The organism is Flavobacterium ardleyense, from assembly GCF_042686085.1.
Classification (GTDB): domain Bacteria; phylum Bacteroidota; class Bacteroidia; order Flavobacteriales; family Flavobacteriaceae; genus Flavobacterium; species Flavobacterium ardleyense.
On sequence record NZ_JBHUOL010000012.1, the window covers coordinates 288,356 to 519,041 of the forward strand.

212 protein-coding genes, 1 tRNA gene and 1 pseudogene (2 of these 214 cut by a window edge) are annotated in these 230,686 nt (G+C 32.2%); 111 read left to right on the forward strand and 103 right to left on the reverse strand.

The window, feature by feature from the left end; translation table 11 throughout:
- From ACFSX9_RS06985 to ACFSX9_RS06995, 3 genes are all read right to left on the reverse strand, one after another.
- Positions 1-96: the beginning of a hypothetical protein gene (locus ACFSX9_RS06985; protein ID WP_379806039.1), read on the reverse strand. Its footprint begins 1,521 nt before the window's first position; the window shows 96 of its 1,617 coding nt (coding positions 1-96); its start codon is at positions 94-96; the stop codon falls past the left edge of the window.
- A gap of 10 nt (positions 97-106) precedes the next feature.
- Positions 107-973, reverse strand: coding sequence for a DUF58 domain-containing protein (locus ACFSX9_RS06990; RefSeq protein WP_379806041.1), 867 nt, complete (start codon positions 971-973; stop codon positions 107-109).
- Between the two features lie 87 nt (positions 974-1,060).
- Positions 1,061-2,065: an AAA family ATPase gene (locus tag ACFSX9_RS06995; protein WP_379806043.1), complete on the reverse strand. Its 1,005-nt coding sequence runs from the start codon at positions 2,063-2,065 to the stop codon at positions 1,061-1,063.
- Between the two features lie 176 nt (positions 2,066-2,241).
- Between ACFSX9_RS06995 and ACFSX9_RS07000 the strand changes: the two genes are divergently transcribed.
- The 3 genes from ACFSX9_RS07000 to ACFSX9_RS07010 all read left to right on the forward strand — a co-directional run bounded on the left by ACFSX9_RS07000 (position 2,242) and on the right by ACFSX9_RS07010 (position 5,239).
- Positions 2,242-3,114, forward strand: coding sequence for an aldo/keto reductase (locus ACFSX9_RS07000; protein ID WP_379806045.1), 873 nt, complete (start codon positions 2,242-2,244; stop codon positions 3,112-3,114).
- Positions 3,115-3,126: 12 nt separating this feature from the next.
- Positions 3,127-3,996 (forward strand): hypothetical protein, encoded by an 870-nt coding sequence (locus ACFSX9_RS07005; protein WP_379806047.1) that lies wholly within the window; start codon positions 3,127-3,129, stop codon positions 3,994-3,996.
- Between the two features lie 103 nt (positions 3,997-4,099).
- The gene (locus ACFSX9_RS07010) at positions 4,100-5,239 is read left to right on the forward strand and encodes an ATP-binding protein (RefSeq protein ID WP_379806049.1); all 1,140 of its coding nucleotides are present in this window, start codon (positions 4,100-4,102) and stop codon (positions 5,237-5,239) included.
- A gap of 332 nt (positions 5,240-5,571) precedes the next feature.
- On the opposite strand, the gene ACFSX9_RS07015 is transcribed toward ACFSX9_RS07010, so the two are convergent.
- The 3 genes from ACFSX9_RS07015 to ACFSX9_RS07025 all read right to left on the reverse strand — a co-directional run bounded on the left by ACFSX9_RS07015 (position 5,572) and on the right by ACFSX9_RS07025 (position 8,735).
- Positions 5,572-6,243, reverse strand: a complete 672-nt coding sequence (locus ACFSX9_RS07015) for a response regulator (protein WP_379806051.1) — start codon at positions 6,241-6,243, stop codon at positions 5,572-5,574.
- A 35-nt stretch (positions 6,244-6,278) separates the two neighbouring features.
- A complete protein-coding gene (locus tag ACFSX9_RS07020) occupies positions 6,279-8,291 on the reverse strand; it encodes a tetratricopeptide repeat-containing sensor histidine kinase (protein ID WP_379806053.1) in 2,013 nt (670 codons plus the stop codon).
- 240 nt (positions 8,292-8,531) lie between these two features.
- Complete coding sequence (locus ACFSX9_RS07025) at positions 8,532-8,735, reverse strand: hypothetical protein (RefSeq protein WP_379806054.1); 204 nt, start codon at positions 8,733-8,735, stop codon at positions 8,532-8,534.
- Between the two features lie 157 nt (positions 8,736-8,892).
- Here ACFSX9_RS07025 and ACFSX9_RS07030 point away from each other — a divergent pair, with 157 nt between their 5' ends.
- From ACFSX9_RS07030 to ACFSX9_RS07040, 3 genes are all read left to right on the forward strand, one after another.
- Positions 8,893-9,627, forward strand: coding sequence for a metallophosphoesterase family protein (locus tag ACFSX9_RS07030; RefSeq protein WP_379806056.1), 735 nt, complete (start codon positions 8,893-8,895; stop codon positions 9,625-9,627).
- Between the two features lie 41 nt (positions 9,628-9,668).
- Positions 9,669-10,166: a DUF6646 family protein gene (locus ACFSX9_RS07035; protein ID WP_379806058.1), complete on the forward strand. Its 498-nt coding sequence runs from the start codon at positions 9,669-9,671 to the stop codon at positions 10,164-10,166.
- A gap of 115 nt (positions 10,167-10,281) precedes the next feature.
- Positions 10,282-10,857: a PhnA domain-containing protein gene (locus tag ACFSX9_RS07040; RefSeq protein WP_379806060.1), complete on the forward strand. Its 576-nt coding sequence runs from the start codon at positions 10,282-10,284 to the stop codon at positions 10,855-10,857.
- A gap of 110 nt (positions 10,858-10,967) precedes the next feature.
- On the opposite strand, the gene amaB is transcribed toward ACFSX9_RS07040, so the two are convergent.
- From amaB to ACFSX9_RS07055, 3 genes are all read right to left on the reverse strand, one after another.
- Entirely contained in the window at positions 10,968-12,521 is a 1,554-nt protein-coding gene (gene amaB / locus ACFSX9_RS07045; protein WP_379806062.1) for an L-piperidine-6-carboxylate dehydrogenase, read from the reverse strand.
- A 194-nt stretch (positions 12,522-12,715) separates the two neighbouring features.
- Positions 12,716-13,249 (reverse strand): 3-hydroxyanthranilate 3,4-dioxygenase, encoded by a 534-nt coding sequence (locus tag ACFSX9_RS07050; RefSeq protein WP_379806063.1) that lies wholly within the window; start codon positions 13,247-13,249, stop codon positions 12,716-12,718.
- Between the two features lie 94 nt (positions 13,250-13,343).
- Positions 13,344-14,468, reverse strand: a complete 1,125-nt coding sequence (locus ACFSX9_RS07055; RefSeq protein ID WP_379806065.1) for an endonuclease/exonuclease/phosphatase family protein — start codon at positions 14,466-14,468, stop codon at positions 13,344-13,346.
- A 142-nt stretch (positions 14,469-14,610) separates the two neighbouring features.
- Between ACFSX9_RS07055 and ACFSX9_RS07060 the strand changes: the two genes are divergently transcribed.
- From ACFSX9_RS07060 to hflX, 4 genes are all read left to right on the forward strand, one after another.
- Positions 14,611-17,376: a carboxypeptidase-like regulatory domain-containing protein gene (locus ACFSX9_RS07060; RefSeq protein WP_379806067.1), complete on the forward strand. Its 2,766-nt coding sequence runs from the start codon at positions 14,611-14,613 to the stop codon at positions 17,374-17,376.
- 11 nt (positions 17,377-17,387) lie between these two features.
- Positions 17,388-18,011, forward strand: coding sequence for a choice-of-anchor J domain-containing protein (locus ACFSX9_RS07065; RefSeq protein ID WP_379806069.1), 624 nt, complete (start codon positions 17,388-17,390; stop codon positions 18,009-18,011).
- 4 nt (positions 18,012-18,015) lie between these two features.
- On the forward strand, positions 18,016-19,419 hold the full coding sequence (locus tag ACFSX9_RS07070; RefSeq protein ID WP_379806071.1) for a DUF5689 domain-containing protein: 1,404 nt from the start codon (positions 18,016-18,018) through the stop codon (positions 19,417-19,419).
- Positions 19,420-19,566: 147 nt separating this feature from the next.
- A complete protein-coding gene (gene hflX / locus ACFSX9_RS07075) occupies positions 19,567-20,802 on the forward strand; it encodes a GTPase HflX (RefSeq protein ID WP_379806073.1) in 1,236 nt (411 codons plus the stop codon).
- A gap of 31 nt (positions 20,803-20,833) precedes the next feature.
- On the opposite strand, the gene ACFSX9_RS07080 is transcribed toward hflX, so the two are convergent.
- The 8 genes from ACFSX9_RS07080 to ACFSX9_RS07115 all read right to left on the reverse strand — a co-directional run bounded on the left by ACFSX9_RS07080 (position 20,834) and on the right by ACFSX9_RS07115 (position 27,565).
- Positions 20,834-21,676, reverse strand: coding sequence for a DUF3078 domain-containing protein (locus tag ACFSX9_RS07080; protein ID WP_379806075.1), 843 nt, complete (start codon positions 21,674-21,676; stop codon positions 20,834-20,836).
- Positions 21,677-21,771: 95 nt separating this feature from the next.
- The gene (locus ACFSX9_RS07085) at positions 21,772-22,275 is read right to left on the reverse strand and encodes a DUF2480 family protein (RefSeq protein WP_379806077.1); all 504 of its coding nucleotides are present in this window, start codon (positions 22,273-22,275) and stop codon (positions 21,772-21,774) included.
- A 6-nt stretch (positions 22,276-22,281) separates the two neighbouring features.
- Positions 22,282-24,117 (reverse strand): ABC transporter ATP-binding protein, encoded by a 1,836-nt coding sequence (locus tag ACFSX9_RS07090; protein WP_379806079.1) that lies wholly within the window; start codon positions 24,115-24,117, stop codon positions 22,282-22,284.
- Positions 24,118-24,195: 78 nt separating this feature from the next.
- Positions 24,196-24,519 (reverse strand): SUF system Fe-S cluster assembly protein, encoded by a 324-nt coding sequence (locus ACFSX9_RS07095; protein ID WP_379806081.1) that lies wholly within the window; start codon positions 24,517-24,519, stop codon positions 24,196-24,198.
- A gap of 86 nt (positions 24,520-24,605) precedes the next feature.
- The gene (locus ACFSX9_RS07100; RefSeq protein ID WP_379806083.1) at positions 24,606-25,022 is read right to left on the reverse strand and encodes a GxxExxY protein; all 417 of its coding nucleotides are present in this window, start codon (positions 25,020-25,022) and stop codon (positions 24,606-24,608) included.
- Between the two features lie 132 nt (positions 25,023-25,154).
- Entirely contained in the window at positions 25,155-25,577 is a 423-nt protein-coding gene (locus tag ACFSX9_RS07105; RefSeq protein ID WP_379806085.1) for a SufE family protein, read from the reverse strand.
- A gap of 10 nt (positions 25,578-25,587) precedes the next feature.
- On the reverse strand, positions 25,588-26,328 hold the full coding sequence (locus ACFSX9_RS07110) for an META domain-containing protein (protein WP_379806087.1): 741 nt from the start codon (positions 26,326-26,328) through the stop codon (positions 25,588-25,590).
- Positions 26,329-26,350: 22 nt separating this feature from the next.
- Entirely contained in the window at positions 26,351-27,565 is a 1,215-nt protein-coding gene (locus ACFSX9_RS07115; protein ID WP_379806089.1) for an aminotransferase class V-fold PLP-dependent enzyme, read from the reverse strand.
- 217 nt (positions 27,566-27,782) lie between these two features.
- Between ACFSX9_RS07115 and ACFSX9_RS07120 the strand changes: the two genes are divergently transcribed.
- Positions 27,783-28,478: a hypothetical protein gene (locus ACFSX9_RS07120; RefSeq protein WP_379806091.1), complete on the forward strand. Its 696-nt coding sequence runs from the start codon at positions 27,783-27,785 to the stop codon at positions 28,476-28,478.
- A gap of 83 nt (positions 28,479-28,561) precedes the next feature.
- On the opposite strand, the gene ACFSX9_RS07125 is transcribed toward ACFSX9_RS07120, so the two are convergent.
- The 9 genes from ACFSX9_RS07125 to ACFSX9_RS07165 all read right to left on the reverse strand — a co-directional run bounded on the left by ACFSX9_RS07125 (position 28,562) and on the right by ACFSX9_RS07165 (position 35,824).
- Positions 28,562-29,719 (reverse strand): hypothetical protein, encoded by a 1,158-nt coding sequence (locus ACFSX9_RS07125; RefSeq protein ID WP_379806093.1) that lies wholly within the window; start codon positions 29,717-29,719, stop codon positions 28,562-28,564.
- Positions 29,706-30,704, reverse strand: a complete 999-nt coding sequence (locus ACFSX9_RS07130) for a DUF2157 domain-containing protein (protein WP_379806095.1) — start codon at positions 30,702-30,704, stop codon at positions 29,706-29,708. Before ACFSX9_RS07130 ends, ACFSX9_RS07125 begins: the two co-directional genes overlap by 14 nt.
- Positions 30,705-30,909: 205 nt before the next feature.
- Positions 30,910-31,335 carry a hypothetical protein gene (locus tag ACFSX9_RS07135; RefSeq protein ID WP_379806097.1) on the reverse strand — a complete coding sequence of 142 codons (426 nt, stop codon included), beginning with the start codon at positions 31,333-31,335 and terminating at the stop codon, positions 30,910-30,912.
- A gap of 12 nt (positions 31,336-31,347) precedes the next feature.
- Entirely contained in the window at positions 31,348-32,664 is a 1,317-nt protein-coding gene (sufD, locus tag ACFSX9_RS07140; protein ID WP_379806099.1) for a Fe-S cluster assembly protein SufD, read from the reverse strand.
- A gap of 68 nt (positions 32,665-32,732) precedes the next feature.
- Complete coding sequence (gene sufC / locus ACFSX9_RS07145; RefSeq protein WP_379806101.1) at positions 32,733-33,482, reverse strand: Fe-S cluster assembly ATPase SufC; 750 nt, start codon at positions 33,480-33,482, stop codon at positions 32,733-32,735.
- A gap of 1 nt (position 33,483) precedes the next feature.
- Complete coding sequence (locus ACFSX9_RS07150; RefSeq protein WP_379806103.1) at positions 33,484-33,756, reverse strand: Txe/YoeB family addiction module toxin; 273 nt, start codon at positions 33,754-33,756, stop codon at positions 33,484-33,486.
- Entirely contained in the window at positions 33,747-33,953 is a 207-nt protein-coding gene (locus tag ACFSX9_RS07155) for a DUF2683 family protein (protein ID WP_379806105.1), read from the reverse strand. The genes ACFSX9_RS07150 and ACFSX9_RS07155 overlap by 10 nt, the downstream gene beginning before the upstream one ends.
- A 40-nt stretch (positions 33,954-33,993) precedes the next feature.
- Positions 33,994-35,442: a Fe-S cluster assembly protein SufB gene (sufB, locus tag ACFSX9_RS07160; protein ID WP_379806107.1), complete on the reverse strand. Its 1,449-nt coding sequence runs from the start codon at positions 35,440-35,442 to the stop codon at positions 33,994-33,996.
- A 52-nt stretch (positions 35,443-35,494) separates the two neighbouring features.
- On the reverse strand, positions 35,495-35,824 hold the full coding sequence (locus ACFSX9_RS07165; protein WP_379806109.1) for a HesB/IscA family protein: 330 nt from the start codon (positions 35,822-35,824) through the stop codon (positions 35,495-35,497).
- A 142-nt stretch (positions 35,825-35,966) separates the two neighbouring features.
- Between ACFSX9_RS07165 and ACFSX9_RS07170 the strand changes: the two genes are divergently transcribed.
- The 18 genes from ACFSX9_RS07170 to ACFSX9_RS07255 all read left to right on the forward strand — a co-directional run bounded on the left by ACFSX9_RS07170 (position 35,967) and on the right by ACFSX9_RS07255 (position 57,050).
- Entirely contained in the window at positions 35,967-36,827 is an 861-nt protein-coding gene (locus tag ACFSX9_RS07170) for an MBL fold metallo-hydrolase (protein WP_379806111.1), read from the forward strand.
- A 71-nt stretch (positions 36,828-36,898) separates the two neighbouring features.
- On the forward strand, positions 36,899-38,494 hold the full coding sequence (locus ACFSX9_RS07175; RefSeq protein ID WP_379806113.1) for a S8 family peptidase: 1,596 nt from the start codon (positions 36,899-36,901) through the stop codon (positions 38,492-38,494).
- 77 nt (positions 38,495-38,571) lie between these two features.
- A complete protein-coding gene (locus ACFSX9_RS07180; protein WP_379806115.1) occupies positions 38,572-40,443 on the forward strand; it encodes a M1 family metallopeptidase in 1,872 nt (623 codons plus the stop codon).
- 51 nt (positions 40,444-40,494) lie between these two features.
- Positions 40,495-40,866, forward strand: a complete 372-nt coding sequence (gene rnpA, locus ACFSX9_RS07185; protein WP_379806117.1) for a ribonuclease P protein component — start codon at positions 40,495-40,497, stop codon at positions 40,864-40,866.
- 73 nt (positions 40,867-40,939) lie between these two features.
- Positions 40,940-42,574 (forward strand): S41 family peptidase, encoded by a 1,635-nt coding sequence (locus ACFSX9_RS07190; RefSeq protein ID WP_379806119.1) that lies wholly within the window; start codon positions 40,940-40,942, stop codon positions 42,572-42,574.
- A 1-nt stretch (position 42,575) separates the two neighbouring features.
- On the forward strand, positions 42,576-43,421 hold the full coding sequence (locus ACFSX9_RS07195) for an OmpA family protein (protein ID WP_379806121.1): 846 nt from the start codon (positions 42,576-42,578) through the stop codon (positions 43,419-43,421).
- Positions 43,422-43,485: 64 nt separating this feature from the next.
- Entirely contained in the window at positions 43,486-44,235 is a 750-nt protein-coding gene (locus tag ACFSX9_RS07200; RefSeq protein WP_379806123.1) for a GLPGLI family protein, read from the forward strand.
- Positions 44,236-44,238: 3 nt separating this feature from the next.
- Positions 44,239-44,949, forward strand: coding sequence for a GLPGLI family protein (locus ACFSX9_RS07205; RefSeq protein ID WP_379806125.1), 711 nt, complete (start codon positions 44,239-44,241; stop codon positions 44,947-44,949).
- A gap of 95 nt (positions 44,950-45,044) precedes the next feature.
- Positions 45,045-45,737, forward strand: coding sequence for a GLPGLI family protein (locus tag ACFSX9_RS07210; protein WP_379806127.1), 693 nt, complete (start codon positions 45,045-45,047; stop codon positions 45,735-45,737).
- A gap of 322 nt (positions 45,738-46,059) precedes the next feature.
- Complete coding sequence (locus ACFSX9_RS07215) at positions 46,060-46,251, forward strand: hypothetical protein (RefSeq protein WP_379806129.1); 192 nt, start codon at positions 46,060-46,062, stop codon at positions 46,249-46,251.
- Positions 46,252-46,330: 79 nt separating this feature from the next.
- Positions 46,331-47,047 carry a GLPGLI family protein gene (locus tag ACFSX9_RS07220; RefSeq protein WP_379806131.1) on the forward strand — a complete coding sequence of 239 codons (717 nt, stop codon included), beginning with the start codon at positions 46,331-46,333 and terminating at the stop codon, positions 47,045-47,047.
- Between the two features lie 377 nt (positions 47,048-47,424).
- Positions 47,425-47,682 carry a hypothetical protein gene (locus ACFSX9_RS07225; RefSeq protein WP_379806133.1) on the forward strand — a complete coding sequence of 86 codons (258 nt, stop codon included), beginning with the start codon at positions 47,425-47,427 and terminating at the stop codon, positions 47,680-47,682.
- 58 nt (positions 47,683-47,740) lie between these two features.
- Positions 47,741-48,439, forward strand: a complete 699-nt coding sequence (locus tag ACFSX9_RS07230; RefSeq protein ID WP_379806135.1) for a GLPGLI family protein — start codon at positions 47,741-47,743, stop codon at positions 48,437-48,439.
- 81 nt (positions 48,440-48,520) lie between these two features.
- Complete coding sequence (locus ACFSX9_RS07235) at positions 48,521-51,181, forward strand: carboxypeptidase-like regulatory domain-containing protein (protein ID WP_379806137.1); 2,661 nt, start codon at positions 48,521-48,523, stop codon at positions 51,179-51,181.
- 375 nt (positions 51,182-51,556) lie between these two features.
- Positions 51,557-52,105 carry a hypothetical protein gene (locus ACFSX9_RS07240; protein WP_379806139.1) on the forward strand — a complete coding sequence of 183 codons (549 nt, stop codon included), beginning with the start codon at positions 51,557-51,559 and terminating at the stop codon, positions 52,103-52,105.
- A gap of 88 nt (positions 52,106-52,193) precedes the next feature.
- The gene (locus ACFSX9_RS07245; RefSeq protein WP_379806141.1) at positions 52,194-52,985 is read left to right on the forward strand and encodes a GLPGLI family protein; all 792 of its coding nucleotides are present in this window, start codon (positions 52,194-52,196) and stop codon (positions 52,983-52,985) included.
- Positions 52,973-55,639, forward strand: a complete 2,667-nt coding sequence (locus tag ACFSX9_RS07250; protein WP_379806143.1) for a carboxypeptidase-like regulatory domain-containing protein — start codon at positions 52,973-52,975, stop codon at positions 55,637-55,639. The genes ACFSX9_RS07245 and ACFSX9_RS07250 overlap by 13 nt, the downstream gene beginning before the upstream one ends.
- 979 nt (positions 55,640-56,618) lie before the next feature.
- Positions 56,619-57,050, forward strand: coding sequence for a hypothetical protein (locus tag ACFSX9_RS07255; protein ID WP_379806145.1), 432 nt, complete (start codon positions 56,619-56,621; stop codon positions 57,048-57,050).
- Between the two features lie 141 nt (positions 57,051-57,191).
- Here ACFSX9_RS07255 and ACFSX9_RS07260 read toward each other — a convergent pair whose 3' ends face one another.
- From ACFSX9_RS07260 to ACFSX9_RS07325, 14 genes are all read right to left on the reverse strand, one after another.
- Positions 57,192-57,674 (reverse strand): GNAT family N-acetyltransferase, encoded by a 483-nt coding sequence (locus ACFSX9_RS07260; protein WP_379806147.1) that lies wholly within the window; start codon positions 57,672-57,674, stop codon positions 57,192-57,194.
- 134 nt (positions 57,675-57,808) lie between these two features.
- Positions 57,809-58,504: a VanW family protein gene (locus ACFSX9_RS07265; protein ID WP_379806149.1), complete on the reverse strand. Its 696-nt coding sequence runs from the start codon at positions 58,502-58,504 to the stop codon at positions 57,809-57,811.
- A complete protein-coding gene (locus ACFSX9_RS07270; RefSeq protein ID WP_379806151.1) occupies positions 58,501-59,166 on the reverse strand; it encodes a class I SAM-dependent methyltransferase in 666 nt (221 codons plus the stop codon). Before ACFSX9_RS07270 ends, ACFSX9_RS07265 begins: the two co-directional genes overlap by 4 nt.
- Before the next feature lie 63 nt (positions 59,167-59,229).
- Complete coding sequence (locus tag ACFSX9_RS07275; RefSeq protein WP_379806153.1) at positions 59,230-59,703, reverse strand: GlcG/HbpS family heme-binding protein; 474 nt, start codon at positions 59,701-59,703, stop codon at positions 59,230-59,232.
- A 6-nt stretch (positions 59,704-59,709) separates the two neighbouring features.
- Complete coding sequence (locus ACFSX9_RS07280) at positions 59,710-60,207, reverse strand: GlcG/HbpS family heme-binding protein (RefSeq protein ID WP_379806155.1); 498 nt, start codon at positions 60,205-60,207, stop codon at positions 59,710-59,712.
- A gap of 67 nt (positions 60,208-60,274) precedes the next feature.
- Positions 60,275-61,255: a DUF4837 family protein gene (locus ACFSX9_RS07285; RefSeq protein WP_379806157.1), complete on the reverse strand. Its 981-nt coding sequence runs from the start codon at positions 61,253-61,255 to the stop codon at positions 60,275-60,277.
- A gap of 9 nt (positions 61,256-61,264) precedes the next feature.
- Entirely contained in the window at positions 61,265-62,770 is a 1,506-nt protein-coding gene (locus ACFSX9_RS07290; protein WP_379806159.1) for a lytic transglycosylase domain-containing protein, read from the reverse strand.
- 63 nt (positions 62,771-62,833) lie between these two features.
- Complete coding sequence (locus ACFSX9_RS07295) at positions 62,834-64,021, reverse strand: phosphoglycerate kinase (RefSeq protein WP_379806161.1); 1,188 nt, start codon at positions 64,019-64,021, stop codon at positions 62,834-62,836.
- A gap of 344 nt (positions 64,022-64,365) precedes the next feature.
- Positions 64,366-65,322, reverse strand: coding sequence for a PorP/SprF family type IX secretion system membrane protein (locus tag ACFSX9_RS07300; protein ID WP_379806163.1), 957 nt, complete (start codon positions 65,320-65,322; stop codon positions 64,366-64,368).
- Positions 65,323-65,382: 60 nt separating this feature from the next.
- Complete coding sequence (locus ACFSX9_RS07305; RefSeq protein ID WP_379806165.1) at positions 65,383-75,816, reverse strand: T9SS type B sorting domain-containing protein; 10,434 nt, start codon at positions 75,814-75,816, stop codon at positions 65,383-65,385.
- A 57-nt stretch (positions 75,817-75,873) separates the two neighbouring features.
- Complete coding sequence (locus tag ACFSX9_RS07310) at positions 75,874-79,029, reverse strand: PorP/SprF family type IX secretion system membrane protein (RefSeq protein ID WP_379806167.1); 3,156 nt, start codon at positions 79,027-79,029, stop codon at positions 75,874-75,876.
- A 7-nt stretch (positions 79,030-79,036) separates the two neighbouring features.
- The gene (locus tag ACFSX9_RS07315) at positions 79,037-80,476 is read right to left on the reverse strand and encodes a T9SS type B sorting domain-containing protein (RefSeq protein ID WP_379806169.1); all 1,440 of its coding nucleotides are present in this window, start codon (positions 80,474-80,476) and stop codon (positions 79,037-79,039) included.
- Between the two features lie 1,352 nt (positions 80,477-81,828).
- Positions 81,829-83,103, reverse strand: a complete 1,275-nt coding sequence (locus ACFSX9_RS07320) for a hypothetical protein (RefSeq protein WP_379806171.1) — start codon at positions 83,101-83,103, stop codon at positions 81,829-81,831.
- Positions 83,104-83,121: 18 nt separating this feature from the next.
- A complete protein-coding gene (locus tag ACFSX9_RS07325; RefSeq protein ID WP_379806173.1) occupies positions 83,122-83,571 on the reverse strand; it encodes a hypothetical protein in 450 nt (149 codons plus the stop codon).
- A 347-nt stretch (positions 83,572-83,918) separates the two neighbouring features.
- Between ACFSX9_RS07325 and ACFSX9_RS07330 the strand changes: the two genes are divergently transcribed.
- Both ACFSX9_RS07330 and ACFSX9_RS07335 read left to right on the forward strand, forming a co-directional pair.
- Positions 83,919-85,070, forward strand: a complete 1,152-nt coding sequence (locus tag ACFSX9_RS07330; protein WP_379806175.1) for a DNA polymerase III subunit — start codon at positions 83,919-83,921, stop codon at positions 85,068-85,070.
- Between the two features lie 2 nt (positions 85,071-85,072).
- Positions 85,073-85,462, forward strand: coding sequence for a DoxX family protein (locus tag ACFSX9_RS07335; protein WP_379806177.1), 390 nt, complete (start codon positions 85,073-85,075; stop codon positions 85,460-85,462).
- Here ACFSX9_RS07335 and ACFSX9_RS07340 read toward each other — a convergent pair.
- The 6 genes from ACFSX9_RS07340 to ACFSX9_RS07365 all read right to left on the reverse strand — a co-directional run bounded on the left by ACFSX9_RS07340 (position 85,454) and on the right by ACFSX9_RS07365 (position 95,343).
- On the reverse strand, positions 85,454-87,727 hold the full coding sequence (locus tag ACFSX9_RS07340; RefSeq protein ID WP_379806179.1) for a helix-turn-helix domain-containing protein: 2,274 nt from the start codon (positions 87,725-87,727) through the stop codon (positions 85,454-85,456). The genes ACFSX9_RS07335 and ACFSX9_RS07340 overlap by 9 nt on opposite strands.
- 75 nt (positions 87,728-87,802) lie before the next feature.
- Positions 87,803-88,378: an OmpH family outer membrane protein gene (locus tag ACFSX9_RS07345; protein ID WP_379806181.1), complete on the reverse strand. Its 576-nt coding sequence runs from the start codon at positions 88,376-88,378 to the stop codon at positions 87,803-87,805.
- 234 nt (positions 88,379-88,612) lie between these two features.
- Entirely contained in the window at positions 88,613-89,461 is an 849-nt protein-coding gene (locus tag ACFSX9_RS07350; protein ID WP_379806183.1) for a class I SAM-dependent methyltransferase, read from the reverse strand.
- Between the two features lie 196 nt (positions 89,462-89,657).
- Entirely contained in the window at positions 89,658-91,529 is a 1,872-nt protein-coding gene (mnmG, locus tag ACFSX9_RS07355) for a tRNA uridine-5-carboxymethylaminomethyl(34) synthesis enzyme MnmG (protein ID WP_379806185.1), read from the reverse strand.
- 57 nt (positions 91,530-91,586) lie between these two features.
- Complete coding sequence (gene ybeY / locus ACFSX9_RS07360; RefSeq protein ID WP_379806187.1) at positions 91,587-92,006, reverse strand: rRNA maturation RNase YbeY; 420 nt, start codon at positions 92,004-92,006, stop codon at positions 91,587-91,589.
- Positions 91,999-95,343: a DUF4175 family protein gene (locus tag ACFSX9_RS07365; RefSeq protein WP_379806189.1), complete on the reverse strand. Its 3,345-nt coding sequence runs from the start codon at positions 95,341-95,343 to the stop codon at positions 91,999-92,001. The genes ybeY and ACFSX9_RS07365 overlap by 8 nt, the downstream gene beginning before the upstream one ends.
- Positions 95,344-95,554: 211 nt before the next feature.
- Here ACFSX9_RS07365 and gltX point away from each other — a divergent pair, with 211 nt between their 5' ends.
- The gene (gene gltX / locus ACFSX9_RS07370) at positions 95,555-97,057 is read left to right on the forward strand and encodes a glutamate--tRNA ligase (RefSeq protein ID WP_379806191.1); all 1,503 of its coding nucleotides are present in this window, start codon (positions 95,555-95,557) and stop codon (positions 97,055-97,057) included.
- A 90-nt stretch (positions 97,058-97,147) separates the two neighbouring features.
- On the forward strand, positions 97,148-98,107 hold the full coding sequence (locus ACFSX9_RS07375; RefSeq protein ID WP_379806193.1) for an SPFH domain-containing protein: 960 nt from the start codon (positions 97,148-97,150) through the stop codon (positions 98,105-98,107).
- Between the two features lie 31 nt (positions 98,108-98,138).
- Here ACFSX9_RS07375 and ACFSX9_RS07380 read toward each other — a convergent pair whose 3' ends face one another.
- The 4 genes from ACFSX9_RS07380 to ACFSX9_RS07395 form a co-directional block, all read right to left on the reverse strand.
- Positions 98,139-98,393: a DUF6327 family protein gene (locus tag ACFSX9_RS07380; protein WP_379806195.1), complete on the reverse strand. Its 255-nt coding sequence runs from the start codon at positions 98,391-98,393 to the stop codon at positions 98,139-98,141.
- A 2-nt stretch (positions 98,394-98,395) separates the two neighbouring features.
- On the reverse strand, positions 98,396-98,746 hold the full coding sequence (locus ACFSX9_RS07385; RefSeq protein ID WP_379806197.1) for a competence protein: 351 nt from the start codon (positions 98,744-98,746) through the stop codon (positions 98,396-98,398).
- Complete coding sequence (locus ACFSX9_RS07390) at positions 98,746-99,072, reverse strand: YtxH domain-containing protein (RefSeq protein WP_379806199.1); 327 nt, start codon at positions 99,070-99,072, stop codon at positions 98,746-98,748. The genes ACFSX9_RS07385 and ACFSX9_RS07390 overlap by 1 nt, the downstream gene beginning before the upstream one ends.
- Positions 99,073-99,417: 345 nt before the next feature.
- Positions 99,418-101,100, reverse strand: coding sequence for a glutamine--tRNA ligase/YqeY domain fusion protein (locus ACFSX9_RS07395; protein ID WP_379806201.1), 1,683 nt, complete (start codon positions 101,098-101,100; stop codon positions 99,418-99,420).
- Between the two features lie 129 nt (positions 101,101-101,229).
- On the opposite strand from ACFSX9_RS07395, the gene ACFSX9_RS07400 reads away from it, so the two are divergent.
- From ACFSX9_RS07400 to folB, 3 genes are read left to right on the forward strand one after another with little or no spacing between them, the layout of a single operon-like run.
- Positions 101,230-101,448, forward strand: a complete 219-nt coding sequence (locus tag ACFSX9_RS07400) for a hypothetical protein (RefSeq protein ID WP_379806203.1) — start codon at positions 101,230-101,232, stop codon at positions 101,446-101,448.
- A complete protein-coding gene (locus tag ACFSX9_RS07405; RefSeq protein WP_379806205.1) occupies positions 101,429-101,740 on the forward strand; it encodes a hypothetical protein in 312 nt (103 codons plus the stop codon). Before ACFSX9_RS07400 ends, ACFSX9_RS07405 begins: the two co-directional genes overlap by 20 nt.
- A gap of 4 nt (positions 101,741-101,744) precedes the next feature.
- Positions 101,745-102,104 (forward strand): dihydroneopterin aldolase, encoded by a 360-nt coding sequence (gene folB / locus ACFSX9_RS07410; protein ID WP_379806207.1) that lies wholly within the window; start codon positions 101,745-101,747, stop codon positions 102,102-102,104.
- 79 nt (positions 102,105-102,183) lie between these two features.
- Here the strand turns inward: folB and ACFSX9_RS07415 are convergent, their stop codons facing one another.
- Positions 102,184-104,103 carry an LTA synthase family protein gene (locus ACFSX9_RS07415; RefSeq protein WP_379806209.1) on the reverse strand — a complete coding sequence of 640 codons (1,920 nt, stop codon included), beginning with the start codon at positions 104,101-104,103 and terminating at the stop codon, positions 102,184-102,186.
- Between the two features lie 124 nt (positions 104,104-104,227).
- On the opposite strand from ACFSX9_RS07415, the gene ACFSX9_RS07420 reads away from it, so the two are divergent.
- Positions 104,228-104,298 (forward strand) — tRNA-Cys (locus tag ACFSX9_RS07420).
- A 174-nt stretch (positions 104,299-104,472) separates the two neighbouring features.
- On the opposite strand, the gene ACFSX9_RS07425 is transcribed toward ACFSX9_RS07420, so the two are convergent.
- The 3 genes from ACFSX9_RS07425 to rnr all read right to left on the reverse strand — a co-directional run bounded on the left by ACFSX9_RS07425 (position 104,473) and on the right by rnr (position 108,263).
- Positions 104,473-105,168, reverse strand: coding sequence for a LysE family translocator (locus ACFSX9_RS07425; RefSeq protein WP_379806211.1), 696 nt, complete (start codon positions 105,166-105,168; stop codon positions 104,473-104,475).
- Positions 105,169-105,261: 93 nt separating this feature from the next.
- Positions 105,262-105,930: a head GIN domain-containing protein gene (locus ACFSX9_RS07430; RefSeq protein WP_379806213.1), complete on the reverse strand. Its 669-nt coding sequence runs from the start codon at positions 105,928-105,930 to the stop codon at positions 105,262-105,264.
- Positions 105,931-106,085: 155 nt separating this feature from the next.
- On the reverse strand, positions 106,086-108,263 hold the full coding sequence (gene rnr, locus ACFSX9_RS07435; RefSeq protein WP_379806215.1) for a ribonuclease R: 2,178 nt from the start codon (positions 108,261-108,263) through the stop codon (positions 106,086-106,088).
- 122 nt (positions 108,264-108,385) lie between these two features.
- Here rnr and ACFSX9_RS07440 point away from each other — a divergent pair, with 122 nt between their 5' ends.
- The 7 genes from ACFSX9_RS07440 to ACFSX9_RS07470 all read left to right on the forward strand — a co-directional run bounded on the left by ACFSX9_RS07440 (position 108,386) and on the right by ACFSX9_RS07470 (position 116,480).
- A complete protein-coding gene (locus ACFSX9_RS07440) occupies positions 108,386-108,619 on the forward strand; it encodes a hypothetical protein (RefSeq protein WP_379806217.1) in 234 nt (77 codons plus the stop codon).
- A gap of 51 nt (positions 108,620-108,670) precedes the next feature.
- A complete protein-coding gene (locus ACFSX9_RS07445; protein ID WP_379806219.1) occupies positions 108,671-108,910 on the forward strand; it encodes a DUF2007 domain-containing protein in 240 nt (79 codons plus the stop codon).
- 619 nt (positions 108,911-109,529) lie between these two features.
- The gene (gene rpiB, locus ACFSX9_RS07450) at positions 109,530-109,961 is read left to right on the forward strand and encodes a ribose 5-phosphate isomerase B (RefSeq protein WP_379806220.1); all 432 of its coding nucleotides are present in this window, start codon (positions 109,530-109,532) and stop codon (positions 109,959-109,961) included.
- Positions 109,962-110,053: 92 nt separating this feature from the next.
- On the forward strand, positions 110,054-110,956 hold the full coding sequence (locus ACFSX9_RS07455) for a cation diffusion facilitator family transporter (protein ID WP_379806222.1): 903 nt from the start codon (positions 110,054-110,056) through the stop codon (positions 110,954-110,956).
- A 98-nt stretch (positions 110,957-111,054) separates the two neighbouring features.
- Positions 111,055-114,501 carry a pyruvate carboxylase gene (locus ACFSX9_RS07460; RefSeq protein ID WP_379806224.1) on the forward strand — a complete coding sequence of 1,149 codons (3,447 nt, stop codon included), beginning with the start codon at positions 111,055-111,057 and terminating at the stop codon, positions 114,499-114,501.
- Between the two features lie 83 nt (positions 114,502-114,584).
- Positions 114,585-115,631 carry a hypothetical protein gene (locus ACFSX9_RS07465; RefSeq protein WP_379806226.1) on the forward strand — a complete coding sequence of 349 codons (1,047 nt, stop codon included), beginning with the start codon at positions 114,585-114,587 and terminating at the stop codon, positions 115,629-115,631.
- 18 nt (positions 115,632-115,649) lie between these two features.
- On the forward strand, positions 115,650-116,480 hold the full coding sequence (locus ACFSX9_RS07470; protein WP_379806228.1) for an NAD(P)H-hydrate dehydratase: 831 nt from the start codon (positions 115,650-115,652) through the stop codon (positions 116,478-116,480).
- On the opposite strand, the gene ACFSX9_RS07475 is transcribed toward ACFSX9_RS07470, so the two are convergent.
- Positions 116,439-116,717, reverse strand: a complete 279-nt coding sequence (locus ACFSX9_RS07475) for a DUF1294 domain-containing protein (protein ID WP_379806230.1) — start codon at positions 116,715-116,717, stop codon at positions 116,439-116,441. The genes ACFSX9_RS07470 and ACFSX9_RS07475 overlap by 42 nt on opposite strands.
- Positions 116,718-116,824: 107 nt before the next feature.
- Between ACFSX9_RS07475 and ACFSX9_RS07480 the strand changes: the two genes are divergently transcribed.
- On the forward strand, positions 116,825-118,951 hold the full coding sequence (locus ACFSX9_RS07480; protein ID WP_379806232.1) for a Tex family protein: 2,127 nt from the start codon (positions 116,825-116,827) through the stop codon (positions 118,949-118,951).
- 55 nt (positions 118,952-119,006) lie between these two features.
- On the opposite strand, the gene ACFSX9_RS07485 is transcribed toward ACFSX9_RS07480, so the two are convergent.
- The 4 genes from ACFSX9_RS07485 to ACFSX9_RS07500 form a co-directional block, all read right to left on the reverse strand.
- Positions 119,007-119,702: a hypothetical protein gene (locus ACFSX9_RS07485; RefSeq protein WP_379806234.1), complete on the reverse strand. Its 696-nt coding sequence runs from the start codon at positions 119,700-119,702 to the stop codon at positions 119,007-119,009.
- A 2-nt stretch (positions 119,703-119,704) separates the two neighbouring features.
- Positions 119,705-120,160 (reverse strand): hypothetical protein, encoded by a 456-nt coding sequence (locus ACFSX9_RS07490; RefSeq protein ID WP_379806236.1) that lies wholly within the window; start codon positions 120,158-120,160, stop codon positions 119,705-119,707.
- Positions 120,161-120,604: 444 nt separating this feature from the next.
- The gene (locus ACFSX9_RS07495) at positions 120,605-120,754 is read right to left on the reverse strand and encodes a hypothetical protein (protein WP_379806238.1); all 150 of its coding nucleotides are present in this window, start codon (positions 120,752-120,754) and stop codon (positions 120,605-120,607) included.
- Positions 120,755-120,759: 5 nt separating this feature from the next.
- Positions 120,760-120,969 (reverse strand): twin-arginine translocase TatA/TatE family subunit, encoded by a 210-nt coding sequence (locus ACFSX9_RS07500; protein ID WP_379806240.1) that lies wholly within the window; start codon positions 120,967-120,969, stop codon positions 120,760-120,762.
- A gap of 130 nt (positions 120,970-121,099) precedes the next feature.
- On the opposite strand from ACFSX9_RS07500, the gene ACFSX9_RS07505 reads away from it, so the two are divergent.
- From ACFSX9_RS07505 to ACFSX9_RS07625, 25 genes are all read left to right on the forward strand, one after another.
- Complete coding sequence (locus tag ACFSX9_RS07505) at positions 121,100-121,972, forward strand: murein hydrolase activator EnvC family protein (protein WP_379806242.1); 873 nt, start codon at positions 121,100-121,102, stop codon at positions 121,970-121,972.
- Between the two features lies 1 nt (position 121,973).
- Positions 121,974-123,464: a GH3 auxin-responsive promoter family protein gene (locus tag ACFSX9_RS07510; protein WP_379806244.1), complete on the forward strand. Its 1,491-nt coding sequence runs from the start codon at positions 121,974-121,976 to the stop codon at positions 123,462-123,464.
- A gap of 43 nt (positions 123,465-123,507) precedes the next feature.
- Positions 123,508-124,374 (forward strand): carboxypeptidase-like regulatory domain-containing protein, encoded by an 867-nt coding sequence (locus tag ACFSX9_RS07515; protein WP_379806246.1) that lies wholly within the window; start codon positions 123,508-123,510, stop codon positions 124,372-124,374.
- A 40-nt stretch (positions 124,375-124,414) separates the two neighbouring features.
- Positions 124,415-126,106: a DUF6909 family protein gene (locus tag ACFSX9_RS07520; protein ID WP_379806248.1), complete on the forward strand. Its 1,692-nt coding sequence runs from the start codon at positions 124,415-124,417 to the stop codon at positions 126,104-126,106.
- A 6-nt stretch (positions 126,107-126,112) separates the two neighbouring features.
- Positions 126,113-127,066: a hypothetical protein gene (locus ACFSX9_RS07525; protein WP_379806250.1), complete on the forward strand. Its 954-nt coding sequence runs from the start codon at positions 126,113-126,115 to the stop codon at positions 127,064-127,066.
- The gene (gene rfbB / locus ACFSX9_RS07530) at positions 127,066-128,079 is read left to right on the forward strand and encodes a dTDP-glucose 4,6-dehydratase (protein ID WP_379806252.1); all 1,014 of its coding nucleotides are present in this window, start codon (positions 127,066-127,068) and stop codon (positions 128,077-128,079) included. The genes ACFSX9_RS07525 and rfbB overlap by 1 nt, the downstream gene beginning before the upstream one ends.
- 46 nt (positions 128,080-128,125) lie before the next feature.
- The gene (rfbA, locus tag ACFSX9_RS07535) at positions 128,126-128,989 is read left to right on the forward strand and encodes a glucose-1-phosphate thymidylyltransferase RfbA (RefSeq protein ID WP_379806254.1); all 864 of its coding nucleotides are present in this window, start codon (positions 128,126-128,128) and stop codon (positions 128,987-128,989) included.
- A 2-nt stretch (positions 128,990-128,991) separates the two neighbouring features.
- Positions 128,992-129,543 (forward strand): dTDP-4-dehydrorhamnose 3,5-epimerase, encoded by a 552-nt coding sequence (gene rfbC, locus ACFSX9_RS07540; RefSeq protein ID WP_379806256.1) that lies wholly within the window; start codon positions 128,992-128,994, stop codon positions 129,541-129,543.
- The gene (rfbD, locus tag ACFSX9_RS07545) at positions 129,537-130,454 is read left to right on the forward strand and encodes a dTDP-4-dehydrorhamnose reductase (RefSeq protein WP_379806258.1); all 918 of its coding nucleotides are present in this window, start codon (positions 129,537-129,539) and stop codon (positions 130,452-130,454) included. Before rfbC ends, rfbD begins: the two co-directional genes overlap by 7 nt.
- 4 nt (positions 130,455-130,458) lie before the next feature.
- Positions 130,459-131,556 carry an acyloxyacyl hydrolase gene (locus ACFSX9_RS07550; RefSeq protein WP_379806260.1) on the forward strand — a complete coding sequence of 366 codons (1,098 nt, stop codon included), beginning with the start codon at positions 130,459-130,461 and terminating at the stop codon, positions 131,554-131,556.
- Positions 131,556-132,320, forward strand: a complete 765-nt coding sequence (locus tag ACFSX9_RS07555; protein WP_379806262.1) for a head GIN domain-containing protein — start codon at positions 131,556-131,558, stop codon at positions 132,318-132,320. The genes ACFSX9_RS07550 and ACFSX9_RS07555 overlap by 1 nt, the downstream gene beginning before the upstream one ends.
- Positions 132,321-132,350: 30 nt before the next feature.
- Complete coding sequence (locus tag ACFSX9_RS07560) at positions 132,351-133,310, forward strand: glycosyltransferase family 2 protein (RefSeq protein ID WP_379806264.1); 960 nt, start codon at positions 132,351-132,353, stop codon at positions 133,308-133,310.
- A gap of 2 nt (positions 133,311-133,312) precedes the next feature.
- Complete coding sequence (locus tag ACFSX9_RS07565) at positions 133,313-134,077, forward strand: class I SAM-dependent methyltransferase (RefSeq protein ID WP_379806266.1); 765 nt, start codon at positions 133,313-133,315, stop codon at positions 134,075-134,077.
- Entirely contained in the window at positions 134,062-136,191 is a 2,130-nt protein-coding gene (locus ACFSX9_RS07570) for a DUF6311 domain-containing protein (protein ID WP_379806268.1), read from the forward strand. Before ACFSX9_RS07565 ends, ACFSX9_RS07570 begins: the two co-directional genes overlap by 16 nt.
- A gap of 118 nt (positions 136,192-136,309) precedes the next feature.
- A complete protein-coding gene (locus ACFSX9_RS07575) occupies positions 136,310-137,362 on the forward strand; it encodes an acyltransferase family protein (RefSeq protein ID WP_379806270.1) in 1,053 nt (350 codons plus the stop codon).
- A gap of 64 nt (positions 137,363-137,426) precedes the next feature.
- On the forward strand, positions 137,427-137,975 hold the full coding sequence (locus ACFSX9_RS07580; RefSeq protein ID WP_379806272.1) for a hypothetical protein: 549 nt from the start codon (positions 137,427-137,429) through the stop codon (positions 137,973-137,975).
- Positions 137,976-138,064: 89 nt separating this feature from the next.
- Positions 138,065-139,339: an oligosaccharide flippase family protein gene (locus tag ACFSX9_RS07585; protein WP_379806274.1), complete on the forward strand. Its 1,275-nt coding sequence runs from the start codon at positions 138,065-138,067 to the stop codon at positions 139,337-139,339.
- 7 nt (positions 139,340-139,346) lie between these two features.
- On the forward strand, positions 139,347-140,261 hold the full coding sequence (locus ACFSX9_RS07590) for a hypothetical protein (protein ID WP_379806276.1): 915 nt from the start codon (positions 139,347-139,349) through the stop codon (positions 140,259-140,261).
- An 82-nt stretch (positions 140,262-140,343) separates the two neighbouring features.
- A complete protein-coding gene (locus ACFSX9_RS07595; protein WP_379806278.1) occupies positions 140,344-141,528 on the forward strand; it encodes a hypothetical protein in 1,185 nt (394 codons plus the stop codon).
- Positions 141,509-142,618 carry a glycosyltransferase family 4 protein gene (locus ACFSX9_RS07600; protein ID WP_379806280.1) on the forward strand — a complete coding sequence of 370 codons (1,110 nt, stop codon included), beginning with the start codon at positions 141,509-141,511 and terminating at the stop codon, positions 142,616-142,618. The genes ACFSX9_RS07595 and ACFSX9_RS07600 overlap by 20 nt, the downstream gene beginning before the upstream one ends.
- A gap of 31 nt (positions 142,619-142,649) precedes the next feature.
- On the forward strand, positions 142,650-143,765 hold the full coding sequence (locus ACFSX9_RS07605; protein ID WP_379806282.1) for a DUF1972 domain-containing protein: 1,116 nt from the start codon (positions 142,650-142,652) through the stop codon (positions 143,763-143,765).
- A gap of 46 nt (positions 143,766-143,811) precedes the next feature.
- The gene (locus tag ACFSX9_RS07610) at positions 143,812-145,032 is read left to right on the forward strand and encodes an O-antigen ligase family protein (RefSeq protein ID WP_379806284.1); all 1,221 of its coding nucleotides are present in this window, start codon (positions 143,812-143,814) and stop codon (positions 145,030-145,032) included.
- Between the two features lies 1 nt (position 145,033).
- Entirely contained in the window at positions 145,034-146,017 is a 984-nt protein-coding gene (locus ACFSX9_RS07615; RefSeq protein ID WP_379806286.1) for a UDP-glucuronic acid decarboxylase family protein, read from the forward strand.
- The gene (locus ACFSX9_RS07620; protein WP_379806288.1) at positions 146,018-147,370 is read left to right on the forward strand and encodes an exopolysaccharide biosynthesis polyprenyl glycosylphosphotransferase; all 1,353 of its coding nucleotides are present in this window, start codon (positions 146,018-146,020) and stop codon (positions 147,368-147,370) included.
- A complete protein-coding gene (locus tag ACFSX9_RS07625) occupies positions 147,370-148,122 on the forward strand; it encodes a glycosyltransferase family 2 protein (protein WP_379806290.1) in 753 nt (250 codons plus the stop codon). Before ACFSX9_RS07620 ends, ACFSX9_RS07625 begins: the two co-directional genes overlap by 1 nt.
- A 66-nt stretch (positions 148,123-148,188) precedes the next feature.
- On the opposite strand, the gene ACFSX9_RS07630 is transcribed toward ACFSX9_RS07625, so the two are convergent.
- From ACFSX9_RS07630 to ACFSX9_RS07640, 3 genes are read right to left on the reverse strand one after another with little or no spacing between them, the layout of a single operon-like run.
- The gene (locus tag ACFSX9_RS07630) at positions 148,189-149,499 is read right to left on the reverse strand and encodes a phenylacetate--CoA ligase family protein (protein WP_379806292.1); all 1,311 of its coding nucleotides are present in this window, start codon (positions 149,497-149,499) and stop codon (positions 148,189-148,191) included.
- Complete coding sequence (locus ACFSX9_RS07635) at positions 149,500-149,802, reverse strand: HigA family addiction module antitoxin (protein WP_379806294.1); 303 nt, start codon at positions 149,800-149,802, stop codon at positions 149,500-149,502.
- Positions 149,803-149,804: 2 nt separating this feature from the next.
- Positions 149,805-150,086, reverse strand: a complete 282-nt coding sequence (locus ACFSX9_RS07640; RefSeq protein ID WP_379806296.1) for a type II toxin-antitoxin system RelE/ParE family toxin — start codon at positions 150,084-150,086, stop codon at positions 149,805-149,807.
- Between the two features lie 94 nt (positions 150,087-150,180).
- Between ACFSX9_RS07640 and purD the strand changes: the two genes are divergently transcribed.
- Positions 150,181-151,452, forward strand: coding sequence for a phosphoribosylamine--glycine ligase (purD, locus tag ACFSX9_RS07645; protein ID WP_379807051.1), 1,272 nt, complete (start codon positions 150,181-150,183; stop codon positions 151,450-151,452).
- 23 nt (positions 151,453-151,475) lie between these two features.
- Here the strand turns inward: purD and ACFSX9_RS07650 are convergent, their stop codons facing one another.
- Complete coding sequence (locus ACFSX9_RS07650) at positions 151,476-151,706, reverse strand: DUF6341 family protein (RefSeq protein WP_379806298.1); 231 nt, start codon at positions 151,704-151,706, stop codon at positions 151,476-151,478.
- Between the two features lie 46 nt (positions 151,707-151,752).
- Here ACFSX9_RS07650 and ACFSX9_RS07655 point away from each other — a divergent pair, with 46 nt between their 5' ends.
- On the forward strand, positions 151,753-152,682 hold the full coding sequence (locus tag ACFSX9_RS07655; protein ID WP_379806300.1) for a DUF6427 family protein: 930 nt from the start codon (positions 151,753-151,755) through the stop codon (positions 152,680-152,682).
- Here ACFSX9_RS07655 and upp read toward each other — a convergent pair.
- Positions 152,677-153,330, reverse strand: a complete 654-nt coding sequence (gene upp / locus ACFSX9_RS07660; protein ID WP_379806302.1) for a uracil phosphoribosyltransferase — start codon at positions 153,328-153,330, stop codon at positions 152,677-152,679. The two genes, ACFSX9_RS07655 and upp, sit on opposite strands and share 6 nt — an antisense overlap.
- Before the next feature lie 73 nt (positions 153,331-153,403).
- Between upp and ACFSX9_RS07665 the strand changes: the two genes are divergently transcribed.
- The 3 genes from ACFSX9_RS07665 to ACFSX9_RS07675 all read left to right on the forward strand — a co-directional run bounded on the left by ACFSX9_RS07665 (position 153,404) and on the right by ACFSX9_RS07675 (position 155,811).
- A complete protein-coding gene (locus ACFSX9_RS07665) occupies positions 153,404-154,009 on the forward strand; it encodes a DUF4254 domain-containing protein (protein WP_379807053.1) in 606 nt (201 codons plus the stop codon).
- 52 nt (positions 154,010-154,061) lie between these two features.
- Positions 154,062-155,069, forward strand: coding sequence for a glycosyltransferase family 9 protein (locus tag ACFSX9_RS07670; RefSeq protein WP_379807055.1), 1,008 nt, complete (start codon positions 154,062-154,064; stop codon positions 155,067-155,069).
- A gap of 100 nt (positions 155,070-155,169) precedes the next feature.
- Positions 155,170-155,811, forward strand: a complete 642-nt coding sequence (locus tag ACFSX9_RS07675; RefSeq protein WP_379806304.1) for a hypothetical protein — start codon at positions 155,170-155,172, stop codon at positions 155,809-155,811.
- Here the strand turns inward: ACFSX9_RS07675 and ACFSX9_RS07680 are convergent.
- Positions 155,808-156,116, reverse strand: a complete 309-nt coding sequence (locus ACFSX9_RS07680; protein WP_379806307.1) for a hypothetical protein — start codon at positions 156,114-156,116, stop codon at positions 155,808-155,810. The two genes, ACFSX9_RS07675 and ACFSX9_RS07680, sit on opposite strands and share 4 nt — an antisense overlap.
- Positions 156,117-156,152: 36 nt before the next feature.
- Positions 156,153-157,202 (reverse strand): 2Fe-2S iron-sulfur cluster-binding protein, encoded by a 1,050-nt coding sequence (locus ACFSX9_RS07685; RefSeq protein ID WP_379806318.1) that lies wholly within the window; start codon positions 157,200-157,202, stop codon positions 156,153-156,155.
- A 138-nt stretch (positions 157,203-157,340) separates the two neighbouring features.
- Here ACFSX9_RS07685 and ACFSX9_RS07690 point away from each other — a divergent pair, with 138 nt between their 5' ends.
- The 10 genes from ACFSX9_RS07690 to ACFSX9_RS07735 all read left to right on the forward strand — a co-directional run bounded on the left by ACFSX9_RS07690 (position 157,341) and on the right by ACFSX9_RS07735 (position 166,328).
- A complete protein-coding gene (locus tag ACFSX9_RS07690; protein ID WP_322551207.1) occupies positions 157,341-157,676 on the forward strand; it encodes a PadR family transcriptional regulator in 336 nt (111 codons plus the stop codon).
- Position 157,677: 1 nt separating this feature from the next.
- Positions 157,678-158,313, forward strand: a complete 636-nt coding sequence (locus ACFSX9_RS07695; RefSeq protein ID WP_379806320.1) for a hypothetical protein — start codon at positions 157,678-157,680, stop codon at positions 158,311-158,313.
- Between the two features lie 26 nt (positions 158,314-158,339).
- Positions 158,340-158,999, forward strand: a complete 660-nt coding sequence (locus ACFSX9_RS07700; RefSeq protein WP_379806322.1) for a hypothetical protein — start codon at positions 158,340-158,342, stop codon at positions 158,997-158,999.
- A gap of 18 nt (positions 159,000-159,017) precedes the next feature.
- Complete coding sequence (locus tag ACFSX9_RS07705; RefSeq protein WP_379806324.1) at positions 159,018-161,294, forward strand: alpha/beta hydrolase family protein; 2,277 nt, start codon at positions 159,018-159,020, stop codon at positions 161,292-161,294.
- Positions 161,295-161,315: 21 nt separating this feature from the next.
- Entirely contained in the window at positions 161,316-161,948 is a 633-nt protein-coding gene (locus ACFSX9_RS07710) for a hypothetical protein (RefSeq protein WP_379806326.1), read from the forward strand.
- Positions 161,945-162,622 carry a hypothetical protein gene (locus tag ACFSX9_RS07715; protein ID WP_379806328.1) on the forward strand — a complete coding sequence of 226 codons (678 nt, stop codon included), beginning with the start codon at positions 161,945-161,947 and terminating at the stop codon, positions 162,620-162,622. Before ACFSX9_RS07710 ends, ACFSX9_RS07715 begins: the two co-directional genes overlap by 4 nt.
- 2 nt (positions 162,623-162,624) lie before the next feature.
- Positions 162,625-163,320, forward strand: coding sequence for a hypothetical protein (locus ACFSX9_RS07720; RefSeq protein WP_379806330.1), 696 nt, complete (start codon positions 162,625-162,627; stop codon positions 163,318-163,320).
- Positions 163,321-163,328: 8 nt separating this feature from the next.
- Entirely contained in the window at positions 163,329-164,033 is a 705-nt protein-coding gene (locus ACFSX9_RS07725; RefSeq protein WP_379806332.1) for a hypothetical protein, read from the forward strand.
- 88 nt (positions 164,034-164,121) lie between these two features.
- On the forward strand, positions 164,122-165,606 hold the full coding sequence (locus ACFSX9_RS07730) for a DUF5687 family protein (protein WP_379806334.1): 1,485 nt from the start codon (positions 164,122-164,124) through the stop codon (positions 165,604-165,606).
- 23 nt (positions 165,607-165,629) lie between these two features.
- Positions 165,630-166,328: an ABC transporter ATP-binding protein gene (locus tag ACFSX9_RS07735; protein WP_379806336.1), complete on the forward strand. Its 699-nt coding sequence runs from the start codon at positions 165,630-165,632 to the stop codon at positions 166,326-166,328.
- 51 nt (positions 166,329-166,379) lie between these two features.
- Here ACFSX9_RS07735 and ACFSX9_RS07740 read toward each other — a convergent pair whose 3' ends face one another.
- A complete protein-coding gene (locus tag ACFSX9_RS07740) occupies positions 166,380-166,889 on the reverse strand; it encodes an acyl-CoA thioesterase (RefSeq protein ID WP_379806338.1) in 510 nt (169 codons plus the stop codon).
- A gap of 97 nt (positions 166,890-166,986) precedes the next feature.
- Positions 166,987-167,928 (reverse strand): HU domain-containing protein, encoded by a 942-nt coding sequence (locus tag ACFSX9_RS07745; protein ID WP_379806340.1) that lies wholly within the window; start codon positions 167,926-167,928, stop codon positions 166,987-166,989.
- A gap of 361 nt (positions 167,929-168,289) precedes the next feature.
- On the opposite strand from ACFSX9_RS07745, the gene dprA reads away from it, so the two are divergent.
- The 5 genes from dprA (at position 168,290) to ACFSX9_RS07770 (ending at position 173,969) form a co-directional block, all read left to right on the forward strand.
- Positions 168,290-169,393, forward strand: a complete 1,104-nt coding sequence (gene dprA / locus ACFSX9_RS07750; protein WP_379806342.1) for a DNA-processing protein DprA — start codon at positions 168,290-168,292, stop codon at positions 169,391-169,393.
- Positions 169,394-169,695: 302 nt separating this feature from the next.
- Positions 169,696-169,845 (forward strand): hypothetical protein, encoded by a 150-nt coding sequence (locus ACFSX9_RS07755; protein ID WP_379806344.1) that lies wholly within the window; start codon positions 169,696-169,698, stop codon positions 169,843-169,845.
- A 20-nt stretch (positions 169,846-169,865) separates the two neighbouring features.
- Positions 169,866-170,201, forward strand: a complete 336-nt coding sequence (locus ACFSX9_RS07760; protein ID WP_379806346.1) for a GIY-YIG nuclease family protein — start codon at positions 169,866-169,868, stop codon at positions 170,199-170,201.
- A gap of 560 nt (positions 170,202-170,761) precedes the next feature.
- Complete coding sequence (locus ACFSX9_RS07765; protein ID WP_379806348.1) at positions 170,762-173,335, forward strand: phosphoenolpyruvate carboxylase; 2,574 nt, start codon at positions 170,762-170,764, stop codon at positions 173,333-173,335.
- 31 nt (positions 173,336-173,366) lie between these two features.
- Positions 173,367-173,969, forward strand: coding sequence for a hypothetical protein (locus tag ACFSX9_RS07770; RefSeq protein ID WP_379806350.1), 603 nt, complete (start codon positions 173,367-173,369; stop codon positions 173,967-173,969).
- Between the two features lie 249 nt (positions 173,970-174,218).
- On the opposite strand, the gene ACFSX9_RS07775 is transcribed toward ACFSX9_RS07770, so the two are convergent.
- The 3 genes and pseudogenes from ACFSX9_RS07775 to ACFSX9_RS07785 form a co-directional block, all read right to left on the reverse strand.
- Positions 174,219-174,476 carry a Txe/YoeB family addiction module toxin gene (locus ACFSX9_RS07775; RefSeq protein ID WP_379806352.1) on the reverse strand — a complete coding sequence of 86 codons (258 nt, stop codon included), beginning with the start codon at positions 174,474-174,476 and terminating at the stop codon, positions 174,219-174,221.
- A gap of 1 nt (position 174,477) precedes the next feature.
- Positions 174,478-174,732 carry a type II toxin-antitoxin system Phd/YefM family antitoxin gene (locus ACFSX9_RS07780; protein ID WP_379806354.1) on the reverse strand — a complete coding sequence of 85 codons (255 nt, stop codon included), beginning with the start codon at positions 174,730-174,732 and terminating at the stop codon, positions 174,478-174,480.
- Positions 174,733-174,809: 77 nt separating this feature from the next.
- Positions 174,810-175,310 (reverse strand): annotated as a pseudogene (locus ACFSX9_RS07785) (tryptophan--tRNA ligase); the annotation flags it as partial.
- A 65-nt stretch (positions 175,311-175,375) separates the two neighbouring features.
- Between ACFSX9_RS07785 and ACFSX9_RS07790 the strand changes: the two are divergent.
- Positions 175,376-176,047: a hypothetical protein gene (locus tag ACFSX9_RS07790; protein ID WP_379806356.1), complete on the forward strand. Its 672-nt coding sequence runs from the start codon at positions 175,376-175,378 to the stop codon at positions 176,045-176,047.
- Positions 176,048-176,065: 18 nt separating this feature from the next.
- Here the strand turns inward: ACFSX9_RS07790 and ACFSX9_RS07795 are convergent, their stop codons facing one another.
- Complete coding sequence (locus tag ACFSX9_RS07795) at positions 176,066-176,626, reverse strand: hypothetical protein (RefSeq protein WP_379806358.1); 561 nt, start codon at positions 176,624-176,626, stop codon at positions 176,066-176,068.
- 16 nt (positions 176,627-176,642) lie between these two features.
- Positions 176,643-177,611, reverse strand: a complete 969-nt coding sequence (gene trpS / locus ACFSX9_RS07800; protein WP_379806360.1) for a tryptophan--tRNA ligase — start codon at positions 177,609-177,611, stop codon at positions 176,643-176,645.
- A 108-nt stretch (positions 177,612-177,719) separates the two neighbouring features.
- Here trpS and ACFSX9_RS07805 point away from each other — a divergent pair, with 108 nt between their 5' ends.
- Entirely contained in the window at positions 177,720-178,472 is a 753-nt protein-coding gene (locus tag ACFSX9_RS07805; protein WP_379806362.1) for a lysophospholipid acyltransferase family protein, read from the forward strand.
- Positions 178,473-178,551: 79 nt separating this feature from the next.
- Here ACFSX9_RS07805 and ACFSX9_RS07810 read toward each other — a convergent pair whose 3' ends face one another.
- The 4 genes from ACFSX9_RS07810 to recA all read right to left on the reverse strand — a co-directional run bounded on the left by ACFSX9_RS07810 (position 178,552) and on the right by recA (position 182,345).
- Positions 178,552-180,294, reverse strand: a complete 1,743-nt coding sequence (locus ACFSX9_RS07810) for a hypothetical protein (protein WP_379806364.1) — start codon at positions 180,292-180,294, stop codon at positions 178,552-178,554.
- The gene (locus ACFSX9_RS07815; RefSeq protein ID WP_379806366.1) at positions 180,291-180,833 is read right to left on the reverse strand and encodes an RNA polymerase sigma factor; all 543 of its coding nucleotides are present in this window, start codon (positions 180,831-180,833) and stop codon (positions 180,291-180,293) included. Before ACFSX9_RS07815 ends, ACFSX9_RS07810 begins: the two co-directional genes overlap by 4 nt.
- Before the next feature lie 11 nt (positions 180,834-180,844).
- Positions 180,845-181,249 (reverse strand): hypothetical protein, encoded by a 405-nt coding sequence (locus ACFSX9_RS07820; protein WP_379806368.1) that lies wholly within the window; start codon positions 181,247-181,249, stop codon positions 180,845-180,847.
- 91 nt (positions 181,250-181,340) lie between these two features.
- Positions 181,341-182,345 carry a recombinase RecA gene (gene recA / locus ACFSX9_RS07825; RefSeq protein ID WP_379806370.1) on the reverse strand — a complete coding sequence of 335 codons (1,005 nt, stop codon included), beginning with the start codon at positions 182,343-182,345 and terminating at the stop codon, positions 181,341-181,343.
- A 188-nt stretch (positions 182,346-182,533) separates the two neighbouring features.
- Here recA and trhO point away from each other — a divergent pair, with 188 nt between their 5' ends.
- The 8 genes from trhO to ACFSX9_RS07865 all read left to right on the forward strand — a co-directional run bounded on the left by trhO (position 182,534) and on the right by ACFSX9_RS07865 (position 190,863).
- Positions 182,534-183,892, forward strand: coding sequence for an oxygen-dependent tRNA uridine(34) hydroxylase TrhO (gene trhO, locus ACFSX9_RS07830; protein ID WP_379807057.1), 1,359 nt, complete (start codon positions 182,534-182,536; stop codon positions 183,890-183,892).
- Positions 183,892-185,133, forward strand: coding sequence for a peptidase U32 family protein (locus ACFSX9_RS07835; protein WP_379806372.1), 1,242 nt, complete (start codon positions 183,892-183,894; stop codon positions 185,131-185,133). Before trhO ends, ACFSX9_RS07835 begins: the two co-directional genes overlap by 1 nt.
- Positions 185,133-185,363: a ferredoxin gene (locus ACFSX9_RS07840; protein ID WP_379806374.1), complete on the forward strand. Its 231-nt coding sequence runs from the start codon at positions 185,133-185,135 to the stop codon at positions 185,361-185,363. Before ACFSX9_RS07835 ends, ACFSX9_RS07840 begins: the two co-directional genes overlap by 1 nt.
- Positions 185,364-185,546: 183 nt before the next feature.
- Entirely contained in the window at positions 185,547-186,707 is a 1,161-nt protein-coding gene (locus ACFSX9_RS07845) for a PSP1 domain-containing protein (RefSeq protein ID WP_379806376.1), read from the forward strand.
- Positions 186,688-187,185, forward strand: a complete 498-nt coding sequence (locus ACFSX9_RS07850) for a gliding motility lipoprotein GldH (RefSeq protein WP_379806378.1) — start codon at positions 186,688-186,690, stop codon at positions 187,183-187,185. Before ACFSX9_RS07845 ends, ACFSX9_RS07850 begins: the two co-directional genes overlap by 20 nt.
- Position 187,186: 1 nt before the next feature.
- A complete protein-coding gene (locus ACFSX9_RS07855) occupies positions 187,187-189,481 on the forward strand; it encodes a transglycosylase domain-containing protein (RefSeq protein WP_379806380.1) in 2,295 nt (764 codons plus the stop codon).
- 18 nt (positions 189,482-189,499) lie between these two features.
- Positions 189,500-190,201 carry a CoA transferase subunit A gene (locus ACFSX9_RS07860; protein ID WP_379806382.1) on the forward strand — a complete coding sequence of 234 codons (702 nt, stop codon included), beginning with the start codon at positions 189,500-189,502 and terminating at the stop codon, positions 190,199-190,201.
- A 2-nt stretch (positions 190,202-190,203) separates the two neighbouring features.
- Positions 190,204-190,863 carry a CoA transferase subunit B gene (locus tag ACFSX9_RS07865; protein ID WP_379806384.1) on the forward strand — a complete coding sequence of 220 codons (660 nt, stop codon included), beginning with the start codon at positions 190,204-190,206 and terminating at the stop codon, positions 190,861-190,863.
- A 97-nt stretch (positions 190,864-190,960) separates the two neighbouring features.
- Here the strand turns inward: ACFSX9_RS07865 and ACFSX9_RS07870 are convergent, their stop codons facing one another.
- The 4 genes from ACFSX9_RS07870 to ACFSX9_RS07885 all read right to left on the reverse strand — a co-directional run bounded on the left by ACFSX9_RS07870 (position 190,961) and on the right by ACFSX9_RS07885 (position 196,072).
- Positions 190,961-192,562: a fumarate hydratase gene (locus ACFSX9_RS07870; protein ID WP_379806386.1), complete on the reverse strand. Its 1,602-nt coding sequence runs from the start codon at positions 192,560-192,562 to the stop codon at positions 190,961-190,963.
- Positions 192,563-192,621: 59 nt separating this feature from the next.
- Positions 192,622-193,263 (reverse strand): hypothetical protein, encoded by a 642-nt coding sequence (locus ACFSX9_RS07875; RefSeq protein ID WP_379806388.1) that lies wholly within the window; start codon positions 193,261-193,263, stop codon positions 192,622-192,624.
- Positions 193,264-193,376: 113 nt separating this feature from the next.
- Positions 193,377-194,825, reverse strand: coding sequence for a nucleoside recognition domain-containing protein (locus ACFSX9_RS07880; RefSeq protein ID WP_379806390.1), 1,449 nt, complete (start codon positions 194,823-194,825; stop codon positions 193,377-193,379).
- 101 nt (positions 194,826-194,926) lie between these two features.
- Positions 194,927-196,072, reverse strand: coding sequence for a tetratricopeptide repeat protein (locus ACFSX9_RS07885; RefSeq protein ID WP_379806392.1), 1,146 nt, complete (start codon positions 196,070-196,072; stop codon positions 194,927-194,929).
- A 374-nt stretch (positions 196,073-196,446) separates the two neighbouring features.
- On the opposite strand from ACFSX9_RS07885, the gene ACFSX9_RS07890 reads away from it, so the two are divergent.
- Positions 196,447-199,392 (forward strand): S8 family serine peptidase, encoded by a 2,946-nt coding sequence (locus ACFSX9_RS07890; protein ID WP_379806394.1) that lies wholly within the window; start codon positions 196,447-196,449, stop codon positions 199,390-199,392.
- Between the two features lie 44 nt (positions 199,393-199,436).
- Here ACFSX9_RS07890 and ACFSX9_RS07895 read toward each other — a convergent pair whose 3' ends face one another.
- The 4 genes from ACFSX9_RS07895 to ACFSX9_RS07910 all read right to left on the reverse strand — a co-directional run bounded on the left by ACFSX9_RS07895 (position 199,437) and on the right by ACFSX9_RS07910 (position 202,426).
- A complete protein-coding gene (locus tag ACFSX9_RS07895; RefSeq protein WP_379806396.1) occupies positions 199,437-200,150 on the reverse strand; it encodes a 3'-5' exonuclease in 714 nt (237 codons plus the stop codon).
- A 29-nt stretch (positions 200,151-200,179) separates the two neighbouring features.
- The gene (locus tag ACFSX9_RS07900; RefSeq protein WP_379806398.1) at positions 200,180-201,340 is read right to left on the reverse strand and encodes a serine hydrolase domain-containing protein; all 1,161 of its coding nucleotides are present in this window, start codon (positions 201,338-201,340) and stop codon (positions 200,180-200,182) included.
- Between the two features lie 60 nt (positions 201,341-201,400).
- On the reverse strand, positions 201,401-201,874 hold the full coding sequence (locus ACFSX9_RS07905; protein WP_379806400.1) for a methylated-DNA--[protein]-cysteine S-methyltransferase: 474 nt from the start codon (positions 201,872-201,874) through the stop codon (positions 201,401-201,403).
- A gap of 72 nt (positions 201,875-201,946) precedes the next feature.
- A complete protein-coding gene (locus tag ACFSX9_RS07910) occupies positions 201,947-202,426 on the reverse strand; it encodes a DUF1573 domain-containing protein (protein ID WP_379806402.1) in 480 nt (159 codons plus the stop codon).
- A 146-nt stretch (positions 202,427-202,572) separates the two neighbouring features.
- Here ACFSX9_RS07910 and ACFSX9_RS07915 point away from each other — a divergent pair, with 146 nt between their 5' ends.
- Positions 202,573-203,841, forward strand: coding sequence for a sensor histidine kinase (locus ACFSX9_RS07915; protein ID WP_379806404.1), 1,269 nt, complete (start codon positions 202,573-202,575; stop codon positions 203,839-203,841).
- Positions 203,834-204,520: a response regulator transcription factor gene (locus tag ACFSX9_RS07920; protein ID WP_379806406.1), complete on the forward strand. Its 687-nt coding sequence runs from the start codon at positions 203,834-203,836 to the stop codon at positions 204,518-204,520. Before ACFSX9_RS07915 ends, ACFSX9_RS07920 begins: the two co-directional genes overlap by 8 nt.
- A gap of 4 nt (positions 204,521-204,524) precedes the next feature.
- Here the strand turns inward: ACFSX9_RS07920 and ACFSX9_RS07925 are convergent, their stop codons facing one another.
- Both ACFSX9_RS07925 and hemB read right to left on the reverse strand, forming a co-directional pair.
- Positions 204,525-204,944 carry a c-type cytochrome gene (locus tag ACFSX9_RS07925; protein ID WP_379806408.1) on the reverse strand — a complete coding sequence of 140 codons (420 nt, stop codon included), beginning with the start codon at positions 204,942-204,944 and terminating at the stop codon, positions 204,525-204,527.
- A 57-nt stretch (positions 204,945-205,001) separates the two neighbouring features.
- Positions 205,002-205,994, reverse strand: a complete 993-nt coding sequence (gene hemB / locus ACFSX9_RS07930; RefSeq protein WP_379806410.1) for a porphobilinogen synthase — start codon at positions 205,992-205,994, stop codon at positions 205,002-205,004.
- Between the two features lie 102 nt (positions 205,995-206,096).
- On the opposite strand from hemB, the gene ACFSX9_RS07935 reads away from it, so the two are divergent.
- Together ACFSX9_RS07935 and ACFSX9_RS07940 are read left to right on the forward strand one after the other, a co-directional pair.
- Entirely contained in the window at positions 206,097-206,729 is a 633-nt protein-coding gene (locus ACFSX9_RS07935; protein WP_379806412.1) for a hypothetical protein, read from the forward strand.
- Between the two features lie 7 nt (positions 206,730-206,736).
- Positions 206,737-208,638 carry a hypothetical protein gene (locus ACFSX9_RS07940; protein WP_379806414.1) on the forward strand — a complete coding sequence of 634 codons (1,902 nt, stop codon included), beginning with the start codon at positions 206,737-206,739 and terminating at the stop codon, positions 208,636-208,638.
- Positions 208,639-208,765: 127 nt separating this feature from the next.
- Here the strand turns inward: ACFSX9_RS07940 and ACFSX9_RS07945 are convergent, their stop codons facing one another.
- Positions 208,766-210,316: a serine hydrolase gene (locus ACFSX9_RS07945; protein WP_379806416.1), complete on the reverse strand. Its 1,551-nt coding sequence runs from the start codon at positions 210,314-210,316 to the stop codon at positions 208,766-208,768.
- A gap of 245 nt (positions 210,317-210,561) precedes the next feature.
- Positions 210,562-211,020, reverse strand: a complete 459-nt coding sequence (gene tnpA / locus ACFSX9_RS07950) for an IS200/IS605 family transposase (RefSeq protein WP_379806418.1) — start codon at positions 211,018-211,020, stop codon at positions 210,562-210,564.
- Positions 211,021-211,176: 156 nt separating this feature from the next.
- Between tnpA and ACFSX9_RS07955 the strand changes: the two genes are divergently transcribed.
- Complete coding sequence (locus ACFSX9_RS07955) at positions 211,177-213,798, forward strand: DEAD/DEAH box helicase family protein (protein ID WP_379806420.1); 2,622 nt, start codon at positions 211,177-211,179, stop codon at positions 213,796-213,798.
- 14 nt (positions 213,799-213,812) lie between these two features.
- Here ACFSX9_RS07955 and hemF read toward each other — a convergent pair whose 3' ends face one another.
- The 9 genes from hemF to hemA are packed head-to-tail and all read right to left on the reverse strand — an operon-like array spanning position 213,813 to position 221,950.
- Positions 213,813-214,715 (reverse strand): oxygen-dependent coproporphyrinogen oxidase, encoded by a 903-nt coding sequence (gene hemF / locus ACFSX9_RS07960; RefSeq protein WP_379806422.1) that lies wholly within the window; start codon positions 214,713-214,715, stop codon positions 213,813-213,815.
- The gene (locus ACFSX9_RS07965) at positions 214,705-215,241 is read right to left on the reverse strand and encodes a GNAT family N-acetyltransferase (RefSeq protein WP_379806424.1); all 537 of its coding nucleotides are present in this window, start codon (positions 215,239-215,241) and stop codon (positions 214,705-214,707) included. Before ACFSX9_RS07965 ends, hemF begins: the two co-directional genes overlap by 11 nt.
- A complete protein-coding gene (locus ACFSX9_RS07970) occupies positions 215,242-215,538 on the reverse strand; it encodes a hypothetical protein (RefSeq protein WP_379806426.1) in 297 nt (98 codons plus the stop codon). It lies immediately after the preceding gene.
- A gap of 44 nt (positions 215,539-215,582) precedes the next feature.
- Positions 215,583-216,611, reverse strand: a complete 1,029-nt coding sequence (hemE, locus tag ACFSX9_RS07975) for a uroporphyrinogen decarboxylase (protein ID WP_379806428.1) — start codon at positions 216,609-216,611, stop codon at positions 215,583-215,585.
- A 29-nt stretch (positions 216,612-216,640) separates the two neighbouring features.
- Complete coding sequence (locus tag ACFSX9_RS07980) at positions 216,641-217,300, reverse strand: uroporphyrinogen-III synthase (protein ID WP_379806430.1); 660 nt, start codon at positions 217,298-217,300, stop codon at positions 216,641-216,643.
- 2 nt (positions 217,301-217,302) lie between these two features.
- Entirely contained in the window at positions 217,303-218,010 is a 708-nt protein-coding gene (locus ACFSX9_RS07985; RefSeq protein ID WP_379806432.1) for a potassium channel family protein, read from the reverse strand.
- 10 nt (positions 218,011-218,020) lie between these two features.
- Positions 218,021-219,763 carry a TrkH family potassium uptake protein gene (locus tag ACFSX9_RS07990; RefSeq protein WP_379806434.1) on the reverse strand — a complete coding sequence of 581 codons (1,743 nt, stop codon included), beginning with the start codon at positions 219,761-219,763 and terminating at the stop codon, positions 218,021-218,023.
- Positions 219,764-219,776: 13 nt separating this feature from the next.
- Positions 219,777-220,697 carry a hydroxymethylbilane synthase gene (gene hemC / locus ACFSX9_RS07995; protein ID WP_379807059.1) on the reverse strand — a complete coding sequence of 307 codons (921 nt, stop codon included), beginning with the start codon at positions 220,695-220,697 and terminating at the stop codon, positions 219,777-219,779.
- Positions 220,694-221,950 carry a glutamyl-tRNA reductase gene (hemA, locus tag ACFSX9_RS08000; protein WP_379806436.1) on the reverse strand — a complete coding sequence of 419 codons (1,257 nt, stop codon included), beginning with the start codon at positions 221,948-221,950 and terminating at the stop codon, positions 220,694-220,696. Before hemA ends, hemC begins: the two co-directional genes overlap by 4 nt.
- A 230-nt stretch (positions 221,951-222,180) precedes the next feature.
- Here hemA and ACFSX9_RS08005 point away from each other — a divergent pair, with 230 nt between their 5' ends.
- The 5 genes from ACFSX9_RS08005 to ACFSX9_RS08025 all read left to right on the forward strand — a co-directional run bounded on the left by ACFSX9_RS08005 (position 222,181) and on the right by ACFSX9_RS08025 (position 227,191).
- On the forward strand, positions 222,181-223,053 hold the full coding sequence (locus ACFSX9_RS08005) for a helix-turn-helix domain-containing protein (RefSeq protein WP_379806438.1): 873 nt from the start codon (positions 222,181-222,183) through the stop codon (positions 223,051-223,053).
- A gap of 103 nt (positions 223,054-223,156) precedes the next feature.
- Positions 223,157-224,170, forward strand: a complete 1,014-nt coding sequence (gene hemH, locus ACFSX9_RS08010) for a ferrochelatase (protein WP_379806440.1) — start codon at positions 223,157-223,159, stop codon at positions 224,168-224,170.
- Positions 224,171-224,176: 6 nt separating this feature from the next.
- Positions 224,177-224,725, forward strand: a complete 549-nt coding sequence (locus ACFSX9_RS08015; RefSeq protein ID WP_379806442.1) for a CopD family protein — start codon at positions 224,177-224,179, stop codon at positions 224,723-224,725.
- 210 nt (positions 224,726-224,935) lie between these two features.
- Positions 224,936-226,348 carry a sensor histidine kinase gene (locus tag ACFSX9_RS08020; RefSeq protein ID WP_379807061.1) on the forward strand — a complete coding sequence of 471 codons (1,413 nt, stop codon included), beginning with the start codon at positions 224,936-224,938 and terminating at the stop codon, positions 226,346-226,348.
- A gap of 66 nt (positions 226,349-226,414) precedes the next feature.
- Positions 226,415-227,191 carry an enoyl-CoA hydratase/isomerase family protein gene (locus ACFSX9_RS08025; protein ID WP_379806444.1) on the forward strand — a complete coding sequence of 259 codons (777 nt, stop codon included), beginning with the start codon at positions 226,415-226,417 and terminating at the stop codon, positions 227,189-227,191.
- A 53-nt stretch (positions 227,192-227,244) separates the two neighbouring features.
- On the opposite strand, the gene ACFSX9_RS08030 is transcribed toward ACFSX9_RS08025, so the two are convergent.
- The 5 genes from ACFSX9_RS08030 to ACFSX9_RS08050 all read right to left on the reverse strand — a co-directional run.
- On the reverse strand, positions 227,245-227,889 hold the full coding sequence (locus tag ACFSX9_RS08030; protein WP_379806446.1) for an HD domain-containing protein: 645 nt from the start codon (positions 227,887-227,889) through the stop codon (positions 227,245-227,247).
- A gap of 58 nt (positions 227,890-227,947) precedes the next feature.
- Entirely contained in the window at positions 227,948-228,940 is a 993-nt protein-coding gene (locus tag ACFSX9_RS08035; protein ID WP_379806448.1) for an acyl-ACP desaturase, read from the reverse strand.
- 4 nt (positions 228,941-228,944) lie between these two features.
- Complete coding sequence (locus tag ACFSX9_RS08040; RefSeq protein ID WP_379806450.1) at positions 228,945-229,679, reverse strand: lysophospholipid acyltransferase family protein; 735 nt, start codon at positions 229,677-229,679, stop codon at positions 228,945-228,947.
- An 89-nt stretch (positions 229,680-229,768) separates the two neighbouring features.
- The gene (locus ACFSX9_RS08045; protein WP_379806452.1) at positions 229,769-230,179 is read right to left on the reverse strand and encodes a BrxA/BrxB family bacilliredoxin; all 411 of its coding nucleotides are present in this window, start codon (positions 230,177-230,179) and stop codon (positions 229,769-229,771) included.
- Positions 230,180-230,287: 108 nt separating this feature from the next.
- Positions 230,288-230,686, reverse strand: partial view of a lycopene cyclase family protein gene (locus tag ACFSX9_RS08050; protein ID WP_379806454.1) — the final stretch only. The gene runs 741 nt beyond the window's last position; 399 of the gene's 1,140 nt are visible here — the last part of the coding sequence; its start codon lies beyond the right edge, outside the window; the stop codon is at positions 230,288-230,290.

Consider the following 230,686-nt stretch of genomic DNA (forward strand, 5'->3'; position numbering starts at 1 on the left):
TTTAATTTCGGTGGAATCAATAGCGGTGGTGATTTTTTGGGCAGAACCCAAAAAACTAAAAAACAATAAAATATATAAGTAAAAATTCTTTTTCATTTGTTTTTCCTTAATTACGAGCTTTAAAATAGCCCAATAATTTGGTTACATAACTTTCATCAACTCTAGCACTAATGGTTCCGGCACCACATTTTGAGAAAATATCTCTGAAGTAAGTTACGTTTTCGCGATAGTCTTTTTCATAAGCCATTCGCACTTTTTTTGATGTGGTATCGACTACTGTGTTTTCGCCTGTTTCGGCATCTACCATATTTACGATTCCTATATTTGGAAGGTGTTCTTCTCTTTGATCAAATACACGAATTCCAGTTACATCATGACGCTTTGACGCAATTTTCAACGTGTGTTCGTATTCCGCAGTCATAAAATCTGAAATCAAAAACACAATTGCTTTCTTTTTCAAAACACTTGATAAATATTTCAAGGCTTGAGCCAAATCAGTTTTGTGACTTTTTGGCTTAAATTCAATTAACTCACGAATAATTCTCAACACGTGTGATTTTCCTTTTTTAGGCGGAATAAACAGTTCGATTTGGTCCGAAAACAATAACAACCCGATTTTATCATTATTTTGAGTCGCTGAGAAAGCCAATGTCGCGGCGATTTCAGTAATCATATCCCGTTTTTGCTGATTTTTTGTACCGAAACTTTCAGATCCCGAAATATCGACTAATAACATCATCGTTAATTCGCGTTCTTCTTCAAAAACCTTTACATAAGGTTCGTTGTAGCGTGCGGTAACATTCCAATCAATTGCTCTAACGTCGTCTCCGTATTGGTATTGACGCACTTCTGAAAATGTCATTCCGCGTCCTTTAAAAGACGTATGATATTCTCCCGAAAAGATATGATCACTCAATCTTCGGGTTTTAATTTCAATTTTACGAACTTTTTTTAGAATTTCTTTGGTATCCATTTTTCTTAGGTTATCAGTTGTCGGTTGGAAAGTTGTCAGTTATCTACGAAACGGATAACAGACAACAGAAAACGTTTCAACTAATTTTTAAGGAACTTCAATTTCGTTTACAATTTTGCTAATGATATCTTCAGACGTTACATTTTCGGCTTCAGCTTCATAAGTGATTCCAATTCTGTGACGCAATACATCATAAACAACTGCACGAACATCTTCAGGAATAACATAACCTCTTCGTTTGATGAAGGCATAACATTTTGCTGCTGTAGCTAAATTGATACTTCCACGAGGCGATGCGCCAAAACTGATTAATGGTTTTAAACTTTCTAGTTTATATTTTTCAGGATAACGTGTTGCGAAAACAATATCTAAAATATATTTTTCGATTTTCTCATCCATATATACTTCACGAACGGCTTCTTGAGCTCTTAAAATTTGCTCTACAGAAACTACTTGATTTACTTTTTCGTAAGCTCCTTTTAAGTTTTGACGAATGATTGCTCGCTCGTCTTCCATTTTTGGATAATCGATAATCGTTTTCAACATAAAACGGTCGACCTGAGCTTCCGGTAACGGATAAGTTCCTTCTTGATCTACTGGATTTTGCGTTGCCATTACTAAGAATGGTTTATCTAATTTGAAGGTTTCATCTCCAATTGTTACTTGTTTTTCTTGCATCGCTTCTAACAAAGCCGATTGCACTTTTGCTGGTGCACGGTTAATCTCATCCGCAAGAACGAAATTAGCGAAAATTGGACCTTTACGAATAGTGAAGTCGTTGTCCTTCATATTGTAAATCATTGTTCCTACAACATCCGCAGGTAATAAATCTGGTGTGAACTGAATTCTGCTAAACGAACCGTGAACAGCTTGTGCTAAAGTATTAATAGCTAAAGTTTTTGCTAAACCAGGAACACCTTCTAGTAAAATGTGTCCTTGCCCTAATAATCCGATAAGCAAACGTTCCACCATATGCTTTTGACCGACAATTACTTTATTCATTTCCATGGTAAGTAGGTCGATAAACGCACTTTCTCTTTCTATCTTTTCGTTGATGGCTCTAATGTCTAAAGTCGAAGTATTTTCTTCCATTTTAAAGTATAATTTGGTGCTGTGAAATTAGTAAGTTTTTTTAACACTGCAAATTGTGATTTTTTTTAGATTTTAGTTGTTAACATAGCGTTAAAAATGATTAAAATTTCCCCATTTTATGAGTGTTTTATGATTCTATTTGCTAATTTTAAGAAATATTTAAAAATCAACAAAATATGTCTATACAACTGTCGCCTATTATTGCTGGAGTTATGAATTGGGGTGTTTGGGATAAAAACCTCAACACAAGAGAAATGAATCACTTAATTCACCTGTTTTATGAAAACGGAATCACCTCTTTTGACCACGCAGATATTTATGGTGGTTATACAACGGAGACTGCTTTTGGAAAAGCTTGGGCCAATTCAAAAATAGCACGTGAAAAAGTGCAATTTATTTCAAAATGTGGGATTCAGTATGTTGCTGAAAGTCGTCCTGAAAATAAAATTAAACATTACGATTATTCAAAAGAGTATATCATTTCTTCGGTTGAAAATTCGTTGAAGAATTTACAAACTGATTATTTAGACGTGTTTTTATTGCACCGTCCAAGTCCGCTAATGCGTGCTAATGAAATTGCAGAAGCTGTTGAAAAATTAAAAGCAGATGGAAAAATATTATCTTTTGGAGTTTCAAATTTTACAGCTTCACAAACGGCTTTAATTCAGAGTAAAACTGAAGTTTCGTTCAATCAAATTCAGTTTTCTGCGACACATCATGAAGCGATGTTAGATGGAAGTTTGGATTATATGGAATTGCATAAAATTCAGCCGATGGCTTGGAATCCTTTAGGCGTTGCTTTTAGAGAAAACACAGATCAAACGTTTAGATTGCGTCAACTTTTGGCAAAATTAGTAGAGAAATATGGCGTTGGTGCTGATATTATTTTATTGGCTTGGGTAAAACAACATCCAGCTAATATTTTACCGGTTGCAGGAACGATTAATGTGAGTAGGATTCAGCAATTAATGAAAGCACAAACTTTAGTTCTAGATACTCAAGATTGGTTTGCAATTTGGGCTGAGCCAATGGGACATAGAGTTCCTTAAAGGCAATATTATTTGCAATCCATTGAAGTTATGAGGAATATGTTATCACTGATTACTATTTTTATCTTTTGTATTTCCTGTAAAGTATCTGAAAAAAGTACCATTACTAAGGAACATTACAGTACTTTGGATCTAAATAGTAATCAAGGATTAATTGGAGATTCATTGAATCCCTACGTCAAATTTGAAGCTCTTAAAGAGGCTGTTAAATTAAAATTGGAAAAAATTTCAAGCGCAGAATCTAATGTGTTATATGAAGAATATCTCAATGAAAATTCTGAATTAGAAGCTCGAATAACCGACTTGGAACAACCTATTTTAGATAAATATCATTCCCAAGAGGAAGTAGACAAAAGTAATCTTGAAAATCTACTTACAAAGCTCTTAGAAAATGAATTAGAATTGAAGGAAGATGAAGACGGAAATTATACAATTAAAACTGTTTTTAACTTTTACTACAATCTCTTTCATAAGTATGTGACAGATGATTACAAAGATTATCTATATTTAAAAAGCGAAGAGAACAAAGAAATTTATGAGGGTGATGCATCATTAAACTTGACTTTCACCGAACTAGGCGATCGCATCATTGATTGGGAAAAATTTATTAAAAAATATCCTGAATCAAAATTAAGTAGTCAAGTAAAAGATCAAATTGCTAGATATCAAATTGATTACTTACTAGGCTTGGATAATACACCTACCACAGAAAAATCAGAGGATCCTGAAAAAAGGTTTATTTACCAAGAAAACATTGAAGAATTTAATCGTTTTATAAAGATTTATCCTAATAGTCCAACGGTTAAATTAATTCTTCTCTATCAAGCTAACTTTAAAAATAGTGATGCAATAGATCTCATAAGGAAAGAACAAGAAAAATAATGAAATCTAAGCTTACCACAAGATTTTGTTTGAAGTAATCTAATGAACATTTCAATCAACTTATATAGTAAGTTCAGACAAATAATATAGTAATAATATAAAAATGATTAACAAGCGCTTACTTATCAAAAATTTACTGGCTCACAATGATGAAAACAGTTTTTATGATAAGAAACGCTTATTAAATTTACATACACGAGAAGGAAAAGCAAAATTCTTAAAACACATTTGTGCGCTATCTAATTCCAACCCTGGTAACAATTCTTATATTGTTGTGGGCGTTGAAGATGAATCTAATGAAATTGTAGGTGATGACTTTTTTGACGACAGTCGCATTCAGAATTTAGTTAATGCTTTTTTAGAAAATCCACCTAAAATTCAGTACGAAAACGTCCCTTTTCCAAACTTGCCTAAAGATAAAGTTGTTGGTTTGGTAACTATTAAGCCAAAATCTAAGACTTCTTACTTTAAGAAGGGAATTCACACCATTGAAGCAAATAGTGCATTTGTTAGAAAAGGAAGCAACACGTCTCCTACAGCTGAGAAAATTCCGTATTCTAAACAAAATATTGAAACTGTAATTAGTTTAGAAAACAATTCTAGAAATAGTATTTCGCATACACTAGAAAGTGTTTTAGACTTTATCAACAACCGACACAAGGACTTGCCTTCACATTACAAGGTATTTAAAGAATTGTTTGTGGTTTGCTGGGCCGGAAATAAAAAGAAAATTAGAGATGAAGTTTTTTACTCTAGAGTTGATATTGAATTGATCAATGAACAAATAAAATTATTTTATTCGGCTTTAGATGAAGTTTCTATTACTTATGATGATTCTAGTTTTTCAATTACCGAATATGTTTGTTTGGGATTAAATGACAAAACCAGTTTTTACCCGTTGGAAAAAGTAACTATTGAATTTTTTGACAATGGTTATTATAAAATGGACTCCGAAATGTTATTTGAACCGCCGCAGTACAATAAAAAAGTATTGCATCACATTTACAATTCGAACAACGCTATTTTAGCAAAACTTCAAAAGGGTATTTCTTTACAAGAATCTGAAAAAAGAGATTTAATCAATCTACCACACACTCTAATGATCTGTTATTTGAATGGTTTTGAGGAAGCCATTCAAAAGCTTATCGAAGCGAAGCCCGATTTAAAAGCATTTGAAAACCCATTGGTTTATGTTTCTTTTAAAGAAGTGATGCGCATCTTAAGGAAAATGAAGTACAATTAATAAAAACTATCTTTTTTTTTTGAAAAAATAAGCATCAGATAAGATACTACAAGTAATGTTCCTAGTATATACACAACATTGTATTGTACACTGTAGTCTATAACGACAAACCTAGAAAAACGTTCCTGAAAAAGTGTGTAATAACTCAAATCAACAACAGCATAAATCCATATCAAACTTAAGATTAGTAAAGCAATTACTAGTCGTGTATATAACTTCATTTATTGATCATTTAAAAAATAAATTTACAAAATCACGAAAGATAAACTGCTACAGATTTTCTGTACATTTTATCTTTTTTTTAGCAATGTTTACTCACATTTCTGCAAAAATTAAATCAATCCATGATTTTTTGCCAAACGAATAATGTCTTCGTCGTTTCCTTTCTCAATTTTGAAGTAATAACGTATTTGGGCTTTCCTCTTATCAATTGCACTTATTGATAAATTCATGTGTTGTGGTAAATTTTTTGTTTTTACGCCTTCTGCTAAAAGTGTAATGAGTTTTCTGTTGCTTTCATCTAAGAAAGAGTTTTTCTCTTGAAGTTCAGTTATATTATCTACAACAGTTTTACTAGTATATATTTGATTGTTATAAATCTGTTCAAATGCCAATAAAAATTCTTCTGCAGTAAAATCACTTTTAACTAACAATCCGTTTGGCTCTATGCTTTTTTGGATGTTATCTAAAATAAAAGCCTCTGCATGAGACGTTAAAATTACAACTTTACATTTGGTGAATTTCTTTTTAATCAGCAAAGCTAAATCTTCACCACCCTTCATATTTTTCTCAAGATAGGGAGGTAAACTCAAATCTACAAAAGCCATATCAAACGCTTCTAAGTTTTGTTCAGAAGCAATAATATTATAGGCTGTTTCACAATTATAAGCTGGTGTTGTATTAATTTTTAATCCTAAATCATTGAAAGATAATATACTTTTATAACCCTCAATCATAGAAGGATGATCATCAATCATTAAAATATTCAAACTTTTCTTTGCCATTTTTGCTTCTTTTACTTCAAACCTACAATTATTTTCTAGTTAAGCTTTACTTTGAGATTTATTCGAGTTCCTTTACTCTTTTCCGACTCCACAATTAGCTCGCCTTTGATTGTCTCAGCTCTACTTTTCATGTTTTTAAGTCCAATTCCTTCTCTTATCTTTTTTACATTGAAACCAACTCCATTATCATAAATATCTAAATGCAAGACTCCTTCACTATCGGCATCAAGCTTTAGATCAATTTTTGTAGCGTTGGCATATTTATTAATATTATTAAATGCTTCTTGGATAATTCGATAAACATTCATTTTGATTTCGGGGCTCATGTTGTTAATCGCATCGCTGAAATTAACGCTAAAACGACATACTGGATCGTAAGTATCGCTTTGACTTTTTAATAATTCTTCTATTATATTTTTAAAATTACTCTTATTCATCGTTGAATCATTGTATAACTCATGAGAAAAAGCACGTATTTCTTGTTCAATAACGCGAATTGCATCAATATGTTGTATAGCAGTCTTTATTGTTTCTTCATCTTGTTTTCTAGATATTGCAAAGAGATTCAATCTTGTACTTGCTAATCTGTTTAAAATATTATCGTGAAGATCAAGTGAAATGTTTCGTTTAACTTTATTACGCACCTCATTTATATCATCCTGATTACTTAACATCAATCTATAAATCTCTTCATTTGATTCTTGCTGGCGCTGTTTAAACGCTAAACCTTTGTGCTTTCCGCGTTGATAAAGTATGATATAAAATAAAAGGCCGAAACAAAAAACAAGTAGTGAAGTACTTAATATTACTTTTTGTTGACCAGATATTTTTTCTTTTTCAGATATGATTTCATCTGTTTCAAATTCAATTCGAGCCAGTTTATTTCTAGTGGCTCGCTCTTGTTTTTGCAGTTCGTCGTTTAATTTAATGTATTCTTGAGCGTAAGACAAGCCTTCATTTGGAATTAATTTTGTAAAAAATTCTAAAGTGGATAGTAATTCCTTGTTATATTTAGATTCTTTAGCAAGATTATAAGCTTCTTTATTATTCTCAATTGCTAGAAGAGTATCTTTCTGTGCTAAATAGTATTCTGTTAGATGAAGGCGACTATTTACTTTCCCATAAGCATGATCAATTTTTTCATTAACCTTTAATGCCTTCTTAAAATCTTCTAAACCTTCTTTTGGGTTAATCTTAAAGCGAGAAAAACTGTAATTATCAAGTAGAGACGCGTACAATATCGGTTGAATGCTTTCTAGATTTTTTATTTTCAAGCCTTCTATGAAAATCTGCGTGGCTTCTTCGTGCTTATTAATGCTTTGGTAAACAAACCCGATGTTATTTAAAGTTTGAGCTTGTAAAATTGGTTTGTAGTTTTCATTTTCCAATTTTTTTATTTGTAGTAGGGATTTTTGATGATATTCTAAAGCTTTCTCATAATCACCTAATCCAGATAGCGAACTTCCAAGATGAGTATAACATTCATATATCAAGTAATCATCTTTTAATTCGATGGCTAAATTTAAAGCTTTAACCGTTTCTGACTCACTTCCCACAAAATCCTTTTCATAATGTAGAATATAAGCTTTATGAAGAATTGTACTTGCTAGATTATGCCTATCATTTAGGTTTCTATACTTTTTTCCGGATGTAACATAATAGTAATATGCACTGTCCTGCTTAGAAAGAGAAAAATAATAATCTCCCAAATAGTATTCGGCCTTTGCTATATTTAAAGAATCTCTGTTGGATTGTGTAAATTTTAAAACCTTATCTGTTATAGTTTTATATTTTTCATATTCTAATAAAGAAAAATATCGGTTGGCTATCTTAAAGTAATTGTCGGTTTTAAGCGAGTCATTACCATAAATATTTTCGATAAAAACAGCTGCAGAGTCAACAAAACTTAATCTCTCTATATTACTCAAATTGACGTCAGCACCTTTATCGAAATAAAGATCTAACTTTTCTTGACTAACTGACTTGTCCTCCTCAGGCTTACATCCTAAAAGCAGGAATATGCTAAATATAATTATTATCTGTTTCAATTATTGAATTTGCTTTTTAACAAATTTACTATTTATAGACAATAATTAATCTCTTTTTATAATTATTATTGGAATTCGAGCACTACTTCCTTTATCACTACTATTTATTAAGGGGAATTCTCTTTCTTATTTCGTAACTTTATCAAGAGATACACTGTCGTTTTTATTTGGAATATTTAAAACAACAAGAAACTAATTACAAGCAGTATAAGTATTTTCATAGAATTTGGGTTAATAAAATTATTCTTTTTTGATTATTATTACAGGAGTACCCTCTTCTCTTGCACTACTATCATTTTCGGTTTTCGACTCCATAGTATTTAATTGAATCATTTCAGACAATTTTATAGCTCTGTCCAAATCTGCATCTTGCTCATCTGCAGAACATGAAAACAAGAAAAAACTAACGGCAAACAGTCCAAGTAATTTTGTAGAATTTTTCATAATAATAATTTTTATAAAAGTTTGTAGTTTGTAATAGAGTATATTAAGAATATTATATCGATTTTTGTATTTATTAAAAATAACAAATCATTTTTAAAGTCTGTTGCAGATTTTCTGTACATTTTTACTTTCTATTCCCAATGTTTACTGAGATTATATGAAAAAATTTGTAATAGGAGACATCCATGGAGGTCTAAAAGCTTTGGTTCAAGTTTTAAACAAAATAAAATTTACGTCGGATGACACCCTAATTTTTCTAGGTGACTATGTCGATGGATGGAGTGAATCTCCCGCTGTTTTAGATTATCTAATTGAGTTGCAAAAACGTCAAAAATGTATTTTTATTCGTGGAAATCATGATGAACTAGTACTTGATTGGTTAACCGAAAACAACCAAAACATTGACAAATCATTATGGTATCAACATGGAGGAGAAGCAACCGTTTTATCCTACCAATACATTGATAACGAAACTAAAGCAAAACATATTGTGTTTTTGAAGTCACTTCAGAACTATCATTTAGACGAAAACAATAGATTGTATCTTCATGCAGGATTTTCTAATCTAAAAGGTGTAGCGCACGAGCACTTTAAACCTCTATTTTATTGGGATAGAACACTTTGGGAAATGGCAATGGCTCTGGACAGAAACCTTTCGAGCGAAAGCATCTATTATCCTAAAAGACTGAAGATATACCACGAAATTTTCATTGGCCATACACCCGTTACATACATCAATGAGGAGGTGCCGGTAAATTTTGCTAATGTTTGGAATGTAGATACTGGAGCTGCTTTCAAAGGTAAATTGACTATCATGGATGTGGTGTCAAAAGAATTTGAACAAAGTGATCCTTTGCCTGATTTATATCCAAATGAAAAGGGAAGAAACTAAAATTATCTTATATTTGTACTTTATTTAAAACTTATAGCGCTATGAAAAGAATTTTATCTATAATTATGTTATTTGCAGCAGTTCAAATGTCGAACGCGCAAGCCTTTCAAGGAAAAGGTGATACTAAGTTTCAAGTTGGTCTAAATATGCAAGATGGAGCAACTGGAATTACATCTACGGTTGATTTTGGACTTGGCGAGAACATGTCTTTTGGATTTGTGGCAACCTATTTACTAGGTGCAAATGATATTGATGGAGTCAAAGCGAAGTTTGAAGATAGAGCTGATTTAAAAGTACGCTTTAATGCGAATATTGGAAATGTATTAGGATTAGATCCAAAAATGGATGTTTATCCGGGATTACATTTAGGAACACGTAATTTTGGTGCTCACTTAGGTGCGCGTTATTTCTTTACTGATGGATTTGGTCTATATGTTGAAGGATCTGCTCCTTTAGCTAGATACGATTCTGAAGTAAGAGGTTTTGAACATTACAACAACCAATTTGTATTGCAAATTGGAGCTTCCTTTAACCTATAGTATTATTTTTGGTATACCTATTAAAGCAACTCTTCAAAAAAGTTGCTTTTTTTTATGCCATCCTATAACAATTTATACCTTTACCCGAAATATCATAACGTAAAATCCATATAAAATGAGTGTAATAGAAAAAAAACTAAAAGACCGCAGTGGTTCAGTTTGCGAAATCAGCGGCGCCGAACATGATTTAGTAGTTTATACTTTACCGCCACATACTGCGGAAAGCTTAGAACATTCGGTTTTATTGTCAAAAAACTTGAAAGACCAAGTTGAAAATCCAGAAACAACCGATGAAAAAGATTGGAGAGGATTATCTGATAGCATGTGGAACGAAAATTTACCCGTTCAAATTTTATCTTGGCGAATGTTAGCGCGTTTGAAAAACAACGACTTGCTAGAAATGATGTATTTAGATGAAGAAGCTTTAGAATGGGCAAAAGCAACTGCTGAAGATGAAGAAGAAGATGAAAATAAAATCGTTCACAAAGACAGTAATGGCGTAACTTTATTCGATGGTGATTCTGTGGTTTTAGTAAAAGATTTAGATGTAAAAGGAGCAACATTTACAGCTAAACGTGGTGCGGCGGTTCATAATATTAAATTGGTTTGGGATGATGCTACTCTTATTGAAGGTAGAGTTGAAAGCCAAACTATTTATATATTGACGCAGTATGTGAAGAAAACGAAGTAAAACATTGCGCAACATATAAGTCAAATAAGATTTAAAAAAGTAAAGGCGTTCAAAATATTGAACGCCTTTTTTGTATAAGTTTTACCTTATTACTTATCTTATTAAATGCTCTACAAATCAAATTTAATTCCTTGTGCTAAAGGCAATTCGTCTGAGTAGTTTACAGTATTTGTTTGTCTTCTCATGTATATTTTCCAAGCATCAGATCCTGATTCACGACCACCACCTGTTTCTTTTTCTCCACCAAAAGCTCCACCAATTTCAGCGCCAGATGTTCCGATGTTTACGTTTGCGATACCACAATCTGAACCAGAGAATGATAAGAATTTTTCAGCTTCTTTCAAGTCATTCGTCATAATTGCAGAAGATAATCCTTGTGCCACTCCGTTTTGAAGATCGATTGCATTTTCTACATCTCCTGAATATTTCATTAAATATAAAACTGGAGCAAAAGTTTCGTGTTGTACGATTTCGAAATGATTCTCCGCTTCAATGATTGCTGGTTTCACGTAGCAACCTGATTCGTATCCTTCACCAGAAAGAACGCCACCATCAACTAATACTTTTCCACCTTCAGCTTTTGCTTTCTCAATTGCAGCTAAATAAGTGTTTACAGCATCTTTATCGATAAGTGGACCGATATGATTTTTTTGATCTAATGGATTTCCAATAGTTAATTGTTTGTATGCACCAACGATTGCATCTCTTACTTTATCGTAAACTGATTCGTGAATGATTAATCTTCTTGTAGAAGTACATCTTTGACCAGCAGTTCCTACAGCACCAAATACAGCACCGGGAACAACTACTTTTAAGTCGGCAGTTGGTGTGATGATAATTGCGTTATTTCCACCTAATTCTAATAATGATTTTCCGAAACGTTGTGCAACTGTTGTTCCAACGATTCTTCCCATTCTTGTTGAACCTGTAGCAGAAATTAATGGAATTCTAACATCTGTTGTCATCATTTCACCTACTTTGTAATCTCCGTTGATGATACAAGAAATACCTTCTGGTAAATTGTTATCTTTTAAGATTCCAGCAATAATGTTTTGACAAGCGATTGAACATAAAGGTGCTTTTTCCGAAGCTTTCCACACACATACATCCCCACAAATCCAAGCTAAAGCGGTGTTCCAAGACCAAACGGCAACTGGAAAGTTAAAAGCAGAAATAATTCCGACAACTCCTATTGAATGCCATTGTTCTCTCATTACGTGTTTAGGACGCTCTGAAGGAATTGTTTGACCGTTTAATTGACGTGATAAACCTACAGCAAAATCACAGATATCGATCATTTCTTGAACTTCTCCGTAACCTTCTTGTAGTGATTTCCCCATTTCGTAAGAAACTAATTTCCCTAATGGTTCTTTTAATTCTCTTAATTTGTTTCCAAATTGACGAACGATTTCTCCTCGTTGTGGCGCAGGCATTGTTCTAAAAGTTTTAAAAGCTTTCGTTGCGCTTTCCATTACTCGCTCGTAATCGGCAGCAGTTGTTGCTCTTACTTTTCCTATTAATTGACCATCAACAGGTGAATAACTTTCGATTAATTCTCCGTTAGAGAACCATTCATTTCCTGTTGAAGTTCCGTCATTTATAGCTTTTACACCTAATTGTGCTAAAGCTTCTTCCATTCCAAATTGTTGAGCTATTGTTGGCATTGTAACTTTATTTAATGATTTTGTTATATTTTACACAAAAATAGTGCTTTTTTTTGACTTTTTTAGTGATTATTGTTACACAAGAATTATGCTTTTAAGGATATTGCCCTAGCCCAGATGGGAACGGCATCCTTTTTGTTTTTTCTTTAAAAAATAAAAAGATAGAGTGGACAGCTGGAAATAGCTCCTAAAAATTATTTTACAAATCTTGGATCTGCTTCCATTACTGTTCCGCAATTATCGCAAGTTCTTAATTCCTCTGAACCATAAAAGTCTTTAAAATGGGCTAAAAAATCCACTTCAATGTCTTCTAATTCAAAATAAACTTCGTGTAATTTGTGGTTGCAATTGTCGCAATACCATAATAATCCATCTGGAATATCTTTTCCTTCGCGTTTCTTTTCTACTACTAATCCGATTGAATTTTCTTCGCGAACAGGAGAATGTGGTGTTTTTGCAGGCAATAAAAACATATCGCCAGGACCAAGTTGCATTGCTTCTTTCTTGCCTTCGTCTTGCACGTAAACGGTGATATTTCCTTCTAACTGATAGAATAATTCTTCGCTTCCGCTGTAGTGGTAATCTTTACGAGCGTTTGGTCCGGCTACAATCATAACGATATAATCGCCTGAGCTGACGTATAAATTTTTGTTTCCAACCGGCGGTTTTAGTAAAGCTCGGTTTTCTTCAACCCATTTCGTGAGATTGAATGGTTTTTGAATTGCCATAGATTATAGTTTTGTGACTACGAAGTTACTAAAAAGAAAAAAGGTTAGTCATAATTTTCATTACAAACTAACCTTTTTATAAAATTTTTAAGAATTATCTAACCTCTTTCACTAAGTAAATATATACCGGAAAGTGATCAGAGAATCCTGGAACATTGTTTTGATTTCTCAAAGGATACCCTTTATACTGGCCAGTTCTTTGAATTAAGAAGGGTTTGTTATAAATACCCGCCTTCCAATATTTAAATGATCCGTAATCGTTTTTATCTTTTGAAATAAATTGCTCACTTATCATGATTTGGTCAAAAATATCACCTGAATCTCTATAAAACAGGGTTGCGTGGCCATCTTTTGCCATTTGCTCAAAAGGATTAAAAATATCTGCTGGTTTTTTTAATTCTTCTTTTTTAAGTTTGGCGCCAATTCCTTCTTTTACACTTTTGTTATATGTGCCGTCATTAAGATCGCCCATTGTAATCATTTTAGCATTTGGGTTAATTTTAATAAGAGAATCCATAATTTTTCTATTTAACCTTCCGGCAGCTTCTCTATAAGGACTACTTCTTTTTTCACCACCTGAACGCGATGGCCAGTGATTTACAATTACATTTATCTCTTCACCATCTAACATACCCGTAACTAAAAGTTGGTCACGTGTATAGATTCTTTTCGTTTTTGTGTCATAGTTTTTATTGTTTTCTATTTCTTCGTCTTGATCATCAGTCTTCTTAGACTTCTTTGTTTTAGTCTCTTCGTTTTGATAAACATAAAGCGGCACATTGATATAGCTAGTAGGTTGAAAATACTTTTCTTGATATAAAAATCCAACGTCAATTCCACGTTTGTCTGGCGAATCAAAGTGAACTACTTTGTATCCTTTGTCAATTAATCGTGGATGTTTAACTAAGTCTTCTAAAACTCTTCTATTTTCTACTTCACAAACACCAATGATTACAGGTGAATTTTTCTGCATGTCACTAGTCCCTAATTCAATTAGCACTCTACTTAAGTTATCTAATTTTTTTTCGTAATTTTTCTTAGTCCATCCATTAACTGGCGTATATTCTTCATCATAAGTATCCGGATCATTGATGGTATCAAATAAGTTTTCTACATTGTAGAATGCAACGGTGTGCACTTTGAACTTTTTGTCTTGGGCTAAATTTTGGTTTATTGCGAATATCACAACAAAAGCAGTAATACAGTTTTTAATTTTCATAAAACGAATGTTATATAATTATCAAGTTGAATACAAATTGGATGCCAAAGGTAAATAATATTATTAAAAGTTATACCTTTGTAGGCTGCCAAGTTTTTTTTAAGCCCCTAGCAATCAATTAGTATTAACTATAATATTCTTTATGAAAAAACTTGTTTTAAGTACTATTCTAGTACTACAAGCTGTTTTTGTTTTTGCACAGCAAAATCCAGCCTTAAAAGGTAAGGTTATCGATGCTAAAAGCCAAAAACCATTACAAAACGTTGTTGCTACGATTCAAAGTACTAACCAATCTGCTTTAACTGATTTTGATGGAAACTTTGTTTTTCAAACGGTTCCACCAGGTAGTCAAGTGTTATTGGTTAAGACTAATGGATATAGTCAACAAACATATTTGTTAGAACCAGCTACCGAAGAGACTGTTGATTTAGGAACAATTGTTTTAGAGGAAGATATTACTTCTGAACAACAATTAAGCCTTGTAACAATTACAGAAAATGATTTAGGTGATGACAACAGTGGATCTGAAAGTACTGCGGGTTTATTACAAGCTACTCGCGATACGTATCAACAAGCTGCCGCATTTAATTGGGGTCAAGCTCGTTTCAGAATCAGAGGTTTAGACAACGAATATGGTACCACTATGATTAATGGTATTGTAATGAATAAGATTTATGACGGAAGACCACAATGGAGTAACTGGGGTGGTTTAAACGATGCAACAAGAAATCAAGAATTCTCAATGGGTTCAGCTCCTTCAGACTACAATTTTGGTGGTGCTTTAGGAACGCAGCAAATTAACACAAGAGCTTCATTCTACCGTCCAGGTACAAGAATTTCTATGTCTGGAACAAACACAAATTACAACTTTAGAACAATGGGAACTCATGCTTCTGGCATGAACCAAGACGGTTGGGCATTTGTAGTTTCTGCTTCTAGAAGATGGGCAGAAGAAGGTTATTTTGAAGGAACAGATTATGCTGCAAACTCATTATTTGCAAGTGTTGAAAAAAGAATAAATGATAACCATAGCTTAAATTTAACTGCGATTTATTCTCAAAACAGTAGAGGAAAAACTTCTCCAAATACTGACGAAGTTACTGATTTAATGGGAATTGAATACAATTCTTATTGGGGTTATCAAAACGGTAAAAAACGTAATTCAAGAGATAAAGATATTGAAGAGCCAATTGTAATGTTATCCCACTATTGGAAATTATCTAATAGAACTAACTTAAATACTAATGTTGCTTTTCAAACCGGAACTATTGGCAACTCTAGATTAGACTATCAGTTAGGAAACAACCCTGATAAAACATACTACAAAAACTTACCAAGTTATTTCAATAACTTAGGCGGTTACTCACCAGCACAATTGACTTCAATTGGTGAAACCTTTCAATCTAATGCTCAGTTAGATTGGAATGCGATGTATGCTGCAAATAACACAAGTGCTTACACAGGAAGAAGTGTTTATGTATTGTATGAGGACAGAACTGATGACAACTTATTAAATGCTAACACGCTATTACACTCAAGTTTATCTGACAATATCACTTTAAACGCAGGAGTCAACTTCAGAAAATTACGTTCTCACAATCATCAAAATCTTCTAGATTTAATGGGTGGACAGTACTTTTTAGATGTAGACACATTCTTTAGTGGAGATGGTGCGCAATCAAATTTAAACAATCCTAACAGACAGGTTGGCGAAAACGAATCTTACGGTTATAACTATTTGTTACATGCCTTAACTTTTGACGGTTTTACTCAATTTAAATTTACGTATGACAAAGCTGATTTCTATTTAGCACAATCTTTTTCTAGAACAGAGTATCAGAGAGAAGGTATATATAAAAACGGAATTTATGCTAACAATTCTTTCGGAAAAGGGGAAAGCATCACTTTCGAAAACTTCGGATTCAAAGGTGGTTTAACTTATAAATTATCAGGAAGACACTATTTAGACTTTAATGGTTTATACCAAACTAAAGCGCCTGGCTTAAGAAACACATTCTCAAATGCTAGATTAAATAACGTAATTACACCAGATATTAAAAGTGAATCAATCACAAGTGCAGATGCTAGTTATATTGTAAGAATGCCGAAATTTAAAGCAAGATTAACTGGTTTCTATGCTAAGATCAAAGACGCTTCTAAAATCTCTTTCTATTATGGAGAATTTGATGATGCTGCAGGCGATTCTGATACTTTTGTAAGTGAAATTACAACAGGAATTGACAAACAAAATATGGGAGCAGAACTTGGTTTAGAGTATAATATTACGTCTACTGTTAAAGCTACTCTTGCTGCATCATACGGTCAATACATTTATTCTAACAATGCGAAATTAAAAATTAATGACGATGCTTTAGCTCAAACCAACTCAAACACATTGATTGATTTAGGAAAAACATACATTAAAGATTACTTCCAACCGGGAATGCCACAAAAAGCAGCTTCTTTTGGCTTGGAATATAGAGCGCCGAAATTTTGGTGGATTGGAGCTAACGTAAATTACTTAGCCGATAGCTATATTGATGTTTCAAGCGTTTTAAGAACGAATAACTTTGCAGTTAATTCAAACGGTGATGGTTACTCAGGAGCAACTCCAGAAGCAGTTAGAGCCATTCTAAAACAGGAAAAATTTGACGACTTTACATTGGTAAACTTAACAGGAGGGAAATCTTGGAGAATAAGTAAAGCAAATAGAAACACTGTTGGATTCTTTGCTTCTATAAACAATGTATTCGATGTAAGATATAAAACAGGTGGTTTTGAACAATCTAGAAAAGCTAATTTTGCAGACTTACAAGCAGATAACGCAAACGGAACGCCTTCTTTCGGTTCAAAATATTTCTATGGTTATGGAAGAACAGCATTTGTTAACTTCTATATTAACTTCTAATAAAAAAGACTATGAAAATTAATTATTTAAAAATATTTTTCGTTTTAGCTCTTTCAACAAGTGTATTAACTAGTTGCGTAAGCGAAGACGATTACTCAATCCCTAAAACAGTAGATTACGCTTTATCAGAAAGTTTTAATGATATTGGAACTGGAGCTGGATCAACTGAAGTGGCAATTGAATTAGATGGATGGGTGAACTTTAATACCTCAAACTCACGCCTATGGGTTGGTAAACTTTTTAGCAATAATAAATTTGCTGAGTTTTCCTCAAACTTTTCGGCTTCTGGCACATCAGATCAAACTTGGTTAATTACTCCTGCAATTGATTTAACAGCTACTACATCTCCAAAATTATCATTTTCTACTTTAACTAGATATGGTAATGGATATCCATTAAAAGCAATGGTATCCACAGATTATGATGGTACAACAGCTGGAATTGCAACGGCTACATGGACCGAACTAAATTTCGTTAAACCAACTGCAGATGACGTATCTGTAAGAAGTGGCGCTATCAGCTTAAGCAGTTATACAACGAGTGATAATGTGAGAATAGCTTTCAAATACACTGGAAGCAAGTCAGGAGTAAAAACAACTTTACAGCTAGATAATATTAAGATTGCTAAAAACTAAAGATATGAAGAATCTAAAAATAATTGCAACAATTGCATTTATAGCAACACTTTCAAGTTGTGTAAATGGAGATGATTATGGAGGGCCAGATGAAATTTGTGTATCTATAGACAAAACAAAAGAAGTTAGTGCAATAACAAATATTGCAACGGGTACACCAGAACAATATACAACAGATTTAGAACTAGTTGATTACATTGAAGCTTACGTTACATCAAGTGATGAAGGTGGTAATATCTACAAATCTATCTCTATGATGTCTTTAGACGGATTAAAAGGATTTAGTATGCCAGTTGATAATTACAACTTATATACAGAATTTGAACCAGGCAGAAAAGTTACTATAAAACTGGACAATAGCGTTTATTATAACAAACAACAAGGTTCAACTGTAATTGGAGCATTATTCAGTGGCAACGTTGGAAGATTATCTGGAATTCAATATAAAGATGTAATTCTGCGCTCGTGCGAAAAAGTTGATGAAGAATCAATCGTTAAACACCTAACAATTGCGCAGGCTAAAAACGATCAATACTTAAACATGTTGATTGAATTTGACGCTGTTCAATTTGCAGATGCATCAGTAGGAAAAACTTATTTCGATAAAACCCTAAATCCAGTTCCTACTTTTACTGCTACAAATCATAATATACGTGACGCCTCTGGCAACACAATTACTGTAAGAATAAGTGAATTTGCAAATTTTGCTACCAAAAAAGTTGCTACAGGAAATGGTAAAATTAGAGGAGTTTTAACAAAATTCAGCGGTGCATATCAATTTATGGTTAGAACTGAAAAAGACATCCAGTTAACAGGAGACAGAATTGACACCACTATTCCAACAGATCCCATAGATCCAACAGCGCCTACTAACTTATTATTTGCAGGTTCTGATTTTGAAAATTTTACAACTTTGAACACATCTCTTAACAGCTTCGGACTTCAACCATATGCAACGCAAGGCATAGGAACTGGTGCTTTAGGTACAAATTCACTTTATTTAAATGGAACTGCACCAATTAATGAATATGTGTTTACTGCTTTAGCTGCTTCACATGGCACTATTCCTGCAAATCCAACAAAAATTACTTTTTGGGTAAAAGGAACTTCAGCAAAATCACTATCAATCAATATAACTCGATCTACTGGCGGTTATGATGTATTTAATCTAGATAACTTATCAACCACTGCTGTCGTTTTAAACAAGACAGCATTAAATACTAATGGAAACGGAAACGGAGTTAACTCATACACTGGAAATATTAACACCAACGGACAATGGGTAAAAATCACGTTAAATATAACTGGCATTACAATTAACTCATCTAATACAGGAGATATGTTTGCATTGAAAGTTGGAAAAGATGCTTTATATAATTTACATATTGACAATATAGAAATTCAGTAAAACGATATTTATTCTACTGTTAAAGGCTATTCTTAATTGAGTAGCCTTTTTTTATACAATTAAAATAAAATTTCTAATAAATGCCATAATAAGAGTCGGTTTATTTTTACTTCAAATTCCGTATCTTTGTAATCTTAAAGATAATATATGTTAGAGAAAGAAGTAATTGACTTTGAAAAATCAATAGTTGTAGGAGTTGTAACGCAAAACCAAAATGAAGAGAAACTGAACGAGTATCTTGACGAATTGGAGTTTCTTATATTCACTGCAGGCGGCCAAGTGATCAAACGCTTTTCGCAAAAAATGGAAAAACCGAATCCAAAAACATTTGTTGGAACAGGAAAACTAGAAGAAATAAAATATTACATCAGAGACAACGATATTAAAACCGTTATTTTTGATGATGAACTCTCGCCATCGCAATCAAAAAATATTACACGCGAATTAGAGTGTAAAGTACTAGACAGAACAAATCTTATCTTAGATATTTTTGCACAACGTGCCGAAACTTCTTACGCAAGAACCCAAGTGGAATTAGCTCAATGCCAATATTTACTTCCAAGACTGACAGGAATGTGGACGCATTTAGAACGTCAAAAAGGGGGAATTGGAATGCGTGGACCTGGAGAAACAGAAATTGAAACCGACAGACGTATTGTTCGTGATCGAATTGCATTATTGAAAGATAAAATTAAAGCAATCGACAAGCAAATGAACACGCAGCGAAGTAATCGTGGTGCAATGGTAAGAGTTGCAATTGTAGGGTATACGAATGTTGGAAAATCAACATTGATGAATGCTGTTGGAAAAAGTGAAGTTTTTGTAGAAAACAAACTATTCGCTACACTTGATACGACTGTTAGAAAAACCGTAATTAAGAATTTACCATTCCTTTTAACCGACACGGTTGGGTTTATTAGAAAACTACCAACACAGCTTGTTGATTCGTTTAAAAGCACATTGGATGAGGTTAGAGAAGCTGATTTGCTACTTCACGTTGTAGATATTACCCATCCTGAATTTGAAGAGCATATTGCTTCGGTAAATCAAATTTTGCAAGATATTAAATGTGCGGATAAACCTGTGATTATGGTTTTCAATAAAATTGATATCTATAATCCCGTTCAGTTTGACGAAAATGACTTGAACGTAGAAAAAACTTCTAAACATTATACCTTAGAAGAATGGAAATCTACGTGGATGAGTAAAATGGGTGAGAACAACACTTTATTTATTTCGGCAACGGAGAAAGACAATTTTGAAGAATTTAGAGAAAAAGTATACGAAGCCGTTAGGGAAATTCATATTACAAGATTTCCATACAATAAGTTTTTGTATCCAGATTATAAAGACGCTGTAGAAAATGAAAAAGACCTCGATTGAGGTCTTTTTCATTTATATAAAATGGGTTAGATTAGAAACCATAATTTAGTCCTACACCAATAACTTGTTTTGTTTGAAATCCTCGAAAAGCATTATCGTCGTAAATCGTTTGAAACGCTAAATTAGTCGATAAATACTTGTTGATTTTCATTACAATATTTAGTTGGTAGTCGATATCAACATTTTTTGCATCTTCTAAATAGTTAGAATATAAGTTCAATGTATTTTCAACAGAAACGTTTTCCATAATGTTGAACTTGTAATAGCCATTGATCGCAGCTCCTAATTCATATCTTGATGTATCGCCTTGTTCCACACCAAAAGAAGAACCTAAATCTGTGAAATGTTTGTGAACCATAATTAATTTTGAAGTTGCCGGAGCAAAATTCACTTTTAAATTATCGCTTTTTTTCCATAACATACCTGGTCCAAATTGAAAGTAAGCAGGTGAAAAGAAATGTGAAATTTTGAAACTTTGAGTCGCTGGATCTAAACCAGTATCCATTTGTGTTTTAAAATTGAAAAAAGCAGAATAAAACCATTCGCCAGTAGCTCTTTTTCCTAATAAAGAATTCAATTCAATTCTATCATCTGTTTTTTGAGTGTCAGCTCCTTTTATTTTTGTTAAACCGTAAGAAACAATCCATTTGTTATCCCAGTTCCAATCACCATTTTTGTAATTAAAATCATAATTAATTCCTAAGTTTCCAGCGAAGTTATTTTGACCTCCCGCTTGCCAGTTACTAAAAGAAGATTGATTGGCTAAAAGTGTAAAAACTCCTTTTCTTGTCCAATGCTTAACAGTATCATTCGAAGTTTCTTGCGCGAAACCTAATGTACTTACAGCTACTAAAAGCAATAAAACTCTCTTCATTTGTTCTTTATTTTAAATTTTGAAAGTGCAAAAGTACCAAAATTACCAAAAACAAAAAAATTAAAGCGCAAAAGCCTAGAATCGACCTCGTATTTTTACTTCTTGAAAAGCGGAACAGCCGAACAAGCCTCACCAAACATAATACTTCGCGCTACTTTGATTAACTTTTGAATCGCTAAAGTATATACCTGATTCGGAACTTCTTTTTTTGAACAACCTTTCAAAATTACTGGTTTTTGAAAATAGTCAGTATAATCTAATTTGTTCAAAACATCTTGATACCAATCGATAATACCTAATTCTTTAGTTCCGTGAATTACTTTTAAAGCATAAGGAGCTAAGTGAACTGTAACCAAAGCATAAGTCCAAGCCGGAAGAATCGCATCTGTAGCGCAATAAATTGCAACGTATTTATCTTGATAAGCCGACCAATCTGTGTCTTTCAAATGAGCTCTAAAATCTGATTCTTTCAGAAGAAAACCTTCCAACAACCATTGGGAAATATCTAAATCAACCACGTGTTCATCAGGATAGTAATCTTCTAAATCGAAAACCAACAACGAACTTTGTGCTACCTTATTTATAATTTCTTTTTCCATATTATTTTATTGATATCCTTCCGCCTGAAGCGTGAATAATTTCGAATATAACTTATTATTTTCCATCAATTCTTCGTGCGTGCCTGATTCTAAAATTCTTCCTTCTTCCAGCACGATAATGCGATCTGCTTGACGAACCGTACTAAATCGGTGTGAGATAATTACACTAGTTTTATTTTTAATTAAATGAATGAAACGTTCAAAAACTTCGCTTTCTGCTTTTGCATCTAAGGCTGATGTTGGTTCGTCTAAAATCATCACCTCAGCACTTTTCATATAAGCTCTCGCCAAAGCAATTTTTTGCCATTGACCACCTGATAATTCTTGACCTTTTATAAATCTCTTTCCAAGTTGTTGTTCGTAACCCAAAGATAATTCTGCAACTACTTCATCGGCCAAACTTAATTGTGCCGCTTTTTCAATGCGTTCTTGATTGTCTATTTCTTCTATTTTTCCAATAGCAATGTTTTCTTTAACTGTAAATTCATATCTAAAGAAATCTTGAAACAGCACTCCGAAATAAGCTTGATAATCCTTTTTATTATACCGATTTATATTAACGCCGTCTAAAAGGATTTCTCCTGCAGTTGGTTCATAAAACCGAAGTAATAATTTAGTCAAAGTCGTTTTTCCAGCTCCATTTTGCCCGACGAAGGCAATTTTTTCTCCTGCTTTAATTGAAAAACTAACTCCTTTTAGGATTTGATTATCAGATTCGGGATAAGAGAAATACACCTCTTTAAATTCGAAGCCTTTCAGAATTACTTTTGGCAACGGAACATCTTCTTTTGTTTTCGGCTCGACCGAAATATCAATAAAGTCGAAATAATCTTTTAAGTAAAGAGAACTTTCAGAAATTCGTGTAAATCTTGAGAAAAAATCTTGCAAATTCTTCATCAATCGATTAAAACTTCCCGAAAGGAAAGTCAATTCACCTAAAGTAATTACACCAGATAAAACGCGATAAATAATGAAAACGTAAGCTGCATAATAACTTAAAGAACCCAGTAAGTTAAATAAAAAGCCATAGCTCGAACGTTTAATTACCAACGATTTATTCAGTTTGAAATACTTAGTTGCTAAACTTTGAAAACGATCCACAATAAAATCGGTCAAGCCGAAAAGCTTAATTTCTTTTGCGGTTTTATCATTAGCTCCGATGTATCTTAAGTAATCTAATTCTCTTCTTTCGGCTGTCCAACTTCTCGCTAAAGAATATTGTTGTTGGCTGAAGCGTACTTCATTTATAAAAGATGGGATAATACTTAAAACCAAAAGAATAATCAGATAAGGTTCGAAGTAAATTAATCCTGCAACTAGAGTTAATATCGAAATAGTATTTTGGGCTTGACCCAGAACATTTGACATTAAATCCACACGACCAGCAGTTTGTGTCCGCGCACGATCTAATTTATCATAAAACTCAGAATTTTCAAGCAGACTAATATCGATCTCATTGGTTTTTTCAATGATTTTAACAGAAGTTTTGATGTTGTATTGATCACCTAATATTCCATCGGTAAGCGAAATAGCTCTACTTACTAAATCAGAAAGGACAACTAAAATAAATTCAATTAAAACATACTTCCAAAGTTCCGAAAAATCCTTTCCTCCTTCTGTAGTAATACGAATAATTTCATCAATAATAATTTTTCCAATCCATAGAATTACCACGGGTAAAAAAGCTGCTATTAATCTGCAAAACGAAGCAATTAAAAACAGCTTTTTATTGGTTTGCCAAATTTCCCTAAAGAAACGAGGGACATAACTTAGCGAATTAAAAGAATCTTTTAATCCTATTTTTTTTGAATCATTTAATGATTTCGGTTGAAAACGTGCCATATTTATAGTGTTCAGTGTTCAGGTATTAGTGTTCAGTAGTAAAACTGCTTACTAATTACTGAACACTGCCAACTGGTTTTATAGCATTCCCAATTCTAATTTTGCTTCTTCGCTCATCAAATCTTTACTCCAAGGCGGATCAAATGTAATTTCTACTTCGCACGATTTCACTACATCAATAGATTTTACTTTTTCTTCCACTTCCATAGGCAATGTTTCTGCCACAGGACAATTTGGTGAAGTCAAAGTCATTAAGATTTTAACATCGTTGTCTTCATTGATCATTACATCATAAATTAAACCTAATTCGTAGATGTCTACAGGGATTTCTGGATCAAAAATTCCTTTTAAAACTTTAACTACGTTTTCTCCTAAATTGCTTGTATCGTTATATTCTTCCATTTTTTGTTTTTAAACATATAAGTCATATAAGTTACTATGATTTATATTATAATTAATTATTCCGTTATCTCTATTTTAAATACTTCTTAATCCCATAATGCTTGATATAATTTATTTACATAGGTTTGTTGACCTTCGTAAAATATATTTTTCACATTAAAATTTATCATTAAACCTATTGGAACTTCTAATAAGTTCATATAAGTTAAAATTTGAGCTTCAAAAACGGGATTCATTTCTGAAACTGCTTTTAATTCAACTACTAAAATGTTTTCAACCAATAAATCGCATCTAAGTTTGGTTTCCAAATCAAAACCTTTATAAATGATTGGAACAGCACATTCAGAAACAAATTTAATACTTCTTAATTCCAATTCCTTCATAAAGCATTGATGATAAACTGATTCTAACAAACCTGGTCCAATACATTTATGCACTTCAATTGCAGCACCGTTAATTTGATAAATTAAATCTTTTAATTCCGACTTTGTTACTTTTTTCATGGCTTATATTATATTTATTCATACTATTATTTTGGCTTATAATTAATCTTACTATTTACTCTTATAAAACTTTAATGTGTGGTAGTTATAATTTTAAAACTTATCTGACTTATATGTTTTTAAAATTAAACCCTATTGCTGTCTTGTTTGAAATGCCAAAGCATACAATTTAATCTGTTTAATCATCGAAACCAAACCGTTTGCTCTTGTTGGTGATAAATGTTCTTTTAATCCGATCTCGTCAATAAAATCGGTATTAGCGTCTAAAATAGCTACCGCAGATTGATTTGAAAAAGCACGAATTAAAATTGCAATAATTCCTTTGGTTAAAATAGCATCACTATCTGCCGTGAAAATCACTTTTCCATCTTGCTCTTCTCCGTGCACCCAAACTTTTGACTGACAGCCGCGGATGATATTTTCATCAACTTTATAGTTTTCATCAATCATTGGGAGTGTTTTTCCTAATTCGATAATGTACTCGTAACGTTGCATCCAATCATCAAACATTGAAAATTCATCAACTATTTCGTTTTGTATTTCTTTAATTGTCATTCTTAATCTCTTATTTTTTTGTTGCTTTTAAAAGCAATTTGTTGTCACTGTCAAAAAGTGATATGGTTTTATCTTCTAATTGAAAATTGTTCACTTCAGAGGCAATTTTCATCCATGTGGATTCATAGTCCATTTCATTCTGACAATATTTTCTAGTCGCTGCTAATGCACCAATTGAAATTGAACTATCGTTTACTTCATAAGTCCCTGAATATAAGTTACAACCCATAAAACCTGAAATTTTATCTTGCTCGAAGCTAATAAAATAGTCTTTATCTTTTATATCTTTCGATAACAATGATTCTACAGAATAGCTTCCTGCAATTGGATTTTTAACTACTGAATTATCTGCTAATTCATTAATATAATCAACAAATTCCTTAATCTGTGCTGGCGGAATGGTGTGGTCAAAACCTTTTGTAGTATATTTTTTATCTTTTACTGTAATTGTCATGTCAGCGTGCGCTTTCCCATCGTGAGCTCTTTCCATCGTTGCTCCTTCTAAATCATTAAAAGTTTTCAAATCAATTTTAGCATACAGATCCGCAATTTTATTCCACTGTTCCTCACTCAAAGTAACCGCCGCTGGATTTTCATCTCTGTTACTAACCACCGTAAACTTGCCGTTCTCAATTTCAATAACTCTGTTGTATCCCCTTGAATTAGCACCATAAGTGATTTTAACATCCTTTAAATCCTGTTCCTGCGCACAGCCATTCGATAAGAATACTGCTAAAAAAATTGTAATCATTGCTTTCATAATTTTGCTTTTTTTAAGATAACATCATGTGTGCTTTTTTAACCGCTTCTACAAAGATATCAATTTCTTCCTTTGTATTATAAAAAGCAAAACTTGCTCTTATTGTTCCAGGAATATTGAAAAAATTCATAATAGGTTGGGCACAATGATGGCCGGTTCTAACCGCTATTCCTAACTTATCTATAATTGTGCCAATGTCATATGGATGAATTCCTTCGATATTAAATGAAATTACCGATGCCTTATTTTCACTGGTTCCATAAATAGTTAACCCTTCAATTTCTAACAGACGCTTGGTCCCATAATCTAATAATTCTTGTTCATAAGACGCGATATTTTCAAAACCAATCGAATTCATATAATCAAGGGCTGTTCCTAAAACAATTCCACCTGAAATATTTGGCGTTCCTGCTTCAAATTTATGCGGTAAGTCAGCATAAGTTGTTTTTTCGAACGTCACTTCTGCGATCATTTCGCCTCCGCCTTGATAAGGTGGCAATTTTCGCAACCATTCTTCTTTTCCATATAAAATTCCAACACCGGTTGGTGCACAGATTTTATGACCAGAAAAAACGTAGAAATCGCAATCCAAAGCTTGAACGTCTGGTTTTAAATGCGGTGTTGCTTGTGCTCCATCAATCAAAACGGCCGCACCAACTTCATGAGCTTTTTTAATAATATATTCTATCGGGTTAACCGTTCCTAAAGCATTAGAAATATGGTTAACCGCAACAATTTTAGTTTTATCGGAAAGTAATTTGTCATATTCTGCCATAATTAATTCCCCTTTTTGATTCATTGGAATAACTACTAATTTCGCACCCGTTCTTTCACATAGAAATTGCCAAGGCACAATATTACTGTGGTGTTCCAAAGCAGAAACCATAACCTCATCGCCTGCTTTTAATAAACTTCCAAAACCACTGGCCACCAAATTTATTCCGAAAGTAGTTCCCGAACAAAAGATGATTTCATGATTGTGTTTTGCATTAATGTGATTTTGAATCGTATTTCTAGAATTTTCGTACGCATCCGTCGCCAATTGACTCAATTTATGAACACCACGATGTATATTAGCGTTAATTTCGGAGTAATATTTAGAAATGGCATCAATGACCACTTGAGGTTTTTGCGAAGTAGCTCCATTATCAAAATACACCAAAGGTTTTCCATTCACTTTTTGTGAAAGAATAGGGAAATCGGCTCTTATTTTTTGAACATCAAACATATCTAATCAATTTGATTACAAATTTACGATATCATTGTTTATAATTGGAATAAATAAAGGTTAAAATGGTATTAAAACATGTAAATACACTTTGTAAAACAAAACCCTTATCCTTTAAATCAGCTTAGATTTACTTTTATAAAAATAAAATCAAAAAGTTAGTAAGTGAAATTATGTTTTAATAACTATTTTTGAAGATAATTTAATTAAAATTAAGATGATTAAAATCAATTTAAAAGTTGTAGCTTTATTCTTTTTTGCTGTTATTACGTTGTATTCGTGTAGCACCGATGACAAAGAAACACCCGTGGATTATGGTATTTCAACAGGGAATTATTTTCCTTTGGTGGAGAACAATAAATGGTGGTATACAGAAAATAATGAGATGAGTCTTCTATACATAGGAGGAGTGTTAAATTTCAACAATGTCCCTTATCACCGTTTATTAAATAGTGATAGTGATTATCCAGAGTGGATAAGTAAACAAGGAGCGTCTTATTTTAAAAAAACGGGACAAGTATTAGTGCCTGCTCCCAATGGAGCAACTGTTGAAATTGGCGAATACGAAATAAAAATATTAAAAGATGATGTTGATGTTGGTGCATCGTGGATGGGTTCGCCCCAATATAGTGTGCGTGTTTATAACGGCGGATCTCCGCAATCTGTTCCTGCAACGTTACGCTACACTGGCACTATTTTAGAGCGAGATGTAATAGAAAATATTAATGGTGTTACTTATAGTAATGTTATAAAAGCGAATCTAAATATTGTACAAGTAGTAAATTCGCAGACCACAACTATTGAAACCAACTATTGGTTTGCAAAAGATATTGGTATAATTAAACAAAGTTTAAGAAGCAGTACAGATAACATAACCCGAACTATGATTTTAGACAATTATGAACTCAATTAAGTTGAAAAAATTAATTAGTAAAGTATATTCATATTAGAAAAAATTGTGTTAAGTATCTTGACACAATCTTTTTTATTAGAAAACTAAAACTTCTCTCCTGCTCCACCACCACTAAATCCACCACCACCAAAATCCATTGGACTCGAATTTGCAGGCGGAGGAGTCGTTGCATTTGCGACTGTCAGTAAAACTTGAGCATTTAAAAGAAACGAATTATTAGTATCTCTATCCGGTTTAAATGTTACACCTTCCGTTTTATTTTTTAATATTTGAATGCTGAAATACGCTAATCCAAAGAGTAAAATTCCACCTATTACCATCACATATTCTAGAGGTAAAATGGAGTAATAATACCGAATAGACGAATATCCAAGAACTAAAGTAATTAGTCCAGCGTATAAAATTATTTTGTCCTTTCTTTTTATACCGAAGAAGAAATAAACCAATGGAATTAAAAACGTTAAGCAATAAAAAATAACTGCAAAAGGAATATCAGACTCAAGACTGACGTCTAAATCCATTAATTCTGAAGCAATTTCTCTTACTACTAAGTAATTTACGGCTAAGTAACCCAATAACAAAGTTAGCATACGAATGACGTCCAAAGTTTTAAAATAAGGATATAAATTTTGATTCTTTCGAAAATAAACTGCTGTAAGATATACTACCACTGCAATGATGAAACAAAAAAATGAAAGATAAAACTTTGGTAGTAAATCGTTTTCAAGTATTGCAAACACAAATAATCCTAACAAACCAATATAAGCGAAAACGGCAGAAATAGTATGCATAAATCGGATAGCGAAAAACAAACCAAGTATGATCATAAAGACGAATACAGGGAAAGGTGATTCTGAAGCAATTCCAACTCCGATTAAAAAAGCAATTTGTGCAATTATAATAAAAGAATCGTCTAATCCGTGTCGGAAAAATTTCATTTTTACTAAAATTTCCAATCCCACATAAGCGACTATAGCATAGAAAAAAGCCATAATTTCAAAACGTTCGGTTCCCATCGAAAATAGTACAACAGAAAAAGCACCGATTACAGTTGAAAAGAGAAAGATTCCCAATAAGAAGAATAAAAAACGAAACAAAATATTATTGTTGAATTTCAGCTGGTTCAATTTCTTTTTTAATTCTTCCAAACGTTCTTTTGACAAAAATTTCTTAACGTACAATTTTTCAGCTTCTTCTGCTAAAAAATAGTTTTCTAATTCAGTTTTATTATACGCTTGCATCTTTCTCTTTATTAAATTTTCGGACTAATCTGATGAACATAAAAATACTGGCAATTACATAGAATGGTGCTAACACAAAAAGCAACTCATAAAACATATCAAAAGGTAACTCTTCCAACAATTGACCGCCAATAATGTTGAACCCAAAATAAGAATAGAGCAACATAAAGGCAAAAATGGAAGTAGCATAGATGCGATGACTTAATTTGTAAAAATAGTAGGTAAATCCAACAAGAATTGGTATAAACACAAACCAATATTCTGACAATAAACCAGATAATAGACACAATCCCGTCAAATGCAAAGCAAAAGAAGCGAAGACAAAATGAAAGTGTGCTTTGATTTTTTCCTTGAGCGAATATTCCATCCAAACCAACAACAAAATTCCTAAAGCTAATCCAGAGTAGGTTAGATTTAAACTCGAATAGATTTCATTATTTAACATACGTTGTGGCGTAATACTAATCCCGATGAAGGCTGTTAAACTTGTAATCGCCATAGAAAGCACAATCCGATTGTCAAAATAATAAGCTACACCAAAGCACAAGACAGCAGAAATTAAGGAAACATAAGCATAAGATTCATCAAACAAAGCAAATTGATAATTCGCGTAGCCTAGAAAAATACAGGCTAATAAACTTCCGGTTAAAACAACATAATCGTATAGTGGATTGTCGAAAAAAACTTCTGAATTATGATATCCTTTAGCGTTTTTAAATGCGAAGTAAAAACAAACCAACATCAGAATTAAATTCAACGAAATAATTGCGATATGCCCTATGGAGTCAATATTATTGTACACCATTATTCCAATTCCCGAAGTAAAAGAAATTACTGCAAAATAAACCAGCAACAACAATTCACTTCGTAAAGAAAAAATATTCTTTTGCTGATAAGCCGCAACCTCATCTAATTGGTCTTGACTCAAAAGATCTTTTTGATGCAGTTTTTTCAACAATAAGTTGGAGAAATGGTGTGTTTCCATAAGCTTTAATTTGATTAAAGATAACAAAACTAGCTTACCAATAATATATAAATAATAAAAACCGCTCAAAAAGCAGTTTTCGATTCAAATACTGTACTAAATCTATAAAAAAGTAAAGGCATATCCTAAGTTAAGTGTTAAAGCCCGAACTCCATCTGGAAATGAGAAACCATGATTATTAATTTCAATAAACACACTTTGCATATTATCCTTTTGAGTAGTATTTCCTAGCGATTGTATATTTTCTTAAAAATCCTTTATAATTTTCGGGACCAACTTGAAAGCTTTTACCATACCCAAAGGAAAAAATTAGTTTCGTATTTTCTCCAATGTCAAAAGCCACTTTACTATCGAAATAAATGGGAAGTATTCCGGTTTTATGTCTAAAATTACCTTCTATACCCGTATGTAATCCAAAAAACAAAGATTCTTCTTCATTGTGAATTCCTAATCCGCCTCTAAAACTCAATCCTCCAAGAGAAATAATCTTAGAATTACCATCTTCGTCTTTAACTAAAAAAGAAGTAATAGCTCCAACTTCACCTTCGTAATATACATTATCTTTAAAAAACTGTGCATGAACAAATTCAGTAGTTAATACCAATATAAAAACTAAATAAAATTTCTTCATGCACGGTAATTTCTATAAATCAAATCCCATATTAACGCCTAATTTATTAGCGATAATACGTGCGATTTTAGATCTTAATTCTGGTATTTTAATGCTTGATGTTACCTCGTTTGTAAAAGCATACATCAATAACGCTTTCGCTTCTTTCTGTGGAATTCCACGTTGTTGCATATAGAACATAGCATTTTCGTCTAATTGCCCTATAGTACAACCGTGTGAACATTTTACATCATCAGCAAAAATTTCCAATTGTGGTTTTGCGTTGATTGTAGCTTTATCGCCTAATAAAATGTTATTATTTTGTTGGAAAGCATCCGTTTTTTGTGCTTCTCTTTCCACGTAAATTTTCCCGTTGAAAACACCTGTTGATTGACCATCTAAAATTGTTTTATAATTCTGATGACTTTCACAATTTGGCGTTGCATGCTGCACTAAAGTATGATGATCGACGTGTTGTTTATCGCCAATAATGGTAATTCCCTTCATCGTAGAATCAATTCGTTCGCCTTGATGATAGAAGTTTAAGTTGTTTCTTGTAATATTTCCACCAAATGAAAACGTATGAACTATAACTCTACTTTCTTGCTTTTGAGCGATGTAAGTATTGTCAATTAAATTCGCTGTTTGTACATCGTTTTGGATCTTATAATAATCAACGATAGCACGTTTTTGAGCAAAAATTTCAGTAACTGAATTCGTCAAAACTGGATTCGAATTCAAGCTTTGGTGGCGTTCCATAATTTGAACGTGTGCATTTTCACCCACGATAATCAAGTTACGAGGTTGCACCATTAAAGCAGCTTCCGTTCCTGTAGAGAAATAAATAATTTCAATTGGTTTTTCAACCACTTTGCTTTTTGGAATGTTAATATAAGCTCCTTCTAATGAAAATGCGGTGTTTAAAGACGTTAAACTGTCGTCCTTATCAGCAATTTGATTGAAATAAGTATCGATTATCATTTTGTATTTTGGTTTTGTCAAGGCCGAAGCCATCAAACAAACATCCAAACCTTCGTGGGTCGTTGAAGACAAGAACGAACTAAAAATTCCGTCAATGAAAACAACTTTATAAGTGTCTATTTCGTGTAAAAAGTATTTTTTAACTTCTTTAAATTCAATTGCATTTTCTTTCTTCGGGAAAACCGAAAAATCATTTTTTAAAATTGAATTTAGTGAAGTATATTTCCAAGATTCCTCTTTTTTAGTAGGGAAACCTTTATTTTCAAAGTTTTTTATGGCTTCGCTTCTAACATCGTGAAGTTCAGAATGTGCATCAATCTTTTCTTCAAAAGCCATAAACGAGGCAATCATTTTATCTCTTAATTCCATAATTATTGTTATCGGTTATTAGTTATTAGTTGTCCGGAAATACCGGAAAACAGAGAACTGACAACAGTTTAAACCAACTCGTTTTTAATCCAGTCGTATCCTTTTTCTTCTAACTCTAAAGCTAATTCAGCTCCACCACTTTTCACGATTTTTCCGTCCATTAAAACGTGAACAAAATCTGGAACGATATATTCTAACAAACGTTGGTAATGCGTAATAATTAACACCGCGTTGTTTTTACTTTTTAATAAATTTACTCCGTTGGCAACAATTCGAAGTGCATCGATATCCAAACCTGAATCTGTTTCATCTAAAATAGCAAGTTTTGGTTCTAACATCGCCATTTGGAAAATCTCATTACGTTTCTTTTCACCACCCGAAAAACCTTCGTTTAATGAACGGGATAAAAATTTTCTATCCATTTCTAACATTTCCGATTTTTCACGGATCAATTTCAACATTTCGTTAGCCGGCATATCATCCTGACTGTTTGCCTTACGTTTTTCGTTGATTGCTGTTTTGATGAAGTTTGTTACCGAAACTCCTGGGATTTCAACTGGATATTGGAATGATAAAAAGACACCTTTATGTGCTCTTTCTTCTGGCTTTAACTCAGAAATTTCTTCGCCTTCTAAAAAGATTTCTCCTTGGCTCACGTCGTAATTTTCATTTCCAGCTACGATTGATGCTAATGTACTTTTTCCGGCACCGTTTGGTCCCATTATAGCGTGTACTTCACCCGCTTTAATTTCAAGGTTTAATCCTTTTAATATTTCTTTATCGGCAACACTTGCGTGTAAGTTTTTTATTTGTAACATATTAATTGTAATGTCCTTTTAATGACAATATATTTAAGATTTGTATTGTGTTCTCGTCTGTTATTTCATAAATCAATCTGTGTTCTTTGTCAATTCTTCTCGACCAAATTCCAGATAGATCGTGTTTTAATGCTTCTGGTTTTCCAATTCCTTCAAAAGGATGTAATTGAATGTCTTCAATCAAAGCATATATTTTTTTCACTATACCCTTATTTCCCGATTTTAACCAAAAAACTAAATCTGCTTTCGCTTTATTGGAAAAATCTATTTGCATAATTCTTTCAACTCGTCCATTGTCATTCTAACCCCTTTTCCATCCTTAATGCTTTGCTGAGCCTCTAAAATTTCTTTTACAAATTCGGGATTGTATGGTTTTTCTGGTTTTTCAACAATTTCAAAACCAAGTGATTTCGCCAGTGATTTTAACACAGGATAATCTTTTTTCTTTACGTTTTTTAAAATTATATCCATAATTATTATAATTTATCGTTCTTTCAAATTTACAAAAAAATTATCCTACTGAACCTTCCAACGAAATTTCTAACAATTTCTGTGCTTCTACAGCAAATTCCATTGGTAATTTATTCAACACTTCTTTACTAAATCCGTTTACGATTAAGGCAATTGCTTTTTCGGTTGGAATTCCACGTTGGTTGCAATAAAACACTTGATCTTCACCAATTTTTGAAGTGGTTGCTTCGTGTTCAATTTTCGCCGAAGCATTTTTACTTTCGATGTATGGGAAGGTATGTGCTCCACAATTGTTACCCATTAATAATGAGTCGCACTGTGAGAAGTTACGTGCATTTTCTGCTCTAGCACCAATTTGTACTAAACCTCTATAACTGTTTTGTGATTTTCCAGCTGAAATACCTTTTGAAATAATGGTTGACCTAGTGTTTTTACCTAAGTGAATCATTTTTGTTCCGGTATCAGCTTGTTGGTAATTATTGGTAACTGCAATTGAGTAAAATTCACCTATTGAGTTATCACCTTTTAAAATACAAGAAGGATATTTCCAAGTTACTGCAGATCCTGTTTCTACTTGTGTCCAAGAAATTTTTGCGTTTTTCTCGCACAATCCTCTTTTCGTTACGAAGTTATAAACTCCACCTTTTCCGGCTGCGTTTCCTGGATACCAGTTTTGAACCGTAGAATATTTAATTTCTGCACCTTCCATCGCAATTAATTCAACAACCGCTGCGTGTAATTGATTTTCGTCACGACTTGGAGCCGTACAACCTTCTAAGTATGAAACATAACTATCTTCATCTGCAATTAAAAGTGTGCGTTCAAACTGACCCGTTCCACCTTGATTGATTCTGAAATAAGTTGATAATTCCATCGGACAACGAACACCTTTAGGAATATAGCAGAAACTTCCATCTGAAAATACTGCCGAATTCAATGCTGCGTAATAATTGTCTTTTTGTGGAACGATTGTTCCTAGATATTTTTTAACTAATTCTGGATGTTCTCTAATTGCTTCCGAAATAGGACAGAAAATAATTCCTCTTTCGTTTAATGTTTTCTTGAATGTCGTTGCTACTGAAACCGAGTCAACTACAATATCAATGGCCACATTATTCATTTTCTTTTGTTCGTCCACCGAAATACCTAACTTTTTATACATCTCTAAAAGTTCTGGGTCAACATCTGATAATTTCTTATTTGGATCCGCTTGTTTTGGTGCCGAATAATAAGAAATCGCTTGAAAATCCGGTTTTTCATAATGAACGTTTGCCCATTCTGGTTCTTCCATTAGTTCCCAAGCTCTGAAGGCTTCTAATCGCCATTCGGTCATCCATTCTGGTTCTTCTTTCTTTTGAGAAATAGCACGAACCACGTCTTCATTCAAACCAATTGGAAAAGTTTCAGCCTCTAATTCGGTATAAAACCCGTATTCGTACTCTTTATTTTCTAATTCGACTTTTAAATCGTCTTCTGTATATTTTGCCATAGTATTATAATCAAATTAACCCGAGTTTTTAACTTTTCAGGTTATTAAACATTTACATTGAGAAACTCTCTCCGCAACCACACGTTCGGGAAGCATTTGGATTGTTAAATACAAATCCCTTTCCGTTTAAACCGCCCGAAAATTCTAAAATTGTTCCTGCTAAGTACAAGAACGATTTTTTTTCTACGGCTATTTTTACATTATTATCTTCAAAAACCTTATCGTTTTCACCAATTCCTTTGTCAAATTTCAAGTCATAAGACAATCCGGAACAACCGCCGCTTTTTACACCAACCCTTACGAAGTCAACGGAAGCATCAAAACCATCTTCTTGCATCATAGCAATAATTTTCTTGCTTGCTGTGTCAGAAACTTTTATCATCCTTATTTTGATTTTGTCTAAATTAACGACAAAGATATGTTATAAATTGCTTTTTACAAAAGTTGCTAACAAATTTATAACTTATAGAATCATAGTTTCTGTTTATAGGATTTTTTGTAATTTAGCTGAAAATATATTTATAATGAAATTACATCCTATAGAAGCAGGAAATTTTAAATTAGACGGTGGTGCGATGTTTGGCGTTGTTCCGAAGACGCTTTGGAACAGAACCAATCCGGCTGATGAAAACAACCTAATTGATATTGCGGCAAGATGTTTGCTAATTGAAGATGGAAATCGTTTAACGCTTATTGATACAGGAATGGGTAATAAGCAGTCTGATAAGTTTTTTGGACATTATTCGCTTTGGGGTGAACATTCTTTAGATAAATCACTTAAAAACGCAGGCTTTCATAGAGATGATATTACCGATGTTTTTATGACGCATTTGCATTTTGACCATTGTGGTGGAAGTGTCAATTGGAACGCCGGAAAAACAGGTTTTGAAGTAGCTTTTAAAAATGCTAAATTCTGGACAAACGAGAATCATTGGAAATGGGCAACCGAACCGAATTCAAGAGAAAAGGCATCATTTTTACACGAGAATTTAATTCCGATGCAAGAAAGTGGTCAGTTAAATTTCATTAATAGACCAGAAGGCGATTTTGGATTTGCAGACGAAATGGGATTTGATGTTTTTTATGCCGACGGTCATACCGAAAAACAAATGATTCCACATTTGAATTATAACGGGAAAACAATCGTTTTTTGTGCAGACTTATTAGCAACTTCTGGTCATATTCCAATTCCATATGTAATGGGTTATGATACAAGACCACTTTTAACAATGGACGAAAAAACAAAATTCATGAACACCGCCGCTGAAAACAACTATTATCTTTTTTTAGAGCACGATGCGCATAACGAAATCATCACGGTCGAAAAAACAGAAAAAGGTGTAAGGTTAAAGGAAGTTTTTACTTGTGCCGATGTTTTAAAATAAAGTTAAAAAGACAATATAGTTGTAACAAATAGAAATCCATCCGACTTATAAATAGAAAATTAATTGTAATCATGAAAAAAAATTTCAGACCACTTTATTTAAGCTTAGCTTTTGCATTCGCACTTGCTAGTTGTGGAACACAAAAAATGGTTTCAACTCAGGTTGAAAACATTGACAACTTACCTCTAAAAATTACCCCTTTAGCTGAAACAGACTTACAACGTTGGAGTCACTTAGATTTAGTAAAAGACACTGTTCCTGGAATGAGTGTTGATAAAGCTTATAAGGAACTACTGAAAGGAAAAAAAGGAATTAAAGTAATTGTAGGAATCGTAGATTCTGGCGTAGATATTAATCACGAAGATTTAAAAGGAGTTATCTGGACCAATAAAAAGGAAATTCCTGGAAATGGAATTGATGATGACAACAACGGATTTATTGACGATGTGCACGGTTGGAATTTCTTAGGAGAAAGTAATAATGAGCAGTTAGAAATGACTCGTATTGTTAAAAAAGGTCCTGGAACCCCAGATTATGACAGAGCAAAAGCAAAGTTAGACGAAGAAATAGCAGCAATGCAACCTAAAAAACAGCAAGTAGATTTTATTTTAAATGCTGACAAAACGCTAACAAATCATTTTAAGAAGAGCAACTATTCTTTAGAAGAAGTAAAGGCAATTAAAACGGAAGATACAGGTCTTAATCAGGCGAAAACATTGCTTACTCAAATTTTGAGTACTGCAACAAAAGCTGAGTTTGAAAAAGAAATTGAAGGATATAAGGATTATGTTTATGGTCAATTAAACTACAATTTGAATGTTGAGTATGATGGTCGTTCTATTGTTGGAGATAATCCAAACGATATCACGGACACAAAATACGGAAATAACAATGTAATAGGATCTGATCCTAAAGATGCAAAGCATGGAACGCATGTAGCTGGAATTGTTGCGCAAGTTAGAGGCAATAAAAAAGGTGGTGATGGTGTTACAAACAATGCTGAAATCATGACTATTAGAGCAGTTCCAAATGGTGATGAATACGATAAAGACATCGCATTAGGAATTCGCTATGCGGTTGATAATGGAGCTAAAGTAATCAACGGTTCTTTTGGAAAATATTTCTCTCAAAACAAAGAATGGGTTATAGACGCTATGAAATACGCTGCTTCTAAAGATGTTTTGATTGTTATTGCTGCTGGAAATGATTCTGAAGACTTAGATGTAACCAACAAATATCCAAACGATACATATGACGGAAGTCCTGAGTTTACTAATAATGTATTAATGGTTGGAGCACTTTCTCCAAGTTATGGTACGAAAATGGTAGCTGGTTTTTCAAATTACGGTAAAAATAATGTAGACGTTTTTGCTCCAGGTGAGAAAATTTACGCTACAACTCCTTTAAACACTTATGAGTATTTAGCTGGAACATCAATGGCTTCACCGAATGCGGCTGGAGTAGCAACCTTAATTCGTTCTTACTATCCTAAATTGTCTGCCGTACAAGTAAAACAAATTATTATGGAAAGTGGAACGCCTTTAAAAAACACAGTTACAGTTGGAGAAGACAAGCACAAAGCAAACTTTGCCGATGTATCTAAATCAGGTAAAATTGTTAATGCTTACAACGCTTTAATTTTAGCTGAAATAATGTCGAAAAAATAACATTTTCACAGATTACTATAAATCCAAAACCTACAGGTTGTAAAATTCTTGTAGGTTTTTCTTTTAAAAAAATTGATATGAAAAAAATACTTTTTGTTTTAATTACTACGATGGGCTTCGCGCAAAACAATCCGAATCCAGGTTATTGGCAACAACACGTTGACTATAAGATGGATGTGAAGATGGACGTGAAAAAATTCCAATATACCGGAAAACAAGAAATTGTTTACACCAACAACTCTAACGACACGTTGCGAAAAGTATATTATCATTTATTCAACAATGCTTTTCAGCCGGGAAGCGAAATGGACGCACGTTTACAATCAATCAGCGATCCGGACAAAAGAATGGTGAGAACCTTCAAAAAGGAAGGAAAAGACATCAAAGAAAGTAGAATTAGCACTTTAAAACCAAATGAAATTGGCTATTTAAATATCGCTAACTTCAAACAAGATGGTGCTGTAGCTACAACCAAAGTAGTGGGAACAATTTTAGAAGTTACTTTAGCGAAAGCCATTTTACCAAAACAAAAAACTACGTTATCATTGGATTTTGAAGGACAAGTTCCTTTACAAATTCGTCGTTCGGGACGTATTTCTGAAGAAGGCGTAGCTTTATCAATGACACAATGGTATCCAAAATTATGTGAATATGATTTTGAAGGTTGGCAAGCTGATCCTTACATCGGTAGAGAATTTCACGGTGTTTGGGGCGATTTTGATGTGAAAATCACTTTAGACAAAGAGTACACAATCGGTGGAACTGGTTATTTACAGAATAAAAACGAAATTGGTCACGGTTATGAAGATGAAGGCGTAAAAGTGGAACATCCGAAGAAAACAAAAACTTTAACTTGGCATTTTGTAGCACCAAATGTGCACGACTTTGCTTGGGGAGCGGATAATGAATACGTTCACGATATTTTAATTGGTGAAAACGGAGTGGAATTGCATTTCTTCTACAAAAACAAGGAAGATAATTTAGAAAATTGGAAAAAAATGCAACCTAAAACAGCTGCTCTTTTATCTTTCTTCAATGAGAAAATCGGACCTTATCCTTATAAGCAATATTCAGTAATTCAAGGTGGTGATGGTGGAATGGAATATGGAATGAGTACTTTAATTACTGGAAATCGTTCGTTTGGAAGTTTAGTTGGAGTTACCGCGCACGAAATGGCACATTCTTGGTTTCAATTTGTGTTAGCGACTAACGAAACCAAACACGAATGGATGGATGAAGGATTTACATCTTATATTTCTGATTTAGCGATGGACAAAGTATTGCCTCCAAAAACACCAAAAAACACATTTGAAGATGCTTATAAAAATTACATTTATTTAGCGAAATCTGGGAAAGAACAACCTTTATCAACACATTCTGATCGTTATGATTTGAATATGGCTTACGGAATCTCGGCTTATAGTAAAGGAGAAGTGTTTTTAGCACAATTAGGTTATATCATTGGACAAGAAAACTTGGATAAAACCATCAAACGTTATTATCAAGATTTCAAATTTACTCATCCAACACCAAATGACTTCAAAAGAACGGCTGAACGTGTTTCGGGTGCGAATTTAGATTGGTATTTAGTAGACTGGACCTTGACAACAAATACAATTGATTACAGTATTAAAAGTGTAGCAGAAAATAAAAAGAAAACTGCTGTTGTGTTAGGACGTAAAGGAAGGATTCCGATGCCTTTAGATATTATGGTAGAATATACTGATGGATCTAAAGAATTATTCTATGTGCCACACACAATGATGCGATGGGAAAAACCAAATCCATACAAAGAAGTAAAAAGTACGACTTTGAAAGATTGGGGTTGGGCACATCCAACATTTACTTTTGAAATTGGAAAACCAAAATCAGACATTAAATCGATTGTTATTGATCCAAGTGGTTTGATGGCCGATGTGAATAGAGAAGACAACACCTATTCTAAATAATTATTTTTAAAAGCCGATTCTCAGAGTCGGCTTTTTTTATACCTTTGCAGCATGAATTTTACTTATCCCAATCACGAAAAATTAAAAAGCAAAACCACTATTGATTCGCTCTTTTCTGAAGGCAAATCGGTTTCAAAATATCCGTTGCGATTGGTCTATGTGGAAAACACTGAACCCAATGCCGAAGTAATAAAAATGGGCGTTTCGGTCTCTAAAAAATACTTCAAAAAAGCAGTAGATAGAAATTATTTCAAACGCATTCTTCGTGAAACTTATCGTTTGAATAAAGCTATTTTATTAGAAGAGAACGAGAAGAAATATGCCTTGATGTTTTTCTATCAAACCAAAGACCGCCTTTCGTATGAAGAAATCGAACTAAAAACAAAACAACTTTTTCAAAAATTCATTGATTTACCAAAGTAAATTGGAACAATAGTTCCCTTTTTGTTTAATATTATTTACTTTCGTAACATAGTATTAATCAACAAGTAAATTTATGAACCGTTTTTTCAGCAAAAAAATAATTATTCCCGTTATAGCTCTTACATTTCTATTTATTGGAGTAAGTTTCAAGAACGATTTTTTTGAAATTGCGAAGCAAATAGAGATTTTTACTGGCGTTTTCAAAACTGTAAATCAGAATTACGTGGATGAAACTAATCCGGGTGAAATGATGGACAATGCTATAAAAAGTATGTTGAAAGAATTGGATCCTTACACTACTTTTTTCAACGAACAAGATGTTCTGAAATTTAAAATCAACAATACTGGCGAATACACCGGAATTGGTGCTATGGTACAACGCAAAGATGGAAAGGTAATTTTAAAAGAAATTTACAAAGGATTTCCTGCCGATAAAGCCGGGTTTAAAGCAGGTGATGAAATTACACAAATTGGTGATATCAATTTGAAAGAATATACGGAAGATGCTTCTCAGTTATTTCGTGGTGCTAAAAACACAAATATTATTATAAAATTTATCCGTCAAGGAAAAGTGCAAACTGCCACTATTATTTTAGATGAAGTTGAAATCAAAGCGGTTCCTTATTATTCTCTTTTGAAAGATAATGTAGGTTATATCGTATTGACAAAATTTACGGAAAAAGCGAGTGCCGAAACCAAAACTGCTTTATTAGATTTGAAAAAACAAGGAGCTACAAAAATCATATTGGATTTAAGAGGAAATCCAGGTGGCTTATTGCATGAAGCTGTAAATATTTGTAATTTATTTGTCCCAAAAGACGAATTGATTGTAACCACTAAATCTAAAAACCCAAAACACAATCACATTTATAAAACTAAAAACGAACCCGTTGATTTAGAAATTCCGTTAGTAGTTCTTGTGGATGGAAAAAGCGCTTCGGCATCTGAAATTGTATCAGGCGCTATTCAAGATTTAGACCGTGGTGTAGTTATGGGAAGTAGAAGTTTTGGAAAAGGATTAGTACAACGACCTCTTAATTTATCGTATGGTACGCAAGTAAAAGTAACTATTTCTAGATATTATACCCCTTCTGGAAGATGTATTCAAGCTCTAGACTATGCTAAAAAAGACGAAAATGGTAAAGCAATTAAAAAAGCACAAAGCGAATTCAATGCATTTAAAACAAAAATAGGGAGAACCGTTTATGATGGCGGCGGTGTTCTGCCAGACGTAGAAATCCAAGAAAGTAAAACCGCAAACATCACCGATGCCGTAGTGCAAAAAGACATCGTTTTTAACTTTGCAACCCAACTCTATTATAAAAATCCGAATGCAGCAGGAATTCCAGCGGTTTCTGATGCTGATTTTGCCAATTTTAAATCGTACTTAAAACAAGAGAAAATTAGTTTAGACACAGAAACTAACAAGGCCTTGAAAAATGTCTTAGAAAGTGCTAAAAAGGAGCATATCGACACACAGATTGCCACTGAATACAAACAATTAGAGAAAGCCTTGGATCGCAATCAAGAAATTGAATTAGAAGCTAACAAAAATCAAATTAAAAAATTACTTCAAGAAGAATTGATTATTCGCTATCAATATCGCGAAGGGTTATATGATTTTTATACAAAAAACAATATTGAGATTGAAAAAGCAATTGCACTTTTAAATAACTTCACTGAGTATAAAACGGTTTTAAAAAAATAAAATGAAACCCTTTATTTCCCTTCTATGTATCGTTTTAACCAGCCTTACTTTTGCGCAAGAAGGGGAAGAAATCCATTCCTTATTTTTTGATTTTGACAAGTATATTTTAAAAGACTTGCAAGCGGATGCTGTTGTGGAATTCGTTAGTAAAATAGATACTTCGCGCATTGCTTCTGTTGAAATTTATGGCTATTGTGATGATCGTGGTAAAGACGAATATAACTTCGTGCTTTCGACAAATAGAGCAAATGCTGTCAAAGATAAATTAGTTGAGAAAGGAATTAGGAGTAAAATCATCATCTCGCTACAAGGAAAAGGCCGTATTATGCTAGATGAAGATATGCAAACCAATGTGCCAGAAGCCCGTTCTAAAAACCGACGTGTTGATGTAGTTATAAACCTAAAGCCTATTGAAATTGAGGACTTAAAGATTCCGGGTGTTTATAATTCCGTACATAGCGAAGCAATAATAGGCGATAGAATTTACTTAGATAAAGTGCTTTTTGAACGCGGTAGTAGTATTTTGACTAATGAAGCTAAAAAAGAACTGGACCGCATTGCTGTCCAATTGCATAAAAACAAAAACATCCATTTTGAGATTCAAGGACACGTTTGTTGCACGCCTACATTTCAGAAAGAAGCGGTTGACCGAGATACTAAAAAACGAGAACTTTCAATCAACAGGGCAAAGCGAGTTTATAAATACCTCTTATTGAAGCAAATAAGCAAATCACGCATGACTTTTAAGGGATATGGCAACACACAATCGTTGAAAAAAACAAGTTCTTTAGACCGAAGAGTAGAGCTTTTGATTACTAAAAACGAAGCTCCGGTTAAGAAGAAATAGTTTATTATCTCATAGTTTTTATAGTATATTAGCGTTTTAAACATTAGCCTTCTATTTCCTATGTATGAAAAAAATTACACCCATTATTGCTATACTTGCTTTGAGTTTTAGCTCAATTTCAATATCACAAACTAACAATATTAACATCGTTAATTACAAAATTGTGGAAATGAATGGTAAAAGTAGTCAGCGTTTCAATTCTGAGAACCTAGAATTTGAATTGCTTTATGATGCTGATAAAAGTCTGTTTCAATTAGTGGATAAGCTAGATGAAAAAGAAAACATTATCGATTCGAAAATCATAAAAGTTATTTATGGCGGACACATCAAATATTATAAAGATAATTTGAAGCAAGAAAAATTAATGACGGTAGATGACGAAGGAATAATTTATAATGTTGTAACCGATTTTAACGAATATACTTGGGAAATTGATCCGAATGAAACCAAAGAAATTTCAGGATTTAAATGTTACAAAGCCACAACCAGAAAAGAACGAAAACACAACGGAATTATTAAAGAAACCTTTCAGCCTTTTGCTTGGTTTACTTATGAAATTCCAACATCCTATGGACCAGTAGGCTTAGATGGTTTACCAGGTTTGGTTTTAGAAGGATCTTTTGATGGAAAGAAAATATTTTATGCAACACATACGAGTAAAGCCAACCGAGACATTCAAAAGCCAAAAACGAACAAGACAGTCTCATTTGATGCTTACAGTAATAAAATGTACGACCAAACCGATGATAGAAATAAATTTCAGGAAGAAAATAAACAAGAAATTGAACGTGGTAAAACGCAATTGAAAAGATAATTTATGAAAAGATATCATATGAAACACATTATTCTCTTTTTTCTATTAGTACAATCATTTTTAGTCTTTTCACAATATAAATCGGGAAGGATTGAATATAATCTTGTAATTGGTCATGATGAAAAACTAGCCAATGATGAAAAATTTAAGTTCGTTTTAGAAAGTGCTATAGAAGGTGCAAAACTTATAAGTTTTGATTTAGTTTTTAATAACGAATCCTCATTTTTTAAGAAAAAAGAATCCTTAGAAAACGAAAATACCGGATACGCAGAAGCAATGTCTGGAGCAAAAGACTGCTATTACAATATTAAAAATGGAATTGAAAAAATTAAACAAATAGATAATTATACGGGACATTTTGTTATAAAATACAACGATGAAACAAAGTGGGAACTTTCTGAAGAAACAAAAATTATAGATAATTACATTTGTTATAAAGCTATTTCAACACAAATTGTAATTAATTCAAAGAGCACTTTTACACATCCAGTAATTGCTTGGTACTGCCCAAGTATTCCTTTTAGTTATGGACCGAAAGGATATACTGGCTTGCCCGGCTTAATTTTAGAACTTCAAGTGCGTCACATTAAATGGGGTGCAACAAAAATATCTTTGAGCACAGAAAATAAAATAATTGACGAACCCACTAAAGGAAAGGTTGTAACTGAGGAAGAATACAAAAACATTGTTATTAAAGGATCTCCAACTTTTTAAAATTTAAATTCAAAAATACTTGATTCTAGTATTACTCTATACTCTAAAAAAAATACCAGAAGAAAATAAATTGTATAACATCAAATAATAATAAAATGAAAAAAATTATATTCCTTTTTATATTAGCGCAATCATTGGCATCTTTCTCACAATATAACTCTGGAACGATTGAGTATAATCTCATAATTGGCCCTGATGAAAAATTAGAAAGTAATGATAATATTAAATTAATTTTAGAAAGTGCTACAGAAGGAGCTAAACTTATAAGCTTTGATTTAGTATTTAATGACAACGCTTCGTTTTTTAAAAAAAAAGAGTCACTAGATACTAAAAACACTAGACTCGCCGAAGTATTCGCTGGTGCACAAGGGAGCTATTATACGCTTAAAAATTCTGCGGACAAAATAAAACAAATAGATAATTATAGGGGACAATTTATTATAAATTACAGTGATGAAACAAAATGGGAATTTTCTGAAGAAACAAAAATCATAGATAATTACGTTTGTTATAAAGCTACTTCAGTCAAGGTTTTAAACAATTCAGTAGGCACTTTTACACATCCAATAATCGCTTGGTACTGTCCAAGTATCCCTTTTAGTTATGGCCCCAAAGGCTATAATGGATTACCTGGTTTAATTTTGGAACTTCAAGTCAACAACGTTAAATGGGGTGCAACAAAAATATCTTTGAGCAAAGAAAATAAGAAAATCGAAAAACCAACTAAAGGAAAAGTTGTAACTGAGGAAGAATATATAAATATTATTTCTACACCTCCAAGTTTTTAATTTTTAAATGCCGAAATATCTAATGCTACTATTATTCCCATTGTTCTCTTTCTCGCAAACCTAATTAGCAATCTTAAAAAGTCGCTAACAAAATCTAATACTTTCGATTTAAAAGTTTACATAATCGGCATGTGTATTATTACTAAAACACATTTTTAAAAGCAAAAAGCCAGCAAACACGATGATAATAATTGAAAATGTATAGAAAATCTGTAACAGTAATGAGCTAAATATATTTCATATTGCAATTGTTATAACAAACAGTTTATTAATTTTAAAAATAAACAAAATCAAAAAATGTATTATTAGCGCAGTAGCGCTTATGGTATTTTCTTTCGCAGGAATAGCGAATGAGGTTAAAGAAAAAAACGTTGAACTTGAAGAACTTTCAAATTGCGGCAATTGTTACGCTCATGCAGATTCTTTAGACGATCGTAGCGATAGGACAAATCAAAAATGGATGAAAAATGTAGATGCTTGCAGCACATCAAATGATTGTAAAGCAGAATTTTAGGAATCTGATAAAAAAGAAAACACCACGTATAAATTAACAACAAAAAAACTACCCTAGGATAGCTTAAAATTATAAAAATATGAAAATAATTATAATCTTTTTTTCTTCAATAACATTTTCATTTGCTCAATATAGTGGTAGAGTAACATATAAATCCTTTTTTTCTGAATCCGAAGCAACAGAAGAATTAAAGACAAATAATAGAATGCTATATCAAGAAAAACTTGATGAAGAAATGATGGCAAAAATGTTACGTTTTTCATTAGATTTTAACCAAGATGAATCTTTGTTTTACTTGTCTGAAAGTATGATTTCTGATGCTGAGGAAATAGCAACAAAAAAATACGTTACAGGATTATTTTATGGATATGACAAATTTTATATAAACAAAACAACTAATGAATTGATAGAACAGCTTTATTACACTTTTGGAGTAATTTTAAAGAAAAAAGAATCAAATTTTATTCACTGGGAACTAAAAAATGAAACGAAAATAATTAATGGTTATTTGTGCTATAAAGCTAATTACACGTACATCCAAAAATGGAAAGGGAATGAATTTCCCTGGAAAGTTGTCGCTTGGTATTGTCCTTCTATTCCTTTTAACTATGGCCCTATACGCTATAGCGGACTTCCTGGAATGATTTTAGAACTAACTGAAAAAAAAGTAGGATATATTGTAGAAAAAATCGAATTTTTTGATAAAAAGTTACAAATAAAAAAACCTATTGAAGGTGAAGACCTGACTGACCAACAAATAATTAAGAGACAAAATATAACAAGAGAAACAGATTAGCATCCAAAAAAAAGAATAGCGAGAATTAAAGAAAAATCTATTCAAAATAGAAAAATTAGTCATAAAATTTTATGCTTTGAAAATTCGCTGAATGTAGAATAAGTGTAAATCAGTACCAAACCCATTATTCTTACTATTGTTTTTATGACAAAATTTGCAAGCAATCTTAAAGAACTCGCTGACAAAATCTACTACTTTCGATTTAAAAGTTTACATAATCGGCATGTGTATTATTACTAAAACACATTTTTAAAAGCAAAAGCCAGCAAACACAATGAAAATAATTAAAAATGTATAGAAAATCTGTAACAATAATGAGCTAAATATATTGCAATTGTAATAACAAACAATTTATTAATTTTAAGAGATCAAACAAAATGAAAAAATTTATTTTTAGTGCAGTAGCACTTATGGCATTTTCTTTCGCTGGTATGGCTAAAGAAAAAGTAAAAGAAATCTTACTATTGGAAGAGAATTGTAGTGCAACATATGTATCTGAAAAAGCATGTTGGATTTCAGTGGGAAAAACAGATAAAGAAGCAACATTATTAGCTAGGACAGCATATTATGATTGTGGAAGAAGAAATTATAACGAAAGGCAACAGCTGAAAATAGATGCTTTTAATACGCTATAATTAATTCACTTCTTATATTCGATGCTGAATTTTATTTCAGCACCTTTAAAAACAAATTATGTATAAAATTTTAATACCATTTTTTCTGTTCTCTTTCTATTTATCTCACGGTCAAACTACTAAAATCGAATATTCTTTAGAAATTATTATGGATAAGGAGAAAACTATCAATCCAACTAAAATTGATCTTTATAATCAACTTAATGAATCCTTAAAACTCATAAGTTTTAATCTCGTATTTAATGATACTATTTCAAAGTTTTATATCCCTGAGACCAATGCTATTAGAACAGAACAAATAGCTCAAGCAATCAGTTTTTCAGGTTTAGAAAAACCTATGTATTATTTTGCGGGAAATACCTACGCATTTGGAGAAAAAAGTCTTTTAAAAGAACTAACTTATTTAGTCAAAAACGAAATAAATAAAAATTGGATTGTTCATAACGACACAATTAGAGTAAATGGATACAAATGCTACAAAGCTACATCTTCTTACACAAATAGTTCTGAAAAAATATTTACAGACATTGTTTGGTTTGCACCAAGTATTCCAACTAATTTTGGTCCAAACGGTACAGGTAGCTTGCCAGGTGCTATATTAATATTTCAGCACGCCTCAAATGTTTATAAAGCGAAGAAGATTGTTCTAAATTCCGACGAAAAAATTGATTTTAAACTAACTAATAAAGTAATTTCTGAAAAGGAGTACTTAGACTTATGGAGAAAATGGGAGGAAGACGAATTTGGAACTAATTAAGTTTTAATAGAAATTATTTATTTGTTTTTTAACAAGGTAAAAAACATCTGAAGGAATTAAAAGAATAAAAACACTTTAAAAATGCCAAAATACCTAATTCTACTATTACTTTTTCCATTGTTCTCTTTCTCGCAAACCTTACTAGGAACCGTAAAAGACTCGCTAGGAAAACCTTTGCAAAATGCCAATGTAATTGCCAAACCTTTAGTTGAAAAACAAGGGCTGAAATTCGCTATTGCCGATTATTTGGGCAGATATAAATTAGAATTAGAAAAAGAAGTACCTTATGAAGTTCGGGTTTCCTATTTGGGCTATAAAGAGGAAGTTGTAAATCTTCCGGCTAGTTTTTCACAGAAAGAACATCATTTTAAACTAAAAGAAACAGGACAAGAACTCAAAGAAATCATTATTACACACGAATACACACCCGTAATCGTTAAAAAAGATACGCTAATTTATGATGTAAAAGCTTTTACCACAGGAAACGAACGAAAACTTAGAGACCAATTAGAAAAATTGCCAGGCGTAGAAGTGGATAAAAATGGGGGTGTAACAGTTCAAGGTAAAAAAGTTACTAAATTTTATGTCGAAAACAAACCCTTTTTTGGCGGTGGTACGAAATTAGGTGTCGAAAATATTCCGGCTGACGCGGTAGATAAAGTAGAAGTAATTGATAATTTCAACGAAGTTGGCTTTTTAAAACAAGTGTCGGATTCTGATGATTTGGCAATGAACATCAAGCTCAAAGAATATAAAAAGAAATTCGTTTTTGGCGATGTAGAAGCGGGTGCCGAAGTAGCAGACGACAATGGTTTCTATTTGGGTCACGCGGCTTTGTTTTATTATGCTCCCAAAACTAATGTAAGTTTCATTGGCGATATCAACAACATTGGCAAACGCACTTTTTCGTTTCAGGATATGATGCGTTTTCAAGGCGGTGCGAGTAGTTTTATTTCGGGTCGAAAACAATTGACGGATTTATATGCTTTTGCAATGGATAACACCGATGTTTTGGAAAATAAATCCCGCTTTAGTGCGATTAACTTCCGCCAAGAAATCAATACAAAATTAGATATTGACGGATATGGTATTTTCTCGAGTCTTTTTTCAAGAACGGCTTCGGAAAGTAGTATCGAGTACCTTCAAAATAGTGCTGTTACCTTTGAAGAACGCAATTCTTCCGGCAAAAACAGCTCAGTTTTAGGCATTGGCAACATCAAATTAAATTATACGCCAAATACTAGAGAAAAATGGTATTACAATGGCCAATTTCAATCGAGCACAAACGATATAAATTCCGTGCTGAATTCGGCTCGTGACGGCCAATTGAGTTCGTTTGAAACACTAAATGCTGCCGACAACGTGCAAATTAAGCAATTTGTAGAATGGCACAAACAAGTCAATAAAAAGCACACTACAACTTTAGTGGTAAACCAAAGTTATGACAACCAAAAACCCATCAACACGTGGCTAACTGATACCGAATTTTTAACAGGTTTAATTCCGTTAGAAAACGATACTTTTTACAACATTCAGCAAGTAAAAAAAGTAAAAAACAATAGTGTTGACGCCTTATTTAAACATTATTGGATTCTGAATAACTTCAATCATTTGTATACGAATGTTGGAAACAATTTGGGTTCAACCCAACTCCAAATAACCGAAAAGCAATTTCTAACCGATGGATCGATCAATGATTTTGCTTCGAATGGTTTCGGAAATGATTTAGATTATTTGTTGAATGATTTATTTTTAGGTTTTGAATATAAATTCAAATTGGGCAAATGGATTAATAAACCGGCACTTTACGGACATTATTTTCATTTGAAAACCAAGCAAATTGCATCTGACTATACGATAAACGCCACTTTTTTACAACCTAGTTGGTTGAGTGAATACGAATTTAATCAGTCCGAAAATTTGAAATTCAATTATAAATTAGTCAATGAATTTCCGGAAGCTACGCGGTTGTTAGAGCGTTATACGTTACAAAGTTACAATTCGGTTTTTAGAGGAAATGCGTTGTTGCGTAATGAGCGTTTTCAAAATGCAACCTTAAATTATACCAAAACCAGTATGTATCGCGGTTTGATGCTTTTTGCCAATGCGAGTTATACCAAAAAGATCAAAACCATCAGAAACGAGATTGGTTTAGACGGCATCAACCAATTTACCACGCCAACGATTACCGATAATCCAGAAACTTCGTATCGTGTATCGGGAAATATTGATAAGAAGATTCATCGCTTTAGAATCAATTTTAATGCGAATTTATCTTGGTTTAATTATCTGCAAACCATCAACAATCAGGCGGTTTCAAATGATAGAAACAACCAATCTTTAGGTATAAAACTTCGGACAGCTACTAAAAAATGGCCGAGTGCAAGCGTTAGTTATAATAAATCGTTTAGTCAGTTTTCGGGGTTGACCAAATCTTCATTGACTTCTGATCGTTTGGGATTTGATTTAGATATTGATTTTTTAAAACATTTCAATTTCAAAACGGACTATCAGGTAACATTTAACGAAAACAGTAATAATGTTGCTACCGATTACAGAATCGCGAATGCCTATTTGAGTTTCCAAAAGAAAAACAATCCGTTTCGTTTTGAACTTTCGGCACAAAATTACTTGAATAATGGTTCTGAAATCAACAATTCCTTTTCTGATTTTATGATTTCGAGTTCCACTACTTATATTTTACCACGAGTGGTACTGTTGAGTGTGAGTTATAAATTATAAGAAGTAAATTCCAAAAGAAACTATTTCCAAAATTAATACTTCAAGTGTTATAATTTTCACCAAATCATTTTTTTAAAACAAAAAACCTAGCAAACACAGAAAAAAACATTGAAAATGTATAGAAAATCTGTAATTGGAATAAGAAAATATGCTTTAAATTGACCATAGTGAAAAGTATTGAAAAATAAGCCGAATTGCAATTGCATAAATATTTTGTTTCAAACAGTTAAAAGCAACCATTTACGAATTTTTAATTTTTTAAGGTTTTTTTATGTACTATTAATGTCAAATAAACATAATAATCAAAACGGACTCACCACCAAAATTTCATAAAAAAAACACAAAGAGTATAACAACAATTTAAAATATCAAAAAATGAAAAAAAACTTTACCATTTTAGCTTTTATTTTTCTTACCGTTACTCTTTTCTCTTGTGGTAACTCTGAAGAAAATACCTCTAATCTAGAATTAAAAAATATGTCATTTGAAAATTTAAGAATTGATTTTAATGACGACACAGTTTTAAAATTTTCTAAAAACAACATCAATGATTTCGACGATAAAATAATTGAAATAAATGACTTGTTTTATAGAGCTTACGAAGAAGACTCAAACTTAAAAATGGTAACATATCAAATAATCATGTCAGACAATGCTGTTGAAATTAAAAATTTTAACTTACTATCTCCAGAGTCAGAAAGAAATGGTGATCTTAAAGTTGAAGATGCGTTGCTTGCTAAATGGAATTGCCCTGAAGGAAGGAGTCAGGTAGGCGATAGTTGTCTTACAAAAGAATGTGTCAAAGAAAATATTGCAACTGCTTTTGAAGGAATGAGTTCGGGTCATCCGATAATCGTTACGGTGCATCATGGAGGTTCTTTAGGTGGTGGAGTTAAAGTGTGTTTAGAGACTATGCAACATTAATCGGAGGAACTCCTTAATTAAGAGTAAACTTATTATTTAAAACACTATTTTTAAGCCAGTATATCTGCCTTAAAATACTTACACAAATATGAAATTATTATTATTAATACCATTGTTTACTATTTCATCTTTTTCTCAGACACTAGGAAAAAAGATGATATATCAAGTTAATTACGAATTAGTTTCAGCTGTCTACGGCAATAAAATAATAACAGATTATATTTTACTTTCATCTGAAAGTGAATCAATTTATTTAACACAAGAAAGTTTTTCGAAAATAAATAACAAAGAAAATTTTAATATTATTGCAGACACTATTAACAATAAAGGTGAAATAACTAATATTGTAAAAGTAGATACTAAAAATCATTTATTTTATACTTATAAAGACTTTGAAAAAGACAGTTTAACATTTACTAATTTCGCAAATGAAAAAAGTTATAAGGTTTCTGAAAAAAATATAAGTTTTGATTGGGTCATTACAGATGAGGAAAAAATAATTAGCTCATACAAATGCAAGAAAGCAGTAACACACTTTAGAGGTAGAGATTATATTGCTTGGTTTTCTGAAGAAATACCTATATTTAATGGCCCTTTTAAATTCAATGATTTACCTGGTCTAATAGTTGAAATTTATGATTCTGAATTAAAATATTCATGGATAGCAAAATCGATACAATTAAATAAAGATCTATTAAAAATTGAAGAACCTAATCTAAAATACAAACTTATAGATATCAAAACGAGTGTGATTTTTTCAGATAAAGAGTTAATAAACCTAGTGAGTCTCAATCAAAGTAGACTACCTCAAAATGTTACAAGCGAAGGGTTAAAAATTAAAAGAGGTACGATTGAACTAAAATACGAATGGGAAGAATAAAAAAAATTTTATTTATTATTTCAATACTATTTTCAACATTAAGCTTAGCTCAATACAAGATAAAAGGCAATGTAAAAGATAATCTAGGAAAAATACTTAATTCGGCGAGTATTATACTTAAGGATAATAATAACAAAATCATAAAATTTACATACACTGATAATGTTGGTGATTATATTATTCAAAATGAGATAGAAGGAACATTTACAATTTCTGTAAACTCTATGGGTTTTGAACAAAAAAGTGTTGAAATTATTTTAGAAAACGGCATCACAATTAAAACATTAGATTTTATTTTAAATGCAAAAACCACAGAACTCAAAGAAATAATACTTGAAACAACACGACCCATAACAATCGAAGGAGACAAAATCATTTTTGATGCCAAATCATTTGCGCAAGGTAACGAGCAAGTTGTAGAGGATTTGTTAAAAAAAATTCCTGGCTTAAACATAGATGCAAACGGAACTATAAAAGTGGGCAATCAAGAAGTTGAAAAAGTAATGATTGATGGCGATGATATGTTTGAAAAAGGGTATAAAATATTAACCAAAAATATGCCTGTTACTCCAATTGACAAAGTTGAACTTTTACAAAATTATTCTAATAACAAACATTTAAAAGATATTGAGAACAGTAATAAAGTCGCTTTAAATTTAACTTTGAAAGAAGATGCTAAAAGGGTTTGGTTTGGAAATATGCAATTAGGTTTTAGTTTAATTTCAGAAAATCGTTATGAAGTAAAAAGTAACTTAATGAATTTTGGTAAAAAAAATAAATACTATTTCTTAACCAATTTAAACAATCTAGGTTATGATGCGGTTGGAGATATTAATCACCTCATTAGACCTTACCGTAGTAATGAAGCCGGCAGTTTGGGTGACGATCAAACAGTAAATAATTTATTAGGGTTGGGTTCGGCGCACCCAAACTTAAAGCAAAAAAGAGTTAATTTCAACAATGCCGAAATACTTTCTTTGAATAGCATTTTTACGCTTTCAGACAAAGTAAAGCTTAAAGCTTTAGGGTTTTTGAACACCGACGAAAATGATTATTTCAGAAATAGTATACAAACATTTTCTGTTAGTAACACCACTTTTACCAATAGTGAAGATTTTGTGGGTAGAAAAACCACAATTACAGGTTTTGGAAAAATGGATTTAACGTACGATATTTCAAAAAATAAAACTCTAGAATATACTGGAAAATTTAATAAAACCAACGAAAAAAACAGAAGTGATTTATTGTTTAATACTGATTTATTAAACGAAAGATTTTCAAGTAACAACCAACTTTTTGACCAAAAAATAGTTTTTACTAATAAATTTAAAGACAACAAAGTATTCTTGATTTCAAGTAGGTACATTAACGAAAAAACCCCGCAAAATTATTCCGTAAATCAATTTATTTTTGACGATTTATTTACTGATAACGCAAATAACACCAAACAGTTTAGTGAAAACCAAATGCAATTTGCAGGTGTTGAAGCTCATTTATTGGATAAAAAGAAAAATGGTGATTTGTTAGAAGTAAAAGTAGGTAATCAATTAAGATTTGATAATTTAAATACTCGTTTTGAGTTATTGCAAAATGAAAATAATCTCAGTTTTCCAAATGGATATCAAAACAATTTAAGTTATTCCACTAATGATATCTATTTATCGGCTAAATATCGTTTTAAGTTAAAAAATTTTACTCTTTTAACACAAGCTGACGCGCATCAATTATTTAATAAATTAGAAAATATTAACAATCAGTCAAATCAAAATCCTTTTTTTTTAATTCCAAAAGTAGGTTTAGATTGGAAAATAGACGGTAAAAATAAAATCCTAACTTCTTATTCCTATAACACTACAAATGCAGGTATTTTAGATGTTTATTCAGGATTTGTGCAAACTGGTTTTCGTTCTTTTTCTAAGGGTTTAGACGAATTTAACCAGCTTACTTCTTCATCTGCAATTTTAAATTACACTTATGGAAGCTGGGGCGACAAATTCTTTGCGAATACGTTTATTTTATACTCCAAAAACAATGATTTTTTTAGTAACAATTCAATCATAACGCAAAATTTTTCACAATCTGAAAAAATAATTATAAAAGACAGGGAATTTTTATCTCTTTCATCAAATATTGACCGTTATTTTAAACCTATAAAAACTAATTTAAAAATTAACTTAGGGGCAACCAAAACTAATTTTAAAAACATAGTAAACAATTCCAACTTAAGAGAGGTAAAAAATTTCAGTGCTGATTATGGTTTTGAGTTGCGTTCGGGTTTTAGAGGGTTTTTTAATTATCACATCGGCTCAAAATGGAACTATAACGAAGTTGAAACCACTATTAAAAACAACTTTACAGACAATATGAGTTTTTTAGATTTATCCTTTATGTTTAGTAATAAATTTAATATTCAATTACAATCAGAACGTTACTTTTTTGGTAATTTAGATAACCAAAACAACAAATATTATTTTTTAGATTTAGAAACTCGTTATGTAATCAAGGAAAATAAGCTAACGCTTTCTTTATCAGGTAATAATCTTTTTAATACTGAAACTTTTAGAAGTTATAGCATTTCAGACATCAATATTTCAAAAACCGAGTACAGATTACAACCAAGATATGTTCTTTTGAAAATGGAATATCGGTTTTAAAATATAAAGAAAGATCAGTTTGAAGAAAGAATTGTTTTCAGACCTAGAAATTATAGTAGCGCTTCAGATTTTGCAGTTGTACAAGAACACTCTAAGGGTTTTTAGTTTTTGAATATTTTAAAATTTAAAAACTCCAACACAAATTCGTGCGTCAACTATTATTGCATCTTAAAGCAAGCCCAAAACGCTGGTTTTAATAATTTAAAAAAAGTGGTTTAATTCGTATCTTTTTTAACACCTAAATACATTTCAAGTTCCACTACTTATATTTTACCACGAGTGGTACTATTGAATGTGAGTTATAAATTATAAGAAGTAAGCTATAGAATAAACTATTTTCAAAAACACTACTGCTAGCGTTTTTATTTTGACTAAATCCCTTTATTAAAACAAAAACCCTAGCAAACACAGGAAAGAATAAATCAGAATTAACAGAAAATCTGTAATTCAAATGAGAAAATATGTTATAAATTGCGATTGCCAAAGAGATGTAAATCTATATGGAACATTTGCAATTGTTGGATGTTTTACATGTCCATAGACAAGTGCATCAAGCACTCTAATGATTGAGGCCGAACATGAAAATTGTATGAGTGATGCAATCGAAGATTATAATGAATGCTTAAATGATGAATAGAGTTCAAATATATTCCATAGTAGTTTTGCTGTTTTATTTTTTACCAAAGTTGCTAAGAGTAAAACGATTTATAGAAAGTATATGGTATGACGTTATTTGCTTTATCGCAATTATTTCTTTAGCATTTTTTGAATTAAAAAAGGTTTTAAAATTTTGACAAATTAAATAATACAAATAAATTTAAGCAAAGAATATCATTAGTAATTATTGCATTAATCGTCTTTATGTTTGTTAAAATTTACACCGTAAACTAAAACATGTGGGTTAGGGCTTGCATTTAGGCGGAACAATAACAAATAATTTCACATGGATAGAAAATATAAATTTTTAAAATTATTATTTATGATTATAGTTTTTACTATATTCATAAACTGTTTAGAAAAAGATACTCAAGAATCTATTTTAGATTTACAAGATTATAAGCCGACTTTAGCAGAGGCTGTTGGGAGATTCTATTTTGTTCCTATTAAAGATGAATTTAGAGATGATTATAAATACTTTGGATTAAAGAATGGTGACACTTTGTTTTTAGAAATAAAAAAAGATTCGAATTTTACATTTAATAAATTTTATTATAATCGTGCAAACAATGGTGTTTTCTATGATAAAGCAAGATTAAAAAACAATTTAACCGGAAAATTAGAAATAGGAAACAACTCTATAAGCATTTCTAAAAATTTAAATATAACGGATTCCCAAATATTTTTCTCGGGTTTCAAAAAATCTGAAAAGACTGGTCTATATTATTATTATGCCATAAACTCACCAACATAACCCTCATATTTCGAATATTACATAATGTATAGAAAATTGCAAAAATAACAAACACGTGGTCAATTTTCGGAAAGCTTTGTAATAATTGGAATGGTTATTCTTCAATCTTTGTGACTTCACCTAGCTACGAAATTATATTTTTTATCTTTGTTGAATTATAGAAATATTATCCAAAATATAATTTCGCTTCATCTGAATATGAGGAATATCATCTTCTAAATACATTTCGGAAGTTTTTGTAAATCCGTGTGATTCGTAGAATTTCTTTAAATATTCTTGTGCCGAGATGGTGATTTTAGTTTCGTTGAAATGTTCTTTAACGGTTGCAATTGAAACCTTCATTAAATCGTGACCCAGTTTTTTATCGCGATGCTTCGGGCTAACCACAACTCTTCCTATCGAAGCTTCTTCAAAATAAATACCTTTGTCAAATAATCGGGAATAAGAGGCTAATTCGTTGTCTAAATAACCAAGAACATGAATTGCTTTGTCGTCTTTACCATCTACATCCTGATAAACGCAATTTTGCTCCACCACAAACACTTCAGACCGAAGTTGCAGTAAAGAATATAATTCAGAAGTAGAAAGTTCGTTAAATCGCTTTATTTTGAATTCTGTTTGCATTGGTATTAAAATTAAAAAATTAATTGGTCTAGTCGAAAGCCGGGAAATCAAAGATAGTATTTAGAAATAAAATTCTACTTGATGAATCGAAAAACAATCTTTTGAATTTGTTCGAAAAACACAACAGAAAAAAGCTACAAGTTATTTTTATATTTTGACGTATTTACCACTGCTCCCGCTTGATTTGTAACGGTTACATATTTATAATCGCTTCGTTGCTCTATTTCAAAATTTAAAGTATTTTCTTGTATTTGAATGGTGCTAACTAAACTCACACTAATCATATTATCAATCACTTTAAGCTCAAATTTTACTGGAAATGAATTTGTATTTCTTATTCTCAAATCTTTATAACCGTAGACCAACGTAGCATCACTTCCCAAGGGACAAAATCGCGTTTCTTCGTTATAAATATCAACAGAATGATTATGACGCTCCACAATTTCCAAGCCCGCTAATAAACTAACGTGGTAAATAATTCCTGAAACTTGGCACAAACCGCCTCCAACTTCTTCGATAATCTTTCCATTCTGAATCGTTCTACCTTTTTTAAATTGTTTATTGGGATTTCCCACTACATTCCAAAACGAAAATATTTCATTCGGCCTGATAATGTGTTTATCAATCTTCTGAGTTGCTACAGAAAAATTATATAATTTGCTTTCAAAAGTGGCATTAACCTTAATTTCTTGCTTCAAGTTTATTGCGTATACAAAACTAGGTCTTTCGGTCGTTTTTTTGGTAAACCGAAAGAAATCGCCTTTTACAATATCATTCGTAAATCGAAACGTAATTTTACCATATAGTTTAAGTGTCTTCCAATAACTCATTTCTTCACCAATTCTATAATTTGATAAGAGCTGTATTCTTTAAGAAAAGAATTAGAAAGTAGTGCGTCTAGTTTTAAAAATAATTTTCTTATGCCCTTCGGAATTCTATGAATTGGAATAAATAATATCCCAAAAGACTGTCTGATTTCGAAGTTGAGATTTAACTGTTTTATTTCTCTGTTGGTTAAACTAAAACTACCATGCCAATTGTTCTTCTTGAAATTAAGTAACTTTCTTCTCTTCGATGAAGGAATGTCGAAAATAATTCGCCCGTTGTTCGTAAGTATTCTATCCCATTCCATCAGAATATTTTTAACTTTTACATCACTCAAATGCATGAAAAAATGAAAACTTATAATCGTATCAACAGTGTTATCCTCAAAATCTGTATTTTCAGCATCGCACAAGAATATCGTTTTATCTGGAAATTTTAGTTTAGAAATTTTTACCATTTCACTACTTCCGTCAACTCCAAAGTTTGCAAAATTTAAAAATCGTCCACTACCGCAAGCCATATCAACAATAACTTCTTGCTTATTATAAAGTAAGCGATTTAATACTTTTCTTTCTTGTTTGTCGATAAACGTTCCGTAGGTATTGTCGAATCTATCCTTCTCGTAAATGGAAGCAATCTTATCGTAATAGTTTATAATTTCATCCATTTCAATTGGCTCTTAAAGGCTGTAAATATAGCAATACTTCAAAAGTAAATTAAAAATATAGAATTATTTTGTTAGCACTTTCAAACCAGCTTTCGCGATTCTAACATCTTCGCTATCATGAGCGCCACCCACTCCAATGCCACCAACAACTTTCCCATTGATAAAAATAGGAACGCCACCATCTAAAATTAATATGTTCTCATCTAAAAAACGCACATCTTCTGGAATAGTACCGCTTTTAATTCCTTTTGCAATTTCGGCTGTTTCTCTTTTTTGGGAATTTGCTGTGTACGCTTTTTTATAACTTGCTCTGATGGTGTGAACTCCCGCGTTATGATGTCGCAAAACAGCAAGTGTTTGTCCTGATTTATCAACTACTGTTACTGTGATAAATAATCCGTCTTTTTCCGCTTGCGCGAAGGCTTCCTGTGCTATTTTTAACGCCATTTTTCCTGTAAGGATAGGTTCTTGTACAAATTCGTCTTGTGCATTTGTCATAATCGTAAAAATTAGAGCTAAGAATAGCAATGGTTTCATATCGTATTATTTTTTTATCGTAAATCCTAAACTCTCCACTGCTTTCTTAGCGATGTTGTGATCGTTTTCGCCACCTCCACCACCAGAAACACCAATACTTCCTACTAACTCACCATCTTTAAAAACAGGAACACCGCCGCCTAAAAGTAATAATTCAGGAAGTGTGTTTAAGTTATTAGCGGTTGGATCTTTTGCGGCTTTTTCCATCAATTCAAAACTAGGTGTTTTAGTAGAAACGGAAGTATATGCTTTTCTTCGCGAAGCTTCGGTATTATGCGGTCCTACATTATCACCTTTCAGCAATAATAATGTTACGCCCGAAGCATTAAGAACTGCCACGGAAACATTTTTATCTAATTTCTGAGCTTCGATCTTAACTTGCTCGGCTAATTTCAGAGCACCCATTTGGTTCAAATCACCTGATTTTACAACATACTGAGCCGGTGCAGAAAACGCTAGTATCAAAAATAAAGCGCTACATACTGTTTTAAATTTTGTTATCATTCGGATGCCATTTTTAAAGCTAAATGTAAAAGTAAAAAAAAAGTTCCCTTAAAAAGGGAACTTAACATTATTTTAAAAATTTAACCGATTGGATGATGGCTTCTAATTCGAAAACCAAATCTCGTTTTGATTTGGAAGGATTATAAGTAAATCCTTCTAAAATTAAATAACGGTTATTATTAACATCTTTAATAGCATAATTTACAAAAGGACCGGCCATGAAATCATTTTTCAATTCCCAAGTTCCCTTTGTCAAATAGGTTTTTTTACCTGCCACTTGAACGTCAAATAAATAAGGAGCATAAGCTTCCTCTGTGATCATCCAAGTATTTGGTAATGTTCCATGAATATTTTCTTTTCCTACTGCATCACGCATTTGAATAATGTTTGCAATAACATTGCTGTCTTTTTCTACTTGCTCAATAGGAACTTCATAAATTAAGATACTGTTGTAGCCCGAACTAAATTCTTTTCTAAGCCAGATGAAATTATCTTTCACCATATCGTACTTATACCCGAAGCCAATTTTTAAACTAACACCGAACATCTTTTGTACTTGCGAATCAGATATCAAAGATTTAGCAATTCGAACTTGATTCTCAATTATTTCAGAAGCTTTAATCGTTTGGATAATTTCCGCCGTTTTTTCTTCTAAAACTTTTAAAACATCTTCCGTTGATTTTCCTGAAACAAAAAACACATTTTGCGGTTTTGCATAAGCGTCTTTGTTGGATGAAAATCCTGTTTTATCTCCCTTTTTAATAATGATAATGTTGCGACTTTTTCTAACAAATCCTTCAAAAACTTTAGTTGGATACTGATTCAGAGTAAACAAAGGCTCTTCTTGTGGCAAACCGTCAACTGGTGCAGCAAATTTCTTTCTTATGCTATCTCCTATTTCTCCATTCCAATAATTATCATCAATAATAATGGAAACGTTACTCATTTTACCATTTGACTCTGATAAAATGGCTTTAGCATCCTCTGTAGAGTCTTTGCAAGAAATCAAACTTAAAGCTGTTAAAAAAAGAAAGGCTAGTTGTTTCATAAAAAAATATTATCCGTTAATTTTCAGTTTCATACCTGGTTGGATATTATTACCGCTAATATCGTTCCACTTTTTTATGTCATCAGCAGAAATACCTGGAAACTGCTTCGCAATAGAGTATAATGAATCACCTGAACGAACCGTGTAACTCGCGCCACTACTAGTTTTAGGCGCTGTTTTAACTGCTACACTTTGTGTTGAATAAATTTTTAATTTTTTTCCTGCTATTATGTTATTTCCCTTAATGTTATTCCAAGCTTTTAAATTCGCAACCGAGACTTTATACTTACTAGCAATTAACCCCACACTTTCACCTGATCTTATTGTGTGATACTGCAGTTGCTTTTGTGAACCAGAGGTACTTGAAGTAGTAGCAGAACGTTCCACTGTTGAAGCGTAATATGCTTTTTCTTTGAACGTATCTAAATGTTCTAAATAGGCGTAAACTTTTTCTTCGTTAGATACAAAAAGACCCATTTTATTTTTTGGCAAACGCAAATAATGCGCCTTATCATACATGTAAGGAATAATGTTTAATTTGTAAATTGGGTTTAAAAACTCAATTTGTTCTACAGGAATATCTAATAGTTCCGATATGTGAGTAAAGGACATTTGTTTCTTTACCATAATGGTGTCCGTTTCAAAATAAGTCAAGGCTGCTTTTTTAGGTTGCATTCCATGTTCTTTCTTGAATTCGTAAATATACATTGTAGCTAAAAATGCTGGAACGTAGTTTGCGGTTTCACGCGGTAAATTGTGACGAATATTCCAATAATTTTGGCTCCCGCCTGAACGACGAATTGCTTTTGAAACGTTTCCTGGACCTGCATTATAAGATGCTAAAACCATACTCCAATCGCCAAATATCTTGTATAAACTAGATAAATACTGACAAGCTGCTTCTGTCGCTTTTAAGGGATCATGACGTTCATCTACATATGAATTGACCTCTAGGTTGAAATGCTTTCCTGTTGGGTACATAAACTGCCATAAACCGGATGCGCCTACTCTTGACTTCGCTCTTGGATTTAAAGCTGATTCTACAATTGCTAAATATTTAATTTCTAAAGGAATGTTATATTTTGCCAAATGCTCTTCAAACATTGGAAAATAATATTCCGAAATGGCCATTAATCGTTCAAAGGATTTAGTTCTATGTTTTAAAAAAGACTTAATCGTATTTTCTAATGCCGGATTGTACTCAATATTAAAAGGAGATTTCGAATTTAATATTTTTAGTCTTTGTTTTAATAACTCTGGAGATAAATCATAAGCAACAGAATCGTCAATATCGATATTCGCTATATCGGCAAACATTGCTTCAGATAAATCACTATTTGCAAGTTCCGTTAACCATCGCTCATCGATGCAGTTACTTGTGGAGTGTTGAACAAAAGTCGTTTTTAAAGAATCTAAATAGGTTAATTTAGGAAAGCTTAAAGTATGTTGTTCAAGGCTTTCTTGCGCAAAACTAAATGTTGAAACTAAAAGGGATAGGTATACTAATTTTTTCATTATTGTTTTTTTATGAGGCTTATTTCAAACTAATAACTTAATTATCAGGTTTATATTATATAATTATTCCAAAATTGCTGCAATTCCAGGTAGGTTCTTTCCTTCCAGCATTTCTAACATCGCTCCACCACCGGTAGAAACGTAACTCATCTTTGATTCCAATCCAAATTGTTTCACCGCTGCAACACTATCACCACCGCCAACTAAAGAGAAAGCTCCATTCGCTGTTGATTCTGCAATATATTCGCCTAATGAAATAGTACCATGTGCAAAATTTTCCATTTCAAAAACACCTAATGGACCGTTCCATAGTATAGTTTTTGAATCTAAAATAATTCTTTTTATGATTTCTAACGATTTTGGACCTGAATCTAAACCTTGCCATCCATCAGGAATTTGGTTTACATCTACAACCTGAGTATTGGCGTCGTTTGAAAAGGCATCTGCTGCCACAACGTCTACAGGTAAATGTATCTGAACTCCTTTTTCTTTGGCTTGTTTTAATATCTCAATGGCTAATTCCAATTTGTCATCCTCACAAATAGAATTGCCAATTTTTCCGCCTAATGCTTTTATGAAAGTAAAAGTCATACCACCACCAATAATGATGTGGTTTACCTTATCTAAAATGTTTTCAATCACAGTAATTTTTGAAGAAACTTTACTTCCGCCTAAAATAGCTACTACTGGTTTTTCAGAATTTTTCAATACTTTTTCGATGCTTTCAATCTCCTTTGCTAATAAATAACCGAAGCATTTTGCATTTGGAAAATATTGAGCAATTATTGTTGTAGAAGCGTGCGCTCTGTGTGCTGTTCCAAAGGCATCATTTACATAAATATCACCTAAAGAGGCTAATTTTTTTGCAAAGTCAATATCACCTTTTTCTTCTTCTGGATGAAAACGTAGGTTTTCTAAAAGCAAGATTTCACCTGATTGTAAGTTTTTACCAGCCGTTTCAGCTTCCTGACCAATACAGTCCGATGCGAACTTTACTTTCTTACCAAGGATTTCTTCAGTCTTAGCAAGAATATGTTGCAGTGAATATTTCGATTCAACACCTTTTGGCCTGCCTAAGTGACTCATTAAAATTACACTACCTCCATCTTTCAATATTTTATCAATTGTAGGCTTTGCGGCTTCAATACGAGTGGCATCAGTTACTTTAAAATTTTCATCTAAAGGGACATTGAAGTCTACTCTGATTATAGCTTTTTTAGCATTGAAATTGAAGTCATTGAGTGTTTTCATGTACTGGATTTTTAATTCGTATAATTGCAAATATATATTATTGTATTCTAAATCAGGGTAACAAATATCATATTTAGCAAATTTTTAAAAGTTTATGGAATTATGTGCATTATCATTTGCAAAAGCAATTATTCGTTATATCTTTTAATAAATGGGGTTGATCTCAATGAAGTTTTATATGAGTAAAAAGTAAAATTTTGGCTTACGAAATTAAAATTACGAAAATTTTAAAAAGAAAAAGGACTTTTCTAAATGAGATCTGTTTTTAAAACTATCTCACTATTCAATTAGAATTAATAAAAAAAACCAGTTAATATAAGCATATTAACTGGTTTTAAAATTTTCTAATAAATGATACGATGTTGCGTACATGGGCAATTGCTCAGCCCTTGCAAGAAGTCGAATCCTAACGTGACCATGTGGGTTCCTGAGTTATAAGGAAGCAGGTCGTTAGTGTTAATTTGGTACGAATAACCAAAGTAAAAATTGTTATGTTTTAAACCAAGCATTGGACCTATTGTAGCTGGTGTAAAAGACTGATCGTTGAAAACTCTTGCTGTAATTCCAGCCCAATAGTAGTTTTCGTACTGATGGTATTTAATCTTAAAGTTTAAATCGGTAGTAGATCGACCATCACTTTGAAAATACTGAAAAAGTGCAGATGGTTCTAATTCTATATCTGATTGTCTACTTCTGATGCTAATCCCTGAATATAATTGATAATTAGCAAGCAAATTAGGCTCAATTCTATTAAAGTCATCAATATTCTTTGGTAAGATATTTGATGCGTTAAAAGCTAAGAAATAGCCTTTGTTACGATATAGAAAACCAACGTCAAAGTTATAATTTTGATTAAATCTATTACCATTAACAGACGGATCTATATTGGCGTCAAAATTTTCAATTTCAATTTTAAATTGATTTAAGTTAAAAGACAACCCCAGCGACAGATACTGTTCAGAACTTTCATCCAATATTAAGTGATGTGCGTAAGAAAACTTTGCACCATACTGTCTTGTGTTTCCGTTTTTATCGTTATAAAGTTGCACACCAACACCTGTGGTGTTAGCGATTCTAAAATCCGCTGATAAAGCTTGATTCATAGGCGCATCTTTTACTCCAACCCATTGCGTTAATCCGTTTAAACGAATTCGAACGTTATCTCCAATTCCAGCATAGGTTGCTGAAACTAGAAAAGGATTATCGGCCAAATATTGGGTTTGGGCAGGAACCGTTAGTTCCTGTCCAAAACCCTTTATAAAGGATAATAAAATAATTGTTAGGCTAAATATATTTTTCATGAGATACTTTTAAATGATGATTTGGTTTACAACCTTAAAATAAATTATGTGGCTCTGCTTTTATCTGTATAATGTGAAATTACCAATAAATTCTCTTGTATCAGAATCGCCGTTTAATTTAATAACATACCAGTAATCACCTGTAGGCAATGGTTTGTTATTATACGTTCCATCCCAAGAATCTCCTTGTTTAAGTGAAGCTACTTTTCTGCTATATCTATCAAAAATGTAAACCACTAAATTAGGGAAGTTATCAGTATATATCGGAGACCAACCATCATTATTTCCATCACCATCTGGTGTGAAGAAGTTTGGAATTGTTACATCATAGAACTTCATGAAGATCACTTTAGTATCTGTACAACCATTAGCGTCTGTAACCGTTACCGTATAATTTCCAGTTTGATTAATCATGTAAACAGTAGTTGTACCAACATCTTGTCCGTTAAGCGTATACTGATTATCTCCTGCTCCTCCAACTGTTATAGCTGTGAATTGATTTAAACCTGTTTGAGCTAATGTTAATTCCGGTGAAGAATAAGCCACTACTGTGAATGGAAGTGTCTCAATACATCCTGAAATATGATTAATAACTATCTGATGATTTCCTGCTGGTCCAACTCCGTAGAATACGTTTGATGAAACAGGCGCTGCACCATCTAAGCTGAAAGTAAATTCACTTAAAGGAACATCTGGATTTACAAAAACAGTAACAATATTCGTAGGACTGTTTCCTGTACATAAATAGTCAACATCTACAATTCCTTGAATATCAACTCCTGGATTTAAAATTTCTTCAAATTGTAAATCAGCACATCCGTTAGCGTCTTTAACTATGAAATTATATAATCCCGCAGGTAAATTTGTAAAATTAAAGTCACCTGTTAAAGAAGTTTGAGTATAAGCTCCTCCGTTAACAACAACAGTATAACCAACAGTAGCCGTTACCGTACCTCCTGTTAAACTGAAAGAAATACTTCCTCCATCGACATAACAAACCTCTTCTTGAACTGGGCCGAAAGACACAAAAGAGATTGGCTCAGGTTGAGTTATAGTAACCGTAATAGGTGCTAAAAAGCATCCTGCCTGATCTTGAACAGAGATAGTATATGTACCTGCTGCTAAGTTTGTAAACAAACCACTATTAACAGTTTCAAGCGGATTAGATGAAATAGAATATTGAATTATTCCTGTTCCTCCTGTTGCTATAACTTCAATGATACCGTTATCTAAACCGTTACATGTAACATTAGTAGAACTAACGGTAGCTACAATTGGCTCTGGTTGGTTGATTACAAATGGTACTGAAGCACCAGAACAATCACCACTCGTAACGTCAATTGTATAAGTACCAGCTGGGACATTTTCAAAAACACCATTATTTTCAGTAACTCCAGCGGTTGCCGGGTTAAGCGTATAAGTATATCCTCCCAAACCATCAGTGGCTGTAGCTGTTACAGTAGCTGTACCTCCGTTACAATAAATTATTGCATTCGCAGTATTAACTGTTACCGAAACAGGAACAACTGGTGAAACAGTGATTTCTGTAGATTCAGCCTCTGTACAGTTATTTGCATCTACAACAAAGTATTTGTAAATACCTGCAGGTGCGTTGAAAGTCACAGAACCAGTAAAAGCAGTATAAGGACCTCCAGTTGTGGTGCTATATCTGTACGGCGCAGTTCCTCCCGATGCAGACAATGTAATTGTCGCGTCAATTTCACAAGTTGCAGTTGTTGCAGTTGCCAATTGTGCTTGAACTAAATCAGCTGGTTGCGTAATAACAATAGGCGCAGATATAAATTCACAAGTGAATGAATCTGATACAATAACCTGATAAGTTCCCGCACCTAAGTTTGCGAACACATTGCTCGTTTGTGGAGCAGATGTAAGACCTGTTGTTACATTTAGCAAACTATATAAATAACCAGAACCAGAACCACCTGTAACACCTGTAACAATAATTTCGCCATTGTTATCATTAAAACATAAAAGACTTGTAGCAGTAGCACTTGCAGAGGCATTTATAGGTGTAGGAACATTCAAAGTAATCGTTGTTGAAAGGGGGCATCCTAAAGCATCTCTAACACTTGCTGTGTAAGTACCCGGAGTAAGCCCCGTAAAATAGCTACTAGTTGACCAAGCGCTAACAACTGTAGCACCAAGTTCTAGTTGGAATTCATAAGGAGCACCCCAACCATTCAATGCAGAAACACTAATTGTACCATCGTCTGAAGTAGCAACACAAGTTATAGGTGTGCTATTTGCGAATATTTCCAAAACTGCAGCCGGTTGTGTAATCGTAAAGTTTGTAGTTACTGTACAGAACGGAGTGTTGACTAAAGTAGCCTGCAATTGATAAATACCACTTGCTAAACCATTTATTATTTCTGGACCTGCCGAAGTAGTAGTTCCGTTTGCTACTTGATTACCTAATTGATTAGTAACAACATAAGTAAACGGACCAGCATCATTCGTAGATGTAAGATCATTGTCAATGAAATTAACAACAATACTTCCTTCCGAAGCTCCAAAACAAGTTACATTATTGCTTACTGTCACATTTACATTAAATGTATTTGGACTAAAGACATAATGAATAGTTTTAACACTACATCCAGTGTCAACATTTAAAACAGTTATCTCGTAATTACCAACCGTCAATCCAGTAAAGTTCGGATTATTAGATTGTGTAACGTTATATGGATTACTAGCTAATCCTACAACCGTATAAGTTAGATTAGCAGGAATACCTCCAGTGCTAACCACGTTAATTGTGATTGCTTCATCAGTAGTACAAGTAATTGCACTTGTAACAGTAACAGAAGGAGTAGCAATGGATACGAATGGAGTAATAATAACAGCAGTAGCTGTAGTCCCCATACACCCATTATTATCATAAACATTAACAGTATATGCTCCACCTAATAAATTAGATTCTGTATAAACGTTGCTAGTACCGCTTTGTACAATTGTACCGCCCAAAACAAACTCATAATTAATATAAGTTGAAGATCCGCCAGTTACACCAGTAACAGTAATAGTAGCAAAATTAGTAGCATTTGTTCCAGAATTACAATCAAACTGTGAAACAGCTATAGATAAGACGGGTACTAAAATTTCAGCTGGTTGATTAACAACAACAGCTTGCGAAAGTGAACATCCTCTCGCCGATAAAACTGTAACAGAATATGTACCAGTTGGTAAGCCGTTAAATACATTCGAAGTTTGAGGTCCAACTGTTACAGGTCCAGTAATCTGATAAGTATAAACCGGATCAGTACTTGCTGGATCTAAAATAACTTCAATACTACCATCACTTCCCGCGTAACAAGTTACATCTGTAACTGTCGATGTAAACAACACAGGTGCTGGAGTTGCCAGATCAACTGTCACTACAGAAGTACAAAGAGATGTTAAATCAGTAATAGTAACTTGGTAATTACCTGAAGGAATATTAGTGAAAACATTTGCTGTCAAGGTAATTCCTGCTGGGTTCGGTAAAATGCTGTAAGAATAGCTTCCTGAGCCACCAACTGCATTTACTGTAATTATACCGTCACTAGCACCGCAATCTGTAGCAGCAGCAATACTTGCAACTGCATTACCAACGATAGGTGCATTTATAATAATATTTTTAGTATCTAAACAACCATTGGCGTCTTTTATCACAATAGTATGTGTTCCAGAATTTAACCCAGAAATTACAAATGAGAATAAAGCATCTTCTGTATAAGAGTTAAAAGCACTACCGTCTACGCTGTACGTAAAAGGAGCAATCCCTACTGTGTTATCTCTAAAAACTGTTATTGAATAACTTCCTTCATTCGCATTACAAGTTGTGGTTGCATCTTGACTAATTGCGATTTGAGGAGATGAGTCTGTTGGTAAATTAATAGTAACCGTCTTAATACAGTTGTTACGATCTTTTACATATACATCATAACTTCCACCTTCAGCATTAAATAATGGAGAAGTTTGACCCGCCCAAGTAGTAGCAGTTGGAGGAGTTCCTCCTGCTGTAACCAATTGATATTGATAAGGAGCAGTTCCGAAAGAACCAATAGCATTTATTTGTCCTGCGTTAATTCCACAATTATCATTTTTAACAACACTTGCATTTAATTCTAATCCTACTGCAGATTGAAAAATTGAGAAATTGGCAGATGCTTGAGAACATCCGATATAAGTTCCATCAACTTCAGTAAATAATACGTAATAAACTCCCGGAGGCAAAGCTCCGAAATTTGATACTGTAGTAGGACCTCCTGTCAAACCATTTGAAACCCCAATAGGCCCAACTGGAACATTATTTAAAGCTGTGAATATTTGGTAAGAAACGCTTGTTCCAGAATAACCTTCGAAAGTGAATGAAACGCTACCATCAGCAAATCCAGTACATGTAACGTTATTAGGAGTTACAGTCGAAGTAACAGATGATGGTGTTGGAACTGGTCCTGAAGCTGTTTCAAAATAATGACATTTCGTTGTTTCGTCATACACAATAAAACTATATGTTACACCAGGAAGCAGACCTATAAATGTAGCTGTTAATCCTCCAGGTACATCTGCATCAACGTAAAGACCTGGATTAGTAATATACTCAGGATAAGGAGGGTTTGCCGGTGTTAAATCTTGATAAATGGCAAAATGATATGGTCCACCTGCAATAGGAGAATTAACTGTAACCTGTACAGTTCCTCCAATAGTACAATCAACTGTAGCAGTTGTTAAATCAATTGTTAAACTATCAGGTGGTGATGAAATAATAATACCGTTAATAGCCATTTGACATCCATTAGCATCAACAACAGTAACATCATAAATTCCAAAATTTAAAATAATGAAAGAATGATCCTGACCAGTTGCAGAAGTAAAAGTGTCATAGTAACCGAAACTATTAGTAACATAGTAATTGAAAGGAGCCGTTCCACCAACGACATTGACTACTTCAATTGCACCAGGCGCAGTTACCCCACCACTGCATAAAATATCTGTTTTAATAGTAGTGTAATTAATTGAAGCAGGCTCCGTAATTGTAATGCTGGTTGAAGCTGTACATGAATTAGCATCAGTAACTGTAATTACATACACTCCAGCTTCTAATCCAGAAGTTTGCGTTCCGTAATTAAAACCAGTGGTAGTATTTAAAACATTAATAACGTAAGGTGACAAGCCACCAGAAGCATTTACCGCTATAGCTGCGTTGCTATCGCCATGACATAAAATTGCATTAGTTTGAACTACAGTAGGAGCTGGTAAAACTGGCAAAGGTTTAACTACTATTGTGTTTGAAACAAAAGTACATCCACTTGCATCTGTAATTGTAAACTGATAATTACCAGTTACTGTAGCATTATAATTATATGTAGTACCAATAACATTAGTTACAGGTGTGCTTAAAGCGCCACCGTTAAATGAAACTTGGTAAGTATACGGAGCTAATCCACCCGAAATTGTTCCTGAAAGTGTTGCGTCTGGAGATGCGCCACAATTAAGATTATTTGCAATTAAAATGTTTGCAGTTAATTGCGGTGAAATAGTTACAGCTGCTAAAGTAACTTCACAACCATAAGCATCACGAACTGTAACCGTATAAGATCCAGGTAATAAACCGCTAAAAGTATTACTGTTTTGGAAGACACCACCATTAATACTGAATTTATATGGAAGCACTCCGTTTATAGCATCAACAACAATTGTTGCTGCGTTTACAGTATCATAACATAAATCCGATGTTAGCGAAATAGTTGCCGTTGGCGTAACCGCTGCTGGCACGTTAATTGAAACTCCTATAGGATTTGAACAACCATTTGCATCTTTAACTATTACAACATAGTCACCAGCTACAACATTTGTAAATACTGCGCTGTTTTGAAATGGTCGTACAATATTTCCTAAATTATCTAATAATTGATATTGATAATTAGCAGTACCACCCGTTACAACAGCTGTAATCGTACCACCAACTAAACAAGTCGCTGGAGTAGTAAGGCTTGCATTAACAACTAAAGGAGTTGGTTCTGCTATTACTTGTGTGAAAGGGAATGAACACGTAGTTGCAGTATTATCATATCGCACTAAAACATTGTACGAATTAGCGCCTAAGCTTGTTACAATTACAGGAGATGTTGTAGAGTTTACCCAATTAGTTCCACCATCGATTGAATAGTCAAAACCATATGGAAGAGCAAAGTTTTGCACTGCAATAGTAAGCTTACCATCAGCTCCACCATTACACGCTACATCAGTATGACCTGTTATAGATGCACTAAAAGCTTGATTACATGCAATAGTAACAGGGAAATCAACTTCTGTTATACAAGATTTTGGAATCTGATAAACGTTAATGTCGTCAATAACCACATCATTACCTTGCGTTTCAGTAATATTAGATCTGATAACAAAATTTAAATTTGTATTATTTCCAGGATTTAAGGCTAGTGTATAATTTTGCCAATTTGAAATCTTTGGAATATCTCCAGTTTCTTGCGAGGCGATTATAACTTGCGTAGGAAGACCTAAATCTTTAACTAACTGTATTGTTAAATTAGGATTGAATCCTGTTGTTCCACTCATTAATAAATTCATGGCCCAAACAGAAACCTGAACATCTTGATTTGGAATAATATCTACAATAGGTTTGCTGTATAGGATTCCTCCTACGCCAGCAACCCCACCAATGTTAACACATAAAAATCTACCATTTGGATTAGTTCCATTTGAGGTATGATCTTTAGCATCAGCCCATGTCCCAAATCTAGGATCGATTCTATTTAAAACTGCATAATCTCCATCGTTTATTTGAGTACTTCCATTACATTGAGTTGCTGCTACTTGTCTTTCAAAACAGTATGCTGGATTAATCCCAGGCGATGTTGTATGAATTCCTTGTCCAAAATCTTCGTTTAAAAGATTACTAAAAGTAGGAATATTTAAATTTTTGTACTGCACTTTGATAGTGTGATCACCACAAGGTACATCTAGAAAAACATTATTAGGAACGTTTGTATTAGGAACACCATCCAATAAGTAAGTGTATTCAAAACTTCCACCGTTATCATTAACCGTAATTGTAGATGTGGCTGTACCATCACAATTGAAATCAGGGTTATTCACAACAATTGTTGGAGGTGTTGGAATTGGATCAATTGTAATATTCATTGGATATACACACAGGTTAGCATCTCTAATATAAAGAGTATAAGTACCTGCTGGCAAAAATTTAGTATTTGCAGTTCCGTATGTAATACCATTGTCAAAACTATATTCATATGCCTGAACTCCTCCTTGCGGATTTGTGATTCTAACTTCTCCTTCTCCTGACGGGCCACAACCTGCAAGTTGCGAAACACCACCCGAAGCCGTTAAAGCTGTTGCTGGTTCTGTTATAGTTATAGCTTGTGCAACAGTAGTACAAATTGTACTTCCTAAAACATATTGAACAACTGTTTGATATGTTCCTGCTGGTAGACCCGTAAAACTTGGGTTTGCAGTAAATGTCGTTCCATTGTCAATACTATACGAAAGTGTGTAACCATTATTATTAGTTACATTAAATAAAATACTTCCACTATCGCTTCCGTAACAAGCCGAATTTGTTTGCGTAACTGTAAATTCTGGCATTGGAATTTCATTTACAACTATTGTAGTTGTTGCTACGCAGTTATTAAAATCTGTAACAGTTATATTATAAGTACCAGGTGCCGTAATTTCAAAATTTGGAGTGGATTGAAATGCAGGTGGGTTCAGCTGATAAATGTACGGCCCTGTTCCACCAACAGGATATATCGTAATTTCACCAGGACTACATGTCAAAGGAATCGTAACATTAGCTGTCACAGTAATAGCATCGGGAGCAATTATAGCAGCATTTTGAGTACTAGTACAACCATCTGCTGTACTGGCTATAATAGTATAAGCTCCAGGATTTAATCCAGAAAAAATATGGTCATTACTATTTATTGGTCCTGCAGAAGCTACTAATGTGGCTCCTAAAAATAATTGATAAGTATATTGTGGCTCAGCATCATTTATCTGAACTCGTATACTACCTTTTGAATCATTACACAATGGTTGCGTTGGGATTACATCGACTGTAAAGTTTCTTTCACGAATAGAAATGTTAGGTAATTCGAAAACGCAGTTTCCAACTCCTGTTCCTATTTGTCTAATGTAAACCGTATAATTATTAGCTGTAGGAATTGAAAAAACATTTGTTGTAACCCATGGTCCAGCAGCATTCAAACTATATTCATATCCAGGCGGAACTCCGTTAACTGTAATTGAACCATTTTTACCACAAATGATATCTTTATGTACTTCTGTTGGCGTGAATAAATTTTGGAAGACATTAAAATGGTAGGTTCTAAAACATCCGTTTTGGAAAACAATTTTAACTCTATATTGTCCAGCTACGTTTGCAGTAAAATTTGGTCCCGTACCCACCTGACTCCATACACAAGATGAATTTGTGTTAGGACAATCTACAATTGTAGATGCAGCACAACTAGCTTCATTTAATTTTTCCCATATAATACTTGTAGCATTTAATATGTTTGTTTGTATTAAACGAGTGTCTCCTGCTCCACATAGAAAGATCTTAGGCAAAATCGAACCGTCGTTTGTACAAATGGCATCAACATCTCCAGCTCCAATTAAAGGATTAGGGACAAGAGCATCGAAATTAATTACTGTAATTGTTTCTGTAATTGTTAGACAAGGTGCAGGAGCAGTATTCACAACTGAATATACGCCCGCCACTGTTGTTGTATATGATTGACTTGTTGCTCCTGGTATAGCATTAGCTGCAGTAGCGGGAGATCCATTATGCCACTGATATGACGTGTAATTTGCGCCTGCAGTTAAAGTTACATTCGCTCCACATAATACCTCTTCCCTCGCATAAATACAACCGTCTATACCTACAAGAAAATTTGTAGTACCTGGTTCTGGAATTAAACATCCACTTATACTAGAGGCGCTCGGTTGTTCATTTTCAACTATATTGTTATTAGTTTGGCTTGAATAAGTTTTAAAAGCTTGGTTTTTAATTTCGTTTGAACACGCATCTCTTAACTTATCGCAAGTTTCAACTACTTTAACTTTAATTCTAATTTTGTACTTCGCTCCTCCAGTAGTTACTAATGCATTAGGAATGGTAAAAGTAACCTTATTCGTAGCTGCATCAAAAACATGGGTAACACCAGGAGGTAAAATCAAATCAGCTGGCAAGAAATTTACGTTAACCGGAAGAATATCTGTAATGGTAAAAAATGTCGCATTGTCATTACCAATGTTCTGAAATTCTAAATCGTAATACAATTGTTGTCCAAGATTGACATTGCCGTTTCCAATATTAATATTAGTTAAGTCTGTAACTGTCTTAATAAGATTAATTTGTGGCTGAATTATTTCTACGGCAAAGGCGTTGAAATAGTAAAAATACTGGTCTCCATCGGTTACTAAAGTAACTGTTGCAGAAGTAGCATTATTTGGTATTATGGAAGCTGGGAGGACTTCAAAAATTCCTGCATCAAATCCTAGAAGATTTTTACTTGCCGGCAACCTATTTAAAAAAGAACCATTTATATCATTAATTGAACTATTAAAAAAGTTATTTGTACCTCTCGTCCCCGTTGACATATCAACACTGTTGATTTGTAGTCTATCACCTGTTATTCCGAAATCTCCTTCAAGTGCAGAAAAAGCAACTTTTGCTCTTACCGGTCCGAATGGGATTGTAGTAAACCCCGATATCGGAATATTCAAACTTTGTCCGCCCTTTACACCGCTAAAACCATCGAAACTCGTAATGTTTTTTGCAGTAGCTAATGGGTCTTCATATACTATAAAAAGTGACCATCCGCCTGAACTTCGCTTACCTTTTCCAGCAATTAAATTAGCAACAGTATAAGTTCCATTCGCATCTGGAAGTCCTTGTAATAAACTAGTTACGTTAGCAAATCCAGCATAAGAATAAGTGGCATTTGTAGCGTCAGTTGCCACATAAGGTGAGTCATATAATATTGTTCCAGTTATATCAGTATAGGTTCCTCCCGGTAATTTAAATTTAACTTTGTTAAAATTTGCTTTAACAACATCGCCTGAGGCCGTCCCTGCTGCATCTACATTTGCTTTACTGTAAACTCCTCCCCAATACAACGCTGCATACGCAATTTTATAGCAATTGCCTGCACCTAATGTCGGGATTGTTAGATTCGCACTACTGGAAGAAAAGGTAGAAGTATCACCATCGATATCAATATATTGCATATCTAAATTATCGTTTAGATCTGTTCCATTGTAAGCAACGTTTGGATTATCTGTGGTTGTTTTTCTGTTAAGTATTCCATTTCCTATCAATAACATATCTCCTTTAAGAGATGCATTATACTTTGCTGTGAAAGGAACAGCGTTTTGCGCCACAATAGTGTTAGTCACCAGCACAAAGAATGACAGTAGGAATAAGAATTTTTGGGTAGTTCTTTTCATTATGTTACTAGAATTAAGTTTCTATTTATTTAATTGTCTTATTTTAATTATAATCTATTATTCAACCTTGGCAATAAACATGTTCTTGTTATATGTTTTACTTCCTTTAGCTTTTAACTCTTCATTTGCATCGCCCATACCGTCTGTTTTTCCAATATAAACGTAATATGTACTATTGTGTAAGTTGTAAAAGAAATTAACATTTGAGCCACCACCTTCTTTAATTACAGTTGCTAAATATATTTTTGTTTCCTCTAAATTACTAAAAGTTTCTAGCACTAAATAGTAACCCGCACTTACATCCGTTAATTTTTTAATAATTGGAATTTCAGTAACAGCGTTTGTGTTTGCGTTTGACTCACCATCTTTATTTTTAGTAGTTGTTTGATTACCACTAACAGCTTCCTGATTTTTCTTCAAACTTTCTAAATATTGCTGATTTCTTAAATTTCTTTCACTTTCACTATCATAGTCTGCTCTCTTAATCCTTCTCAATCTTTCAGCTTCTTTCTCGTCTTTTATTCTTTGGATTTTGATGTCCGCTTCTTTTTCCAGTTTGTTAAATGTTTCTCTTTTTAATTTTAAATCATTTAACATTTTTAAATAATAATCATTTAAAGGTTTTGCGTCAATGTCAGAAATTCCTTTTTGTTTTATTTCTTTCTGTCTTTGATTATTTGAAGCCTCAAAATCTCTAATAAGTTTATCAAACTCAACTTTATTTACATTTATTTCTGATTTTAAACTTTGAAGTTTTGCGTTTGATTCTGATGTACTGACAAAACCTTTGGCAGCTCTAGGAGTACCATCTGCATTCAATGTGTTTTCTAATAAAAATTCTTTTAAGTCCTCGTCTCTTTCCTTAACGATAGATTCTAAACTCTTAGTTAATTTATCTGATGTTGCTGTTTTTAATTCAATGTCTTTCTTAAATGCCTCAACAACTTTGTTAGATTCATCAGATTCTAATTTCTTTCTAAGAGCTGCCTCATCAGCTGCTAATCTATCTTTATCTGCCTGAGCTTTGTCTGAAGCTGCTTTTGCACGAGCTGCCTCTTCTGCAGCTAATCTGTCTTTTTCTGCTGCTGCGTTAGCTTTATCTTTTGCGGCCTTTACACGAGCTGCTTCTTCTGCTGCTAATCTATCTTTTTCTGCTTGAGCTTTTGACGCTGCATCTGCCTGTGCTTTATCTGCTAATGCTTTTACACGAGCTGCTTCTTCTGCTGCTAATCTGTCTTTTTCTGCTTGAGCTCTAGAAGATGCATCTGCCTGAGCTTTGTCTGCTACTGCTTTTGCACGAGCTGCTTCTTCCGCAGCTAATCTGTCTTTTTCTGCTTGAGCTTTTGACGCTGCATCTGCCTGTGCTTTATTTGCTAATGCTTTTGCACGAGCTGCTTCTTCTGCAGCTAATCTGTCTTTTTCTGCTTGAGCTTTTGACGCTGCATCTGCCTGTGCTTTGTCTGCTGCTGCTTTTGCACGAGCTGCTTCTTCCGCTGCTAATCTGTCTTTTTCTGCTTGAGCTTTTGACGCTGCATCTGCCTGTGCTTTGTCTGCTAATACTCTTGCACGAGCTGCTTCTTCCGCTGCTAATCTGTCTTTTTCTGCTTGAGCTCTAGAAGCTGCATCTGCCTGAGATTTGTCTGCTGCTGCTTTTGCACGAGCTACTTCTGCTGCTGCTAATCTGTCTTTTTCTGCTTGAGCTCTAGAAGCTGCATCTGCCTGTGCTTTGTCTGCTGCTGCTTTTGCACGAGCTGCTTCTTCTGCAGCTAATCTGTCTTTTTCTGCCTTCGTTTTAGCCACTGCTAGCGCTTTCGCTCTGTCTGCAGCCGCTTTTGCACGAGCCGCTTTTGCACGAGCCGCTTCATCTGCTGCTAATTTATCCTTTTCTGCTTGCGCTTTTGCCGACGCTTTTGCCGACGCTTCTGCCTTAGCTTTATCCGCTGCTGCTTTTGCACGAGCTGCCTCTTCTGCAGCTAATCTATCTTTTTCTGCTTGTGATATGTCTGTAGTTGATTTTGTACGAGCTGCTTCTTCAGCATCTAACCTGTCTTGTTCTGCTTGTGCTTTTTTATTCGCTACTTCCTCAGCTTTAAGACGAGCTGCTTCCTCTAAAGCAAGTCTATTTTTCTCCGCATTTGCAGCCGCTTCTAAAGCTAATCTTTCTCGTTCTAATTTTGCATTAGCTAATTTTTCGGCATTTTCTTTAGCTATCTCGGCTGCAGATTTAGCAGGAGTACCAGGTGCTTTCTTAGCATTATTCTTAGATTTATTTGTAATAGGTACGTACGTTTTGTTCGATTCACCGTACTCTTCAAAAGTATACGCAAGCAAAAATTGATGACTTGACCCTAACTGAGAAATATCACCAAGTCCTAAATCATAATTATAACCTATCGAAAACTTTTCTGAAATTGTAACTCCAACTCCTGCAGAAAAACCCGCAAGAGTATTATATCCACCTTGCACCCATCCTTTGTTTGGAATATCTAACATAAAGTTAGCTGCCAAACCAGTAGCATCTTTCTTTTTTTCAACAAAAAACAATGTAGAAAACTTAGCTTCATCAAGAAAACTTCTATAACTACTAAGATAACCAGTATACATAATATGTCCTAAATAACTATTTTCTTGATTATCCTTAACCATTTCACTAGTTGCAATATTAAATAAAACCATATTATTTACTGCAATTCCAAAGTCAAAAAATTCGGTTCCGAAGTTGATACCCGGTTTAATAGCTATAAGTGAATTCGCTTTCTGATTTTCCAACAAAGGCTCATTTTCAATAGTTATAACTTTTGCAACATCAAAAGCAGAATTGTAGAAATAAGTATTTAAACCAAATGTAAGATTAGACTCATATCCAACTGGCACATTATAAGAATAGTTTAAAACACCTCCGAAGTTTTTCAAAACACCAACACTTTGTTGATATAATCCAACTCCAAATCGAGACCTATCACTTAAACTTCCTAAATAATTCCCAAAATAAAATTGAGGTGCATTTTCGAAATTTACCCATTGACGTCTGTTAACTATTGTTATCGTTGGAGCAGTTTCTCGCGCAAAACTAAAAGCAGGATTAAGTAGGTGCTTATTGAATTTTATCGAATTCTTTAAATTTATATCAAAAGAACTGTAAGCATTATCCTGTGAAAACAGAGTAATGCTAAAAAGTAGTGAAGTTAATAATAAGAAGTATCTATGTTTCAAATCGTAATTACTTTATAACTGTTATTGTTCCTTGCTTGATTTTATCCCCACCTTTCGATAGTATATAATAAAATACAGCGTTTGAATTTTTATAATCTGATTCTTCTGTTGGCCAATCATTTAGATAGTTATTTGTTGATAACACCATCTTTCCAGAAGAATTAAAAATTTTTATATTTATATCTGATTGAGAAGTAATTGCACTTGGCAACACCCATGTATCGTTGAATCCATCGTTGTTTGGACTTATAAGATTCGGAACATCATCAATTTCCGGCTTTTTAACTATTATTTCTATTTCCTCACTAGCAGCGCAACCTAATGTTTGCGTGATAACAACTTTATAAGTTCCTATATCGCTTACAACTAATGAACTAGAAGTTTCTGTTAATAATACTCCATTTCTAAACCACTGAAAAACTGGATTTACTGCTGTCGTCGTAGCAACTATAGTGGAGGTCTGTCCTTCATATATCATTATCGTATTCGAAGGACTTACACTAGAGTTAAAGGTAATAGGGCTTAACAAAATTGTTGCTTCAGAAACACAAATTCCGTTATCTACAACTAATTTATATTCACCTGCATACGTAGTTACATAACTACTACCATTTGCTCCTGTAATTAATACTAGATCTTTGTACCACTTGTAAGTATTGCCTCCACCGGTTAAACTTCCTGTTAAAGTTACAGGTGTTCCTTCACATATTTGGTTACCATCGCTACTAGTAATCGTTAAAGGTGAAGATGCTTGAGAAGAAACTGTAACGATTCTGGATTTAGAATCAAAAGAAGGGCTACAAACTCCATAATTAGTTTCCACATAATATTCGCCAGGTTGAGTAACTGCTAAAGAACTACCTGTTCCCACCACAATATCATTTGGCGTCTGTCTTTTCTTCCACACATAAGTTAATTGCGGGTAAAAAAGAGGAGATGAGCTAGTTCCTGAATCGTAAATAAAGAGCGTAAAACTTGTTGCCCCTGAACAAAATGAAACGTTATCAATCCCTACAGGTGTATTTAACACTATTTCTTGATTATGTGGTATAAAGTAAGCATCAAACGCTACAGAAGGCACACTTAATTTTGCAGGACTAGAACTTCTTACTCTTAATTTATAATTTAATCCAAACGTTTCTTGAGGAAAGCTGAAAGTCATGGTAAAATTTGCACCAGACTGGGTAATGGAAGTTGGAGTAATTACAGTATATGTAGCAAACTCATCATTAGATAATTCTAAAGAAAAAATATTACCAGGATTAATAGCACTGGTAGGTGAAGCGGAAAATGTAACTGTATGTGATGTGTTGATAAATTCTGTTTGACACTTAAATTGAAAACCGAGCTGTTGCAGACTAATCTGAATTTGGCCACTAACTGTCGACGATACCGCAAGGATAATCGTCAATACCAGATATTTAATAGAAACTTGTGACGCGTACATACTTAATTTTTTTTATATAATATTTCTTAAACTTATCCTTAAAAGAAAAATTTACTTTTCTACTTTAAAACTTTGTTGCTGTTTAAGAAGTGGTGACAAAACCAAATCTAAAATACAATACCTAATTCTAAAAAAATAATCTCTATCAAAATACAGAACTTAACTCATACGATCTATTTCTTAAAAAGATTAGATCCTAAAAATTTTTAGATAATTGGCATTGTGCAATATTGCGAATCCTTCAGAAGTACTATTTTAAAGATTTATACAACTGAATTACGAAGATTACAGATGATTGGTTTTTGTCATTGTGTTAAATTAAAAGTTTATTTTATTATAGTTTTGGGTATTCTTTTTGTTTATTTTACAACTTGAATAACAAAAGTTTGAAGAGTTTTAGTCGATTCTAACCTCAAGTTAAATTCGAACATTTAAACAAACTAATTTATTTTACTGTAATTTTATAATAATCTTAACAAATATAATTTTTTTTTCGTTCTAATCATTACAGATTTTCTATACTTTTTTATCTTTTTATCTTAGCATTTAAAGGCCTTTTCATTCAAATGAAGCTTCTTTCAGTAATAAGATTAAAAGTAGAATCTACTTATGATAAGATTATTTGGGGCAAATATAGTATAAAATAGTACTGATTTTATAAAATAACTTTTAATATTTTTTAACATTTGCACAATGTGAAAATATTAAGCGTTATAATTAAGTAAATTTAATGGTACACAATTTGAAATAAGATGCTTAAAATCATTTTTTTTTTATCATTTTAGTCGATTATTGTTTTAGCGATTTACATGCTTGGAGATCATACGCATAGGGATATTGTACCTATTTCAATAATACTAGATAATTATAGCAAACAATTATCAAATAATATTAAGTTCAAATTGAATATATACAAATTTAACAATACGCATAACTTCTTACAGTATATTACTCGTTTTCTATTGTTAGACAAATAATTTTATAAGTAAGTTATTATGTACTAAAATGAGTTAAAATTTAATTTCCTTTTTGATGAACTAAATCTAAATAGTTTATGTAGAAACAATTTAGGAATTTAAATTACATTATTATAATGTCTTTATTTGTATTAATATTTTAATATTGAGATACATTTAAAATGACAACGAGTAAGGAGCAGATTTGATTTTAAAGTAAAAAAGGATGTTTTTAATGATTTATAAATCATTAAAAACATCCTTTTTTACTATTATTTAAGAAGCATTACCTATTAAATCAAACCGTTTACAAAAATTAATATTTTGTATGGTTAACTTTATTCATCAAATTGGTGTGAAGCAATTTTACAGATCCGACTGCATTACAGAAAAAAACTACTTAACACCGCTAATCTTGATTCTATAATCTGGCGTTCTATCGTTATTAGGATCATTAAAAATATCCGTTGCCTTGGCCTTATAATAAACATTACCATAAATTGCTGCGGCATACATTGATTCTAAATCCTGGCTTTCTGTTGCTCCTAATTCAGAAGTAATGTTATTTTCACAATTATTGAAGAATATCTTCTTTAATTTTATTTTATTAATATTTTCCGGCTTTAATTCTAAATTTGAACTTAATAAAAGTGCTGTTTCAAAACCTGATATGATACTCTTGTTAAGCGAGAAAAAACAACCATCATTGATTAGCACTGCTTCCTTAATTAATCCTGCAGTAACTGCCTCTCCATCACTTTCATTAATCATTGAAAAGTTAGTCATCAAAACATTAGTAGGAGGCTTTGTCATATCAGTCATATCCTTATTCTCGTATTGTTTGATAGTTACAGCTCTAAAACTTGTACTCGCTGAAAAGAATGCATAACGTATAATTAAGCCATTGCTTAAATCACATGAAACGCCCTGCGTCAACTCAAAGTCACTATTTTTTGAACGATAAGCGATCAACTTGGTCCCTTTAACGTTACCGCCTACAAACTTAAATGAATTTCCGTTTGAAAAACTAGATTGGATACCTTCAATCACTGTACCAGTCCCAACGCCTATAAAAGTTAGAGCATCATAGATACCATTTCTATTTTTACCTTTTCCAGCAAATTCAACTCTAATGTTCTTTATAGAACCCGAATTGTCTGCAGGGTTTGTTCCACCACCTATAATTAAATTAGGATCTATTGACGACTCAATTTTATACACGCCACCATAAATGTTTATGGGTGCACTTCCTAATATATAAATCCCACCCCAATCTCCAGGTTTTCTTTCCTGTGCAGATCTTGACGAAGTGAAAACTATAGGATTATTTGGCAATCCTTCCGCAATAAGTTTTGATCCTTTTGTTATTATTAATGTGCTATACTCATCAGCGCTTGCGCGAATAGTTGTCCCTGCTTCTATTGTTAACGTCGCATTGTTAGTAACATAAACTTCACCGATTAGACTATATGTCTCGAAAGCAGACAACTTAAAATCAGCCGAAATCACATTTGGCAATATCTTTGTGGTTTGCGGATAATCGTTCGTTAGGGGCTTGAACGAAGTCCAACCATACAGCCAATTATTTGGTCCAACGATTCCCAAATCTTGTTGTGCAAAAGCAAATGAGCAACTAAACATAACAATAATTAAAAATCTAAAATTTCTCATAAAATTGGGTTAAAAAAATTACTTCTGAGTCGAGTTACTCACCATTTTCAATACTTCTTCGTAAAAAAGGATCGCGTCGATAATGTTTTTTGTATCAGAATAAGGTAGAATCGCATCTAAGAACTTCTCGTTATTATCGATAAACTGTGATCTATTTACAATTTCTTGATCTAAGGCTGAAACGTTTTCTTTACTAGCAGGAATTCCAAGATCTGCAAATGAAACACCTGGCTGAGGAGTAACGCCAATATAAGGGAAAACATTGTATAAAATCTTAACTCTTTCCTTGTATAAAGGAATAAGTTGACCTTTAGACATATCTTGAAGTTCTTTTAAATTATGGAATTTAGATATTCCTCTTACGTTGATGATAATTTTTTGCGGTACAACTTTTCCTCCTTTTTGAGCAACAACTTCAACCGATGCTAATAAAAAAATTGATAAAATTCCTAAGTAAATTCCTTTCATAATGTAGGGGTTTTTTAAAATTTAAAGTTTCATTTTCTCATTTGTATTAATACAAATATATATTATTTAATAAAAACAAACAAAATAAAATCTAGTTTTAAGCGTTTCTGTCGCATTTACATTAATTTAACATTTAATTAAGAATTATAAAGCGAAAAATTTAGCGCCCTACAACTTCCTCATTTGTACTAAATTATAATCTTATACTGTTGTTCAAAACAATGATTCCAAAAAACGTGCCAAAAAATAATTTGTAGTATTTAAAAACCAGCCCATTACTACTTATAAAAATTATTAACCTTACAATTATACGGATTTGATTCACAAAATTGTTTTATATTTGGCACATGCTTTTTAAAGATATTTTAGGACAAGAACACATTAAAAACCATCTTACAAAAAGTGCTGAAGCGGGGAGAATACCGCATGCACAATTGTTTGCGGGCCCAGAAGGTTGTGGTATTTTACCCATGGCAATTGCTTATGCGCAGTATATTTTGTGCGGTAATGTTGGTGGAGAAAATCAAGGTACGAATAACGTTTGTAATTTGAAATTTGAACATTTTTCCCATCCCGATATGCATTTTGCATTTCCTGTTGCAACAACTGATAGCATAAAAAGTCATCCGGTTAGTGATAATTTTTTAACGGAATGGCGCCAGTTTTTAACCGAAACTCCTTATGGCAATTTATTCGACTGGTTGAAAAAAATTGGTATTCAAAATAAACAAGGATTAATAAATGTTGATGAAGCTTCAGAAATTAATAAAAAATTAGCTTTAAAATCCTATGAAGGTGGTTATAAGGTGATGATTATTTGGATGGCAGACAAAATGAATACTTCTTCAGCGAATAAATTATTAAAACTTTTAGAAGAACCGCCTGCTAAAACTGTCTTTATTTTAATTACTGAAAATGTAAACGACATACTACAGACTATTCTTTCACGATGTCAATTAATTGATTTCATGGGTTTAAGTGAAACTGTTATTGCGGATGCATTGGTTTCAAGTGAAAATTGTGATTTGGCACAAGCGAAAAAAATAGCATTACAATGTGAGGGGAATTATAACAAGGCACTTCACATTTTTAAAAAAGAAGAAGATGAATTTCCGTTTGACGAATGGTTTATAGAGTGGGTAAGGAGTGCTTTCAGAGCCAAAGGAAATGCGGCTGCTATTTTAGACTTGATTGCTTGGAGTGAAAAAATTTCCAAAACAGGAAGAGAAACTCAAAAGCAATTTTTACATTATTGCATTCAGTTTTTTAGACAAGCATTACTTTTAAACTACAATGCAAATAATTTAGTATTTCTAGAAACAAATGTGCCAAAATTTGAATTGAAAAACTTTGCGCCTTTTGTGAATGGTTCTAATATAAATGAAATTTACAAAGAATTAGAAGACGCCATTTACCATATCGAGCGTAACGGAAGCAGTAGAATTATTTTAACCGATCTCTCTATAAAATTAACGCGATTAATACATAAAAAAGAATAAATATGATACAAGTAGCCCCCCTTTTAATTTTAGCTTTATTAGCAGTAACTTTCTTACAATCAGGATATGACAAAATAAAAGATTGGAAAGGAAACACAGAGTGGTTAACGGGCCATTTTGCAAATACAGTTTTAGCAAAACAAGTTCCTTTTGCGCTAGGAATTATTCTACTGTTAGAAATTGCTTCGGGTGCTTTATGTATTTCTGGAATTATCCAACATTTAATGCAAGATGTTGTAATCAGAGGATTAGGTTTCTATGGCGCAATTTTATCTAGTATTACCTTGTTGTTTCTTTTGCTGGGTCAACGATTAGCTAAAGATTACGATGGTGCAAGAACTATTGTCATTTACTTTATTCCAGCTATTATGGCCGTGAATTGGTTAAGCTAAACTCGCTTTAAACATTCGCAATTCATCCCACGAGAATTTATCACCGTGGATTTCTTTTAATTCGCCTAAACTTTCGCCTTTAAAATCTTTAAAAGCAGCGGTTAATTCGGTAATTTTATCAGTAGGTAAAATGTCGGAAAGTTGTACTATTTCCATTTGAATCAACTTAGTAAAGTGATTATAAATGGTCTGAGGCGTAAGTTTTCGCTGTTTCGCTATTTCGAAAATAGTCATGTTCTGCTTCCATAATTCTAACGTATCTTCATATGTAGATTTCTTGGGGCCAGCAGTTTTTTTCTTTTTCGAATCCGTATAATAAGAAACATCATCGTCATCTTCAACCAAAGCAATGTTAAGCTTTTTAAAGCGTTCAGAAACAACGACTAACTTATTGATTTTGTATACATTAATATCTTCGGAAACTAGATTTTGTTTCGAAATTTCTTTTCCCTCTACAATCGTCTGTGTAAGTAATTTTACTTTTTTAAGTTGGATAATCGTTCGTATTTGAAGTTCTTCTAACTCTACTAATTCATCATGAAAAGCTTTTACTTTTTTAGTACGTTTGATTTCTTCAATCTTCAACAAAAGCTCCTCAGCTATATCATCTAAGATTTTAAAAAAATAATCATACGCAGCGTCACAACGTTCTTTAACAAATTCGGGTTGTAGATTATCTGAAGTAAATATCTTTTGCAATTGCACTAAAAAATTAGCAGAAGGTCCTAAAATCGGCGCTAATTTATCATGTTGATTTTGCGCCCATTTTTCGTGATTACCTTTTGGTGATTTTGGTGCTTCGGACTTATAACTAAACAAATGATTGCGCCATTCTTGTACTAATTGCTTGAAATCAAACGCAATAATCAATGAATGCAACCAAAAACTTGATGTTTCTTTTGCTAACGAATGTTTTAATATTTCTTCAGAAGCTTTATTTTCGGCATAATTCAATACATCTTCATCGCTAGAAATACCGTTCATTCGCAAAGGAGACAGTAAAACAAGCCCTTTTAAAGAACGTAAACGCGATAAAGCCACGTAAGCTTGTCCAGGCGCAAAAACTTGCGATACATCCAATGCAGCTTTTTCAAACGTTAAGCCTTGGCTTTTATGAACCGTAATTGCCCAAGCCAACTTAATAGGGTAGTGGACAAACGTTCCAATTACTTCTTCCTGAATTTCTTTAGTGTTTTCGTTAATCTTATAACGAATATTCTGCCATTCATAACGTTCAACTTCAATCATTTTCTTTTCTTCCGGAAAATAAACAAAAATTTCTTTTTCAGTTAACGACTTGATAACGCCCATCTTACCATTGTAAAATTGTTTGTCCGCATTTAAATCGTTCTTGACAAACATTACTTGCGCACCAACCTTTAACTGTAGCTTCTCATCAAGCGGATAAATTTTTTCAGGGAAATCATCTGTGATTTCAGTCGCATACGTAAACTGTTTTCCTTCTAAATCTTTTAAGGATTGTGCATTAATGGTATCGGCCTTCGCGTTATGCGTAGTTAAGGTAATAAAACCTTTATTTTTCTTTAGATCAAAAGTAGGTTGTACGAATTGATTCAAAATCTGTACATCTGCAGCAGTAATTTTATTGTGCCTTAAATTGTTCAAAACATCAATAAACTCAGCATCTGTCTGACGAAAAATCTTATCTAATTCGATATATAAAGGGGGATATTGTTGAATAATATGCGAATGGAAAAAGAACATACCGCGGTAATAATTCTTCAACATACTCCATTCTTCATTCTTCACAACTGGTGGTAATTGTAATAAATCTCCTATAAACAGCACTTGTACTCCTCCAAATGGTCTTTCGATTCTACGCACTCTTCGCATCATAAAATCCATAGCATCAAGCACATCCGCTCTTAACATTGAAACTTCATCAATAACTAAAAGTTCCATGTTTCGGATTACTGCACGTTTCAAGTTATTCATCTTAAAGTGACGTCCTAGTGAATCGCGATTCTCGAATTTTACAGTATCAGAAAAGTGGGGGAGTTGTTTGTTGTCAGGAATAAAAGCACCAAATGGCAACTGAAACATCGAATGGATTGTAACACCATTTGCATTCAAAGCGGCGATTCCTGTGGGCGCCACAACTACTGTATTCTTGTGCGTAGTAGCGATTATCTCTTTTAAAAGAGTAGTTTTTCCGGTGCCGGCTTTACCGGTAAGAAAAATAGATTTATTGGTTTGGTTAATAAATCGAAGTGCGTAAGATGCTGCGGCTGATAATGGTTCCATGTGGCTTATAATTTTGAGCTACAAATATATAGAAACGATGTTAAATATAAAAGTCCCGTTAAACGGGACTTTCAATTATTTTTTCTCTTCAGTTTTCACTTCCGGTTTGTCGTCTTTCTTAGTTGACTTATAAGAATCGTTTAATTCTTTTAAAACATCTTTTGTTATGTCATATTGGTCTTTAGCGTAAAGAACTGTAGCAGCGTCTCCTGTTCCATATACATAATCGTATCCTTTCTTCTTACCATAAGTTTTGATAAACTGTTTTACCTCACTAATTAAAGTATCTTTCAAAACCGCACCTTCTTGTTGCAATTGCTGTAATAAAGCATTTTGCTCCATTCCTAATTGTTGTTCACGTTGTTGTAATTCAGCACCTTTTTGTTGAGCCCACTGTTGTCCTTTTGCTTGTGCATTTTGTTGGAAACCTTGTGCTTCATTTTGGAATGCTTTTACTTTCGCTTCTAATGGTCTTCCTAACTCTTGAGATTTAACTTTGAACTTATCATCTTCGTCTTTGAATTTTTCATATTTCTCAATCAACTCAGATGTATTAATATAGGCTGTTTTAAAACTTTCAGATTTTTCATCATTTTTGTTACAAGCTAAAACGCTTAACGCAACTCCTAAAATTAAAATGGCTTTTTTCATTTGGTATAAATAATTATTTTTTTGTAAAAGTAATAATAAGTTCGCAACATGCAAATTTGTTCCTTTTTTATTTATTTTTTAGTTATCAATATTTCTTATCGTTACATCATTCATCATATAAAGAACCTATCAAAAGTGGATTACATATCTTAAATCTCTTCCGTTTTCAAAAATTATTGGCTAATAGATATCGAAAAGACCCAAAAAGTGTCTAAAAACGATCTAAAATGGTTTTTATTTGTTTTTTAAGATGTAAATGTGCGATGAGAATTCTCTTTTAAAGATTCCTGACACATTTGATGCTAAGCCAATAAAAAAACCAGAAATGTAATTCATCTTTCCTGTTTTATGCTTCTCCGATAAAAGTGACACATAAAAACTATCAAACCACATGGGCTTCACCTCTTCTAAAATCATATTTTGTTTATCGAATAATTTATCAATTGCTGTTTTTGAAAAATGCCACAAATGTCTTGGCACATCAAAAGCTGCCCAAAATTCTTTATAGTGTTTTGCATCGTATGATTTAAAATTTGGAACAGCGATAATTATTGTTCCTGTCGGTTTTAATAAACGCTTCAATTCGGCAACTTGATGTTCGACATCTGGAACGTGTTCTAAAACATGCCACATGGTAATTACATCGAAAGAGTTGCTTTCTAACTTTTCAATGGTATCACCAAATTTTATTCCTTTCCCAATTGCAATTCCTTTGGCTTTATCGTTAGGTTCAATTCCTAAGATTTCCCAATTCTGATTTTTACATTCCAAAAGAAAATCGCCTGTTCCAGCACCAACATCTAAAATCCTACCTTTTACAGCATGGTGCGAATTAATCAAACTTACTTTATCGCGAATTGCTTTGCGTTTGATGAAATGATACATCTTTTCAAACAACGTACGTTTTCCATCGGTATGGGAAATATAATCATCAAATTCATAATAAGATCCCAACTTATCTAAAGCAGGTTGAGGATGCGTTTTTAAAAGCTGATATTCCTCATTTAATAACAACGAAAAAGATTCTCCTGAAACAGAAAAATCTTTAACTTTAATAAAACTTTTATCTTCTAAAAAATTCATTTTATTTTATTTTTATGCGAACGGCATATTTTAATAGGGTTGACGTGATTGTTTCACGTGAAACATTTTTATTAGTATTCAGTGTTTAGTCGCAGTTTGCAGTTGAATTACTTGTTCGTAATTTGCACGATATCAGTTTAGAAATAAAAAATGATTCCTAAATCTGAACACTGTAAACTGAACGCTGAACACTTCCTTATCTTCCCATATAGATTAATAACACAGAAACATCACTTGGAGAAACACCGCTAATACGAGATGCCTGAGCAATTGTTTTTGGACGAATCTTATTTAGTTTTTGTTTGGCTTCTATAGATAATGATTTGATCTTGTCAAAGTCGAAATTATCCGGAATTATTACATCTTCTAAACGTGTTAATTTGTCTGCATGATTTTTTTCCTTCTCAATATATCCAGAATACTTAACTTGTATTTCTGCTTGTTCTACGATTTCTCTATCTAAATCGTGCTCATCAATGTAAGCAGCAACCTTTTTAAATTTCCTAAAATCTTCTAAATCCAATTGCGGACGTGAGAAAACTTTAAACATTTTATCAGGCTGGCTCATTGGTGAAGAACCTTTACTTTCTAGAATTGGATTTGCTTCTTCAGGTTTCAAACTAGTTTCTTTGAAAAACGTTACCATAGCATCCGACTTTGAAAACTTTTGTTCCATACGGATTAGACGGTCTTCTTTTGCTAATCCTAATTCGAAAGCTTTAGGAGTTAATCTAAAATCGGCATTATCTTGACGCAATAATGTTCTGTATTCGGCACGAGAAGTAAACATACGATAAGGCTCTTCCGTTCCTTTAGTAATTAAATCATCAATCAACACTCCGATGTAAGCTTCATCTCTTCTTAAAATAAAGGGAGCTCTTTCTTGCACTTTTAAGGCTGCATTAATTCCGGCCATTAATCCTTGAGAAGCTGCTTCTTCGTATCCAGTTGTTCCATTAATTTGTCCTGCGAAATACAAACCTTCCACTAATTTAGTTTCTAAAGTGTGTTGCAATTGCGTAGGAGGGAAGTAATCGTATTCGATTGCGTAACCTGGACGGAAGAATTTCACATTCTCAAATCCAACCACTGAACGCAAAGCTTTAAACTGTACTTCTTCAGGTAATGAAGTTGAAAATCCGTTAATGTAATATTCGCACGTTGTCCAACCTTCCGGTTCAACAAACAATTGATGTCTTTCTTTATCAGCAAAACGATTAATTTTATCTTCAATCGAAGGACAATATCTTGGCCCTAAACTTTTAATTCTACCGTTGAACATCGGACTTCTGTCAAAACCTTCGCGTAAAATATCATGCACTTCTAACGAAGTATACGACATCCAACAAGAGCGTTGGGTTTTTAAAGGAGCTGTTATATCTGAATATGAAAACTTTTCCGGAACTTCATCTCCGGCTTGTTCTGTCATTTTAGAAAAATCTAAAGAACGACCATCTACTCTTGGAGGAGTTCCTGTTTTCATTCTTCCTGATTCAAAACCTAGCTTTAATAAATCTTCTGTAATTCCAAAGGACGCACCTTCGCCAGCACGACCTCCGCCAAACTGTTTGTCTCCAATATGGATTAAACCGTTTAAGAAAGTTCCATTCGTAAGGATAACCGTCTTACCTTTTATCTCGATTCCAAGTGAAGTTTTAACCCCGACAATCTTACCATTCTCAGCTAAAATTCCAGAAACCATTTCTTGGTAGAAATCTACATTGGGTGTGTTTTCCAACATCGTTCGCCACTCTTCAGAGAAACGCATTCGATCAGATTGTACTCTTGGCGACCACATGGCAGGTCCTTTCGACTTGTTCAACATCTTAAACTGAATAGCAGTTCGGTCTGAAATGATTCCGGAGTAACCACCCAAAGCGTCAATCTCGCGTACAATTTGTCCTTTTGCAATTCCACCCATGGCAGGATTACAAGACATTTGTGCTATGTTCTGAAGATTCATTGTTACCAATAGGGTAGAACAACCCATATTAGCAGCGGCAGCAGCGGCTTCACAACCGGCGTGCCCAGCACCAACAACAATTACATCATATTGATTTGAAAACATCTATTATATATATTATGTTCCACGTGAAACATTTTAAAAATTCTTGGTTTTTAATCCTTATTGTTCCACGTGAAACATCTGGATTTTTTCGTCTTCTTTCACACGCATTAGTAGTTCGTCTTCGGGAGATTTATCTTTGTATCCACAGTAATGAAGAATACCGTGAGACAATACGCGTTTGATTTCATCCTCAAAAGGAACCTTGAAATCTAAAGCATTTTCTTTAACACGTTCTACAGAAACAAAAATATCACCTTGTAATAAATTTCCTTCCGTATAATCGAAACTGATAATGTCAGTTAAAGTATCGTGATCTAAATAGTCTACATTGATTTTATGAAGGTATTCATCATCGCAAAATATGTAGTTAATTTCACCTTCATCAAAACCTTCTGAATCAATAATACGAGAAATCCATTCCTCATAATGTGCTTCGTTTGATAAAGTAAAATCGGTTTCGTAATTAAAACTAATCATTGTTTTTAAAATAGTGTTGTACCTTTTGATTAAAATTCGGTTGCAAAGGTAAGCTTTGTCGGTTTAATATTTCTACACTATTCATATATTCTTTAAATTCTTTAGAGAGTGGAGTAGTGGAACCATTGAAGTCTTTAGCGTTCGATTTCGATTGGCGTTTTGTGTCTTCTCCTTGTTGTTGAATCGCGTTTTCTAATTTCAAAAGTTCGTGTTTTAAATTCAGCATCTTTTGAAGCGTTTCGTTTTTAAAACCTTTGTTGATTAATTGCTTTTCAATATCTTTCATTTGGTTCAAAGCATTCTGACCTTGACCCGACATTCCTTCTTTTTCTAATGCCTTTTGAAGAGCATCTCTAAGCTGTCTTTGTTCTTTTAAAATCTCTAACACTTTACCCGCATTTCCTTCTGGACCGTTTTCGCCTCCTTCACCGCTTTCCCCAGATTGTCCTTCTTTACCCTCTTTACCTTTTTGTTTTCCTTGTCCTGGTTTGTCTCCCGGATTATCTCCGGGCTTATCACCAGGTGTTTCTCCGGGCTTCATTCCGTCTTTCATTTTCTCTCCTAAACCATCTTGCTTTTTAATAATGTCTGGCAATTGCATTCCTGAACCTTGACCTTTTCCAGGTTTTGGCTTTCCTTGTCCTTGACCTTGCATTTCCATATTCATATCACTTTGGACATTACTTAAAAAGTCAGCCAAGCGGTTTGCAGATGTTAATACATATTGTTGATGCGAAGCTCCTTTTGAAATGTTATTATCCGCCAACGTCTCTAAAGATTTATCTAAGTTGTAATGGATTTCTCCAATTTCTTTTAGGATGATTTCTGTGATTTGAGGATTACGCATAGAGATTGCAAACAAACTATCGTCAACGTGTTTGAATTGTAGCTTCAAATTTTGTTGTTGTTTCAAAACTTTATTTAATTCCAACGAACGAATCTGAGAACGACTTGTGGTCTTAATCAAAGCTTCTTCTGAAAAAGAAAACGCTAGTAAATTATCTAATATCTGACGCAACAATTTCACATCTTCTTCCATTTCTTTCTTGTCTCCTGACGCCATCGCCGAAGCCATTTTCTGACTCATCTCTTTCATCTTGGCAGCAGCACTTTTTTGTTTTGGCTTTGCTTTCGACTGATTTTCCTTTTTTAATTCCTCCGAAGATTTATCTAAATCTTTCTTGATCTCCTCTTGTTCATTCTTGTCATTTGGAATGTCCATTGGTGATTTCAAATCTTTATTTTCTTTATCTAAATCTTGTAACTCTTTTTGAATCGCATCAAATTCCTTGTTAATTTGTTCTTGATTCTTCTCCGTGTTTTCTTTAGCGTTTTCCGATAACTTATCTTGCTTGTCCGCTAACTTTTCTAATTTATCGGCAATTTGTTCCGCCTTTTTTTCCACATAAAAACGCTTGGTTAACTCTACCAATTGCTCTAAGTTTTGTTTTTGATTTTTAGCGTTTTGTTTTAACTTATCTGCCTTGTCAAAAAGTTCGTCCTTTTGTAATTTCTTAGAAAGCTCTTCTAATTCTTTTAACAGTTTTTCATTCTTTTCGGACTGCTTTTCAGTTTCTTCTAAACGACGCAATAATTCCTCCTTGTCTTTATCTTGAGCTTTCGGATTGAAATCTTCTAAATTATCAGAAAGCTTTTTTGTAAACTCTTTCATCATTTCATCTTGTTGTTTTTGACGCTTGATGAAATCTTCCACTTTCTTCTGATCTTTGAAATCTAGAGTTGTTTTCTCTTTGTTTAACTTTTGTAATTTATCTAATTCAGAAATTTGCTTTTCCTGATTTTGTAACGAGTTTTTTAAACTATTAATATTTTCATTCTGCTCTTGCAGTTGTTTATCGTCTTTTTGATCTTCTGTTAACTCATAATGAAGAAAAACGGAAGATTTAGTGCTTTTATAACTGTTAACTACATCATTATCAAACACTTCAAAGAAATATTCGTAGTTTATACCTTCATCAATTGTAATTCCGGTTGGAAACGAATAAATAAATTGATCAACGGCCTGTTTATTTATGGATAAATTCGCTTTACGAGAAGCTGAAGGATTTCCTTTCGGATAATATACCACTTGTAATTTGGTTAAACCATAATCATCTGAAACTTGACCGATCATCATTTTTGATTTCAACTTTAAAGAATCTGGAGCAATTTGAACATTAATTGTTGGATATTGATCTTTGATAATTGCAATTTGGTAAGCCAGTTTTTCAAACTCAGCTAAATTCTTATTTGATGTAATTACTTCATAATTCAAATTATCAGAGATGCTTCGCGAAAGCGTAAATATGGAATTATTCGAAGAAAACTCTTTTTGTTGATTGTTCGATTTGAAAGCAACTTTATCGGTTGCTAAAGCGTTAATTCTCCAATTTACAACTGTGCCTTCCGGAACAACTGCATTTCCTGTTCCTTGAATAATTTCCGATTTCTTTCCTAAATACGAAGGATAATTCAAAACCATTTCGAAATTAGCAATCGTAGGCACATCGACTACATCAATTACATAACTCTTGGAATTTAAACCATTCGCCTGAAGCGAAAATTCAATATCCTTAGAAAGTTTAGCAAACGTATATTCGAAAATTCCTGGCTTTGTGCTTTGTAGAAAATATTCTTCCTCACCAATTTGAATCGCAATATTTTCAGGCATCACTTTTCCTTGGGTTTTCACCTGAAGTATAAAATCAGCATTTTGTTGTGCCGTTAAAGAATTATTTAAAATTACAAATTCAAACGGAGCAGGAGGAGCATATTTGGTTTCATAATTCACCACGCGATCAAAACTGTTTGAAATCACAGCGGAATTTCCGGTAACGAAAAATAAAATTAATAATAAGACAGGAACAATCGCATACGGTAAAAACTTTTTGTTCTTTGAAAAATTCACCGCATTTGAAAATGGAATAGGTTGTAAGGTCGAAGCTTTTTGTTCAATCGAGGCCAACAATAATTCCGAGGTTTGATCTTGATTTGTCAATTGTAGAAAATTCAACAACTTGTCTTGAACTTCTGTAAAATGATTCCCGATAATTTGAGAAGCTTCTTCGTAATTGATTCCTTTCTGTAATTTGAATAATTTAAACAACGGAAAAGCTATAAATCGAATCAATAAAAAAGATTCTACAGCAATAAACAACCAAAACAAAATAGTTCTTCCACTTGTTGACAACCACAGGAAATATTCAATTAATAAGGTAAAAATGAAATACAACAAGCCCAAACCGATAAAAAGAATGATTCCTTTTATCAATTCATTGGTGTAAAACTTCTTAATAAATCCTTCGAGTTTCTCGAAAATTATGCCTTTTGCGTTCAAAATTGTTGATATCTTGTTTATAACCGATAAAAATACAACATCTAACAAGATAAGTCAATATGTTTTTATTGAAATTTAACGTTTGATAAAGCAGATTGTTAATAACCTAAATATTTTCCGAATTGTAAATTCTTACTTCAAAATTGTAATTGTATCTTTGCAAACACATCGACAAGCTCAGTGTGACAATAAGGATAAAAACTATATAACAATGTCTAAACAAGTTCGTGTGCGTTTTGCACCAAGTCCAACAGGACCTTTACATATTGGTGGTGTTAGAACCGCTTTATTTAATTATTTATTTGCCAAAAAACATAATGGTGTTTTCTATATTCGTATAGAAGATACTGATCAAACGCGATTTGTTCCTGAAGCAGAAGCTTATATTTTTGAAGCTTTAGAATGGTTGGGAATTGCACCCGATGAAACTATTGGAAAGAATGAAAAATTTGGACCATATCGTCAAAGCGAAAGAAAAGAAATGTACAAAGAATATGCGGACCAATTAATAAATTCGGGTTGGGCTTATTATGCATTTGATACGGCAGAAGCTTTAGATGCTCATAGAAAACAACACGAAGAACAAGGTAAAACGTTTATTTACAATTGGCATAATCGTGAAAAATTAGATACTTCCTTAGTACTTTCGAATGAAGAAACAGAGCAAAGAATTGCTAATGGCGAAACTTATGTAATCCGTTTTAAAACTCCAGTAAATGAAATTTTAGAATTAAAAGATATTGTTCGTGGTGATATAAAGTTTGACACGAATTTACTAGATGATAAAGTTTTATTCAAGTCAGACGGAATGCCAACGTATCATTTAGCGAATATTGTGGATGATCATTTGATGGAAACTTCGCACGTTATTCGTGGTGAAGAATGGTTGCCAAGTATGCCGTTGCATCATTTATTATACAAAGCATTTGGATGGGAAGCACCAGAATTTGCTCATTTACCATTGATTTTAAAACCTGTAGGAAACGGTAAATTATCAAAACGCGATGGTGATAAATTAGGATTTCCGGTATTTCCTTTGGAATGGAAAACAGCAGAAGGAATTTCATCTGGTTATAGAGAAAAGGGGTTTTTCCCAGAAGCGGTGATCAACTTTTTAGCTTTATTAGGTTGGAACGACGGAACAGAACAAGAAATATTTACGTTAGAAGAATTAGTTGAAAAATTTGATTTAAACCGAATTCATAAAGCAGGAGCGAAGTTTGATCCAGATAAAAACAAATGGTTCAATCACCAATATTTACAAAAACAAAGTGATGCCAGTTTAGCGGAATCGTTTAAAAAGGATTTAGCGGACAGAAATATCTCGACTTCACTCGATTTGACAAAAATCGTTGGAATGATTAAAGAAAGAGCCCATTTTGTAAATGAATTTTGGGATTTAGCCGATTATTTCTTTGAAGCACCAACTTCATACGACGAGAAAGCTTCGAAAAACTGGAAAGAAGAAACACCAGCATTGATGGAACAAGTGATTTCGGAATTAAATAAGATGGAAGACTTCACGTCAATGAACATTGAAACGCTTTTAAAAGAGTGGATGACAACAAAGGAAATAGGAATGGGTAAAGTGATGCAACCGCTACGATTGAGTTTAGTAGGAGCTTTAAAAGGACCACATTTATTCGATATTATAGAAATGATAGGAAAAGAAGAAACAGTGAAACGAATTGAAAAAGCAATTGAAACATTATAAAAAACCAAATCCCGATACTCTCGGGATTTTTTATTGTAACTTTTCGAGACTTTCTGCGTATAATAACTATAACTAATAAAAAAACAAACTATGTTTCCAATTTACATTATCATCTTTTTAGTGGTGATCCTTCTATTTTCATCTTTCTATACGGTGAAACAGCAGACTTCTGCAGTTGTTGAACGTTTTGGTAAATATGCCAGTACCCGTACTTCTGGCTTACAATGGAAAGTTCCCGTTATTGATAGAATTGCAGGAAGAGTAAATCTTCGTATTCAACAATTAGATGTAATGATTGAAACGAAAACTAAAGATAACGTATTCGTTAAGCTTAAAGTTTCTGTTCAATTTAAAGTATTACAAGAGAAAGTGTATGAAGCGTTCTACAAATTAGAATATCCACACGATCAAATTACTTCTTATGTCTTCGACGTTGTGCGTGCTGAAGTTCCAAAATTAAAATTAGATGACGTTTTTGAACGTAAAGATGACGTTGCTGTTGCGGTAAAACGTGAATTAAACGAAGCTATGTCGGCTTATGGTTACGATATCATCAATACCTTAATTACTGATATTGACCCAGATATTCAAGTTAAAAATGCGATGAACCGTATTAATGCTGCAGACAGAGAAAAAACAGCAGCAGAATATGAAGCAGAAGCAGGAAGAATTAGAATTGTAGCTAAAGCAAAAGCGGAAGCAGAAAGTAAAAGATTACAAGGTCAAGGTATTGCGGACCAAAGAAGAGAAATTGCTCGTGGATTAGTAGAATCTGTTGATGTATTGAATAGAGTTGGAATTAACTCGCAAGAAGCTTCGGCTTTGATTGTAGTTACTCAACATTATGATACGTTACAAGCGATTGGTGCGGATTCAAATAGTAACTTAATCTTATTACCAAATTCACCACAAGCGGGAAGCGAAATGTTGAACAATATGGTAGCAAGTTTCACAGCAAGTAATCAAGTGGGAGAAGCAATGAAAAAAGCGAATTCTACGAAGAGAAAAAAGCAAGGTGAATCTAATAATGATGACGAAGATTCAGAATAATAAATTTTTTTTATTGATACAAAAAGAGAGGCTAATTGCCTCTCTTTTTATTTACAAACCATTTGATTACAAACGGAACTGCTATTTTTAAGATTGTTCCGTAAGGACCAGATATAAAATTGGAATACATATTTCCAACCTTAGCAATAGCCTGAAATGGTACAACACTTTCCTTAGTTCTTTCAAAGTTTAGCTTAATTCTATTGTAGTTAATTTCTTTTTCTAGCTTAAGAACTGCTAACTCTTGTTCAATTTCAGCATATGAAGTATATTTTTTAGTTCCCATAATTAATCATTAAAAAATATTTCTGAGAAGCGTTCTAAAATTGGACCTTCAATTATTCTATCTTTTACAAAAGATAAAAGAATAGCTAATACCAAATGAATTCCACCAACGATTAGAAATCCTAATGCAGTACTTCCGACTAAATCGCCTAAAGCATAAGAACCTGCTATAGAAATAAAAAGCAGAAAAATCAATATAAAAATGCCTATTAAAGCAAATTTAATAATCATCGTTGTTGACTTCATTGCTACTTTAAAACCCCAAAGTTTATAATAAGCAAGTGAACTATCAATATAAGCTTTTGTGCTTTCTTGAATGTCTTCTATATTTTCTTTAAGTTCATCAAAAGCCATTAGCGTTGTAGTTTGGCGTTTTGTTTTTTAAGTTCAACCAATTTCTCTTCTAAAAACGTAATTGTTTCTTCTGCTTTATAACTTGTTTTCGAAATTAGATTTTCGATCGTTCCTTTCAAGTCTTCTTTGGTTTCTGTATATTTTTCCATCGCATCTTCTTCAAAAGAATTAAATCGATCTGTTGCTTGATCCTTTAAATCATCAAAACCATCTTTAATTTTTTCTCTCGTTACCGAACCTTTATGTGGTGCAAATAAAATTCCTAATCCTGCTCCAATCACAGCACCTAATAAAAGGGCTGAGGCATTATCACTTCTGTTTGACATAATTTCTAGATTTTTATTAAAGTTACGAAAAATATATGTGCTATGATTGGATTTATGATAAAATTAGTAAGAAAACGCTTTAGAAACGAAATAAGAAATGCTTGATTAGCTCAGCATACAATAAGCGCAATACTCCGAAAAAGTCGCTAAAATCGAATTTATGAAGGTCAGTTTTAAAGGAGAAAATGATGTAAATTTGAATTAAAATAGATAAATCTTATAATCAGAAAATGTAATAAATAATGTAAAAATAATAAGTAAAAACTATTCTATAAAAAGCATAAAAAAAATCTCTAATAAAGTTTTCACCTTACTAGAGATTTTAAATATTTTTTGGATAAAAACTTATTGAACGCTAACTTTTGCCCATGTATCTCTTAAACCGACCGTTTTGTTAAAAACTAATTTTTCAGCGGTTGAATCTCTGTCGACACAGAAATAACCCAAACGTTGAAATTGTAAATGATCTAATTCTTTTGAACTAGTTAAACTAGGTTCTACATATCCAGTAATTACTTTTAAAGAATCTGGATTGATGAATTCTTTGAAATCTACTTCTTTATTTCCATCTGGATTTTCGTGTGTGAATAAACGATCGTACATTCTAACTTCCGCTTCTTTTGCGTGCGGAATAGAAACCCAGTGAATTGTTCCTTTTACTTTTCTTTGACTGGCTTCTGAACCACTTCCTGATTTAGAATCTTCGTCATAAGTTACGTGAATTTCAGTAATATTCCCGTTTTCATCTTTTACAACTGATTCACCCTTAATGATATATCCGTTTTTTAAGCGAACTTCAGTTCCTAAAGTCAAACGGAAAAATTTCTTGTGTGCTTCTTCTTGAAAGTCTTCTCTTTCAATATATAATTCTTTAGAAAAAGGCAACTGACGGTAAGTCATTACTTCTTCTTCTGGATTATTTTCAGCTTCTAACCATTCTTCTTTTCCTTCCGGATAATTTGTAATTACCAATTTCACAGGATCTAAAACCGCCATTACACGAGGTGCAATCTTGTTTAAATCTTCACGAACACAAAATTCTAAAAGCGAAACATCGATTAAATTATCACGTTTTGCAATTCCGATAGTATTGGCAAAATTCACGATAGCGTTCGGTGTATAACCACGTCTTCTCATTCCTGAAATCGTACTCATTCTTGGATCATCCCAAGCGGTAACGTGCTTTTCTTCAACTAATTGTAATAATTTACGCTTAGAAACTACGGTATGCGATAAATTTCTGCGTGCAAATTCTCTTTGTTTTGGACGCACTTTAGTTTCATCATAAATTTGGTTTAAAAACCAATCGTATAATTCTCTATGAGGCAAAAATTCTAACGTACAAAAAGAGTGCGAAATTTGTTCTAAATAATCACTTTCACCGTGAGCCCAGTCATACATTGGATAAATACACCAATCGTTTCCTGTTCTGTGATGATGAGCGTGCATAATGCGATAAATAATAGGATCACGCATCAACATATTGTTAGCACGCATACTAATTTTAGCACGTAAAACGTGAGTTCCTTTTTCGAATTCACCGTTTTTCATACGTGTAAATAAGTCCAAATTCTCTTCAATAGAACGTGTTCTAAAGGGTGAATCTGTTCCAGCAGTTGTTGGCGTTCCTTTTTGAATAGCCATTTCTTCAGAAGAAATACTATCCACATAGGCTTTATCTTTTTTGATTAATTCAATGGCCCAATCATATAATTGTTGGAAATAATCCGAAGCATAACATTCTTTATCCCATTTAAAACCAAGCCATTCAACATCGCGTTTGATAGCATCCACGAATTCTTGTTCTTCTTTTGAAGGATTAGTATCGTCGAAACGAAGATTTACCGGTGCTTTATAATCTAATCCCAATCCGAAATTTAAACAAATGGCACTTGCGTGACCAACGTGTAAATAGCCATTAGGTTCTGGTGGAAAACGAAAACGTAATTTATCTTGTGTCAAACCATTTTTTAAATCTTCTTCAATGATCTGCTCTATAAAATTCAATGATTTTTCTTCTGTTGACATACTATTTTTTCTAACTTTAATGCAAAGATAGAAAATGTTTAAAGTTTAAAGTTTAAAAGTTGCCTAAAAAAATTGTGGTTTAAGCCACTTGAAATTTAAATTTTGTAACTTTGGTATAAACAATTAAAAATGAAACAGCTAACCGTAACCTTACCCGATGAGTTTTATGATTCATTTATCGCCTTTTTTAAGCATATTCCAGATGTGACAATTGCTGAAAAAAAAGAAAGCGAAGTTCCTTTATGGCAACAAGAATTGGTTTTAGAACGCATTAAAAATGCAAAACCAGAAGATTATATAAGTTGGGAAGAATCAAAAAAGATATTGGATGCAAAATGGCTCAAATAATTTTGACATCGAAATTCTAAAAAGAGCAATCTTAGAAATTGATGAAATATCAGAATATTATGAATCGTTAGTCGATGGATTAGGAACTAAATTTTATATCGAATTAAGTTTTTATATTGAAACATTGTATCACATTCCTTTTTTTGAACAAAAATACAATTCAATTAGAGTTTTACCATTAAAGAAATTTCCATATTCTATTCATTTTTCAGTAAATGAAACTGAAAAAATTGTAGTAATACACGCAGTAACTTGCGATTATCAAAATCCAGAAACAATAAAAATAAAATAACAAATTGGGAACAATCAAATTAAATACAATCCGCACTTATTCTTATCACGGTTGTTTGATCGAAGAAGGAAAAATAGGATCTGACTATACAGTAGACTTAGAAATTAAAACTGATTTACGAAAATCATCACAGACTGATGAATTATCAGATACCGTAGATTATGTGCTTTTAAATCAAATAGTTGTCGATGAAATGGCGATTCGTTCTAAATTATTAGAAAATGTAGCTCATCGAATTATCACCAGATGCTTCGCTGAAATACCTTCAATATCTCGAATTAAATTAGCCGTTTCAAAGATAAATCCACCACTTGGAGGCGATGTAGCTTCGGTTACTATTGAATTGGAAGAATTTAGAAATTAAGAATAAAAAAAATCTTCCTGAATTTACTTTAAATAATTAAGGTAAATTCAGGAAGATTATTAAAAATATCAAGAGCTATCTATTCTAAACGATACGCTCTATTTTTATACAAATTACTTGAAGCAATAATATGTGCCAAAGCGTCTTTAGCTAATTCTTCATCTAAAGTTGCAGGAACTAATTCGGTATCACTTTTCACTTTAAATTGTAATGGTTTTGCATTTGGATTCATAATAATGATATCATCTTCCACTCTAAAAGCGTAAGTTTCGTGAAATAACATAATGGTTCTACCTTTCGTTTCTTTAGGCAATTTCATAAGATTTCTTCCTGGCATTGTTGAGTTGGTAGTAATTCCCGAAAGGGCTAAAACCGTAGAAGGAATATCCATCTGGCTTGCTAAATTATCATAAGTAGTTCCAGGTTTCACATTCGGCGCAATAATTAATCCTGGAATGTGAAATTTATTTACAGGAACTAGGTTTTTTCCGTAAGTTCTAGTGTTATGATCCGCAATTACGATAAAAATAGTGTTTTTATAATATGCTTCTTTCTTCGCTAAATCGAAGAATTTACCAATAGAGAAATCGGCATATTTCATAGCATTGTTAACCGTGTTCTTTTGTTTGTCGTATAATTCAATTCGTCCGTCAGGAAACTCGAAAGGCTCATGATTAGAAGTTGAAAACATTAAGGAAAAGAATGATTTATCACCTAAAGATTTAAAATACTCGTTGGCTTTTGTAGCTAAATCTTCATCCGAATAGCCCCAAGTTCCTTTAAAAGCATATTTTTTACCATCTGAATCGAAATCCGTTTCATCAATGATATTTTTGAAACCATTTCCATTGAAAAATGATGCCATATTATCAAAATTTGCCATTCCACCATAAATGAAACTCGTGTCATAATTTTGCTTTCCAAAAACTTCTGCTAAAGTGAAAAATCCTTGTTGCGAACCTCCAAGCTTAACAACGCTTTCAGATGGATTTGGTAAAAATCCTGAAACTACTTGTTCAATTCCTCTTACACTTCTAGTTCCTGTACAATATAAATTGGTAAATAATAAACCTTCTTTTGATAATTTATCTAATTCTGGAGTTAAAGGCAAACCATTTAAAATTCCAACATATTCAGCTCCTAAGCTTTCTTGCAAGAAGATAACCACATTGTATTTTGGTTGAACTGAATCTGGTTGTACTTTATGTAATAATGGAATTTCATTGTTTATGAATTCTGTAACGTCCATATATTTTTTAACTCTCGTATACGCCTCTAATTCGTCCATTTTACCGTACTTCTTCACGTCACCTTCATTCTTCAACGAGTAAGCAGCAAAAGCTACCGTGTAAAGCGAATTCAATCCTAATGAATTGGTCATTTGATCTGAACAGAAAATAGCATTACTAGCATTGATTGGACGCTTCGAAGTTAAACTCCCACGAGCACCAAAAAATAGTAGGAAAGCCATAAATGGTAATAGGACTAATTTAGGTAGGTAATTATTTGCTACAGGATAAAATACTTTTTTCCCGTTTTTGAAAGCAAAAAACAAAGCTATTCCAAGTAAAATAGTAGTTATGATTAATGAAGGTAAATAACTTTTAATAAGCGTTCCAAGAACTTCTTTAGGATAGATTAAATAATCTAAAAACAAACGATTAGGTCTTGTATCGTATTGATTAATAAAATCTAAAGTTGCTAATTCCATTAATAATAATAGAAAAAGGAAGAATATAAAGTAAATATTAAAGAACTTTTTCATCCGATCTAAAACACTACTTGGTAAAAAAGTAAGCAGCGCAAAAGGAATAATCGCTAAATAGCACAGAATTATTAAATCAAAACGAAGTCCTATACCAAAAAGTTGTAGATAATTATCTGCCTCAGTAACACGTTCTTTAAAAATAAAAAATAAAAATAACCTACTTAAAGTGGTGATTATTAATCCTATTAGAAAAAAACTAAGTAATGGTTTTAGGTAACGTAAATTCTTCATAATTAATTAACTGTTTGTTTGTTGCAAAAGTAATCTTTAAAACTAACTATAAATACTTAATAATTGCTTAATATTTTTTGGTAAAGAGGAAATAAAATGTAAATTTGCAGTCCGTTCAACAAAGGGCGTCGTGGCCGAGCGGCTAGGCACCGGTCTGCAAAACCGTCTACTCCGGTTCGAATCCGGACGATGCCTCTAAAACCTTCTAAGCAATTAGGAGGTTTTTTTATGCCTAATTTTTTTTATAGTAAGATAAAAATGCATTCTTGCGTGATTAGAGCTCTTGTAGATAATTCAACAAATTGTTTCAGTAGTAAGAGATTCTGAAATAAATTCAGAATGACAAAAAAATAACTATAAAGTAATTAATTATTCTACAACAGTTGTTTTAGGTAACAACTTATTAGTAATCATTTCTTTTTCCTTTGGAAAGAAACCTTGAAGAATGAAAAATAATCCGAAAATTAAAATTATAATACTAATTACTCTTTTAATTTTATAAATATTTGATGGTGTTAATTTATTTTTCAATTGTTTAGCTAATAGTATTTTAGCAATATCAAAAAGCAAATAAAAGAATAGAATAGCTGCAAAGAATATAGTAATTCGTGAAGTATCCATTTCCATTTGTGGTCCATAAGTAATGATAATCATCATCCAAAAGCCAAGCACACCAATGTTAATAAAATTCAGAAAAAAGCCTTTAAAAAATAAACCTAAATAATTTTTCTTAGGAATATTTTCGTCATCAAGTTCTATTTCTTGTTGCTTTTTAAAGTTCCTCTTCAGTATAATAAAGGAAATCAAACCGTAGCTCAACATAATGATTCCGCCAATTACAAACAGTGTTGGGTTATCTTTTAATTGCTCTAACAATTGATTTGTTGTTAAGTACGCAATTAAAATAAAGATAATGTCGCTGAAAACAATTCCAAAATCGAATACTAGTGCGGCTCTAAAACCCTTTAATATACTGGTTTCGAGTAACACAAAAAAACCGGGTCCAATTGAAAATGCCAATAGAAGTCCCCAAGGAATTGCAGTAAGTATATCGTGTAAATGCAAAGGTTAAATGTTCAGTTATTAGTGTTCAGTGCGTTTAATAAAATACGAATTTACAAAAAAATCTGCCAACTAAAAACTGAACACTAAATACTATTATTTGACTTGTATAATAGTTCCACCAGCAATCTTCTTTTCATTGATTTGCTTTGGTTTTCCGTAGATCTTAATTTCACCACCAGCTCTTGTTTTAGCATCTACCAATTCTGTAGCATGAACATGTGCTATTCCACCAGCGTTTACGGTTACCACAGTTTGTTCCGTAGTACAATCTTGACCATCGTATTTTCCTCCTGAATTTGATAAAATATCTTGATTTTTAACCGTTCCATTTACAGTTACAATACTTCCTTGCGAAACCTTTACTTGCAATCTACTAGCTTGTAAATTAGGTATTTTAACTTCAGAACCTTCTTTACAAATGATATCAAAATTAATTGCTTTGATTTCGTCTTTTGTTGCAATTCTACTTCCTTCATTTGCTTCAACAGCGTCTATCTTTTTAAAATAAACCGTAACTGAAATAGCATCACCTTGCATAATTTTTGTAAAAGGCATTCTAATTTTTAATTCGCCATTTTTATTAACTAATTCAACTTCTTGCGAGTTAGAACCATTTAACACTACTTTGTTTTCTGTCGATGCTATTAATGTAACATCAATCTTATCAAAAGAAGTCACTTTATCAAAATCACCAACTTTTTTTTCGGTTTGAGCAAAAGCCATTGAACTACATAATGCTACTATAAATGCTATTTTTTTCATTGTACTGTATATTTAAAAATTATCCTACAAGAATTTATACTCTTGTAGGATATAGATTAATCAAAAACTGTTCCTGTTATAATAAAAAATAAAACTTACATTCTGAAACGACTTCAGAATGACAAAATCGGAGCTATAATAATTTCTTATTAATTTTATTCTTTCTTTCTTAAGTAATTGAAGTCTAATTGTTTTTTTACTAAATCTGCATTTTTTACTTTTACGTAAACTTCATCTCCAAGTTGTAAAATATTTTTAGAAACTTCACCCACTAAAGCATACTGTTTTTCATCAAATGTGTAATAATCATCTCTAATTTCACGGATTCTAACCATTCCTTCGCATTTATTTTCGATAATTTCTACATAAATTCCCCATTCAGTTACACCTGAAATTACAGCTAAGAATTCTTCATCTTTATGATTTTGCATAAACTTAACCTGCATATATTTCACAGAATCTCTTTCGGCATGAGCCGATAAACCTTCCATTTGGGAACAATGCACACATTTTTCTTCATATACATCTTCATCGACACTTTTGCCACCATCAATATAATATTGCAATAATCGATGTGCCATAACATCTGGATAACGACGAATTGGCGACGTAAAATGACTGTAATAATCAAAAGCAAGTCCGTAATGACCGATATTTTCTGTCGAATAAGCGGCTTTACTCATACTTCTAATCGTTAAAGTATCTACTAAATTTTGTTCTTTTTTACCTTGAACATCAGCTAATAAATTGTTCAAAGAACTCGAAATATCTTGTTTAGAACGTAAGTTTAGCTTATAACCAAACTTAGCAATTACGGTTTGAAGATTGATTAATTTATCTTCATTAGGTTCATCGTGAATTCTGTAAATGAACGTTTTCTTCTGTTTTCCGAGAAATTCTGCGACTTTTCTATTGGCAAGCAACATAAATTCTTCAATCAAATGATTGGCATCTTTACTCTGTTTGAAATACACACCAATTGGTTCTGCATTTTCATCCAAATTAAATTTTACTTCAACTTTATCAAACGAAATTGCTCCAGCTGCCATTCTTTTTTGACGAAGAATTTTAGCTAAATCATTCATTTTTAAAGTCGCTTCAACTATAGGTTTTGGCACTTCATAAGCACTTCCTGTAATTGAAATTTCAGCTGGAATACTAGCTGATTTCGTTTCAATGATACTTTGTGCCTCTTCATAAGCAAAACGTTGATCTGAATACGTTACGGTTCTTCCAAACCACGAATTAAGTATTTCCGCTTTATCGTTCAATTCGAAAACTGCCGAAAAAGTATATTTTTCTTCATTTGGTCTTAAAGAACAAGCAAAATTTGATAATACCTCCGGAAGCATTGGAACCACACGATCTACTAAATAAACAGAAGTTGCTCTGTTATAAGCTTCTTGATCTAAAATACTTCCTTCGGTTACATAATGCGAAACATCGGCAATATGAATTCCTATTTCGTAATTTCCATTTTCTAACACTTGATACGATAAAGCATCATCAAAATCTTTCGCGTCTTTTGGATCAATCGTGAACGTTAAAACATCACGCATATCGCGACGCTTTTTAATTTCTTCATCCGTAATTGACGTATCAATTTTATTCGTATAAGCTTCCACTTCAATCGGAAAATCATACGGTAAACCATATTCGGCTAAAATTGCATGAATCTCCGTATTATGTTCGCCTGGTTTTCCTAATACTTTTACGACAGATCCAAACGGAGAATCGGCTTTTTTAGGCCAATCTTCAAGTGTTACTAAAACGACATCGCCATTTTCAGCTTCTCCAATTTTATTTTTTGGAATGAAAATATCTGTATACATTTTCGCATTAGCGGTAGAAACAAATGCAAAGTTTTTTTGAATGTCAATAACTCCTACGAAGTCATTTTTCTTACGTTCTAGAATTTCTAAAACTTCTGCTTCTGGTTTTCTTGAACTTCTTCTGTTGTAGATATATGCTTTTACTTTATCACCATCTAAAGCGTGATTTAAGTTTATAAACGGTATAAATACATCATCTTCTAATTCATCACAAACGAAGTAACCAGTCTTACGAGAAGTCATATCTACTTTTCCTTCATAGTATTCTGCTTTGGAAATAATTTGATATTTACCTACTTCCGTTTCATGAATTTTATCTTGTGCTTTTAATATTTTTAAATCTCTAATAATTTCATTTCTGCTTTTTGTATCATTTAATTCTAATACAGCGGCAATTTGTTTATAATTATAAGACTTAGAAGGCTCTTTAGCCAGTATTTTAAATATTTGTGCGGTAAAGTCTTTTAATTTTTTACCTAAATTTTTTGGTTTCTTACTCATTTATCAATTCTATTTATTGCTGAAAGTTACGAAATAGTTGGGTTGAAAAGCAATTTAGCACTCAGATTTAATGAAAAAATAACTTTTCGTATATTTGTATTCTAACGAAAAATGTAAAAGATATGAATGATTTTGTAGTAGTTGCTATTTTTAACAACCAAAGAGAAACGATTAAAGTAAGAAGTGTATTGGAACGTAAAAACATTCGATACATCATCCAGGATGAAGCAATAGTTTCTGTCGATCCATTGCAAAGTATTGGTTTTGGGGATATTAAATTAAAAGTGGAAGAGAAAGAAGAGGAAAATGTAAAAAACATTTTAAAAGAAATTAAAAAGGAAAAGTTTATAATTTAATGACTAATTTTAAGGGTTTACAATTACGTAAGCCTTTTTTTATGACGTCTTATGAAAGATTTTATCACAGTAGCTACTTTTAATTTCCAACACGAAATATTTAGCTTAAAAAACATTTTAGAACAAGAAGGTATTGTATATTTTTTTGAAAACGAAACTCTGATTGGTATTGATCCTTTTGGTTCGATTGCTTATGGAGGCATAAAACTAAAAGTGCATACAAACGATGAAGAATTAGTGAGAGGAATTCTAAAAGGTTTGAATGAAAACGATCCTTTAAAAATTGTTTAATTTATAAAAGTTGAAAGTTATCAACATATATTAAATACAACAAAATATTTTTTTAATTAATTTTAAATTAATGATGGTTATTATAGTGTGTTAATAGCTGCTATAAGTTTTCGAAAATAAGGTGTGATTTAAAGTTATGGTTAGTTATACAATGTAATTAACAATTTGAAAAAGGAGTAATGATTTGAAGATTAGCTTCAATGAAAATTATTTTACGAAGTTATGAACAACTGTTAAAATCTGATTTCACTATACAATTGTAAATAACTTTAGTATTCAATTTCTATTGATAACTAGGTGAAAAGTGTTGATAAGTATTCAACAAATCACCCAAACTAAATTAGCTTTTTATAATTAAGATTTGGATTACAATTTATTTACTTACAACCAAAAAAAACTTCTTATTTTCTATCTAAAGTTGTTAACAAAAGTTATCATTTTAGGTTTCTTTGATTATCAAGGCTTTAAGAAAAGCTATTAACAATTGTTAATATCGAAATTCCATAACTACTTAATCAATTGATTTTCAATATAATAATAAAATTAGTTATATTTTAAGATGCTGAATAAGAATTCTGTTTTTAACTTTAGTATTTTTGTAGTAACAAAAACGCAACTTATGAAAATTTCAATCGGAAACGATCACGCTGGACCAGCGTACAAAAAAGCAATTGTCACTTATTTAGAAGAAAAAGGATATACCGTTTTCAATCACGGAACCGATACTTTTGACAGTGTTGATTATCCAGATTTTGGACACGCAGTTGCTTATGATGTGCAATCTAAAAAAGCCGATTTAGGAATTGTAATTTGTGGTTCAGGAAATGGAATTGCAATGACAGCGAATAAACATCAAGATGTTCGTGCTGCTTTGTGCTGGACAAAAGAAATTGCCGCTTTAGCACGCCAACATAATGATGCTAATATTATAAGTATTCCTGCACGATATACTTCAATTGAACAAGCCGTTGAAATGGTAGATACTTTCTTAAATACAAAATTCGAAGGCGGAAGACACGCCAATAGAGTGAATAAAATCGCTTGTAAATAAATTTAGATAAAAGATACTTAGACATTAGATTTTCAGACCTAAAACCTTGCTGATCTATTCATTGAATATACGAATATCCCAAAATCTAAAAAATGAGCCACGTTCAAATTCACAAGCACGAAGTAAAAGGAACTAATTTATTAATTTCTATTTTACTGAATGTTGTTATTACGGTGGCCCAACTCATAGGTGGAATTATATCAGGAAGTTTAGCATTGATTTCCGATGCTTTGCATAATTTTTCTGATGTAATTTCATTGATTTTTAGTTTAGTCGCTCATAAATTATCCAGAAGAAAAGCTTCTTTAGACCAAACTTTTGGCTTAAAAAGAGCGGAGTTAATAGCTGCTTTTGTAAATGCTGCTACTTTGATTATTGTAGCTTTTATTTTAATTTATGGTGCTATCGGACGTTTCTTCAATCCGCAAGATATAAAGTCTAATCTTGTTATTTGGTTGGCTTTACTAGGAATTTTAGTGAATGGTTTTTCGGTAATCTTACTTAAAAAAGATGCTGATCATAATTTAAATATGAAATCGGCTTATTTGCATTTACTAACTGATATGTTGGCTTCCGTAGCAGTATTAATTGGTGGTTTGTTAATGAAATTTTACGATTGGTTTTGGGTAGATAGTGTTATGACCATCTTAATCGCTGTCTATTTAATAATCGTAGGATTCGATTTAATTATAAAGTCGACCAAAATGCTAATGCTTTTTACACCCGAACATATTGATATAAAAGAAATTGTTCGCGAAGTGCATAAAATTCCCGGTGCCGGAAGATTGCATCACATTCACGTTTGGCATTTAAATGAAGAAGAAATTCATTTAGAAGCCCATTTAGAATGTACATCTGATATTTCTTTAACCGAGTTTAACAGCTTACTACATGAAATTGAAGTATTAGTTTTTGATAAATTCGGAATCAATCACATCACCATACAACCCGAATTTAAAAAAGAAGATCCAAAAGACTTCATCGTTCAAGACTGATTTCTAAAAAATTAAATATATTATAAAGTATGAAAAATTATTATGCATGCATAGTATTTTTTTATACATTTACGTTCTATAACTAGAACAAAACAACTATGTCAACTACTTTAACTATTAAAAAACTCCTTGTTGCAAACAGAGGAGAAATTGCTATTCGTGTATTTCGTGCGGCTACCGAATTAAGAATTCAAACCGTTGCGGTCTATACTTTTGAAGATCGCTATTCTTTACATCGCTACAAAGCCGATCAAAGTTTTCAAATTGGCGATGATACAGAATCCATCAAACCTTATTTAGATATTGAAGAAATCATTAAAGTAGCTAAAGAAAATCAGGTCGATGCCATTCATCCTGGTTATGGTTTTTTATCTGAAAATGTTTCTTTAGCCAAACGATGTTTAGAAGAAGGAATTGTTTTCGTTGGTCCACGAATTGAAGCAATGTTGCAATTAGGCGATAAAGTTGAAGCAAAAAAAGTTGCCAGAGCAATTGGTGTTCCGTTAATTCAAGATTCAAAAATAAAATTAGAAACGGTTGAAGATGCAATAAGTGAAGCAATAGCAATAGGATTTCCAATTATGTTAAAAGCTGCTGCTGGTGGTGGTGGAAGAGGAATGCGAGTAATTCGCAATGCCGAAGAAATGAAAACAGCTTTTGTAAATGCAAAAAGTGAAGCTTTAAAATCATTTGGAGATGATACTGTTTTTATTGAAAAATTCATTGACAATCCAAAACATATTGAAGTTCAAATATTAGGTGATAATCACGGAAATGTGGTTCATTTATACGAAAGAGATTGCTCGGTTCAAAGGCGTTTTCAGAAAGTAATTGAAATTGCACCTTCGATTTTAAAACAAGAAACCAAGCAAAAATTATATGACTATGCGATTAAAATTGCAAAATATGTCAATTACAACAATGCTGGAACGGTTGAGTTTTTAGTTGACCAAGAAGAAAATATTTACTTTATCGAAGTAAATCCGAGAATTCAAGTCGAACACACTATTACTGAAGAAATTACAGGAATTGATATTGTTCGTTCGCAACTTATTATTGCGGCGGGTCATCCTTTATCGCACAGTCAAATATTTATACATAATCAAGAAGATATTCCTTGTAAAGGTTGGGCAATTCAATGTAGAATCACCACGGAAGATACAGAAAACGACTTCAAACCTGATTACGGAACAATTATAGCTTATCGAAATGCAGGAGGTTACGGAATTCGTTTAGACGAAGGAAGTTGTTATTCGGGCGTTACGATTTCGCCATTTTTCGATTCGATGTTGGTAAAAGTTTCATCTAGTGGTCGAACTTTAAAAGGAGCTTCAGACCGATTGAGAAGAACTTTAGAAGAATTTAGAATTAGAGGTGTAAAAACAAATATTCCGTTTTTGACTAATGTAATGTCCAATGAAACCTTTAGAAACGGAGAAGCAACGGTTAATTTTATTCCAGAAAATCAACATTTATTAAAACCTCGTCAAGGATATTCGCAAGACAGAGGAACCAAATTAATAAAATATTTAGCAGAGGTTAAAGTAAATGGTCATCCTGATGTTAAAAAAGTAGATACCGATAAAGTATTTAGAAAACCATTAGTGCCACAAGTTCCACAAGGTAAATTTCCTAAAGGAACAAAGGATTTATTAAATGAAATGGGTAGAGAAAAATTTATCCAATACATTAAAAACGAAAAGAAAATTTTCTATACCGATACCACTTTGCGTGATGCACATCAATCGCTTTTCGCAACGCGTTTACGTAATTATGATATTTTAAAAGTTACGGAAGGAATGGCTAAAAATTTCCCACAACTTTTTTCATTAGAAGTTTGGGGCGGAGCTACATTTGATGTTACGATGCGATTTCTTCACGAAGATCCGTGGGAGCGTTTAAGAGCGATCCGAAAAGCAGCTCCAAATGTATTGCTTCAAATGTTATTTAGAGGAAGTAATGCCGTGGGATATTCCGCTTATCCAGATAATGTTTTAGAACAATTTATCATTAAAAGTGCCGAAAACGGTATCGATGTGTTCCGAATTTTCGATTCTCTAAACTGGATTGAAGGAATGAAACACAGTATAAAAATCGTTAACGAGAAAACTAATGCTATTGCAGAAGCTTGTATTTGCTATACCGGAGACATTTTAAATCCTGAACGCCAGAAATTCAACTTAGACTATTATGTCAATTTGGCGAAGGAATTAGAAGCTGCCGGAGCAAATATGTTGGCGATTAAAGATATGGCGGGTTTATTAAAACCTTATGCAGCTCAAGTGTTGATTACCGAGTTGAAAAAGCACATTTCAATTCCTATTCACTTGCATACGCACGATACTTCTTCGATTCAATCGACAACTTATTTAAAAGCAATTGAAGCTGGTGTAGATGTTGTAGACGTAGCTTTAGCATCAATGAGTGGCTTAACTTCGCAACCAAATTTCAATTCATTAGTTGCGGCTTTAGAAGGTTCGGAAAGAGAAAATCCGATTGACCTGAAAAAATTAAACGAATATTCGAATTATTTTGAAGTCGTTCGTGAATATTATTATCCATTTGAAAGTGAATTAAAAGCTGGAACAGCCGAAGTGTACGATCACGAAATTCCAGGCGGTCAATATTCAAATTTATTACCACAAGCAAGAGGTTTAGGCTTAGAAGATAAATTTGAAACCATTAAAGAAAATTACAAAGTGGTCAATCAATTGTTTGGCGATATTGTAAAAGTAACGCCGTCTTCAAAAGTGGTTGGCGATATGGCTTTATTTATGACTTCTAACAATTTAACAGCTCAAGATGTGATCGAAAAAGGTGATACTTTGGCCTTTCCAGAATCGGTAAAACAACTTTTTAGAGGTGATTTGGGTCAACCCTATTTAGGTTTTCCAAAAGAATTGCAAAAATTAATCTTGAAAAAAGAGCAACCTTATACCGAAAAACCAAACGCACATTTAAAACCAATTGATTTTGAAGTCCAATTAAAAGAGCTTCACGAAAAATTCGATGATAAGTTAACTACCGAAGATTTACTGTCTTATATAATGTTTCCAAAGGTTTTCGAAGATTTTTATAACTTTAGAAAGCATTTCGGAAGAGTTGAAAAGTTACCAACAAAAAGTTTTTATTATCCATTAAAACCAAATGAAGAGATACTTGTAAACTTAGATTTAGGAAAAAACATAATCATCAAATTACGCTATATGGGCGAACCGAATGAAGATGGTTTTAGAGAAGTATTTTTCCAAATGAATGGTCAAACTCGAAATGTATTAGTGAAAGACAATTCGGTAAAATCAGTGAAAGTTACCAATGCAAAAGCAAGCGGTCCTAATGATATTGGAGCTCCATTACAAGGAAGTTTACTTAAAATTCTCGTAAAAGAAGGTGATAAAATAGAAAAAGATACACCATTATTTATTATTGAAGCGATGAAAATGGAAACTACGATTTGTGCACCAAAAGCAGGTACAATTTACAAAGTAGTGCTTAAAGAAAAAGCAATGATCGAACAAGATGATTGCGTAATTGAAATTCAATAAGCATTCAAAATAATAATAAAGCTGTTTCATTTTTATGGGACAGCTTTATTCGTTAAATTTACCTATTAATAGCAAAAACTTTAATGAGCGAAATTAAACCACAGTTTAAAAAAGAATATTATCCGATTAACGATGAACTAAGAACATATCTTGAAAAGTATAAAAGAGTTACAAAAACCAATGTTTTTTATGACGATTTATTGCGTTTTCAAGGAGCAATCGATGTTTTTGATAAAAACGGAAAGGATACTTTATGGATTAGAGTTTATTATAATGAATATGAAAGAGTTGAAATAGATCGTTCTTTAAAAAAGATTTATACACTGTTACATTCCGATGGAAATGAGAGTAATTTCGATTTCTTAAATGTAGATGAAATTGATTTTTGCACTTTTGGAAATTCGAAGCCTTTTCGTATTAAAGTCAGAAATATTCTAAACGACAATTACACCCATTTTTACATCAAAAAAGCAGATGCTTCTCGTGTATTTGGTTTGGAATTAGAACATATTTTATCGCCCAATCGAATCAATTATTTAGTATTTAAAGATACTTTAATTGAAGAACATATTTTAGGAATTCCAGGCGATGCTTTTCTTGAAAATAACTTAAAAAATTGTACCGAACACGAAAAAGCACAAATAGCAAAACAATTCGTGAAGTTCAATGAACGCTGTATGATTGGCTTGCTTGGCGATATGCGATCTTATAATTTTGTGATTATTCCGATTTATGATTTTGATCAATTGGTGTATAAAATTAGAGCAATTGACTTCGATCAACAGTGTTATGAAGGCAGTTTTAAATTGTATAAACCGTTCCTGTTCAAAGAAAATTATTTGTATAGTAAATTAGTTCAAGACAAATTAAATCAGAATGCGATTGAGCAATATCAAAACGAAGAACGTTCGGTATTAGTTAAAAGATTAAGCGATTCAGAAACCCGAATTGACGATTTACTTCTTGCAATGAAAAACACCCAATTAGCACCAAAAGAACACGTAGAACAACTGAAAGAAGAAGTATACCAATATTCTTTAGATATTGAATTTAAGAAAGCAAATTCGATGGGCGAAGTTGTAGAAGCAGCATTAAATTTTATGAAGAGAAATTATAAATTCGAAGAGTAAAACGTTCAATTCCTTCCTATGGAAAAATTAGAAATTGATAACATAAGCAAACTTTTAAAAATTAGAAATCCGAATTCCCACAAAGGCGATTTCGGTCACGCCTTACTTATTGCGGGAAGTCAGCAAAAAATGGGAGCTGCGATTATTTCTGCAAAAGCTTGTTTAAGAAGTGGTGCTGGATTATTAACGGTTGCTATTCCAAAAGAAGAACGCAATGCATTATTTAGTACAATTCCCGAAGCAATGTTGCATTTTAGAGAAGAACCGATTGAATTTTCAAAATATAATTGTCTCGCTATTGGACCAGGATTAGCACAAGATGAAGTGGCGAATAAATTACTTCAATCCGTACTTTCAGCAGTAAAATATCCAATAATTTTAGATGCGGATGCTATAAATATGTTAGCATCTAACAAAGATTTAATACTTCAATTACCAATAAATTCAATTTTAACGCCTCATCCCAAAGAATTTGATCGATTATTTGGAAATCATTCTTCAACCGAGGAAAGAATAAAAACGGCAATTCAAAAAGCAAAGGAATACAATTGCATCATTGTTTTAAAAGGACACGAAACTTTGATTACAGATGGAAAACAAAGTTTCAAAAATACAACTGGAAACTCAGGATTAGCAAAAGGAGGTTCGGGCGATGCATTAACTGGAATCATTTTAGCCTTTCTTGCTCAAGGATACGAACCGATAAATGCTTCCAAACTAGCGGTTTTTCTCCATGGACTTTCAGCAGATCTCACTTTAGAAAATCAAAGTGAAGAAAGTATGTTAATTACAGATGTTATTGGAAATTTAGGAAAAGCGTTTAAAAAAATCCAATCCAAAATAAAGTAATGCTAGTTGAAGGATTACAATACCAAAAACCACCAATTTAAAAGAATTTTTATTCGTTTTGTGTCGAAACACCAGCATTCCTAGAATTCCACCGATTATTCCACCAAATACCATTAAAAGAAATAAACTTCGTTCTGAAATTCTATTTGTTCTATTTTTAGCCAATTGTTTATCATAGCCGAAAATTATAAATGTTATTAGATTTAGTAGAAGAATTAGAATTATTACAAAAGGCATTTCGGTTTTTTTTCAAATATACCGCTTTAATTTGCTTAATTCTATTGTATTTATTTAGGGTTTAATATACTTAATTTTGCTAAATTGCATCAGTAAATTACAATTTAATGACAACGATTCAATTCATTCAAAACCAAACCAATATTGCTGTTAAAAGCATTGAAAATACGTTACAATTACTTTCAGAAGATTGTACAATTCCCTTTATTTCTCGCTATCGAAAAGACTTTACTGGAAATTTAGATGAAGTTCAAATTGAAACAATTGCCAAATTAAACAAGCAATTTGAAGAAATCAACAAGCGAAAAGAAAGCATTTTAAAATCGATTTCAGAGCAAAATGCGTTGTCACCCGAATTGAAATCGAAAATTGAAAACAGTTACGATTTACAAGAATTGGAAGACTTTTATTTACCTTATAAAAAAACCAGAAAAACTAAAGCGGATACTGCTCGTGAAAACGGATTAGAACCTTTGGCAAAAATAATAATGGCTCAAAATGCCGATGATGTCGATTATATTGCTTCGAAATATTTGAACGAAAAAGTAGTAAATGAAGATGATGCATTACAAGGAGCAAGAGACATTATTGCCGAATGGATTAATGAAAATATTTACATCAGAAAAAGTTTACGTCGTATGTTTCAACGTCAAGCGGAAGTGACTACCAAAGTGGTGAAAGCTAAAAAAGACGATGAAAATGCACAGAAATTTGTACAATATTTCGATTGGGCAGAACCGATTTCAAAAACGCCTTCACACCGATTATTAGCGATGCTTCGTGCTGAAAACGAGGGATTTGTGAAATTAAATGTGGCTATCGATAAAGAAGAAGCACTTACTTTCATTGAAGAAAATATCATCAAAAACAAAAAAACTGATACTACTTCGCATTTAGAATTAGCTATAAAAGACAGTTACAAACGCTTATTAGAACCCGCAATTTCAAACGAAACGTTGCAAGAAGCGAAAGCGAAAGCGGATATCAAAGCAATTGATGTCTTTTCAGAAAATTTGCGTCAGTTGTTGTTGGCACCGCCATTAGGTGAAAAGCGAATTTTAGCGATTGATCCTGGTTATCGTTCGGGTTGTAAAGTGGTTTGTTTGGATGAAAAAGGCGATTTATTGAACAACGAAACGATTTATCCGCACGCACCTCAAAACGAAAGTGCTATGGCGATGAAAAAAATTCGTTCGATGGTGAATGCCTATAATATTGAAGCCATTTCGATTGGAAACGGAACCGCTTCACGCGAAACCGAATTTTTCATTAAGAAAATCGCATTTGATAAACCGGTTCAAGTTTTTGTGGTTTCGGAAGCAGGAGCTTCGGTATATTCGGCGAGTAAAATTGCCCGTGAAGAATTTTCTAATTACGATGTTACGGTTAGAGGTTCAGTTTCTATCGGACGTAGATTATCAGATCCGTTAGCCGAATTGGTAAAAATCGATCCAAAATCAATTGGAGTAGGGCAATATCAACACGATGTTGATCAAACGAAATTACAAACCGCTTTAGATAGCACGGTAATTAGTTGTGTGAACTCTGTTGGAATTAACATTAACACAGCGAGTAAATCGTTATTGAGTTATGTTTCTGGAATCGGTGAAAAAATGGCCGAAAACATCGTAGCTTATCGTTCAGAAAACGGTCCGTTTGAAGACCGAAAGGAATTGAAAAAAGTACCGCGTTTGGGCGAAAAAGCATTTCAACAAGCGGCTGCATTTATTAGAATTAAAGATGGTAAAAATCCGTTAGATAATTCGGCAGTCCATCCAGAAGCTTATAAAATTGTGGAAAAAATGGCAAAAGATTTGGGTATCAAAACCACAGAGTTAATTGCTAACAAAGAATCAATCGCTAAAGTAAAACCAGAAAATTATATTACACCCGAAATTGGAATATTAGGTTTAAAAGACATTCTTAAAGAATTAGAAAAACCAGGATTAGATCCAAGAAAAGTAGCTAAAATATTTGAATTTGATCCCAATGTTCGTTCTATCAAAGATTTAAAAACAGGTCAAATTTTACCGGGAATTGTTAATAATATCACTGCTTTCGGATGTTTCGTGGATTTAGGAATCAAAGAAAGTGGTTTGGTTCACATATCCCAATTGAAAGAAGGTTTTGTGTCTGATGTCAACGAAGTAGTAAAAATGCATCAACACGTTCAAGTAAAAGTTGTTGAGGTGGATGAAGCGAGAAAGAGAATTCAGCTGACTATGGTACTTTAAGAAGAAGGCCGAATTTCTAAGATGAAATTCGGCCTTTTTGCAATATATTTTGAAACTATTTTTTGACAATTAAATTTGGATAGATTTCAATAATCTTATTGTAGAATGTTTCACCTACCACTTGATTTTTTGTTAGCATTAGAGAATAGTTATTTCCAAACATTGAAGTAACGTCACTGTTAAAAGCAATCCTATCGTGAACTTCAATTGCAGTACTTTGACCATCTATATTAAAAGTAAAAATATACTTTTTGGCAAGAATTTCTGTAGATTTGGAAGTTGCACCTTCAGAATTGTTTTTTTCTACTTCAGAAGTAACAATAGCATTAGATAACCGATCAGCGTTAAATATTAAATGTTCTTTAAGATCACCTTCAACAGTAGTACTAAAGTAATGCATTTTTCCTTCACTTAAAACTACAAAACTTGGTGTTTCTACAGTTCTAAATTTTACGGTTCCTAAAGTTAATGCAGATTTTAGCAGATCTTTACCTACATCTTTTGCTTTATCCATTCCAGTATAAGGAATTGTTGCAGATGTAAAAGCATCGATAGGAGCATTTCGCATCCAATCTTTAATATAGTTATATTCAGAATCTAAATATTCTTTTTGGTAAACAGCACTACTTAATCTTTCAGTTGCCAAATCTTGCGAAGTCACATGTTTTTTGTTTTTATTCATCATATAAAACATCAGCGCAAAACCTAGTGAAAGTACAATCGCGGGTATTATAAAGAGGCTAAAATCCATAATTAAACTTCTCTAGCTTCAACGCTATCTTTTTTACCTATACTTCCCCAGATAAACAAACCAATCAATAAAGCTAGAATAATTTTACCACCATATTTATTATAGAAGGGCACTTTCAAAACGTCGTCTTTTGATATTTTATTTTCAGCTAGTAATTCGTCCATTTCAGCTTCAGGAACGTCATAATAAACTTCACCTTTTTCATTATATAAAACTAACTTTGGCTCTTTCGTAATCCATAAAGGCAAGATCCAAGCGATATTAAACTCTTCATGAAGCGTTGCTAATTCAAGATATTCTTTGCTTCCTTCAGTACTTTCATACATTTCATTGTCAGGTAATTCTGCTACGATCGTAATGACTTCTCTATTTCCAAAAGGAATTTTTGCTTTAGCAAAAGTGGTATTTAATCCAAATGCTACAAATAGAATAACTAAAATTTTTTTGTAATTTCTCATTTTTTTAAGTTGATTTCGAGCAAAAATATATTTTTATTTACAATTAAAAAATATTAATGTAAATAAATGGCATAATTTAAATCATGAGATTCTAATAAATTACATACAGAAAAATCAAAATATTTGATTATCCATTGAAGGTCAGAATGTTAAACAGTTGTTAAAGAAGAGATTGCACAAATATTTAATAAATGGAATTAATTGATTGTCGGGTTTGTGAATTTAATAATTAAAAAGAAAGAATTGATTCATCTGTTCAAAACTGAAAAGATGTTATATTTAAGAAGTAATAACAGTTTTAAAAAGTTTTAAAGATTATCAGTAATTGAGATTGAAAAGATGATCAGTTGTTACTTATAATAAAAAACAAAAAAATTCCAAATTTCAAAACTTACCTAAGTAGCTTTTGAAATTTGGAATTTTAAAATTCAGAGTCTAAAAAAGTTAATTTCCAGCTTTCTCTTCTTCTCTTCTTTTTGAATAACCTGCTTTTTTACCCAAATAATAGCCAATATAAAATAATGCTACCGGAAGTACTAGAGAGAAAAATAAAATTATAAACTGAACGATAAAAGGAGAACCTAAAAATATCATAAGTTTTATTCTTTAAGTTTTTCTTCTGCTTCTTTCTTAGAATTAGCTGGTTGATCGTCTTCTTTAGCAGCGTTTTTAAACTCTTTAATTCCAGATCCAATTCCTTTCATTAATTCAGGAATTTTTTTCCCACCAAAAAGCAACACAATAAGAGCAATTACTACAATAACTTGCATTGGACCAATAGCTCCTAAAAATATAGATAATGCGTTCATAATTACATATAATTTAAAGTACAAAGATATAAAGAAATAAACAAATGATTATTTTTTAACTAATTATTATGTCGTTTCAAATTACAAACACGTTGTATTTAGTATATTTGTGGTATAAACCCCTTTTCAAATGGCTAAAAAAAAGGTGAAACGCCAATTACTTCAACGAAAATTATTTAACAAGCGAAGATTAATAATTCTTAATGAAGACACTTTTGAGGAAACTTTTTCATTAAAATTAAACTTAATGAATGTGTTTGTTGTGGGAACAATTGGTGCTATTCTAATCATTATTACAACTACCTATATTATTGCTTTTACCACACTTCGCGAATATATTCCGGGTTATGCTTCTACAAAACTGAAGCAAGAAGCTATGGAAATGGCCATTAAATCAGATTCTTTAGAAAAAATGGTACATGTCAATAACGCTTACATCGCTTCCATTAAAAAAGTATTAACAGGTGATTTAGAATATGCGAAACTTAATAAAGATTCGATAGCTGCAACGGATGTTTCTAAGAAAGATGAAAGTGGACTTTTAGCCACTACTAAAGAGCGAGAATTAATAAATCAGGTTATTAAAGAAGATAAATACAATGTGTTTGAATCTTCTAAACCTAAAGTTAGTTTTGTCATGTTTGCACCAGCTCAAGGTACAATTTTGCAAAATTATGACGCTTTAAATAAACACTTAGCTGTAAAAATTGCACTGACCAGTAATACGCCTATAAAAGCTGTGGCAGCAGGAACTGTAATATTTTCTGCTTGGACACCGAGTTCAGGATATGTGATTATTGTGCACCACAAAGATGATATTTTATCGGTTTACAAAAATGCAGCTTCTACAACCAAGAAACAAGGAAATATTGTAAAATCAGGCGAAGTTATTGCGCTGGCAGGAAATGCAAATACAGTTCAAAATATTGGTGTAACGCTATTATTTGAATTATGGAAAGACGGTTTCCCTATTGATCCTACTCAATTTATCAATTTCAATTAAGATGTCAATTAAAACTTTTGCTGCAAAGTTATTTGCGAAGAGAATCCATACGAAAACTCAGAAATGGGTTACTAATCCGGTTGAAACCCAACAAAAAGTTTTTGAATCGTTACTTCTTGAAGCATCTCAAACTGAATTTGGGAAAGACCACGATTTTCAGAATATTAAAACATTTACTGATTTTGCTAAAAAAGTGCCTGTTCGTGATTATGAAGGTCTGAAGGCTTATGTGGATCGAGTAGTAGGTGGAGAAGCAAATGTACTCTGGAAAGGAAAACCACTTTATTTTGCTAAAACTTCAGGAACTACTTCAGGCGCCAAATATATCCCACTAACAGCTGAATCGATGCCTTTTCATATTGAAGCCGCTCGAAATGCTATTTTAGGTTACATTCACGAAACAGGTAAAGCTGATTTCGTAACAGGAAAAATGATCTTTTTGCAAGGAAGTCCACTTTTAGAAGAAAAAAACGGAATTAAATTGGGAAGATTGTCAGGTATTGTAGCACATTTTGTTCCAAAATATCTGCAAAAAAATAGAATGCCGAGCTGGGAAACCAATTGTATTGAAGATTGGGAAACTAAAATCAATGCGGTCGTTGCCGAAACCATCAATGAAAATATGACTGTGATTTCGGGAATTCCATCTTGGGTACAAATGTATTTTGAAAAATTGAGAGAAAAAGCGAATAAACCAGTTGGTGAAATTTTTAAAAACTTCAATTTATTCATTTATGGCGGTGTTAATTACGAACCTTATCGGGCTAAGTTTGAAAATTTAATTGGTAGAAAAGTTGACTCTATCGAGTTATTTCCAGCCTCCGAAGGATTTTTTGCTTATCAGGATTCTCAAAAAGAAAAAGGAATGTTATTGTTGTTAAATTCTGGAATTTTCTACGAATTTATCAAAACATCCGAATTTTTCGATGGAAATCCGAGACGCTATACAATTGGTGAAGTTGAATTAGGTGTGAATTACGTTTTAATCATTTCAACCAATGCAGGACTTTGGGCTTATAATATTGGTGATACAGTTCAATTTACAAGTTTAAAACCTTATCGCATCATCGTTTCTGGTCGAATTAAACATTATATTTCTGCTTTTGGCGAACATGTTATTGGCAAAGAAGTCGAAGCGGCATTGCAAGAAGCGATGCAAGAAACAGAAGTTCGTGTGAATGAATTTACGGTGGCGCCACAAATCAATCCCAATTCTGGATTGCCTTATCACGAGTGGTTCATCGAATTTGAAAATGAACCTAATGATTTGGAAGATTTCGCTTTAAGAATCGACAATGCTATGCGAAAACAAAACGCCTATTACGATGATTTAATTGTTGGAAATGTATTGCGTACGCTTGTCATCAATAAAGTTTCGAAAAACGGCTTTCAAGATTATATGAAATCCATCGGGAAATTAGGCGGACAAAATAAATTGCCACGACTTTCCAACGATAGAAATATTGCAAATTTTTTCAATAAAACTAAATAACCCGTTGTCATTCTGAACTCGTTTCATAATCTAAAAATAGAAGTTGAAACTATTCCGAAGTTTCGGAACAGCTTTACAGGATTACACTTACTTTATGTATAAATATATTTTCCTTTATTTTGTCTCATTTTCTCTTTCCGCACAAATAAAAGGCGTGGTAAAAGATAGTATTTCGGGTGAACCGATATCGTATGTAAATATTTGGGTGGAAAACGAAACTATTGGAACAACTTCAGAAGTGAATGGTGGTTTTTCTTTAGATGTTAAAAAGGATAAAACTATTATTTTTTCAGTTTTAGGCTATGAAAAAAAGAAGTTAAAAGGAACCGATGTTGGAATAGTTCAATTAAATCCGATAGCTTATGAATTGGATGAAGTGATCGTTTTAGACAAAAAACAATCCAAACAAGTTGAAATTGGCAATATCAAAAACGCTATTTTTGAATCTTTTGATAACGGTCCAAAAGTCGAAGCCAAGTATTTTCCTTATCAAGATTCTTACACCAAAACCAAATACATAAAAGAAGTTACTATTTTCACGGATAGCCGCATCGATAATGCAACCATCAAACTTCACTTTTATAGTGTGGATGAAAATGGAGCTCCAGGTCCGGAATTATTAGCCAAAGATTTGATCGTCAATCTAAATAAAGGAGTTATAAAACATCGTTTTTCAGTAGCAGATTATGATTTGGTTTTCCCGAAAAACGGCCTTTTTGTAGCTTATGAGAAATTGTTAATTGAAAGTAATAAAACTGGAAATAAATACCAACCTTATGTATTGTATAATTTCGTCGAAAGAGACTATTTTTATACCTATGCTTATGGAAAGTGGACTAAGTTAAATGGAGATGAAGAAGGAAAGTTATTAATATACGAACCTTCAATAAACCTAATTTTAAGTAACTAAAAATAAATTGTACTTTTGCCGGTTAGATAAACATACTATAATGAAAGACACAAAAAACATTTCGCGTTCTAGAGCGCAAGAGTCCTCGGCAGCTATTGAGCGACTGTACATTACGATGAGGCATTTATTCAACAGAGGTTTTTACAAACCAATGGGTGTTTCAGGAGAAACTTTAAGAGAAGCTTTATTAGCACTTCGACCAGAAATTTACGGCTCTATTGCCGAAGAAAAAGTAGAATTAAACGGATTATTATACGTTATTGAACGTTTACCCATAGGAATTGAAGAATGCCGTTACATCAATTTAACGTCAGATGAAGGCTATTCTAATTCGCACTTTAAAGCGATTGTTCCACCAAAAAGAAGAAGAAATTGCTACCGAATTGACGATGAGCAAATGAACGTTGAAATCACCAGAGGTCGTTCAGATATTTATGATATTTTAACGCATTTGACATTCATTTTCATCGAATCCCATAAAATAAAAGATAAAGTTTTAATTGATGATGAAGGCGCCGTTTCTCGCGATTGGCAAAAACTAGAAGCAGCTGTTAAACAAACTAAGAAATTAAGTTTAATAGAACGTGAAAAAGCGATTTCTCACGCAGCCAATGTATTGGGAAGGACCTTCGCTAAAGTTCAAGATATTTATGATGACTTCGCTACTCCAGAAGCACCAGATCGTTTTTTACACGTGGTGTATTGGTTAGGGAAATTAGCGATTGAAGAAGTTGTGGACAATAATAAAAGAACTATAACTTTTAGTCCGATTTTAAGAGAGCGTTTAGGACATCACATTTACGGAGATATTTGGGCAACTAAAATCAAAGAAGTTTTACAACAAAATAATTTATTACACAGACCAATTCACATTATCAGTGCGAATATGCACAGTGTGATGAATTCGATATTTGCAGAACCTGTTTTAGGAAAAAAATATAAAAATACGCCTCAATTTCAAATATTTGAGGATTTAAGTAGTTCGGCAAACAAAGACTTGCGCAAGAAAGTAGAAGATGTTGCGTTACAACAAGGTATGATTTCCTTGCCAGATACATCGGGAACCAATATTGATGTTCAGATTTTTGATACCGCTAAGATTGATTTAAGTAAAACTATTTTTGCTTCGTCAACAATAACAACTGAAAAACCAGTACTTATTGTGATGGATTATGCGTTTGGAGAACAAGCGTTTGAAACCATTGATGAGTTATTGAAACCTTACAAAGAAGAGAAGAAAGACAAAGTATTCTTAAATGTAGAATCGGTTTCGATAATGGGAAAGGCTGGAATTCTACAAGGAGGAAAAGGCGACATTATGATTCCGTCTGCGCACGTGAACGAAGGAACAGCTGATAATTATCCGTTTGAAAACGAGTTAACAAAAGAAATGTTTGAAGGAAATGATATTCCAGTTTTTTCAGGTCCGATGATTACAGTTTTAGGAACGTCGCTTCAAAATAGAGATTTGTTGAAGTTTTTCCACGAATCGACTTGGTTAGCGATCGGATTAGAAATGGAAGGCGCTTATTATCAAAAAGCAATTCAGTCCGCTTCTAAAATCAGAAAAAGCATTCATCCAAATGTAAAAGTAAGATATGCTTATTATGCTTCAGATAATCCATTAGAAACTGGAAGTACTCTAGCTTCAGGCGGATTAGGAACAACGGGTGTAAAGCCGACTTATTTGATTACTATAAAAATATTAGAACAAATCTTCAACGTAAAATAAGCACGAATGAGTACAAACGCGCACGATCAAGAAATCGATTTAGGTCAAATAGGAAGAGGAATTATTAACTTTTTTAATAGAATGGTTAATGCTTTCTTTGATTTCCTTTTTTTTATCAAAAGGAAAATAATTATAATTGCTATTTTGTTCATTATTGGAGTTGTTGCAGCTTTTGCATTTGATACAAAAGTTTATAATCATGAAGTTGCTGTTATTCCAAATTTTGGAAGTAATGAGTATTTATATAAAAAAATCGAACAAGTTGATACAAAACTTAGGGAAGATGATGACGTTTTTTTTGAAGCTTTAGGAATCAAAAATTATAAAGATATTGTAGAGGTAAAGATTGAAGCTTATCCTGCGATTTATACCTTTGTAAACAATAAAGACTCAGAAAATAATTTTGAGCTGATTAAATTGATGGCGGAAGATGGTAACATTGATAAGATCATGAAAGATGAGATAACTAGTAAAAACTATTATCACCATAAAATATCAATTCAAACTAAGGGAATGTATAAAAAAGAAGAATTTATTATACCTTTATTAAAATACTTAAATTCAAACTCTTACTACGAAATACAACGAAAAATTACGCAAAAGAACTTAGCTGATAAATTATCATTAAATGATTCTTTAATAGTTCAAATTGATAAATTAATTATTTTGTTATCCTCTAATAATTCATCAGGAACTATTACAATATCTGAAAAAAATAGTATTCCTGAATTAATTGAAAAGAAAGATAAACTGATTTTAGAAAATCAATATTTGTTAAAGAATCAAGCAGTAGTTGATACAATTATAAAAGAAGAAAGTAGTATTATTAATATCAGACACTACAAGCCTTTGTTGCTGAATAATAAGATTTTATTTCCAGTACTATTGATTTTGTGTTACTTTTTATTTTATTCTTCTTCAAAGATTTACAAAAAACAATACTTAAGAATTAGCGCATAATGAAAAATATATTAGTAACAGGTGGAGCTGGATTTATTGGAGCCAATTTTGTACCCTATTTTATCAAAAATAATCCTGAATATCATGTAGTGAATCTAGATTTGCTTACATATGCAGGAAATTTAGACAACGTAAAAGAAGTTGAAAATCATGCTAGATATACTTTTGTACAAGGTGATATTTGTGATAGCGAGTTTATAAAAGAACTGTTTAACAAGTATCAATTTCACGATGTAATTCACTTTGCAGCAGAAAGTCATGTAGATAATTCTATTTCTGGTCCAGAAGCATTTATTAAAACTAATGTTTTAGGAACTTTTAATTTATTAGAAACGGCAAGAAAGCTGTGGATGAGTGCTCCAAATCAGTATAATGCAGGTTTTGAAAACACTCGTTTTCATCACGTTTCTACGGATGAGGTTTATGGAACATTAGGTGAGACAGGATTGTTTGAAGAAACAACTCCTTACGCACCAAACAGTCCTTATTCAGCATCTAAAGCGGGTTCGGATATGATTGTTCGCAGTTATTTCCATACGTATGGAATGAATGTAGTAACTTCAAATTGCTCTAATAATTATGGACCAAAGCAACACGATGAAAAATTGATTCCAACGATCATTCGTAAAGCAATTGCAGGTCAACCGATTCCTATTTATGGTGACGGAAAAAATGTACGCGATTGGTTGTATGTTTTAGATCACTGCACAGGAATTGAATTGGCATTCAAAAAAGGAAGATCTGGAGAAACCTATAATATTGGTGGTAGAAATGAAAGAAATAATCTACAGATTGTATATACGATTTGTGAAATATTAAATTATAAACAACCTAAAAAAGAAGGAAAATATCAAGATTTAATCACTTTCGTAAAAGACCGACCAGGACACGATTTGCGTTATGCCATTGATGCAACAAAAATCGAAAATGAACTAGGTTGGAAAGCCGGTGAAAATTTTGAAACTGGAATCCTTAAAACAGTTGAATGGTATTTACAAAAGTTTCAATTATAAGCTGGATTTTTCAGTTTGTAATTTCTAACTTCTAACTTAAAAAAATATGAAAGGAATTATATTAGCAGGAGGCTCAGGAACCCGTTTACATCCGTTGACTTTGGCGGTTAGTAAGCAATTGATGCCAATATATGATAAACCGATGATTTATTATCCTTTATCAACATTAATGTGGGCAGGAATTAATGAAATTTTAATTATTTCAACGCCACAAGATCTGCCTTTATTCGAAAAATTACTTGGCGATGGAAGTCGTTTAGGATGTAAATTCGAATACGCGGTTCAAGAAAACCCTAATGGATTAGCCGAAGCATTTATTATTGGTAAAGAATTCGTAGGAACTGATAAAGTAGCCTTAGTACTAGGCGATAATATATTTTACGGAACTGGTTTAGCCGAATTACTACAAGCAAATAACAATCCAGAAGGCGGAATTGTATATGCTTATCACGTAAATGATCCGGAACGATATGGTGTAGTTGATTTTGATGCTAACGGAAAAGTTCTATCTATTGAAGAAAAGCCAGAAGCTCCAAAATCAAATTATGCAGTTCCAGGGATTTATTTCTACGACAATGAAGTTTTGGAAATTGCAGCTAATATTAAGCCGAGTCATCGCGGTGAATTAGAAATTACAGACATTAATAAAGTATATTTAGAAAAAGGGAAGCTAAAAGTTTCAATTCTAGACCGAGGAACCGCTTGGTTGGATACAGGAACTTTTCAGTCCTTAATGCAAGCAGGTCAATTTGTGCAAGTTATTGAAGAGCGTCAAGGATTAAAAATTGGTGCTATTGAAGAAGCTGCGTACAAGATGGGCTTCATCGATGCAACACAATTAGAAAAATTAGCCCAACCTCTATTAAAAAGTGGTTATGGAACGCATTTAATGAGTTTGATTAAAAAGTAAGTATGAATTTTATTGCCACTAAATTACAAGATTGTTATATAATTGAACCTAAAATAATTGCTGATGAAAGAGGTTATTTTATGGAAAGTTTTAACGAAAAGACATTTGCAAATGGAGTAGGACAGCATGTTCACTTCGTACAAGATAATCAGTCTTTTTCTACTAAAGGCGTATTGCGAGGTTTGCATTATCAATGTGGAGACCACGCACAAGCGAAATTGGTTCGTGTTTTACAAGGAGAAGTTTTAGATGTTGCAGTAGATATTCGTCCTAACTCGCCAACTTATGGTCAGTATGAAGCCGTTTTACTATCCGCTGAAAATCAAAAGCAATTTTTTGTACCAAGAGGTTTTGCACATGGATTTTTAGTTTTATCAGCAACTGCAACTTTTTTTTATAAGTGTGATAATTTTTACAATAAAGAATCAGAAGGTGGTTTGTTATTTAATGATGATGCCTTAGATATTGACTGGAATTTCCCCTTAGATCAATTGATTATTTCAGAAAAAGACACAATTTTACCCACTTTAAATAATGCCAAAAAAGTATGGTAGTTTTAGTAACAGGTGCTAACGGCCAGCTGGGTCAAGCTATACAATCGGTTGTGGAACGATATCATGCAATCGATTTTGTATTTTGCAGTTCTTCCGATTTAGATATTACGAATCAAGTAAATTGTGAAGAAGTTTTTAAAAAGCATAAACCTGATTTTTGCATCAATTCTGCAGCTTATACCGCAGTTGATAAAGCAGAAAGTGAACCCCAAAAAGCATTTGATATAAATGCAAATGGGCCCGAAAATTTGGCCCTAGTTTGTAAAAAATACGACACTATTTTAGTGCACGTTTCTACTGATTTTGTTTTTGACGCTTATTTTTCTGAAGGTACAGCTTTTTATGACAGAGAATTGAGGTTGCCTTTAAAAAGTAATTTAGGACTACAAGAAAGTGATGTGCCATTTCCTAACGGAATATATGGTTTAACGAAATTACAAGGTGAACAAGCCATTCAGGCTGTTTGGGAAAAGCATTTTATCATCAGAACCTCGTGGGTATATTCGCAATTTGGAAATAACTTCCTGAAAACGATGTTGCGCTTAGCTTCCGAAAGAGATAATTTATCGGTTGTTTCGGATCAGATTGGCACCCCAACATATGCTGTTGATTTAGCGGAAGCTTTATTAAAAATTATTGAGTCTTGTCGTACGCCACTTGTTTCAGCATCTAATTATGGAATTTACAACTTCAGCAACGAAGGTTCTTGTTCTTGGTATGAATTCGCCAAAGAAATATTTCTTCAAAAAGGAGTAATTATTGATTTACAACCAATTCCTACATCGGCCTATCCAACGCCTGCAAAAAGACCAATGTATAGTGTTTTAGATAAAACGAAAATAAAGAACAAGTTTGGTATCGTTTTGAACGATTGGAAAACTAGTTTAAAAGCTTGTTTAAAACAAGCGTAGTATAATGAAAAAAGCGTTACTCCTAATCTGTTTTTCGGCAGCATTTTCTTTTGGACAAGAAACTTCCAAAGGTTATTTTGATGCTCAACTTTTCAGAGGTAACGTATACAAACATACTAACGATGTTGGCCATCTAATTACCGGTCATCCCGATGGATTTTTAATTAGTTATAACTGGAAAACCTGTGGAAAGAAGGAGTGGGAGCAAGTTTATAATTATCCGGATTATGGAGTTTCTTATCATTATTTAGATTTTAAGAATCATTATTTAGGCGTTAATCATGCTGTTGGAATTCATTATAATTTCTATTTCTTTAATCGAAATTTGATGTTTCGAATTTCGCAAGGAATTGGAATGACTTCAAACCCTTATGATAAAGAATCGAACAATAAAAATAATGCATTTGGTACTAAAATAATGGATAATAATTATTTTCTTTTACAATACAAAAAGGAACATATTATTGACCGAATAGGCTTCCAAGCAGGAATTATGCTAACGCACTTTTCAAACGGTAGATTCAAAGCACCAAATAGCGGTATCAACACTATTGCATTAAACATCGGGCTGAATTATAGTTTTGACGAAAAGCAAGAATTTATCAAGGATTCATTACCTTCGAACGAAACATATAAAGAAAGAATTAAATACAATATTGCTTTAAGAACAGGAATTTCAGAAGGACCTGTTCCACATCTTGGACAAAGACAATTTTATCACATTGGACTTTATGCGGATAAAAGAATAGGCAGAAAAAGCGCTTTACAACTAGGAACTGATGTTTTCTTTTCCCGATATTTAAGAGATTACATCGAATTTGCCTCGGTAGCTTTTCCAGTAGGACATAAAAGTTATACCGATCCTGATGTCGATTTTAAACGAGTTGGTTTCTTTGTTGGTCACGAATTGTTCATCAATAAATTATCTATTGAAGCACAGGTTGGTTATTATATTTACAAACCTTTAGATTATGAAATTGATTTATATCAAAGAATTGGTTCTAAATATTATATTTGTGAAAATATCTTTGCTGGTGTTGGTTTAAAAACTCACGGAGCAAGAGCAGAAGCCATTGAAGCTACTTTAGGAATTCGATTATAATGAAAAACTATATCTACATATTCATCATAAGTTTGTTATTTACAGTAACAAGTTGCGGTATTTCCGAAGATTGTTTCAAAGGAAATGGTAAACAAATCACACAAAGCTTCCCCTTAGAAAACTTTACGAAAATTAAAGTGTATGATGGTGTAGGATTAGTGGTCAAAGAAGGTGCAAATTATGAAGTAAAAATAACTACTTCAGATAACATTATTGATAATTTAGACGTGAAATTAGATGGCGATATGCTGGTTGTGAAAGATAATTCAACTTGTAATATTGCAAGAGATTATGGATTAACAACAGTTTATGTAACCGTGCCGGATGGAACTAATTTTCCTTTAATTCAAGAATTAGAATTACATAGTAAAACGGATCAACAAATTAAATCAGAAGGAATATTGCATTCAACAATTGTACGATTATTTTCAATTGATTTATCAGATGGAGCAGGAACGGGAGATTTTCATATCAATGTTGAAAACAGTCAGCTTGTAGTGGAAAGCAACAATGTATCGAATTTTTATATTTCAGGAAATTGTGACGAGCTGTTAATTAATTTTTATTTTGGCAACGGTCGTTGCTATGGTGCTGATTTAAATGCGGAAAACGTCAAGGTTTATCACAGAGGTTCTAATGACATGTTTGTTTATCCCATTCAAAAAATTGAAGGTACCATTTCCGCAACAGGAAATGTTGTTTTGAAAAATGTGCCCCCAATTGTTAATGTGGAAGAAGTGTTTAGAGGACGATTAATTTATTAATTGGTTTTGTAGTTTAAAAAAGAAGTAGGTATGAATAGTTTTAAAGATATAGATATTTCAATAGTTGTTCCACTTTATAATGAAGAGGCTGTTTTTGATAAATTAATACAACGTATAAAATCTGTAATTAATGATACAAAATTTTCTTGCGAAGTAATATTGGTAAACGACGGAAGCTATGATACAACAGACACTTTAATACAAAAAATTTGTAAAGAAGACATTAGATTTACAGGTGTATTATTATCTAGAAATCATGGTCATCAACTAGCAGTTAGTGCTGGTTTGCAATACGTAAGAGGAAAAAAAGGCGCTATGATTATTGATGGTGATTTACAAGATCCACCAGAATTAGTCAATCAATTTTATGATTTATTACTAACGGGTTATGATGTGATTTATGCAGTTCGAAAAAACAGAAAAGAAAGTTTTATAAAAAAGTTAGCATACTCTAGCTATTATAGATTACAAAAAAAAGTTTCAAACTTTAATATCCCTATAGATAGTGGTGATTTTTCTATGTTGAGCCGAAGAGTTGTTGACACGATGAATATTATGCCAGAGCAAAGTAGGTATTTAAGAGGGATGAGGGCCTGGGTTGGATACAAACAAATTGCTTATGAATACGATAGAGATGAAAGACATGCAGGAGAAACTAAGTACAGTTGGACAAAATTATTTGAATTAGCTTTTAATGGAATTTTTAATTTTAGTGATTTCCCAGTAAAAATTATTACAAGATTAGGTTTTTTAACTGTAATTTTTTCGCTGATTTATTTTAGTTACAATATTTACAGAAAAATTTATTACAATGATGTTCCTCAAGGGTTTAGTGCAACGATATTAGCCATTATACTTTTCTCAGGTGTCCAGTTAATATCGTTAGGATTAATTGGGGAATATGTTTTAAGAATATATAATCAAGTTCGAAACAGACCGCTTTTTATAGTTGATTCTGTTATACAAGAAGGTAAAGAAATTAGTAAATAAAGATGGAGCACGATTATTATAAAGAATACTATGAGCTTGAAAGAAATCACTGGTGGTTTGTTGCAAGAGAGGGAATATTGTCTAATTACATCCATCGATTAATTGAACAAGGAAAACTTTCTTCAAAAGATTTAAAAATACTTAATGTAGGTTGTGGACCAGGAAGAAGTTCAGAATATTTATCTAAATTTGGGAAAGTTACATCAATTGAATATGATGAATTTTGTTGTGAATTTGCTTCAAAAAAAACAGGACTAGAAATTATCAACGGATCAATTACGGAATTACCTTTTGAGGACAATTCCTTTGATCTAGTTTGTGCTTTTGATGTTGTAGAGCATGTTGAAGATGATCAATTAGCAGTTAAAGAATTAAAGCGTGTTACAAAAAAAGGCGCTTTTGTTTTAATAACGGTTCCCGCTTTTATGGATTTATGGAGTCATCATGATGTTATTAATCATCATTTTAAAAGATATAAAATCAAGGAGGTAAATCTACTTTTTGACACTATAAATGATGGAAATAAAGTATTTGACACTTATTTTAATTCATTACTGTTTCTGCCAATTTATTTTTTCAGGAAAGTTAGTAATTTCTTAAAATTAGGGCAAAAAAGAAAAGGTTCTGGGAGTGATTTTGAAGCTTTTAAACCCGGAGTTTTAAATAGAATACTTTATAAAATAATGTATTTTGAGAGTAGTGTTATAAATAGAAAAATTAGATTTCCTTTTGGGGTTTCTATTCTGTATAATTGGAAAAAATTTTAAAAATGTTAAAAAATCGACAAGGTAAGAATATTTTTTTTTCGTTTCTTATAGCAAGTATTGTCTTTTATGTAATTTATGGCATTGTTTCTTTAAATCCAAAAGAAACAGATTGGTTAATGTCTGCTTACCATGATTGGGGAACACATTATCTTGGTGCTGCTTTCTATAGACTTGAACCATGGAGTTTTCCAATAGGTGATATGAGTAATTTGTATTATCCAGTTAGTACAAATGTAGGATTTACAGATTCAATACCTTTGTTGGCATTTTTAACAAAATTATTTTCAGGAATTTTACCTCAAGAATTTCAATATTTAGGAATATGGCTTTTTATTTGCACTTTTTTACTCTCTTATTATACATTTAAAATATGCAATCTTTATAAGCTAAATATTTTTTTTTCTTTTACCACAGTAATTTTAGTTGTTTTAAATCCAGTATTTATTTTTAGAGGAATTCATCCAGCTCTTAGTTCTCATTTTTTAATTGTAGCTTCTATTTATTATTATTTGATCAGAACTAATAAGGATAGTGCATTTAAAATCAATAGATATCAAATTCTAATTTTATTTATTGCTTCTTCGATTAATCCATATATTACGGTAATGATATTTGGTTTTAATATGGCTCTACCTTTAAAGCATTATTTTTTTGAAAAAACGATTAATTTAAAACAACTTCTTTTATTTCCTGTTTTATCTGTTTTTTCAATTTTGTTTTTTTGGATTATTTTTGGAATGATTCAATTTAAAAAATCTACGGATTTAGCTTCTGTTGATAGTTTTAATATGTATAGCTTTAATTTAAATTCATTCTATAATTCTTACGGACATTTTTCTAAATTTCTTCCAAATTTTGGATTTGTAAATGATAAACAATATGAAGGTTTTGCATATTTTGGTTTAGGAATGCTTATTTTAATTCTAATATCTGCACTAATAATTACATTTAGTAAAAGAAAAATTTTCTATATCAAAAATATGAGCTTTCTTCCAATATTAATAATTTGTTTGTTGCAGTTTTTATTTGCAATTACAAACGAAGTAACACTTAATGATAAAGTTTTATTCAAATTACCATTGCCAAGTTTAATCGAAAAATTGGGTTTTATATTTAGAGCAAGTGGCAGATTTGTTTGGCCTTTATATTATTTAATATTTATTTTTTCAATACTTATTTTTTCCAAAGCCAAATTAAATAACTCTTTAAAGACAATTTTTTTCTCCATTATACTATTTATACAACTATACGACATCCAACATTTAATAACTTTTAGAGATTTAGATAATGCCGAATATAATCCACCTATTAATCAAGAAAAATGGAAAAAAATATTTAATAATTTTGAAGAAATAATTACGTATCCACCATTTGAGACATCATTAAATTATCAAATGGATTATCAAGACTTGTGCTTGATTGCATTAAAAACAAATAAACCTATTTCAAACGGATATGTAGCTAGGTCAAACATTGAAGATACAAATAACTTTAAAGAAGAAGTAACAAATAGTATTAATGCAAACCAGCTTTTAAAGGAAAGGCTATACGTAACAACTTTAACCCATTTACATGATTTCTCAAATTTAATAAGTACTAAAAATGTAACCTTTAAAAGAAGAGATAACTTTATTTTTATTTACGATTCAAAACACAAAATTGATAATCTTTTTGACAAGCAAGATCATAAATTTATCGACTCATTAAAACAGCAATTTAAATCAATTAATAAAGTAACAGAGATTAAAGCAGAAATAAAAGAAACAAATGATGTAAAATTTTATTTTGATCAATTTAAAAAACATGATTTAAAATGTTATATCCAAGGTTGGGGTTTTATTGAATCAACTAAAAATAATTCTAAAGATTCAATTTTTATTGTATTAAGTAGTGATTTAAAGAAATATTTAGTCTCAACAAAAATGTATCTTAGACCAGATATTTCAAGCTTTTTTAAAAATGACAATCTCAATAATTCAGGCTTTAAAATTACTTTATCAAATGAAAAATTTGATGAGGGTGAATATTCAATTGGAATTTTAATTAAACAAGAAAACGGTAGTTTGCACTTTAAAAAATCGGATGAAAAATTGGTAATAGCAAAAGAAAATTAACATTTAAAATGATAAAAACACTGAAATAGAAATTGCATAAGAAAACGATATTTCTGTATGCAATAAAGATAGAAACGCATTAATGACGTCACTTGAAATATATAAAAAGGAATAATAAATGAATATTTACTTAAGCAATAAGATTAAAAATATATCCTTATTATTAATGATAATGGTAGTTTTTTTGCATAGTTATAATTTAGACACTAAAGGTTTGAATCAAGTTTTAGTTAATAGCAAAAACTTCATTTGGATGATCCAAAATTTTATTTCATATGGAGTGACTCGTATTGCTGTTCCATTTTTCTTTGTTATATCCGGTTTTTTATTTGTTTTTGATGGTAAAATTTCATTTTTAGAATTAGTTATCAAGATAAAGAAAAGAATTAGAACAGTTTTTGTTCCCTTTATAACTTGGTCGTTATTGGGAATTTGTTTTTACTTGTTTTTACAGCAAATTCCTCAAACAAAATTCTTTTTTACGAATAAATTAATCTATGATTATACAATTAGAGATTTTTTTAATGTATTAATTTATAAGCCTATTCCCTATCAACTTTGGTTTTTAAGAGATTTAATGGTATTAATGATCTTATCTCCACTTATACTGTATTTGATAAAAAGTATGAGGGTAATTTTATTCACAACAGTATTAGTTTTCTGGCTTTTAAATTACGACTCAGTTTTTCTAACCTCAGAGGCTTTACTTTTTTTTCTTGCAGGAATAACAATTAGTGAAAATTTTAAGTATTTTTTAGAAATAAAAATAAAAAACCTAAGCTTACCTATCATTTGGCTTTTCTTATTGATTATGCAATTAGTTTGCATGTTTTACGATTTGAAAGCTTTAAGTATATTATGTTCTAAATTTGCAATATTAATAGGCATTCCATCCTTATGGATATTATATGATGTGCTAAGTGAAAATTTTACTTTTGAAAGAAAAATTGAAAAAATTACATGGGCAACGTTTTTTATCTATGTTTTTCACGAACCTTTTTTATCTTTTATAAAGAAAATAACCTTCTTTGTATTAGGCAAGAATAGTATAATAATTTTTATTAATTATTTTATTGCCCCAATAATTGTTATTACAATAAGTGTGTTTTTTGCGTATTTTTTAAAAGCAACACTACCAGTAATTTATAAAATTTTAACAGGAGGAAGATAATTTTTTCATAATTTATAATTGAATTAAAAAATAGTGTAGATTTGCGACAAAATAAAATAAAAAAATGAAGACAAATAAATTATTTTTAGCATTAGTTATGCTTTTAGTTTTGGTTAGTTGTAAAAAAGAAGATTCAGCAGAAAAAGAAAATCAAACGGATGTAAAAACTAATAATACTTTCATAATTACATTAAATGCAATTGTAAAAAAGGATGATAGTTTTCAGGTTTATTATAAAGATGTTGTTGACGAGCAAGTGGCTTTTGACGAGTCAAATTCAATTTATGTAGATGTAAAAGGAAGTGATTCTGCTCAAGATATTGTTTTTGTTTTACCGGAAGATGCTTATCCGGCTCAAATTAGGTTAGATTATGGTATCAATAAAGATCAATCAGAAATAAAGATTAATTCATTTAAAGTAAATTATTTAAACAATGTAGTTGATTTAAATGCTAATGAGTTTTTTAAGCATTTTATTTTTAATGAGTCAACTTTAGTTAAAGACACTATCAATAATACAATTAAACCTTTGGTTTTTAATAAAGAAGGGTACGACCCAATGTCTTATTCAGAAAAACTTTTAAACGACAAGTTTCAAAAACTTTTAGAATAATAGATATAGGATATAAAAATAAAGGCTGATTTTAAAATCAGCCTTTATTTTTATATCCTATCTTTGTAAAATAAAGTAATTGCATAAAATTGTATACATTTTTTAAAAAGATATTTTTTAATAAAACCATAAAAAACTTTAGTGTTTATGGTTTCGGGCAAGCGGTTAATATCGTTAGTCCATTGTTAATAATTCCTTATTTAGTTGCTGTTTGTGGTATAGATAAACTTGGCGTTATTGCTATTGGTCAATCAATGGCTTATATACTAATTGTTATTGTAGATTATAGCTCCTACATCATTGGAGTAAAAGACATTTCAATTAATAGAAATAACAACTTTGAATTAGAGAAAATAATTACGACAGTATTTTCGTCCAAGTTATTTCTACTTGTTTTTGTACTTTTATTCATTAGTGTTCTCATTATTTTTATTCCTTACATTAATAAAGAAAAAGCAGCTTTTATTTTTAGCGCAACCATAATAATAGGACAATTCTTAAATCCCACTTGGTTTTTTCAAGGAGTTGAAAACTTCAAGTGGATTACAATTATTAATGTACTCTCAAAGTTTATTTACGTTATAGGAGTGTTTTTTTGTATAAAATTAGAAGATGATTTTATTTATGCAAATTTGTGGTTAGGACTTGGCTTAATAATTTCAAACATAATTGGCATATCTTGGATTTTATATAGTTACAAATTTAAATTTCAAATCGCATCACTATCTAATGTTAAGAATTATATAGTTTCTGATTTTTCATTCTGTGTGTCACAACTATTTCTTGCCACAAGAAACTATTCGGCTATACTTATAATTGGTTTTATGGGAGGTGATTATCTAGCGGGTCAGTTTAAAATTATAGAACAAGTAGTGAATCTTTTTAGAACCTACTTACAAATCTTTTTTAAATTCTCTCTAAGTTATGTCTTTTTTGAAATGGATAAAGGTTTTAATAAAGGATTTAGGTTGTGGCAAAAATTTAACCTGAGTAATTTTATAGCTGTCTTGCTTTTAGTTTTTATCGTATTTGTTTTTTCAGAACAAATCCTGCTATTCTTTAAAGTAAAAATAAATGAATTAACCGAATTAAATCTATATTTGCAGATAGCTTTGCTAATTCCTCTGCTTATAGCGATAACGCTTCCCTTGGAGCAATTGCTTTTTAGTTTAGAAAAAAAAGAAGTTTACATAAGAATAACAATTATAATCACTTTATTAAATAGTATAGGATTAATTTTAGCCATGAACTATTTTAAACTGTATGGAGTGTTTATTACGTTAATAGTTACAGAACTCATTTTAATTTTTATTTATTTGAAAACCCTTAATTTATTTTCAACTAAATTAATTAAATCGAAATAAGTTAGTTATGATAAATAAAATTAAGTTACTATATAAAAAGGTTTACCAGAAATGGAACTATGATGTTCATAAATCCCTATTAATTAGTGGGAAAATACTCTCAACATTAAACAATCAAAAAGAGTACATAGAATCATTAGACGAAGTAGAGTTTCAAGTTTTTTCTCAACGAGGTGAAGATGGAATAATACAATATATCATCAATAAAATTGAAATACCAAATAAAATCTTTGTAGAGTTTGGTGTGGAAACCTACACAGAATCCAACACTAGGTTTTTGTTAATGAATAATAATTGGTCTGGGTTAATCATTGATGGAAGTAAAAAAAATATAGATTTTATCAAGAGTGACTTTATTTACTGGAAATATGATCTTACGGCAAAAGAGAGCTTTATTACAAAGGACAACATCAATAATTTAATTTCAGATTACACAAAAAATGAAGACATAGGTTTATTGAGTGTAGATATTGATGGAAATGATTATTGGGTATGGAGATCTATTGAAACTATTAATCCAAGAATTGTTATTTGCGAGTATAATTCAGCATTTGGAGCCAAAGAAAAAATATCAGTTCCTTACAAAGAAAATTTTGTAAGAAGTAAGGAGCATTATTCGGAATTATATTTTGGAGCATCATTAGCTGCATTTTGTGATTTAGCAGAGCAAAAAGGATACGATTTTATAGGTACAACTTCTGCAGGTGTTAATGCTTATTTTGTTAGAAAAGACTTGTCTGCACCTTTTAAAAAATATAATCCTAAAAACGGCTTTAACGAATCGGATAATAGAGATTCAAAGGGTACTAAAGGAGAGTTGCTTTTTTTAAGACATACAGAAAGACTTAAACTTATAGAGCATTTATCAGTTTATGAATTAACATCAGGACAAATCCAATCAATTAAATCATTAAATTTGTAGCATGTTCGCGCAAAAAAACCAAATTTTATATCAGTTACTTTATTTTTTATGTATAGGTGTTGCTTACCTTAACAATTATGAATTGACTTTTGCCGTTTGGTTTGTTACAATTTTACTTACATTACGAACGTCTTATTCTATAACTATTATTCACTATGTAGCTTGTTTTTTAGCAATTCTGGCTATAGCTTTTACGGTTAGTATATTTAGAGATAATTCATTTTATAATATTATTAGAGACACAACATACTTGCTTAAACCCATATTGGGTTTATTTGCAGGATATCAATTATGTAAATTCGAAAGTAAAAAAGCCTTTAGCGTAATTGTTTACACAGGTCTGATAATCTCAATTATACATTTATCAATAATTGCATTTGCTTTTTTAGAATATAAAACTTTAACTGTTAATTTAATTAGACAGGTTGGAGGTTATTTTAGTGATTATGAGATTTATGTACTTTTAATTCTACTTTTTAGTAAAGAATTTCAATTAGACATCTCAAAACAAAAAATAAGATGGTTTATATTGATTGTTGGAGTATCTAGTTTTCTTTATCTAGCTAGAACAAATTTTATTCAATTTTTTATAATCTATTTAGCATTAAAGGGATATTATAAATTAAACAAAAGAGCAATAAGAGTTTTATTAACTACTACTATAATTATTTTAGTTGGATATAGTATTGTGTTGTCTATAAACCCTAAAAGAGGAGGAAAAGGATTTGAAGCTTTTTTGTATAAAGTTAAAATAGCACCAATTGAACCATTTAAAACAAATATAAACAAATCAAACTGGAAAGACTTTAATGATAATTATAGGTCTTATGAAAATATTATAGCCGTTAAACAAGTTTCTAATAATGGTTATTTAGCAATAATATTTGGAGAAGGTCTTGGGGCTACATTAGATTTGGGTAGAAAAGTTTTATCAAACGATGGTGAATACGTTAGGCACATTCCAATTGTGCATAATGGATATATGACCGTGTTTTTAAAATCAGGAATTATAGGAGTTATAATACTATTGTATTTTTTATTTATATTGTTTAGACAAAAGAAATCAATAACTCCTTTAAACAATCACATTAATTATTTACTTATAGGAACAAGTATTTTTCTAATATTGTCTAACTGGGTTTTTTTAGGATTATATCTAAAATTGGATAATAAATCTATTTTAATAGGATATATGATTTATCTTAAAATTATTATTGAAAATGAAAACAATAGTCAAAAATTAAAAAGTGAAAACGAATCAAATTAAAATATTTATAGACTGTCATGTTTTTGATGGAAAACCTCAAGGAACTACAACTTATTTAAAAGGCATTTATTCAGAAGTTTTAAAGAATAGAAGCATTATTTTATTCTTAGCCTCTTTTAACCCCGAAAAACTTAAAAATGAATTCGGAGAAAATGAGAATATTAATTATTTAAAATATCCTTCTAAAAATAAGTTTAAAAGATTATTAATAGATATTCCATTACTTATAAAAAAGCATAAAATAGATTATGCACATTTTCAATATATTGTGCCGCCAATCAAAAATTGTAAATTTATTGTCACAATACATGATGTTTTATTCATCGATTTTCCTCATTTTTTCCCACTTTTATATAAATTAAAAAATTTCCCACTGTTTTATTTAAGTGCAAAAAGATCAGATTATGTTGTTACGGTTTCTAAGTATTCAAAGGATAAGATAGAAGAACACTTTCATTTAAAAAATATACTTATTACACCAAACGCTGTAGATAATGAGTTCTTTGATGACTATTCTAAAGAGGTCGAAGAAAAACATGTACAAAACAAATTTAATTGTAAAGAATATTTTCTTTTTGTAAGCAGAAGAGAACCGAGGAAAAATCATTTAAATTTATTGAAATCATTTGTAGCGTGTAATTATTTTGATAACTATAAATTAGTTTGCATAGGAAGTAAAGATATTAAAGACAAAGCTTTTGACAAATATTATGACTCATTATCAGCTGAAGTCAAAAACAAAGTTGTCTTTTTAGAAAATCTTAATTTCGCGGATTTACTAGCTATTACAAGAGCCGCTAAAATTGCTATTTATCCATCTTTTGCAGAAGGATTTGGTATTCCACCTTTAGAGTCAATTGCAGCTAATATTCCAACTATTTGTTCAAATAAAACAGCAATGTCAGATTTTGAATTTATGCAAGAATTTTTGTTTGACCCTAATTCTGTAGAGGAAATTAGTAATAAAATTAAGTATGCTTTAAATGTTGAACTCACAAATAATCTAAGAGAAATAGTAAAAAAAAGGTATTCTTGGGTTTCATCTGCAGATGTTTTAACTACTATATTTCTTTCGAAAAACAATTTATAAAACATTACTTTTGTACCAATAATCAAATTAAATGAAAATCGGAATTTTAGGAACGCGAGGAATACCAAATTACTATGGTGGATTTGAGCAATTTGCAGAATTTTTCGCTACTTATGCCGCTTTAAAGGGACATGAAGTGTATGTTTACAATTCACACAATCATCCTTTTCAAGAAAAAGTTTTTAATAATGTAAATATTATTCATTGTTACGATCCTGAACATAAAATAGGCACGGTAGGTCAATTTATTTATGATTTGAATTGTATTAGAGATGCTAGAAAAAGAGATTTTGACATTATTCTTCAATTAGGCTACACCAGTAGTTCAGTTTGGTTTTCATTGCATCCAAAAAAAGCAATTGTAATTACAAACATGGACGGCTTAGAGTGGAAACGTACAAAATATTCTAAAAAAGTTCAAAAAGCACTTCAAATAGCTGAAAAAATTGCCGTTAAAAAAAGTGATTGTTTGATTGCAGATTCAATAGGTATTCAAAAATACATTAAAGAAAAATATCAAAAAGACAGTACTTATATTGCCTACGGAGCTCATAATTTTGAAAATCCTAATCCTGAAATTTTAAAACAATATCAAGTTGAAAAAGAACAATTTAACATGATAATGGCTCGTTTTGAACCCGAAAACAACTTAGATATGGTTTTGGAAGGTGTTTCAATTGCTGCAGACAAAACACCAATTTTAGTAATAGGAAATCACAACACTAAATATGGTAGTTATTTAAAAGAGAAGTTTAAATCCTTTTCTAACATTCGTTTTTTAGGAGCCGTTTATAAACTAGAAGACTTAAATAATCTAAGATATTTTTCTAATCTTTATTTTCACGGACATACTGTTGGCGGAACAAACCCTTCGCTTTTAGAGGCAATGGCCTCAAAAGCGTTAATTGCAGCTCATAATAACGATTTTAATAAAGGTGTTTTACAAGAAAATGCACTTTATTTTTCGACTGCAAACGAAGTTAAAAAAATTTTAAATTCAATTAAAAAAAGTGATAACTTGCAATTTGTTGAAAACAACTATGAAGCAATTACAAAATCTTTTAATTGGGAAAAGATAAATGAAGAATATTTACAACTTTTTAAACAATGTTTGGATAGAAATTCAGGAAGAGAACAAGCAAAATAAAGCTTTTATTCCATTTCTATTGTTGTTAATTACCTTGCCAATATCCATGGCAGTAAATAATGTTTTTTTAGGAATATTTCTTTTGGCAGCAATCATTTATCGTCAAAATAATAAGTTTTTTCTTTCAATTTCTCTATGGCTTCCAATAATTTTATTTGTATGGATGGCTATGTCTTATTTTTGGAGTATCGACCTTAAAAGAACTTTACAAGCAATACCTAAAGAACTTTCATTTTTATTAATTCCTTTAGCCTTTGCAATCATTCCCACTTTCACAGCGGCACAAAAAAATAAAATAATTAAATTTTATAGTTATAGCATGGTCGTTTTAATGGTATTCTTCTTAATTAGAGCATTTATACGATTTATAATAACCAAAGAAACAACTGTTTTCTTTTATCACGGACCCGAGAACACTATTGATACTGGTTTGGTCCCTCGATTATTAAACGCTATTCATGTATCTGTTTTTGTTGCCATAGCTTTTTTTTATTTTTTTATAAAAGAATACAGAACAAAACTAGATCAACTATTTTCTGTTTTACTTTTTGTTTTTATTGTATTATTATCTTCTAAGAACATTATAGTAGTATTTGTTTTACTGCTGTTAGTTCAAGTTTTTTTCTATTCTAAAATTGCCAATAGGCTTCGTTTAAGAAATTTAACTATTCTATTAATAATTTTGGGAGGCGTTATTTCTTTCAGCAACATTAAAGACCGATTTTTAATTGAATTTACTAGCAATACAGATAAAAGCTTATCTTCTAATATGTCAGTAAATAATGCTGAAGGAGTAAATGTTATTAGTATTTATGAAGCTTGGAATAATGATAAATTTACACCTAATGACTACTTCCCAGGAACAGCATTTCGTGTGTATCAAATTCGTGTATTCACGGAGTTTTTGTCTGAAGAGTCTATGTTTTGGAAAGGATTCGGGTTGAATGCTTCATTGAATAAATTATTAGAAAAAGAAAACCAACACAATCTTTATCCAGGTTATGGAAACTATAATTTCCATAACCAATATGTGCAAAACTTTGCTGAACTTGGTTTTATAGGTTTTTTAATGTTGCTTGTTTTACTGTTCATCAATACTATAAATGCCTTTAAAAGTAAAAATTTTATCCATATTGCTTTTGCAATTCTAATGATAAGCCTATTTTTGACTGAGTCATTTTTATGGAGGCAAAGAGGTGTTATGTTTTTTGTGCTTTTTTATTGCCTATTTAATACTAAAAATGATATTAAAATGATAAACAATTAAAATGAAAAGAATATTAATCACTGGAGCGGCAGGTTTTCTTGGATCTCATCTATGCGATCGATTTATAAAAGAAGGCTATTTCGTAATTGGAATGGATAATTTAATTACAGGAGATTTAAAAAACATAGAACATCTTTTTAAAGATAAGAACTTCGAGTTTTATCATCATGATATTACTAAGTTCGTGCATGTTCCAGGAAAATTAGATTATATTTTGCACTTTGCATCTCCAGCAAGTCCAATTGATTATTTAAAAATCCCTATTCAAACATTAAAAGTTGGTTCTTTAGGAACTCATAATTTATTAGGTTTAGCACGAGTAAAAGGCGCAAGAATTTTAATAGCTTCGACTTCTGAAGTTTATGGCGATCCATTGGTCCATCCACAAACAGAAGAATATTATGGAAACGTAAACACTATCGGACCTCGTGGTGTTTATGACGAAGCCAAACGTTTTCAAGAATCAATAACAATGGCATATCATACTTTTCACGGAGTTGAAACTAGGATTGTTCGAATCTTTAATACCTATGGACCTAGAATGAGATTAAATGATGGGCGCGTAATTCCTGCATTTATTGGACAAGCACTTCGTGGCGAAGACTTAACTATTTTTGGCGATGGAAGTCAAACGCGTTCCTTTTGTTATGTAGACGATCAAGTGGAAGGAATTTGGAGATTATTACATTCAGATTATCATTTACCAGTTAATATTGGAAATCCAGATGAGATCACTATCAGAGATTTTGCTGAAGAAATTATAAAACTAACGGGAACAAATCAGAAGGTGGTTTATCAGGACTTACCTATGAATGATCCGATGCAAAGACAACCAGATACTACCAAAGCAAAGGAAATTTTAGGTTGGGAAGCGAAAGTTTCAAGAGCTGAAGGAATGAAAATTACTTATGATTACTTTAAGACACTTTCTACCGAAGAATTGTTAAAAGAGGAACACAAAGATTTTACTAAATACATCCACTAATTGAAACAAAAAACCGGTAGATATTCAAGTTACATTAGGCCGACATCAATATTTTTAGATTTATTAATTATAAATTTAATGGTATTGGTTTTTTTGCGTGCTGCAATGAGTAATATTGGCTATCATACTGTTTTATCCGTGTTTTGGTTGATTATTTCATATTATTCAGGTTACTATGAAGTGTATCGCTTTACAAAAGGTATTGAGATTCTAGGTAAGTTATTAAAACAATTTATCCTTATAGGTTTAATCACATTCGCTTATGTTGGATATAAATATAAATACGTTACAAGTCAGGAAATAGGAATTTTTATATTTGCTACGTTTATTTTGGTCGCTTTCGTGAAATTTTTTATTTTTTATTTTCTTAAAAAATACCGGTTGTTATATGGTGGAAATTTTAGAAAAGTGATTATTGTGGGAAATGGAAAAAGTGTTGACGAATTAAAAGATTTTTTTATAAACAACCCTGATTATGGTTATAACTTAACCAATTCATTTGATTTAAAAGGGAATAAAAAACTTGAAATTGGTGAGTGCAAGAAATATGCTATCAACAACAAAATAGATGAAATATACGCGTGTATTACTACGCTGACAGATGACGAAATTGACAATCTAATTTATTTTGCAGATAATAATTTAAAAACAATTAAATTTTTACCCGATAGCAAAAATACTTTTTTAAGAAATTTAGCTGTTGAGTATTATGGTTATATTCCCATAATATCATTACGAACTATTCCGTTAGATATAGAAGTCAATAAGCGGCTGAAGAGATTTTTTGACTTTGTATTTTCGCTATTTATTATTATTAGTGTGCTGTCTTGGTTGACACCAATAATAGCTTTTTTGATAAAATTAGAATCGAAAGGGCCGGTGTTTTTTAAACAAAAAAGAAATGGATTAAATTACGAGGAGTTTTCTTGTTATAAATTTCGTTCAATGCATTTAAATCCTATTGCGGATCTTGAACAAGTTCAGAAAAATGATCCAAGGATTACCGGAGTTGGAAGGTTTATAAGAAAGACTAGTATTGATGAATTACCTCAGTTTTTTAATGTATTGGTAGGTGAAATGTCTGTTGTCGGTCCACGCCCACACATGGTTAGTCATACTGAAATGTATGCAAAAAGCGTTGACAAGTTCATGGTTCGGCATTTTATAAAACCTGGAATTACAGGTTTAGCGCAAACTAAAGGATTTAGAGGAGAAGTTGAAACCGAAACGGATATCATTAACAGAGTAAAATATGATATTTTTTATTTAGAAAATTGGTCATTATTACTTGATGTGAAAATTGTTTTAGCTACTTTAGTGAATGCTGTTAAAGGTGAGGAAAAAGCCTACTAATGAACGGCTTAGTTTCCATAATCACTCCTGCTTATAATTCTGCAAATTTTATTGCCGAAACCATAAAATCGGTACAAGATCAAACCTATCAAAATTGGGAGATGCTAATCGTAGACGATGGTTCTTCAGACGCAACGGAAGCAATTGTGCTATCTTTTTTAGAAAAGGACAATAGAATCCAATTCTATAAATTAGAATCCAATTCTGGACCGGCTGTAGCCAGAAATACCGCCATAGAAAAAGCAAAAGGTGTTTACATGACATTTATAGATGCTGATGATATTTGGTTTCCAACATTCATTGAAAAGAGTATTAAAACCATTCAAGAAACCGAAACTCCTTTCGTATTTTCATCTTATAAACGAAGTAATGAGAAATTAGAATTCGTTTATTCCGATTTTATTGTACCTCAAAAAGTATCTTATAGTGATATTTTGAAATCAAATTCAATTAGTTGTCTGACTTCTTTTATCGATATTAAAGCTTTGGGTAAAAAGTATATGCCACTAATCCGGAAGCGTCAAGATATGGGTTTGTGGTTGAATTATCTCAAAGTAATTCCATACGCCTATGGAATTCAGGAAACACAAGCTATTTATCGCATCAGACAAAACTCGCTTTCCAGAAAAAAATCAGATTTGATTAAGTACCAATGGCAATTTTATAGAGAAGTCGAAAAGTTGAATATTTTCAAAGCGATCTATTATATGACACATTGGATGTATCGTGGCTTTATGAAATACAGAAATTAGAAACACTCGATTTTTTAAGATTGAACTACGATTAATTAGTGAGAATTAGTGAAATTCGTGCTTAATTTAAAGCAGCGAGTCAAATTGCTTCAGTTTTCCTCTTGCGGTTCGTTTTAAAACCTCTTTTCTATTGTAGGTAAAATGCAACCCAGGTTCTAAATAACTAGCAATTGCTTTTTCAATTGCTATAGTCTGTTCCGAAGTCAAAGCAACCGAACTCACATAATCGATTTCAAAAGTATCCAATTTAGTTTGACGAATTATGAATTCTTTTACGTTTCCATCGTCTTCAATAATACTTTTAGTTACGTAATAAAATGTTAATCCCGGTGATTTTTTTCCACTTGGCAAAATCGCCACATCACTTGTTCTACCTATTAATTTTTTTAGAATAGGATGTTTTGCAGTGCTTTTTTCATCCAAAATTCCCACATCACCAATCTCATATCGAATAAACGGATGCGCTTTGTTATATAAAGAAGTAATTACAATTTTACCTTCTACACCATTTGAAACTGGTCGATTATTTTCGTCCAAAATTTCAACAAATAAGGTTTCTGAATTTACTTGCCATTCGCCCTTTGTATTTTGAAAAGCAATCAAGTCCAATTCCGAAGCGCCATATTCATTCACGACCGGAACGCCCAAGTGTTTTTCAAGCAACATTTTATCTTCTTCAAAAAGCATTTCCGAGGTAACCATACAAACTTTTAAAGTCGGACAAACATCGGTTAAGATGATATTTCTCGCTTGTAAATATTTTCCAAACAGCACTATCGAACTCGTATAACCATTGATGTAATCAAATTTTTTAGTTTTAAAATTTTTCAAAATCCCATCTAAAACTTTATCTGATAAATCAAAAATCGGAAAACGATATCTTTTACTTAAGAAGTCTTTTAGTCGTTCTTTTCGATAGCCAATAAAATCCAAAGGAATTCCATAAAACCGTGCTTGATAAGAGGTATTAAAATCGATATCATACCAACCAAAGCGATAAATTATTGAAGCCCAAGTCATCGCATGAGCATCCTTGTCTTTCGCAAACACAAAAGGTGTTCCACTAGAACCAGAAGTTTTATTTACAAAAACTGTTTTTTCAGAAAAACCGTTAGAAAGTCGCTCTTTTAGAGGTTTTTGTAAGTCTTGTTTAGTCAGAACGGGTAAATCATTCCATTTATCAAAGGTTTTTCCACCGATAAATTCTTTATAAAAAGCATTGTTTTTAAAATGAAATTCAACGATATCTTTCTTTTTTTGTTCAAGGTGTCTTGGATAATCTACTTCAGAAACTGCCACTATTTTTTCAAAATCAGCTTGGGCTTTCTCAATTGGAAAACCGTTTAATTTTAAAGAAAGATGGAACAAGTTAAACATTTATGCTACTTTTTTATTATCAAAGGGGATAATATTTTTAAACGCGACTTCTTTTTGTTTTTTTTCAAACTCAATATCATAATCATCTTGTAAACCCAGCCAGAATTTAGCAGAATTACCAAAATAATTACTCAGTCGGATAGCGGTATCAGCTGTGATTCTGCGGTTTTCTTTTATGATTTCTGAAATGCGAGTTTGAGGAACATCTATATCTTTAGCCAATTTATAAGCCGTAATTTCTAACGGAATCATAAACTCTTCTAACAGAATTTCTCCTGGATGTATGTTTTTTAATTTACTCATAATTAGTGATAATCTATAAATTTTACTTCAAATGCATTATTATTTTCCCATCTAAAAATAATACGCCATTGGTTTTTAACACGAATGCTATAGTATTCTTTTAGGTTTCCTTTTAATTTTTCTAATCTATTCGACGGCGGAATCTTCAAGTCATTAATGTCAATCGAATTATTTAACATTCTAAGTTTCCTTCTGCCTATTTCTTGAATTTCTTTAGCAGGTTTTTTAATGGCAACTCCATTCCAAATTTTTTCTGTATTTTTATCTCCAAATGAAATTATCATACTTTTCACGTTACTAACGTCAAAGGTAGTAAAAAAAATTATTTTATATGTTTAAAACGAAGTATTTTTGCCAAACAACATAACAACTCATAACATGACAATTTTACTACTAGGTTCTGGCGGACGCGAACACGCATTGGCTTGGAAGATGCTTCAAAGCTCAAAATGTACTTCACTTTTTGTAGCACCTGGAAATGCAGGAACCTCTTCAATCGCAAAAAATGTTGCTTTAGATCCAAATGATTTTGAAGCTATAAAAGCTTTTGTTTTGCAAGAAAATGTTGAAATGGTAGTTGTTGGTCCAGAAGATCCATTAGTTTTAGGGATTTATGACTATTTCAAAAATGATACTCAAATCAATCATATTCCTGTAATCGGACCTTCAAAAGTAGGGGCGCAATTAGAAGGAAGTAAAGAATTTGCTAAAGAATTTTTAGTAAGACATAACATCCCAACCGCTAAATACGAAAGTTTTACGGCGGATACGGTTGAAAAAGGTTGTTTGTTTTTAGAAACTTTAGATGCACCTTATGTTTTAAAAGCAGATGGATTAGCTGCAGGAAAAGGTGTTTTAATTCTAAATGACTTAAAAGAAGCGAAAGAAGAATTACGCAACATGTTAGTAGGAGCGAAGTTTGGCGAAGCAAGTTCGAAAGTCGTAATTGAAGAGTTTTTAGACGGAATTGAATTAAGTTGTTTCGTTTTAACGGATGGAAAATCTTATAAGATATTACCAACAGCAAAAGACTACAAACGCATAGGAGACGGCGACACAGGATTAAATACTGGCGGAATGGGTGCTGTTTCACCAGTTCCATTTGCGGATGCTGTTTTATTAGAAAAAATTGAAACTCGAATTGTAAAACCAACAATTGATGGTTTGCAAAAGGATGGAATTGAATATAAAGGTTTTGTTTTCATTGGTTTAATCAATGTAAAAAACGAACCTATTGTTATTGAATATAATGTGAGAATGGGCGATCCGGAAACAGAAGTTGTGATGCCAAGGTTAAAAAGTGATTTAGTCGAAATTTTTGATGCAATCGGAAAACAAGAATTAGATAAAATTACATTAGAACTAGATGAAAGAGCAGCAACAACTATTATGGTTGTTTCGGGCGGTTATCCTGAAGACTATGAAAAAGGAAAAGAAATTTTTGGTTTAGAAAATATTACCGATTCAATAGCTTTCCACGCAGGGACGAAGTTAGAAAATGGAAAAGTAGTTACTAATGGAGGTCGTGTTATAGCAGTAACTTCTTATGGTAATGACTTTGAAGAAGCCATAAAAAAGTCATATCAAAGTATAGAAAAACTACAATTTGATAAAATGTACTTTAGAAAAGATATTGGTAAGGATTTGTAAAAAATCCTTACCAATATTATTTTTTATTTTAAAAAAGAGTGAGCAGTTGTGTCTTGCACGTCTTCGTTATTATCTTTAAATATTTTTAATTGTTTAAGCCAATAAGCCATAGCTCCAATACAAATAATGATAAAAACCCAGTTTAAAATATTTGCGACCCACCAGTTTGTCAACTCTAACTCTCTTAACAAATCATAAGGTAACAATAAAAAATCTGTAAAAAGTGTTCCTATTCCTTCAAAAAATGATTTCATTTTAATAATGTATTATATTTACACTACAAAAATATAAAATATTCGCATGATAGCAAGCGTTTTTAATAAAACAAGACCATTTAATTATTTAGTAATAGGGATTCTAGCACTATTGTTCTTTTTATTTAAGTTAATTTCTGTGGAAAAACCAGAAACTACTTGGGTTTTTTATACTGAACAATTAGGTTTATTAGTGCTAGTGTTCGCATCTTTATTTCTCGTAAATTTCATTACGCTTAAAAATGGCTTAACTAAAAATAATAGTTATGCACTGCTTTTGTTTTTTGTTTTCTTGTTGTTTTTCTCTTCAGTTTTTCAAAATAAAAACATTATAATTTCTAATTTTTTATTGCTTTTAGCCTTAAGAAGATTGATTTCCCTAAAATCATTACTTTCAACAAAAGAGAAAATATTTGATGCGTCATTTTGGATATTCCTAGCTGCTTTATTTCACTTTTGGAGCATTTTTTATATTATTTTAGTCTTTATTGCCATTATTCTGCACGTTTCTAGAGATTATAGAAACTGGATTATTCCATTTATTGCTTTGTTTGCGGTAACGATTCTATTTTTCTTAATGAACAGTTTTTTAGATAATAGTTTAATAAACAACTTGTTAAGTAAAACGTATGTTAGTTTTAATTTCTATTATTTTGACAACATTTACCAGCGTATTGCATTGGCTTTTTTCTCTTCTATAAGTGTGTTTTTCTTTGTTTCTCATGTTTTTGATATTCCTAACAAAGCTTTAAATATGCAATCCTCTCATAAAACTATATTGTTTTCGTTTATTCTGGGAGTCGGAATTTATGTGCTTTCGGCTAATAAAAACAATGGGAGTTTGGTGTTTTGTTTTGCTCCATTAGCAATAATGGGCGCTAATTTCATTGAGAAAATTGAAAGTAATTTAGTTCGAGAAATCATTGTCTATACGTTGGTTGTCGCCGGACTGTTCTTTTTTGTAATGCAATTATAATTTACTTCCGTAAGCTAAATCACCAGCGTCACCTAAACCAGGTACAATATAGTTTTTCTCATTTAAACCATCATCAAGAACCGCTACCCACAAATGACAATTTTTAGGAATGTTTTCTTCTAAATAAGCTATTCCTTCGGGCGTAGCAATAATCACTGCAATATGAATTTCTTTAGGTTTTTGTTCTAAATGTAATTTCTTTAAAACCGCTACTAAGGACTGTCCAGTGGCTAACATTGGGTCAATTAATATTAAATTTTTCCCTTCGAAAGAAGGAGCAGCTTGATATTCAACTAAAATTTCAAAAGCATCATCGTTATTATAGTGATGACGGTAAGCCGAAACAAATCCGTTTTCTGCATCATCAAAAAAGTTCATAAAACCTTGATGTAAAGCTAGTCCAGCACGAAGAATGGAACATAAAACCACAGGTTCTGCAATTGTTGTTGTATGTTTAATGCCAAGAGGAGTTTGCACATCAATTGCTTTATAATCTAAAGTCTTACTAAGCTCATAAGCCATAATTTCTCCGATACGTTCTATGTTTTTTCTAAAACGCATGCTGTCTTTTTGAATGTGAACATCACGTAATTGCGTCAAAAAATGATTAAGAATGCTATTTTCTTCAGAGATATAATGGATTTGCATGGTTTTTATTTTTTATTTTCAGGATAAAAGTACAAAATTTCGCTATTTTTGTATGAATTTAAAAGAGATAAATATGTTTGCTGAATTTGCCTTTCCTATTTTTGAACAAAGTATCAAAACGTATCACATTGTAAATGATGTGTATCAGCCCGTTGTAAATCCTTATGAAAAAGGAACAATCGAATATTTATTATTTGCTAAAAACTGGGTAGATACCGTGCAATGGCATTATGAAGATATTGTTCGTGATCCAAATATTGATCCAGTAGCTGCTTTGGATTTAAAACGTAAAATTGACGCTTCAAACCAAGTTCGTACGGATATGGTGGAATATATCGACAGTTATTTCCTAGATAAATACAAAGATGTGCAAGTAAAACCAGATGCTAAAATCAACACCGAAAGTCCAGCATGGGCAATGGATAGATTATCTATTTTAGCATTGAAAATTTACCATATGAATGAGGAAGCTACTCGTGCAGAAGCAACAGCAGAACACAGAGCTAAATGTCAAGTAAAATTAGATGTATTGCTAGACCAAAAAAGTGATATGTTTACATCAATTGGTCAATTAATGGAAGAGTTTGAATCAGGTGACAAATTCATGAAAGTGTACAAACAGATGAAGATGTACAACGACGAAGATTTGAATCCAGTGTTGTATCAGAATAAAAAATAGTCATCTTTTGGCTTCAAAAATAAAACACATACTAGTAATAAGGCTCTCAGCAATGGGCGACGTCGCAATGACGGTTCCAGTGCTGAGGGCTTTTTCATTACAATATCCTGAAACTAAAATCACCGTAGTTTCAAGACCATTCTTCAAGCCTTTTTTTGATGGAATTCTTAATGTGGAATTCTTTGGGGTGGATTTAAATAAACGACACAAAGGATTTTTAGGCTTAACGCGTTTATATTCCGATTTGAAAAAATTAGATGTAGATGCTGTTGCTGATTTACATAATGTCCTTCGTTCTAAAGTCGTTCGTACCTTATTCGCGCTAAACGGAAAAAAAGTAACAGCAACTGATAAAGGAAGAGCTGCTAAAAAAGCATTAACTAGTTCAGAAAACAAGATTTTTGAACCTGTCAAAGCAATGGTGGACAGACATTGTACCACTTTTGAAAAGTTAGGTTTTCCAATAAATTTGAATAATCCTCAATTTCCAGAAAAAGCGATTTTATCGGAAGAAATCACCGATATTACTGGAGAGAAGTCGACTAATTGGATAGGAATCGCACCTTTTGCACAATATGAAGGAAAAGTATATCCAATAGATTTAATGCAAGAAGTAATTGACGAATTGGCCAAAGATCAAAACCATATTATTTTCTTATTTGGTGGTGGAGCCAAGGAAATTCTACTATTAAATCAATTACAAAATCAACTTCCTAATGTTGTAGTCTTAGCTGGGAAACTTAAATTCAAACAAGAATTAGAAGTGATTTCCAATTTGGACTTAATGCTTTCAATGGATTCAGGAAACGCTCATATTGCAGCAATGTTAGGTGTAAAAGTAATTACACTTTGGGGCGCAACTCATCCTTTTGCTGGATTTAAACCGTTCAATCAACCGGATGATTTTTGTGTTACTTCCGATCGAGAAAAATTTCCTTTGTTGCCAACTTCTATTTATGGGAATAAAAAAGTAGAAGGTTACGAAGACGTAATGCGAACAATTTCAGTTGAAAAAGTTGTGAATATAATTGGACAACAGTTGTCAAATTCTTCAAAATAATTGTTTTTTACAATTCAGTCGCTTATTCTTACAATTCATCCTATTTTTTTATTTTATAAAACCATCTTTATTTACTTTTGATTTATAAAATAATAACAAAATGGAACTAATAATTAAAATAGGCATTTACATTCACGCTTTTTTTGGGACAATTGCACTAGTATCAGGTTTAGGAAGTATGCTTTTTCAAAAGGGAAGTAGCAATCACAAAAAGTCAGGTAAATTGTTTTCAATTTCAATGATAATCAGTTCTGTACTTTCATTACCAATTGCGTGGATGCCGAATCATGAAAATATGTTTCTGTTTTTAATTGGAATCTTTACCATTTATTTAGTGCTTTCAGGCAACAGAATCTTACTTTTTAAAAATAAAAATGCAGCCACTTTTAATGATAAGTTTATTTCGGGTTCCTTATTTTTCAGTGCCGTCTTAATGCTTATTTTCGGAATATTGCACCTTATACAAAACCAAAATGGTGGAATTCTATTTCTGTTTTTTGGATCAATAGCGTTAATAATGTCTATTCGTGATTTCAGGTTCTTTAAAAATATTGACAAAAAGAAAATTCTTCCGTTTCATATTGGAAAAATTACAGGTGCCTATATTGCTTCCGTTACCGCTTTCTTAGTTGCAGGAGTTAGATTAGAAGGAATGCTTTATTGGATTACACCCACAATAATTGGAGGTTTTGTAATTATTTATTGGACCAAAAAAGTAAGTCCAAAGAAGAAAATTGCTTAAAGATAAATCTGATTGTCTCGGCAAATGTCTAAAATATACCTTTTAAGGTTTGAAATAGTTTCTTTGTAATCGGGTTCGTCGTAGTCAAAGCGTTCGTGTTCCGTTTGTTCCTTTTCTAAAGCGTTACAACCTTTCACAACTTCTTTAATCATATCTAAAAGAATCAATTCTTTACTTTTAGCTTGTTCGAATTTGAAGTCAATTAACTGATCTTCTAGTTGTTCACAATAAACTAAAAGCTCCTGCACTTCAGGTTCATCCAAAAGTTCAGGAGCTTTTTTAAAAAGTTCTGTTTTATTAATCATAATTCTTCTTTACAGAATTCGGACTGTTTTTCACTACTAAATATCGTCGAAATCAATTTTTATAGTAGCCGATGTTGGATGTGCCTGGCAAGCCAAAATTAAGCCCTCAGCAATTTCATCATCAGACAAAATTTGGTTCTTTTTCATTTCGGCAGTTCCTTCTTTAATTTTACAAATACAACTACTGCAAATTCCACCTTGGCAAGAATAAGGAACATCTAAACCTTGTTTTAAAGCAGCTTCTAATAGTGTTTGCTTCTGGCTCATTTCAAAAGAAGTTGTTTCGTCGTCTACTAAAATCGTAATTTTAGTATGACCTTCTAATGAACCTGAGATTTCATTTTCTGTTGCTGAAGCGGTAAATAATTCAAATTTTATATCTTTTTCATTTACATTATGCTCTTTTAAAACACCTGAAACCAGATTAATCATATCTTCTGGTCCACATAAATAAAATTTATCAAAGCTTTTTTCACTGTGTTTCTGAGATAACACATTGTTTACAGCTGCTTTATCAATTCGGCCAAAGAAATCTCCTTTATTTGAATTGCTATAAGCATAATGAATAAAAAATCGTGCTACATATTGCAATTGTAATTCGTGTAATTGTTGGTGAAATATTGCTTCTTCTGGCGTTTTGTTGCCGTAAGTTAGTACAAACGTACTTTTTGGTTCGCTTTCTAAAACTGATTTTATGATGGACAAAATAGGCGTAATTCCACTTCCAACAGCAAAACCAGCATAATTTTTCTGACGATCTGCATTCGGTTCGAAAATAAATTTTCCTTCGGGAGTTCCTACTTCTAAAACGTTGCCAACACTTAGTTTTTCGTTAGCAAACTTAGAGAAGAAACCACCTTGTACCGCTTTAATAGCAATTCGTAGTTCACCGCTATTTGGCGAAGAACAAATCGAATAAGCACGACGAATTTCTTGCCCGTCAAGCGTAATTTTTAAATTAACATATTGACCCGCAACGAACTTATAGAAATCTTGAAATTCTAACGGAACATTAAAAGTTAAAGAAATTGCCGATGGGGTTTCTCTCGTAATTTCCTTTATAGCCAATTTATAAAATGTAGACATAGCGTATTATTTTGCACAAAAATACTACTAATAAAGAAATTAAGAAATAGAAATAACGTTTCTCTATGAAAATTTTATACCTAAGAGTGTTATACATAAGAAAATTATGTATACATTTGTTTTTGAAATTTATACACTATGAAAAATTCACAACTATATAAAGGAAGTTTGAACACCATCATAATGAAGCTTTTAGAAGAAAAAGGTCGCATGTATGGTTATGAAATTACTCAAAAAGTAAAGGAAATCACTAAAGGTGAATTGCATATTACCGAAGGCGCTTTGTATCCTGCTTTGCATAAATTAGAAGCGGAAGGATTACTTGATGTGGAAGTGGAGAAAGTAGATAATCGTTTGAGAAAATACTACAAATTAACCGAAAAAGGTACCACAGAAACTGTAAACCGTTTGGCTGAATTAGAAGAATTTATCAAGAACATGCAAACGATTGTTAATCCTAAATTAAGTTATTAGTATGAAATTACTTAAAGAAAACATTATTCAGATCGATCAGTATTTAAAAAGCATCAATATTATTTTTGATGACTTGCGAATTGAATTAGTGGATCACATCGCATCAGCTGTTGAATTTGAAATGATCAAAAATGAAACGGCATTTGATACTGCTTTTTCAGCATATATTCTCGAAAATAAAGAGATGATTTTAAAAACAGGAAAAGTTGATAGAAAAGCAGATTTTTTGGCATCTATTGTAACGTTTTTTAATTTTTTAAAAAGTAAAGATGTGATAGTATTTTCTGTAGTGTCCTTTATACTATTCAAAGGAAATTTTTTTGAATTTATAAGAACAAACATTCATATGATTCAGTTAGGTTCTGTTCTAGCATTAATATTAATATCTCTCGGCTGGATGGTCTTTTTTAAGCGAGTGTACAAGAAAAAATTTTACGCTATGGAAAACAATTTTTCTATCGGGACCATTTATTTTAATGTATTCATGTTGGCAAGAGTATTTGTTCCGACCAGAAGTGATTTAGCGGTAAATTTAACGTTGCTATACGGCATCATTACTGTTTTATTCATCTGGTTTATTGGAAGAACTACTATAAAGTTTAATACTAGAAATAAGGAATTATTTGCAGTTGAGTAACTAACAACTTAAATTCATAATTTACCATGAAACTAAATCAAACTCAAATTACAGAAATAGAAAGTTACATCAAAAGGGATGGCATCGTGTATTACGAAGTTTACCTAGAAATTTTAGACCATATGATCTTGGCAGTCGAAGATATAAGAGACGCTGAAGATATTTCATTTGAAAGTGCTTTTAATAAGGTCAAAGAACAAGCTTTTAGTAAAAGTGAATTGAAGAAAATACAAAAAGAGATGGTGACAACTTTCAATAAAGTAAATTTTAGAAACTTCAAAAATCATTTATTAAGACAAACCAAGCCACTTTTCTTCACTATAAATAGTATCATTTTTCTTTTTCTTTATTTTTCTGAGAATCCTCTCGAAAGCGGCGTTATACTATTTTATTTGTTTACTTTATTTTGTATAAAGGAATCAGGTTTTATTTATAAAAATCTTCACAAAAATAAGTTAGTTGTCAAAACCACATCTAACTTGCTGTTTTATTACGGTGTAGTTCCAATTTTATTATTCTTAATTCTTTTTCTTTTAAAAGCAGTACAGCTTAATTATTCAGTATTTGAAGTTTTTTACAGCAAAATAATTGTGCCTTTCTTTTTTGTCTTACTTTATATTGCAATGACATTTAATTTGAAACAAAGTAAGCGCGCAAGAATAATAGTTCAACAATACACAGCATAATTTTTAAAATTTCACGCAATGAAAAAATCAATAGTTTTAGTATTACTTTTTATTCTAGGAATAACAAAAGTTAACGGACAAATAGTGGGCTCATGGAAAGGAGCACTTGACGTTCAGGGAAATAAATTAGAAATTATATTCCACATCAATGAAATTAATAATCAATTTACATCCACAATGGATATTCCTGTGCAAGGAGCTATTGGTTTAGAAATTGACAATACTGTTTTTAAAAATAATGAGTTAGAATTAAACTTTTTAAAAGCAGGAATTTCTTACAAAGGAAGTCTAAAAAATCAAATTATAAGTGGCATTTTCTATCAAGCCGGGATGGAATTCCCATTAGTTTTGGAAAAATTTGATGCTAAAAAAAACGAAGCAAAAGAATTAGAGTCATCGCAAGAACAACTTCAAAAAATTGCTAGTTATGATGGCGGTGTTGCTCATAAATATTCTGTGGAAGATTTTATGGAAACTTCGAAAGTATCGGCATTTCAATATGCACCAAATGGCAAATATCTTTCTTACAGGGAAAAAGACGCTTCAGGAAAAAATCATGTCTATGTAAAAAATACAGCTACTAATGAAATAATTAAGGCGCTTGAAGAAACTGACCGCATTATAAAAGGCTACGGCTGGATAAATGACAACCGATTGTTGTACGTAATGGATAAAGACGGTGACGAAAAAACACATATTTATGCCGTGAATATTGATGGTACAAATAATGTAGATTTAACTCCGTTTGAAGGAGTTACAGCTGGACTCTTGAATGGTTTAGAAGAGCAAGAGGATTATATTATTGTTTTAATGAACAAGGATAATCTACAAGTTTTCGAACCTTATAAAATTAATATTAATACAGGAGTTTTAGAAAAATTATATTCAAATACAGACATTGCAAAACCTATCAGTTTGTATTTGTTTGATAAAGAAGGTGTCTTAAGAGGCTATGTAAAGTACATCAATCAGGGCTTATCCTACGAATACTATTATAAGGCAAGTGACTCAGATGAATATACACTCTTAGTTGAAGCTGAATCAAATAATACTTTTGGAGTTCTTACTTTTAATTACGCTTCTAGTAATCCAGATGAAGCTTATGTGATAACAAACTTGGATTCGGATAAAACGAGGATTGTTTTGTATGACTTAAAGAAAAAAGAAATTATCAAAGAAATATTTTCTCATGATAAATATGACGTTTCATCGATTGTGTTGGATGAACTTCGAAATTATGAAATTGGACTTTTAGGATATAATGGAGAAAAGTATGAAGCTAAACCGGTTAGTAAATACTATCAAAAATTATACAAGAAGTGGAATAAAGAATTTAAAGGAAGTAAGTTTAGTATAGTAGGGAGAACAAAAGATAATTCTAAATATTTACTTCTAGTTGCAAGTGATAAGAATCCAGCAAAATATTACGAATATCAGGCAAAAACACAGAAAACAAAATTACTTTACGATTTAAAACCAAAATTGATTCAAAGTGATATGGCAGAACAACGTCCTATAACTTTTACAAGTAGAGATGGTTTAACGATTCATGGTTATATAACATTGCCAAAAGCAACTTTATCAGGTAAAAAAGTTCCATTAATTGTGAATCCGCATGGAGGACCACAAGGTGTGAGAGATTCTTGGGGTTTTAATCCAGAAGCTCAACTCTTCGCCACGAGAGGTTATGCAACACTTCAAGTAAATTTTAGAATTTCAGGCGGTTATGGTAAAGCTTTTTTCGAAGCAGGATTTAAGCAATGCGGTAGAAAAATTATGGATGATATTGAAGATGGCGTCAAGTATGCAATAGAGCAAGGTTGGGTAGATAAAGAGAATATTGCTATTTATGGCGCTAGTCATGGCGGTTATGCAACATTAATGGGATTGGTTAAAACACCCGAATTGTATAAATGCGGTGTTGATTATGTAGGAATTTCAAACATTGAAACATTTTTTAAATCGTTTCCACCTCATTGGAATGAACAAAAGAAATTAGTTTATAAATACTGGTATAACTTAGAAGATGAAGAAGAATTAGCAATTGCCAAACAAGTTTCCCCAATCAATAATGTTGATAAGATTACCAAGCCTTTATTTGTAATTCAAGGTGCAAATGACCCAAGAGTAAACATTAACGAATCCAACCAAATTGTAAAAGCTTTGAGAGCAAAAGGTTTTGAAGTTCCTTATATGGTAAAATATAACGAAGGACATGGTTTTGTAAGAGAAGAAAACAACATTGAATTGTACAAAGTAATGTTAGGGTTTTTCGCCCAAAATTTAAAACAGTAGTAATCTATACTTTAATTTATTATGAAATTAACCAACGAACAAACAACAATAATTTCAAATTATCTAGATAGTTTTGGAATCAGAGAAATTGATATAAAACTTGAAGTATTAGACCATATAGCAACTGAAATAGAAGAAATAATAATTACTAAAAAAATAGAATTTGAAGTTGCTTTAAAATCTGTAATGATTTGTTGGCATCCTTTGTTTGCGCAAAAAAGAAGTATTAATATTGGTTTGATTTATTCCTTTCCTAGAATTGTTGGAAACAAGCTAGAAAGAAGTATTAAAAAATCTTATTTTTATTATGTAGGATTGTTCGCTATTTGGGCAATTTTTAGTTTTGTTATTAAGTATGATTTTTCATCGCTTGGTTATTTAAATAATTTTTTAAACATCGCGTCTTTAATTATAGGCGTCAATATTTTGATTTTATTGCTATTAATCAATTACAAAGCGAAACATACAACCTATAGGTTTTTAGTCAATCAAGCTTCACCAATATTACTTTTCATAATTTTTATACAGCTTTTTGATGGCGAAATGTATACGTTGAAAATGTTTATGACTTCGATGCTTTTTTTACAATTTTTACTAATGTGTGAGAACTTTATAAAACACAAAAAATGCACTAAAAAATATCAGTTAGTATGAAACTAAACGAAGAACAAATAACCTACATAGAAAATTACATCAAACAAAATGATATCAACTACTATGAAATTTATATGGAAATTTTAGATCATATGATTTTAAGTGTAGAAGATATTTTGGAGAGAAACCCAACTAAAAATTTTGAAGAAGCTGTGTTGATTGCCAAAGTTGAAGGTTTTGGGAGAAAAAAAGGTTTTAGAGGATTGTTGCGTGAAAAATTAAAACTTGCTCAAAAACAAGCTACAAAAGATAATTTAAAAAGAATTAAAGAATACTTTACTTTTCCAAAATTAGTGCTAACCGTAAGTATATTTGTTTCTTATTATATTTTTTTAAATTTTTTTAAAGAGCCTCAAAAAGCGAATATAATTCCGATTTCTATAGTAGCACTTTTTGGGTTATTTCAGTCTTTATATTATAGAAAGTATACTAAAGTAGATAAAATGATTGTTTTGAAAACCCATTTGCTTGGCGTCAATTCATCGCTGATTTTTGCATTAACGCAACTTTCTGGTTCTTTTATAATTTACACTAATAACTTTATTGATTTTAATCATTTTTTAGCAAAAGCAATGATGTCAATAGTTTTTACATTCACACTTATTTCATTATTAGTTTTTATTGAAGTTCGAAAAAAAACGATTGAAGAATTAAAAACTCAAATTTTCGCTTAACTATGAAATTAACCACCGAACAAATAGAACGTTTATACGAATTCACACGGCAACATTTTGTCGAATGGTATGATTTACAAACCGAGTTTGTCGATCATCTCGCTAATTCGATAGAAACACAATGGGCAGAAAATCCGAAAATTGCTTTCGAAGATGCTTTAAAAATTGAATTTAAGAAGTTCGGTGTTTTTGGATTTATGGATGTTGTTGACAATAGAAAAATAGCTTTAAATAAAAAATACAATAAAATTGTTTGGAAGCATTTTAAAGCCTTTTTTACAATTCCAAAAGGGATTGCAACATTTTCGCTTATGTTCGTTTTTTATTTTACGTTAATGTATTTAAATGATCTAGCAGGATTACTAATTAATACACTTTTAATTTTGGTGCTGGTTTCTTTTTGGATCGCAACTATATTTCAACGAATGAAAAATAATAAACAAGAAAAAATAACAGGTAAGAAATGGTTATTCCATCAAATTATTTCGGGATATAGCACTTTTCTGGCTTTGAGTTATTTGCCTACTCAAATTATGATGCGTGTTGATTATGAATCAGGACTAAGTGTTTTTAAAGCAGTGTTTTTTAGTGTTTTAATTGTGTCCTTATATTTGTTGGAATATATAATTATATTTGAAATTCCATCAAAAGCAGAACAATACTTAAAAGAAACCTATCCGGAATATGAACTAATATAAATCATTACATGAAAATCACCGCGGAACAAATAGAACGTTTACACGAATTCACCCGCCAACATTATGTGGAATGGTATGATTTGCAAACCGAGTTAGTAGATCATCTCGCTAATTCGATAGAAACACAATGGGCAGAAAATCCGAAAATTGCCTTTGAAGATGCTTTAAAAATTGAATTTAAGAAGTTTGGTATTTTCGGATTTATGGATGTGGTCGAAAAAAGACAAGCGGCTTTAGGGAAAAAGTATCATCTCCTAATTTGGAAACATTTTAAGGAGTTTTTTACGATCCCAAAAATATTTCTTACCATAGCATTAGTTGTTGGGTTGTTCTTTTTTTTTAAGTTGGTTTATTTTTATGGAATAGTTCATTTGGCTATGCTAGCTTTTTTTTTGTTGATGATCGACGCATTAATATATGACCACAGAAAAAGAAAAAAACGTTCAAAAAAAACAGGTAAAAAATGGATGTTTGAAGAAATAATTTCGGGTTTTGGGTCTTTTTTTGCAATATTAATTTTTCCGATGCAATTCCTTAATTTATTTTCAAATCATCAAGATACCCTTACAAATGATTATCTTCTTTTTGGAATTAGCCTGTTTTTGATTTCTTTTGGTTTGACTTCTTTTATTATGGTGAAAATAATTCCTTCAAAAGCAGAACAATACTTAAAAGAAACCTATCCAGAATACACAATGGTGGAACAAGTGTAACAAAAACACAAATTTACCTACCAATTCAAGTATAACTTAGAACTTTCATATCGTTTTTACCTACTGACTAAACTCTTAAAAATTTCTTATGATTAAACATTTTTTACTTTTTGAATTTAAATCTTTTATAAGATCTGCAAGTGTAGGGAAGAGCGTTGCTTTAAAACTATTTTTAGTATTTATTGCTTTGTATTTATCTCTTTCATTACTTGGGTTGGGTGTATTCTTATATAAAATTCTAGAAACTACTTTTCCAGAACAGAACCCTTTTCATGTAGTGCAACAATTTATTGGAATTTGGTTTGTAGTAGAATTGATGCTTCGTTTTTTCGTGCAAACTTTACCAGTAATTGATATAAAGTCGTTTTTAACGCAAAACATAAAAAAGAAAACGATTATTCACTATGTGTTGATAAAGAGTGTGTTCTCATTTTATAATCTAATTGGACTATTTATTGCGGTTCCATTTGCTGTAATTGCATATAGCAAACAATCAGTTTCTGGTGGCGAGGCAACTGCTTGGATATTAAGTATAATTGCTTTGGTTTTAATAATTAATTACACCAATTTCTTAATCAAAAAAAGTTTCACTGCGCATTTAAGAAAGTTTGGGTTTTTAATGTCTTTAGTAGTAATCGCTATCGGACTAGAATATTTTAATATTTTTAGTAGTAGTTACTACATTGGGGAATTGATGCTACTTGTAGTTCAAAATCCTGCTTTAGTTTTAGTGTTTTTCGGATTCGCTGGACTGTTATATTTCTTAAATTATCAGTTTTTAAAAGCCAATTTGTATCTAGATAGTTTAATAAAAGCTAAAGAAAGCAATGTAGAGACAACAGATTTAAATTGGACCAGAAAATTTGGATCAATTGCACCCTTTATTCAGTTAGATTTAAAATTAATTTGGAGAAATAAAAGACCGCGTGCCACGCTTATGATGTCGGTAATATTTTTGGCTTATGGATTAATATTTTACACAAATCCAGCCTACAATGAGATGCCAGCATTTTTTGTGTTTATTGGTATTTTCGTCACCGGTATTTTTGTTATTAATTTTGGTCAATTTATTCCGTCTTGGGATAGTAATTACTTCAGCTTAATTCATGCGCAAAACATTCCTTTAAAGAAATATTTAGAGTCAAAAGTAGCTTTACTAACATTTTCAGCTATCGTTTTAGGTTTAGCTTCTATTCCTTATGTTTATTTTGGGTGGAACGTACTTTGGATTAATTTAGCTTGTGCCTTATATAATATTGGAGTCAATGTTTTGGTGATACTTTATTCAGGATCCTTTAATAAGAAGAAAATTGATTTAGAAAAAAGTCCTTTTATGAATTATCAGGGAGCCGGAGCAGCGCAGTGGTTAGTAGGTTTTCCTTTGCTGTTGGTGCCAATTTTAATTTGGTATGTAATTTATAAAATCACAAATCAAGAAACAGCAACTATTGGGTTAGGAGCAATCGGAATTTTATTTTTATTCCTGCGAAATTATTTCATCAAGAAAATAGTTTTAGGATATCAAAAACGAAAATATGCCACGCTTCAAGGATTCAAACAACAAGAAAATTAACAAACAACAAAATCACTTCGATCATGATAAACGCAGTAAATTTAAAGAAAACATATATCGGCACAACAGTTTTAGATATAGATTCATTAGATATTCCTAAAGGACAGAGCTTTGGTTTAATTGGTAATAACGGAGCAGGAAAGACTACTTTCTTCAGTTTGTTGCTTGATTTAATTCAGCCATCTCAAGGGAAAATCACTTCAAACAATGTTGTAATTTCTGAATCAGAAGATTGGAAACCATTCACGTCAGCTTATATTGATGAAAACTTTTTAATCGGTTATTTAACACCCGAAGAGTATTTTTACTTCGTGGGCGAATTAAGAAATTGGAACAAAGCAGATGTAGATACTTTTCTACAAAAACACATCGAGTTTTTTAATGATGAGATTTTAAACAAGAAGAAATACATTCGCGATTTATCGAAAGGAAATGCTAAGAAAGTTGGTATTGTGGCAGCATTGATAGGAAATCCAGAAGTAATTATTCTCGATGAGCCTTTTGCTAATTTAGATCCTTCCACACAAATTAGACTAAAACGAATTATTAAGGAATTGGCCGAAGATCCAAAAGTTACCATATTAGTTTCAAGTCACGATCTACAACATACCGTTGAGGTTTCAGACCGAATTGTGGTTTTAAATAAAGGAATAGTTGTAAAAGATATTATTCCAACGACACAAACATTATCAGAATTAGAAGAATATTTTTCTGTACAATAATGAAATGAAAATACTACCTTATTTCTTAAAAATAAGGTAGTATTTTATTATTTATACGAACAACGCTTTTAACTCCGTTGCTTCGCTTGGCTTCATTTTTCCAGCTAAGACTAAACTTAGTTGTTTTCTTCTTAAAGCCGCATCAAAACGTTGTATTTCTAATTCTGTTTGAGGTTCAATTGCCGGTACTGGAACAGGTCTTCCCGTTTCATCAACCGCTACAAAAGTATAGATTGCTTCGTTTGCTTTATTTTTAATTCCTGATTCTCGGTCTTCAATCCACACATCAATAAAAATTTCCATTGAAGTATTAAACGTTCTTGAAACTTTTGATTCAACGGTTACTACACTTCCTAGTGGAATTGCACGATTAAATACTACATTATTTACAGAAGCTGTTACACAAACGCGTCTTGAGTGCCTTCTTGCAGATATACTCGCGGCTCTGTCCATACGTGCTAATAATTCGCCACCAAATAAGTTGTTCAACGGATTAGTTTCACCAGGCAACACAACATCTGTCATCGTGGTTAAAGATTCTGAAGGAAATTTTGCTTGCATTGTTTTTTTTGCAAAGATATAGAGGATTTTGAAAACAAAGCATAAAAAAAATCCCAATAAAGGGATTTTAATAATTTATACGCAAATTGTTAAAAAGTTAGTCAATTAATAACCAAGCTTCCTTATTGTGCGTTTTTTGAATGTTTTTCTTCTCTATTTCAGCTTCATCCATTGTCTCAAAGCTTTTATAAACAACCGGATACAAATTTGATTTATTCAATGGCAACATTTTAGCGTCTTCAAAGCCGGCTGCATTTAACTCGGCAATAGCCTTGCTTGCATTTTCCTCACTTCTAAAAGCACCTGCAACCAAGTGATAAGGCATGTTTTCTACTGCTGCTACAACAGAAAGTTCAACAGTATTTACAGGAGCGCTAATCATAAATGTAGCTTCCTGAATCTGTTGTTGCACTTTTTGTTGCACATTTTTCTCTACTAAAAGCGTCTGTTGTTCCACATTTTGATCATTGTATAATTTATAACCAAAAGTTGCAACACCACCAAGCATTAGCACAAAAGCCGCAGCGTATTTCATATAAGAAAAATCGTACTTTGGCTCAGGAACTAAGACAATTGGCATCTTTTCTTCAATCAAAGCCAATTCTTGCTTTATAACTTCTCTTGAAATTTCAGACGAAACAAATGATGCTAAACCAAACGAATCTGTAAGATAATTTATAGTATTTACTGGTTCAAAAACCCAATTCATTTCATGATTCACCGCGATTTCACCTATGTTTTTCAACACAACTTTATCACGATTTTGCAACAAATACGTCCATTCATTTACAAAATCTCCAATCTTAATCACCGCTAAATCATAAGACATCTTTTCTTGCAAAGCCACATGATTGGCTAATAAACCATCATTGTTTCTTACATTAGCATTAAAAGAAATAACTTTCGTTGGCGGAAAAAAAGAACTAGCGCTACCTGTGACTTGTGCGGACACAGTTTCAGTCAAAAAAGCACCAAAACCAGGAACCGTAACACACTGATAACGATATAATAAGTCGGAAATATGTTTCTCTATCTGCATAACAACAAAGTTAGATAATCAATACCAATATCAAAATTTTATCAACAAATTTTATTAACAATTCAGTTTTTATTTCTAATTGTTTAGAAGCGAAAGGCTTGGGCTTTTTTGGGGTCCATTTTCCTGCTTTCTCTTCAATCTTTTCTAACTCCAGCAGATTTTTAAACTCTGCTGGAGTTAGAAAAGGATTTGCGTTACAATCAGGGCTAGTTAGGATTTCTTTTTCTTTTTTTGTTCAATTTCCATAAGCGTTTATAATTCAATAGGTTTTGATTTAAAATTGTAAAATATAATTTGGAAAATAACTAAAAACCATTAAATTTGTCATTCAATTATACGCCAAAATAAATTTTTATACGCCATGACACAGTCAGAACTTTACTATACGCTTGCGTTGTTGCAAGTGGAAGGAGTAGGAGATGTAATCGCCAAAAAGCTCATTCAAAATTGCGGAACTGCAGAAGAAGTATTCGCTTCAAAAAAAGCCCAACTCCAAACTATCGACGGAATTGGTTCCGTAGTTATCCAAAAACTACAGGATAAATCGGTATTTGCAAAAGCAGAAGCCGAACTCCAGTTTATCATTAAAGAAAATATTTCATTTACATTTTTCCAAGAAGACAACTATCCTGAACGATTGAAAAATTGTTACGACAGTCCTACTATATTATTCCAAGCCGGAAACATCAATTTGGAAAACCGTAGAATCATCAGTATTGTCGGCACACGACAAATTACAAGTTATGGTATGGAGTTTACTAAAAAACTCATTGAAGATATTGCTCCTTTAAATCCAATTATAGTGAGCGGATTTGCTTATGGTGTTGATATTTATGCTCATCAAGTGGCAATGGAATGTGAATTGCAGACTATTGGCGTTTTAGCACACGGCTTAAATCAAATTTATCCCAAAGTCCATAAAAAGTATATGGCAAAAATGGAACAAAACGGCGGATTCTTAACCGAATTTTGGAGCAACGCCAATCCCGACAGAGAAAATTTCATCAAAAGAAATCGCATTGTTGCTGGCATAAGCGAAGCCACAATCGTAATCGAAAGTGCCGAAAGAGGAGGTTCTTTAGCAACAGCAAATCTAGCCAACGATTACAACCGAGATGTTTTTGCAGTTCCAGGAAGAATCACTGATAAATATAGCCAAGGATGTAATAATCTTATCAAAACGCAACGTGCTAATTTACTTTCCTCTGCAGCAGATTTGGTTTATATCTTAAATTGGGAAATTTCCAAAAAACAACCAAAAGCCGTTCAAAGGCAACTCTTCATTTCCCTAACAGACGAAGAGCAAAAAATCTACGATTACCTTCAAAAAACCGGAAAAGAAATGATGGACATTATCGCCATAGAATGCGATTTCCCCATATATAAAATTTCCGCTGTCTTATTAAATATGGAACTAAAAGGAATCATTCGCCCGTTACCTGGAAAAATGTTTGAAGTGATTTAAATCATTTTCATTCTTGTCAAGCTGAATTCATTTCAGCTTCTAAGTTAGTTTAAAGTGGATAGTGGATTCTGAAACGAGTTCAGAATGACAAAGCATCACTAATAAGCAAAACCACCACAATCTTGTCAAGCTGAACTCGTTTCAGCTTCCAATTTAGTTTAAATAGAATAACAGATTCTGAAACGAGTTCAGAATGACAAAGCATTACTAATAAGCAAAATCACCACAATCTTGTCAAGCTGAACTCATTTCAGCTTCTCAATTAGATTCAAGGAAATAGTAGATTCTGAAACGATTTCCGAATGACAAATCATTACGTTAATAATAATTTATCATCAAGATCAATAAACAAAACCACCACAATCTTGTCAAGCGGAACTCGTTTCATCTTACAATTTAGTTTAAATAGAATAATGGCTTCTGAAACGATTACTAAGTTTTCGGCAGAATGACAAAATTATTGTATAAAAAATTGAACACACAGAACATGGCATATAGAAATTATCATAACTATTGGGTTTACATTCTTACAAATAAAAGAAACGGAACACTTTATATCGGAGTGACTGGCGGTATCGATGACAGAATGGAAAGACAAATAGCGGAAGAAGGTAGTAAATTTACATCAAGATATAAACTTAAAATGTTAATATATTATGAAGAGTTTCAATATATAAACGATGCCATCGCCAGAGAAAAACAATTAAAAAATTGGCATAGGCGATGGAAAATTAATTTAATTGAAGAATCAAACCCTGATTGGAATAATTTGTGGAAACCGTTAGATTCTGAAACTAGTTCAGAATGACAAAGTATAAAATTAATGCCAATTTATCATCAATAGTAATAAGTAAAATCACCTCAATCTTGTCAAGCTGAACTCGTTTCAGCTTCTCAATTAAATTCAAGGAAATAGTAGATTCTGAAACGAGTTCAGAATGACGAAGCATCACGAAGAAACAAAACCAACACAATCTTGTCAAGCTGAACTCGTTTTAGCTTCCAATTTAGTTTAGATAGAATAGTGGATTCTGAAACGAGTTCAGAATTACAAAATAATATTTTCATGATAATATTAACAACATGATTAAAATTACAATCACCACAATCTTGTCAAGCTGAACTCGTTTCAGCTTCTCAATAGATTTACGATAAGTGTGGATTCTGAAACGAGTTCAGAATGACAAAGTAATATTTTCATGATAATATTAACAACAAGATTAAAATTACAATCATCACAATCTTGTCAAGCTGAATTCATTTCAGCTTCTCAATTAATAAATAAGAAAATACAGGTATAAAATGAAAATTCAGGTTTCTAATAGTTTTAAAATTTAAACGCGTAAATTAGTGTCAAATTTCATAACCATGTACACACTTCCAAAAATAGAACGGTTTCAACAAAATGTTGCGTCAAAATACACCATATACAACAGTGTTTTCATCACATTACCTTTTGACGAAATAAATAATACCGGCGTTTTGTTGCCTTTGTTTTCAGAAGTTTGTGAAAATGGTTATAAAAATGAGGAAAGTCCAACCGAGATTTTCGAAACCTTTGCTAATAAATATCTCGACAATCCGTCTGAATCTGAAAAAATCAGTTTGATGTTTCGTTTCATTCAATATGTGGAACGACAAGTAGTGCTTTTTGACGCTGTTGAAGATGCAGCTTTTCCAATCGTGAATAATATGGAAGGAAAAAGTTCGCTTCGTGCTATTAAAGAAACCGCTGATGCGGAAGGGAAAACTAAAGAATTACGAGAATTTTTAGAAAACTTTAAAGTTAGAACCGTATTAACGGCGCATCCAACCCAATTTTATCCGGGTTCAGTTTTAGGAATTATTACAGATTTAACCGAAGCTTTAAAAACAAATAATCATATTGTAATAAGAGATTTATTAGCACAATTAGGCAAAACACCTTTTTTCAACAAAGAAAAACCAACACCTTTTGATGAAGCGGTTAGTTTAATTTGGTACTTGGAAAATGTATTTTATACATCTGCCGGTGATATGATTCAATACCTTCAAAAGAACATTTTTAAAGGAAAAGAAATTAAAAACGACATCTTAAACTTAGGTTTTTGGCCAGGAGGTGATCGCGACGGAAATCCATTTGTAACTACCGAAATCACTTTTAAAGTTGCAGATCGCTTACGAACTTCAATTTTGAAATGTTATTATTCGGATATTCGAAAATTAAAACGAAAATTAACCTTCACGCGTGTTGCAATTATTATAGCTGATTTAGAAAACAAATTGTATCGGTCTGTGTTTTATTCGCAAGGCGAAATATTCATCACTTTGGACGAATTCAAAAAGGAGTTGCATAACATCAAGCAAATAATCGTTGAAAATCATCAGTCGTTGTATGTAGACGAAGTCGATTTGTTGTTGAATAAGGTCAATTTATTCGGATTCCACTTTGCCACTTTGGACATTCGCCAAAATAGTAGAATTCACAAATCAGTATTTCAAGAAATTGTTCAAAAGGAAAGCTCGTTGTTTCCAGCGGATTATTTTACTTTACCAGAAGCAACAAAAATAAATATCTTATCAACAGTTTCAGCTCATTTGAAACCATCTGATTTTGAGAACGAAATTACGAGAGAAACAATAGGTTCAATTCAAGCGATTCGAACTATTCAAGAAAAAAATGGTGAATTTGGTTGCAATCGTTACATAATTAGTAACAACGAAAGTGCTTTAAACGTGATGGAAACTTTAGCAATGTTTCCTTTGTGTGATTGGAAAAATCCTACTGTAGATATTGTCCCGCTTTTTGAATCGGTTGAAGATTTGCACAAAGCCGATAAAGTGATGGAACAATTATACACTAATTCTGTTTACTCAAACCATTTGAAGAATCGTGGTAATCAGCAAACAATTATGTTGGGTTTTTCAGACGGAACAAAAGATGGCGGATATTTAATGGCAAATTGGGCAATTTATAAAGCAAAAGAAGCTTTGACTGCAATTTCAAGAAAATACAATATTAAAGTTATTTTCTTTGACGGTCGAGGCGGGCCTCCAGCACGTGGTGGTGGAAAAACACATCAATTTTATGCTTCTTTAGGTCCAAAAATTGAAAGTCAGCAATTGCAATTAACAGTTCAAGGTCAAACAATTAGTTCTAATTTTGGAACCTTGGACTCTTGTCGTTACAACTTAGAAAATTTAGTAAGTGCTGGTGCGAAAAATCAGGTTTTCACTTCAAATCAAAAAGAATTAACGCCGACAGAAAATGCTATTTTAGAACAATTGGCCGAAATTAGCTTTGAGAAATACAGCAACTTTAAAAATCATCCACTATTTGTGCCTTATCTGGAAAAAATGAGCACATTAAGTTATTACGCAAAAACAAATATCGGAAGTCGACCTTCAAAAAGGAATGCTGATGAAAAATTGAATTTAGCCGATTTAAGAGCCATTCCTTTTGTGGGTTCTTGGAGCCAATTGAAGCAAAACGTTCCTGGCTTTTTTGGACTGGGAACTGCATTGAAATATTATGAAGATGAAAACCGTTGGCAAGAAGTTCGGGATTTATATAAAAACTCATTATTTTTCAGAACATTATTAGAAAATAGTATGATGTCATTGTGCAAATCATTTTTCCCACTAACAGCTTACATGAAAAACGACGCAGAATTTGGGGGATTTTGGAATATTATACACGATGAATTTTTAGAAACCGAGCGTTTGTTATTGAAGATTTCAGGCTTTAGCGAGTTGATGGAAAATTATCCTGACAGCAAAGCATCCATTGAAATGCGTGAAAAAATGGTCTTACCTTTAATAACAATTCAACAATATGCTTTGTTGAAAATTAAAGCTTTACGCGAAAGCGAAACCCATGATGAAAAGCTATTAGCTGTTTATGAAAAAATTGTAACGCGTTCTTTGTTTGGTAATATTAATGCAAGTAGAAATTCGGCGTAAATTTTGCTATATCTTTTTTTAAATTAATTTTATGCAAAGACTAATTGTACTAACATTCCTATCTTTATTTTTGTTTTCTTGCTCAGAGAAAGAAAAAACCTATGAGGAATTAGAAGCAGAGGTTTTGTGCGATGTGTTGCCTCAATTGGCTCATGAAATTGTTATGCCCCGACTGCCACCACCTCCACCTCCAGAAAAAGATTATGAAAAATATAATTATAAAGCTCCTTCGACTGAATATTTTATAAAATTAATTGAAAGTCAAAAAGACTCAATTAAGTTATTAGCTAAAGAGAAACATAAGCTAGATGTTGGTTTAAATTATAATCTATTTTCAATAAACAGTAAAAAGATAAATATCAAGAGCACGTTTGAAGTTGATAGTTTGCCCGCAAGAAGGTTGAAAAATGAAGAGTTAGCGAAATCTACTCTAAAATTTAAATATTTTGAACCTGATTTCGTTAGATTAAAAGGAGAATTTATTAATGATGAAGATATTTCTTCATTAATTTCGACATCAAGAGTATTATTTAATTCATCAATGAGTGAGTCATTATTTGAATTGTATCCTTTTGGATGTATACCGAATAAAATCGTAGTTGTTTCGAAAAAGAAAAACAATAAATGGGTGTAGATAAATTAATTGAAGAATAAAAAACCCTTGAAATATGATATCAATCAGATTTCAAGGGTTTTACTTATTGTATAATTCTTTTGTTTAAGAAGGCTGTTTTAACAACTTTTCTTTTATTTCGTATTTTTTTTGCTCTGCGCAATTCACAACCTGGACTTTTATACTGATATAAATTTTTGCTCGAAAGAATAACGGGAATTTAGCACTTTTTTCGTGAGCCTATAAAACCTTTGGCGACAAATTAAAGTGTCAATCGTAATGATGTCTACATTTCAAAATTTGAATTTCTTCATCCATAAATCTGTAGATTAACCTATGTTCATCATCAATTCTTCTTGACCAAAATCCAGCATATTTATGTTTCAAAGGTTCAGGTTTACCTATTCCTTCAAAAGGAGTTCTTGAAATATCTTTCAGTAGTTCATTTATTTTTTTGACTTTCTTTTTGTCTATTTTCTGCCAGTACAAATAGTCTTCCCAAGATTCATCAACGAATACATATTTCATTTTACTCCTCAATTAAGTCTTTAGAAAATGTATTGCGCTTTTTAAATTTGTCAATTGCTGCATCTAGTCTACTTTCATTAGTTCTATTTGACAATTCATAATTTGTCGCAGTTAATGAATTATATTCTTCAAGTGACATAACTACAATTCCTGAATCTTTACCACGATTAATAATTAAAGTCTCAAAGTTTTTTGATACTCTGTCAAAATAGGATTTGATATCTTTTCTAAAATCCGAAATATTTGTTACTACCATAATTGATGTTCTTTGTACAAATATATGTACAATATTTTGATTTTTTAAAATTTTTAACAAATGATAGCAGTCAGATACTAATATCCCAATTTAGCTCTCACTTTTTTCAAAACGCCATCGGCAACAACACTTGCTTTTGCAGCACCTTCTAATAACAATTTATCAAATTCTTCTAAATTATTAATGTAGTAATTGTATTTTTCTCTAACGGTCGCATATTTCTCTACAATCACTTCAAACAAGGCTTGTTTAGCATGGCCATAACCATAATTTCCGGCTAAATAATTTGCACGCATCGTTTCGGTTTGTGCCGGAGTTGCTAGTAATCTATACAAGGTAAAACAGTTACAAGTATCAGGATTTTTCGGATCTTCAAGCGGAGTGCTATCCGTTTCAATTCCCATAATTTGTTTGCGCAAAGCTTTATCGTCTAAAAATATATTGATAAAATTATTTGCTGATTTACTCATCTTCCCGCCATTTGTACCTGGAACAATCATAATTTCTTCATCAATTTTAGCTTCTGGTAAAACGAATGTTTCTCCCATTTGATGAAAAAATTGTAACGCGTTCTTTCTTTGGGAATATTAATTCAAGTAGAAACTTGGCTTAAATTTTGCTATATCTTTTTTAAATTAATTTTATGCAAAGACTAATTGTACTAACATTCCTTTCTTTATTTTTGTTTTCTTGCACAGAGAAAGAAAAAACCTATGAAGAGTTAGAGGCAGAAGTTTTATGTGACGTGTTGCCAGAAATTTTAGAAAGGGAGATGAAATTTTATGCGGTAAAACTTCCGCCTCCACGACCACCATTAGATTCGACAAAATATAGTTTTAAAAAAATAGATAGTATTCAAAAAGTAGATAGTTTATTTATTGATAAATTTAGTAAAGAGTCTAAAGTTTATTACGAAAATCGAATATCAAAATTAAAAGAGCATAAAAAAACAGAACAAAACGTGTTAGATACCCTACTTTATGTAAAAAGACTTTCGGTTGATAACACAGTCTATCGAAAATTTGATTTAGATTCAAGAAGAGTTGAATTAAAAGAATTTGACAATTCTAATATAAAAGTCAGGCAGGTTTCTTATTCAAATACTTTTGAACAACAAGATAGAAATTCTGGAGACCAAGTACTTTTTCTTACCCGAGTTTTAGTAAATGAAAAGAATGACAGCTCATTTTTTTCAGTATTTAAATTTTTTGGAACCTATCATGTTTTTTGTAAAAAAACAAAAGATAATGAATGGAAAATTAGTAAAGTAATCTCAGATGAGGAAAATAAACTTCGCTTTAATAAAAACCCTTAAAATTTACACGTCTAAACCTTAAGGTTTTTTAATTTTTAATTGTGTTTTAATATCAGTCGGCATTAATATTCGATCTTTAAAAGATATTTTAATATCATATTCGATATTGTATAATTTTAAAATGGCATCTAATTCGTGTTTATCGCCAGTGTTCTTTTTACTATCAAAACGATGTCTATTAAGGGCACCAAAAGCATAACCAAGCATAACCAATGAAATACAAATAAAAATTATTTTTATTGATGAGCCTATCAATATTGGTCTACCACTTGATTTACTTAAAATGTTTGCGATATAATCGTTGAATTTGTAGGTAAAAACAAACATAGCCAGACTCATCAATAAGAAAATTATAAAATAAGAGTATACCCAATTCTTTTCTCTTTTTGTTTTTTCAAAAGCGATGTTAACCTCTGTAATCTTTTTTTCAAGATTTTCATTAAATGAAATCTGATCACACAACACAATAAAATTTGGATTGTTGTTGGTTAAAGTACAAAAAATTCCAATTTCAAGATTTTGTGATTTGTTTTTACACAATTCACAATGTTTGAAGAGTTTTTTTGAGTTTTCATTCATCTGTAAATGAGGTTAATCAATATCCTAACTTCATTCGCACTTTTTTCAAAACGCCATCGGCAACCACACTTGCTTTTGCAGCACCTTCTAATAACAATTTATCAACTTCTTCTAAGTTATTAATGTAGTAATTGTATTTTTCTCTAACGGTCGCATATTTCTCTACAATCACTTCAAACAAGGCCTGTTTAGCATGGCCATAGCCATAATTTCCGGCTACATAATTTGCACGCATTACTTCAGTTTGTTCTGGAGTTGCTAGTAATCTATACAAGGTAAAACAATTACAAGTATCAGGATTTTTTGGATCTTCAAGCGGAGTGCTATCTGTTTCAATTCCCATAATTTGTTTGCGTAATGCTTTATCGTCTAAAAATATATTGATAAAATTATTTGCTGATTTACTCATCTTCCCGCCATTTGTGCCTGGAACAATCATAATTTCTTCATCAATTTTAGCTTCTGGCAAAACGAATGTTTCTCCCATTTGATGATTAAATCGTGCCGCTACATCTCTAGTAATTTCTAAATGTTGCAATTGGTCTTTCCCAACCGGAACGAATTCGGCATCATATAATAAGATATCCGCAGCCATCAGCATGGGATAAGAGAATAATCCTGCATTTACATCGTCTAAACGATCTGATTTGTCTTTGAAAGAATGAGCCAAAGTCAAGCGTTGAAATGGAAAAAAACAACTTAAATACCAAGATAGTTCTGTAGTTTGTGGCACATCAGATTGACGGTAAAAAACTACTCGGCTAGTATCTAGACCGCAAGCCAGCCAAGTGGCAGCAACACTATAAGTATTGTTTCTTAGTTCTGCTCCATTTTTGATTTGCGTAATTGAGTGCAAATCGGCAATGAAAAGAAAAGATTCGTTAGCAGGATTATTCGCCATTTCAATTGCAGGTATAATCGCTCCTAATAAATTACCTAAGTGTGGTGTTCCTGTACTTTGAACGCCGGTTAAGATTTTCGCCATTTTAAATTTATTTTTCACAAAGGTAAATCATAATGTAAAAAGGCGAAAGTAAAAAGAGTCAAGTTTTATTAAATTCATTACTTTTGGAACACTTATAAACAAGCATTGATGAAATTTATAAAATATCCGCTAACTTTTCTCTACCGAATTTGGTTTTATCTTCTGGTTTTGGTTCCCATTATCTTCTTATTTCCGTTTATTTTCGTCTCTATTCTTAGCGAGAAAACGTATCCTTTCTTTTTTAAAATCGCTCGAATATGGGCTAAAATTATTTTAATAGGCATGGGTTTTAATTATTCTATTAAAGGTGATGAGATTTTTGAAGATGGTAAAAGTTATATGTTGGTGGCGAATCACACTTCAATGACTGACATTATGATGATGTTAATTGCTGTGAAAAATCATCCGTTTGTTTTTGTTGGAAAGAAGGAATTGGCCAAAATACCAATTTTCGGATTTATCTACAAGCGAGTTTGTATTCTAGTAGATAGAAGTAATAGTAGAAGTCGTTATCAGGTTTTTGAACGTGCCCAAAGTAGAATCAAGCAAGGATTGAGTATTTGTATTTTTCCTGAAGGCGGTGTTCCCGATGATGAAAGTATTGTGCTCGATGAATTTAAAGATGGTGCTTTTAGAATTGCAATCGAACATCAGTTGCCTATTGTTCCCATTGTGTTTTTTGATAATAAGAAAAGGCTTTCTTACACTTTCTTTAGTGGAAGTCCTGGAAGGATGCGTGCAAAAATTTGTCCGATTATAGAAACTAGGGGCAAAACATTAGAAGATAGAAGTACAATTAGACAACAAGTAAGACAAATTATTTTGACAGAGTTAGAGAACGATTTAAATAAAAAAGTCTAGACGTATCTAGACTTTTTTCAACTTCATTTTTATTAAAAATGAAACAACTTAACAAAAAACTAAGCTTAACCAAAAAAGCTTAAAAACTAAAGCTAATCCCAGAATACAATCCTATAAAGTAAGGTTTGAAATTTCCGGAATCGCCACTAAATGTATTGATTTGATATTTAAACATGGGTTGAAAATTGGCATTAAAATTTCCCCAAAAGTTATATTTAAAACCTAAACCGACGTTACTGCTAAAATGTATGTCATTTAAATTATTGGCTTTTCCTACTTCCATTTGCATTCCATCTGTTACTAAAGAAACAGTATTGACGTTTAAAAATAAAGTACTCATTCCTCCAATTACTTCAATCCCAAATTTCTTATCAATTAATTTACAGGTAAGTTCAAGAGGAACTTCAACATAGCCTATTTCTTGTTTTAAAGCACCAATATTTCTTTGAGAGATATTTTCAACATCACCGCTTAAGGTACTAATTGTGTTTTTTTCCGAAGTGAAAGACACATTTGTAGCGTTTGAATTTCTAGAGATCGTTGGGGTATTATTATCAACAATAGCGCTCAACTTAGTCTGGTAAAGAACATCATTAGTATTGTAACTTAAGTTAATGTTGTTTACTCCTGCGCGCACACTTACTTTTTTATTTAAAGCATAACTACCGCTAACACCGTAACTCAGTGTTGTTGAGAAGTTTTTAGTATTGCTCTCAAATTGCTGGTCTAAAGAAGAACCTTGAGCTAGCGAATTAAAATAAACAGGCGACGCGTTTGTGCTAACCGCCCATTTATTTCTCTTTTCTTTTTCCTCTTCATTTTTCCCTTCCTCTTTTGCTAAAAGCATTTCTTCTAGTGGATTTAGTTCTTTAGCAATTTCTGCCACTAGCGTACTATCTTTATCGCTGATTTTATTTGTCCTAACAATAGATTTTGATCTATTAGTTTCTTTTAAATTAGTCTTTTCTGTATTCGTATATTTTGTTGGTTCGTTTTCCTTCCCAAAAATAATTTCACTTTTACTAGAAGTGTTTTTCTCTTTATACGTTTTAACTATTTCCTTTTGATTATTAACTAAGTTTTTAGTTGCTGAATTCGCTACTTCTTTCTGTACTAAAATATCCTTAGAGGGAATTCTAGTGCTTTTCACAGTATTGCCTTCGGTTGTCGAAACAATATTTTCTTTTGAATAAGGAATATGATTTCGATTTAAATTTTCAGCCTTTTCTAACTCTTTATCTCCATCTTTATTTTCCTTTGACTGGATAACAACATTATTATTTGAATTGATAATAGTGCTAATTTTATCTTGCTTACTTCTTTTTTCAAAATCGATTTTTGAAGCATCGTTTTGAGATTTTTTACTTTTATCATTGTTGGAAACTGCTTCATTCGATTGGATAACAACATTGTTTTTTGAATCTATAACAGTGTTAATTTTATCTTGTTTACTATTTTCTTGCAAATCGACTTTTGCACCACCATTAGCAGATCCTTCACTTTGATCAATGTTTGTAACTGCTTCATTTGCTGTTTGCGAATCATTCGCATTTATTCCATTAGAACTATCACCAGAAACTACAACGGAATTAGTAGGAGTTGCACTATTATTTTCAAATTGATAATTCCAAATCAGAGTTCCAATAATGACTAAAGAAGCCGCGATACCAGAAGCTTGAAGCCAAAAAGGAGATACTCTTTTTTTCTTCTTTTTTTCGTTTAATCTAGAAGCAATATTCTCCCAAGCATCGTGAGGCGGTAAAGCTTCAAAATCTTTAAATTTTTCTTGGAACAAACGTTCTATATTCTTTTGTTCTCTCATTTTGTTTTTAGGATTGAATAATTATTATTCAACTTTATCTTTTCTTTCAAAATTCCTTTAGCTCTGGCTAAATTTGACTTTGAAGTTCCTATGTTGATGTTCAACATTGTTGCAATTTCTTTATGCGAATAATCGTCCATCACATATAAATTAAAAACCAATCGGTAGCGATCCGGTAGTTCTTGAATAATCTTTGTTAAAAATTCCAATGAAACAGATTCATCATCAATTTCTACATGCTCTTCATCTGCGATATTCTCTGAAACAATTTCAAATATATTTTGCTTTCTATATTGTTGCAACGTGTAATTTATCACCACTCTTTTTGCCCAACCTTCAAAAGAACCTTTATGTTTAAACTGGCCTATTTTCTCAAAAATGATCAAAAAACTTTCTTGCAAGTTATCTTGAGCTTCCTCATAATTACGAGAATATTTCAAGCAAACACCAAACAACTTTGGAGCCAACAATCGATAAAGTTGTTCCTGTGCCTTGATATTTTTCTTGGTACAATCATTTATGAGTTGCTCTATGATCAATTTACTTTAGATTAAATAACAGGGATATTGTATTCTAAATAAGTGTTGTTGCCTTCATCATCTGTTCCTGTCCAAAATTTAAAAATATAATTACCTGTGTTTGTCACATGAAAAGTAAAGTTTTGTGTAATTAATACATCAGTCAATTCAGTACAGCCACCACGTTCTTCTTTCATATTTCTAACTGCAAAAGTTCTAGTGTTTAGCTCTTTTTCGTAATAAATACCATAAAGCGAATGACAAGTTGTAGGTCTATAAAATTTCATGGTAATCTGATAAGTTTCTCCAAGTACAAATTCGACTGGAAGATCAGTAACAGATTCTACTGGCAATACAACTATTGAATAAATGTCTTGCTCTGGAGTACAAGAATTAAACAATACAAATACACTCAATAATAAAAATAACTTTTTCATTTTAATATGATTTATAGTTAGTAGATGTTTATTACAACATAAGGTTGCGTTAAATTACAAAAAAAAATCACGCTCAAGGCGTGATTTAATTTTATGCGTTATTTTCTTTAATGGTCTGCTTTATTTTTTGTTCCAGTTCGTCCATTAATTCTGGGTTATCTTTTATCAATGCTTTTACAGCATCTCTACCTTGACCAAGTTTTGTTTCACCATAACTAAACCAAGAACCACTTTTCTTAACAATTTCAAACTCTACGGCTAAATCTAATACTTCACCCACTTTTGAAATTCCTTCACCATACATCACATCAAATTCTGCTGTTCTAAAAGGTGGAGCAACTTTATTTTTTACAATTTTAACCTTAGTTCTGTTTCCTAAAACCATATCACCATCTTTAATTTGTGTCGACTTACGAATATCGATACGAACAGAAGCGTAGAATTTCAAGGCATTTCCTCCAGTAGTTGTTTCTGGACTTCCGAACATAACCCCGATTTTATCACGTAATTGGTTAATGAAAAATACGGTACAATTCGTTTTATGAATCGCTCCAGTTAATTTTCTCAACGCTTGTGACATCAAACGAGCGTGTAATCCCATTTTAGAATCACCCATATCGCCTTCAATTTCACTTTTTGGCGTTAAGGCTGCAACCGAGTCAATTACAACAATATCAACTGCACCCGAACGAATTAAACTTTCGGCAATTTCTAAAGCTTGTTCTCCATTGTCTGGTTGAGAAATAATTAAATTGTCAATATCAATTCCTAATTTCTCCGCATAAAAACGGTCAAAAGCGTGCTCTGCATCAATAAAGGCGGCAATACCACCTAATTTTTGTGCTTCTGCAATGGCGTGTAATGTTAACGTGGTTTTACCTGACGATTCTGGTCCGTAGATTTCTATAACTCTTCCTCTAGGGTAACCATTTACTCCTAAAGCTAAGTCAATACCTAAAGATCCTGATGGAATAGCTTCTACTTCTACAACAGCTTTATCTCCTAATTTCATTACGGTTCCTTTTCCGTAAGTCTTGTCAAGTTTCTCTAATGTTAATTGTAAGGCTTTTAATTTGGCGTCTTTATCTGAACTCATATTTCATATATTTTCCGTAAAAATACGTCTTTTTTTATTGCTTACAAAAATTGTTAATATGTTTTCATTTTACTGCAAAACTTTGATTTTTAAACCATTTTATTACCTTTGCATCGAATTCTTCCACTTAGAATTCAGTAAAGATGCGATTTATCGCTTCTCAATTTCTAACCTTAATCGTTTATAGCATGCAACTGTATAACACCTTAAGCGCAGAAGAAAGAGCTCAATTAATTGATGAAGCCGGACAACAACGACTTACATTATCTTTCTATGCGTATGCCAAAATTCAAGATCCCAAAAAATTTCGCGACGATTTATTTATCGAATGGAACAAACTCGATGCTTTAGGCAGAACGTATGTAGCCAAAGAAGGAATCAACGCACAAATGTCGGTGCCAGCAGAAAATTTAGAAGCTTTTCGCGAAACGTTAGAAGTGTACGATTTTATGAAAAACATTCGCCTGAATGTTGCCGTTGAACACGATGATCATTCGTTTTTAAAATTAACGGTTAAAGTGCGAGATAAAATTGTAGCCGACGGTTTAAATGATGAAACCTTTGATGTGACTAATATCGGAGTGCATTTAAAAGCGAAGGAATTCAACCAAATTTTAGAAGATCCAAATACCATTGTTGTCGATTTTAGAAATCATTACGAAAGTGAAATCGGACATTTCAAAGGAGCTATCACGCCAGACGTGGAGACTTTTAGAGAAAGTTTGCCAATTATCAACGAGCAATTAAAAGATTTCAAAGAAGATAAAAACTTGGTGATGTATTGCACTGGAGGAATTCGTTGCGAAAAAGCTTCGGCGTATTTCAAACATCAAGGATTTAAAAATGTATTTCAGTTGGAAGGCGGCATTATCAATTACGCCAAACAATTAAAAGAAGAAAATATAGAAAGCAAATTCATTGGAAAAAATTTCGTGTTTGACCATCGCTTAGGCGAAAGAATTACGGATGATATAGTTTCCCAATGCCATCAGTGTGGAAAACCTTGTGACAATCATACCAATTGTTTGAATGACGGCTGTCATTTGTTGTTCATTCAATGTGACGAATGTCAGGCTGCAATGGAAAATTGCTGTTCTTCCGAATGTTTAGAAATTACACATTTACCTTTAGACGAACAAGTAAAATTAAGACGTGGAAAGCAAGTTGGAAATAAAGTCTTCCGTAAAGGGAAATCGGAGAATCTGAAATTTAAACATTCAGGAGAATTGTCTGATAAATCTTTGGCTGTAGCCGAAAAAAGTAAAGATATCCGCCAGAAAATAAAAGTCAAGAAAGTTTTAATCGGAAAAGCGGAACATTATTATGTAAAAGCACAAGTTGGGCTTTTCGTAATCGATAACCACGAATTGAAAGTGGGCGATAAAATCATTATTTCGGGACCAACAACTGGAAATCAAGAATTAATTTTAGAAAAAATGTTAGTAAACGGAAGTGAAATTTCGACTGCTACAATTGGTGATAAAGTTACGTTTGAAGTGCCGTTTAGAGTTCGTTTATCGGATAAATTATTTAAAATTATTGAATAATGACAACATCAGGTAAAATTGAATTGATGGCTCCGGCTGGAAATTTCGAATCGATGCAAGCGGCTTTAGATAATGGATGTGATTCTATTTATTTTGGTGTCGAACAATTGAACATGCGCGCTCGTGCAACTGTAAATTTCGTGTTAGACGATTTACCGGAAATAGCACGCCGATGCAACGAAAAAAACGTTAGAACTTATCTAACTTTAAATACAATTATTTACGATCACGATTTATCGGTAGTGAAAACCTTGTTGACAAAAGCGAAAGAAGCCGGAATCACAGCAGTTATCGCTTCTGATCAAGCAGTGATTATGTCGGCCAAAACAATGGGAATTGAAGTGCATATTTCTACCCAGTTAAACGTAACCAACATTGAAACGGTTAAGTTTTATGCTTTGTTTGCCGATACAATTGTACTTTCTCGCGAATTGAGTTTGCGTCAAGTAAAAAAAATTACGGAAGACATCGAGAAAGATCAAATTAAAGGACCAAGTGGTCATTTGGTAGAAATTGAAATCTTTGGTCATGGTGCTTTATGTATGGCAGTTTCCGGAAAATGCTATTTGAGTTTACATTCGCATAATTCTTCAGCAAATCGTGGTGCTTGTAAACAAAATTGTCGTAAAAAATATACGGTTATCGATCAAGAAAGTGGTTTTGAAATTGAAATCGACAACGAATACATGATGTCTCCAAAAGATTTATGTACGTTAGATTTTCTAGATCAAGTCATCGATTCGGGAATTAAAGTATTGAAAATTGAAGGCCGAGGTCGTGCTGCAGATTATGTGGCAACAGTAATTAAAACTTATCGTGAAGCAATTGATTCGCATTACGAAGGAACATTTACAAAAGAAAAGATTACTGTTTGGATGGAAGCTTTGGCAACCGTTTACAACCGTGGCTTTTGGTCGGGTTATTATTTAGGACAAAAATTAGGCGAATGGTCAGACAATCCAGGATCAAATGCAACCCAAAAGAAAGTATATGTTGGAAAAGGAATGCATTATTTTCCAAAAGCAAATATTGCCGAATTCAAAATTGAAGCATACGACATTAAAAAAGGAGATAAAATTTTAATTACGGGTCCAAGCACTGGAGCACAAGAATTAATTTTGGAAGATTTCTTCGTGAATGATTTGGCTTCCGAAAAAGCAACCAAAGGCGATAGTTGTACTTTTAAAGTTCCGTTTAGAATTCGACTTTCGGACAAAATGTATAAAATAGTCGAAAACTAATGGTCATTATTACGCTTCAAAGAGAAAAATGTATTGGGTGCAATTATTGTGTTGAAATGGCTCCGGCACAATTTCAAATGTCAAAAAAAGATGGAAAATCGGTCTTACTAAAATCAGTGAACGCAAAAGGCTTTCACACGTTGAAATCGGCAGATCATACTATTGTTGAAAATTGTGAATTAGCGGTAAAAGCATGTCCAGTTCATATTATTACCATAAAAGAAACATAAATTACTGTTTTATAATACTATATAGTAACCTATTCCGTTTTACAATGGAGTAGGTTTTTTTATTTTTGGAAAGTTTCGAAAAATTCAATTTGAAAATTTCCATAAAAAATCAATATCTTTACGCTCAAAAGCGTTTTGAAACGTCGTCCGAAATGGACATTCACTATATATATATATTAAATTATGGCATGTACAAGTTGTTCAACCGCTGATGGTGGCGCACCAAAGGGTTGTAAAAATAATGGGACTTGCGGCACCGATGGCTGCAACAAACTTACTGTTTTTGATTGGCTTTCAAATATGACTTTACCAGGTGGTCAAGCACCATTTGATGCAGTAGAAATCAGATTCAAAAACGGAAGAAAAGAATTTTTTAGAAATACCGAAAAGCTAACGCTATCCATTGGTGACATTGTTGCTACGGAAGCTTCGCCAGGACACGATATTGGAATTATCACTTTGACAGGAGAATTGGTTAAAATTCAAATGAAAAAGAAAAATGAAAATCCAACAAAAGAATTACCAAAAATATATCGAAAAGCTTCTCAAAAAGATATCGATATTTGGACGGATGCTCGAAATAAAGAAGAGCCAATTAGAATGCGCGCTAGAGAAATCGCAATTAAATTGAAATTAGAAATGAAAATTTCCGATGTTGAATTTCAAGGCGATGGTTCTAAATCTACGTTCTATTATACAGCAAATGACCGTGTGGATTTTCGTTTATTAATTAAAGAATTTGCACAGGAGTTTAAGATCAGAATTGAGATGAAACAGGTTGGTTTCCGTCAGGAAGCAGCTCGTTTAGGAGGAATTGGTTCTTGCGGAAGAGAATTGTGTTGTTCTACTTGGTTAACTGATTTTAGGAGTGTAAATACTTCGGCGGCTCGTTACCAACAATTGTCGTTAAATCCACAAAAATTAGCGGGACAATGCGGTAAATTGAAATGTTGTTTAAATTATGAATTAGATACTTATTTAGATGCATTGAAAGATATGCCGGATATGGAAACTAAGTTATATACTGAAAAAGGCGACGCTTATTGTCAGAAAATTGATATTTTCAAAGAAATCATGTGGTTTTCTTATGCTAATGCACCAGCCAATTGGTTGGTTTTACCTGTTGAAAAGGTGAAAGAGATTTTGGCAATCAATAAGAAAAAAGAGCGTGTTGCTAATTTGGAAGATTATGTGGTTGAAAATACGCAAGAAATTGAGAAAAAATTCGAAAATGTAGTGGGACAAGATAGTTTAACTCGTTTTGATCAACCTAAAAAGAAACCAAACAATAGAAATAAAAAGAAAAAACCTACACCTACAAAAAATGCACCTAAAAAAGACTAATATTCTTGGGTTAGCAATATTGGCTGTTTTTTTCTTTTCTTGTGATAAAACGAGAGTGTTCGACGAATATAAAAAACTCGATGGAACGTGGAAGAAAGCAGATACATTGCACTTTACATTTGAACAAAATGACACCATTAATCCCTATCATTTATTCTTAAATGTTAGAAATAATAATGATTATCCTTTCAGTAATATGTATGTAATTGTATCGCTGAAAGAACCGGGGGAAAAAGCGACTACTAAAGTGGATACGCTAGAATACCTGATGGCAAATCCTGATGGTTCTTTGCTTGGCGAAGGGTTTTCTGACGTCAAAGAAAGTAAATTATGGTATTTGGAAAATTTTAAATTCAATAGAGCAGGAAAATATAATGTTGAGGTGGTTCAGGCAGTTAGAGAAACCGGAGACATTGAAGGTGTGGAGGATTTAAGAGGGATTACTGAATTAGGTCTAAGAATAGAAAAAACAAAATAATATGGCTACTAAGAATACAAGTACAAATGATTTCTCAAGATATAAAAGACTGTTTTGGCAGCTTTTTTTGTATGGCTTTTTAGGAATTATTTTATTGTTTTTATTTGCTTCGTGGGGATTTTTCGGTAAGATGCCTTCGTTTGACGACTTAGAAAATCCAGATTCTAATGTAGCCACGGAAATCATATCTTCTGACGGACTAGTGATTGGAAAATTTTACAAAGAAAATAGAACTCCAGTTAAATTTGAGGAACTTCCAGAACATTTAGTAAAAGCACTAGTAGCAACAGAAGACGAGCGTTTTTATGATCATTCGGGTATTGATGCGAAAGGAACTTTAAGAGCTGTTGTAAGATTAGGTAAAGATGGAGGAGCGAGTACCTTAACACAGCAGTTAGCAAAAAACTTATTCCACGGAAGTGACGGATCTAAATTCATACTTTTTAGAGTTGTTCAAAAAGTGAAAGAATGGATTATTGCGATACGTTTAGAAAGACAATATACTAAACAAGAAATTATTGCTTTATATTTAAATCAGGTTGATTTCGTAAATGGTGCAGTTGGAATTCGTTCGGCAGCAAAGATTTACATGAATAAAGAACCAAAGGATTTAACTTTAGAGGAAGGCGCTTTGTTTGTAGGGATGTTAAAAAATCCGTCCTTATATAATCCAAATAGAAAGAGAAGAGAGCAATTGGTTTTAGACCGAAGAAACACGGTTTTATTACAAATGGCTAAAAACGACGTAATTACCGAAGCGCAAAGAGAAGAGTTGCGAAAATTACCTGTAAAATTAGATTTCAGACCAGAAAGTCACTCAGAAGGAAGTGCTACGTATTTTAGAGAATACCTTAGAGATCATATGAAAAAATGGGTGAAAGACCATTTAAAACCAGACGGAACTGAGTATGATTTATACCGCGATGGTTTAAAAATTTATACTACTATCGATTCAAAAATGCAGCAATATGCAGAAGAAGCGGTTAATGAGCATTTAAAAGGACTTCAAAAAGAGTTTTTTAATGCAGCAAAAGGAAAGAAAAATGCTCCTTTTGTGGATATTACCGAAGAACAAACGGAACAGATCATCATGCAAGCCATGAAAAACTCCGAGCGTTGGAGAACGATGGATCAGAATGGTAAAACGAAAGACGAAATCATTAAATCTTTCGCTGAGAAGGCAAAAATGAAAATTTTCACTTATGTTGGAGAAAGAGATACTATAATGACTCCAAGAGATTCCATTATATATTACAAGCACATGTTGCAAACGGGTATGATGGCAATGGAACCAAGAACAGGTCATGTCAAAGCATGGGTTGGTGGTGTGAATTACAAATATTTCCAATATGATCACGTGGGACAAGGCGCAAGACAAGTAGGTTCTACTTTTAAACCTTTTGTTTATGCAACAGCAATTGAACAATTGGGAATGTCTCCTTGTGATTCTATTATTGATAGTTATTTCACTATGCCAAAAGGAAAGTGGGGTATTGATAAAGCATGGTCTCCGCGAAACTCGGACGGAAACTATAGAGGGACAATTACTTTACAAAAAGCATTGGCCAATTCTGTAAATACAATTTCAGCTAAATTAATTGATCGTGTAGGGCCACAAGCTGTTGCAGATTTAGCAAAGGAGTTAGGGGTAACGTCAAATATTCCGATTCAGCCTTCTATAGCATTAGGAGCGGTGGAAATTACGGTGGAGGAAATGGTTGGTGCAATGAGTACGTTTGCTAACCAAGGAATTTATATAAAACCAACATTTATCATAAAAATTGAAGATAAAAATGGCGTTGTTATTGATCAGCCTATCCCTTATCAGAAAGATGTTATGAATAAGGACGTGGCTTATGCTGTTATTAAGTTGATGGAAGGTGTTACACAATCTGGAACAGGATCTCGATTAAATTGGGGTGGAGCAGGATTTAAGAATTATGATTACAGATTTGGAAATCCAATTGCAGGAAAAACAGGAACATCACAAAACAACTCGGATGGATGGTTTATTGGGATGGTTCCCGATTTAGCAACCGGTATTTGGGTTGGAAACGAAGACAGAGCAGCACATTTTAGAAGAACAGCTTTAGGACAAGGTGCAACAATGGCATTGCCTATCTGGGGGATTTTTATGAGCAAATGCTACAAGGATACAGATTTGAACATATCCAAAGATCCTTTTGAACGACCTGATAAAATCTCGATAAAAGTAGATTGCTGGACAGCTCCAAAAGCGAGTGATTCAACGGCAGTTCCAACAGACGAGCCTGATTTAGGTGAATTTGGACTATAACAACTAACTAAAAAATATATGATTTCAAGAAAAGTAAATTCTGTTAAAGAAGCCTTGCAAGGTATTGAAGACGGCATGACAATTATGTTAGGCGGTTTTGGACTTTGTGGAATTCCAGAAAATAGTATTGCCGAATTGGTAAATAAAAATGTAACCAATCTAACTTGTATTTCAAACAATGCAGGAGTTGATGATTTCGGATTGGGATTGTTATTGCAAAAGCGTCAAATAAAAAAAATGATCTCTTCTTATGTAGGAGAAAATGCAGAATTTGAACGTCAAATGTTATCTGGTGAATTAGATGTGGAATTAACACCACAAGGAACTTTAGCAGAAAAATGTAGAGCTGCACAAGCCGGAATCCCCGCTTTTTTTACGCCTGCTGGTTACGGAACAGAAGTAGCCGAAGGTAAAGAAACGCGCGAATTTGACGAAAAAATGCACGTAATGGAATTGGCTTATAAAGCTGATTTTTCTATAGTAAAAGCATGGAAAGGCGACGAAGCTGGAAATTTAATTTTCAAAGGAACTGCTAGAAATTTTAATGCACCAATGGCTGGAGCGGCAAGAATCACTATTGCTGAGGTGGAAGAATTAGTCCCAGCAGGAACTTTGAATCCAAATGAAATTCATATTCCAGGAATTATGGTAAACCGTATTTTCCAAGGAGAGAAATTTGAAAAAAGAATTGAACAAAGAACCGTAAGACAAAGAAGTTAATCATGGCATTAGATAAAAATCAAATCGCGAAAAGAATAGCACAAGAAGTTAAAAACGGTTACTATGTAAATTTAGGAATCGGAATCCCAACTTTAGTTGCAAACTATGTTAGAACCGATATTTCTGTTGAATTTCAATCGGAAAATGGAGTTTTAGGAATGGGTCCATTTCCTTTTGAAGGAGAAGAAGATGCCGATATCATTAACGCAGGAAAACAAACGATTACCACATTAGCAGGAGCAAGTTTCTTTGATTCTGCTTTTAGTTTTGGAATGATTCGCGCTCAAAAAGTAGATTTAACTATTTTAGGTGCAATGGAAGTTTCTGAAAATGGCGATATTGCGAACTGGAAAATTCCAGGGAAAATGGTAAAAGGAATGGGAGGAGCAATGGATTTAGTAGCTTCTGCAGAAAACATTATTGTTGCGATGATGCACGTTAACAAAGCAGGTGAATCAAAAATACTTAAGAAATGCAGCTTACCGTTAACAGGTGTTGGTTGTGTGAAAAAAGTAGTTACGGAATTAGCTGTTTTAGAGGTTACACCAAAGGGATTCAAATTAGTGGAAAGAGCTCCAGGTGTTTCAGTTGAGGATATTATTAAAGCAACAGAAGCAACATTAATCATTGAAGGAGATATTCCAGAGATGAAAATAGAATAGTTTTTAATAAAATCAACTTTACCGTTTTAGTAAAAATAAATAAGCTCCAAAGTTTTAAATTTTGGAGCTTATTATTTTTCTATATTCTTTCAAATTTTTACAAATTCTGAAAAAAATCATTTCCTTTATCATCCGTAATAATGAATGCTGGGAAATCTTTCACTTCGATTTTTCGAACGGCTTCCATTCCTAGTTCTGGAAAATCAAGTACTTCTACCGATATTATGTTTTCTTTCGCTAAAATCGCAGCTGGTCCACCAATGGAACCTAGGTAAAATCCACCGTGTGTTTTACAAGCGTCTGTTACTTCTTGGGTTCTATTTCCTTTGGCTAACATAATCATACTTCCGCCGGTAGCTTGGAATTCATTTACATAAACATCCATTCTTCCTGCAGTAGTAGGGCCAAAACTTCCTGACGGCATTCCTTCTGGAGTTTTTGCTGGACCCGCATAATAAACTGGATGATTTTTGAAATATTCTGGCATTGGTTGACCTGAATCTAACAATTCTTTAATTTTTGCATGTGCAATATCACGAGCAACAATCAATGTTCCGTTTAGTTTTAAGCGGGTTTTGATTGGGTATTTTGACAATTCAGCTAAAATTTCAACCATCGGCTTGTTCAAATCCACGTTAACTGCAGGTTCTAAATGAGGTGCCGTTTCTGGTAAAAATTGTGCTGGATTCGTTTCCAATTGCTCTAAGAAAATCCCGTCTTTCGTAATTTTTCCTTTGATATTTCTATCGGCTGAGCAAGAAACGCCCATCCCAACAGGACATGATGCAGCGTGACGCGGTAATCGAATTACACGAACATCATGCGTTAAATATTTTCCTCCAAATTGTGCTCCAATTTGACTTTCTTGACATATTTTTTGAACTCTTGCTTCCCATTCGATATCGCGAAAAGCCTGACCAGCCATGTTTCCTGTGGTTGGAAGGTGGTCAAAATATCCTGCTGATGCTTTTTTAACAGCTGCTAAATTGGCTTCCGCCGAAGTGCCTCCAATTACTAAAGCCAAATGGTAAGGCGGACAAGCAGCAGTTCCTAAATCCATAATGCGCTCACGAACAAATTGGTCTAATGCCTTCTCGTTTAATAGGGATTTTGTTTTTTGATATAGGAATGTTTTATTGGCTGAACCACCACCTTTTGTTAAAAACAGGAATTCATAAGAAGCTCCTTTTTTTGCATAAATATCAATTTGTGCCGGAAGATTTGAACCTGAATTCTTTTCTTCAAACATCGAAATCGGAACAATTTGCGAATAACGAAGGTTCTTATTTTGATACGTATTGAAAATTCCTTTAGACAACCATTCACCATCTTCAACACCGGTATAAACGTTTTCGCCTTTTTTTCCTACAACAATTGCAGTTCCTGTATCTTGGCATGAAGGCAATTCTCCTTGCACCGCAACAGCAGCATTTTGCAATAAATTATAGGCTACGAAACGATCATTGTCTGTAGCTTCTGGATCTTCAATAATATTTCTCAGTTTTTGCAAATGAGCCGAACGCAACATAAAAGAAACATCGTTCATAGCTTCTTGTGCTAATAACTCGAGTCCCTTCGGGTCAACCGTTAAGATTTCTCTATTTCCTAATTTCTCTACTTTTACGTAATCTGAAGTTAATTTTTTGTAGTTTGTATCGTCTTTTAAAATGGGATACGGGTCTTGATATAAAAAATCCATTTTTTGTGTGTTTTGAAATGTAAATTTACGAAATTTTGGGCTCTTCCGAAAAATTAAAATTATTTACATTTACTATTTACAAGAATTTCTAAAACTTTGAACGGGTCTTCTCCACTTTTTCTGTCAAATTTAATTTTATCAATCTCTTGGTCCAAATTGCATTTGCCTTTGAACATTTCATTAACCATTAATTTTATTTCTTTGACTCTTGATGCGTGTATTGCTACTCCTGCTGCACTTTGTAAAAAACCATGATAAGCGATATCTTCATTCTTTTTTGCATAATAAAAAAATGTAGCTCCAAAATCAGTATAAGAATTTTTTGCTCCTGTAGCAAATCGTGTTTGCTGAACAGAAGTTAAAAGGCGATAACCTTGTTTTTCCTGAATTTGATATAGCCATACTTTATCTTCAAAATATTTATATTTCAGAAATGCCATACCCCAGATTTTTATGCGAATCGATAAATATTTGTTGTCATTTTTATCTGTGAATTCAATTTTAGACAAATCAGTTGATGGAATTTTTTCTGTTTTTCCTTTTATCTCAGTTCGGAACTTAACATTTTTATCTTCTATTTCAACTAGTTCTGCGAAACCTGTTTTTTTACTTCCATCATTAAAATAAAGTGTTGCAGTAATAAACTCAGCTTTTGACAAAATTGAAGTTAACAATAATGTAATTAAAAATAATTTCTTCATGTTGGATTTAATAAGTTATAATTTTTCACAAAAGTAAATAATTAATAGCGGTTATCTTAATATAAAGATGTTGTTAAGAAAAAATTGGAAAAATTTATGAAGAAATTTTATCATTATTTCAAGCCAAAAAACCATGTTGCCACTAAAACTCCAGTAATAACACAAATTAAATCAACCAAAAGCATCATTCCTAAAGTATAACGTGTGTTTTTGATACTTACCGAGCCAAAATAAACCGCAATTACATAAAAAGTAGTTTCGGCGCTACATTGAAAAATACAACTTAATCTTCCTGCAAAAGAATCGGGTCCAAAAGTGCGCATAGCATCAATCATAAAGCCACGAGAGCCGCCTGAACTAAATGGTCGCAACAACGCTACAGGTAAAGAATCTGTAACTTCTTTTGCAACGCCCATGTGTGAGAATAAGAACGAAATTCCATGTCCAATTATTTCAAACAATCCACTGTTTCGAAATAGCGAAATGGCCACTAACATTCCCATTACATAAGGAAAAATCATTACGCCTGTTTTTAAACCATTATTTGCTCCAACGATAAAGGTGTCAAAAACAGTTGTTTTATGCTCGATAAAGTTTTTTTCTTTTATAAACGAAAATACAAGTGTAGAGCCAATTATTAACAGTAATAATACACCAGATAAATTTGCTGTGAAGTAATTTTTCCCAATTAAATCTAAAGTATTTACGTAAAACAACAATCCTATAATTCCACCAATCATTCCCATTAAAGTAGCTAACAATGAAATACTTTTAAAATTAATTCTTTGTTTGGCTCCAACTAACAAAAAAGCAGCTATTGTACCTACGAAAGACGTAATAATACATGGAAGCATAACATCAGCAGGATTCGCCGCGTTTTCCGCCGCGCGATAACCAATAATTGATGTTGGGATTAAAGTTAAGCCGGCAGCGTGCAAACACATAAACATAATTTGGGCATCGCTGGCTTTGTCTTTGTCCTCATTCAATTCTTGCAAGCTTTGCATTGCTTTTAAGCCAAATGGCGTTGCTGCAGAATCTAAACCAAGAAAATTAGCCGCGAAATTCAAAGTCATATAAGAAATTGATTCATGGTTTTTTGGTATGGATGGAAATACTTTGGCAAACATAGGACTCAGCATTTTTGCTAATTTTTCCGAAGCCCCAGATATAATTAACAGTTCCATAATTCCACAGAAAAAGGCTAGATAAGCAATTAACGGAAGTATTATATCCATCAGACTACTTTTCGCCATGGGTAATAATCCGTCTGATTGCTGTAAACCGCTATAGATTTTTACGGTTTGTTTGTTGTATACATAAGTAGTATCCGCACCTTTTACATTCGGATTTACAATAAATGTCTTGTCACTAGAAACTGCAATACTATCTTGTATAAATTGTGGTAGTTCGCTTAAATATTTTTCACCAATTAGAATGCTTTCATTTTGCTTACCATTCAATACATAATCAATGGAGTAGTATTTATTGGTAAATAGCCCCATAATAATAAATGCAATAGATGAAACAAAAATCGCCAACCAAAATCTACTTAAAACCATAAATTATTTTGTGTGAAGTGGCAAATTGCCAAAGTTTTTATCGTTTCAAATATACCAAAAAGTTTTTCAGTAATTTACTTTAGTGTTTATTATCTGATTATTTATCGCGGTTTTAATTTTCGTTTGTACACGATAAACATTAGAATTATAAGACATAGTAAAACAACACTAATACCAATTACAATTTTCTTAATCAGCACTTGTTTTTCGGCTTGTGCTTTCGCTGCAACTAATTGTAATTTAATGTTTTCTTTGCGAGCCTCTAAATTTATTCTGTTTATCACTTGCTCACCATCAGTTTTTGACACATATAAAGATAACGTGTCTAGTCGGCGTCTTTGTTCGAGTTCTGTTTTGTCATCATTTTGCTTAATAGCTATCGCTAATTTTAATTTAGCAATTTGCTCTTCAAAACCCTTCAAATTAGATTTAGATCTAGCGTATATTTCGGCGGGATTTAAAACTTCAAGTGCTTTGTCGTAATTATTCTTTTTATAATATAGATTCCCCAATTGGATTTGCGCATACATAGTGTTGCGTTCACCGTTATGTTCTTTTGAAATAGCGATATCTTTTAGTAAGAATTCTTCGGCTTTCGCCCAATTTTTATTTTCTTCAAATAGACCTGCCAAGTCACCTAGTGCTTTTGCATACCGAACTTCGTCATTATTCAGTTTTGAAATTCTTAAAGTTTCATTGTAGTATTTAGCTGCTAGTTCGTTATTACCATTTTTTGCATAATTTCTACCTAAACTATTTAAAAGCGTACCATAGTCGAACGAATTCTCCGATGTGATTTTTAATGCTTTTTTAAGATAGATGGCCTCCTTGGTATAATCTTCAATCATTCCAAAATAAAATGCGTTTTTCTTTAAAACTTCTGTAGGTTGAATGGTTAAATCTGATATAGATTCATCAATTAACTTAGAAGCAGTTAAGAAGTAGGGTAGTGCATTTTTATATAAACTATTAGTGTAAAAATAGAAACCAAATTGGGTATGAACCCAAATAGTTAATTCGCTATTGTTTTTTAGTGCTTTTGCAACAGCTTCTTTGTAAAGCGTTTCACTTTTCGGATTTAAGATTTCGTTCTCTTTATAATATAAATCGGCAAGTAAAGTGGCATGTATAATTTCAATGTTTATTCTTTCACTATAGGTATTTTCCTTTTTTAGCTCTTTTTCAAATACTTTTTCTAACGCTTTCTCATTTGTTTTAGATTTGTTTAGCTCTATTAAATTGTTCAAATAAGATGTTTGATCTTGCTGTCCAAAACAACAAAATGAAAAGAAAAAACAAACAATATAGATAATGTATTTTTTGATCAATAGTAAAATTTTTAACCTAAAGCATGGATGTTATAATTATTTGAAAAATAATAAAAAATACCGATTAATTGATAATATTCAATCAAAAAGGCATTCAGAACCAGAAACGATAAATTTTCGTAAATGTAAATATATCACGTTTTTAATAAATAGTAGTCTTTTTTAGCGCTATAAATATTTTTATTTTAAGGAATATGAAAAAGAATAATAGCTATTTTTATTCATATAATTTTAAATGATTCTAAAATAATTATATATTTGGCGCGTTAATCAACACTAAACTACACTAAAAAATGAACAAACAACAATTATCTGCGTTATTAGTCGTGTTTTTTTGCGTTTTTTCTTATTCTCAAACAAAAGAAGATATCAGCAAAATAACAAAAGACTACGATGTAGAAAAAATTCAACAGAAAATAAGTTATTATAAAAAGTTGGAAGATTTACAAAAAGCTAAAGCAATAGCAGTTGCTAATAAAAACGGATGGCCTATAATAATCAAGGGAGAAAATGGTGCTTTTCAGCAATTGATGAAATTGACACCCGACGGCTTCCCAGTCTATTACTCAACGAGTAATGTCAATGCGGCAAGATCTACTAGAGCTAGTTTTCTAAACACTGGTGGTGGAATGGGATTAACATTGGATGGTCAAGCAATGGTGGCGCGAGTTTGGGATGGTGGAACTGTAAGAAGAAGCCATAGTGCTTTCGGGAATAGAGTAACTACTGTTGATGATAATTCTACTGATTATAGTGATCACGCAACGCACGTTACCGGCACAATGATTGCTTTGCCATGGAGCGGCGGTCCAGCAGGTGCTAAAGGTATGGCTAGTGCCGCAACAGCAAGAACGTTTGATTGGGATTATGATGAGTCGGAAGCTTTGTCAGAAGTGCTTATGGGCATGTTAATATCGAATCACTCTTATGGAGTACCAATAGGCAGTGGCTCTTCACTATTACCTGCATGGTATATTGGAGCTTATACAGATGATGCGAGGAATTGGGATGAAATTGCCTATCTGTCTCCCTATTATTTACCAGTGATGTCTGCTGGTAATGATGGTGATAGTAATAAAAACACGAACCCAATTGCTGCAGGTTATGACAAGTTAAATGGAAATAAAAATTCAAAAAACGCTCTTATAGTTGCAAATGCTCAAGATGCAGTTATCAATTCAGATGGTTCGCTTTATAGTGTATCTATAAACTCATCAAGTAGTCAAGGGCCCACTGATGATAGAAGAATTAAACCTGATATTACAGGAAATGGAACTAATGTTACTTCATCAACCGCAGGTTCTAACACTTCTACTGCTGCTTATTCTGGAACATCAATGGCTGGTCCTAACGTAGCTGGAACTTTATTATTAGTGCAACAACATCATAAGAACTTAACTAATAGTTTCATGAAAGCTGCTACTTTAAGAGGATTAGCTTGTCATACTGCTGACGATGCTGGAAATACTGGGCCTGATGCTAAATTTGGATGGGGATTATTAAATGCAAAACAAGCAGTAGAAACATTAACTGGAAATGGCTTAGACTCATGGGTTTCTGAAAACAATTTATCCCAAGGTCAATCTTATACAATGACTTTTAGATCAAACGGAACTGTTCCTTTGATTGCCTCAATAACTTGGACTGATTTACCTGGAGTTGCAAATAACGGAAATTTAGGAGCTAACGATACAACGCCAGCTCTCGTTAACGATCTAGATATTAGAGTTACTAAAGATGGTGAAACATATTACCCTTGGATGTTACAACAAAGTCCTTCTGCATTAGCAATTAGAACTGGTGATAATAATGTTGATAACATAGAAGTTGTTAAAATCGATTCACCTGTCGCGGGTGATTACGTAGTTACAATTTCGCACAAAGGAACTTTAGTAACAGGTGCTCAGGCTTATTCCTTAATTGTAACTGGAGTTGCTTCAGATTTTTCGCTTACTTCTAAATCAGAAGATTTGTCAGTATGTTCAAGTCAAACTACTAGTTATGTTTTTGATTATAAACAAAAGGGTAGAATGAATACTACTTTTAGCGCGGTTGATTTGCCAACAGGAGCTAGTGCAGTATTTACTCCAAGTTCATTAAGTGCAAATGGAACTGTTACTATGACAATTTTAGGACTTGAAAATGTAAGACCAGGAACTTATGCAATAGGTATTAAAGGGTCAAATGGCACAGAATCTGAGACACGTTTCAAGCAATTAAAAGTGTATTCTTCAACTTTTGAACCTGCTGTACTACTGAATCCTGCAAATGCATTTAATGGAACATCAACTACAGTTAATTTTGATTGGGAATCTAGCACTAATAGTGAAAGTTATATGATTCAAGTCGCTACTAATCCAGCATTTACTAATATTTTATATACTTTTAACACCACTGATTCTAAGTATACAGTTCCTAATTTAGCACAAGAGTCCACCTATTATTGGAGAGTTATTTCCTCAAACAGATGTGGAGTTCAACCAGAAAACACTGCAACAATTAATTCTTTTGTAACGGGTGTCTTAAGCTGTGGTAATACATTTATGGGTACTGATTTTTCAAATACAATTATAGCAAAGACAGGGAGTTCTATTGCGAGCGTTGCGGTAGAGGTAACAGGAGGTCTAACAATTGGAGAGCTAAAGCTTTCTTTAAATATTGCACATACTTACGTTGAAGATATGACGATTAGTTTAAAAGGTCCTGCTTCAATTGGAAGTCCTGTGATTGTTTTGTTTAAGGAACCATGCGGAAATCATGACAACATTGACTGTGTCGTTGTTGATTCAGGAGGTTTACCACAATGTGAGGCAAATCCAGCAATTTATGGAGATATCAGACCGATGCAACCATTAGGTCAATTAATTGGATTGCCAGCTGATGGAACATGGACTTTATTAGTTGAAGATCCTTACAATGGAGATGGTGGAATGATAAATGGTTTTTCTATAGATATTTGTGCTCTGACAACGTCTTTAAGCGCTACAAATTTTAACATAAATTCTTTAATAGTATATCCAAACCCAACAAAAGGAATTATAAATATTGACTTAAACGGAGAGGTTAGTGATAATACTACCTACGAATTGTTTGATATTCAAGGAAGAAGAGTGGCTTTAAAAGTTTCTTCAAATACAGTAGAAACACTTAATGTAGAATCTTTATCCGATGGAATTTATTTGTTGACGATCCAAAATAGTACGGGTAAAACTAACAAGAAAATAGTAATCAGTAAATAAAAAATTACTGTTATATAAAAAAAGGAGCTTTATAGCTCCTTTTTTTATATATGTATAATTTCATCTTCGACCAGTAGATCTTCTCTCCTCAATCTAAGAAAAACTTGTGCAACAGCAATTACGTCTTTTTCACAGTAGGTTACAATTCGGTCAATGTCATTTTCAATGTAATAAACACGAGCCACTTCACTGCCGTCAATATCATCTTTTGGAGATGGAACACCTAAAACCTTTGTAAGTAATTTTAAAGAAGTAAAATGTTTATAGTCACCAAATTTCCACAGCTCTAAAGTGTCTAAATGCGGAACTTCCCAAGGTTTTTTCCCAAATAGATTCAGCTTACTTGGCAATGCAAGTCCGTTGATAATCATTCTTCGGGCAATGTAAGGGATGTCAAATTCTTTCACATTGTGGCCACAAAGCAGATGTTGAGCACCATTAAAATGCGTGTTTAATAAATTGGAGAAGTCATTTAGAATTTTCTTTTCATCTCCCCAAAAACTAGTCACTCTGAAATTTCTTATGTCAGCTTTATTAACAAAATATCCGACGGAAATTGTAATGATTTTTCCAAATTCAGCCCAAATTCCAGCTCTTTCATAGAAATCTTCCGGCGATACTTGATCTTTGCGTTGATACTGCGTTTTATTTTCCCATAGCTGTTTAGTTTCTTCATCCATTCCTAAATAACTAATTTCTTGAGGGACGGTTTCTATATCTAAAAAAAGAATGTTGTTTAAATTAACTTTTTCAATCATGGCAAATAGTAATTTTAATACAATTGATATTATTTTTTCTTTTGGTCTAACATTTTATACGCTTCTTCCACATAAGTATACAAGTCGTTGCTATGCGGATCTGTATCGGTTTGAACGCCTTTTAAATGGCCTAACCTAACGATAATTAAATCATCTTCTGGGATTACAATTACAAATTGTCCTATGTGACCTCGCATATAATATAATTTTTTATTATTTATGGTGTGCATCCACCAACCATATCCATATTGTGGGCTTTCAGCAAATCTAGGTGTGGTACATTTTTGCACAAAAGCACTATCTAAAAGTTGTTTTCCGTTCCATTTTCCATCATTTAAATATAATTTACCGAAACGCGCAAAGTCTCTAGCATTACTTGCAATACAACAAAATGCCTTTTCAATTCCGTCAGTTTCGTGATCTAATTGCCAAAGTGCTTCATGTTCAGCACCCATTGGTTGCCAGAAATTTTTTGAAACATAATCAGAAACATACTCGCCCGTAGCTTTTTCAATACACATGGCTAATAACTGCGTATCACCGCTTGAGTATTTAAATGATTTGCCAGGTTTTTCGTTTATTTCTAGGTTTAGAATAACTTCTCTCAATTGATCATGAAAATAGGCACGAGTAACGATTGAAAAGGGACTATAATATTTTTCATCCCAGTTCATTCCTGAAGCCATTGAGGATAAATCGCCAACAGTAACTTCTTTAGCAAATTCCCCTTTTAATTCAGGAAAGAAGTCAGTTACTTTTTGATCTAAACTTTTTATTTTTCCTTCCGTTATGGCTTTTCCTAACGCCATTGTAATAATGCTTTTAGACATTGAAAACGAATTGCTTTTAGAATCTTTATCGAATCCATTATAATAACTTTCATGCCAAATGCTATCATTTTTAATAATTAGATAAGCAACTGATTTTAGTTTTTTATGGGTTTTATTTAATTCTTCAGTAGCGTGAATTTGATTGTAATCTTGAGCAATTGCCCAAGGTTGAGCCGTTCCTTTTTTGATTTCTCGATTTGGAAAATATTTATAGTCTTCTAAAAAAGCAGTAGTATGACCTTTTAAATAAACTGTGTTTACAGCACGAAGTATATAATCCACATCAAAAATGTACATTAAGATAATGATACTTACTATAGTAATAGCAAACCATTTTAAGAACTTTAGAAGAAATCTCATTTTTTAGAATTATATAATTGTTCTATAAAATTAGTTAAAAGTTCTAAGGATTTCAAGCAATTAAAATAAACTTTCTTGTTTTACAGGATTTTCATGATCTATTAACCATTTCTTTCGCCAAATTCCGCCTGCATATCCGGTTAATGAACCATCAGAGCCAATTACACGATGGCATGGAATTACAATCCATAATGGATTTTTGCCATTCGCAGCAGCTACTGCTCGAATAGCTTTTACATCGCCCAGTTTTTTTGAAAGTTCTAAATATGAGCATGTTTTACCATAAGGTATATCTAGTAATTCCTGCCAAACTCTTTTTTGAAATTCAGTTCCTGATAGATTCATTAGAAATGAAAAGGAAGTTCTTTTTCCTTCAAAATAATCTTGAAGTTGTAAAACTGCTTCTTTTAACACATCTGGAAACACTGTAGTGATTGTAGTAGCTTCATCTACAATTTCAATTTTTGAAATTCCATTTACATCGCCAGTGATTTGGGCATAGCCTAAAGGCGTTTTTATAACCGCTGTTTCCATTTTATAAAAATAAAAAAACCACCTGAATAAACAGATGGTTTTTTGAGATGTAAAAAAGTTGAATTAATAATATTATGATCTGATATCTGCTTTTTGTTCAGTTGCAGTATCGATAACTTTTCCTTTGAAAGACAATGTTTTAACAGATTCTACTCCGCCTTCATTTGTCATTACAGTAACTGTTTTTTGGAAAGGAGAAGCAGATTTTGCATCAAAAGTTGCAGCAACCATTCCTTTTTCCCCAGGTTTAACAGGTGTTTTTGTATAATTTGCAGCAGTACAACCACATGCAGGTCTTACGCTTGTAATTAAAATTGTTTCCTTAGTATTGTTTACGAAATTAAATTCATAAGTAACTGGTTTTCCTTTTTCAATATCACCAAAATCGTGCATTTCTTCTGCCCATTTAATTGCAGATTGTTTTGGAGTATTTACTGCTGGAACAGGAGTATTAGCTACTTTTGCTGTTTCAACAACCTTCATATCTTTAACTTGTGCAAATGATGCCGAAGCAATTAATAAAGCTACAATCGATAATTTAATTGATTTCATAACTTATAATGTTTTAGTTGTTTTATTTTTGTTTGACAAATGTAGGTAAAGAAATAAAAGTTGTTGTTAATTACATTTTAATGATTGTTAATGACTTGTTAACAACTCTTTTTTACCTTTCTTTTTTTTGTAATATCGTTGTAATTATGAAGTTTAATAAATTTAAGACTGTTATTTTCCTTGGTTTGCTGGCGATTGTAGGCGTAATCTTTATGCAAATCTTTCTGCTAAACCAAGCTTATGTCTTCGAGAAGAAGGATGTAGAGGATAAAATTCATTTTGCGTTGCAAGATGTGGTGGAACGTATATATAGAGACAACAAAACAGAATTGCCAACTACTAATCTTATTAAAAAGGTAAGTGAAAATTATTTTATTGTCAATGTTAATGATGATTTCGAAAATCAAATACTAGAGCATTATTTAAAAACGGAATTCGAAAGAGTAAAGCTTGAGTTAGATTTTGAGTATGCAATTTATGATTGTACTTCGGAATCTATGGTTTACGGAAATTACGTTTCATTTAAAGGAGAAAAATCTAAGACCTGTGTAAATTGTTTCCCGAAAAACGCGGATCTAACGTATTATTTCGCCATTCGTTTTCCTTATATTAAACAAACATATTTCAAGAGTTTAAGCCAGTATTGGGGTTTTACAGCAGTTTTGTTTTTTGTGCTGATTATTTATGTGTATTCAGTTTTTTTAATGTTACAACAAAAAAGATATACTGATTTACAGAAAGATTTCATTAATAATATGACGCATGAATTTAAAACGCCGCTAGCTTCAATTCTTATTGCTTCTAATTATGCCAATTCGCAAAATGAAATTAAGGAGAATCCCAAACTATCAAAATACATACAAATTATTATTAATCAAAGTAATAAATTAAATCAGCATATAGAACAGATTTTGTATTTTGCTAAGACAGATCACAATCAAGTTATGATTGATAAAACTAAGTTGGATTTGATGGCAATACTTGATTTAGTCAAAGAAAACATTTTACTAAAACATCAAAAGGAAATTGTCGTTCAGATGATTTTAGAGAGAAATTACGTTATAAAAGCTGATGAATTTCATTTTTATAATATGTTGTATAATATTGTGGATAATGCTGTTAAATACGCTGATATAAAAGCCATAATTTCAATTGCAGCAGAGGAAAACAAGAGAGGTTTACAACTTAATTTGGCTGATAATGGTGTTGGAATTCCTGCGAATGATTTGCCATTTGTTTTTGATAAATTTTATAGAGTCACACGCTTAGACAATCAAGACGTTGAAGGCTTTGGAATAGGTTTGTCCTATGTGAAGCGTGTTTGCGAATGGCACAAATGGAAAGTATCTGTTAAAAATAATGTAGAAAAGGGAATTACGGTTTCCATTCAAATAAATAAAAACGATTATGAGTAAAAAGAGAATTTTATATGTAGAAGATGATGAAACTTTAGCGTTTTTAACGGCGGATAATTTAGAACAGCATTTTGAGGTGGTGCATTGCGGTAACGGAAAGGAAGCTTTTCAGTTGTTTTGCAAGGAATCTTTTGATTTGTGTGTTTTAGATATTATGCTTCCGGATATGGATGGTTTTGAGATTGCAACTGAAATCAGAAAACGCAATCAAGAAATTCCTATTATTTTTCTTTCTGCGAAAACCATGAAGGAAGATCGAATTAAAGGTTTGAAGTTAGGCGCTGATGATTATTTGGTTAAACCTTATTCCATTGAAGAATTGATTTTAAAAATCGAGATTTTCTTGAATAGAAGCCAAAAATCGAGCGATAATTCTACGCAAAAACAATATACTTTTGGCAGCTTTTATTTTGAGCCCGAAAATTATCTTTTAAAATCAGATAAACAAAATATTACCTTAACGGAGCGAGAAGCATCGCTACTTAAAATGTTTTTAGACAATCCCAATTCCGTTTTAAAAAGAGAAAAAATTCTTTTAGAATTGTGGGGAAGTGATGACTATTTTTTGGGCAGAAGTTTGGATGTTTTTATCTCCAGATTACGAAAAATTATAAAAGAAGAAACCCACGTAAGGATTGAAAACATTCCTCGCGTGGGCTTTAGATTAGTGGTCGAATAATTTCTTATTGAAAACTCATCATGTAAGCATCTAATGCATCTCTTTCTTCTTGAGTCATTGCTTTTGTGATTACGAAATTTGCTTTCATAACTTCATATTGAGCAGCATCTACTAATGGCTCTCCTTCTTCGTTGATGAATTTTGCAATACTTGCACCTTTTTCTTTGTAAATTGTTGCAATTTCTTTCATTGAAGGACCAACTGTTTTTTCTGCTGCTTTATGACAAGCAATACAAGTCCCTTTTCCTTTGAAAAGTTCTGCTCCAAGAGCTAATTGTGCGTCTTCGGCGTTTTCAGTTTCTACAACTACTTCTGGAGTTGCGTCAGTTGGATTTCCCATTGCATCCGTTTCTTTCTTTTCACCACAATTAGTTAAACTAAATGCTAAAGCAATAACGGCTAATGATTTTAATATGGTTTTCATAGTATTAAAAAATTTAAATATTCGATAAAGTTACAAATTTATTTTTATTGTTAAAATTTATTTGGTCAATAAAATTGCCGCTTCTTTAGCAAAATAAGTCGAAATTAAACTTGCTCCGGCTCTTTTGATACACATTAATTGTTCCATCATAATTTTGTCGTGGTCTAACCAACCTCTTTCGGCTGCAGCCTTAATCATTGCATATTCACCAGAAACGTGAAAAACTGTAACAGGAACATTTACTGCATTTTTTACCTCGCGTACGATATCTAAATATGCAATTCCAGGTTTTACCATTACCATATCGGCACCTTCCTCCACATCCCATAAAGCTTCTTTTATAGCTTCAAGACGGTTGGCATAATCCATTTGATAGGTTTTTTTATCCTGAGGAATTGCTGCATTATCAACTGGCGCGCTGTCTAAAGCATCACGAAATGGACCGTAAAATGCAGAAGCATATTTTGCAGAATAACTCATAATTCCAACATTTTCATATCCTGCAGCATCTAAACCTTGGCGCAAACGCAATACTCTACCATCCATCATGTCACTTGGCGCTACAAAATCAGCTCCAGCCTCGGCATGAGAAACAGCCATTTTAACTAAGGCGTCATTTGTTTCGTCATTTGCAACAGTGCCTTTTGCAATTATTCCATCATGACCGAAAATAGAATAGGGATCTAAAGCCACATCTGGCATAACAATCATTTCAGGACATGCTTTTTTAATTTCTTTTATAGCTCTTTGCATTAGTCCATCTGGATTCCAAGCTTCTTTTCCAGTATTGTCTTTTAAAGATTCGCTTACTTTTACATAGATATTTACAGCGCGAATGCCTAATGCGAAAAGTTCTTTTACTTCTTCCACCGTTAAATCAACCGAACGACGGAAAATACCAGGCATTGATGGGATTTCAGATTTGTAGTTTTCACCCTCAGCAATAAACATCGGAAACATAAAATCGGCCGGACTTAAACTAGTTTCACGAACTAAACTTCTAATCGATTCGTTTACTCTTAATCTTCTGCCTCTGTGTAATGGGAACATAATTTTTTATTCAAGAATTTAAGTGCAAAGTTACTAATTTTTCATCAATTTCTTTTCTTTAGATAAATGCAAAATCTCTAAAAATAATCTTATTTTTGCGGTATGAAGAAACTAATTATTTTAAGTATCTCATTCCTTTTAACCAGCTGCTTTGCAATAACAGAAAAAATAAAACACAACAGTGATCAAAGTGGTGACTATAGTTTGATTGTGGATTTTTCAGACTCTTGGTTAAAGATGAAAACTGCTATTTTGTTACAAGAAGTGGACGGCGTTAGCATTCCGAGTGAAGAAGAAATTAAATCAAAACTAGCACAATTTAGAACAGAAGCGTCTAAAATTAAAGGAGTGTCTAAAATATCCACATCCTATGATTTTAGCTCGTATGTTTTTAAAATTAATTTTTCGTATAACTCTTTAGAGACTTTAAATACAGTTTTAAATTCTATCGACAAGAAAAGTAATTTAGTTCATTTTAAAAATAATAATGGCAAGTTTGAGCGTTTAGCTTCTTATCCTTTACCAAAGGATTTAGTAAAGAAAGAAGATAAGAAAGAAGACTTATTAAAAGCAACGATTACTGCAGTTTACATCTTTGATAAAGATGTTGCAATGGTTGAAAATGCTAAAAGTAAACTTTCAAAATCTAAAAAAACAGTTTTTTTAAAACAAAACATATGGAATGTTTTAAACAACAATACACTGATGAATAATTCCATAAGTTTCAATCCTTAATTCAATTATGAAAAAGATTTTTTATTTTTTATTTTTATTTCCTGCACTTTTATTTAGTCAAGGAAATCAGGAAAAGTATGATTATTTTATACATTTCAACACGCCTCAGTTTTCAAAGAAAGTTAGCATTGACAAAGTTTTAGAACATAAAGTATTTAAAAGTTTCACTAGTGATTCGTCTAATGTAAAGCTTAACGAGTTCATTTCTTATCTCGATGAATCGAAATCTGTTGTAATAAACGGGAATTTTTCAGATAGTATTTCTTATTACCAAATAACGTTTCATATTAAAGATGTAAAAGGATTGCATAGCTACATACAAAGTAAGGTTGATGCAAGCAACTTATCAAGTTTGGATTCTATTGCTGATTCCATTAAAACCTATGCAAATTACTCTGTTTACTCACCTAAAGAAATTGACAATACTTTTGCATGGAACGACAGTAACTTTATTATATATGAGAGCTTTCCGAGCTATAATTATGCAGGTATAGCGAATTACGAAACCGCGGCAGACAGTACTTATTATGATGAAGAATATGACGAAGAGTACATTGATGAAGTAGCGCCAGTGGACAATAGCGAGTACGCCGTTGAAGTTTATGAACAACATGCCGTCGAAGAAGTTACAGTTCAAGACGTTGTTGCGATTGAAGCTCAAGAAGCAACCTGGGAAGAAGAAGAATATGAAGAAGAATATGAAGAAGATTATGATAATGAAGAATATTATAAGCAATTAGAGGAGCAAAATCGTTTGGAGTCAATAGCAGAGCGAAAGAAAAAGCAAGTAATACAGGAAGAGCAAATAGCACTTTTATTTGAAAATGGTTTCGAATTTCCAACTTCAACTAAAATTAATCCAAACGCTGATATTGCGGCATGGGTTAATTATCAAAATGCTTATGAGAGAATTAATTCTTTCGTATCTATGTTTAAATACATTTTTTCTATTAAAGAAAATCCGTCTGTTGCTGCAAACATGATAAAAGGAATGAGCTTAGATATCTTCTTCGAAAATGATAAAGCAAGAGCGGAACAGACTATTGAATATTCCGAAGCGTTAGCGTCTGTTATGCAAAAGATAATCTCAAGAAAACCAAATAAGAATATTTTCAACTATTTTCCTAAAGAAAATCCTTTGGCTTTTATGTCCTATCATTTTAGCACAAAAGATGCTTTAAAAAGTTATCCAGAATTGACAGAGCAAATGATGGCTGGTATGCCTTTTGAAAAAGAAGATGCTGCTATTGCTATAGATTTAATCACAACGATTGTGGATGAGGAAGCAGTTGCTACACTTTTTGATGGCGATTTGTCCATGTTTTTACACAGCGTTGAACAATATGAACATACATACACTTCAACTACCTATGATGAAGATTATGAGGAAATTAATGAAGAAAAGACAATCATAAAAACCCGACCAGTGTTTTCAATGGTAATGACCTCTTCTCATCCTACAATGCTAAATAAACTATTAGATTTAGGAGTTAGAAAAAATGAATTTGAAAAGAAAAATAACTATTACATTATAAAAGAAGCTACAGAATTAGGGACAATTGCTTTGATTAAAGATGGCGATGTTTTTGTAATCACAAATGGTTTAAATTACCTGAATAACGGTTCTAAATCTAAATACGCCAAGCAAATGCAAAAGCAATTGTCAAAAAATTCGCTATACGGAAATCTTGACATGCAACGTTTTATTAAAAGTATGATGACGAATAACGATCTTGGAAATGAAACGGAAAAGCTTTTACAAATGAGTAACCAATTTAAAAATATTGAATTGAAATCTTCAAAAAAACTGAAAGGCAATAAGATGAAATTAGAACTGGAAATGAACTCTAATTATTCGGATAAGAACATTGTTTTGCAAGCTTTAGATTTGTTTAATTACTTAGATTAAGAAAAGTCTGTACAAAAAAACTCCGCTACTTGCATAGCGGAGTTTTTTTGTTCAGACCTAATCCTGATGAACTTTGAATATGGTTCGCAATGAGAAGCGAGAGTTTTATTACCTGCTTTTCAATATATTATTTCTTTTTCTGTAAATCTAAATCTTCGAAGTCGAAACTAAAATCAGTTACACCAGAAATTGGTTTTAACTTCATGCCTTGTGCTTTCCCGTTTTCATCCATTTGAAAATATACAAAGGCATCAGCATCGTAACTTCTATCATCCCATTTAATCACCATAACATTTGGTGAATAAGGAATTAGTTCTCCTTTTAATCGTGGCGAATTCGTACAATTCAAACGCAATGTTTTTCCATCCATCGCAATTGCAACATCACCAAACCATAAATCAGTATAAGTTCCTGTGATTTGTTCACTTATTATTTGGCTCTTCTTCTCTTTTTTGAAAGCATCAGATTTAGCAAAAACGTCTTGTTTTTCTTTATCATATTTGGCATTAACTTTTGCCATTCTTTCGCTGAAATTCTTCAACCAATCTCTATCTTCAAGACCTAAATAAGCATCTTTTATCGTATTAGTAATCGCACTAAATGCAGCGCCACTTTGTTGATTCGTCAAAACTACAATTCCTAATTTCATATCTGGAATTAAAGTGAATTGAGTCACTGTTCCTATTAATCCTCCGGTATGATAAACTTGTTTATGACCTTTTACATCGGTTAAAAACCAACCCAACCCGTAACCATTAAAGTTCGAATCGTATGGGTTTTTCATAGCAACTGGTGTAGCAATTTGAAGATTCCATAATTGAAAAATCTGCTTGTCCGTAACTAATTTCTTTCCTTCTTTTGTAGTAAAACCATTCATTAAGAATTCGGCCCAAATATTCATATCCTTAATGTTACTGATGATTCCACCAGCTGCGTTTCCAGTTTCATTCCAATCGTGTGGCACAGCAACAACTTTTCCATCAACAGGCGCGTGCGCATCAATAATATTGCCAACATTGGCGACTTTTGCTCGGTTATAACTTCCATAACTCGAAGTCATACCCACAGGTTGCATAATTCTTTGTTCTATAAATTCTGCCCAAGTCAATCCAGAAACTCTGTGAATTACTTCTCCAGCAACTATAAACATAATATTATTATAGTCTAATGTATTTCTGTACGAATTTTCAGGTTTCAAGTATCTTACATTATGAATAATATCATTTACCGTTAGATTTCCACCTTCAGGAAAAAACATTAAATCGCCTTGTCCTAAACCCAATCCAGCTCTGTGCGTAATCAAATCCTTGATAGTTACTTCTTGCGAAACGTAAGCATCGTGCATTTGAAATTCAGGAATATATTTAGAAACTTTATCATCGAAATTTAATTTTCCTTCATCGGCTAAGATTGCCAATGCAGTTCCTGTAAAACCTTTTGAGTTGGATGCAATTCCAACCAGTGTTTCATCCGTCATTGCTTGGTTTGTAGTAAGCGATCTAACACCAAATCCTTTGGAATAAACTACTTTTCCATCCTTCATAATTCCAACAGACATTCCTGGAACATCGAAAGTTTTTAAAGTGTTTTGAATTAAATCATCCAATTTACTTTCTTCAATTTGAGAAAAAGACAAGAAGGAAACTAGGAGTAGTAAGAACGAGAACTTTGCTTTCATGGTTGTTATAAATATGTCACACCTCTGGTGTTTGTTATGTTTTTAAAATTTTGCACCTACTGGTGCTATAAATATGTCACACCTCTGGTGTTTATTACGCAGTGTGTTAGTTTTCTGTTTTTTTTAATAAATTTCCAATTAGTATTTAGTTATAAACGTTGCTTTGTTTTAGCTCCAGCGGAGCGTTATATTTCTAGATAGATCGATTTTTTTTAGTAGCTCCATAGGAGCGGCATAATCATCATTTAAATTTCGTCAAATAAATAATCTTTGTTGAAATCTACATCAAATAATTTCAAAAATTCGACATATTCGTCATTAAATGATTTTGCTCTGTGATGTTCTTCTTGATTTTTAATATAATTAATCACATTGGTCAGACTAGAATGGCTATATGAAAATGCTCCAAATCCGGTTTGCCATTCAAATTTCCCGTTTATCCATCCTTTTTCATTAATAAAGCGAGATGAATTTGCTTTTATATCTCTAACTAAATCTGATAATGCTTTGTTTGGTTTTATTCCTATCAAAATATGAATATGATCAGGCATTCCATTAATGGCAATTAATTTTTGTCCTTCGTTATTTACGATTCCAGTTATATATTTGAATAATTCGTCTTTCCATAAACTGGAAATTAGATTTTGCCTTCCCTTTACAGCGAAAACAATTTGAATATATAATTGAGAATAGGTATTTGCCATAACAAATATGAAATCACGCTAGTCGTTTAATTCTATTTTTTAGAAGCGCTAAGATAATTAATTTTGTGTTAATTGCCTTCTTAAGTTGGTGCCTAAGTTCAAACCGATTATTCAAAATTAAATTCTATTTTTGTTTTTCAACCACTGATTTTGTTTATGCTATTTAAAAAATTAGAATTTAAGTTTACTTGGAGAAGTTATCAGCAGAATTTTTTAAATAATTTTTTAAAACATATCGATGATAATCACCTTCATGTTATTGCTCCTCCTGGTTCTGGGAAAACGATTTTAGGTATCGAAATTATGAAGCAAGTTGGAAAGAAAATATTAGTTTTATCGCCAACATTAACGATACGCAATCAGTGGGAAGATAGATTGCAATCATTCTTTGTAAATGATGCACAATTTGATGATTTTTCTTTCGACCTAAATCAACCTAAAGCTATTACTTTTTCGACTTATCAATCGTTGCATTCTTTTTACAAGAAATTTGAAAATAAGGAAGATTATTTCAACTACTTTAAAAAGCATAAGATTGAAGTATTAATGCTTGATGAAGCACATCATTTGAAAAACGAATGGTGGAAATGTTTATTTGAGTTAAAAGAAAGAGATAAATTAACCGTAATTGCACTTACCGCGACACCGCCATACGATAGTGATCCATTAGAAGTGTCAAAGTATTTTAGACTTTGTGGCACAGTTGATGATGAAATTGCTGTTCCAGATTTAGTTAAAGAAGGCGATTTATGTCCGCATCAAGATTATGTGTTTTTTTCGGAGCCAAATGATTTAGAGATTAATTTCATTGCGGATTTTAGAGGTAAAATAGCTGATTTTATTGACAGTCTTTCTGCTGATGAGGAATTTATAAAATTTATTGAATGTCACCGTTTTGTAATGCATACCAATAATACACTTGATCAAATATATGCTAATCCTGAATATTTTTCAGCCTTGTTAATTTTTTTAAAAAGCGTTGGTAAAGAAATAAAATTTGAATTGTTAGAAATCCTAGGTTTTAATGTAAAAGACAAGATAGATATTCCCGTTTTTGATTTAAACTGGGCTTCAATACTGCTTCAAAATCTTTTAGTTACTGATAGGGAAATTCTTGAAAAAAATGAAAGTGTTTTACACAAGTTGGAGCCGCAAGTAAGAAAGATTAATATTTTTGATAAAAGCAAAATAGATTTAATTGGCGATGCTGTTTTATATCGCTCGCTGTCAAATAGTCCTTCTAAATTAAAAAGTATTGTTGAAATTATCAAGCACGAAGAAGATTTGCTAAAAGATGAATTGCGTGCCGTGGTTCTTACAGATTATATTAAAAAAGAATTTCTTGAGATAGAAAATATATCTTCAATCAATAGATTAGGAGTAATGCCTATTTTCCATTATTTAAGAACTCAGGTTGACAAAAGTGAAAATCTTGCCGTATTAACAGGAACTGTCGTTGTAATTCACCATTCTAAAATTGAGTTGTTTTCGCTTTTTGATACGTTTGAAAATTATTCTTTTATCCCTTTAATATCTGCTCCTGAGTTTGTGTTTATTTCATCAAAAACAGCCGTTTCAAAATTGGTTGATACAATTACGAAGATGTTCGAACATGGATATATTACAAAATTGATTGGTACAAAAGCTTTGTTAGGCGAAGGTTGGGATGCACCGTCAATTAATACTTTAGTACTAGCATCTTTCGTTGGGTCTTTTGTTTCTTCTAACCAAATGAGAGGAAGAGCAATTCGGTCCCAACGAAATAATTTGAATAAGACTGGGAATATTTGGCATTTAGTCTGTATTGATAAAACCGATTTGAAAGGTGGTAAAGATATCGAAACCTTAAGAAGAAGATTTGATGCATTCGTGGGTATTTCGAAATCTGAGAAAACCTACATTGAAAGTGGGATAGAACGATTAGAATTGCCTGAGAAATATATTGATATTTCTATTACCGATTTAAATACGGATGCACTGAATCAATCTGAATTAAGAAGTGATTTATCGATGAGATGGAAGAGTGCGATTTTGCATGGAACTACGCTTTCGCGCGAAATTAAGCAGTATTATGAAAACGACAAACCTTATAATCTCCAAAAACAGCAAAAATTTCATGATGTTGTAAAATATAGTTTCCTTGAACTAGGTGTGGGATTGTCGTTTTTTATTCCTGAAGTTTTGATTAAAAATTTAAATGTTTTACTATCTAAAGGGATTATTTCTTTTGTCTATACAGTTTTAACTGCATTTGGTTTGGCATTCGGATATAAGACTTATAAAGTGTTGAAAAACTATATTCAATTTGGTTTTATTTTTAAGAATTTATCAAAAATAGGAGAGGCTTTAAAAGAATCTTTAATTGAAATTAATCTGATTACTACAAAAAAAGAAAATATTTTTGTTAAGACCGAAGTGTTGCCAAAAGGCGATATGATAATTAGTATAAAAGGGACGAATGATTTTGAAAGCACTATTTTTATTAACGCTATTCAAGAAATTATTGAACCAATAAAAACCCCAAGGTATCTGATTCTAAAGGCCAATTTGTTCAAAAAGGAATTTGACATTCAGAATTTTTACTCGGTTCCTCAAATCTTTGGTGATAAAAAGAAAAACTGTGCAATATTTGAAAAGAACTGGAAGCAGTACGTTGGAGAATCTGAATTTATTTATACAAGACATCTTGAAGGACGTAAAATATTGTTGAAAGCTCGATTAATGCATTTGAGCAATTCCTTTAAGAAAACTACAAAAAAAGCAGTAATTTGGAATTAATTACTGCTTGTTGTTTAAACCCACTCAACCGGATTTTCTAATACTTTTAATAATTTCTCTTCTTCGCTACCAGCTTCTGGATGATGGTCGTAAACCCATTGCACATGTGGCGGTAAACTCATTAAGATACTTTCAATTCTTCCATTGGTTTTTAAACCAAATAAAGTTCCTTTATCGTGAACCAAATTAAATTCCACATAACGACCTCGACGAATTTCCTGCCAAGTACGATTTGCTTCTGTAAATGGTAACTCTTTACGTTTTTCTACTATTGGTAAATAGGCTGTTAAGAAAGAATTTCCAACACCTGAAACAAAGTTATACCAATCTTCCATCGATTGTTCTTCCGTTGCTTTTAGGTAATCGAAAAATAAGCCACCAATTCCTCGAACTTCATTTCTATGAGCATTCCAGAAATAGGTATCACATTGTTTTTTATATTTTGGATAGAAGTCCAAATTTTGCTGGTCACAAGCGGTTTTACACGTTTGATGAAAATGAATTGCATCTTCTTCAAACAAATAATAAGGTGTTAAATCTTGTCCGCCACCAAACCAGCTGTTGATTACGTTTCCGTTTTCATCATACATTTCGAAGTAACGCCAATTTGCGTGAACTGTTGGAACCATCGGGTTTTTAGGATGAATTACTAAACTTAATCCGCAAGCAAAAAAATCTGCTTCGCCTACGCCAAACAGTTTTTGCATGGTATCGGGTAATTTTCCGTGAACCGCCGAAATATTAACGCCTCCTTTTTCAAGAACAGTTCCGTTTTCAATAACGCGAGTTCTTCCGCCACCACCTTCTGGTCTGTCCCACAAATCCTGACGGAATTTAGCAACGCCGTCAAGATCTTCTAAACCTTTACAAATTTGATCTTGTAAAGTTTGTATGTAGGTATAAAATTTATTTTTCATTTTCAAGTTCATATAATTCCATATCTAATGGAGTTTCATTTGGTGGCGTGTATTCGTTTAAAAGCGTTTTTTTCCAATTAAAACCTGCATTTAATGCGACTTTACAACTTCCAATATTAGATTTGTGAGCAATAATTTGAAATTTATCAAAACCTAAAACGTCAAAACCATATTTTGATATTAATCCAATTGTTTCAGACATCCACCCTTTATTGTTATAAGCTGTGGACAAGCAGTAAGCAAATTCGCCTTGTTTCGTGTCCCAATTTATTTCTTTTATGATAACCAGTCCAGCAATTTCAGAATTTATATTGTTTTTTATGCCAAAAGTAAATTCAGATTTTGCTTCGTTTTGTTTTCTTTTTTCTTCAATATAATGTAAACTTTCGTCAACTGATTTATTTTTAGATAATGTAATAGGAAAATATCGTTTAAAATTATCATGATTGATTAACATCAATTCAGATAAACTTCTGGCGTCTTCCTTTACTAAAAAATCGATATGAAATCTTGAAGTTTTTATCATTTACTCTTTATCTAAGTATATATTTCCGTCTGGATTTGTAATTTTTTTAGTAACATAACCTGTCTTCGAAAACTCAACTCTAAAATCAGGACATTCACTCACGCAACCTCCAAAAAGACCATACATTTCCCAAGAGCCTAGAGAATCAGTATACTTGATTTCGCCCGTTTCGATGCATTTATACATAACGCTATCTAATACAATAGCTGTCTTTTTCTCAAACACTATTCCATCGCCACCCTTTTCGCCTTCACAACTTAAAAGTGCTAATACTAATATGTAATAAATAAATTTCATCCTTATCTTTATAATAAGATGTCATAATATCATTACGGTTGCGTTTACTTTCTTTTATACTCTTTAACTGCCTCAATAAATGCTTTTGCGTGATCCACAGGAATATTTGGCAAAATACCATGACCTAAATTCACAATATAGTTATCAACACCAAATTCGTCAATCATTTCGTGCACCATTTTCTTAATTACTGGAATTGGTGATAACAAACGAGAAGGGTCGAAATTTCCTTGTAATACTTTGCTTCCGCCTGTTAAATAACGAGCATTTGTTGGAGAACAAGTCCAGTCTACACCAATAGCTGATGCTTTTGATTTTGCCATATCGCCTAAAGCAAACCAGCATCCTTTTCCAAAAACAATAACCTGAGTTTCGTCAGCTATAGCTTCAATAATTTGGTTGATGTAGTTCCAAGAAAATTCTGTATAATCTGTTGGAGATAACATTCCTCCCCAAGAATCGAAAATTTGAATGGCATTACAACCTGCTTTTACTTTTTCTTTTAAATAAAGAATTGTAGTATCTGTGATTTTTTGCAATAACATATGTGCTGCAACTGGATTTGAAAAACAGAATCCTTTTGCAGTATCAAAGCTTTTTGAACCTTTTCCTTCTACAACATAGCAGAAAATTGTCCAAGGAGAACCTGCAAATCCAATTAATGGCACTTCATTATCCAACATTTGTTTGGTTAATTTAATAGCATCCATTACATAACCTAAAGTTTCTTCAATATTAGGTACAATAACTTGGTTTACTTGTTCTGCTGTGCGAATAGGATTTGGAATTATCGGACCGATATTGTCTTTTAAATCTACGTGAATTCCCATTGCTCTTGGTATAACTAAGATGTCCGAGAATAAAATAGCTGCGTCTGGTTTTACAATTCGAATCGGTTGAACTGTAATTTCTGCTGCTAATTCTGGGGTTTCACAACGTGTGAAGAAATCATATTTATCGCGGATAGCTCTAAATTCTGGCAAATATCTTCCTGCTTGACGCATCATCCATACCGGTGGACGTTCAACAGTTTCTCCATTTAAGGCACGTAGGAATAAATCGTTCTTAATCATTTCTTTGTGTTTTATGCTAGTAGAATGAACTACTTGCGTTGATAATAATTTAATACGGCTGTGATTACATTTTCAATTGTAGGCTGACTCGCCAATACAATTTTATCTGTTTTATCCTTTAATGCATCTGCTGTGGTTGTCCCAATGCAAAAACATATTTTATCTTCAATTGAATTGTGTTCTAAAAAACTGTTTACACCAGACGGACTGTAAAACAAAACCGCTTCGTACTTTTTCTTTATCAGTCGCGGTTTTAAAGTGGTGGTGTAAGCTGTGATTTCGTTATATTTAATTTCATTTTGTTGCAAATAATCAGGAATAGTGTTTCTTCTGATGTTGCCACAGAAGAAAGTGAACGTATTGCTTTTGTATTTTGCGTCAATTATTTTTATTAAATCGGCTGCATAATCGGTACATTCAATTACTTCGAACTTATTCTTTAGTAATTTCTTTTTCGTTTTTTCGCCCACGCACAAACACGGTTTTGAAAAAACATTCTTATTTTTCGACTTTAAAACGCTTTTTACTGCTTTTTTACTAGTGAAAATAAGATAGTCATTTAATTCCGGCTTATCAAATGGAAGCGAAGAAGTTTTGATAAAGTTCTTTTCCACACAACTAATTCCAGCCGTGGAAATTCTTTTTCTTAATATCTTTGACAGTTTTTTTGTCGAAAGGATTTGAATCATTATTAACTTCTTATTTTATATTCTTCTTGACCTAAACAATAAGTCTCTATATCTTTATTGTATCCGTAAACTACTAAAATATCGTCTTCAAGAACAATAGTATCAGGAGCTGGACGACCAATAGTTTCTTTGACAACAGTTCTTTTACCAATTAAATTACGTTTTTCTCTTTTACGAAATATGGTAATTAAAGTCAAACGATATTTGTCTATTGAATCTAATTCGGCTAATGTCTTTCCAAAAAATTCTGGCTTCGCTTTTACTTCAGAAATTGTATAATTATCATCTAATTGATAGTTCTCTAAAGTTGATTTGAAGTTGATTTGCTTGGTTAATCGATCTGCTGATTCTTGTTCTGGATGAACGATGCTGTGAATCCCCATGGCTTCTAGAACAGTGTCGTGAATAGGTGACAAAGCTCTACTGATGATTTTTACATCACTCAATTTTTTAATAATCGCTGTTGTAATAATTGCTGCACCTTCATTTTCTCCAATAGCAACTACAACTTTATCAGTATCTTTTAACGGCAAAGCTTCATACGACAATTCATTAGTGGAATCCATTACAATGGCGTGTGAAATTTTATCTTTCACTAAATTCACTTTTTCCATATTTTTGTCAACCCCAATAACTTCGTTGCCCGTTTCAGTAAGGCTAATAGCAAGCGACATTCCGAAGTTTCCTAGACCAAATACGATTATTTTCATTTGGATAAATTTAGTTAATTAAAATATTTTCTTTTGGATATTCGTAGAACTGATGATTCAATCTTCTTAATAATCCAACCATTAAATTCAGCATTCCTATTCGACCGATAAACATACATGCAATTAATACATATTTGCTTGGTTCGGTTAGTGTTGGTGTAAAGTTTAAACTTAATCCTACCGTACTGTAAGCGGAAAAACACTCGAAAGCAACGGTTAATATTGAGGTTCCTTTCGGTTCAAAAATTAAAATGGCCATAATTGAAACACCAATCGTAAGTAACGAAATTGATAAAATGGCAAAGGCACGAGAAGTGGAATCTGCCGAAATTCTTCTGCCAAACAACTGAATTCTACCTTTTCCTCGTGCTACTGCTATTATGTTTAAAGTCGCCAATGCGAAAGTACTCGTTTTAATACCACCAGCAGTCGAAGCGGGCGATCCTCCAATCCACATTAAAAAGATAACAAAGAGTAAAGAAGGAACAGTCATTTTCGAATAATCAATAGCGTCAAACCCTGCTGTCCTGGGTGAAACCGCACTAAAACTTGCTGCTGTTATTTTTCCAAATAATGAATCGTGTTGTAATAACGTGTTGTTATATTCAGAAATGAACAGGAAAATAAAACCAGCGACCAATAAAATAAGTGTTGTATAAATTACTATTTTCGTGTTTACGGTTATAATTCTAATTTTTTTATGGACTATTTTTTTTGCAAATAATTCTATTACATACGTTTTTAAGTATTTGTAAAAATTGAAAACGATATTATGGCCTAATCCTCCCAATACAATCAATATCATTAAAATCCAATGCAAATAGTAGTCAAATCGTAAGTATTCATTAAACATTCCGCCTGGAACTGTTGAAAATCCAGCGTTACAAAAAGCAGATATAGAATGAAATACCGAAAAGAAAAATTCGTTGTCAATAGCTTTGTTGTCGATTATGGAAGAGTAAATAAATAATGCACCTACGGTTTCAACGCTCAGAGTTAAAATTACCACATTAAGTGCAGCTCTAAAAACATCGCGCAAGCCTTCATGTGCGATAAAACTTCCTGTATTTAAACCTTCTTTAAAAGAAGAACTTCCTCTAAAAAAGAAAGCGAAGAACGAGGTGAATGTTAATATTCCAATTCCTCCCAACTGGATTAATACAATTATAATTGATTGGCCCACTGGCGTAAAATCAGCTGAAGTATCAAGTACAACTAAACCAGTTACACAAACTGCACTTGTTGCTGTAAAAAGTGCATTTGTAAATGTTATTCCGTGTGTGGTAGCACTTGGAAGCATTAGTAAAAACGCTCCAGTTAAAGCTAGAATCATAAAACTTCCAACAAAAACAATTGCAGGGTTAAAGTAGATGTCATAAATATGACGTACAAAAACCATTAATCGTAAAAGGAAGTAGAAAATTAAACCCCCTTCTAAAACAGGTTTTATTTTTTGTAAAATATAATCGTGATGGAAGTTGCTATTTATTACTGAAATTATACCACAGCTTAACAAAAGAATTGCTAATAAAAGCATATTTGCGAGTGCAACTTTCTTGTTACTATCGTATCGTTTGGTAAAAAACTTAAAGGAATTAAAAGCTAGTAACCCAAAAGAAAGAATTAATAACCCAATTACATGCGGTGAATTATAGTTTTCTTCAAAATCATATCCAAAGTCAAATACGATAAAAAGCAAAACGATAATATCAAAAAAGCGATATAAATAATTGAGCAAAGAGTCTTTCTGCATTTGTGGATATTAATTACTTTTTCAAATCACAACGAATACTTTCCATTAAAGCAGCTGCGCCGTTTTTTAAAATCTCTTCAGCACAATCTTTTCCAAAGTTTTTGTAGGATTCAAAAGTACAACTTTTTTTGCTTTCAAATTTCTCTTTTCCATCTAAAGAATATAGAACGCCTTCAAAATCAATTGATGTTCCGTTAGGTCTTGCTAAAGCTCCAATTGGCGCTGAACAACCACCTTCTAAAGTTTTTAAAAATTCACGTTCTATGTGTGTACAAATTTCAGTTTCTTTATGATTTAATTTGGATAAAGCTTCTCTGCAAAAATGATCTTTTTCCATAGCAACAACAACCATTGCACCTTGAGCAGGAGCGGGCACCATCCATGATAAATTAATGTAATTTTCAGGTTTAATGTTGATTCTTTCCAAACCAGCGGCGGCAAATATTGCGCCTTTCCAGTCACTTTCTTCTAGTTTTTTTAAACGGGTGTTGATGTTTCCACGAATGTCAACCGTTTTGTGTGTTGGGTATTTATTTAACCATTGCGCTTGTCGGCGTAAGCTTCCTGTTGCAATTGTTCCTTCTGAGTTTAAGAAATCTAAATCACCTTTGTGAACTAATATATCTACTGAATTTGCTCGTTCTAAAACGGCTGCTTGCACAATTCCAATTGGTAAGGCAGTTGGAACATCTTTCATTGAATGTACGGCAATATCGACTTGACCGTTAAGCATTGCAATATCTAAAGTTTTAGTAAAAATACCTGTGATGCCTAATTCATAAAGTGGCTTATCTAATAATAAATCACCTTGTGATTTTACGGCTACAATTTCAGTTTTATATCCTAAATCGTTTAATTTTTTTTCTACAGTATGCGCTTGCCAAAGTGCTAATTCGCTATCTCGTGTTCCTATTCGGATAATTTTACTCATTATTTTACCAGCGTTTCAATTTGAAATATTTTTTCAATCCATTCAATACTTTCGTCCACCATCGTTTGGTCATCTTTTAAATGATTTGCAAAATGGTTGGTGATCTTTTGGATGATTCTTGCGCTAATTAGTTCGGCTTGTTCCTCATCAAAATTAGCTAGCTTTTTACGTTGAAAGTTTAATTCACCTTCTTTAATCGTGTTTAATTTTGCTTTTAAAGCGTGGATCGTAGGTGCAAATTTGCGTTGCTTCGTCCATGCGATAAATTCATCCTTAATTTCTTCGATAATTGCTTCCGCAGCTGGAATATGTTTTTTTCTATTTTCCAAAGTTTCATCGGCCATTTGAGCCAATTGATCCATATGAATTAAAGTGACATTTTCCAATTCGTTTACGTTTTCATTGACGTTTTTAGGAATCGATAAATCTAAAATTAAAAGTGGTTTTTTCAGGTTTAAAATGGTTTTATCAACCGTAGGATTTAAAGCGCCTGTTGCCACAACTAAAACATCAGCATTTTGAATTTCCAATTGTAAATCAGCATAATCTTTTACAATCACATTTAATTTTTTAGCAATTCGTTCTGCTTTATCTTTTGTTCTATTAATTAAGGTAATTTGTTCGTGTTTTGAATGTTTTACTAAATTTTCACAAGTATTTCTTCCGATTTTCCCTGTTCCAAAAAGTAAAATATTCTTATTTGAAATATCTTGTACATTATTAAAGATGTAACGCACCGCCGAAAAAGAAACAGAAGTTGCGCCCGAAGAAATTTCTGTATCTGTTTTTATTTTTTTACTAGCCTGAATTACTGAGTTCACTAATCGTTCTAAAAACGAATTTGCTAATTCCATTGCTTTACTCTGAACGAAAGCATTTTTAAGTTGACTAATAATTTCAAAATCACCTAAAATTTGACTGTCTAATCCAGTTCCAACACGAAACATGTGTGAAATAGCTTCATGGTTTTTATATACGAAGGCTACTTTCTGAAAATCCTCAACTGTTCCTTGACTATTTTCACAAAGTAATTTGATTAATTGAAATGGGTGTTGTGCAAAACCGTATATTTCGGTTCTATTACAAGTTGAAGTAACGATTAAATTCTCTATGCCTTCTTCTTTCGCCTGAAGTAATAAACTTACTTTAGATTTGTCGTCTAAGCTAAATTTACCTCTCATTTCGGCATCAGCTTTTTTATAGCTCAAGCCTACAGCGTAGAATGTTGGGTGCTTTGCAAATGTATTGTTTTCCATAAAAACTACTCTTTCCTAAAAGTTGAACAAAATTACTTGACTATCATTTAGAAAAGTAACGCTGGAAGGCCTTTTTATATCGTTCAAAGATATTTTAGATCTTAATTGGCTTTCTAGCGTTATTTCCACTAAATTTGTAGCAAAATCAACTGTTGCGAATTTATTTATATAGAACAATTCTAAATAAGAAACTGCCGTTTGATTGTTACTATATACGAAAAAACATCGCTATGGGTTCTCAAGAAGAGATAAAAATTGAAAATGACTTTATTTTACATCTGTTTCAAAATGATGGAGGTGAAATGTATCGCGTTGAAAAGCATATAAATCAAGGGTTTATACAATTTCACTTTGGTTTAAAGGGTAAAGGTAAATTTATTTTTAATCAAGGAAATTATGCATTGGATTTAAAGGAAGAGAAATCACTTTTGTTTTATAATCCGCAAAAAGAGTTGCCACTTAATCTAGAACTAGCACCTAATACTTGGATTGTTTCGGTTATAATTTCGATTAAAAAGTTCCACAGTCTGTTTTCGTCCGAATCAGAAAATATTCCGTTCTTGAGTGAAGACAATAAGGATAAGAAGTATTATAAGGAGAACGATATAAGTCCTTCAATGGCCATTGTATTGAGTCAATTGTTTCATTATCATTTAAATGCATTTATTAAAAATTTATATTATAAAGGAAAAGGGTATGAATTGTTAAGTTTGTATTTCAATCGTTCGGAAGATTCAAGTGCGGAACAATGTCCTTTTTTAATTGACGAAGAAAATGTGTTGAAAATTAAAAAAGCGAAAGAAATAATGATTTTAAACATGTCAGAGCCACCAGGACTTGAAGCTTTGGCAGAACAAGTTGGGCTGAGTTTAAAAAAATTAAAAATGGGTTTTAAACAAATTTATGGTGATACCGTTTTTGGGTTTCTGTTTGAATATAAAATGGATTATGCCCGCCAGCTGTTGGATAGCGGCTCTTATAATGTAAATGAAGTGGGATTGAAAATTGGTTACAGCACCGGAAGTCACTTCATTGCGGCTTTCAAAAAGAAATTTGGAACTACACCAAAAAAGTATTTAATGAATATGAATACTAATGTTTAAAACCAAAAGCCATCAATTTCGTATATCAAAGTATAAATAAAAAAATAAGTATTCATAAATTAAGAGAAGTAAAATAATTACTTTTATAAAAAAAAATTACAACATGAAAGGAGTATTATTAGTGAACTTAGGTTCTCCAGAAAGTCCTACTGCAAAGGATGTTAAGCCATATTTAGATGAATTTTTAATGGACAAATATGTAATTGATGTTCCATTTTTATTACGTGCTTTATTAGTTCGTGGGATAATTTTACAAACTAGACCTAAGAAATCGGCAGAAGCTTACGCAAGAATTTGGACAGATGAAGGTTCACCATTAATTGTAATTTCTAAAAAAATGCACGAAAAAGTGCAAAAATTAGTAGATGTTCCGGTTTCATTAGCAATGCGTTATGGAACAATGACTATTCTAAAAGGACTACAAGAATTAAAAGATAAAGGCGTAACCGAAGTAATGTTAATGCCATTATATCCACAACATGCTATGGCTTCAACTACTACTATTTTAGTTTTAGCAGAAGAATTACGTCAAAAGCATTTTCCAGAAATGACTTTTACAAATGTTCCGGCATTTTATAACAAACCGGGCTTTATTCAAGCTTTAGCGAATTCGATTAAAAAGCATTTAGAAGGTTTTGACTACGATCATTTATTGTTCTCCTATCACGGAGTTCCTAAACGTCATATTCGTAAAACAGATATTACAGAATCACATTGTAAAATGGATCTTACGTGTTGTGATACGCCTTCACCGGCACACGAATTTTGCTACAGCCATCAATGTTATGAAACTACAAAACAAGTAGTAAAATTATTGGGAATTCCAGAAGGAAAGTACAGCCAAACTTTCCAATCGCGTTTAGCAGGAGACAAATGGTTAACACCTTATACGGATGTTGAAATCAATAAAATGCCCGAAAAAGGAATCAAAAAATTAGCAGTTGTAACTCCGGCTTTCGTTTCTGATTGTTTAGAAACTTTAGAAGAGATTGCGATGGAAGCTAATGATGAGTTTTTGAAACACGGCGGAGAAGAATTCAACGCAGTTCCTTGTCTTAATGATGATGACGAATGGTGTGAAGTTGTTGCAGGTTGGGTAAAAGAATGGGCTAAATAATTGCAGATGGAATTCTATAATTACATAAAATCCCTACATTTAATATTTGTAATTACTTGGTTTGCAGGTCTTTTTTACATTGTTCGCTTATTCGTTTATCACGCAGAAGCCAAACAGAAACCACAACCTGAACAAGATATTTTAATCAAACAATACCAAATAATGCAATACCGATTGTGGTATATAATCACTTGGCCAAGTGCAGTTTTGGCCAGTGTTTTTGCTTTTTGGATGTTATTTTTTACAGAAATCGGACAGGTTTGGTTGCAACAACCTTGGATGCATGTAAAGTTGGCATTCGTTTTGCTGTTGTATATTTACCATTTAAAATGCCATCAAATATTCAAAAATTTACAGAAAAACGAAGTAAAACAGTCGTCAAATTTCTTCAGAATTTGGAATGAAGGAGCTACGATTATTTTGTTTGCCGTTGTCTTTTTAGTAATATTAAAAAATGCAATCAATTGGATTTATGGCGTAGTCGGAATTTTCGTATTTTCGATTGTTATAATGATGGGATTCAAATTTTATAAAAAAATAAGAGAAAAAAAATAAGGAGCTAATCCAGCTATCCGTTGCAAGTTTTTTGCAAAAAACGGGTTTTTATAAGCACTAAAACGAGCTTCCGTTGGTCGCTTTTTTAGCACAACAAAAACTCCATTTTTTCACAAAAAAGCTTTCCACTACTATCTGGGCTAGACAAATACTATGGATAGAATATTCAACATAAAAAACCTTTCCCTTAGAGTAAGAATATTTCTATCCATGATATTCTTGACACTTATTGCGTCCTTACTTATCGCTGCGGTGTCAATTTATCAATTTAGAAAAGAAGCCAGAGAATATCATCAAGATCGACTAGAGCGTAAAGAAGTTGCGATTACTGAGCATATTAATTATGTGCTACAGACCACAACTTATCCGCTGACCACTGAAAATATCCCATTGATTTTCAAAGAAAAAATATTTGAATTAGCCGATATTCATACTATGGAAATTAATTTTTTCGATTTAAGAGGAAATCTGCTAATCTCTTCGAAACCGGTTTTTAAAGTAGACAAAGACAAGCCTAAAATTAATCCATCGACCTTAAAAATAATTCAGTCTTCACTTGAAAAGCGTTATATTGAATTCACTAATATTGAAAGTCGAACATTTCGTTCTTCTTTTTCCTATTTAAAGGACACCAAGTTTAAACCTTTGGGTATTTTAAATTTACCTTATGAAGAAAAAAGAGAGTTTTATGATAATGATGTCCAAAATTTCTTAATTCGATTTGGTCAAGTTTATATAATTATGTTCTTGATTTCTATTATTTTATCTTATTTTTTATCGAGTTATATTACAAAATCTTTAAAAATCATTAGTGATCGCCTTGAAGAAACACAATTAAATCATTTAAATGAGAAAATTGTAATTGAAGACGGTAGTAAAGAAATCAACCTGCTAATTAAGTCCTACAATAACATGGTGGATAAATTAGAAGAAAGCGCAACAGTTTTAGCACAAAGCGAACGCGAGCAAGCTTGGCGTGAAATGGCTAAACAAGTAGCACACGAAATCAAAAATCCATTAACACCAATGCGCTTAACAGTGCAAAGTTTCCAACGCAAGTTTGATCCTAATAATCCAGATATCACAAAAAAACTAGACGATTATACTAAAACCATTCTGCAACAAATTGATACAATGAGCTCGGTGGCGAGTGCGTTTTCAAACTTTGCAACGATGCCTGCCCAGCAAAATGAAACTTTAAATGTAGTTCATATTGTAAAAATGGCTTTGGAAATTTTCAATGAAGATTACATTCAGTTTTCAGCATTAGAAGATGAAATCATTGCTAAATTAGACAGAACCCAATTGATTCGTGTAATTACAAATCTGGTAAAGAACGCTACGCAATCTATTCCTGAAGAACAAGAGCATAAAGTTATTTTTGTCAAGGTCTTTAGAGAAAATAATCAAGTTAAAATTGCGGTAAAAGATAACGGAAAAGGAATTTCTCCACAAAATACAGTTCGAATTTTCGAACCAAAATTCACCACAAAATCTAGTGGAATGGGTCTTGGCTTGGCAATTATAAAAAACATAATTGAAAATTACCACGGAACAATTACCTTTGAATCAGAACCAGGAAAAGGAACTGAATTTTTAGTCTCATTTCCAATTACAAAATAAAAACACAAAATAATAATCTTTGCAACTTTGCGAAAACCTTTGCAACTTTGCGTTAAAATAAAAGAAATGGAAAATATTTTAATCGAAAAACAAGACAATATTGCTATTGTTACTATCAATCGTCCCACGAAATTAAACGCTTTAAACAAAGCTACGATTCAGGAGTTGCATGAAGGTTTCAAAGCATTGAATGAAGATGCAAGTGTAAAAGCAATCATCATTACTGGAAGTGGCGAAAAAGCATTCGTAGCCGGAGCTGATATTTCCGAATTTGCTGATTTTTCAATGGAAGACGGTGGTAAATTGGCTGCGGAAGGTCAAGCTTTGTTATTTGATTTCTTACAAAACTTAAGCACACCAGTAATTGCAGCTGTAAATGGTTTTGCTCTTGGTGGTGGTTTAGAATTAGCAATGTCTTGTCATTTCAGAGTAGCTTCAAGTAATGCTAAAATGGGATTGCCAGAAGTAACTTTAGGAGTAATTCCTGGTTATGGAGGAACGCAAAGATTAACACAATTAGTTGGAAAGGGTCGTGCAATGGAAATGATTATGACAGCAGGAATGATTGATGCAGAAACGGCAAAAAATTACGGTTTAGTGAATCATGTAGTTGCTCAAGAAGAATTACTTGATTTTGCAAAAGGCATCGCATCAAAAATCGTAAAAAATTCAAGTGTTGCTATTGCAAAAGCTATTGAAGCTATTAATGCAAACTTTGAAGATGGCGTTAACGGATATGAAGTAGAAATTAAAAACTTTGGAGCAAGTTTTGGTACTGAAGATTTTAAAGAAGGAACGACAGCATTTTTAGAAAAAAGAAAAGCAGTTTTCCCTGGGAAATAGTGTAATTTAAAACCTTTGTCAAAATTTAGAATTTTGACAAAGGTTTTAAAATATTAAAGATCGCCTTCCCATTCCGCATAAAATTGCGATAAAAAAGAAACCATAAAATCGTGTCTCTTTTTAGCTACTTTTTTGCCAGTTTCAGTGTTCATTTTATCTTTCAAAAGCAATAATTTTTCATAGAAATGATTTAAAGTCGGTGCTTCAGAATTTTTATACTCTTCTTTACTCATGCTTAAATTTGGCTGTACATTTGGATCATAAAGTGTTCTATTTTTAAACCCTCCATAATTAAATGTTCTAGCTATTCCAATCGCGCCAAGCGCATCTAAACGATCAGCATCTTGAACAATTTCTAGCTCTTTAGAATTGAAATCACTTTCAAAATTACCACCTTTAAAAGAAATATTTTCAATAATTGAGATTACGTGATTTATAGTTTCTTGCTCTAAATTTTGGGAAATCAAAAACTCTCTAGCCATTTTCGGACCTATAGTTTCATCGCCATTATGGAATTTAGAATCGGCAACATCGTGAAGCAAAGCGGCTAATTTTACCACTTGTAAATCGCAAGTTTCTTCTTCTGCTATTAAAAGCGCATTATTATAAACACGTTCTACGTGAAACCAGTCATGTCCGCCTTCAGCATTTTTAAGCTTTTCTTTTACGAAAAGTATTGTATGGTGTATTGTCTTCATGTTTTGGGGTATAAAAAATTCCAATTTCATTATAAAATTGGAATTTCTATTTCTATTTTTATCTTGCTAATGCAGGTTCAACCCATTTAAAAATGTGACCCGCTTCAGGAATCACTAAACGTTCAGAAACTCTTGTCATTCTTGCAGGTAATTTCATTAAGTAATCACGAGCTTTTTCTGCTTCTCCTGTTAATCCTGAAATTTTATCAATTTCCCACTTGTCAATTAATTTTTGCATGATGTCCACATAATCAACCGCAGTGTAAACACCAATTCGTTGTGCAGAATCTGAAAATTGTTCAAAAGCTGTGCTTATTTTTTGTCCTGATTCTCTCAAGAAATGAGCAGGCATAATAATTTTATGTTTCATCATGTGTTGGAACGCCAACATCATTTCACTTGGATCTACTTTGAAAATTTCAGTGATAAATTGGCTATAAGCTAAGTGATGACGCATTTCGTCTCCAGCAATAAGATTACACATTTTATGTAATTTTTTATCACCGTATTTTCTAGCAATTTGTGCCACTCTGTTGTGAGAAACGTAAGTTGCTAATTCTTGGAAACTGGTGTAAACGAAGTTTTTATAAGGATCATTACTAGTTCCAATATCAAAACCATCATTAATTAGATGCTGCGTTGTCATTTCCACTTCACGCATATTTACTCTTCCAGAAAGATATAAATACTTATTTAATACGTCTCCGTGACGGTTTTCTTCACCGGTCCATTGACGAATCCATTTGTTCCAGCCGTTGGTTCTATCTTCCGGATTAACACCTTCTACGTTTAGTAACCAAGATTCATATGTTGGCAAAGCTTCTTCTGTAATGGTATCACCTACTAAAGCCACCCAGAAATCATAAGGTAAGTCTTTTGCAATTTCTTGTATTTCTTTTACTTCTTCAAAAAAGTTTTCACTTTGAGAATCAGGTAGTAAATCTGTAGGTTGCCAAATTTTCTCCACTGGAATTAAATAATCATCCACAAAAGTGTCGATCTTCTTTTCAAGAAATTGCATAACTTCTAGTCGAATGTTTTGTATAGACATGGTTTTATATTTTTATGTGTTGGGTTATTATTTTCTCTGTTTTTTCCGCAATATCTTCAAACGAATAGTCTGAAATTTTTAAGGGTTCGTGTATTTGTAATTTTAACTTAACTCCCAATCCTAGAGGAAATTGCCCAAATTTAGTGAATTTCCAAGAATTGTTAATGGTGATGGGTAAAAAATATGCATTTGGAGCAAATTTGTACAACATTTTCATGCCGCTAGTTGCAAAAGGTTTCGGTTCTCCAGTTTTACTTCTGGTTCCTTCTGGAAATATTACAACGGCGTAATTATTTTTATTTACTAATTCAGCGACTTTTTTAATAGCTGGTAAAGCTTGTTTTGGATCTTTCCTATCAATTAAAGCAGATCCTCCGTGACGTAAATTGTAAGAAACACTTGGAATTCCTTTTCCCAATTCAATTTTACTAATAAATTTTGGATGCGTTTTTCTTAAAAACCAAATCATAGTAGTAATATCGTGTAAACTTTGATGATTAGCGACAATAATTAAAGGTTGGTTTGTAGGAACATTTTCCAATCCTTCAATGTGAAAAGTTGTACCTAGAATATGTGCAGTTCGTACTAAAAACCAATTCATATAAGCAACGCTGATGCGATGAGCATTGTAGCCAAATAAGTTTAAACAAACCCATTGAATGGGATGAAAGATCAGTAACCAAAGTATAAAGACGCAATAATAAACTATAGAAAGAGGATAAGATATTATTTTTTCCATTTATTAGATGAATTTGTACAAAAGTAAGGTTTAAAATAAAAAAACCACCATTTTTGTGGTGGTTTTATTATATGCTAGCATAGTATCAATTAGCAATGCTCGTTGTATGCGTCTTTTAAATTTTCAGCAATTAATTCAGCCGGACGTCCTTCAATATGATGACGTTCTAACATATGAACTAATTCTCCGTTTTTGAACAAAGCCATACAAGGCGATGATGGAGGAAAAGGAAACATGTGTTGACGCGCTGCATCCACTGCTTCTCTGTCAACTCCTGCGAAAACAGTTACCATTTGTGTAGGTTTTTTAGCACCATCTAAACTCATTTGAGCTCCTGGGCGTGCGTTTCTTGCTGCACAACCACAAACTGAATTGATTACTACTAAAGTTGTTCCTTCTATTTTTAAAGCATTTTCTACTGCTTCTGCACTATGTAATTCTTGAAAACCAGCATCTGTTAATTCAGCACGCATTGGTTTTACCATTTCTTCTGGATACATATCGTTTTAATTTTATGATTAATATTGATTTGGATTTTCGTGGTTCCAAATTTATGTAAAGATACAATGATTTCTAAATTTATATTTTAAATAAATCATAAAGATTTGTTATGGAAGTATTCGATTTAGTAATGCTCGAATAAATGGCATTTTTGGACAACGCCAAATTACTTGTAAATCTTCCCAAAGCGAAGTTTCTTCATCCAAAAACTTGAAAACAACTTCCGAACTTCCAGCTTTGAACATTGAAGAAAAAATAGTCGGACCTAAATGATTTTTCGAATTTAAAATATCTAACAATAATAAATCATAAAACCAAAATTTGTCTTTCTTATGAAATTTTACAAAGTCGGATTCTGTTTTCAGAAATTGAACTAAAGCTTTTGATTTCTTTACCGCATTTTTAAAAGTATAACCCGTGCTTGCTTTTGTCCAACCACCAGCGGAACCAATTTGTACGATGTTTTTACTGTTATTTTTCCAAAACGGGAAAGAAGTCATTGGGAT

Excerpts from the sequence above, each read along its gene's own strand:
- ACFSX9_RS07175 (WP_379806113.1), top strand. The coding sequence starts at position 36,899 with ATGAAAAAAAATTTCAGACCACTTTATTTAAGCTTAGCTTTTGCATTC.
- ACFSX9_RS07215 (WP_379806129.1), top strand. The coding sequence starts at position 46,060 with ATGGTATTTTCTTTCGCAGGAATAGCGAATGAGGTTAAAGAAAAAAAC.
- ACFSX9_RS07265 (WP_379806149.1), bottom strand. The coding sequence starts at position 58,504 with ATGAGTTATTGGAAGACACTTAAACTATATGGTAAAATTACGTTTCGA.
- ACFSX9_RS07335 (WP_379806177.1), top strand. The coding sequence starts at position 85,073 with ATGATACAAGTAGCCCCCCTTTTAATTTTAGCTTTATTAGCAGTAACT.
- ACFSX9_RS07835 (WP_379806372.1), top strand. The coding sequence starts at position 183,892 with ATGACAACATCAGGTAAAATTGAATTGATGGCTCCGGCTGGAAATTTC.
- ACFSX9_RS07715 (WP_379806328.1), top strand. The coding sequence starts at position 161,945 with ATGAAACTAAACGAAGAACAAATAACCTACATAGAAAATTACATCAAA.
- ACFSX9_RS07430 (WP_379806213.1), bottom strand. The coding sequence starts at position 105,930 with ATGAAAAAAATAGCATTTATAGTAGCATTATGTAGTTCAATGGCTTTT.
- hemA (WP_379806436.1), bottom strand. The coding sequence starts at position 221,950 with ATGGAAAACAATACATTTGCAAAGCACCCAACATTCTACGCTGTAGGC.
- ACFSX9_RS06990 (WP_379806041.1), bottom strand. The coding sequence starts at position 973 with ATGGATACCAAAGAAATTCTAAAAAAAGTTCGTAAAATTGAAATTAAA.
- ACFSX9_RS07550 (WP_379806260.1), top strand. The coding sequence starts at position 130,459 with ATGAAAAAAGCGTTACTCCTAATCTGTTTTTCGGCAGCATTTTCTTTT.
- ACFSX9_RS07210 (WP_379806127.1), top strand. The coding sequence starts at position 45,045 with ATGAAAAAAATTATATTCCTTTTTATATTAGCGCAATCATTGGCATCT.
- ACFSX9_RS07685 (WP_379806318.1), bottom strand. The coding sequence starts at position 157,202 with ATGTCTACATTTTATAAATTGGCTATAAAGGAAATTACGAGAGAAACC.
- ACFSX9_RS07855 (WP_379806380.1), top strand. The coding sequence starts at position 187,187 with ATGGCTACTAAGAATACAAGTACAAATGATTTCTCAAGATATAAAAGA.
- ACFSX9_RS07565 (WP_379806266.1), top strand. The coding sequence starts at position 133,313 with ATGGAGCACGATTATTATAAAGAATACTATGAGCTTGAAAGAAATCAC.
- ACFSX9_RS07100 (WP_379806083.1), bottom strand. The coding sequence starts at position 25,022 with ATGAAAAAAGTAACAAAGTCGGAATTAAAAGATTTAATTTATCAAATT.
- gltX (WP_379806191.1), top strand. The coding sequence starts at position 95,555 with ATGTCTAAACAAGTTCGTGTGCGTTTTGCACCAAGTCCAACAGGACCT.
- ACFSX9_RS07910 (WP_379806402.1), bottom strand. The coding sequence starts at position 202,426 with ATGAAATCAATTAAATTATCGATTGTAGCTTTATTAATTGCTTCGGCA.
- ACFSX9_RS07015 (WP_379806051.1), bottom strand. The coding sequence starts at position 6,243 with ATGGCAAAGAAAAGTTTGAATATTTTAATGATTGATGATCATCCTTCT.
- ACFSX9_RS08040 (WP_379806450.1), bottom strand. The coding sequence starts at position 229,679 with ATGGAAAAAATAATATCTTATCCTCTTTCTATAGTTTATTATTGCGTC.
- ACFSX9_RS07340 (WP_379806179.1), bottom strand. The coding sequence starts at position 87,727 with ATGGAACCATTATCAGCCGCAGCATCTTACGCACTTCGATTTATTAAC.
- ACFSX9_RS07055 (WP_379806065.1), bottom strand. The coding sequence starts at position 14,468 with ATGAAAATTAAAAACTGTATTACTGCTTTTGTTGTGATATTCGCAATA.
- ACFSX9_RS07315 (WP_379806169.1), bottom strand. The coding sequence starts at position 80,476 with ATGTACGCGTCACAAGTTTCTATTAAATATCTGGTATTGACGATTATC.
- ACFSX9_RS07255 (WP_379806145.1), top strand. The coding sequence starts at position 56,619 with ATGATTATAGTTTTTACTATATTCATAAACTGTTTAGAAAAAGATACT.
- upp (WP_379806302.1), bottom strand. The coding sequence starts at position 153,330 with ATGCAAATCCATTATATCTCTGAAGAAAATAGCATTCTTAATCATTTT.
- mnmG (WP_379806185.1), bottom strand. The coding sequence starts at position 91,529 with ATGTTTTCAAATCAATATGATGTAATTGTTGTTGGTGCTGGGCACGCC.
- trpS (WP_379806360.1), bottom strand. The coding sequence starts at position 177,611 with ATGGCGAAAATCTTAACCGGCGTTCAAAGTACAGGAACACCACACTTA.
- ACFSX9_RS07405 (WP_379806205.1), top strand. The coding sequence starts at position 101,429 with ATGCAAAATGGCTCAAATAATTTTGACATCGAAATTCTAAAAAGAGCA.
- ACFSX9_RS07395 (WP_379806201.1), bottom strand. The coding sequence starts at position 101,100 with ATGTCAACAGAAGAAAAATCATTGAATTTTATAGAGCAGATCATTGAA.
- ACFSX9_RS07525 (WP_379806250.1), top strand. The coding sequence starts at position 126,113 with ATGAGTACAAACGCGCACGATCAAGAAATCGATTTAGGTCAAATAGGA.
- ACFSX9_RS07260 (WP_379806147.1), bottom strand. The coding sequence starts at position 57,674 with ATGCAAACAGAATTCAAAATAAAGCGATTTAACGAACTTTCTACTTCT.
- ACFSX9_RS07770 (WP_379806350.1), top strand. The coding sequence starts at position 173,367 with ATGCAAAGACTAATTGTACTAACATTCCTATCTTTATTTTTGTTTTCT.
- ACFSX9_RS07730 (WP_379806334.1), top strand. The coding sequence starts at position 164,122 with ATGATTAAACATTTTTTACTTTTTGAATTTAAATCTTTTATAAGATCT.
- ACFSX9_RS07350 (WP_379806183.1), bottom strand. The coding sequence starts at position 89,461 with ATGAATTTTTTAGAAGATAAAAGTTTTATTAAAGTTAAAGATTTTTCT.
- ACFSX9_RS07560 (WP_379806264.1), top strand. The coding sequence starts at position 132,351 with ATGAATAGTTTTAAAGATATAGATATTTCAATAGTTGTTCCACTTTAT.
- ACFSX9_RS07665 (WP_379807053.1), top strand. The coding sequence starts at position 153,404 with ATGTTTGCTGAATTTGCCTTTCCTATTTTTGAACAAAGTATCAAAACG.
- ACFSX9_RS07920 (WP_379806406.1), top strand. The coding sequence starts at position 203,834 with ATGAGTAAAAAGAGAATTTTATATGTAGAAGATGATGAAACTTTAGCG.
- ACFSX9_RS07935 (WP_379806412.1), top strand. The coding sequence starts at position 206,097 with ATGAAGAAACTAATTATTTTAAGTATCTCATTCCTTTTAACCAGCTGC.
- ACFSX9_RS07500 (WP_379806240.1), bottom strand. The coding sequence starts at position 120,969 with ATGAACGCATTATCTATATTTTTAGGAGCTATTGGTCCAATGCAAGTT.
- ACFSX9_RS07690 (WP_322551207.1), top strand. The coding sequence starts at position 157,341 with ATGAAAAATTCACAACTATATAAAGGAAGTTTGAACACCATCATAATG.
- ACFSX9_RS07965 (WP_379806424.1), bottom strand. The coding sequence starts at position 215,241 with ATGATAAAAACTTCAAGATTTCATATCGATTTTTTAGTAAAGGAAGAC.
- ACFSX9_RS07220 (WP_379806131.1), top strand. The coding sequence starts at position 46,331 with ATGAAAATAATTATAATCTTTTTTTCTTCAATAACATTTTCATTTGCT.
- tnpA (WP_379806418.1), bottom strand. The coding sequence starts at position 211,020 with ATGGCAAATACCTATTCTCAATTATATATTCAAATTGTTTTCGCTGTA.
- ACFSX9_RS07575 (WP_379806270.1), top strand. The coding sequence starts at position 136,310 with ATGAATATTTACTTAAGCAATAAGATTAAAAATATATCCTTATTATTA.
- ACFSX9_RS07040 (WP_379806060.1), top strand. The coding sequence starts at position 10,282 with ATGAGTGTAATAGAAAAAAAACTAAAAGACCGCAGTGGTTCAGTTTGC.
- ACFSX9_RS07150 (WP_379806103.1), bottom strand. The coding sequence starts at position 33,756 with ATGCAAATAGATTTTTCCAATAAAGCGAAAGCAGATTTAGTTTTTTGG.
- ACFSX9_RS08045 (WP_379806452.1), bottom strand. The coding sequence starts at position 230,179 with ATGTATCCAGAAGAAATGGTAAAACCAATGCGTGCTGAATTAACAGAT.
- ACFSX9_RS07480 (WP_379806232.1), top strand. The coding sequence starts at position 116,825 with ATGACAACGATTCAATTCATTCAAAACCAAACCAATATTGCTGTTAAA.
- ACFSX9_RS07725 (WP_379806332.1), top strand. The coding sequence starts at position 163,329 with ATGAAAATCACCGCGGAACAAATAGAACGTTTACACGAATTCACCCGC.
- ACFSX9_RS07120 (WP_379806091.1), top strand. The coding sequence starts at position 27,783 with ATGATTAAAATCAATTTAAAAGTTGTAGCTTTATTCTTTTTTGCTGTT.
- ACFSX9_RS07475 (WP_379806230.1), bottom strand. The coding sequence starts at position 116,717 with ATGCCTTTTGTAATAATTCTAATTCTTCTACTAAATCTAATAACATTT.
- ACFSX9_RS07250 (WP_379806143.1), top strand. The coding sequence starts at position 52,973 with ATGGGAAGAATAAAAAAAATTTTATTTATTATTTCAATACTATTTTCA.
- ACFSX9_RS07860 (WP_379806382.1), top strand. The coding sequence starts at position 189,500 with ATGATTTCAAGAAAAGTAAATTCTGTTAAAGAAGCCTTGCAAGGTATT.
- ACFSX9_RS07845 (WP_379806376.1), top strand. The coding sequence starts at position 185,547 with ATGGCATGTACAAGTTGTTCAACCGCTGATGGTGGCGCACCAAAGGGT.
- ACFSX9_RS07130 (WP_379806095.1), bottom strand. The coding sequence starts at position 30,704 with ATGGAAACACACCATTTCTCCAACTTATTGTTGAAAAAACTGCATCAA.
- ACFSX9_RS07385 (WP_379806197.1), bottom strand. The coding sequence starts at position 98,746 with ATGGCTTTTGATGAACTTAAAGAAAATATAGAAGACATTCAAGAAAGC.
- ACFSX9_RS07495 (WP_379806238.1), bottom strand. The coding sequence starts at position 120,754 with ATGATATTTTTAGGTTCTCCTTTTATCGTTCAGTTTATAATTTTATTT.
- ACFSX9_RS07900 (WP_379806398.1), bottom strand. The coding sequence starts at position 201,340 with ATGAGATTTCTTCTAAAGTTCTTAAAATGGTTTGCTATTACTATAGTA.
- ACFSX9_RS07795 (WP_379806358.1), bottom strand. The coding sequence starts at position 176,626 with ATGAATGAAAACTCAAAAAAACTCTTCAAACATTGTGAATTGTGTAAA.
- ACFSX9_RS07125 (WP_379806093.1), bottom strand. The coding sequence starts at position 29,719 with ATGCAAGCGTATAATAAAACTGAATTAGAAAACTATTTTTTAGCAGAA.
- ACFSX9_RS07400 (WP_379806203.1), top strand. The coding sequence starts at position 101,230 with ATGAAACAGCTAACCGTAACCTTACCCGATGAGTTTTATGATTCATTT.
- ACFSX9_RS08025 (WP_379806444.1), top strand. The coding sequence starts at position 226,415 with ATGGAAAATATTTTAATCGAAAAACAAGACAATATTGCTATTGTTACT.
- ACFSX9_RS07680 (WP_379806307.1), bottom strand. The coding sequence starts at position 156,116 with ATGATTAATAAAACAGAACTTTTTAAAAAAGCTCCTGAACTTTTGGAT.
- ACFSX9_RS08005 (WP_379806438.1), top strand. The coding sequence starts at position 222,181 with ATGGGTTCTCAAGAAGAGATAAAAATTGAAAATGACTTTATTTTACAT.
- ACFSX9_RS08020 (WP_379807061.1), top strand. The coding sequence starts at position 224,936 with ATGATATTCTTGACACTTATTGCGTCCTTACTTATCGCTGCGGTGTCA.
- purD (WP_379807051.1), top strand. The coding sequence starts at position 150,181 with ATGACAATTTTACTACTAGGTTCTGGCGGACGCGAACACGCATTGGCT.
- hemH (WP_379806440.1), top strand. The coding sequence starts at position 223,157 with ATGAAAGGAGTATTATTAGTGAACTTAGGTTCTCCAGAAAGTCCTACT.
- ACFSX9_RS07280 (WP_379806155.1), bottom strand. The coding sequence starts at position 60,207 with ATGATAACAAAATTTAAAACAGTATGTAGCGCTTTATTTTTGATACTA.
- ACFSX9_RS07270 (WP_379806151.1), bottom strand. The coding sequence starts at position 59,166 with ATGGATGAAATTATAAACTATTACGATAAGATTGCTTCCATTTACGAG.
- ACFSX9_RS07955 (WP_379806420.1), top strand. The coding sequence starts at position 211,177 with ATGCTATTTAAAAAATTAGAATTTAAGTTTACTTGGAGAAGTTATCAG.
- ACFSX9_RS07165 (WP_379806109.1), bottom strand. The coding sequence starts at position 35,824 with ATGATAAAAGTTTCTGACACAGCAAGCAAGAAAATTATTGCTATGATG.
- ACFSX9_RS07705 (WP_379806324.1), top strand. The coding sequence starts at position 159,018 with ATGAAAAAATCAATAGTTTTAGTATTACTTTTTATTCTAGGAATAACA.
- hemB (WP_379806410.1), bottom strand. The coding sequence starts at position 205,994 with ATGTTCCCATTACACAGAGGCAGAAGATTAAGAGTAAACGAATCGATT.
- sufC (WP_379806101.1), bottom strand. The coding sequence starts at position 33,482 with ATGTTACAAATAAAAAACTTACACGCAAGTGTTGCCGATAAAGAAATA.
- ACFSX9_RS07735 (WP_379806336.1), top strand. The coding sequence starts at position 165,630 with ATGATAAACGCAGTAAATTTAAAGAAAACATATATCGGCACAACAGTT.
- ACFSX9_RS07895 (WP_379806396.1), bottom strand. The coding sequence starts at position 200,150 with ATGATTGAAAAAGTTAATTTAAACAACATTCTTTTTTTAGATATAGAA.
- ACFSX9_RS07470 (WP_379806228.1), top strand. The coding sequence starts at position 115,650 with ATGGAAAAATTAGAAATTGATAACATAAGCAAACTTTTAAAAATTAGA.
- ACFSX9_RS07790 (WP_379806356.1), top strand. The coding sequence starts at position 175,376 with ATGCAAAGACTAATTGTACTAACATTCCTTTCTTTATTTTTGTTTTCT.
- ACFSX9_RS08035 (WP_379806448.1), bottom strand. The coding sequence starts at position 228,940 with ATGTCTATACAAAACATTCGACTAGAAGTTATGCAATTTCTTGAAAAG.
- ACFSX9_RS07025 (WP_379806054.1), bottom strand. The coding sequence starts at position 8,735 with ATGAAAAATTCTACAAAATTACTTGGACTGTTTGCCGTTAGTTTTTTC.
- ACFSX9_RS07630 (WP_379806292.1), bottom strand. The coding sequence starts at position 149,499 with ATGTTTAACTTGTTCCATCTTTCTTTAAAATTAAACGGTTTTCCAATT.
- ACFSX9_RS07465 (WP_379806226.1), top strand. The coding sequence starts at position 114,585 with ATGAGCGAAATTAAACCACAGTTTAAAAAAGAATATTATCCGATTAAC.
- rpiB (WP_379806220.1), top strand. The coding sequence starts at position 109,530 with ATGAAAATTTCAATCGGAAACGATCACGCTGGACCAGCGTACAAAAAA.
- ACFSX9_RS07700 (WP_379806322.1), top strand. The coding sequence starts at position 158,340 with ATGAAACTAAATCAAACTCAAATTACAGAAATAGAAAGTTACATCAAA.
- ACFSX9_RS07865 (WP_379806384.1), top strand. The coding sequence starts at position 190,204 with ATGGCATTAGATAAAAATCAAATCGCGAAAAGAATAGCACAAGAAGTT.
- ACFSX9_RS07555 (WP_379806262.1), top strand. The coding sequence starts at position 131,556 with ATGAAAAACTATATCTACATATTCATCATAAGTTTGTTATTTACAGTA.
- ACFSX9_RS07195 (WP_379806121.1), top strand. The coding sequence starts at position 42,576 with ATGAAACCCTTTATTTCCCTTCTATGTATCGTTTTAACCAGCCTTACT.
- ACFSX9_RS07295 (WP_379806161.1), bottom strand. The coding sequence starts at position 64,021 with ATGAAAACACTCAATGACTTCAATTTCAATGCTAAAAAAGCTATAATC.
- rnr (WP_379806215.1), bottom strand. The coding sequence starts at position 108,263 with ATGAGTAAGAAACCAAAAAATTTAGGTAAAAAATTAAAAGACTTTACC.
- rfbC (WP_379806256.1), top strand. The coding sequence starts at position 128,992 with ATGAATTTTATTGCCACTAAATTACAAGATTGTTATATAATTGAACCT.
- ACFSX9_RS07840 (WP_379806374.1), top strand. The coding sequence starts at position 185,133 with ATGGTCATTATTACGCTTCAAAGAGAAAAATGTATTGGGTGCAATTAT.
- ACFSX9_RS07635 (WP_379806294.1), bottom strand. The coding sequence starts at position 149,802 with ATGAGTAAATTAAAAAACATACATCCAGGAGAAATTCTGTTAGAAGAG.
- ACFSX9_RS07485 (WP_379806234.1), bottom strand. The coding sequence starts at position 119,702 with ATGGATTTTAGCCTCTTTATAATACCCGCGATTGTACTTTCACTAGGT.
- rfbA (WP_379806254.1), top strand. The coding sequence starts at position 128,126 with ATGAAAGGAATTATATTAGCAGGAGGCTCAGGAACCCGTTTACATCCG.
- ACFSX9_RS07980 (WP_379806430.1), bottom strand. The coding sequence starts at position 217,300 with ATGATTCAAATCCTTTCGACAAAAAAACTGTCAAAGATATTAAGAAAA.
- ACFSX9_RS07615 (WP_379806286.1), top strand. The coding sequence starts at position 145,034 with ATGAAAAGAATATTAATCACTGGAGCGGCAGGTTTTCTTGGATCTCAT.
- ACFSX9_RS07650 (WP_379806298.1), bottom strand. The coding sequence starts at position 151,706 with ATGAAATCATTTTTTGAAGGAATAGGAACACTTTTTACAGATTTTTTA.
- ACFSX9_RS08030 (WP_379806446.1), bottom strand. The coding sequence starts at position 227,889 with ATGAAGACAATACACCATACAATACTTTTCGTAAAAGAAAAGCTTAAA.
- ACFSX9_RS07345 (WP_379806181.1), bottom strand. The coding sequence starts at position 88,378 with ATGAAAAAAGCCATTTTAATTTTAGGAGTTGCGTTAAGCGTTTTAGCT.
- hemF (WP_379806422.1), bottom strand. The coding sequence starts at position 214,715 with ATGAAAAATAAATTTTATACCTACATACAAACTTTACAAGATCAAATT.
- ACFSX9_RS07035 (WP_379806058.1), top strand. The coding sequence starts at position 9,669 with ATGAAAAGAATTTTATCTATAATTATGTTATTTGCAGCAGTTCAAATG.
- ACFSX9_RS07625 (WP_379806290.1), top strand. The coding sequence starts at position 147,370 with ATGAACGGCTTAGTTTCCATAATCACTCCTGCTTATAATTCTGCAAAT.
- ACFSX9_RS07330 (WP_379806175.1), top strand. The coding sequence starts at position 83,919 with ATGCTTTTTAAAGATATTTTAGGACAAGAACACATTAAAAACCATCTT.
- ACFSX9_RS07850 (WP_379806378.1), top strand. The coding sequence starts at position 186,688 with ATGCACCTAAAAAAGACTAATATTCTTGGGTTAGCAATATTGGCTGTT.
- ACFSX9_RS07520 (WP_379806248.1), top strand. The coding sequence starts at position 124,415 with ATGAAAGACACAAAAAACATTTCGCGTTCTAGAGCGCAAGAGTCCTCG.
- ACFSX9_RS07010 (WP_379806049.1), top strand. The coding sequence starts at position 4,100 with ATGATTAACAAGCGCTTACTTATCAAAAATTTACTGGCTCACAATGAT.
- ACFSX9_RS06995 (WP_379806043.1), bottom strand. The coding sequence starts at position 2,065 with ATGGAAGAAAATACTTCGACTTTAGACATTAGAGCCATCAACGAAAAG.
- ACFSX9_RS07070 (WP_379806071.1), top strand. The coding sequence starts at position 18,016 with ATGAAGAATCTAAAAATAATTGCAACAATTGCATTTATAGCAACACTT.
- ACFSX9_RS07580 (WP_379806272.1), top strand. The coding sequence starts at position 137,427 with ATGAAGACAAATAAATTATTTTTAGCATTAGTTATGCTTTTAGTTTTG.
- ACFSX9_RS07460 (WP_379806224.1), top strand. The coding sequence starts at position 111,055 with ATGTCAACTACTTTAACTATTAAAAAACTCCTTGTTGCAAACAGAGGA.
- ACFSX9_RS07445 (WP_379806219.1), top strand. The coding sequence starts at position 108,671 with ATGAAAGATTTTATCACAGTAGCTACTTTTAATTTCCAACACGAAATA.
- ACFSX9_RS07990 (WP_379806434.1), bottom strand. The coding sequence starts at position 219,763 with ATGCAGAAAGACTCTTTGCTCAATTATTTATATCGCTTTTTTGATATT.
- ACFSX9_RS07755 (WP_379806344.1), top strand. The coding sequence starts at position 169,696 with ATGACAAATCATTACGTTAATAATAATTTATCATCAAGATCAATAAAC.
- ACFSX9_RS07060 (WP_379806067.1), top strand. The coding sequence starts at position 14,611 with ATGAAAAAACTTGTTTTAAGTACTATTCTAGTACTACAAGCTGTTTTT.
- ACFSX9_RS07390 (WP_379806199.1), bottom strand. The coding sequence starts at position 99,072 with ATGTCAAACAGAAGTGATAATGCCTCAGCCCTTTTATTAGGTGCTGTG.
- hemE (WP_379806428.1), bottom strand. The coding sequence starts at position 216,611 with ATGATTAAGAACGATTTATTCCTACGTGCCTTAAATGGAGAAACTGTT.
- ACFSX9_RS07455 (WP_379806222.1), top strand. The coding sequence starts at position 110,054 with ATGAGCCACGTTCAAATTCACAAGCACGAAGTAAAAGGAACTAATTTA.
- ACFSX9_RS07925 (WP_379806408.1), bottom strand. The coding sequence starts at position 204,944 with ATGAAAACCATATTAAAATCATTAGCCGTTATTGCTTTAGCATTTAGT.
- ACFSX9_RS07810 (WP_379806364.1), bottom strand. The coding sequence starts at position 180,294 with ATGAGAGAACAAAAGAATATAGAACGTTTGTTCCAAGAAAAATTTAAA.
- ACFSX9_RS07375 (WP_379806193.1), top strand. The coding sequence starts at position 97,148 with ATGTTTCCAATTTACATTATCATCTTTTTAGTGGTGATCCTTCTATTT.
- ACFSX9_RS07805 (WP_379806362.1), top strand. The coding sequence starts at position 177,720 with ATGAAATTTATAAAATATCCGCTAACTTTTCTCTACCGAATTTGGTTT.
- ACFSX9_RS07110 (WP_379806087.1), bottom strand. The coding sequence starts at position 26,328 with ATGATTACAATTTTTTTAGCAGTATTCTTATCGAATGGCTGTGCGCAG.
- hflX (WP_379806073.1), top strand. The coding sequence starts at position 19,567 with ATGTTAGAGAAAGAAGTAATTGACTTTGAAAAATCAATAGTTGTAGGA.
- ACFSX9_RS07000 (WP_379806045.1), top strand. The coding sequence starts at position 2,242 with ATGTCTATACAACTGTCGCCTATTATTGCTGGAGTTATGAATTGGGGT.
- ACFSX9_RS07180 (WP_379806115.1), top strand. The coding sequence starts at position 38,572 with ATGAAAAAAATACTTTTTGTTTTAATTACTACGATGGGCTTCGCGCAA.
- ACFSX9_RS07590 (WP_379806276.1), top strand. The coding sequence starts at position 139,347 with ATGATAAATAAAATTAAGTTACTATATAAAAAGGTTTACCAGAAATGG.
- ACFSX9_RS07095 (WP_379806081.1), bottom strand. The coding sequence starts at position 24,519 with ATGGAAGAATATAACGATACAAGCAATTTAGGAGAAAACGTAGTTAAA.
- ACFSX9_RS07235 (WP_379806137.1), top strand. The coding sequence starts at position 48,521 with ATGCCAAAATACCTAATTCTACTATTACTTTTTCCATTGTTCTCTTTC.
- ACFSX9_RS07320 (WP_379806171.1), bottom strand. The coding sequence starts at position 83,103 with ATGAGAAATTTTAGATTTTTAATTATTGTTATGTTTAGTTGCTCATTT.
- ACFSX9_RS07765 (WP_379806348.1), top strand. The coding sequence starts at position 170,762 with ATGTACACACTTCCAAAAATAGAACGGTTTCAACAAAATGTTGCGTCA.
- rfbD (WP_379806258.1), top strand. The coding sequence starts at position 129,537 with ATGGTAGTTTTAGTAACAGGTGCTAACGGCCAGCTGGGTCAAGCTATA.
- sufD (WP_379806099.1), bottom strand. The coding sequence starts at position 32,664 with ATGGAATTAAGAGATAAAATGATTGCCTCGTTTATGGCTTTTGAAGAA.
- ACFSX9_RS07115 (WP_379806089.1), bottom strand. The coding sequence starts at position 27,565 with ATGTTTGATGTTCAAAAAATAAGAGCCGATTTCCCTATTCTTTCACAA.
- ACFSX9_RS07030 (WP_379806056.1), top strand. The coding sequence starts at position 8,893 with ATGAAAAAATTTGTAATAGGAGACATCCATGGAGGTCTAAAAGCTTTG.
- ACFSX9_RS07305 (WP_379806165.1), bottom strand. The coding sequence starts at position 75,816 with ATGAAAAGAACTACCCAAAAATTCTTATTCCTACTGTCATTCTTTGTG.
- ACFSX9_RS07050 (WP_379806063.1), bottom strand. The coding sequence starts at position 13,249 with ATGGCAATTCAAAAACCATTCAATCTCACGAAATGGGTTGAAGAAAAC.
- ACFSX9_RS07915 (WP_379806404.1), top strand. The coding sequence starts at position 202,573 with ATGAAGTTTAATAAATTTAAGACTGTTATTTTCCTTGGTTTGCTGGCG.
- ACFSX9_RS07945 (WP_379806416.1), bottom strand. The coding sequence starts at position 210,316 with ATGAAAGCAAAGTTCTCGTTCTTACTACTCCTAGTTTCCTTCTTGTCT.
- ACFSX9_RS07695 (WP_379806320.1), top strand. The coding sequence starts at position 157,678 with ATGAAATTACTTAAAGAAAACATTATTCAGATCGATCAGTATTTAAAA.
- ACFSX9_RS07655 (WP_379806300.1), top strand. The coding sequence starts at position 151,753 with ATGATAGCAAGCGTTTTTAATAAAACAAGACCATTTAATTATTTAGTA.
- ACFSX9_RS07205 (WP_379806125.1), top strand. The coding sequence starts at position 44,239 with ATGAAAAGATATCATATGAAACACATTATTCTCTTTTTTCTATTAGTA.
- ACFSX9_RS07325 (WP_379806173.1), bottom strand. The coding sequence starts at position 83,571 with ATGAAAGGAATTTACTTAGGAATTTTATCAATTTTTTTATTAGCATCG.
- ACFSX9_RS07510 (WP_379806244.1), top strand. The coding sequence starts at position 121,974 with ATGTCAATTAAAACTTTTGCTGCAAAGTTATTTGCGAAGAGAATCCAT.
- rfbB (WP_379806252.1), top strand. The coding sequence starts at position 127,066 with ATGAAAAATATATTAGTAACAGGTGGAGCTGGATTTATTGGAGCCAAT.
- ACFSX9_RS07675 (WP_379806304.1), top strand. The coding sequence starts at position 155,170 with ATGGAACTAATAATTAAAATAGGCATTTACATTCACGCTTTTTTTGGG.
- ACFSX9_RS07710 (WP_379806326.1), top strand. The coding sequence starts at position 161,316 with ATGAAATTAACCAACGAACAAACAACAATAATTTCAAATTATCTAGAT.
- ACFSX9_RS07970 (WP_379806426.1), bottom strand. The coding sequence starts at position 215,538 with ATGAAATTTATTTATTACATATTAGTATTAGCACTTTTAAGTTGTGAA.
- ACFSX9_RS07200 (WP_379806123.1), top strand. The coding sequence starts at position 43,486 with ATGAAAAAAATTACACCCATTATTGCTATACTTGCTTTGAGTTTTAGC.
- ACFSX9_RS07720 (WP_379806330.1), top strand. The coding sequence starts at position 162,625 with ATGAAATTAACCACCGAACAAATAGAACGTTTATACGAATTCACACGG.
- ACFSX9_RS08015 (WP_379806442.1), top strand. The coding sequence starts at position 224,177 with ATGGAATTCTATAATTACATAAAATCCCTACATTTAATATTTGTAATT.
- ACFSX9_RS07135 (WP_379806097.1), bottom strand. The coding sequence starts at position 31,335 with ATGAAGAAATTTTATTTAGTTTTTATATTGGTATTAACTACTGAATTT.
- amaB (WP_379806062.1), bottom strand. The coding sequence starts at position 12,521 with ATGCCAACAATAGCTCAACAATTTGGAATGGAAGAAGCTTTAGCACAA.
- ACFSX9_RS07300 (WP_379806163.1), bottom strand. The coding sequence starts at position 65,322 with ATGAAAAATATATTTAGCCTAACAATTATTTTATTATCCTTTATAAAG.
- ACFSX9_RS07245 (WP_379806141.1), top strand. The coding sequence starts at position 52,194 with ATGAAATTATTATTATTAATACCATTGTTTACTATTTCATCTTTTTCT.
- dprA (WP_379806342.1), top strand. The coding sequence starts at position 168,290 with ATGACACAGTCAGAACTTTACTATACGCTTGCGTTGTTGCAAGTGGAA.
- ACFSX9_RS07190 (WP_379806119.1), top strand. The coding sequence starts at position 40,940 with ATGAACCGTTTTTTCAGCAAAAAAATAATTATTCCCGTTATAGCTCTT.
- ACFSX9_RS07880 (WP_379806390.1), bottom strand. The coding sequence starts at position 194,825 with ATGGTTTTAAGTAGATTTTGGTTGGCGATTTTTGTTTCATCTATTGCA.
- ACFSX9_RS07275 (WP_379806153.1), bottom strand. The coding sequence starts at position 59,703 with ATGAAACCATTGCTATTCTTAGCTCTAATTTTTACGATTATGACAAAT.
- ACFSX9_RS07225 (WP_379806133.1), top strand. The coding sequence starts at position 47,425 with ATGAAAAAATTTATTTTTAGTGCAGTAGCACTTATGGCATTTTCTTTC.
- ACFSX9_RS07290 (WP_379806159.1), bottom strand. The coding sequence starts at position 62,770 with ATGAAAAAATTAGTATACCTATCCCTTTTAGTTTCAACATTTAGTTTT.
- ACFSX9_RS07505 (WP_379806242.1), top strand. The coding sequence starts at position 121,100 with ATGGCTAAAAAAAAGGTGAAACGCCAATTACTTCAACGAAAATTATTT.
- ACFSX9_RS07670 (WP_379807055.1), top strand. The coding sequence starts at position 154,062 with ATGGGCGACGTCGCAATGACGGTTCCAGTGCTGAGGGCTTTTTCATTA.
- ACFSX9_RS07985 (WP_379806432.1), bottom strand. The coding sequence starts at position 218,010 with ATGAAAATAATCGTATTTGGTCTAGGAAACTTCGGAATGTCGCTTGCT.
- ACFSX9_RS07890 (WP_379806394.1), top strand. The coding sequence starts at position 196,447 with ATGAACAAACAACAATTATCTGCGTTATTAGTCGTGTTTTTTTGCGTT.
- ACFSX9_RS07170 (WP_379806111.1), top strand. The coding sequence starts at position 35,967 with ATGAAATTACATCCTATAGAAGCAGGAAATTTTAAATTAGACGGTGGT.
- ACFSX9_RS07940 (WP_379806414.1), top strand. The coding sequence starts at position 206,737 with ATGAAAAAGATTTTTTATTTTTTATTTTTATTTCCTGCACTTTTATTT.
- ACFSX9_RS07740 (WP_379806338.1), bottom strand. The coding sequence starts at position 166,889 with ATGCAAGCAAAATTTCCTTCAGAATCTTTAACCACGATGACAGATGTT.
- ACFSX9_RS07440 (WP_379806217.1), top strand. The coding sequence starts at position 108,386 with ATGAATGATTTTGTAGTAGTTGCTATTTTTAACAACCAAAGAGAAACG.
- ACFSX9_RS07775 (WP_379806352.1), bottom strand. The coding sequence starts at position 174,476 with ATGAAATATGTATTCGTTGATGAATCTTGGGAAGACTATTTGTACTGG.
- ACFSX9_RS07490 (WP_379806236.1), bottom strand. The coding sequence starts at position 120,160 with ATGAGAAATTACAAAAAAATTTTAGTTATTCTATTTGTAGCATTTGGA.
- ACFSX9_RS07155 (WP_379806105.1), bottom strand. The coding sequence starts at position 33,953 with ATGGATATAATTTTAAAAAACGTAAAGAAAAAAGATTATCCTGTGTTA.
- rnpA (WP_379806117.1), top strand. The coding sequence starts at position 40,495 with ATGAATTTTACTTATCCCAATCACGAAAAATTAAAAAGCAAAACCACT.
- ACFSX9_RS07780 (WP_379806354.1), bottom strand. The coding sequence starts at position 174,732 with ATGGTAGTAACAAATATTTCGGATTTTAGAAAAGATATCAAATCCTAT.
- ACFSX9_RS07415 (WP_379806209.1), bottom strand. The coding sequence starts at position 104,103 with ATGAAGAATTTACGTTACCTAAAACCATTACTTAGTTTTTTTCTAATA.
- ACFSX9_RS07610 (WP_379806284.1), top strand. The coding sequence starts at position 143,812 with ATGGCAGTAAATAATGTTTTTTTAGGAATATTTCTTTTGGCAGCAATC.
- ybeY (WP_379806187.1), bottom strand. The coding sequence starts at position 92,006 with ATGATTAGTTTTAATTACGAAACCGATTTTACTTTATCAAACGAAGCA.
- ACFSX9_RS07230 (WP_379806135.1), top strand. The coding sequence starts at position 47,741 with ATGTATAAAATTTTAATACCATTTTTTCTGTTCTCTTTCTATTTATCT.
- ACFSX9_RS07080 (WP_379806075.1), bottom strand. The coding sequence starts at position 21,676 with ATGAAGAGAGTTTTATTGCTTTTAGTAGCTGTAAGTACATTAGGTTTC.
- ACFSX9_RS07745 (WP_379806340.1), bottom strand. The coding sequence starts at position 167,928 with ATGCAGATAGAGAAACATATTTCCGACTTATTATATCGTTATCAGTGT.
- ACFSX9_RS07875 (WP_379806388.1), bottom strand. The coding sequence starts at position 193,263 with ATGAAGAAATTATTTTTAATTACATTATTGTTAACTTCAATTTTGTCA.
- ACFSX9_RS07380 (WP_379806195.1), bottom strand. The coding sequence starts at position 98,393 with ATGGGAACTAAAAAATATACTTCATATGCTGAAATTGAACAAGAGTTA.
- ACFSX9_RS07870 (WP_379806386.1), bottom strand. The coding sequence starts at position 192,562 with ATGGATTTTTTATATCAAGACCCGTATCCCATTTTAAAAGACGATACA.
- ACFSX9_RS07640 (WP_379806296.1), bottom strand. The coding sequence starts at position 150,086 with ATGATAATTTCATTTGGAGATAAAAATACAGAAAAAATTTGGAATGGA.
- recA (WP_379806370.1), bottom strand. The coding sequence starts at position 182,345 with ATGAGTTCAGATAAAGACGCCAAATTAAAAGCCTTACAATTAACATTA.
- ACFSX9_RS07065 (WP_379806069.1), top strand. The coding sequence starts at position 17,388 with ATGAAAATTAATTATTTAAAAATATTTTTCGTTTTAGCTCTTTCAACA.
- ACFSX9_RS07105 (WP_379806085.1), bottom strand. The coding sequence starts at position 25,577 with ATGACAATTAAAGAAATACAAAACGAAATAGTTGATGAATTTTCAATG.
- trhO (WP_379807057.1), top strand. The coding sequence starts at position 182,534 with ATGCAACTGTATAACACCTTAAGCGCAGAAGAAAGAGCTCAATTAATT.
- ACFSX9_RS07905 (WP_379806400.1), bottom strand. The coding sequence starts at position 201,874 with ATGGAAACAGCGGTTATAAAAACGCCTTTAGGCTATGCCCAAATCACT.
- ACFSX9_RS07085 (WP_379806077.1), bottom strand. The coding sequence starts at position 22,275 with ATGGAAAAAGAAATTATAAATAAGGTAGCACAAAGTTCGTTGTTGGTT.
- ACFSX9_RS07605 (WP_379806282.1), top strand. The coding sequence starts at position 142,650 with ATGAAAATCGGAATTTTAGGAACGCGAGGAATACCAAATTACTATGGT.
- ACFSX9_RS07090 (WP_379806079.1), bottom strand. The coding sequence starts at position 24,117 with ATGGCACGTTTTCAACCGAAATCATTAAATGATTCAAAAAAAATAGGA.
- ACFSX9_RS07820 (WP_379806368.1), bottom strand. The coding sequence starts at position 181,249 with ATGAAAAAGTTATTTTTATTATTGAGTGTATTTGTATTGTTTAATTCT.
- ACFSX9_RS07240 (WP_379806139.1), top strand. The coding sequence starts at position 51,557 with ATGAAAAAAAACTTTACCATTTTAGCTTTTATTTTTCTTACCGTTACT.
- sufB (WP_379806107.1), bottom strand. The coding sequence starts at position 35,442 with ATGGCAAAATATACAGAAGACGATTTAAAAGTCGAATTAGAAAATAAA.
- ACFSX9_RS07285 (WP_379806157.1), bottom strand. The coding sequence starts at position 61,255 with ATGAAACAACTAGCCTTTCTTTTTTTAACAGCTTTAAGTTTGATTTCT.